Genomic DNA, 228,148 nt, shown 5'->3' on the forward strand with positions numbered 1-228,148 from the left:
CCCGAGGGCGGCGAGCCTGTTCCGGTCCCCGCTCCCAAAACCCCCCCCCCCCCCCCCCCCCCCCCCCCCCCCCCCCCGGGACTTTTCAGCGATGCGTACGGGGATCGGCGCTCGGGCCGGGGTTCCGCGTCAGGCTCGTGGGGGGCGGAGGCGGGTCAGCAGCTTTGTCGTTTCCTCGCGGCGGGACCATGCGATCCAGGCCAGGGGGAGGATGAGGATCAGCGGGGTGGCCGCGTTCTCCCCGCCCATCGCCGTGACGGTCACGATGAACGCGCCGACCATCAGCCCGATCAACGCCGTCGCCGCGACGGAGGAGAGCAGCGGGAGCAGCAGCGCGATGCCGCCGAGCACTTCCAGCGCCCCGATGGTGTACATCCCGGCCGCGCCCCAGCCGAGCTCGTCGAAGGCCTCCACGGCGGTCGGGTGCGCGATCACCTTCGGCACGCCGCTGGCGGCGGCGAAGAAGACGCCGAGCAGCACCTGAAGGGTGCGCAGGGCGACGCGGGCACCGCGGCTGCGCGGGGCGGTGGACGTCGGGCCGACGGCGGTGTCGGTAGCGGTGGCAGTAGTGGCAGTGGCAGTAGTGGTAGCGGCAGTGGTGGCGGTCATCGTGGTCTCCCTGGTGAGCGGTGTGCCCGGCGCACCGCTGCCCTCCCGGGCTGCCGCCCTGCCGTGCTGTTCTGCTGTCACCTGGATAGACGGAGCCGCCCCGCCGAACTCATCGCTGCCACGGCAACTTCCTCGCGGGGCTCGGCTTTCCGCGCGCCCGTCAGGCCATCGGCACCGCCGCCACCCACGTGCGGTCGTCCGTCAGGTAGGTGTCGACCTTCAGTCCCGCCTCCAGGAGCGCCTGCTCGAACTGCTCCTCGGTGAGCGGGCGGGAGCGGAACGTCTGGGTCCAGACGGCGTCCGGGAAGACGTACTCCGCTCTGACCTCGTTCACGCCGTCGCCAACCGGCTTCGCCGACACGATACGGATGGTGCAGCCGCCCGGGTCGACACGCTCCCTCGGCAGGCCGGTGTGGTAATCCGCCGCCTCACGCTGGATCAGGACCCGCCCGCCGTCCGTGACATGGGTGCGGCAGGCGCGCAGTATCCCCCGCCGCACGCTCTCGTCACCGGAGTGCACGAGGAACGACGCGAGCAGCACCACGGGGAACTTCTCGTCCAGATCGAGCCGCTCGATGGCGCTCCGCACCGTCCGCACGGCCCCGCCCAGCGCGGCGACCTTCTCCAGCATCTCGGCGGACTCGTCCACCGCCGTCACCCGGAAGCCCCGCTCCAGGAGCGGCCGCGTCACCCGGCCCGCCCCGCTGCCCAGCTCCAGGATGTGCGCACCGGGCGGCGCCGCCGCCGCGACGACCCCGGGCTCGGCCCCGGCGGCCAGGCGCGCGTACAGCTCGACCGCGCAGCCGTCCGGCGTGATCGCGCCGGGGCCCGTCCCCTCGTATCCCTCACGCATCTCGACGCTCATGACCCGCCAACGAAGCGCGCGGCGGGCCCGTTCCCCGTCGCCTCGGCCGCCGCGCGGCTACAGCGGAAACCAGCCATGCCCTCCGTACCAGTGACCGCCCGCCCGCAGATGGTCGCCCACGGCCCGCTCCACGCTGGTGCGCCTGGGCAGTTGGGCCACGGGGAGGTCCCGGTCGCCGAAGACGAAGGCGATGGGGTCGCCGTCCTGCGGCTCCCGCCCGTACCCGTCCGCGAGGCGGAAACGCTCCTGGAAGCGGACGATGTTCGAATCCGCGGGCAGGTATTCCTTCAGCTGTGGGTCGAGCAGCCAGGAGTGGCAGACAGCTGTCTCATACCGTTCCTCGGGGAAGTGGCGCGCGAAGAACTGCCGTGCCATGGCCAGCGACCGGTCGCAGGCCTCCGGGGACAGCGCCCCTCGGAAGTCGGTGATGTGCAGGTTGAGGCAGGGGTCCCCGGGGCCGGCGCCGTGCCCGGCGGCGGCCGTCGCGCCGCCCATCCGCTCGCCGAGGACCGCGCGCTGGAACTGCAGCCTGCCGAGCTGGTACAGCTCTCCGCGGAAGTGCAGGCCGGGCCAGCCCGGCACGATCAGGCCGCGCCCGCCGCGCGCCCTGCGGTGCACCGCCAGGTGCCGCCCCAGGTCGGCGAGGGTGCGGCGCGAGACGTCGTCGGGGATGCCGCGGGCACGGTGGTAGGCCCTCACGTGCGGCAGCGCCGCCACGTACACGAACACGAAGAAGCAGCGGCCCAGCTCTCCCCACTCCGCGGGCAGCTCCGGGGCCAGGCCGTCCCTGCCGACCGTGCCCATGTCGCGTACGAGGGCGTCCACGCAGCGGTCGAGCAGCCACCGCGTCTCCGGGTCGGCCGTCAGCCGGCCGCGCAGTGCCACGAGGGCGTTGATGTCCTCGTGCGGCACGGCGAGGTCGAGCAGCACCTCGGGGAGCTCGTCGGCGCCGGGAAGCTCAGCCTCCGCCCGCGGCGGCCCGGCGCCCTCCAGCTCGTCGAGCCAGGCGGCGAGCCCCACGTCCGACCTGAGCGCTTTCAGCATGTTCTCACCCGCTTTACCCTGGAATGGAGGAGACGACCGCTTATGACGCATGCGAACCGCCATCCGCACCCGCCCCGTACCGGCAGTGAGCCGCTGACCGCGCGGAGTCCGCTCCGTATGCGCCTGTGGTTCAGCGTATGGGGCCTGCTCTGGACCGCCTTCGGAACCGCGGCCTTCGCGCTCACCGGACGCACGGGCTGGGCGGTGGCGTGCGGGGTGCTGCTGCTCATCGTCCTGGCCGACCTGGCGTGGGTGGTGCACCGGATGCGCCAGGGCCCGCACTTCCAGCCGGGCCGCGACATCCCGCCGTACCCGCCGTCGGGCCCGCCTTAGCTCTCGTCGTCAGCTCCCGTCGTCAGCTCTCATCGTCGAAGTGGGCCGCCGCCACGTACTCCGGCTGAGGGTCGAGCGCGGCCGCGAGGCGGAAGTGGCGCCGGGCGCGGTCGGGCTGCGCGCCGCGTTCGTAGGTGCGGGCGAGCGCGAAGTGCGCGAAGGCGTTGTCCGGCTCGCGCTCCAGGACGGTGTTGAACTCCAGCTCGGCGGCGCGCAGTTGCGCGGAGGCGAAGAAGGCGCGCGCCCTCAGCAGCCTGGCCGCGGTGTTCTCGGGGTGGGCGGCGACGACCGTGTCGAGGAGCTTCACCGCACCGCGCGGATCTCGCGCGGCAAGGAGCTGCTCCGCCGCGCGGTAGTCGATGACATACGTTTCCGGGGTGATGTCGGGCACGCCGGACTCCTTCCCTCGCTCCCCCGCGCCAACGCCCGTCACAGCGGCACTATTCCGCACGGCGGCGTCTATTCCGCGAGCACCGTCCGCGACCTCATGGACCCGCTCTCATGGACGCGACGTCATAGACGCGACCTCATGGACGCGCTCTGCGTACGAGATCCGCCCACACCTCGGCCACCCGCTCAGCGAGGCCCGCCAGCGGCCCGTCGTTGTCGATGACGATGTCCGCGATCTCCAGGCGCTTCTCGCGCGTGGCCTGTGCGGCCATCCGTGCGCGGGCGTCCTCCTCGCTCATGCCGCGCAGCCGCACCAGACGGTCGAACTGGGTCTCCGGGCGCGCGTCGACGACGACCACCAGGTCATAGAGGGGCGCGAGGCCGTTCTCGGTGAGCAGCGGCACGTCGTGGACGACGACCGCGTCCTCGGCGGCGGAGCGTTCGAGTTCGGCGGAGCGGGCGCCGACGAGCGGGTGCACGATCGAGTTGAGCAGGGCGAGTTTCCCGGCGTCGGCGAAGACGACGGAGCCGAGCCTCGGCCGGTCCAGGGAGCCGTCGGGGGCGAGGATCTCCTCCCCGAAGGCTTCGACGACGGCCGCCAGCCCCGGAGTTCCCGGCTCCACCACCTCGCGCGCGATCTTGTCGGCGTCGATCAGGACGGCTCCGGACGCGACGAACAGCCGCGAGACTTCACTCTTGCCGGCGCCGATCCCGCCGGTCAGGCCCACCTTCAGCATGACCGGCAGCTTAGGGCCTGGGTCCGACACCGGCCCCAGGGCCCCGGGACCGGCATCGGCTCCAGGGCCCTGACGTCACGCTTCGCCCTCCCGCTCGGCGAGGAAGCGTTCGAATTCGCGGCCGATCTCGTCGGCGGAGGGAATGTCGGCCGGTTCGGCCAGCATGTTGCCCCGGTCCTGGGCTCCCGCGGCGGCGTCGTACTGGTGCTCAAGGCCCTGGATCAGCGCGACCAGCTCCTCGTCACCCTCCTGGATCTGCCGGTCGATCTCGGTCTGGGTGCGGTGCGCCTCGGTGCGCAGTCCGTGCGCGGCGCCGGGCAGCACCAGGCCGGTCGCGGCGGTGATCGTCTCAAGGACGGTGAGGGCCGCGTCCGGGTACGCGGAGCGGGCGATGTAGTGCGGGACATGGGCGGCGAGGCCGAGCACGTCGTGTCCCGCCTCCAGGAGGCGGTACTCCACCAGGGAGGCCGCGCTCCCCGGCACCTGCGCCTCTTCGAAGGGGCTCCGGTGGCCGGGCACCAGGTCGGTGCGGTTGCCGTGGGGGGTGAGGCCCACGGGGCGGGTGTGCGGCACGCCCATGGGGATGCCGTGGAAGTTCACCGCGAGGCGCACGCCGAGCCGCTCCACGACCTCCTTGACGGCCGCGGCGAACCGCTCCCACTCGATGTCGGGCTCGGGCCCGGAGAGGAGCAGGAAGGGCGCACCCGTGGCGTCCTGCAACAGGCGGACTTCGAGCGTCGGGACCTCGTAGTCGGTCCAGCGGTCGCGCCGGAAGGTGAGCAGCGGACGGCGGGCGCGGTAGTCGACGAGCCGGTCGTGGTCGAATCGCGCCACCACCTGCCCGGGAAGGCTGTCGGTCAGGCGCTCGACGATCTGGTCGCCGGTTTCGCCCGCATCGATGTAGCCGTCGAAGTGGTAGAGCATGACAAGACCGGCCGATTCCTGGGCCAGCGCCATGTCGACGACGGCCAGGCCCTTCGGCTCCCATGCGTACAAACCCTGCGGATCAAGCACTGTGACCGCTCCTCCTCGTGTTCGTGGAGAAGAACACGCGGAACGGCACGGGCATTCCCGCCGGTCGCCCGATTCGTCTCTGTGAATGCCCTTACAGGGGTGCGCAGTTCAGCCACGGACCGCTGACACACGCCTCTGGTCGCCCCCTGGTCCAGACCTTGACGCGGACATGCCCCACCTCTACGTTCATGTGCACACCCGGCGTTCACGTACAAGAACCGTAGAAGAACCGTACGGGGACGCCCTCACCGGACGGGAAGGCCACCCCCATGCGCACCCGACGAACACTGCTCACCGCCCTGCTGACCGCGACGGCCGTCACCGCGGGCCTGGCCGCGAGCGCTGCCGCCGCACCCGGCGCGGTGCCCGCGCGGACCATCGAGGTGTCCAGCGCCGCCCAGCTCAAGGCGGCGCTCACCGACGCCTCCCCCGGCGACACGGTCCACCTGGCCGACGGAAGCTACTCCGGGAACTTCAAGACCTCGGTGGCCGCGAGCGCCGGCTCACGCATTACGCTGACCGGTTCCTCGAAGGCGGTGCTCAGGGCGGGCGGCGGCTACGGACTGCACCTGAACGGAGCCGCGTACTGGACGGTGAAGGGCATCACCGTCACCGGCGGCCAGAAGGGCATCATGATCGACTCGGCCCGCGGCGTCGTCGTGGACACCGTCACGGTGCACGGCCTGGACATGGAGGGCGTCCACTTCCGCAAGTCGAGCCGCGACGGAGTGATCAGGAATTCCCGCGTCCACGACACGGGCAACGACGGCCGCGGCATGGGAGAGGGCATCTACGTAGGCACCGCCAACACGCTCTCCGACAAGAGCGACAACGTCCAGATCCTCGGCAACACGATCGGCCCCGACGTCGGCGGTGAGGCGGTCGACATCAAGGAGGGCACCACCGGCGGCAGGGTCTCGGGCAACACCTTCGACGGCAAGGGTCTGACCGGTGTCCACTACGACGACTCGTGGGTCGACGTGAAGGGCAACGACTACGTCATCGAGAACAACACCGGCAAGAACACCACGAACAACGGCTACGAGACCCACTCCCAGCAGTCCGGCTGGGGCTGCGGCACGGTCTTCCGCGGCAACAGGTCCACGCTGACGGGCGCGACGGGCGACAAGCGGCTCGCCATCAACGTGACGAACCAGAGCGGCGGCTGCGGGACGACGGTCTACGCGAGCAACACGGTGACCGGCGGCAGGGGCCTGACGAACATCGAGGTGACCCCGTAGGGGGAACGTCCCGAACCGAGACGCACTGCGGGCCCGCACCCCCGAAGGGATGCGGGCCCGCAGCGTTCAGCTACAACCGCCTAGGGGCGAGCCTCAGCTCTGGCCACCCGCGAGCTTCTCGCGAAGCGCGGCAAGCGCCTCGTCCGAAGCCAGGGCGCCGGAGTTGTCGTCCGACTCCGAGGAGTACGAACCGCCGCCGCCACCGCCACCGCTGGTGCCGGCGGCCGGAGCCGCGCCACCGGGAGCCGCGACACCCTCGGCCTCAGCCTGAGCGTCGGCCTCGCGGGACTTGATGACCTGAGCCTGGTGCTGCTCGAAGCGCGACTGCGCCTCGGCGTACTGGGTCTCCCAGGCCTCGCGCTGGGTCTCGTAGCCCTCGAGCCAGTCGTTGGTCTCGGGGTCGAAGCCCTCGGGGTAGATGTAGTTGCCCTGGTCGTCGTAGGACGCGGCCATGCCGTACAGGGTCGGGTCGAACTCGACGGCCGACGGGTCGGCGCCGAAGGACTCGTTGGCCTGCTTCAGCGACAGCGAGATCCGGCGACGCTCGAGGTCGATGTCGATGACCTTGACGAAGATCTCGTCGTTGACCTGGACGACCTGCTCCGGGATCTCCACGTGGCGCTCGGCCAGCTCGGAGATGTGGACCAGGCCCTCGATGCCCTCGTCGACGCGCACGAACGCACCGAACGGAACGAGCTTGGTGACCTTACCGGGAACAACCTGCCCGATCTGGTGCGTGCGGGCGAACTGCTGCCACGGGTCTTCCTGCGTCGCCTTGAGCGACAGGGAGACACGCTCGCGGTCCATGTCCACGTCGAGAACCTCGACGGTGACTTCCTGGCCGACCTCGACAACCTCGGAGGGGTGGTCGATGTGCTTCCAGGAGAGCTCGGAGACGTGCACGAGACCGTCGACGCCGCCGAGGTCCACGAACGCACCGAAGTTGACGATCGAGGAAACGACGCCGGAGCGGACCTGACCCTTCTGCAGGGTCGTGAGGAAGGTCTGACGGACCTCGCTCTGAGTCTGCTCGAGCCAGGCACGGCGGGACAGGACCACGTTGTTGCGGTTCTTGTCCAGCTCGATGATCTTGGCCTCGAGCTCCTTGCCCACGTAGGGCTGGAGGTCGCGGACGCGGCGCATCTCGACGAGGGAAGCCGGCAGGAAGCCACGGAGGCCGATGTCGAGGATGAGACCACCCTTGACGACCTCGATGACCGTACCGGTGACGATGCCGTCTTCTTCCTTGATCTTCTCGATCGTGCCCCAGGCGCGCTCGTACTGAGCACGCTTCTTGGACAGGATCAGACGGCCTTCCTTGTCCTCCTTCTGGAGAACCAGGGCCTCGATCTCGTCGCCGACCTTGACGACCTCGTTCGGGTCGACGTCGTGCTTGATCGAGAGCTCGCGGCTCGGGATGACGCCTTCGGTCTTGTAACCGATGTCGAGCAGGACCTCGTCCCGGTCGACCTTCACGATGACGCCGTCGACGATGTCGCCGTCGTTGAAGTACTTGATCGTCTCGTCGATCGCGGCGAGGAAGGCTTCCTCGTTACCGATGTCGTTGACCGCTACCTGCGGGGTGGTGGAAGCGGTGGTCTCGGTGCTGCTCGTCATGTGGGTAAGGGCTCCGGTACGGACAGTGAGTCGTAGGTACTGCTAGCGCCGGAGCCGATTTCGCTCTGAAGAAGCCGGACAGCCTGGAAGCACCGATTCCTGAGTTTCCGAAGAAACGGAAGGCACCTCGACAACCGAGGGGACATGCAACAGATGCGAGCGCATCCTGCTATGTCTGAGGACAGCAGGCTCGCAGCGCAACTTGTAGCATACGGGGGCAGCCGGACAGGGTCAATGCGCGAAGGCGCACACCCGGGGCGGATCGCCGCATACCCGGCACAAAACCTGTCGCCTGAGGCCACACGGGCCGCACCGCGCCCCCTTCGCGACCCGGGCCCGACGGAAGACACGAAAGATTACGACGATGGAGCCGATCATCCAAGAGTCCGAACCACTCGAGCCGGAAGCAACCCGCCGTGACGCCGACGTCACCGAGAGCAGCCGCGCCAACCGCGGCTGGTGGGACCGGAACGCCGACGACTACCAGGTCGAGCACGGCACGTTCCTCGGCGACGACCGCTTCGTGTGGGGCCCCGAGGGGCTCGACGAGGTAGAGGCGGAGCTTCTCGGTCCGCCGGAGGAGCTGAAGGACAAGGACGTCCTGGAGATCGGCGCCGGCGCCGCCCAGTGCTCGCGATGGCTGCTCTCCCAGGGTGCCAGGCCCGTCGCCCTCGACCTCTCGCACCGCCAGCTCCAGCACGCGCTGCGGATCGGCGGCTCCGTGCCGCTGGTCCAGGCCGACGCGGGGGTGCTGCCCTTCAAGGACGGCGCCTTCGACCTGGCCTGCTCCGCCTACGGCGCGCTGCCCTTCGTCGCCGACCCGGTCCTCGTCCTCAAGGACGTGCACCGTGTGCTGCGGCCCGGCGGCCGGTTCGTCTTCTCCGCCACCCACCCCATGCGCTGGGCCTTCCCCGACGAGCCGGGCCCCGAGGGCCTCTCCGTAGGGGCCTCCTACTTCGACCGCACTCCTTATGTGGAGCAGGACGAGGAAGGGAACGCCGTCTACGTGGAGCACCACAGGACCATCGGCGACCGGGTCAGGGACATCGTGGCGGGCGGCTTCCGCCTCGTCGACATCGTGGAGCCGGAGTGGCCCGCCTGGAACACGCAGGAGTGGGGCGGCTGGTCCCCGCTGCGCGGCAACCTGATCCCGGGTACGGCCATCTACGTATGCGTACGAGACTGACCGGGTGATCCCTGACGCCGCCGCCCTGAACCTGCCCGTACGCGAAGCGCTGCCCGCCCTCCGTGCCGCTCTGGAGGGTCCCGGCAGCGCGGTGCTCTGCGCGCCGCCCGGCACCGGCAAGACGACGCTGGTGCCTCTCGCGCTCGCGGGCCTGCTCGATCTGCCGGGCGCCTTCACCGGCGTACGCCGTGTCGTCGTCGCCGAGCCACGGCGGATCGCCGCACGGGCCGCCGCGCGGCGGATGGCGTGGCTGCTGGGCGAGAAGGTGGGCGACCGCGTCGGCTACACCGTGCGCGGTGAGCGCGTGGTGGGCCCCCGCACGCGCGTGGAGGTCGTCACGACCGGCGTCCTGCTCCAGCGGCTCCAGCGGGACCAGGAGCTGGCCGGCGTGGACGTCGTGATCATCGACGAGTGCCATGAGCGGCATCTGGACGCCGACACGGTGGCGGCCTTCCTCGTCGACGTACGGGCCGCGCTCCGGCCCGAGCTGCGCCTGGTGGCCGCGTCCGCGACGACCGACGCGGCGGGCTGGGCGCGGGTCCTGGGGGACGCGCCCGTGGTGGAGGCGCAGGGCATCACCCACCCCGTGGAGGTGGTCTGGGCGCCGCCCGCGGCTCCCGTACGGCCGCCGCACGGCATGCGGGTCGACCCCGCGCTGCTCACGCATGTGGCGTCGGTGGTGCGGCGGGCCCTCGCCGAGCGGGACGGGGACGTCCTGTGCTTCCTGCCCGGGGTCGGCGAGATCGCGCGGGTGGCCGGACAGCTGGGCGGCCTCGCGGGCGTGGAGGTGCTCCAGGTGCACGGGCGGGCTCCCGCCGCCGTGCAGGACGCCGTCCTCGCCGGGTCGGCGGGCCGCCGGGTCGTGCTCGCCACGTCCGTGGCCGAGTCGTCGTTGACGGTGCCCGGGGTCCGTGTGGTCGTGGACTGCGGCCTCGCGCGCGAGCCGCGCGTCGACCACGCGCGCGGGCTGAGCGCGCTCGCGACGGTGCGTGCCTCGCAGGCGGCCGGGCGGCAGCGCGCGGGCCGGGCGGGCCGTGAGGCGCCGGGAGCCGTGTACCGCTGCTGGGCGGAGGCCGAGGACGAGCGTCTGCCGCGCTTTCCCGCGCCGGAGATCAAGGTGGCCGACCTCGCCGCGTTCGCCCTCCAGGCGGCGTGCTGGGGCGATCCTGACGCCTCCGGGCTCGCCCTGCTCGACCCCCCGCCCGGCGGCGCGATGGCGGCGGCGCGGGGCGTGCTCGCCGCGGTCGGGGCGGTGGACGCGGAGACGGGACGGGTCACGGAACGGGGCGGCCGGCTGGCCCGGGTGGGCCTGCACCCGCGCCTGGCCCGCGCCCTCCTCGACGCGGCGCCCCTCGTGGGCACGCGCAGGGCCGCGGAGGTCGTCGCCCTGCTGAGCGAGGAACCGCCGCGGGAGTACGGGGACGACCTCGGCGCGGCGTGGCGGGCGGCCCGGCGGGGCGGGGACGGGTACGCGGGGCGCTGGCGCAGGGAGACGGGGCGGCTGGCCTCGGCGGCGGCTTCCGCTTCGGGGCTCGCCCGCACTCCGGCCGCCGGCTCGGTGACCGCCGGCCCGGTGGCCTCGGGGGACTCGGGTGGCGAGGCGGGAGCCGGCGGTGTCGTGGCGGCGCTGGCCTTTCCGGAGCGGGTGGCTCGGCACGTCGGGGGCGGGGCCTATCTCATGGTCAACGGAACCCGCGCCGAGCTGCGGCCAGGATCGGCGCTGACCGGCGCCCCCTGGCTGGCCGTGGCCGCCGCGGACCGCCCCGTCGGCGCCGGCCACGCGCGCGTGCTTCTGGGCGCGGCCATCGACGAGGGGGTTGCTCGGAGCGCCGCGGCGGCGTTGGGCCGGGAGGGGGACGAGGTGGCCTGGTCCGGTGGCGATCTGGTGGCGCGGCATGTCGAGTACCTCGGGGCGGTGGAGCTGAGCGCCCGCCCGATCCGTGACCCGGACCCCCATCTCGTACGAAAAGGTCTGTTGAGCGGCCTGCGGGACGAAGGCACCGAGCTGCTGAAGTGGTCCCGCGGCGCGCGCGAGCTGCGGGAGCGGCTGGCGTTCCTGCACCGGCACCTCGGCGCGCCCTGGCCCGACGTGTCGGAGGACGCCCTCCACGCGCGCGTGGACGAGTGGCTGGAGCCCGAGCTGTCACGGGCGCGGCGCCGTTCCGACCTCGGCCGGATCGACGCGGGGCAGGGCCTCGCCCGGCTGCTGCCGTGGGCCGGCGGCCAGGCCGCGCGCCTGGACGAGCTGGCCCCCGAGCGGCTGGAGGTGCCGAGCGGGTCGCGGGTGCGGCTCGACTACGCCGATCCCGAGCGGCCCGTCCTCGCGGTGAAGCTCCAGGAGATGTTCGGCCTCGCGACGACCCCGCGGATCGCGGACGGAACCGTTCCCGTCCAGGTCCACCTGCTCTCCCCCGCGGGGCGCCCTGCGGCCGTCACCGCCGACCTCGCCTCGTTCTGGCGCGAGGGCTACCGCGCGGTCCGCGCCGAGCTGCGCGGCCGGTATCCGAAGCATCCCTGGCCCGAGGATCCCGCCGCCGCCGAGCCGACCCGCTACACCAAGGCCCGCCAGGCGCGACGTGACGCCGGCGGGAACCCGCAGGAGTCCCCTAGGCGTTGACCGGTTCCGGCTCGGGGTCGCTGGAAGCCGTCGGCTCGGGGCCGCCCCGCCTGCGGCCGCGCGCCTCCAGCCAGAGCGAGAGCGCGAACAGGAGCAGCCCGAGGCCGAGGAAGCCCCAGGGCAGGTACGAGGTCAGCAGGAGCACCAGGACGCGCTGGGACGTGACCAGGTCGACCGTGTGCTCGATGTAGTCCTCGCGCATCTTCACGTGCCCCTCGAAGACCGTGACCTTGTCGCGGTCGCCCAGGAGCGTGCCGCCGCGCAGCTCGTTCTTCTGGATCTCCTCGCCGTAGACGGGCGCTCCGGTGGTCGGCTCGACCCAGAACTTGCGGACGGTGGTGTACCAGCGCGTCGTGCCGGTCTTGGTGAGCGACTCCGGGGTGATGCCCTTGACCGGCATCGTCTTGGGGAAGGGGACCTTCGTCCAGGGGATGGTCTGCTCGAAGTAGTAGACCTCCACGCCCCGGAAGTTCCGTGTCCCCTTGTAGTGGATGGGCTTGGTGACGCGGGCCTGCGCGTCGAAGTACTCGTAGTCCCGCTTCTCGGTCAGGAACGGCCACTTGAACTCGATGCCCTGGCGCTTGACCGGGTCCCCGTCGACGGACTCCCCGGTGGCGTGCACGGGCTCCTGGCTGTGCGCGTCGAAGATGTAGCGCTCGGGGATCTTGGAGACCATCTTGCCGTCGTCGTCCTCGATGTAGCTGAGGGTGTCCCAGACCACGACATCGCGGTCGGCGCTCTTCTCGATCTTCTCCGAGGCCTCCACGTTGCCCTTGAGGGTCTGCACGATGGTGACCTTGTCGACCTTCTTGGCCGTCATCGAGCCGTAGTCGATCAGGGTCGGGTTCTTCGCCTCAAGGACCGCGTCCTGGTACTGGCTCGGCGGGATCTTCGCGAGGCGCGGGAAGGCGTACCAGCGCATGAGCGGGGACATGGCCGTGAAGAACACGGCGAAGGCGAGCAGAACGAGTCCGGCCTTGCGGCGCATCGCGGCGACCCTCCCTACGTCTACGTCTACGTCTATATCTGCGTCTGCGGGTGCGTCTGCGGGTGCGGGGCTGTGGCTACGGGTGCTCGGGCACCGTCGTGAGCAGTGGCTCGGGTGAGGTCTCGCCCGGCGGGGCGCCGAGCGCCGTGACCGTCAGGACCAGGGCGAACGCGGCCGCGAGACCGATGGCGGCGGCGATGAGGGCACGCATGCGGGACCTCCCTGGCCGGCGTCCGGCCGAAACTGATAGGGCGTCAGGTCGGGCACCGTAGCAACGCGGCGGCGAGATGAGAACACGTCGCACGCATACAGAGGGCCGCATACGGCACCGCATATGGCACCGCATACAAGGCCGCCCCCGTGCCGTGGTCGGCGCGGGGGCGGTCCTCCGTGGAACTTTCTTACGGAGCGCTGCGGCTCCTCGAAGGGGACGGGTCAGGCGGCGGGCTCGGTCGTGGCGTCCGGGGTGGGCGTGGCGTCGGGGGCGGGCGTGGCGTCCGTGGCCGCTACCTTCAGTTCGACGGTGAGCGTGGCGCCGCCCTCGGTGACGATGCGGAGCACGTACGTCCCCTCCGCGTCGTCCGCGTACAGCTTCGGCAGCTTCAGCAGGCCGTCGCCATCGGTCTTCAGGCTCTTCAGGCCGCGCACCTTGTTGCCGTCCGCGTCCTTGAAGTAGGGGCCCTTGTCGTTGACGGACGCGTCCGTCTTGGACTTGACGAGCGTGGCGGTGGCCGCGACGCCATCGGCCGCCTTGCCCTTGTACGTGGCCTTGACCTCGACCCGGTCCGCGAACTCCTTGCCCGGCTCGCAGGTCAGGGCCTTGTCGCTGGTCCTCGCGACGGCGTCCGCCCGGCGCGCGGTGACCTCGCCTGCGAAGTCGAGACCCGGCAGCTTCCGGCCCACGACCGTGGCGCGCACGGTGAACTCGCCCGCCTGCTCCCCCGCCTTCAGCGCGGGAGCGGTGGCCTTGCCCGCGGCGTTGGTGGTGACGTAGACGCTGCGCGCACCGCCCTCGAAGCGGGTGTCCGTGTCGCCGACGACCCGGAACTTCACCTTGACCTTGCCCACGGACGCGCCCGACTTGGCCTCCGCGCGCACCTGGACGCGCCCGGCGAAGGCGTCGCCCGCGGTCGCGGCGAGCTTGCCGGTGCCCGCGTTCTCCAGGCGGGCGACCCGCTCGGTGGGCGAGGGGGTGGGGTCGGGGGTCTGGGAGCCGTCGCCGGACGGGGGCTTGGTGGGACCGGTGCTGCCACCGGTGCCCGGCCCGGTCGGGTCCTTCGGCTTGTCGGGCTTGGCGGGGTCCTTGGGCTTGGCGGGGTCCTTCGGCCCGTGCGTACCGCCCGGCCGCGGAGAGATGGACGGGCCCGGCGTCGGGCTCGCGCCGGGGATGCTCTCGTCGCTGCGGTCGCCCGGCAGGACGCCCTTGCCGTCCGGGACCTCGTGGGTGCCCTTGCGGTAGTAGTCCAGCCACGACAGGACGGTGTTGAGGTACTCCGTGGAACGGTTGTAGCTCAGGATCGCCTTGTGCAGGTCGTCCTCGACGGCCAGGTCACGGTCGTTGGCGCACAGGTAGTGGCCCGCCGCGAGCGCCGCGTCGTAGATGTTGTTGGGGTCCTTCTCGCCGTCGTTGTTGCCGTCGCGGCCCGCGAACGCCCACGTCGACGGGATGAACTGCATGGGCCCGACCGCGCGGTCGTGCGTCGTGTCCCCGTCGTACGCGCCGTTGTCGGTGTCGGTGATCTTCGCGAAGCCGTTGCCGTTGAGGGGCGGGCCGAGGATCTTCTTGAGCGTCGTGCCGTCGGCGTCGACGCGACCGCCGCGGGCCTGGCCCGACTCGACCTTGCCTATCGCGGCGAGCAACTGCCAGGGCAGGTTGCAGCCGGGCTTGGACTCGGCGAGGGCCGACTCGGCCTTCTTGTACGCGTCGAGGACCGTGGCCGGAAGGCCCGCCTCTGTCTCCTTGTCACCGCCGTTCGGCGGGGCACCGGTCGACGGCACGGGGCTCTGGAGAGGCGGCAGATCGGTGTAGTAGGGCGAGTCGCCGGTCGCGGAGTCTCCCGAGGGCGAGGGGGAATCCGCCGCCCCCGCCGCCGTCCCGTCGCGCGGGACGTCCGTCATGCCCGGGGCCTGCGACGCGGCGAGTGCCGCCACCGCCGCCGCGGCGACCGCGCTGGTCACCGCTCCCCTCCGCAGCCGCCTGCCGAATACCGGCGCCATGACAGAGCCACCCCTCCCCTATACCGACCGTTGCGCGCCGACCCCGCCTCCGTACACGCTTGCCTTCGTACGCGTGCTCCCCGGCGGGGTGACTCTGGCGACACTACGACAACTTCCCGCCCCCAGGCACCCGTTCGTGCCCGGTTTTCACCGGTTGGCCTGGTGGGCGCGACAGGGCTGTTACGCGGCGGGGTCCTCGCTCTGCCCCTCCGCCGGAGCGGAACCGTCCGGAACCTCGCTGATCTCGCTCTCCGGGGTGAAGTCCTGGCCGATGGCGCGGCCCTTGTTGAGATTGCGGTGCACCGCCTGCGCGACGCGTTCCACGGTACGCACTCCGTAGGCCATGGAGGGGTTGTCGTGGGTGAGGATCGCCATGCGGTACGAGCGGCCGTCACCGGTGAACGTGCCGATGCTGTGCACGCGCCAGCCGTGCGTGGCCCGGGGCAGCCAGCCGTTCTTGAGGTGGGCGCGGATGCCGCGCGGCATACCCGCGGGGACGCCCCAGCGCTGGTCGCGCCGGACGGCGGCCATCTGCCGCAGCCCGTAGGCGCGCGAGCGTGGCGCGAGCACCCCCCTCCGGTCGTCGGCGAGCGCGCCGAGCATGCGCAACTGGTCGGCGGCCGTCGTGGCGGTCAGCCCCCAGTAGCCGCGTGAGCCCGGGGTGGTGCGGGTCGTTCCCGCGCGGCGCAGGAACCGGTTGAGGCACGGGCGGCCGAGGTCGGCCCAGAGCCGCCGGGCCGCCTCGTTGTCCGAGCGGGTGATCATGGGGCGGATCTTCGCCCGCTCCCAGGCGGTGAGGCCGCGCCGCCAGCTCTGCGCCCGGCGCAGCGCGGCCTCCATCATCAGGACCTTGGCGACGCTGGCCGCGTCGTAGCGGCGGTGGTTCGCCAGCCGGCAGACGACGCCCGTGCGGGTGTCGTACACGGCGATCGAGACGGTGCCCGCCCTGTTGGCCAGTGCCGCTCTGATGTCCTGGCTCATACGGGCGGCGAGGGTGCGGTCCCGGTCGGCGGAGCACAGGGCTCTGCCTGTGCGCGCGCCCGTGCTCGCGCCCGTGCCCTGTAGGCGGCCGGCGTCGGCGGCGGCCGCCGGTACCGGCGTCAGGAGGGCCGTGGCGAGTGCCGCGGCGAGCACGGAGCGGCGGCGCTTCGGCCTGCGAGGGGTCATGCGGTCATCCTCGGGGCAACGGGTTCCGGGGGCCCGGGGGCAGCGTCCACGCGAGTGAGAACCGCTGCGCGGGGCTTGAGCGCTTCCGGCCCGCGCGGCCGCTGCGCGGGGCTTTGGCTACCGCGCTGGGCTGCCGCCGGGAGTTGCAGCTCCCGGTAGGGGCGCGGGGCTGGGCTGCCGCCGGGAATCGCAGCCCCGGCTAGGGGCGCGGGAACTGCGCGCTCGGCCCGGACGCGCCCGCGGCTGAGCGCAGACGCCGGCCCTCGCGGGAGCCACGGCCGGGGGGCTCCTGTGTATCGCCCCTGCGGGCACGCCGTGGCTGGCCGCGCAGTTCCCCGCGCCCCCTACGGGGCGCTGGCATCCCGTGGTGCCCGCTCGGCCTCTCCGGGCGCGGGCGCCGCCGGTCCCTACTGCGGGCGCGCCCTGGCTGGCCGCGCAGTTCCCCGCGCCCCTGACGGGCGCTCGTCCCGTGGTGCCGCTCTGCCCCTCTGGGCGCGGGCGCCGCCGGTCCCTACTGCGGGCGCGCCGTGGCTGGCCGCGCAGTTCCTCGCGCCCCTTACGGGGCGCTGGCGTCCCGTGGCCCCTCTGGGCGCGGCTGCGGGTGCGCCGTCGGCGGCCCGCCCCGGAGGGGTTCGCGAGGGGGGCCGTTTCCCGGCCCGGGAGGGCTAGTGCGCTGCGGATTCCCAGTCCGGGCCCACGCCCACCGAGACGTCCAGCGGGGCCCGCAGGGTCACCGCTCCCGCCATCTCCCTGCGGACGATGTCCTCCACCTGGGCCCGCTCGCCCGGGGCGATCTCCAGGACGATTTCGTCGTGGACCTGGAGGAGCATCCGGGAAGCGAGCTTCGCTTCGGTGAGGGCGCGGTGGACGTTCAGCATGGCGATCTTGACGATGTCCGCGGCCGTGCCCTGGATGGGGGCGTTCAGAGCCATCCGCTCGGCCATCTCGCGCCGCTGGCGGTTGTCGCTGTTGAGGTCGGGGAGATAGCGGCGGCGGCCGAGCATCGTCTCCGTATACCCCGTGGCGCGGGCTTCGTCGACCGCGCGGCGCAGATAGTCCCGCACCCCGCCGAACCGCTCGAAGTAGGTGTCCATCAGGCCCCGCGCCTCGCCCGCGTCGATGTTCAGCTGCTGGGAGAGGCCGAACGCGGAGAGGCCGTACGCCAAGCCGTACGACATGGCCTTGATCTTGCGCCGCATCTCGGCGTCGACGGCGTCGCGCTCCACGGAGAAGACCTGCGAGGCCACCGTGGTGTGCAGGTCCTCGCCGGAGGTGAACGCCTCAAGGAGGCCCGCGTCCTCGGAGAGGTGCGCCATCACGCGCAGCTCGATCTGGCTGTAGTCCGCGGTCATCAGCGACTCGAAGCCCTCGCCGACCACGAAGCCACGGCGGATCGCCCGGCCCTCGTCCGTGCGGACCGGGATGTTCTGGAGGTTCGGTTCCGTGGAGGAGAGGCGGCCCGTCGCGGCCACCGTCTGGTTGAACGTGGTGTGGATGCGGCCGTCCGCGGCGATCGACTTGATCAGGCCCTCGACGGTGACCCGCAGCTTCGCCTGCTCGCGGTGGCGGAGCATGACGACCGGCAGGTCGTTCTCCGTCTGGGCGGCGAGCCAGGCAAGCGCGTCGGCGTCCGTGGTGTACCCGGTCTTGGTCTTCTTCGTCTTCGGCAGGTTCAGCTCGCCGAAGAGGACTTCCTGGAGCTGCTTGGGCGAGCCGAGGTTGAACTCGCGGCCCGCGGCGGCATGCGCCTCCTTCACCGCCTGCTGCACGGCCCCGGCGAACTGCTGCTCCATCGACTCCAGGTGCGCGCGGCCGGCCGCGATGCCGTGCCGCTCCAGGCGGGCCAGGAGCGCGGACGTCGGCAGCTCGATGTCGGCGAGCAGCTCGCTCGCGCGGACCTCCCGCAGCTTCTCGCCGAAGGCGGTGCCCAGGTCCAGCACGGTGCGTGCCTGCGACATCAGCGAGTCGGCCTCGGCCCGGTCGTCCTCCTCCGTACCGAAGGCGAGCTGCCCGTCCGCTGCGGAGGCCGGGGCGAGCTCACGGCCCAGGTACTCCAGGGAGAGCGCGTCCAGGGCGAAGGAGCGGCGGCCCGGCTTGACCAGATACGCGGCGAGAGCGGTGTCCATGGTGACGCCGTCCACGGTCCAGCCGTGCTCGGGGAAGACCCGCATCACCGACTTGGCGTTGTGCATGACCTTGGGCTTGGCGGGGTCGGAGATCCACGCCGCGAAGGCGTTCTCGTCCGCCTCGTCCAGGGCGGCCGGGTCGAACCAGGCGGCCGCTCCCCCGGCTGCGGCGAGCGCCACCTCGGTGACCGTGCCCGAACCGAGCTGCCAGGTGTCGACCGTGGCGATGCCGAGGACCGCATTGCCGTGCTCGGCCAGCCACGGGGCGAGCTCGCCCGCGCCGAGCACCGCGCCGTCCAGCTCCACGCCGGGCTCCGCCGGGGTCTGCTCGGCCTCCTCGGCGCCCGGATCCACGGCCAGGAGCCGCTCCCGCAGCGAGGGATTACGGATCTCCAGGGTGTCCAGGACCATGGCGAGCGCCGTCCTGTCGTACGCGACGCGCTCCAAGTCGGTGACCGTCCTGGGCAGTTCGACGTCGCGCACCATCTCGGTCAGGCGGCGGTTGAGCTTCACCGCCTCCAAGTGGTCGCGGAAGTTCTGTCCGGCCTTGCCCTTGACCTCTTCGGCGCGCTCGACCAGGTCGGCGAAGGAACCGAACTGGTTGATCCACTTCGCGGCGGTCTTCTCGCCGACACCGGGGATGCCGGGAAGGTTGTCCGAGGGGTCGCCGCGCAGCGCCGCGAAGTCGGGATACTGGCTGGGAGTGAGTCCGTACTTCTCCTGGACCTTCTCGGGGGTGAAGCGGGTCAGCTCCGAGACGCCCTTCGTGGGATACAGCACCGTGACGTGGTCGGTGATGAGCTGGAAGGAGTCGCGGTCGCCCGTAACGATCAGAACCTCGAAGCCGGCCGCCTCCGCCTGCGTGGCGAGCGTGGCGATGACGTCGTCCGCCTCAAAGCCGTCGACGGCGAAGCGCACCGCGTGCATCGCGTCGAGCAACTCGCCGATCAGCTCGACCTGCCCCTTGAACTCGTCGGGGGTCTTGGAGCGGTTCGCCTTGTACTCGGAGAACTCCTCGGAGCGCCACGTCTTGCGCGAGACGTCGAACGCCACCGCGAAGTGCGTGGGCGCCTCGTCGCGCAGCGTGTTCGCCAGCATCGACGCGAAGCCGTAGATCGCGTTCGTCGGCTGGCCCGTCGCGGTCGTGAAATTCTCCGCGGGCAGCGCGAAGAACGCCCGGTAGGCCAGGGAGTGCCCGTCCATGAGGAGCAGGCGCGGGCGCTGCCCCGCGCCCGCCTTCCCAGCCTTCGTCGCCGCGGTCTCGGACTTCTTCTGCGCTGCTGTTTCTGCCACGTCCCCGATCCTGCCACGCCCCACTGACAGTCCCGTCCTCCGCGGCACCCGGACCCCCGCCTTGTCGGTGTCGCGTGGGAGGATCGGAGACGTAGCTCACGCACGTGCTCGAAGGGGAGCCGACCATGGCAAGCAAGCCGCCCAAGGGCGATCCGGTCCAGGACGCGCCGCAGGTCGCACCGGCGCAGCACGCCGCGGCCGGCCTTCCCGCCATCGGCCACACCCTGAAGATCGCGCAGCAGCAGATGGGCGTGCGCCGCACCGCGCTGACCCTGCTCCGCGTCAACCAGAAGGACGGCTTCGACTGCCCCGGCTGCGCCTGGCCCGAGCCGGACCACCGCCACAAGGCGGAGTTCTGTGAGAACGGCGCGAAGGCGGTCGCGGAAGAGGCCACGCTGCGGCGCGTCACCCCCGACTTCTTCGCCGCGCACCCGGTGGCGGACCTGGCGACCCGCAGTGGTTACTGGCTGGGCCAGCAGGGCCGGCTCACCCACCCGATGTACCTGGCGGAGGGCGCCGAGAGGTACGAACCGGTGTCCTGGGAGCGCGCCTTCGACATCGTCGCCGAGGAGCTCGCCGCGCTGGACAGCCCGGACGAATCCGTCTTCTACACCTCGGGCCGCACCAGCAACGAAGCGGCGTTCCTCTACCAGCTCTTCGCCCGCGAGCTCGGCACGAACAACCTCCCCGACTGTTCGAACATGTGCCACGAGTCGTCCGGCTCCGCCCTGACCGAGACGCTCGGCGTCGGCAAGGGCAGCGTCCTCCTGGAGGACCTCTATGAATCGGACCTGATCATCGTCGCCGGGCAGAACCCCGGCACGAACCACCCGCGCATGCTCTCCGCCCTGGAGAAGGCGAAGAACAACGGCGCGAAGATCATCACGGTCAATCCGCTGCCCGAGGCGGGCATGGAGCGCTTCAAGAACCCCCAGACCCCGCAGGGCATGCTCAAGGGCACCGCCCTGACCGACCTCTTCCTCCAGGTCCGCCTCGGCGGCGACCAGGCCCTCTTCCGCCTCCTCAACAAACTCATCCTCCAGACGGAGGGCGCGGTCGACAAGGAGTTCATCGACGCCCACACCCATGGGTACGAGGAGTTCGCCGCCGCCGCGCGGGACGCCGACTGGGACGACACCCTGAAGGCCACCGGCCTGGAGCGCGCCCGCATCGAGGAAGCCCTGCGCATGGTCCTCGCCTCCGAGCGCACCGTCGTGTGCTGGGCGATGGGCCTGACCCAGCACAAGCACTCCGTGCCCACCATCCGCGAAGTCGTCAACTTCCTTCTGCTGCGCGGCAACATCGGCCGCCCCGGCGCCGGCGTCTGCCCCGTCCGCGGCCACTCGAACGTGCAGGGCGACCGCACCATGGGCATCTTCGAGCGGCCCGCGCCCGCCTTCCTCGACGCCCTGGAGAAGGAGTTCGGCTTCGCCCCGCCCCGCCACCACGGCCTCGACGTCGTCCGCGCCATCCGCGCGCTCCGCGACGGCGAGGCGAAGGTCTTCTTCGCCATGGGCGGCAACTTCGTGGCGGCCTCCCCCGACACCGAGGTCACCGAAGCCGCCATGCGCAAGGCCCGCCTCACCGTCCACGTCTCCACGAAGCTGAACCGCTCCCACGCCGTCACCGGCGCCCGCGCCCTGATCCTGCCCACCCTCGGCCGCACCGAGCGCGACGTCCAGGGCGGCGGCGAACAGTTCGTGACCGTCGAGGACTCCATGGGCATGGTGCACGCCTCCCGCGGCCGCCTGGAGCCCGCGAGCGCCCAGCTCCTCTCCGAGCCCGCCATCGTGTGCCGCCTGGCCCGCCGCGTCCTCGGCAGCGGCTCCCGCACCCCCTGGGAGGAGTTCGAGAAGGACTACGCCACCGTGCGCGACCGCATCGCGCGCGTGATCCCCGGCTTCGAGGACTTCAACACGAAGGTCGCGGCCCCCGGCGGCTTCGCCCTGCCGCACGCCCCGCGCGACGAGCGCCGCTTCCCCACCGCCACCGGCAAGGCCAACTTCACGGCCGCCCCCGTCGAGTACCCGGCCGTGCCCGAAGGGCGGCTGCTGCTTCAGACACTGCGCTCGCACGACCAGTACAACACCACCATCTACGGCCTCGACGACCGCTACCGCGGCATCAAGAACGGCCGCCGAGTGGTCCTCGTCAACCCCGAGGACGCCCGCGGCCTCGGCTTCGCCGACGGCACCTACGCCGACCTGGTCAGCGAGTGGCGGGACGGCGTGGAGCGCCGCGCCCCCGGCTTCCGCGTCGTGCACTACCCGACGGCCAGGGGCTGCGCCGCCGCGTACTACCCCGAGACCAACGTCCTGGTGCCGCTGGACGCCACCGCGGACACCAGCAACACCCCTGCCAGCAAGTCCGTCGTCGTACGCCTGGAACAATCGGCGATCGACTGAGCGTTCGCTCAGTGATGGCTGAGCGCTTGCTCGGCGACAGTGCGACGACGAACGGACGGAGCCGGGCCCATGGGCGAGCAGAACAGCGTGAAGTTCCCGCAGCAGGTCATCGACGAGTACGCCGCGCTCGGCGTGGACCTGCCCTCCCTGTTCTCGGCGGGCCACCTCGGCACCCGCATGGGCGTCCAGGTCCTGGAGGCCTCCGCCGAGCGCGTCGTGGGCACCATGCCCGTCGAGGGCAACACCCAGCCCTACGGCCTGCTGCACGGCGGCGCCTCCGCGGTGCTCGCCGAGACCCTCGGCTCGGTCGGCGCCATGCTGCACGGCGGCATCACGAAGCTCGCCGTGGGCGTCGACCTGAACTGCACCCACCACCGCGGCGCCCGCTCCGGCCTCGTCACGGGCGTGGCCACCCCCGTACACCGGGGCCGCTCCACGGCGACGTACGAGATCGTGATCACCGACGAGCAGGACAAGCGGGTCTGCACCGCCCGCCTGACCTGCCTGCTCCGCGACGCCCCCAACGGGTCCACCGCCGCCAACTAGCCCTTCCGCCCTGGGGCCCACCCACGCCGCCCGGCCCCAGGGCACCGCGAGGCCCCCGCGCAGTCTCTGGCGGAGCGCTCGGCTGCGGTCTAGCGTCGGTGCATGACGCAGCGGACACGGCTCTGTGCGCTCGCCCTCACCGTCACGTTCACCCTCACCACGGCCGCCTGCGCCGGCCCCGGCCCCGGCCGTGAGGACGCCACCGCGTCCTCCGCCCGCACCACCTCCCCCGCCGAGCTGTGCACCGCGATCATCACCAAGTGGGCCCGGCAGCTCTACGACGCACGCGACTCGGCCTACGGCGACTACCAGTCGATGGGCCTGTCGAACGGGCAGTACACGATCCTGCGCGAGATCCTGGACGCCGCCCGTGCCGAGCGCGGACGCGGATCGGACGCGTCGGGGCGCGCGTTGATCACCCGGCAGACGCGAGAACGCTGCGCCGAGCGCCACCGCGGCGGCGGACCGAGCGGCGGGCCGTGGGTGTGAACGCCATCGGCCCCGTGGAGCCGGGCGAGGACACCTACGACCACGAGAGCTCCCCCGCGGCCCCTGCGCGGCGGCCCTCCCCGCGCCGGGCCCGCCACCGTCGCACCACCCTCTCCGCGGCCACCGCCCTGGGTCTCGGCGCCGCCGGGCTGACCCTGTACCTGACGCGTCCGGAGCCGCCGCCCCAGCCGCCACCGCCCTGGCCGTCGCAGAGCGTGTCGGTGGCGTACACCGGCGAGATGTCACGGCCCCGCGCCGGGGACCGGAACTTCACCTTCGCCGTCACCTTTACCCAGGAGTCGGGACCCCCCACGACCGTCCGCCGTCTCACCCAGCCCTCGGCAGCCCTCTCGGTGGCCACATCACCGCCCACCCCATTCGCGGTGAAAACAGGAGAACCCCGGAAGTTGATCATCACGATGCACATTCGCGAATGCGGAGAAGTGCCACGGAATGCCGGACTCCCTTTCCTGGAAGTAACACTGCGTAATGTGCGCGCAATCGAGAAGCACAGTTACATCCTGGGTCCGGAATACGCGAATGATCTTTCCGGAGCGTTGACCGCCGCATGCCCACGAACACGGGTGTCATGAGTCAAACTCCCCGACACTCCTGCCAGTTGTGCTGGAAGTTCTCACCATGCGGATACGTCGAGACCGGCCTAACCAGGCTTTATTCAGCCTCAACCACCCCTCGCGTTCCAGCCCGGAATACTCCGTGGCATAACAAGAGCGTCACAGCCTTGGTCCGACCACTCCACCTGGCACAAAGCCGCCCTTAGAGTCACGGCCAGTCACCGCGCCCACCGGATTCCTGTCAGTTCGGTTCCGCGCTCGACTCGGCTTCCCAACAAGGGACAGCCGTGCCAGGGGAAAGGACTGATCGTGCGTCAACGTTCGCTCATAGCCATTACCGCCGCACTCACCGCGGGGGCTCTCAGCCTCACCGCCTGTGGCTCGCGCGACGACAGCAAGGACAAGGACGACGCCGGGGGCGGCGGCACCACAGTCGTCATCGGCGTCGACGCGCCACTGACCGGTGACCTCTCCGCTCTCGGCCTCGGCATCCGCAACTCCGTCGACCTCGCCGTCAAACAAGCCAACAAGAAGAACTACGTCGACGGCATCACCTTCAAGATGGAGTCCGCCGACGACCAGGGCCAGCCCTCCTCCGGCCAGACGAACGCCACCAAGTTCGTCGCCAACAAGGACATCCTCGGCGCCGTCGGCCCGCTGAACTCCTCCGTCGGCGAGTCCATGCAGAAGGTCTTCGACGACGCCAAACTCGTCCAGGTCTCCCCCGCCAACACCAACCCGGCCATGACCCAGGGCCAGGACTGGAACGGCGGCAAGAAGGTACGCCCGTACAAGGCCTACTTCCGCACGGCCACCACGGACGCCATCCAAGGCCCGTTCGCCGCGCAGTACCTGTACAACGACGCCAAGAAGAAGAAGGTCTTCGTCATCGACGACAAGAAGACCTACGGCGCCGGACTGGCCGCCACCTTCAAGGACGAGTTCACCAAGCTCGGCGGCAAGGTCGCGGGCACCGAACACGTCAACCCCGACACCAAGGACTTCGGCGCCGTCGCCACCAAGATCCGCAACTCCGACGCCGACGTCGTCTACTACGGCGGCGAATACCCCGCAGCCGGCCCCCTCAGCAAGCAGATGAAGAAGGCCGGAGCCAAGATCCCCCTCGTCGGCGGAGACGGCATCTACAGCGCCGACTACATCAAGCTCTCCGGCAAGGACGGCAAGGGCGACTACGCCACCTCCGTCGGCCAGCCCGTCGAAGAACTCCCCTCCGCCAAGGAGTTCATCGCGAACTACGAGAAGGCCGGCTACAAAGAGGCGTACGAAGCCTACGGCGGCTACTCCTACGACTCCGCCTGGGCCATCATCGAAGCCGTCAAGAAGGTCGTCGACGACAACGACGGCAAACTGCCCTCCGACGCCCGCGCCAAGATCGTCGACGCCATGCAGGACGTCTCCTTCGACGGCGTGACCGGCAAGGTCTCCTTCGACGAATACGGCGACGCCACCAACAAGCAACTCACCGTGTACCAGGTCAAGGACACCGCCGACCCGACCAAGGGCTGGAAGCCCGTCAAGTCCGGCACCTTCACCGGCTGACCCACCACCCGCAGTCACGACACACCGCGCGGGGCGCTGCCCGACAGCGCCCCGCGCGGCGTCACATCCGACGCGTGTCGACACCCGTCGCATTCGAAAGACTCGGAGGACCTGCGGTGCACGAACTGCCGCAACAGCTGGTCAACGGCCTGCTACTGGGATCCATGTACGGCCTGATCGCCATCGGCTACACAATGGTCTACGGCATCGTCCAGCTCATCAACTTCGCCCACGGCGAAATCTTCATGGTCGGCGGCTTCGGCGCCCTCACCATCTGGCTCTGGCTCCCCGGCGGCACCACCATGTGGGTAGCCATACCCCTCATGCTCATAGGCGCCGTCATCGTCTCCACCACCGTCGCCGTCGGAGCCGAACGCTTCGCCTACCGGCCCCTGCGCGGCGCCCCCCGACTGGCACCCCTCATCACCGCCATCGGCCTCTCCCTCGCCCTCCAGCAAGCCGTCTGGGCCTGGTACCCCAACGCCAAGTCATCCCGCACCTTCCCCGAGATCCCCGGCGACTCCATCCACATCGGCAGCGTCACCATCCAGCCCGGCGACCTCTTCCTCGTCGCCGCCGCACCGATCTGCATGTTCGCCCTCGGCTGGTTCGTCATGAAAACCCGCGTCGGCCGCGGCATGCAAGCCACCGCACAAGACCCCGACACCGCCAAACTCATGGGCGTCAACACCGACCGCGTCATCGTCGTCGCCTTCGCCCTCGGCGCCGCCTTCGCCGGCATCGCAGCCGTCGCCTACGGCTTCCGCTACGGCGAAATCAACTTCCGCATGGGCTTCCTCTGGGGCCTCAAAGCCTTCACCGCCGCCGTCCTCGGCGGCATCGGCAACATCTACGGCGCCATGATCGGAGGACTCGTCCTCGGCGTCGCCGAAGCCCTCGCCACCGCCTACATGAACAACATCCCCGGCATGGACAAGCTCGGCGGCCAGTCCTGGGCCGACGTCTGGGCGTTCGTACTCCTCATCGTCGTCCTCCTCGTCAGGCCCCAAGGCCTGCTCGGCGAGCGCGTCGCGGACAGGGCGTGACAACCATGAACACACACACCACCACGGCCGACAACGCCCAGCCCCACGACGAAAAACCGCCCACCGGCCTCATCCCCATACCCACCCCCACCGCACGAGCCCTGGCCACCGGCGGCGGCGCACTCACCATCATCTCCGCCTTCCTCGCCTGGACCTGGACCGCCGCATTCCCCGGCGACCTCACCGTCTACGGCTACCCCGGCGGCCTCCAATGGCTCGTCCTCATCACCGGCGCCCTCACCACCCTCCTCGGACTCGCCTCCTACAACATCAAAGGCATCCGAGCCATCGCACCAGGCAACGCCGACGCCGGCCTCAAATACGCGGCCCTCGCAGCCTTCGCCACCGCCTGGTACACGATCCTCGCCATCAGCACCAAACTCGGCGGACTCGCCAACCTCGAACCCGGCGGCTGGATCACCGCCATCGCCACCCTCAGCGCCCTCACCGGCGCCCTCGCCCTCCCCTTCCGGCGACCCGACACCTACCCGGTCGACCCCGAAGACACCAACTGGGAACAGTTCAAACACCGCCTGCGCAACGGCATGACCGTCCTCAAGGGCGCCTTCGCCGCCGACACACCCCCCACACCCCGCAAACTCAACTCATACCTCGAAATACTCGTCATCATCGCCGCCCTCGCCACCGGCCTCCTCGTCTTCACCTACGGCATCGGCACCGAATACGACGAACTCTTCATCGGCTTCCTCATCTCCGTCGGCCTCGGCTTCGCCGCCCTCGCCAAAGCCGGCCTCGTCGCCCAAATCTCCGTCTACACCGCACGCCACCGCAACATCACCCTCACCGGCGCATTCCTCGCCGCAGCCGCATTCCCCTTCACCCAGAGCGACGACCAATACGCCACCATCGGCGTCTACATCCTCATCTTCGCCACCGTCGCCCTCGGCCTGAACATCGTCGTCGGACTCGCCGGCCTCCTCGACCTCGGATACGTCGCCTTCCTCGGCGTCGGCGCCTACGCCGCCTCCATGGTCTCCGGATCCCCCAGCTCCCCCTTCGACATCCACCTCCCCTTCTGGGGCGCCATCCTCGTCGGCGCCGCCGCATCCCTCATCTTCGGCGTCCTCATCGGAGCCCCCACCCTCCGCCTACGCGGCGACTACCTCGCCATCGTCACCCTCGGCTTCGGCGAAATCTTCCGCATCGTCGCCATGAACTCCGACGGCGCCTCAGGACCCGACATCACCAACGGATCCAACGGCATCTCCTCCATCCCCAACCTCAAAATCCTCGGCTTCGACTTCGGCATCGAACACACCATCGCCGGCTTCACCATCGGCCGGTTCGCCAACTACTTCTTCCTGATGCTGCTCATCACCCTCGTCGTCGTCCTCGTATTCCGCCGCAGCGGAGACTCCCGCATAGGACGCGCCTGGGTAGCCATCCGCGAAGACGAAACCGCCGCACTCGCCATGGGCATCAACGGCTTCCGCGTCAAACTCATCGCCTTCGCCCTCGGCGCCTCACTCGCCGGACTCGCAGGAACCGTCCAAGCCCACGTGACCTACACAGTCACCCCCGAGCAATACCAATTCGCCAACACCGTCCCCCCCAACTCCGCATTCCTCCTCGCCGCAGTCGTCCTCGGCGGCATGGGAACCATCAGCGGACCCCTCGTCGGCGCCGCACTCCTCTACCTCATCCCCAACAAACTCGCCTTCCTCGGCGACTACCAACTCTTCGCCTTCGGACTCGCCCTCGCACTCCTCATGCGCTTCCGCCCCGAAGGCCTCATCCCCAACCGGCGCCGCCAACTCGAATTCCACGAAGCCGAACTCGCCCCCGGCGAAACACCACCACCCGCAGTCCTCAGCAAGACAGGGGCCTGACCCATGACCACAGACACCACCAAAAAGGGCCCCGCCCCCACCACCCCCGCCGGAGAACCCGTCCTCGACGCCCGCGGCGTCACCATGCGCTTCGGCGGCCTCACCGCCGTACGCTCCGTCGACCTCACCGTCAACAGCGGCGAAATCGTCGGACTCATCGGCCCCAACGGCGCCGGAAAAACCACCTTCTTCAACTGCCTCACCGGGCTCTACACCCCCACCGAAGGCGAAGTCCGCTACAAAGGCACCATCCTCCCCGCGAAATCCTTCAAAGTCACCGCGGCCGGAATCGCCCGAACCTTCCAGAACATCCGGCTCTTCGCCAACATGACCGTCCTCGAAAACGTCCTCGTCGGCCGCCACACCCGCACCAAGGAAGGCCTCTGGTCAGCCCTCCTCCGCGGCCCCGGCTTCCACAGGGCAGAAGCAGCATCCAAGGCACGCGCCATGGAACTCCTCGAATTCGTAGGACTCGCCGAAAAAGCCGAACACCTCTCCCGCAACCTCCCCTACGGAGAACAGCGCAAGCTCGAAATCGCCCGAGCACTCGCCAGCGAACCAGGACTCCTCCTCCTGGACGAACCCACCGCCGGCATGAACCCCCAAGAAACCCGCACCACCGAAGAACTCGTCTTCGCCATCCGCGACATGGGCATCGCCGTCCTCGTCATCGAGCACGACATGCGCTTCATCTTCAACCTCTGCGACCGCGTGACCGTCCTCGTCCAAGGCGAAAAACTCGTCGAAGGAACCAGCGAGACAGTCCAGCAGGACGACCGCGTCATCGCCGCCTACCTCGGCGAGCCCTTCGAGGAGAACAACTCATGACCGCACTCCTCGAGGTCGAGGACCTCCGCGTCGCCTACGGCAAGATCGAAGCCGTCAAAGGCATCTCCTTCACCGTCGACGCCGGCCAGGTAGTCACCCTCATCGGCACCAACGGCGCAGGAAAGACGACGACACTCCGCACCCTCTCCGGCCTCCTGAAGCCCGTCGGCGGATCGATAAAATTCAACGGGAAGACCCTCCGCAAATACCGCGCCGACCAAATCGTCGCACTCGGCCTCGCCCACTCCCCCGAAGGCCGCCACATCTTCCCCCGCATGACCATCGAGAACAACCTCCGCCTCGGCGCCTACCTCCGCACCGACAAAGGCGGCATCGAAAAGGACATCCAGCGCGCCTACGACCTCTTCCCCATCCTCGGAGAACGCCGAAGGCAAGCAGCAGGCACACTCTCCGGCGGCGAACAACAAATGCTCGCCATGGGCCGCGCACTCATGTCCCAGCCCAAACTCCTCATGCTCGACGAACCCTCCATGGGCCTCTCACCGATCATGATGCAGAAAATCATGGCCACCATCGCCGAGCTCAAGGCCAACGGCACCACGATCCTGCTCGTCGAACAGAACGCCCAGGCCGCGCTCTCCCTCGCCGACCACGGCCACGTCATGGAAGTCGGCAAGATCGTCCTCTCCGGCACCGGAGGCGACCTCCTGCACGACGAATCCGTACGGAAGGCCTACCTGGGCGAGGACTGACCCCGCCTCGCGCCCGCGCATACGAAGAGGCCCGCATCCCCTGGCCTGGGGACGCGGGCCTCTTCGTACGTACTGCTGATCTCCGGGCTAGCCCTTGGCCGCCTTCTTCTCCTCGGCGTCCTCGATGACCGCCTCCGCCACCTGCTGCATCGAGAGCCGCCGGTCCATCGACGTCTTCTGGATCCACCGGAACGCGGCAGGCTCCGTCAGGCCGTACTCCGTCTGGAGAATCGACTTCGCCCGGTCCACCAGCTTCCGCGTCTCCAGCCGCTGCGAGAGGTCCGCGACCTCCCTCTCCAGCGTCTTCAGCTCCGTGAACCGCGAGACGGCCATCTCGATCGCCGGAACGACGTCACTCTTGCTGAACGGCTTCACGAGGTACGCCATCGCGCCGGCGTCCCTCGCCCGCTCCACGAGGTCGCGCTGCGAGAACGCGGTCAGCATCAGCACCGGGGCGATGGACTCCTCGGCGATCTTCTCCGCCGCGGAGATGCCGTCCATGACGGGCATCTTCACGTCCAGGATCACGAGGTCCGGCCTGTGCTCACGGGCCAGCTCGACGGCCTTCTCGCCGTCACCGGCCTCGCCTACGACGCTGTAGCCCTCTTCCTCGAGCATCTCTTTGAGGTCGAGCCGGATCAGGGCCTCGTCCTCGGCGATGACGACGCGGGTCGTCAGCGGCGGCACGTGCGACTGGTCGTCGTCGGACACGTCGTCTGCGGGCTGGGGCGACTCGGGGGCGGTCACGGGGGCTCCTCGATCAGGGCAGGGGTACAGCTCCCAGAAGCCTACCTAGCTACGGTATGGTGGTTGGGCAGCGGGTCGAGGTAAACCTTCGATTCACTGGGCCCCGGTAGCCCAATTGGCAGCAGGCAATGGATTCAAAACCCATACAGTGTCGGTTCGAGTCCGACTCGGGGCACTTTTCCTTCATTTCCAAGGTCACGTGAACTTCGCTGAGCTTCACTTGATCGTGTACGCAATCTGACTTATCCCTCGCCGGGACGCCCTATGCGAGCAGCCTCGACCCCATGTACGACATGGGCACCCGCAGGCGAGTACTGGCTCTGATCGGGCAAGGCCGCAGCCTCAACTCCGTAAGCAAAGAGACTGGCGTCTCGCGGGCGGCAATGCGGGCCTGGCAGACGCGCGTCGAACCGCTCTCACGCGCCACGCCATGCCCACGATGCCTGATCGAACCCGAGCTCCCCTCAAGCCCTGCGGTTTACGCCTACCTACTGGGCCTGTATCTCGGTGACGGTTGCATCAGCTACCACTGCCGCGGCGTGTACTTCCTCCGTGTCACATGCGCCGACGCCTGGCCCGGGCTTATCGATGCATGCGCCGAGGCCATACAGATCGTCCGCCCGGACAACCGAGTCTTCCGCGTTCAGCGACAGGGCTGCCAGAACGTCACCTGTTACAGCAAGCACTGGCCCTGCCTCTTGCCCCAGCACGGTCCCGGCAAGAAGCACCACCGCAAGATCGCCCTGGAGCCCTGGCAGCAGGAGATCGTGGACGCTCACCCGTGGGACTTCGTGCGAGGGCTCATCCACTCCGACGGGTGCCGCATCACGAACTGGACGACCCGCGTCATCGCCGGTGAACGCAAGCGCTACGAGTATCCGCGCTACTTCTTCAGCAACGTCTCCGACGACATCCGGCAGCTCTTCACTGACACTCTCGACACCCTCGGAGTCGCGTGGACGCACTGCACCCGAGGCGGCAACCCGTTCAACATCTCGATCGCCCGCAAAGCCTCCGTAGCCCTCATGGACACCCACATCGGCCCCAAGTACTGAAAGCTACGTACTGAAAGCTACCGGGGGCTGTCGTCCTCGCCGATGTGGTGTACCCGCACCAGGTTCGTGGAGCCCGCGACCCCCGGTGGGGAGCCGGCCGTGATGACGACGACGTCGCCCCGCTCGCAGCGGCCGATCTTCAGGAGGAGTTCATCGACCTGGTCGACCATCGCGTCGGTGGATTCGACGTGCGGGCCGAGGAAGGTGTCGACGCCCCACGTGAGGGTGAGCTGGGCGCGGGTCGCCGCGTCGGGGGTGAAGGCGAGGAGCGGGATGGGTGAGCGGTAGCGGCTGAGGCGGCGGACGGTGTCGCCGGACTGGGTGAAGGCGACGAGGAACTTGGCGCCGAGGAAGTCGCCCATTTCGGCGGCGGCGCGGGCGACGGCGCCGCCCTGGGTGCGGGGTTTGCTGCGTTCGGTGAGGGGCGGGAGGCCCTTGGCGAGGATGTCCTCTTCGGCTGCTTCGACGATGCGGGCCATGGTGCGGACCGTTTCGATGGGGTATTTGCCGACGCTGGTCTCGCCGGAGAGCATGACGGCGTCGGTGCCGTCGATGACGGCGTTGGCGACGTCGGAGGCTTCGGCGCGGGTGGGGCGGGAGTTGTCGATCATCGAGTCGAGCATCTGGGTGGCGACGATGACCGGTTTGGCGTTGCGTTTGGCGAGCTTGATGGCGCGTTTTTGGACGATCGGGACTTGTTCGAGGGGCATTTCGACGCCGAGGTCGCCGCGGGCGACCATGATGCCGTCGAAGGCGGCGACGATGTCTTCGATGTTGTCGACTGCCTGGGGTTTTTCGACTTTGGCGATGACGGGGAGGCGGCGGCCTTCTTCGTCCATGATGCGGTGGACGTCTTCGATGTCGCGGCCGCTGCGGACGAAGGAGAGGGCGATGATGTCGCAGCCGATGCGCAGGGCCCAGCGGAGGTCTTCTTCGTCCTTGTCGGAGAGTGCGGGGACGGAGACGGCGACGCCGGGGAGGTTGAGGCCCTTGTGGTCGGAGACCATGCCGCCTTCGATGACGGTGGTGGTGACGCGGGGGCCGTTGACGGCGGTGACTTCGAGGGTGACTTTGCCGTCGTCGACGAGGATGCGTTCGCCGGTGGTGACGTCGTCGGCGAGGCCGCTGTAGGTGGTGCCGCACTGGTGGCGGTCGCCTTGGGCTTCGTGTTCGACGGTGATGGTGAATTCGTCGCCGCGTTCAAGGAGTACGGGGCCTTCGTGGAAGCGGCCGAGGCGGATCTTCGGGCCTTGAAGGTCGGCGAGGATGCCGACGCTGCGGCCGCCTTCTTCTGAGGCCTTGCGCACGCGCTGGTAGCGCTCCTCGTGTTCGGCGTGGGTGCCGTGGCTGAGGTTGAAGCGGGCTACGTCCATTCCGGCTGTGACCAGTGCCTTGATCTGGTCGTACGAGTCGGTGGCGGGTCCCAGGGTGCTGACGATTTTTGCTCGGCGCATGGTTCGAGCCTAGGGCTTACCCGCTGGTAGGGAATTGGTTGGACATGACTCCTCAACAACCTTTGTGTGAAGGGTTGTTGTCAGGTGTTGAAGTGTGCGGGGTGCTGCTCCGATGAGCATTCCTCAGAGGTCGGGCGGGGTCATGGTGAAGCGGGCGTTGACGGTGGCGTAGACGTGCTGGCGTTGTGGTTCGAGGTCGAGGGGTGCGGCTTCGGTGGTGTGGTCGGCGGCTCCGGCGTAGGCGGCGCGCATGCCGCCGGCGGGGCTTGCGTAGCCGCCGTAGGCGGGGGTGTTCTCGGCGCCGATGTCGGCGAGTTCGGTGAGGGCGGCGAGTCCGGTGCCGAGGGCGTCGGCGTATTCGCGGGCGCGTTGGACGGCTTCGCGTACGGCTTGTTGGCGTGCTTGGCGGTGGGTGGGTGAGTCGGGGCGCAGGGCCCACCAGGGGCCTTCGACGTGGGTGAGGTCGAGGTCGGCGAGGCGGGTGGTGAGTTCGCCGAGTGCGGTGAAGTCGGTGAGTTCGGCGGTGGTGTGGACGCGGCCGTGGTAGGCGCGGATGCGTTCGCCGCGGCCGTGTTTGGTGAGTTCGGGGCTGATGGAGAAGGTGCCGGTCTCGATTTTCTCGACGGCGTCGCCGTAGGTCTTGATGAGGTCGAGGATGCCTGTGTTGCGGCGGGTGAGGTCGTTGAGGGCGTCGCGGCGGTCGGTGCCGCGGGCGTGGACGGTGACGCTGATGCGGGCGATTTCGGGGTCGACTTCGAGGTGGGCTTCGCCGCGGACGGCGAGGCGTGGGGCTTCGGGGGTGCCGTAGGGGGCGGGGTTGGTGTCCATGGGGTCACTGTCGCATCGCTTGGCGGGGCTGGGGCTCATCTGACAGTCACCGGATCGAAACCTGTGGGGTCTGTTGCGGTCGGGTGGGTGCGGGCCAGAATCTACGCGCGTTATCTACGCGCGTTACCGAGGTCTGATCGAGGAGTACTGAGATGCCGCTGAACCGCAGGAAGTTCTTGGGCACGTCTGCCGCGTCCGGCGTGGGTCTGGCTGTCGCGGGGGCGGCGGTGGCGCCGTCCGTGGCGGAGGCGCGGGGCGGGCGCGGTGGGCACGGCCGGCGGGAGAAGCGGTACTCGTTCACCGTTCTGGGCACGACGGACCTGCATGGCAATGTCTTCAACTGGGATTATTTCACTGACAAGGAGTTCGACGACAAGGACCACAATGATGTGGGGCTTGCGAAGATCTCGACGATGGTGAATGAGGTACGTGAGGAGAAGGGGCGCCGCAACACCCTGCTGATCGACGCGGGTGACACGATCCAGGGCACGCAGCTCTCGTATTACTACGCGAAGGTCGATCCGATCACGGCGAAGCACGGTCCGGTGCATCCGATGGCGCAGGCGATGAACGCGATCGGTTATGACGCGGCGGCGTTGGGGAATCACGAGTTCAATTACGGGATTCCGGTGCTGCGCAAGTTCGAGGAGCAGTGTGACTTCCCGCTGCTGGGGGCCAATGCGCTGGATGCGAGGACGCAGCGTCCTGCTTTCCCGCCGTACTTCATGAAGCGGCTGCGTACTCCGCACGGCCGGGATGTGCGGGTGGCGGTGCTGGGTCTCACGAATCCGGGCATCGCGATCTGGGACAAGGCGAATGTGCAGGGGAAGATGACGTTCCCGGGTCTTGAGGAGCAGGCGGCGAAGTGGGTGCCGAGGCTGCGGTCGATGGGTGCGGACGTGGTGATCGTGTCGGCGCACTCCGGGTCGAGTGGTACGTCGTCGTACGGGGATCAGTTGCCTTATGTGGAGAACGCGGCGGGTCTTGTGGCCGAGCAGGTGCCGGGGATCGACGCGATTCTGGTCGGTCACGCGCACACGGAGATTCCCGAGTATTTCGTGGAGAACAAGGCGACGGGCAAGAAGGTGGTTCTGTCGGAGCCGTTGAAGTGGGGGCAGCGGCTGACGCTGTTCGACTTCGATCTGGTGTGGGAGAAGGGGTGCTGGACGGTGGAGAAGGTCGGGGCGCGGGTCCTGAACTCCAATGCCGCGGCGGAGGATCGGAAGATCACGCGGCTGCTCGCCGATGAGCACGAGAAGGTCGTGGCGTACGTGAACCAGGTCATCGGTACGTCGATGGCGGCGATGAGCACGGCGGAGGGTCCGTACAAGGATGTCCCGATCATTGATCTGATCAATGAGGTGCAGCGGGAGACGGTGGCGGAGGCGCTGAAGGGTGGGGCGTACGCGGCGTTGCCGGTGCTTTCGCAGGCGTCGTGTTTCTCGCGTACGGCGCAGATTCCGGCGGGTGATGTGACGATCAGGGACGCGGCGGGTCTCTACCCCTTCGAGAACACTCTGGAGGCGCGGCTCGTGACGGGGGCGCAGCTCAGGGAGTATCTGGAGTTCTCGGCGCGGTATTACGTGCGGACGGCGGCGGATGTGCCGGTGGATCCGGCGAAGTTGACGAATGCGGAGGGCATCCCGGATTACAACTATGACGCGGTGTCCGGTGTGACGTATGAGATCGATGTCGCGAAGCCGGTGGGTTCGCGGATCGTGAAGCTGTCCTTCGAGGGCAAGGAGATCGATCCGAAGGCGGAGTTCGTGCTCGCGGTGAACAATTATCGGGCGAGTGGCGGCGGCAATTTCCCGCACATCGCGGGTGCCAAGCAGTTGTGGGCGAATTCGGAGGAGATCCGGAACACGATCATCGGGTGGGTGAAGGCGAAGGGGACGGTCGACCCGGGTCAGTTCGCGTCGGTGGGCTGGAAGCTGACCCGGGACGGTACGCCGGTGTTCTAGACGGTGTTCAGTTCGGGCGCCGCTCAGTTCTTGAGGGTGGCGAGGTCGACGGCGTCGGCGAGTGCTTGGGCGCCGGCGTCGTTGACGTGGAGGCCGTCGCCGCTGTCGTAGTCGTCGTGGATGCGGTCGGGGTCGGCGGGGTCCGCGACGGCGGCGGCGAAGTCGGCGTAGGCGTCGAAGGGGCTGTCGGTGCCGCGTATCCAGGCGTTGACCTCGCGGGCGACGGCAACGCCTTCGGGGGTGGAGTAGCCCTCGTAGATGGTGTCTTTGTAGGGGCCGACGGTGGTGGCGATGGCGGTGAGGCCTGCGGCGTGGATGCGTTCGGCGAGGGTGGTCAGGCCGGTGATGAGGTCGGCGGCGGTGGGGATGGGGGCGGGGTCGGGGTAGGCCTCCTGGCCGGGGATGCCGAGGTCGTTGAGGCCGAAGTGGATCAGTATGTGGGTGGCGCCGGGGATGTCGAGGGCGTCGCGCTGGAGGCGGGCGAGGGCGTGTTCGCCGATTTCGTCGGTGAGCAGGCGGTTGGCTGAGAGGCCTGTGTTGACGGTCCAGCCGGTGTGTCCTGCTGCCCGTAGGCGGTTGTTGAGCAGGTCGGGGAAGCGGTTGTCGGTGTCGTTGGTGGTGCCTGTGCCTTCGAACCAGGAGTCGCCGAAGGCCACGGTGACGGGTGTGCCGGTGGGGGCGAGGACGTCGGCGCCGCTGATGAAGTGGCGGGTGGCGAGTTCTTCGAGGCCTTCGGTGCCGTCGAGGGTGGGGGCGGTGAGGGCGTTGCCGGGTACGGCGTAGCCGGTGCGCAGGGGGACGGCGGAGTAGGTGGCGGGTCCGGTGTCCTGCGGGAGCCAGAGGGTGAGGGCCCATTCGTCGCCGGCGGAGACGGTCTGGTGGATGGTGTCGGTGGTGACTTCCTCACCGGCGGGGATGGTGAAGTCGTGGGCGCCGTCGACGTGCAGGGTCGTGTCGCTGTGGGGGTCGGTGGCGCTGCCTTCGGTGCGTTTGGCGAGGTGGGCGCCGCCGATGTGGAGGGGTTGTCTGCCGTAGCGGTTGCTGAGGTGGATGCGGAGTGCGGTGCCGGCGCCGTCGAGGCGGATGACTTGGCGGAGGGTCTGGTCGGAGAAGCGGCGGGTCTCGAACAGCTCGATGGTTTCGTACGGGCTGACGACGGCGGAGCGGAAGGCGGCGGTCCAGGTGGTGGCCGGGGCGGGGGCCGGGGTGGTGGTGCCGGTGGTGTCGGTGGTCATGCTGGGCTGAACAGGCTTGCTGTGCGCGGTATTTCGTGCCGGGGTTGTTTCTGGCCGGGAATATTCGGTGGTGTGGGTGTGCTGGGCGGCCTCAGCTGCTGTGGGCGGCCTCAGCTCCTGGGGGCGGCCTCAGCTCCTGAGCCGTACGAGTTTCCCTTGGTGTTCCCCCGTGTGTCCGGCGGTGCGGGCGCCGGGTGCTTCGTGGGGCTGGAGGCCGAAGGTGGTGAACGCGGTGCGGGTGGGCAGGGGGTAGGGGTTTCTGCCGGTGAGGGCGTTGAGGATGGTGGCGCTGCGCCAGGCGGCGAGGCCGAGGTCGGGGGCGCCGACGCCGTGGCTGTGGCGTTCGGCGTTCTGTACGTAGATGTTGCTGCCGGTGCGGGTGATGGTGGGGTCGAGGTCGAGGCGGTACTGCTCGTCGATGCGGGGGCGGGCGGAGGAGTCCTTGCGGATGTGGGGGTCGAGGCCGGCGAGGAGCTGGTCGAGGGGGCGTTCGCGGTAGCCGGTGGCGAGGACGACGGCGTCGGTGGTGAGGCGGGAGCGGGTGCCTTGCTGGAGGTGCTCCAGGTGGAGTTCGACGCGGGTGGCGCCGACGCGTCCCGCGGTGCGTACGCGGACGCCGGGGGTGAGGACGGCGTCGGGCCAGCCGCCGTGGAGGGTGCGTTGGTAGAGCTGGTCGTGGATGGCGGCGATGGTGTCGGCGTCGATGCCTTTGTGGAGTTGCCACTGGTGGGGGACGAGGCCGTCGCGTACGGCTTCGGGGAGGGCGTGGAAGTAGCGGGTGTAGTCGGGGGTGAAGTGTTCGAGGCCGAGCTTTGAGTACTCCATGGGTGCGAACGCTTCGGTGCGGGCGAGCCAGTGGAGTTTCTCGTGTCCCTCGGGGCGGGCGCGGAGCAGGTCGAGGAAGATCTCGGCGCCCGACTGGCCGGAGCCGATGACGGTGATGTGTTCGGCTTCGAGGAGGGTGTCGCGGTGGTGGAGGTAGTCCGCGGAGTGGATGACGGGGGTGCCGGGGGCTTCGGCGAGGGGTTTGAGGGGTTCGGGGATGTGGGGGGCGGTGCCGACGCCGAGGGCGATGTTCTTGGTGTGGGTGCGGCAGAGGGCTTCGGCTTCTCCGTCGGCGTCTAGTTGGGTGTAGTCGACTTCGAAGAGGGCGCGTTCGGGGTTCCAGCGGACGGCGTCGACCTGGTGGCCGAAGTGGAGTCCGGTGAGGTTCTCGCTGACCCAGCGGCAGTATGCGTCGTATTCGGCGCGCTGGATGTGGAAGCGCTCGGCGAAGTAGAAGGGGAAGAGGCGCTCGCGGGTCTTGAGGTAGCTGAGGAAGGACCAGGGGCTGGTGGGGTCGGCGAGGGTCACGAGGTCGGCGAGGAAGGGGACTTGGAGGGTGGCGCCTTCGATGAGGAGTCCGGGGTGCCAGTGGAAGGCGGGCCGCTGGTCGTAGAAGGCGGTGTCGAGTTCGCCGAGGGGGTGGGCGAGGGCGGCGAGGGAGAGGTTGAAGGGGCCGATGCCGATGCCGACCAGGTCGCGGGGGGTTTGGCGGGTGGTGAGCGGCTTGGGTCCTGGCTGGTCGGGCGTGCCGGTCATCGGGGGGTGGTTCCTTCCGTGGGGTGGGGGTCGGTGCGGGCCGGGTGGTGGTGTTCGACCAGTGCTTCGACCATTGCTTCGACCAGTGCGAGGAGCCGGTTGAGGTGTTCGGGCCGGGTGTGGGGGTTGAGCAGTGTCGCTTTGAGCCAGCGGCGTCCTGCGAGGTCGGCGCGGCCGAGGACGGCGGTGCCTTCGGTGAGGAGTTGTCTGCGTACGTGGGCGATGTGGTGGTCGTCGGCGTCGGTGGGTCTGAAGAGGACGGTGCTGATGGTGGGGGTGGAGTGGAGTTCGAAGCGGGGGTGTTTGTCGATGAGGGCGGCGAACTCCTGGGCCTGGTCGCAGACTTGGTCGACGAGGGCGCCGAGTCCTTGGCGGCCGAGGGCTTTGAGGGTGACGGCGATCTTGAGGATGTCGGGGCGGCGGGTGGTGCGCAGGGAGCGGCCGAGGAGGTCGGGGAGGCCCGCGTGGGTGTCGTCGTCGGCGTTGAGGTAGTCGGCGCTGTGGGTGAGTGCGGTGAGATCGGTGGGGTGGCGTACGGCGAGTAGTCCGGCGGCGGCGGGCTGCCAGCCGAGTTTGTGGAGGTCGAGGGTGACGGTGTGGGCGCGGTGGATGCCGTGCAGGAGGTGTTTGCGTACGTCACTGAAGACGAGGCCCGCGCCGTAGGCGGCGTCGATGTGGAGGCGGGCGGAGTGGGCGGCGCACAGGTCGGCGATGTCGTCGAGGGGGTCGATGAGTCCGGCGTCGGTGGTGCCCGCGGTGGCGGCGACCATGAGGGTGCCTGGGCGGCCCGCGGTTGCGGTGAGGGCCTGGTCGAGTGCTGTGGGGTCGAGGGTGCCCGTAGGGGTGGGGATGACGGTGGGGGCGGGCAGGCCGAGGAGCCAGGCGGCGCGGGCGAGGCTGTGGTGGGCGTTGGCTCCGACGAACAGGCGCAGGGGTCCTTGGGTGGCGGGGTTCTCACGGGCGAGGAGCAGGGCGAGCTGATTGGCTTCGGTACCACCGGTGGTGACGAGGGCGTCGCCCGGCCCGCCGGCGAGGTCGTCGCCCGGCCCACCGGCGAGGGCGTCGCCTGACCCACCGCTGAGAGCGCCGCCCGGCCCACCTGCGAGGGCATCGCCCGACCCACCGCTGAGGGCGCCGCCCGACCCGCCGGCGAGGGCGCCGCCCGGCCCACCGGCGAGGGCATCGCCCGGCCCACCGCTGAGGGCATCACCCGGCCCACCGGCCAGGGCGCTGCCCGGCCCACCGCTGAGGGCGTCGCCCGGCCCACCGCTGAGAGCCTCGCCCGGCCCGCCTGCGAGGGCATCGCCCGGCCCGCTGAGGCTGTCGCCGTTCGCGTAGATCTCGGCGGTGAGCGTGCGCGTGACGAGTGCTTCGAGTGTGGAGGCCGCGGGCGCCTGGTCCCAGGAGTCCATGGAGGGGTTGAGCGCGGACGCGGCGAGGTCGGCGGCGGCGGCCACGGCGAGCGGCGGGCAGTGCAGATGTGCGGCGCAGAGCGGGTCCGCGGGGTCGGCGGCGCCTTCGGCGAGCGCGTGGACGAGGCTGCGCAGGGCCGCTTCTGGGCCTTCGCCCTGTTCGGGCAGGAGGGGCAGGGCGGCGGCGCGTACGCGGTCGGCGACGGCTTCGGGGCCCCCTGCGGGCAGGGGGCCCCGGCGGGCTGTCGCGCCCTCGCGGAGGGCTCGGAGTGTGGTGGCGAGCAGCGGCTGGAGGGCATCGGGGCCGTGGGCGCCTCCGGCGAGGGGCGGCGGGGTGCTCATGGGCTTGTCCTCCGGATGCGCGCGTGCGGGAGGACCAGCCTGTACAACGCACGCACCGGTTGCCCGAGTACTTCGGGGAACCGAACCCGAAAGTGGTACTTGCGTACTGGAGGCAGGTGTCGGTGTGCGGTGGGGTGCTAGGCGCGGGGGCCCGGCGGTGCCCGGCAGCCCGGCAGCCCGGCAGCGCCCGGCGGCCCGTTGGTGCCCGGCGGCCCGGCAGCGCCCGGCAGCCCGGCAGCGCCCGGCAGCCCGTTGGTGCCCGGCGGCCCGGCGTGCCCGGCGTGCCCGGCGGTGGCTAGGAGGTGCGGAAGTCGGCCTTGTGGTCGTGGGCCCACTGGTCGAAGGTGCGGGCCGGCTGTCCGGTGACGGCTTCGACGGTGGTGGTGATCTCCGGTTCGGTGCCGACGGCCTCGGCGAAGGAGGCGAGGAGGTCGGGCAGCATCTGCGGCGGCACGTGCGGGAACATCTCGGGGCCGACGTCCTCGGCGGGTACGTCGATGAAGCGCAGGGTCCGGCCGAGTGCGGCGCCGATGGCGTGGATCTGCTGTTCGGTGGTGACGGCGTGGGGTCCGGTGAGGCGGTGGACGGCGCCCTGGTGGCCGTCGTCGAGGAGGGTGCGGGCGGCGACGTCCGCGATGTCGGCCTCGTGGATGGGGGCGGTGGCGGCTGCGGCGAAGGGGCCGCGGACGGTGTCGCCGACGCGTATCTGGGGCGCCCATTGCAGGGAGTTGGTGGCGAAGGCGTTGGGCCGCAGGAAGGTGTGGTCGAGGCCGCTCTCCCGTACGCGCGCTTCGAGTTCGGCGTGCATGACGTGGATGGGGTGGCTGGTGTCGGCGCCTTCTTCGATGATGCCGGACGAGAGGACGGTGACGTGCTTCACTCCGGCCGCCGCGGCGGCTTCGAGGAGCGCGGCGGTGTGTGCGCCGGCGGCCCGCAGGTGGAGGAAGAGCCGGGTGGCGTCCTTGAACACGGCGGTCAGGTCGTCGGACGGGGTGTGCTCGCCGGAGAGGTCGAGCCGTGCGACTTCGGTGGCGGCGGGGAGCCGGGCGCGTTCGGGGTCGCGGGTCAGGGCGCGTACGGGGGTGCCTTCCGCGCCGAGCCGGTCGACGAGGGCGCGGCCTACGTTTCCGGTGGCTCCGGTCACGACGATCACGTGGGGCTCCTTCGGCGTGGGGTGGCCGGGGCGGCAGGTCCGGCCCGGCTCTTGATCGAGCCTAGGCCGGGCCTGCCGTGGGAGGGATCGTCGGTTGGGACGAGGAGGTGTAGGTCGTGGGTCCTACGTCCGGCGGCCCGGCGGCCCGGCGGCCCGGGGTCAGGCTCCGCCGTTTCCTTCCCGTACGCGCAATGCCCGTGCCAGGTCGTCGAGTTGGTCGGCGAATTTGCGGCGCAGGGCGGGGATGGGGTCGGCGTCGCGCAGGCAGCGCTCGCCGAGGTGGAGCGTCTCGGCGTCGACGAAGGGTGCGGGGAAGGCCCAGGCGCCCACGACGTCGGCGATGGCGGGGCCGCGCCGGGCCGCCACGGTGACGGCGTCCTCGTAGTAGCGCGGCACGTATTCCCGTACGAGGTCGGCCTGTTCGGGCTGCCAGAAGCCCTGGGCGGTGGCCTTGAGGAGGTAGTTGGACAGCTCGTCGGTGGCGAACATGGCCTCCCACGCGGCTCGTTTGGCGGCGGCGTCGGGCAGTGCGGCCCGGCAGCGTGCCGCGCCTTCCTGGCCGGTGGCGCTGGGGTCCCGTGCCAGTTCGGCGGCGATGGCGGCTTCGTCGGTCGCGTCGAGGACGGCGAGGCGGGCGAGGACGCGCCAGCGCAGTTCGGGGTCGAGTTCGGGGCCGCCGGGCACGGTGCCCTCGGTGAGCCAGGCCTCCAGGGGTGCCGGCTGGGTGGCGACGTCGATGGCGCTGCGGACGGCGGTGAGGCGGAGGCCGGGGTTGGAGCCGTCCTCGGTGCGGCGGATCAGGTCGCGGCAGAGTTCGCCGAGGGTGGCGAGGGCGGCGGGCCGTTCGTCGGGGCCGGTGTAGCGGCCCGCGATGTGGGCGGTGGCGAAGGTGAGGACGCCCTGGACGACGGCGAGGTCGCTCTCCTCGGGGAGGTGGGTGAGGGCGGCGCGCAGGTAGACGGCCGGGGGGAGTTCGCCGTCGCGGACCATGTCGCGCAGGCTGTTCCACAGGACGGCGCGGGTGAGCGGGTCGGGGACCTGGGAGAGGCTCGCGAGGGCGGTCTCCTGGGAGGCCGTGTCCAGGCGGATCTTGGCGTAGGTGACGTCCTGGTCGTTGGGGACGACGAGGGCGGGGCGGCCGCCGTCGCGTTCGACGGTGGTGGTGGCGGAGATGTCGGTCTCGAAGCGTTCGCGCAGGACGAGCGCGGGGCCGCCGGCGAGGTCACGGTCGTACACGCCGACGGTGACGCGGTGGGGACGCCCACTCTCGCGGCCCGCTGTGCCGCCGTCCCCGTGGACCGCCTCGCCGCCGTCCCCGCGGCCCCCGTCACGGTCGATGCCGAGGGTCCACCGGCGTCCCTCGTGGTTGACCTTCGAGGTCAGGGTGTCGACGCCGGTGGTGCGCAGCCATGCCTCGGCCCAGGAGTGGACGTCGCGGTCGGTGGCGTGGGCGAGGGAGTCGATGAAGTCGGCGAGGGTGGCGTTGCCGAACTTGTGCCGGGTGAAGTGCGTGTTGATGCCGGCGAGGAAGTCCTTCTCGCCGAGCCAGGCGACGAGCTGGCGCAGGGCGCTCGCGCCCTTGGCGTAGGAGATGCCGTCGAAGTTGAGCATCGCGGAGGCGGTGTCGGGCACGGCGGCGGGGTCGGGGGCGACGGGGTGGGTGGAGGGGCGTTGGTCGGCGTCGTAGCCCCAGGATTTGCGGGCGATACCGAAGTTGGTCCACGGGTCGGTGGATGGGGTATCCCCTGCTCGAACGGAGTTGAGAGCTTGGGGAAGGGTGGCTTCGGCGGTGGTCTGGAAGCCCATGTACTCGGCGAAGGACTCGTTGAGCCAGATGTCGTCCCACCAGCGCAGGGTGACGAGGTCGCCGAACCACATGTGGGCCATCTCGTGTGCGATGACCATGGCGCGGGTCTGGCGTTCGGTGTCGGTGACGGCGGAGCGGTAGATGAACTCGTCGCGGAAGGTGACGAGGCCGGGGTTCTCCATGGCGCCGGCGTTGAATTCGGGGACGAACGCCTGGTCGTAGGAGTCGAAGGGGTAGGGCTCCTCGAACTTCTCGTGGTAGCGGTCGTAGAGGGCGCGGGTGAGGCCGAGGATCTCGTCGGCGTCGGTGTCCATGTGGGGCGCGAGTGACCGGCGGCAGTGGATGCCGAAGGGCAGGCCGCGGTGTTCGGTGCGCACCGAGTGCCAGGGTCCTGCGGCGACGGCGACGAGGTAGGTGGAGATGAGGGGGGTGGGCGCTGCCTGCCAGGTGCCGTCGCCGAGGTGGCGGGTGACGCCGTTGGCGAGGACGGTCCAGTTCTCGGGGGCGGTGACGGTCAGCTCGAAGACGGCCTTCAGGTCGGGCTGGTCGAAGGCGGCGAAGACGCGCTGCACGTCTTCCATGAAGAGCTGGGTGTAGAGGTAGGTCTCGCCGTCGGTGGGGTCGGTGAAGCGGTGCATGCCCTCGCCGGTGTGCGAGTAGCGCATGGCGGCGTGTACGCGCAGTTCGTGTTCGCCGGTGGTGAGGCCGTGCAGGGTGAGGCGGTTGTCGTCGAGTCCTGCGGGGTCGACGGGCTGCCCGTCGAGGGTGACGGAGTGCAGGGCGGCGGGCTTGAGCTCGACGAAGGTGGCGCCGTCCGCGCGGGCGCTGAAGCGGATGGTGGTGCGGGACTCGAAGGTGTCGCCGGTGGCGTCGGCCGCCTGGGTCAGATCGAGTTCGACCGTGTACCGGTGGACATCGATGAGCTGGGCACGGGTCTGCGCTTCGTCGCGCGTCAGTACGGGCATGGCCCCATGCTGCCCGATGTCACCGGCATCGGTGTAGGAGTCGGTTCCCGGCGCCCGCGCGTGGGGGTGGGCGCCAGGGTCTGTCGTTTGGATCAGGTCGGCTGGAGGGGCGGTGCCTTTCGGCTTGGCCCGAGCGGGGTCTGGTGCGTGCAGCTGCAAGGCGGAGGAGGGCGACAACGCGATGGGGGTGCCCCCTGCTCGAGCAGAGCCGAGAGCTTGGGGGAGTTGGCAACCGACGACAACGCCGGTGGGGGTCCCCCCGCGACGTTCAGGCGTGGGGGAGTGCGTGCCAGACCCCGCGACGCCGAGATGATCCAAACGACAGGCCCTAGGAGGACTTGGCGATCGTCTCGTGGTGGCGGATCACCTCGGCGATGATGAAGTTGAGGAGTTTCTCGGCGAACGCCGGGTCGAGTTTGGCGTTCTCGGCGAGTTCGCGCAGGCGGGCGATCTGGCGGCCCTCGCGGGCGGGGTCGGCGGGCGGCAGGTGGTGGTTGGCCTTGAGGTGGCCGACCTGCTGGGTGCACTTGAAGCGTTCGGCGAGCATGTGGACGACGGCGGCGTCGATGTTGTCGATGCTGTCGCGCAGGCGGGACAGCTCGGCGTGGACGGCCTGGTCCTCGGGGGTGCCGGCGGCGTTGCTCCCGGGGGCGTCCGCGCTGTTCGCGTCACTGGTGTGGCTGGTGGTCATGGGTCACGAGCCTACGTTGCCGGGGTGGGTCCGCCCGCGGCGGAAGAGCGCAGAATCGGCGGGTGGTCGGGGTCGGGTACTTGTTGGGACCAGCCGCCGGGTACGGCCCTGCCCTGCTGTTCCCGGAAGCGGACGGGGGCGGTGCCGACCCGGCGGGTGAAAAGGCGTGAAAAGTACGCCGGGTCGTCGTAGCCGACGCGGCGGGCCACCGCGGCGACGGGCAGTTCGGTGGCGGCGAGGAGTTCCTTGGCGCGGCCGAGGCGGATGCCGAGGAGGTAGTCCTTGGGGCTGCATCCGGCGCCGCGGCGTACGGCGGTGCGCAGTTCGGCGGGGGTCATGCCGTGCCGTGCGGCGTGTTCGGCGACGGACAGGGGCTGGAAGGCGTCGCGGGCGAGGGCCTGGAGCACGGGGTCGCCGTCGGGGGCGATGTCGGCGCGGGCGCGGCGCAGGGCGACGAGGAGTTCGTGGACGGCGGCTCCGGTCTCGACTTCCAGGAGCGGGTTGCCGCGGCGGGCGGCGCGGGCGATGCGGCCGACGGCGGCGCGTGCGCCTGCCGCGTCGGAGAGGGGGACGACGGCTCGGGTGGGTTCGATGTAGCCGAGTTCGGTGTAGGTGGCGGTGGCGGGTCCCGTGAAGTCGACGAAGCACTCGTCCCAGCCGGTGTCGGGGTCGGGCCCGTAGTGGTGGCGTACGCCGGGGGTGAGCCAGATCAGGGCGGGCGCGGTCACTTTCGTACGGCGTCCGTCGGGGCCGCGGAACCAGCCGCCGCCCGCGCTGATGACGACGGCGACGTGGTGGTCGAGGGTGCGCGGGCCCACGGTCGGCAGGAGGCCGTGCTGGAGGCCGACGCCGAGGCAGGCCAGGCCGAGCCGGTGGTGGGCCGGGCTGGGAGTGAAATACCGCATCCATGTGTGGTACATCCGCGTGCCCCTTCCGGTGCGGGCCAGGCATGTGTCCCGCTCGCTGCGTCCAACCGGAACCGATCTTTGTCCATGGACCCTGCCGCCCGCCAGAGGTGATCGTGGGCGAGCGTGCTGTGAGCGAAGGGACACGATGGACGATTTCAGGGTCGGCGAGGACGATTTCCGGGTCGGCGAGGACGGATTCCGGGTCGGCGAGGACGATTTCGAGCTGGACGGGCGGCCGGTGCGGCTGCTCTCCGGCGCGCTGCACTACTTCCGGGTGCACGAGGGGCAGTGGGGGCACCGTCTGGCGATGCTGCGGGCGCTGGGCCTGAACTGTGTGGAGACGTATGTCCCGTGGAACCTGCACGAGCCGTTCCCGGGCACCTACCGGGACGTCGAGGCGCTCGGCCGTTTCCTGGACGCGGCGCGGGACGCGGGCCTGTGGGCGATCGTGCGGCCGGGCCCGTACATCTGCGCGGAGTGGGAGAACGGTGGCCTTCCGCACTGGCTGACGGGGGTGGTGGGGGTGCGTGCGCGGACGCGGGACGAGGAGTATCTGGGGCATGTGGGGCGCTGGTTCCGGCGGCTGCTGCGGGAGGTCGTGCCGCGGCAGTACGGCGGTCCTGACGGCGGGCCCGTGATCATGGTGCAGGTCGAGAACGAGTACGGCAGTTACGGCTCGGACCAGGTGTATCTGGCCCATCTCGCGGACCTGCTGCGGGCGCGGGGTGTGCGGGTGCCGCTCTTCACCTCGGACGGCCCCGAGGACCACATGCTGACCGGCGGTTCGATTCCGGGTGTCCTTGCCACGGCCAACTTCGGTTCGGGTGCCCGGGCGGCGTTCGCGGTGCTGCGCGGGCACCGACCTTCGGGGCCGTTGATGTGCATGGAGTTCTGGTGCGGCTGGTTCGACCACTGGGGCGCGGAGCACGTCGTGCGGGACGCGGACGACGCGACGGCGGCGCTGGCGGAGATCCTGGAGTGCGGGGCGTCGGTGAACCTGTACATGGCGCACGGCGGCACGAACTTCGCGGGCTGGGCGGGCGCCAACCGCGGGGGTGGCGCGCTGCACGACGGGGCGCTTGAGCCCGACGTCACCTCGTACGACTATGACGCGCCGATCGACGAGTACGGCCGTCCCACGGCGAAGTTCCGGGCGTTCAGGGAGGTCTTCGCGCGGTACGCGCCGGGGCCCTTGCCGGAGGTTCCCGAGCCGCTGCCGGTGCTTGGCGCCCCGGTGTCGGCGGCGCTGACGGACTGGGCGGCCCTGGACACGGTCCTTGACCGGCTCGGTACGCCGGAGGCGGAGCACGCCGTCCCGCCCACCTTCGAGGAGCTCGACGTGGACCGCGGCGTGGTGCGGTACGCGCTGACGGTGCCGGGTCCGCGCGGCCCCTACCCGCTGTCCGTGCGGGGGCTGCGTGACCGGGCGGTCGTGTACGTGGACGGGGAGCGGGCCGGGGTCCTGACCGAGGACGAGCCGGTCCTGGCGGAGCCGGTCGCGGGGTACGCGCGCGTGGAGCTGTGGGTGGAGTCCCTGGGGCGGGTCAACTACGGGCCGCGCATGGGTGAGCCGAAGGGCATCGAGGGGGGTGTCCTGCACGAGCGGCAGTATCTGCACGGGGTACGGGCGCGGGGGCTGCGGCTCGACGCGTTCGACGTGGCGTCGGCGGTGCGGGAGGTCCCCGCGGGCGGTCCGGCGCGGGGGCGGCCCGGCCTGTACCGGGGTTCGCTGTCCGTGCGTGGCGCGGGCGATGCCGCGCTGGAGCTGCCGGGCTTCACGCGTGGCTTCGTGTGGGTGAACGGCTTCAACCTGGGGCGTTACTGGTCGGTGGGCCCGCAGAGGTCTCTCTATGTGCCGGGTCCTGTGCTGCGGGAGGGCGAGAACGAGGTGTGGGTCCTTGAGCTGGAGGGGGGCGGGGAGCGGGTCGTTCTGCGGTGAGGGCGGTGCCGGCCGCGCGCACCCGCTGGGTGGGCGCGGCCGGGGCGGCGGTCAGAGCTCAGGCGCTCAGATCTCAGGCGGTCAGATCTCAGGCGCTCAGATCTCGGCCACCTGGAAGGCGTCGAGCACGAACTCCGCCGTGCCGTCGTCGCCGGTCTTGCGCAGGCCCACCCAGGCCTCGCCCTCGGCGGGGGCGGTGAACTCGTAGGTGAGGGTGGTGGGCGATGTGGCGGCGGGGAGGTGCTTGCGGTCGAGTTCGCGGGCGGCGGGGGCGTCGACGGCGGTGATCCAGGCGTACTGGCCGGCCTTCTCGTTCTCGTGGCGGAAGGAGACGCGGTAGCGCTTGCCGGGTGTGAAGCGGACGGTGTGCGGGACGGTGCGGTAGACGAGTCCGGTGTTCTCGCCGCGTGACTTCAGGGAGTTGGTGCCGTCGATGACGTCGTCGATCTCCTTGCCGTTCCAGCCGCGCTGGGTGTACGGGGCGTGGCGCTGGGCGATGTGGGTGCGCGGGTCGGTGGCGCCGCCGGCGTCGCCCTTGACGAACGGGCCCCAGCCCTGCGGGACGTGTTCGAAGTCCTCGTGGACGAGGGTGCCGCGGGGCGTCTTCGGGTGGTGGGCGGCGACGACGCGTACGTTGTCGAAGCGCACGCGCGCGTGGCCCGCCTCGGCCCGCAGCGTCAGCTCCGCGGTGCCGCCGCCCTGGGGGACGGTGAAGCGGGTGAACATGCGCTGGAACCGGGTGCCGTGTTTGCGGTCGGCGGCGACGTGGTTGCCGGCGGTGGACGTCTCGGTGAAGTTGGCCGCGGTGACTCCGTCGGCGGTGCGCACCTCCAGGGACGCCTTGCGCCGCTCCCCCGCCTTCTCGCCGACCTCGACCTGTACGGAGGCGACGTACGTACCGGCTTTGAGGCGGGCGAGCCGTTGTCCGACGGATGCCGCGCCGCCCGCGCCGATGACCAGTTCGTGGTCGCCGAGCGCGCTGAGTTCCACGGCGGCGGGCCCGCTGACCTTCCACCCCTTGAGGGAGCCGGAGTGGAAGCCCGGGTCGCGCAGCGGAGTGCCCTGCCCCCACTTCGGGTCGGGCAGGGCGGCGGCGCGCTCGCGGTAGAGGACGTAGGGCTGCTTCGCCTCCGCCTTGAGGGTGACCTTGCCGTCCACTACGGAGACGTACGACTCGAAGACCCTGCCCTGGTCGGTGAGCCGGTACAGGGCGACGCGGGAGCGCTTGGCCCACGCGCGCGGGAGGCGCCAGTCGCTGCTGCCGCCCGCGGGGTTGTAGTGGTACAGCTTGGCGGGAGCGGTGGCCTTGCGGGGCTCCCAGGGCAGCAGGTAACGGCCGTCTTCGTAGACGACGTTTCCGTCGGTGGTGATGCGGCGCTTGCCCGAGGCGTCGGAGACCGTCGTCCCGCTCGCCCTGGAGCCCGCCGCTCCGAAGAAGGTGATCTCGTGCTCGTCCCAGGTCTTGATGGGGTACGCCTGGAGGTACTTGGCGGGCAGCGAGTGGGTCCAGATCAGCTCGTAGAAGGCGTGCCAGTCGGTCTTGCCGATCCAGCCCTCGAAGTTGCCCATGCGGGCGATGCCGAGGAGGGTGGGCCACTTGTCGGCGAAGACGTCCTTCTGGTGGTTGCGGACGAAGCGGATCAGGCGGGAGTTGAGGCCGCGCGAGGTGTCGCCGCCGTAGTCGGTCTCGGTGGCCCAGTGCGACCAGACCGCGGAGCGTTCCAAGCCGTGGCCCCACTCGGTGGTGATCGTCCAGCCCTGTTCGCGCAGGGCGCGCTGGAGGCGGTCGGAGGTCCAGCCGGATTCGCGGAACACATCGATGTACAGGGCGTTCAGGCCATCGTCGGTCTGGGCGCGCAGGTCGGCGAAGCGGCGCACGATGTCGCCGGAGACGAGGTCGCGGCGCTGGTCGATGCGGTAGCTCTGGTCGAGCCAGTCCCACTGCTCGTCGCGTCTGTCGACGAGCTTCTCGGAGAAGGCGTGGGCGACGGGGTAGGACTCGGTGGCGTTGACGTGCACGCTGAAGGTGCTGTTCCACTTCTTGCCCTCGTGGACCAGGGTGTTGAGGTCCTTGAGGCCGCCCGCACGCTCGTTGTAGTTGCCGGCGTAGTCGGGGTGGGCGGAGTCGTGCCCCTCGGACTGGTAGCCCTTCAGGAGCGTGTACTGGCCGAGGCCGTCGGTCGCCAGGTGGATGCGCTTGACGTTGTCGAGGGTGGCCAGAAAGGGGTTGGTGGCCTGTGAGGCGAAGTTGAACGGGATGTGCGGGACGACGCGCAGATGCTGTTCGTCGGCGCCGAGCGGGGTGACCATGATGTCGCGGAAGGCGATCGCGGCGTCCTGCCAGTCGACCTTGCCGTCGCCGTTGCGGTCGCCGGTGATCACGACGGTGGCGTACGGGAGGGGTTCGGTGGCGTCGACGGGCGCGGTCGCGGCGCGGTGCGTCCACTGCCCCGGGCTCAGCCTGGCCTCCACGTGGTCGCCGCTGCGCACCGTCTCGCGCCACAGTCGGCCGTTCTCCCAGGTGGTGCCCGCCTCGCCGGTGGGTTTGTCGTAGACGGTGTTCGTCTCGACCGCCCCGCCGAGCCCGTCGTGCGCGACGACGGCGTACGCGCATCCGACGGCCGCCTCGGCGGGCGTGTCCTTCCGCGGCCGCACGAGCGTGTCGCCGCTCTTGGCCTTGTCCAGCTGCACCTTGGCGGCGAGCAGGGCGGCGCCGGGCTGGTCACTGCGTACGGAGAGCAGGGCGAGCCCGGGTATGCGCAGGGTGCCGACTCGCAGCGTGTCCGTGTCCGCGATCCTCGTGACCCGCCAGTGGACCTGCCGCCCCTCGACCGCGATCTCCACGTCGATCCGGGTGCCGCCGTCGAAGAGCATTTCGTACGAGATGCGGTCCCTGCCCGGCGAAGCGGTGACCTCCGGCGTCCGCTCCGCCCCGTCGACGATCACCGCGCCCAGCGGCTCCGCCCGGCCGTGCAGTACGGCACCGCTCGCGCGGTCGGTGTACGAGATGACGCGGGGGAAGTCGCCCGCGACGCGGACGTCCAGGGCGGCCGAGCGCAGGACCACCTCGCCCGCGGGGCGCTTGGCCGCGCCGGGCGCGCCGAACGCGCTCCCTGCCGCCCCCAGGGCGGCCCCCACCCCGGCTATCGCGCCCGTGGCGACCACGGCTCGGCGGCTCGGCCCGGACCTGTCTGACGGCAGCATGCGGCACCCCTCGGTGGACGGAACTCGTGCGGCTCACGATGCGCGGGTCCGGCCGGGGGCGCCCATGGACAAAGGAGGGGCAGGTGTTGGACTAACGGGGGCCTGGGGCGGGCCGGGCAGCGCGACGGGGCGCCCGCGGGTGCGGGCGCCCCGTGCGTGGAGCGTCGGGCCGTGCCGGAACTCAGAGTCCCGCGGCCGCCTTCTCTATGTCGGCAGCGAAGGTCGACACCTCGGTGTAGACGCCGGGGAACTTCGGCCGCGCGCAGCCGTTGCCCCAGCTCACGATGCCGACCTGGATGTACTCGCCGGCCTCGTCCTTGCGGAACATCGGGCCGCCGGAGTCGCCCTGGCAGGTGTCCGTGCCGCCCTCGGCGAGCTTGCCCGCGCAGAGCTCCTCACCGGGCGTCAGGTCGTCGCCGTACGCGGCCTCGCAGTCGGCGTCGCTGACGAACGGGACGGTCGCCTTGAGGAGGTTCTGCTGCTGCTGGCCGCCCTCCTTGTCGGCGCCCCAGCCCGCGACGGTGAAGTCACCCTCGTTGTACGTGGTGTCCTTGGCGATCTTCAGCGTGGGCTGGTCGATCGGCTTGGCGAGCTTGATGAGCGCCCAGTCCTTGCCCTTGCCGTCGTAGCCGGGGGCTTGCAGGACCTTGGTGGACTTGACGCTGATCGCGTCGGGGCTCTCCAGGTCCACGACACCGCCGGTGGCGGTGATGCTCGTGTTGTCGCCGGAGCCGTCCACGCAGTGAGCGGCGGTCAGGACGACGTCCTGGGCGTACAGCGCGCCGCCACAGCCCATCGACAGACGGACCATGAACGGGAACTCACCCTGTTCGGCGGGGGTGCCGCCGACTATGCGCTCACCCGGCTGGGGGCCCGGGTTCGGCGCCGCCTGAGCGGCCAGGGGCTGAAGGCTGACGGTGGCCAGAGCGATCGCGCCGAGGGTGGCGGCTCTCTTCACTCCACGCAGCTTGGTCTTCAATTGTCTTCCCTTCGTGGGGGGTTCGTGGGGGGATACACGCCTGAGCGGGCCCCTGCCGACCGCACGGGAGTACGTGAGGGTGGCATGAGCCCGCCAAAGCGTTGCTGCGGATTATGGAGATCGATGTCCGCTCAGGACAAGGGGCGGTTTCCAGCCACGGCCTGTCGTGTGCGCCCGGTCCGGTGTCGGTGGCCGGCCGTACAGTGGCCGCAGACGTGATGGCCGGTGGTGGCGTCAGGGGGTGGGGGCGTGGCGGACGGCGGTGGGCCTGTCGTGCACGGCTATCCCCATCTGGAGACCGTCCGCGCCGCCATCACCGCGCTCTACAAACGCCTCTCGTACGACACGGTCCGCACCTTCGACACCAGCGTGGCCCCCGTCGACGTGGCCTTCGGCGACCAGGACGACCTGCATCTGGGCGCGCAGCGCGTGGCCCGCGAGATGGTGCGGCACCTGCGCCTCCCCGACGCCCGCGTGATCGTCGGCTTCCGGGAGATGCGGCACGCGGCGTCCGTCGAACTCGCCGCCGGGCCGGAGTACTTCGTCGAGCTCAACGACCGTTTCCGCACCCACCGGCGGGACATCGGCGCGGCCCTCGCCCACGAGGTCATGCACGTGTATCTGCACCGCCTCGGCCTGACGTTCCCCGGCACCCGTGACAACGAGATCCTGACCGATACCGCCGCCGCGTACCTGGGCGCGGGCTGGCTCCTCCTCGACGCCTACCGCGAGGACGGTGTCTCCTCGCAGAAGCTGGGCTATCTGACGCCGGAGGAGTACGGATACGTCCTGGCCAAGCGGGCGTTGGCGTTCGGCGAGGCCCCGGAGACGTGGTTCACCAGCGCGCAGGCCTACACGGCGTACACCAAGGGCCTCGCCCGGGCCCGCCGTGACGAACAGCAGCCTCCGCTGACGGCCGCCGGGTGGGTGGGGAAGCGGCGGTACGCGAAGGACCGACGGTACGCGGTGGATCACAGGGCCGCAGGGGCGCCGGGAGTCACCGGAGCCGGCGGAGCCGACGAGGGGTACGCGTTCTCCGGGGACGGGCGCGGTGCGCTGCGGGTGGCCTTCCCCTGCCCGGTCTGCCGGCAGCGGATACGGGTGCCGGTCCAGGGGCGGGTGCGGGCGCGCTGCGGGTTGTGCCGGGCGGTGCTGGAGTGCGACACGTAGGCGCTGGGCGGGCCTAGGCTTCGGCCGGTGTCCAGTGGCTCGGGCGGTGCAAGGTGCTCGGCAGCTTCGTGCGGGCGTCGCCCTTGGCCGCGTTCACCTGCGACTGGGTGAGGAACAGCGCGCCGGTGAGGTCGGCGCCGCGCAGGTCCGCGTCGCGGAAGTCCACGCCGATCAGGTCGGCCTCGCGCAGGTCCGCGTCGCGGAGGTCGGCGCCGATCAGGTAGGCACCGCGGAGGTCGGCGCCCCTGAGGTCGGCGGCCTTGAGCCGTGCCCCGATGAGGTCGGCGCCCCGGCGCTGCTTCTTCTTGCCGGTGGCGCCCTTGCGGACGAGTTCGCTGGTGCGCAGGAGAAGGGCGTTGACGTCCTGGCGGTGCGCGGCCACGTCGACGTCCGCCACGGCCTCGGGGGTGCCGGCGGCCAGTCGCTCCGTCTCCGCGAGGGCCTTCTTCAGCTCCGCGGTGAGCGGGGCGGCCCGGGGGCGGCTCAGCGCGTCCGTCAGGTACCAGAGGAGTTCGTGGAGCTGCCGCACGACCGGGAAGACCTCGAACATCCGGCGGGCGGTGGCCTTGTCCTCGCGCCAGTCCGTGCCGTCGAAGGTGTGCTGCGAGACGTGCTGGCCCGCGCCGAAGCAGTCGTAGACCGTGCAGCCCTGGAAGCCCTTCTTCCGCAGGTCGCGGTGGATGCCGCAGCGGAAGTCCTCACCGAGGTTGGTGCAGGGCTGCCCCGCGGCCTTGTTCACGGGGAAGTCCGCGGATTTGGTGAGGGTCAGCGCGACGCAGCAGAGCCCGAAGCAGTTGGCGCAGTCGGCGCGGAGCGCCGCGCGGTCGTCTCCGACGAGAGGCAACGCGACGGTCTCGCGGCGGCGGTCCTGTGCCATGGGGGCTCCTACGTGAACGAACCCACCCTACGGAGAGGCCCCCGCCACGGGGCAAACGGGTGGGAAACCCCGCCGCGGAGCGGCGAAAAGCCACCACGGCGGGGAAGGCGATTACTCAGGCAAAGCGGCAGCGTCACGCCGCGCTGCGACGCCCTCCCTGCGCTCCCCCGGCCGGACGGCCCCTGCGGGGACTGGCACCGGCCGAACCACGGGCCTGCCCCCCGCCCTGGCGGGGAACCCGACGCTGCCCCTGCCCGCCCTGCCCGGAGGGCCCGGCGGAGGCGCCACCGCGCGGCCGACGCCGCCGCGTCCCCTGCCCGGAGGGCTGCGTGGGCTGCGGGACCTCGATGACCACCGGCACCCCCGAGGGCTCGCGCGCCCCGGTGATCCGTACGAGCTCCTCGTCGGAGGACGAGATCCGAGCCGTACGGGGACGGATGTCCGCGTCGGACATCAGCCGCGTCATGTCCCGCTTCTCCTCGGGGAGGACGAGCGTGACGACACTGCCGGACTCCCCCGCGCGGGCGGTACGCCCACCCCGGTGGAGGTAGTCCTTGTGGTCGGCGGGCGGATCGATGTTCACGACGAGGTCGAGGTCGTCGACGTGGATGCCGCGCGCCGCGACGTTCGTGGCGACCAGCGCGGTGACCTGCCCGGTCTTGAACTGGTCGAGCGTACGGTTGCGCTGCGGCTGCGAGCGGCCGCCGTGCAGGCCGGAGGCGCGTACACCGTTGGCGAGAAGCCGCTTGGTGAAGCGGTCCACGGCCCGCTTGGTGTCCAGGAACATGATCACGCGCCCCTCACGGGCGGCGATGCGCATGGCGACGGCCTTCTTGTCCGTCTCGTCGGCGACGTAGAGCACGTGGTGCTCCATCGTCGTGACGGCGCCCGCGGACGGGTCGACGGAGTGCACGACGGGGTCGGTGAGGAACATCCGGACGAGCCGGTCGATGTTCTTGTCGAGCGTCGCCGAGAACAGCATCGTCTGGCCGCCCTGCTCGACCTGCCTGAGCAGCGCCGTGACCTGCGGCATGAAGCCCATGTCGGCCATCTGGTCGGCTTCGTCGAGGACGGTCGTGCGCACCCGTGACAGGTCGCAGTCGCCTCGTTCGATCAGGTCCTTGAGGCGGCCGGGCGTGGCCACGAGGACCTCCGCGCCGCGACGCAGCGTGTTCGACTGCTTGCTGATCGACAGGCCGCCGACGACGGTGGCGAGGCGCAGGTTGACCGAGGTCGCGTACGGGGTGAGGGCGTCCGTCACCTGCTGGGCCAGCTCACGCGTGGGGACCAGGACCATGGCGAGCGGGGACTTCGGCTCGGCGCGCTGTCCTGCCGTACGGGCCAGGAGGGCGAGGCCGAAGGCCAGGGTCTTGCCGGATCCGGTGCGCCCGCGGCCGAGGATGTCGCGGCCCGCGAGGGAGTTCGGAAGAGTGGCGGCCTGGATCGGGAAGGGGTCGGTGACACCCTGGGCGGCCAGCGTCTTCAGGAGGGCTTCGGGCATGTCGAGGTCGGCGAAGGCCTCGACGGCCGGCAGTGCGGGCGTGAGGCTCTCGGGCAGCGCGAATTCGCCGCCCTGGGCGGGCTTGGGCTTACGTCCCGCGGGCTTCCTCGCGGAAGCCGCGGCGCCCTTCGCCTGGCCGTTCGGCCGCCCCCTGCCGCCTGCGTTCGTGGGTCGCTTGCGTGCGGGTCGTGCCGGGCCTTCGGAGCGGTTCATGCAGTAGTGCCTTCCTGATGCTGGACTTTCCGGACCTCTGAGCCGGTGCGGCTCTGGGCCCGTCGGGCCCGATGACAGCGCAAGCCGAGGCCCGCACCCGAAGGTGCGGGCCTCGGCTGTGAGGTTCGCGCGCTGCGACGATCAGGCAGGAACGATGTTCTCGGCCTGCAGGCCCTTCTGGCCCTGGGTCACGTCGAAGGAAACCTTCTGGCCCTCGAGGAGCTCACGGAAGCCCGAGGACGCGATGTTGGAGTAGTGGGCGAAGACGTCGGGGCCGCCGCCGTCCTGCTCGATGAAGCCGAAGCCCTTTTCCGAGTTGAACCACTTTACGGTGCCGGTTGCCATGTCAAATCTCCTCAACAGGGGCAGAGTATGAAGAATCACCGAATTGTGAGCCTTCAGCGCTGCAATGACCCCATCCGGAGAGAACCGGAAAAACAAATATGCGCCCTCGGAGCATTCCCGTCAGGCGCACATAAAGTTCATGGGTACCAAAACTGCAACACATAACTTTAACACGCCTCGGCGGCCGGTTGTTCCCGGCCGTGCGTCCGCGGGCCGCGCGGGCCCGCGGGGGGCCGGCGCGGGCTAGCGTACGACGTCGAAGACGTTCTTCTGGAGACCGTTGGCGTACGCCTCGTGCTCGACGAGCCGCAGCTTCTGGGTGTCCTTGTCCGTCGCGCTGAAGAGCCGCTTGCCCGCGCCGAGCAGGAGCGGGAAGACGAGCAGGTGGTAGCGGTCGATCAGGCCGGCGTCGGAGAGGCCGTGGTTCAGGGTGGCGCTGCCGTGGACGATGATCGGGCCGCCCTCGGTCTCCTTCAGCGCGGCGACGTCGTCGAGCGTACGCAGGATCGTGGTCTCGCCCCAGTTCGTCACCAGGTCGCCCTCGGTGAGCGTGCTGGACACGACGTACTTCGGCAGCGTCTTGTAGTCGGTGAACTCCGCCATGTCGGGCCACACGGCGCTGAACGACTCGTAGCTGACCCGGCCGAGCAGCATCGCGGCGGCTTCCTTCTGCTCCCTGTCCTTGATCTCGAACGCCTCGGGCAGGAACTCCATGTCCTTGAAGGTCCACCCGGAGTTCCGGTAGCCGGGTTCGCCGCCCGGGGCCTCGACGACGCCGTCGAGGGAGACGAAGGCGGTGCTGATCAGAGTGCGCATCAGGGGTCCTCGGGGTTGGTTCCGGTGCTGCGATGGCTTGCCGTGCATGGAGTCTGACCGCGGGCACCCCGGGAACTCATCGGTCGCCGCGCGCCCGGTTCGGCGAGGCCGGTGCCTACGCCACGATCCCGCTCGCCCGCGCCGCCGCGAGCCAGGCGGGGAACTCCCCCACCAGCCGGTCGTAGAGCCGGTCGTCCGGCAGCGCCAGCGGGTCGTCGCCCGCGTGGAAGAAGCCCGCGTTGTCGACCGGGCGCTTGGCGGGGACGGCGAGTTCGTCGAGCTTGCGGAGGTAGTCGAACTGCTTGCTCTCCGGGTCGCCGAAGCCTATGAACTGCCAGAACAGCGGGAGCCGCGCCGCCTTGCACAGGTACTGCTCGGCGGCGAACTTGTTGATGGGGCCGCCGTCCGTCTGGAAGATCACCAGGGCGGGGGCGGTGGAGCCGCTGTCCATGTAGTGGTCGATGACGGCGTCCATGGCCAGGTGGTAGCTGGTCTTGCCCATGTGTCCGAGCCCGGCGACGATCTCGTCGACGCGGCCGTGGTGGCGGTCGAGCGCGATGTCGGTCACCGCGTCGACCTCCGTGGAGAAGAAGACGGTGGGCACGGACCCGTCGTCGTCGAGGTGGGCGGAGAGGCCGAGGACCCGGTCGGCCAGGGCCTGGACGCTGCCGTCCTTGTAGTAGGGCCGCATGGACCCGGAGTAGTCGATGACGAGGTAGACCGCGGCCCGTGCCCCGTCGAGGCCGTGCTTGCGCAGGGAGACCCCGGCGCTCTTGTAGAGGCTGACCAGCGCGGGCGCGGACTCCTCCACCGTGTGCAGACTGATCGCCGGTCCCATGTGCCGCTCCACTCCCCCGCGCGGGTGTCAGCCCTTGACGGCGCCCGCCGCCAGGCCCGAGCCCAGCTTACGGTGCACGATCACGAAGAAGATCATCACCGGCACGGTGACCAGCGTGGAGCTGGCCATGACCGGGCCCCAGGACGTCGAGTTCTCCCCGAAGAACTGGTAGATGCCGACGGCGGCGGTGTACTTGTCGCTGCCCTTCATGAAGGTGTACGCGAAGACGAACTCGTTCCACGCCGTGATGAAGGCGAAGATCGACGTGGCGACGAGCCCCGGCGCGACCAGCGGCAGCAGCACCGACCAGAACATCCGGAACCAGGAGGCGCCGTCGATGTAGGCGGCCTCCTCGATCTCCTTGGGGATGGTGGCGACGAAGCCGCGCAGCGTCCAGATCGCGAAGGGGAGCGAGAGCGCGATGTAGACGATGCTCAGGCCCAGCAGGGAGTTGAGCATTTCGTAGTCCCGCATCTGGATGAAGAGCGGGATGACGAGCGCTTCGAGCGGCACCATCTGCACGATCAGGATCATGATCAGTACGGAGGTGCGGAAGCGGAACTTGAACCGTGCCACCGCGATGGCCGCGAAGAGCGAGAGCAGCGCCGCCGCGGCGATCGTGGCGAGGCCGACGAGGGCGGAGTTCAGCAGGTAGGTGCCGAAGTTGCCCTTCTCGAAGACGAACGTGAAGTGTTCGAGGCTCAGGCCGCTCGGCAGCACGTCCGAGCCCCGGCTGATCGCCTTGGGGTCCAGTGCCGTGGAGATCATCCAGTACACGGGGAAGAGCGTGAAGACGAGCAGCGCGGCGACCGCGACCGGCAGTCCGATCCGCGAGCCGAGCGAGGTGCGGCGGCGGGGCTTGCCCGTGGCCGGCGGCCGGGCCGGGAGCTTGGCGGTGGTCACAGGTCCTCCTCCCCCTGTCGGAACAGCGTGCGGATGTAGACGATCGTGATGAGCAGGAGCAGCACGGTCAGCAGGACGGCTGCCGCGGCGCCCGCGCCGTAGTCGTTCTTGGCGAAGGCCTGGATGTAGGAGAAGACGCCGAGGTTGTAGACCTCTTCGTTGGAGCCGTCGCCGCCGGGCTGAAGGTAGATCTGGGTGAAGACCTTGAAGTCCCAGATGGTGGAGAGGATGGTCACCACGAGGAAGACCGGCTTGATCGTCGGCACGGTGATGTTCCAGAACCGCTGCCAGGCGTTGGCGCCGTCCAGTTCCCCGGCCTCGTACAGCTCCTTGGGGATCGTCATCAGGCCCGCGAGGACGGTGATGGCGACGAACGGGAAGCCGTGGTGGATGACGTTCAGGGTGGCGATGGCGTAGAACGGGCCGCGCTCGGTGAACCAGTTGGTGGTCTCCGGGTCGATCAGGCCGATGGAGCCCGCGATCTGGCTGACCATGCCGTCCTGCGGCTGGAAGAGCCAGATCCAGACGTACGTGCCCGTCACCGCGGGCATGGCCCAGGCGGCGAGGATCGCGATGGAGCAGATCAGCCGCCAGGTGGCCCCGAGGCGGTTGAGCAGCAGCGCCACGAGCGTGCCGAGGCCGACGGTGAGGCCGACGCAGGCGATGGCGAAGAAGACGGTGTTGGGCAGGACCGTCTTCCACAGCAGGCTGCTGGAGAGCAGGTCGCTGTAGTGGTCGAACCCGGTGTAGGTGCCGACGCCGCCGCCGAACTTGACGGCGTAGTCCTGGAGGGAGAGCTTGCCGACCTGGATCAGCGGCCAGAGCAGCAGGCCGGCGAGGACCACCAGGGAGGGGGCGAGCAGGAGCCAGGGGCGGGTGATGTTGATCAGGTTCTTGCGGCGGCGGGCCGCTTCGGCTCCGCCGGTGTCCCGCTGGAGGGGGCCGCGGCGGGCCGGAGTCTCCTCCGGCCCGTCGCCGACGAGCACGTCTGTCACGACTGTCGCATCCTTCACAGTGCCGAACTCGTCCTCGCTCACTTGTCCTTGGCGAAGATCGCGTCCATGTCCTGGGCGGCCTTGTCGGCGGCTTCCTGGACGGAGGCCTTGCCGGTCAGGATCGACTGGACCATGCGGGGGATGACCTTGGAGGCCTGGATCTCACCGTAGGCCTTGGTCTTGGGGACCGTGGCGCCCGCTTCGAGCATCTGCTTGGCGAACGGCTCGACCAGCGGGTCCTTCTTCGCCGCGATCTTCTTCAGCTCGGAGTTCTGGCCGGGGAAGTAGTTGGTCTGCTCGGCCCACTTGGCGGCGAACTCGCCGGTGGTCAGCATCTTCACGAACTCCCAGGCGAGGGCCTTCTTGTCCGTGTCGAACGTGGACAGGTAGGAGCCGCCGAGGAAGGACTTGCTCATGCCGCCGTTCTCGCCCGGGATCGGCACCGCGCCGAGCTTGCCCTTGAGGTCGGGGTTGGCGTCGACGATGGCCTTCGGGGTCCAGTTGCCACCGATGGCCATGGCGATCTCGCTCTTGTTCCAGGCGTCGCCGACCTCCTTCTCGGTCCAGGTGTTGACCTTGGCCGGGGAGACCTTGTCCTTGGTGGCGAGGCCCGTGTAGAACTCGATGCCCTTGACCGCCTCGGGCGAGTTGATGCCCGACTTCCACTTGCCGCCGGACTCGGTGGCAAGCTCGCCGCCCGCGCCCCAGACGAAGGGCGCCGCGAACATCTCGGCGCCGCCCGCGACGGGGAAGGAGACCAGCTTCGGCTCCTTCTTCTTCAGCGTCGTGGCGGCCGACCGGAGCTCCTTCCAGGTGGTCGGGGGCTTCAGGTCGTGCTTCTCGAAGATGTCCTTGCGGTAGACGATGGAGCGCACGCCCGCGTACCACGGCATGCCGTACTGCTTGCCGTCGAGCGTGCCCGCGTCCTTGAGGCCCTCGACGAGGTCGTCACCGAGGCCGGACTTCTTCACGTCGTCGGTGACGTCGACGAGCGCGTCCATCTCGGCGAACTGCGGCACCCAGGTGGTGCCGACCTCCGCCACGTCGGGCACCTGCTCCGCGCCGCCCTCGATGGCGGTCGTGAACTTCTTCTGGGCCGTGGCCCACTGCTGGTACTCGACCTTGATCTTGGCGCCGGTCTTCTTCTCGAAGGCGTCTCCGGCCTCCTTGAAGAACGGGCGGGCGTCGGGGTTGGTCCCCTCCATGATCCACACGGTCAGCGTCTTGCCCTTGCCGTCCGTGGCGCTGTCGCCCGTGTCGCCGTCATCGCCGCCGCACGCCGTGGCGGTCAGTCCGAGACTCATGGCGATACAACCAGCCGCGATGACACGTCGCTTCATGCCGGCCCCCTAGTGAGTAGTGCTGTTTCCTGCGCTGTCCGTCGTGGAGTGATTGTTGCCACACGGACTCCAGCCGGTCTAGACCCATCGGGGGCTGCTGCCGAACCGTAATGCGCATTGCGGCCAGCGCAATGCGCAATGCGTGTTGCACCCCCCGCAACCGCTGGACGTCCGGGTTGCGGCCACGCCTCCACTGAACTGCGGCATCGCGGAAAAGTCCCGCGAAATACGGCGTGTCGGCGGGATTTTCGCGCAATCAGCGGGATATCGCCCCCGCACACGCCACGGCGCCCGCCCAGGTCCGGTCGGGGACGAGGCGGGCGCCGCTTCAGTTCCGTACTCCGTTGTACGGGACGTACTGGGGGGGGGTGGGGTCAGGCCGTCAGGGCCCGGTCCGTCGGGCGGATCGGGGCGGGCAGGTCGCTCGCGCCGGTGAGGAAGCGGTCGACGCCGCGTGCCGCCGAACGGCCCTCGGCGATGGCCCAGACGATGAGCGACTGGCCGCGGCCGGCGTCGCCCGCGACGAAGACGCCGGGGACGTTCGTCTGGAACTCGGCGTCGCGTGCGACGTTGCCGCGCTCGTCGAGCTCCAGGGCGAACTGGTCCACCAGGCCGTTCTCCCGGTCCGTGCCGGTGAAGCCCATCGCGAGGGTGACGAGCTGGGCGGGGATCTTGCGCTCGGTGCCCGGCTTCGGGGTCAGCTTGCCCTCGATGAACTCGACCTCGACCATGTGCAGGAACTGGACGTTGCCGTCCTCGTCGCCCTCGAAGTGGGTCGTGTTGACGGCGTAGACCCGCTCGCCGCCCTCCTCGTGCGCGGAGGTGACCTTGTACAGCATCGGGAAGGTCGGCCACGGCTGGTGCGCGGCTCGCTCCTCGCCCGGCTTCGGCATGATCTCCAGCTGGGTCACGGAGGCCGCGCCCTGACGGTGGGCGGTGCCCACGCAGTCCGCGCCGGTGTCGCCGCCGCCGATGACGACGACGTGCTTGCCCTCGGCGGTGATGGGGGGCGCCACGAAGTCGCCCTCCTGGACCTTGTTGGCGAGCGGCAGGTACTCCATGGCGAAGTGGATGCCGTTCAGGTCGCGGCCCGGCACGGGGAGGTCGCGGGAGATGGTGGATCCCGCGGCGATGACCACGGCGTCGTAGCGCTTGCGCAGCTTCGCCGCGTCGATGTCGCGGCCGATCTCCACGCCGGTGCGGAACTTGGTGCCCTCCGCCCGCATCTGCTCGATGCGGCGGTTGATGTGCCGCTTCTCCATCTTGAACTCGGGGATGCCGTAGCGCAGCAGGCCGCCGATGCGGTCGGCGCGCTCGTAGACGGCGACGGTGTGGCCGGCCCGCGTGAGCTGCTGGGCGGCGGCCAGGCCCGCGGGGCCCGAGCCGATGACCGCGACCGTCTTGCCGGAGAGCCGCTCCGGGGCCTGGGCCGCGACGTCGCCGCGGTCCCACGCCTGGTCGATGATCGAGACCTCGACGTTCTTGATGGTCACGGGCGGCTGGTTGATGCCGAGCACGCACGCCGACTCGCACGGGGCCGGGCAGAGGCGGCCCGTGAACTCCGGGAAGTTGTTCGTGGCGTGCAGGCGCTCCTGCGCGGCCGACCAGTCCTCGCGGTAGGCGTAGTCGTTCCACTCCGGGATGAGGTTCCCGAGCGGACAGCCGTTGTGGCAGAACGGGATGCCGCAGTCCATGCAGCGCGAGGCCTGCTTGGAGATGATCGGGAGGAGCGAACCGGGTACGTAGACCTCGTTCCAGTCCTGGACGCGCTCGCCGACCGGGCGGGTCTGCGCGACCTCGCGGCCGTGGTTGAGAAAGCCCTTGGGATCAGCCATTGGTCGCCGCCTCCATCATCTTCTCGGTGATCTCGGTCTCGGAGAGACCGGCTCGCTCGGCGGCGTCCTTGGCGGCGAGCACTGCCTTGTACGTGCTGGGGATGATCCTGCTGAAGCGGTCCACGGAGACGGCCCACTCGGCGAGGAGCTTCTCGGCCACGGTCGAGCCGGTCTCCTCGGCGTGGCGGCGCACGACGTCGTGCAGCCACTGCTTGTCGGATTCGTCGAGGGGTTCGACGGCCGCGAGGTTGCCGGCGTTGACGTTGTCGCGGTCGAGGTCGATGACGTACGCGATGCCGCCGGACATGCCGGCCGCGAAGTTGCGTCCGGTCTCGCCGAGGACGACCGCGTGGCCGCCGGTCATGTACTCGCAGCCGTGGTCGCCCACGCCCTCCGAGACGACCGTGGCGCCGGAGTTGCGGACGCAGAAGCGCTCGCCGGTGCGGCCCCGCAGGAAGAGCTCGCCGCCGGTCGCGCCGTACGCGATGGTGTTGCCGGCGATCGTCGAGTACTCGGCGAGGTGGTCGGCGCCGCGGTCCGGGCGGACGATGACACGGCCGCCGGAGAGGCCCTTGCCGACGTAGTCGTTGGCGTCGCCCTCCAGGCGCAGCGTCACACCGCGCGGGATGAAGGCACCGAAGGACTGGCCCGCCGAGCCGGTGAAGGTGATGTCGATGGTGTCGTCGGGCAGGCCCGCGCCGCCGAACTTCTTCGTCACCTCGTGGCCGAGCATGGTGCCGACCGTGCGGTTGATGTTGCGGATGGCGACCTGGGCGCGGACGGGCTGCGCGTCGGTGGCGCTGGAGGCCGAGAGCGCGTCGGCGGAGAGCTTGATCAGCTCGTTGTCGAGCGCCTTCTCCAGGCCGTGGTCCTGGACGGCGATCTGGTGGCGCACGGCACCGGCGGGCAGGGCCGGCACGTGGAAGAGCGGTGCCAGGTCCAGGCCCTGCGCCTTCCAGTGGGTGACGGCCTTCTCGGTGTCGAGGAACTCGGCGTGGCCGACGGCCTCCTCGATGGAGCGGAAGCCCAGCTCGGCGAGGAGCTCGCGGACCTCTTCGGCGATGAACTCGAAGAAGTTGACGATGTACTCGGCCTTGCCGGAGAAGCGGCTCCGCAGCTCGGGGTTCTGCGTGGCGATGCCCACCGGGCAGGTGTCCAGGTGACAGACGCGCATCATGACGCAGCCGGAGACGACGAGCGGCGCGGTCGCGAAACCGAACTCCTCGGCGCCGAGCAGCGCGGCGATGATGACGTCGCGGCCGGTCTTGAGCTGGCCGTCGGTCTGTACGACGATGCGGTCGCGCAGGCCGTTGAGCAGCAGGGTCTGCTGGGTCTCGGCGAGGCCGAGCTCCCAGGGGCCGCCCGCGTGCTTGAGCGAGGTCAGCGGGGAGGCGCCGGTGCCGCCGTCGTGGCCGGAGATGAGGACGACGTCCGCGTGGGCCTTGGAGACGCCCGCGGCGACCGTGCCGACGCCGACCTCGGAGACCAGCTTGACGTGGATGCGCGCCTGCGGGTTGGCGTTCTTGAGGTCGTGGATCAGCTGGGCGAGGTCTTCGATGGAGTAGATGTCGTGGTGCGGCGGCGGCGAGATGAGGCCGACGCCGGGCGTCGAGTGACGCGTCTTGGCGACCCACGGGTAGACCTTGTGGCCTGGCAGCTGGCCGCCCTCGCCGGGCTTCGCGCCCTGCGCCATCTTGATCTGGATGTCGTCGGCGTTGACGAGGTACTCCGAGGTCACGCCGAAGCGGCCGGAGGCGACCTGCTTGATGGACGAGCGGCGCGCCGGGTCGTACAGGCGGTCCGCGTCCTCGCCGCCCTCACCGGTGTTGGACTTGCCGCCGAGCTGGTTCATGGCGATGGCGAGCGTCTCGTGCGCCTCGCTGGAGATCGAGCCGTACGACATGGCGCCGGTGGAGAACCGCTTGACGATCTCGGAGGCGGGCTCGACCTCGTCGAGGGGGACCGACGGGCGGTCCGACGTGAAGTTGAACAGGCCGCGCAGCGTCATCAGGCGCTCGGACTGCTCGTTGACGCGGTCCGTGTACTGCTTGAAGACGTCGTAGCGGCGGTTGCGCGTGGAGTGCTGGAGGCGGAAGACCGTCTCGGGGTCGAACAGGTGCGGTTCGCCCTCGCGGCGCCACTGGTACTCGCCGCCGATGTCGAGGGCGCGGTGTGCCGAGGGGACGCCGGAGGCCGGGTAGGCCTTGGCGTGCCGGGCGGCGACCTCCTGGGCGATGACGTCGAGACCGGCGCCGCCGATCTTCGTCGTCGTACCGCTGAAGTACCGCTCGACGAAGGACTGCTCAAGGCCGACGGCCTCGAAGACCTGGGCGCCGCGGTAGGAGGCGACGGTGGAGATGCCCATCTTGGACATGACCTTCAGGACGCCCTTGCCGAGTGCGTAGATCAGGTTGCGGATGGCCTGCTCGGCCTCGATGCCCGGCAGGAACGTGCCCGCGCGGACGAGGTCCTCGACGGACTCCATCGCCAGGTACGGGTTGACGGCCGCGGCGCCGTAGCCGATGAGGAGGGCCACGTGGTGGACCTCGCGGACGTCGCCCGCCTCCACGAGCAGGCCCACCTGGGTGCGCTGCTTGGTGCGGATGAGGTGGTGGTGGACGGCCGAGGTGAGCAGCAGCGAGGGGATCGGCGCGTGCTCGGCGTCGGAGTGCCGGTCGGAGAGCACGATCAGGCGGGCGCCGGCCTCGATGGCGGCGTCGGCCTCGGAGCAGATCTCGTCGATGCGGGCGGCGAGTGCCTGGCCGCCGTCGCCGACGCGGTAGAGGCCGGAGAGGGTGACGGCCGTCATGCCGGGCATGTCGCCGTCGGCGTTGATGTGTATGAGCTTGGCCAGCTCGTCGTTGTCGATGACCGGGAAGGGCAGCGTGACGCTGCGGCACGACGCGGCGGTCGGTTCGAGCAGGTTGCCCTGCGGGCCGAGCGAGCTGTGCAGCGAGGTGACGAGCTCTTCACGGATGGCGTCCAGCGGCGGGTTGGTGACCTGCGCGAAGAGCTGCGTGAAGTAGTCGAAGATCAGCCGCGGGCGCTCGGAGAGGGCCGCGATGGGGGTGTCCGTGCCCATGGAGCCGAGCGGCTCGCCGCCGTTCTTGGCCATCGGGGCGAGGATGATGCGCAGCTCTTCCTCGGTGTAGCCGAAGGTCTGCTGGCGGCGCGTGACGGAGGCGTGCGTGTGCACGATGTGCTCGCGCTCGGGCAGGTCGGAGAGCTCGATCTCGCCGGCCTCCAGCCACTCCTGGTACGGCTTCTCGGCGGCGAGGCCCGCCTTGATCTCGTCGTCCTCGACGATGCGGTGCTCGGCGGTGTCGACGAGGAACATGCGGCCGGGCTGGAGGCGGCCCTTGCGGACGACCTTCGCCGGGTCGATGTCGAGGACGCCGACCTCGGAGCCGAGGACGACGAGGCCGTCGTCGGTGACCCAGTAGCGGCCGGGGCGCAGACCGTTGCGGTCGAGCACGGCGCCGACCTGGACGCCGTCGGTGAAGGTGACGCAGGCGGGGCCGTCCCAGGGCTCCATCATCGTGGAGTGGAACTGGTAGAAGGCGCGCCGTGCCGGCTCCATCGAGGCGTGGTTCTCCCAGGCCTCGGGGATCATCATCAGGACGGAGTGCGGGAGCGAGCGTCCGCCGAGGTGCAGGAGTTCGAGCACCTCGTCGAAGGACGCCGAGTCGGAGGCGTCGGGCGTGCAGATCGGGAAGACGCGCGCGAGGTCCTTGTCGTTGCCGTCGCCGCCGAACAGGTCGGAGGCGAGCTGCGACTCGCGGGCCCGCATCCAGTTGCGGTTGCCCTTGACGGTGTTGATCTCACCGTTGTGCGCGACGAAGCGGTACGGGTGCGCGAGCGGCCAGCTCGGGAACGTGTTCGTCGAGAAGCGGGAGTGGACGAGCGCGACGGCCGTGGCGAAGCGGCGGTCGGACAGGTCGGGGAAGAACGGCTCCAGCTGGCCGGTGGTCAGCATGCCCTTGTAGACGATCGTGCGGGCGGAGAGCGAGGGGAAGTAGGTCCCGGCCTCGCGCTCGGCGCGCTTGCGCAGCATGAACGCCTTGCGGTCCAGGGCCAGGCCGCTGTTCTCGCCGTCGGCCACGAAGATCTGCCGGAAGACGGGCATCGTCGAGCGGGCGGTGGCGCCGAGCAGCTCGGGGGCGACGGGAACCTCGCGCCAGCCGAGGACGGTGAGGCCCTCCTCCGAGGCGATCGTCTCGATCTGTGAGACGGCGGCGTCGGTGGTGCCCGCGGTATCGACGGGCAGGAAGGCGATGCCTACCGCATAGGCACCGGCCGCGGGAAGTTCGAATCCGGCCACTTCTCGCAGGAAGGCGTCCGGGACCTGGAGCAGGATGCCCGCGCCGTCACCGGAGTCGGGCTCGGACCCGGTGGCGCCACGGTGTTCGAGGTTGCGCAGTACCGTCAGCGCCTGTTCGACCAGCTCATGGCTGGCTACACCGGTGAGGGTGGCCACGAACCCGACACCGCAGGCGTCGTGCTCGTTACGGGGGTCGTACATGCCCTGGGGGGCGGGGCGACCATCCATGGGCGACCAGGCGTGGGTACGCATCGGCACTCCCGTCGTCGTCGAGGCTGGGGGACCTCCCAGGCCTATCGGGCTCTGGGGGTACGTGAGGCGAGGGACGACTTTGGCCCTGGCGAAATTTCGTGCAGGTTACATGATGGAACGCTTCTCGAAAAGCGGATACTTCATTCCACCATGTGGACACCGCCCGCGCGGGTGGGGCGGAACGGAGGGGGCGCAGCGGACAGATCGATGGCCGGCGGCCCAAAGCGACACAGGCCTCATTGCCCGCAGCGCTTACGGCTCATGCCCGCTGGTCACAGAGTCGAAACCGCCGATCAACGGTTACTTATGCAACAACCTGCATAGCCCTGCGACCGCTCATCCTACGGCCGTACCGAACAGAGTGCCCAGGACGTACGTCACACCGGCCGCCGCGCCGCCGAGCGCGAGCTGCCGCAGACCGCTGAACCACCAGGACCGCGCGGTCACCTTGGCGACCACGGCACCGCAGGCGAAGAGCCCGATCAGGGCGAGCAGCAGGGCGGGCCAGAGCGCGGTGGCACCGAGCAGATACGGCAGTACGGGGAGCAGCGCGCCCAGCGCGAAGGCGCCGAAGGAGGACACCGCGGCCACGGCCGGCGACGGCAGGTCCCCGGGGTCGATGCCGAGCTCTTCGCGGGCGTGTATCTCCAGGGCCTGCTCGGGGTCCGCGGAGAGCTGCCGGGCGACCTCGCGGGCCAGCTCCGGCTCGACGCCGCGCGACGCGTACAGCGCGGCGAGCTCCTTCTCCTCGTCCTTGGGGTGCTTGCGCAGCTCCATGCGCTCGATGTCCAGCTCGGCCTCGACCAGCTCGCGCTGGGAGGCGACGGAGGTGTACTCGCCCGCCGCCATGGAGAAGGCGCCGGCCGCGAGACCGGCGAGGCCGGTGATGACGATGGTCTGATGGGCGACGGAACCGCCCGCGACACCGGTCATCAGCGCCAGGTTGGACACAAGTCCGTCCATCGCCCCGAAGACGGCGGGGCGCAGCCAGCCGCCGTTCACGTCACGGTGCGTGTGGTTGTCGCGGTGCGCCTCGTGCAGCGTCGCTTCGGTCTCGATGATGGCCATGGTGTGTGGACCCCCTCAATGTTTGGACGACGTCGAAAGTACGCTCCAAAAAAGTCCCCCGCCAGCAAGGAAGGCCGTACTTACCTGCGAAAACGCGCTTCAGCGGGGTGGCTCGGAGTGCGGCTCGAAGCTCGGCGAAGGGGTGATCTGAGCCCAGTCATGCTCGTGTGAGCGGCTCACGTGGCAGGGATGCAGGAACAGGACCATCTGTCCTCGTGACAGGGAGGCACGGCATGGCATCCACCGCATGCGTTACGTCGGTCCCGGCGCCCGGCGGCGCCGAAGAGCTCCGCGAGCGGGCGCGGGGCGCACTCCTCGGCCTGGCGGTCGGTGACGCGCTGGGCGCGCCCGCGGAGAACATGAAGCCGTCCGAGATCCGCGCCCGCTGGGGCCGCATCACCGGTTACGTCGCCGAGCACCCGGCGGGCACCGACGACACCGAGTACGCGATCTTCTCCGGACTGCTGCTCGCCCGGCACGGGTCCGCGCTGACCGTCGCCCACGTCGAGACCGCCTGGCACCAGTGGATCGCCGACCTGGACGTCCCCTTCCGGGGTGCGGGCTTCTCCGAGCGCGGCACGCTGGAGAATCTGCGGCGGGGGCTCGCCGCGCCCATCTCCGCCCAGCACCGGCACGCCTGGAGCGACGGTCTCGCGATGCGGGCCGCCCCCTTCGGGGTCTTCGCCGCGGGGCGCCCCGCCGAGGCGGCGCGGCTCATCGCCATCGACGGCTCGGTCAGCCATGACGGTGAGGGGATCTACGGGGGCCAGGCGGTCGCCGCGGGCGTCGCGGCGGCCATGGCCGGGGCCCGCGTCGACGCCGTCGTGGCGGCGGCGCTCTCCGCCATCCCTTCGGACAGCTGGACCTCGCGGTCGCTGCGGCGGGCGGTGGCCGTGGCCGACCGCGGAGAGCGTGCGGTGCGCTCCGCGGTGGTCATCGGGGGGTATCCCTGGACCGACCTCGCCCCCGAGGCGGTGGGGCTCGCCTTCGGCGCGTACGCGGCGGGGCGCGGGGACTTCCGGTGCGCGGTGCTCTCCGCGGTGAACATGGGGCGGGACGCGGACACCACCGGGGCCGTGGCGGGGGCGCTGGCCGGGGCCACGTGCGGGGTCTCGGCCATCCCCGGCGCCTGGGCCGCGGGGGTCGGCGCGGCCCTGGGGAGCTGCCTGCCGTCCATGCGGGGGTATCACGTGCTGGACGTGGCCGATCTGCTCGTGCCCGAGGGGGAGGCGGCATGACCCCCGACGAGCCCGCCGCGCCGCGGCGGATCTCCCCCGTCCGTCCGCCCGTTCATCCCGCGGCCGGGGAGCCTTGGGCCGGCGTTCCCGCCGTGGGCAGGCGGCTTCCGGCGCCAGGAGCGGAACCGAGCGGCACTGGTCAAGGCGAGGCCGCGGGCACCCGTGCCGAAGGGCTGCTCCTCGGCCTCGCCGCGGGGGATGCCGCCGGGTGGCCCGCCGCCCGGCACCGGGCCAGCCGGATGCCGGAGTGGACCCGGCGGCTCACCCGCGAGCTGGACACCTTCGCGGAGCAGAACGCCACGACCACCCTGCCCGTACCGATCGCCCTGAACCAGCCCCCCGAGCCGCTCCGGCTCGGCCCCTCGGACGACGCCGAATGGGCGGCGTTCACCGCCGAGTCCCTGCTCCGCGCCGCGGACGGCACGCTGGACCCGGCGCTGCCCCTGGACCGCCGGGTACGCGCGGCGCTCGACCTCGCGTGGTCGGCCCTGGCCGCCGAGGTCGCCGCCGCCGCGGCCCGCGCCCCGGAGGTGGAGTCCGCGGTGCTTCCGCTGCGCGCCCGTATCTCCGTGCGCGCGGGTCTCGGCAACCTCGCCACGGGCCTGCGCCCGCCCGCCACCGGCCACGACAATCCGCACTTCTTCGACGACGCCGCCTGCGTACGGGCCTGCGTGCTCGCCCTGGTCCACCCCGGCGACCCCGAACGGGCCGCCGCCCTGGCGGAGTTCGACGCCCGCTACACCCAGGACGGCGACGGCACCCATGGCGCCCGCGCGATGGCCGCGGCGATCGCGGCGGCCCTCGGCGGCGCCGACGTCGACACCTCCGTGGACGCCGCGCTCGACCGGCTCCCCGGGCACACGGAGATCGGCCGCAACGCCCGGCACGCGGTGAAGCTCGCCCGCGACGCCGACTGCGCCTTCGACCTCGTACCACTGCTCGAACACCAGATCGTCGACCACGTGTACAGCTACGGGATCGCCGCCGCCGAGACGGTCCCGGTGGCCCTCGCCCTGACCACCGCCGCCCGCGGCCGCATCCGCGAGGCGGTGCCCGCCGCCGCGTGCCTGTCCCGCGTCGCCGACTCGGCGCCCGCCCTGGCCGGGGCGCTGACCGGTGCGCTCGGCACGGCGGCCGCGATCCCCGAGGCGTGGCGCGACGCCTGCCGGACCCTCTCCGGCTGCGCGCTGCCCCGCCTCGCGGGGACGGACCTGGTGGAACTCGCCGGGCACCTGGCAGCCACGGAACTGGCCGTTCCAGGTGGACAATCCCGACATGACGCCCAGATCTAGCCAGCTGACGGCCGACGCCCCGCCCTCCGACTCCCCCGACCCCGCACCCGCACCCGCACCCGCACCCGCACCCGCACCCGCACCCGCACCCGGCACCCTCGCCGACCGCATCACCGGCAGCCTTCTCGGCGCGGCGGTCGGTGACGCGCTCGGCGGGCCCGTCGAGGGGTACTCACCCGAGCAGATCACCGAGCGGCACGGCGGTCGCGTCGAAGGCGTCGTCGGCCCCTGGCACGGCGGCCGATGGCGCACGGCCCGGCCCATCGCGCCGTACCACAAGGGTGACGGGCACATCACCGACGACACCCTGATGACGCACGCGCTCATCCGGGTCTACGGCACCGTCCGGGACCACCTCGACGCGTACGCGGTCGCCGACCACCTGGTGCCCGACCTGATGACGATCCCGCGCTGGATCCCGGAACTGGAGGCCGACGCCCTCCCCCTGCACCGGATCTTCATCGCCGAGAAGTGGCTCGTCGCCCGCCTCCACTACGGGCACGTCGACCCGCGCGAGGCCGGTTCCGGCAACATCGTCAACTGCGGGGCCGCGATGTACATGGCGCCGGTCGGCCTGGTCAACGCGGCCGATCCCGAACGCGCCTACGCCGAGGCCCTGGACATCGCGGGCGCCCACCAGTCCTCGTACGGCCGCGAGGCGGCGGGCGTCTTCGCGGCGGCGGTCGCGGCGGCCTGCGCGCCGGGGGCCACGGCGGCCTCGGTGGTCGAGGCGTGCCTGACCCTGGCGAGGGACGGCACGCGCGCCGCGATCGAGGCGGTCGTGGACGTGGCCGGGCGGCACCGTGACGTGGAGGCGGCCATCGGGCCCCTGCGCGCCGCCGTCGCCCCCTTCGACACCGTCGGCCCCGACTACCGCGCCCCGTCCCTCGGCGCCCGCAGGCCCTCCCGGCTGCACTCCATCGAGGAGCTGCCCATCGCCCTCGGCATGCTCGTGACCGGCGGGGCCGACTACCGCCGCACGGTCCTCGGCTCGGTCAACTACGGCCGCGACTGCGACTCCATCGCGACGATGAGCGGCGCGCTCGTGGGCGCCCTGCACGGTGAGGCCGCCGTCCCCGAGGAGTGGGCCGCGACGGTGTCCACGGCGAGCCGCGTCGACCTGCGCTCCCCCGCCGCGGCCCTCACGGAGGTCGCCCGGGAGATCTTCGCCCGTGACGTGCGCCGTCGCCGCGCCCACGAGGCGGCGTTCACCGCGCTGGCGGGCCCGGCTCCGGTGGACTCCGCGCCGGCGGCTTCCCCGTCGGCCGCTTCCCCGTCGGTGGCCGCCCCGTGAACCGCGTGACCTGGGTCCAGCCCGAGGACCTGATCGGCCATGAGCTGCGCCAGGCGGACGAGGACGGCAGGGACGCCTCCTCCGTACGCTCCCGCTGGCTCGCGGCGGGCGGCCACCCGGCCCCGGCCCGCGCGGGCGCCTCCCCCCTGCCGGCCCCGCCGCACCTGCGGGCCCTGGCCGAGCGGCTCCTCGATGAGCTGGCGCGGCTCCCCCGCCCGGCCGGGGAACAGCCGGCAGGACCGCGGGACCCCGGAGCGGCAACAGCCGTCGCCCCCGGCCTGCGCGACCGCCTGCACGCCGCCTGGCTGGGCAGGGCCGCGGGCTGCGTGCTCGGCAAGCCGGTCGAGAAGCTGCCCCTCGACGGCATCCGCAGGATCGCGGCGGCGACCGGCAACTGGCCCCTGACCAGCTGGTTCACCGAGAGAGGCCTGCCGCCCGCGCTCAAGGCCGCGCACCCCTGGAACAGGCGTTCGGCGGCCAACTCCCTCGCCGAGAACATCGACGGGGCGCCCGAGGACGACGACCTCAACTACCCCCTGCTCAACCTCCTCCTGCTCCAGCGCCACGGCAGGGACTTCACCACCTCGGACGTGGCGCGGCTCTGGCTGGACGAGCTGCCCGCGGGCCGCACCTTCACCGCCGAGCGCGTCGCGTACCGCAACCTCCTCCAGGGCATCGAACCGCCGCACACCGCCGTCCACCGCAATCCGTTCCGCGAGTGGATCGGCGCCCTGATCCGCGCCGACGTACACGGCTGGACGAACCCCGGCGATCCCGGGGCCGCCGCCGAACAGGCCCGGCGCGACGCGGAGTTGAGCCACACGGCGAACGGCGTGCACGGCGCGGTGTTCGCCGCGGCCACGATCGCCGCGGCGGCCGGCGGCCACACGGACGTCCACCAGTGCCTGCGGACGGGCCTGGCCGCCGTACCGCCGCGCTCACGCCTGGCCCGCGCCGTGCGCGACGCCGTCGAACTGGCCGCCGCCACACCGCACTTCGACGACGTGGTGGACCGCCTGCACGCCGCACACGGCCACCACTGGGTCCACGTCGTCCCCAACGCCGCGCTCGTCGCCGCCGCCCTCACCCACGCCGACGGGGACTTCGGCGGCTCCATCACCCGGGCGGTCTCCGGCGGCTGGGACACCGACTCCAACGGCGCGACCGCGGGCTCGGTCGCGGGCCTGCTCGCCGGGCACCCGGACGCCCTCCCCGAGCACTGGACTGCGCCCCTGAAGAACCGGCTCGCCACCTCCGTCGGCGACTTCGACGGCATCGGCTTCGACACTCTCGCGGACCTCACCGCCGCGCTCACCGCACCCACCGCCCCGGAGGCACCCCGCCCATGACGCCCACCCCCCACATCGCCGTCCTCGGCAGCGCCAACATGGACCTCGTCACCTACGTCGCCAGGGCCCCGCGGCGCGGCGAGACCGTGACGGGCCGTGAGTTCCGTACGATCCCCGGCGGCAAGGGCGCCAACCAGGCCGTCGCGGCGGCCCGCGCGGGCGCCACCGTCTCGATGATCGGCGCGGTCGGCACCGACTCCTACGGCACCCAGCTCCGGTGCGCCCTCGCGCAGTCCGGCGTCGACACGGACCTGCTGCGCACCGTCGACACCCAGTCGGGCACCGCGCACATCGTCGTCGACGACGAGGGCGGCAACGCCATCGTCGTCATCCCCGGCGCCAACGGCACCGTCGACACCCTCTCCGCGGCCGACGAGACCCTGATCGCCGCCGCCGACGCCCTGCTGCTCCAGCTCGAAGTCCCGGTCGACAGCGTGCTCGCCGCCGCGCGGACCGCCCGCGGCCACGGGGTGCGCACGATCCTCACCCCGGCCCCCGCCCAGCCGCTGCCGGACGCCCTCCTCGCGGCGACCGACCTGCTGCTGCCCAACGAGCACGAGGCCCGCACGCTCACCGGCATCCCCGACGACCCGCGGGCCGCCGCGCTCTCGCTGCTCTCGCACGTCCCCGAGGTCGTCGTCACGCTCGGCTCGCGCGGCAGCCTGTACGCGACCCGGGGCGCCGAACCGGTCACGGTCCCCGCCAGGAGGACCACGGCGGTCGACACCACCGGCGCGGGCGACACCTTCGCGGGGGCCCTGGCCGTGGCGCTCGCCGAGGGGCGGCCCATGGTGGACGCGCTCGGCTGGGCGTCGGCGGCCGCGGCGCTCTCGGTGAAGCGGCCGGGGGCGTCGGCGTCCATGCCGTACCGGAAAGAGATCGACGCCCAGAGCGACACCGCGGACACCGCGGACACCGCGCCGGACGGCATCCCCTCATGACGCCGCCGCTCACCGGGCTGCGCGTCCTCGACCTGGCGACCCTGTTCGCGGGGCCCCTCGCCGCGACGATGCTCGGCGACTTCGGCGCGGAGGTCATCAAGGTCGAGCACCCCACACGCCCCGACCCCTCCCGGGGCCACGGCCCGTCGAAGGACGGCGTCGGCCTCTGGTGGAAGCTGCTCGGCCGCAACAAGCGGACGATGACGCTCGACCTGTCGACGCCCGGGGGCCGCGCGACGCTCCTGCGCCTGGCCGCCACCGCCGATGTGATCGTCGAGAACTTCCGCCCCGGCACCCTGGAGAAGTGGGACCTGGGCTGGAAGGAGCTGAGCGCCGCCAACCCCCGGCTCGTCCTCGCCCGCGTCACCGGCTTCGGCCAGTTCGGCCCCTACGCCCGCCGCCCCGGCTTCGGCACCCTCGCCGAGGCGATGAGCGGCTTCGCCGCGATCACCGGGGACCCGCAGGGCCCGCCCACGCTGCCGCCCTTCGGCCTCGCCGACTCCATCGCGGGGCTCGCGACCGCGTACGCGGTGATGACGGCGCTCGCCGCCCGCGACCGCACGGGGCGCGGCCAGGTGGTGGACATGGCGATCATCGAGCCGATCCTCACGGTCCTCGGCCCGCAGCCGCTCTGGTACGACCAGCTCGGCCACGTACAGCCCCGCACGGGCAACCGCTCCACGAACAACGCGCCGCGCAACACCTACCGCACCGCCGACGGCGGCTGGGTCGCCGTCTCCACCTCCGCGCAGTCCATCGCCGAACGCGTGATGCGCCTGGTCGGCCGCCCCGAACTGATCGACGAGCCGTGGTTCGGCACGGGCGCGGACCGGGCCCGGCACGCGGACGTCCTCGACGGGGCGGTCGGCGCCTGGATCGCCCGGCACACCCGCGCCGAGGTGATCGACGCCTTCGAGAAGGCGGAGGCGGCGGTCGCGCCCGTACAGGACGTGACGGACGTCATGGCCGACCCGCAGTACGCGGCCCTGGACTCGATCACCACCGTCGACGACCCGGAGCTGGGCCCGCTGCGCATGCAGAACGTCCTCTTCCGGCTCTCCGAGACCCCCGGCGGCATCGGCTGGGCGGGCCGTCCGCACGGCGCGGACACCGACTCCGTCCTCGCCGAACTCGGCCTGTCGCCCGATGAGATCACCACCCTGCGCAAGGAGGGCGCCCTGTGACCGCACCATCCCCGCTGACCTGGCTGTACGTCCCCGGAGACCGGCCCGAGGTGGTGGTCAAGGCCCTGCACGCGGGCGCCGACGTGGTGATCGTCGACCTGGAGGACGCGGTCGCCCCCGACCGCAAGGAGTACGCGCGAGGGGCGACCGCCGAGCTGCTCTCGGAACCCCGGCCGCACGCCGTGCCCGTCCACGTCCGGGTGAACGCCCTTGACGGCCCCTTCGCCGAGGCCGATCTCCGCACGATCGCCCCGCTTCCCGGGCTCGCGGGGCTGCGGCTGCCCAAGGTCACCTCCCGCGCCGAGGTCGTCCGGGTCGCCGACCGTGCGGTGCCGTCCGACGGCGGCGCGCCCATCCTGCACGCCCTGCTCGAATCGGCGCTCGGCCTGGAACACGCCTTCGCCATCGCCTCCGCGCACCCGGCCCTGCACGGCATCTCCCTCGGCGAGGCCGACCTCCACGCGGACCTGGGCGTACGTGAGGACGCGGGCCTGGACTGGGCCCGCTCCCGCGTGGTGGTGGCGGCGCGCGCGGCGGGCCTCGCGCCGCCCGCCCAGTCGGTCCACCCGGACATCCGCGACCTGGCGGGCCTGGCCGCGTCCTGCGCCCGGGGCCGCTCCCTCGGCTTCCTCGGCCGCGCGGCGATCCACCCCCGCCAGCTCCCGGTGATCGAGAGGGCCTATCTGCCGACTCCCGCGGAGGTCGAGCAGGCGGAACAGATCATCGAAGCGGCGGCGACGAACGAGGGCGCCCAGGCCCTGCCGGGCGGCCGCTTCGTGGACAGGGCGGTGGTGGAGGGCGCCCAGAGGGTCCTGACCCTGGCCACCCGCGCATGATTCCGCCCGGGGAGACGGAACGGGGCCGCCGGATCGAACGATCCGGCGGCCCCGTCGACGTACGACCAGCAGGCGTCAGCTCTTCTCGGCCGACTCGGGCTTCGACTCCGGCTTGGTCTCCGGCTCCGGCTCCGGCTTCGGCTTGGCGGCCGAGGCCGACTCCGCCTCGGGCTCCTTGCCCTTGGCCGGCTTCGCGGCGACCTCGGCCTTCGCAAGCTTCGAGTCCCCCGCGGAGGCCACGGAGGCCACGGAGGCCCCGTCCCCCTCGGCGGAGGCGGCAGGCTCGACGATCTCCTCGCGCCCGGGGCGCATCCGCGCCGAAAGGACCAGGTAGACCACCGCGAGCAGGAAGACCACGATCGCGGTCCACACGTTCAGGCGCAGGCCGAGGACGTGGTGGGCGTCGTCCACCCGCATGTACTCGATCCAGCCGCGCCCGGCACAGTACGAGGCCACGTACAGCGCGAACGCCCGCCCGTGCCCGAGCTTGAAGCGGCGGTCGGCCCAGATGACGAGCAGGGCGACGCCGATGCACCACAGCGACTCGTACAGGAACGTCGGGTGGTAGGTGCCCGGGACCCGGCCGTCCTCCGCGGACGTGATCTTCAGCGCCCAGGGCACATCCGTGGCCTTGCCGTACAGCTCCTGGTTGAACCAGTTGCCCCAGCGGCCGATCGCCTGGGCGAGGGCGATGCCGGGGGCCAGCGCGTCGGCCCAGGCCGGCAGCGGGATGCCCCGTCTGCGACAGCCGATCCACGCGCCGACCGCGCCGAGCGCGATCGCGCCCCAGATACCGAGGCCGCCCTCCCAGATCTTGAAGGCGTCCACCCAGTCACGGCCCTCGCTGAAGTACAGCTGGTAGTCCGTGATCACGTGGTAGAGACGCCCGCCGACGAGGCCGAACGGCACGGCCCACACGGCGATGTCGGCCACGGTGCCGGACTGGCCTCCGCGGGCGACCCACCGCTTGTTGCCGAGCCAGACGGCCACGAAGACGCCGATGATGATGCAGAACGCGTAGCCACGCAGCGGAATGGGGCCGAGTTCGACCACACCGCGCGAGGGACTGGGGATAAAGGCAAGGTCCATGGCAGGACCGACGCTACCGTGCCGGGCGGCCCTGACGGGAACCAGCCCGGCTACGGGTCCATAACAGGCGCCCGCCCGGAGGCCCTAACTCGCGTTCGCCTCCTGCACCAGCTGCCGCAGCTTCGCCGGGGTGAGCGGATTCTGCTGGTCGCCGAAGATGTTCTTGCCGTTGAGCTCCACGGTCGGGGTGCCCTGAAGCTTCGCGTCCTGGAAGGCCTTGTGGGACTTGGCGACCCACTTGTCGTGCGTGCCGTCCTTGACGCACTTCTTGAACGTGTCGGTGTCGAGGCCTTCGACCTCACCGGCCAGCTCGATCAGCTTGTCGTTGTTCCCGAAGGCGTCGTCGGGCTCGGCGGGCTGGTTCTTGAAGAGCACGTCGTGGTACTCGGGGAACTTCCCGGCGTCCTGGGCGCAGCCCGCGGCATTGGCCGCGCGGAGCGAGCCGCTGCCGCCCATGTTCCCGTCGATGAGCGTGGCCAGGTGATACTCGACCTTGAGCTGCCCCTTGTCGGCGAGCTCGTGGATCGTCGAGCGGTACGTGTCCTCGAAGCCCTTGCAGGCCGGGCAGCGGAAGTCCTCCCAGATGGTGAGCGTCGACTTCGCGTTCTTGTCGCCCAGCGGGAGCGTCAGCGAGTCCTTGCCCGTCGCGCCCTTGGGGACGCTCACCGGACCCGATGTGTCGCTCTTGTCGTCGTCGGAGCCGGCGGCGAGCAGGCCCACCACGGCGGCGAGACCGAGCACGCCGACCACCGCGGCGCCCACGATCAGCGCCCGGCGCTGCTTGTCGCGCGCCCGCTGCCGCTGCCGCTCCTCGGCGACCCGCTCGCGGGCCGTTCTCTTTCCCTCACGGTTCTTCTCACTCACACCCCGCCAACGAACCGGGGAGGCACGAGCGTGCCTCCCCGGTCCAGGTCCACCCGTACGAGTGAGGCCCGCGCAGGGGCCTCCGGCACGGGTCCCTACGCCTTGCCGCGGACCCCGTCGGCCAGTTCACCGGCGAGCGCCCGCACGGCGGCGAGCCCCGCGGCCTCGTCCTTCGCGTCCAGCATCCGCTGCACGAAGGCGGAGCCGACGATCACTCCGTCGGCGAAGCCCGCGACCTGGGCGGCCTGGCGCGCGTTGGAGACCCCGAGGCCGACGCAGACGGGCAGTTCGGTGGTGGCCTTGGTGCGCCGCACCAGCTCCTGCGCCTGCTCACCGACGGACTCGCGGGTGCCCGTGACGCCCATCAGCGACGCCGCGTACACGAAGCCGGAGCCCGCCGCCGTGATCGTGGCGAGCCGCTCGTCCCTGCTGCTGGGCGCGACGACGAAGACGGTCGCGAGGCCGTGCTTCTCGGCGTGCTCCCGCCACAGCGCGGACTCCTGGACCGGCAGGTCGGGCAGGATGCACCCGGCGCCGCCCGCCTCGGCCAGCTCGGCGGTGAAGCGCTCCACGCCGTAGCGGTCGATGGGGTTCCAGTACGTCATGATCAGCACCGGCTTGCCGGTCGCCTCGTACGCCTCGCGGACGGTGCGCATCACGTCGCGGATCTTGAGGCCGCCACGCAGGGCGATGTCGTCGGCGGTCTGGATGACCGGGCCGTCGAGCACCGGGTCGCTGTGCGGCAGGCCGACCTCGACGACGTCGGCGCCGCCCTCGAAGGCCGCCTTGACCGCCGCGATGCCGCCGTCGACCGTCGGGAAGCCCGCGGGCAGATAGGCGATGAGCGCGGAGCGTCCCTCGGCCCCGGCTGCCGCGAGGGTGTCGTCCAACAGCTGCTTGTTGCCGCTCACTTGGCGTCCCCCTCGATCTCCGCACCGGTGGCGGGCGTGGCGTCCGCCGCTACGGCGGCGTCCGTGTCGTACAGGCCGAAGTACCGCGCGGCCGTGTCCATGTCCTTGTCGCCGCGCCCGGAGAGGTTGATGACGATCAGCCCGTCCTTGCCCAGCTCCTTGCCGACCTCGATGGCGCCGGCGAGCGCGTGGGCGCTCTCGATGGCCGGGATGATGCCCTCGGTCCTGGAGAGCAGCCGCAGCGCCTCCATGGCGGCGCCGTCGGTGACCGCCCGGTACTCGCCGCGCCCGCTGTCCTTGAGGTAGGCGTGCTCGGGGCCGATGCCGGGGTAGTCAAGGCCGGCCGAGATCGAGTAGGGCTCGGTGATCTGGCCCTCCTCATCCTGGAGCACGTACGAACGGGAGCCGTGCAGGATGCCCGGCTCGCCCGCGGTCAGCGTGGCCGCGTGCTCGCCCGTCTCGACGCCGTGCCCCGCGGGCTCGCAGCCGATGAGGCGGACGTCCGCGTCCGGGATGAAGGCGTGGAAGAGGCCGATGGCGTTGGAGCCGCCGCCCACGCAGGCGATGGCGGCGTCGGGCAGCCGCCCGGCGCGCTCCAGGATCTGCCGCCTTGCCTCCACGCCGATCACGCGGTGGAAGTCGCGCACCATGGCGGGGAAGGGGTGCGGTCCCGCCACGGTCCCGAAGAGGTAGTGGGTGCGGTCCACGTTGGCGACCCAGTCGCGGAACGCCTCGTTGATGGCGTCCTTGAGGGTGCGGCTGCCGGACTTCACGGCGATGACCTCGGCGCCGAGCATGCGCATCCGGGCCACGTTCAGGGCCTGGCGCTCGGTGTCGATCTCGCCCATGTAGATGGTGCATTCGAGGCCGAAGAGCGCGCAGGCGGTCGCGGTGGCGACGCCGTGCTGGCCGGCGCCGGTCTCGGCGATGACGCGGGTCTTGCCCATGCGCTTGGTGAGCAGGGCCTGGCCGAGCACGTTGTTGATCTTGTGTGAGCCGGTGTGGTTGAGGTCCTCGCGCTTGAGGAACACGCGGGCACCGCCCGCGTGTTCGGCGAAGCGGGGCACTTCGGTGAGGCTGCTGGGGCGGCCGGTGTAGTTGACCAGGAGGTCGTCGAGTTCGCGGGCGAACTCGGGGTCGCTCTTGGCCTTGTCGTACTCGACGGCGACCTCGTCCACGGCGGCGACGAGGGCCTCCGGGATGAATTTGCCGCCGAACGCGCCGAAGTAGCCGTCGGCGGTGGGGATGTGACCCTCGGGGTCCGGGATGAAGTACTCGCTGGGCATGGCGGAATCCTCGCTAGGACTGGCGTTGACGTATTTCACGCGTGCGCCCTGGCGCCGTTGCTGGTCAGGATTGATGGCGACTGCGGCCCGTCGTGGGCTAGTCGCGCAGTTCCCCGCGCCCCTTGCGGGGGCGCTTCAGCTCGCGGCGGCGTTCGGGGCACCGCGTCGCCATCGCATCCCGGGGATCTGGCCCGGTTCCGAACCGATGTGGTACCGCACCCGCCTGCCCCGCACGCGGCGCGCCGGGGCCCGGCAGCCGCGTGGGCGGCAGCCGGGGGCCAGGCGGGCGGCGATCGGCATCGGGTGGGTCAGCTCCGTCCGTGGCGCAGCGCCGGGTGGGCGCCGGCGGCGACGAGGTCGGAGACCGCGGCCCTCGGGTCGCGCCCGGTGACCAGGGACTCGCCCACGAGCACCGCGTCGGCGCCCGCGTTGGCGAAGGCGATCAGGTCGTGCGGTCCGCGGACACCGGACTCGGCGATCTTGACGACGCTGTCCGGCAGCTCGGGCGCGATGCGCTCGAAGGTGGAGCGGTCGACCTTGAGGGTCTTGAGGTCGCGGTTGTTGACGCCGATGACCCGGGCACCCGCGTCCACGGCGCGCTCGGCCTCCTCCTCGTCGTGCACCTCGACGATCGGCGTGAGGCCGATCGACTCGGCGCGCTCGATGAGGGACTCCAGGGCGGGCTGGTCAAGGGCCGCCACGATGAGCAGCGCGATGTCGGCGCCGTACGCCCTGGCCTCCCACAGCTGGTAGGAGGTGACGATGAAGTCCTTGCGCAGGACGGGGATGTCGACCTTGGCGCGGACGGCCTCCAGGTCGGCGAGCGAGCCGCCGAAGCGGCGCTCCTCGGTGAGCACGGAGATGACGGCGGCGCCGCCCGCTTCGTAGTCCGCGGCGAGCCCGGCGGGGTCGGCGATCGCGGCGAGCGCTCCCTTGGAGGGGCTGGAGCGCTTCACCTCGCAGATGACCTTGACGCCGTCGCCGCGCAGGGCGGCCGCGCCGTCCTTGGCCGCGGGAGCCTTGGCCGCGCGTTCCTTGAGCTCGTCGAGGCTGACTCGCGCCTGCCGCTCGGCGAGGTCGGCACGGACTCCGTCGATGATCTCGTCGAGCACACTCACGCGAGCGGTCCCCTTCCCTGACGGTTGAAGCTGGTCACTGCGATGGTATCCGCAGGAAGGCGAAGCCTTCGCATCCGGTTGACGCCCGTCCCACGACCTGGACATACGTCACCCGTGCGGCCTGCGCGTTCAGGGGTGCAGCCACGATCCGAACGGAAGATTGCGTACGAGGGTGAAGACCGCGATCAGCGCGCCGAGACCCCAGAGCCCGGCCGTGCCCAGCTCGATCCGCAGGGGTCGCCCGCGCACCGTACGGATCACCCATACGGTCCAGAGCGCCGCGAGGACGACGTAGCCGACGACGGCGAGGGCGTTGGCGCCCAGGGCCGCGGTGAGGTCGCCGTGGACGAAGGCGTGGGCGCTGCGCAGGCCGCCGCAGCCGGGGCAGTAGACGCCGGTGAGGCGCAGGAGCGGGCAGGCGGGGTAGTGGCCGGGCTCGTTCGGGTCGACGGCGCCGACGTAGGCGAAGGCCCCGGCGGCCGAGGCGAGCAGGGCGGCGGGCACGAGCAGGCGGGCCAGGACGCCGGGCCCGCGCCCGCGCCCGCGCCCGGTTCCGGCAGCCTCGTTTCCCCGCATGGGCCCGGTTCCTGCGCGGTCGGTTCCCGCGCGGTCGGCTTCGGCGCTGTCGGTTTCGGCGGTCACCCGGGCATTCTGCCTCGCGGACGGCCCCGGCGCCCGGTGCCTGACACACGAAGAGGCGGCCCCCGGCGACCGCCGGACCGCCTCTGGACGCGTGCGGACGCGCTCAGGCCTTGGAGCCCCCGGCCTGACGCGGCGGGCGCCGCTTCTCCTGGCCCATGCCCGCGGCGCGCATGGCTACGCCCACCAGGCCGCCGATCACGATGATGGCCATGCCGGCCCAGAACCCGGGCACGTTGGCCATCACCATGAAGGCACCCGCGACGCAGAAACCGACGAAGGCGATGATGACACCGGTCCAGGCGGCCGGGGTGTGTCCGTGGCTGCTGCCCGCCATGACTTACTCCTATGTGCTGTATGCGTGGTGGTGGGTGGGAAGCCCACCGCGAGTCGGACGCTCGCCGACATTGTCCCGTACCGGTGCGTATCCCGTGAGCGCGGGGTCACGCTTCGCGCGTCGGGTCCTCGCCGCGGTCCAGGGCCTTCCACAGTTCCTCGGGCCGCTCCGGATCCGGGGCCGGGCGCGCCTTGCGGGGGCTCGGCGAGCCGTCGCGTTCGTAGCGCCCCGACATCGCGGGCCACGAACGGCCGTAGGTGAGGGCGAGGAGCCCGGCGAGCAGGATCAGGACGCCCGCCCCGGCGGCGGCGTACGGCCATCCGGTGTGGGAGAGGCCGTGGATGGTGGCGGCGGCGTCGCCGGAGGCGGTGGCGGCCTTCTCGTCGAGCGCGGCGTCGTCGTCGGCGCCGAGCAGGGCGGCGGCCACGATCCCCGCGCCGCTCAGCGTGAGCAGCAGGGAGACCAGGAAACGTCCGGCGCGGCGGACCGCGAAGATCGCTACCAGGGCGGCGAGGCCCACTATCGCGAGGGCCGCGGGGACGCCCGTGACGTCGCTGCCCCTGGCGGACAGCGGCAGGGCGCCGCCCGCCACCGAGGCGGTCCCGTGGGCCCAGTCCTGGCGGGAGGCGAGGAGCGCGAGGGCCGCGCCGACGGCGCCGAGCAGCAGCGCGGCGCCGATGCTGCGCCTGCTGCCGCGCTGGGCCGGGGTCTCGGCGGTCGGCGCGTCGGTACGGGGCGATGGCACTGCAGAAGTCACCCGTCCACTATCCCTCACCGCTTCCCGCGGCGCGCAGGCGGTTCGCCGTGTGGATGGCGCGCAGCACCGCGGCGGCCTTGTTGCGGCACTCGTTGTCCTCGGCCACGGGGTCCGAGTCGGCGACGACTCCGGCTCCGGCCTGCACGTACGCCGTGCCGTCGCGGAGCAGGGCGGTGCGGATGGCGATGGCGGTGTCGGAGTCGCCCGCGAAGTCGAGGTAGCCGACGCAGCCGCCGTAGAGCCCGCGGCGGGACGGCTCAAGCTCGTCGATGATCTGCATGGCGCGGGGCTTGGGGGCGCCGGAGAGGGTGCCCGCGGGGAAGCAGGCGGTGAGCACGTCGAAGGCGGTGCGGCCCTGGGCGACCTGGCCGGTGACCGTCGAGACGATGTGCATGACGTGGGAGTACTTCTCGACGGACATGAAGTCGACGACCTCGACGGAGCCCGGCTCGCAGACCCGGCCGAGGTCGTTGCGGCCGAGGTCGACGAGCATCAGGTGCTCGGCGCGCTCCTTGGGGTCGGCGAGCAGTTCGTCGGCGAGCGCCTGGTCCTCGCGCGGGGTGGCGCCGCGGTGGCGGGTGCCGGCGATGGGGTGGACCATGGCGCGCCCGTCCTCGACCTTGACGAGGGCCTCGGGGCTCGATCCGACGACGTCGAAGCCGTCGAGGCGGAAGAGGTACATGTACGGCGACGGGTTGGTGGCCCGCAGCACGCGGTAGACGTCGAGTGCGCTCGCCGTGCAGGGGGTCTCGAAGCGCTGCGAGGGGACGACCTGGAAGGCCTCGCCGGCGCGGATGCGCTCCTTGATGTCCTCCACGGCCTCCTGGTACTGCTCGCCGCCCCACAGCGCGGTGTACTCGGGCAGCTCGGAGGGCGGCAGCGCGGCCGGGGGCTGGACGACGGGCCGGGAGAGGTCGGCCTCCATGGCGTCGAGGCGGGTGATGGCGTCGGCGTACGCCTCGTCGACACCAGAGTCGAGGTCGTTGTGGTTGATCGCGTTGGCGATCAGCAGGACCGAGCCGTCCCAGTGGTCGAGTACGGCGAGGTCGCTGGTGAGCAGCATGGTCAGCTCGGGGAGCCGGAGGTCGTCCCGCTCGCCGGGGCCGATCTTCTCCAGGCGGCGCACGATGTCGTAGCCGAGGTAGCCGACCATGCCGCCGGTGAAGGGCGGCAGGTCGTCGGCGCTGACCACGTCACGCGGGGTGTGCAGTATGGCGATGGTGGCGCGCAGCGCTTCGAGCGGGTCGCCGCCGGTGGGGACGCCGACAGGCGGGGTGCCGACCCAGTGGGCCTCGCCGTCGCGGACGGTGAGGGTGGCGGCGCTACGGACGCCGACGAAGGAGTACCGGGACCAGGAGCGCCCGTTCTCCGCGGATTCGAGAAGAAAAGTCCCGGGGCGTTCGGCGGCGAGCTTGCGGTAGAGGCCGACGGGGGTGTCGCCGTCCGCGAGGAGCTTGCGGCTGACGGGGATCACTCGGCGGTCGGACGCCAGCTTGCGGAAGGTCTCGAGGTCCATGGCAGCAGACCCTACTGACCGGCGGCCGTGTCGCCGGACGCGTCCGGCCCGGGGACGCCGGACAGCGGCAGCACGTCGGAGTCGAAGCAGGTGCGCGTGCCGGTGTGGCAGGCGGCGCCGACCTGGTCGACCTGGACGAGGACGGTGTCCGCGTCGCAGTCCAGGGCGACCTCCTTGACGTACTGGAAGTGCCCGGAGGTGTCGCCCTTGACCCAGTACTCCTGGCGGCTGCGGGACCAGTAGGTGCACCGTCCGGTGGTCAGGGTGCGGTGCAGCGCCTCGTCGTCCATCCAGCCGAGCATCAGCACCTCGCCGGTGTCGTACTGCTGGGCGATGGCGGGGAGAAGTCCGTCGGCGCTGCGCTTGAGTCGCGCGGCGATCCGCGGGTCGAGGCCGCTGCTGGGCGGGGGCACGCTGGTCATGCGCCCATTGTGCCGCGCGTGGGGCGGGGGCCTGGCACCCGTCCACTGTCCGGACCGGGTGGGCGGTCGTAGGCTTGGGCGTATGTCGACCCATGCGAAGCGTGAACGACTTCTCCTCGCCGACCTGTTGGAGGCGGAGGGACCGGAGGCCCCCACTCTGTGTGAGGGCTGGAAGACCCGGGACCTCGCGGCCCATGTGGTGGTGCGCGAGCGCCGTGCGGACGCCGCGGGCGGACTTCTGATCAAGCAGCTCGCCGGGCGCCTGGAACGGGTGCAGGCCGAGTTCGCCGCGAAGCCGTACGAGGAACTGATCCAGCTGATCAGGACCGGCCCGCCGCGTTTCTCCCCCTTCTCCCTCAAGCAGATCGACGAGGCCTCGAACGCCGTCGAGTTCTACATCCACACCGAGGACGTGCGCCGCGCGAGTCCCGACTGGGTCCGGCGCGAGCTGGACCCGGTCTTCGCGGACGCCCTCTGGTCCAACCTGGAACGCACGGCCCGCCTGATCGGCCGCAAGGCCCCGGTGGGCCTGGTCCTGCGCCGCACCGACGGCCAGACGGCGGTGGCCCACCGAGGCACCCCGGTGGTGACAGCCACGGGCGAGCCCTCCGAACTCCTCCTCTTCGCATACGGCAGGCAGAGCGCCGCCGAGGTGGACCTGGACGGCGACAAGACCGCGATCACCACCCTCCAGGAGACGAAGCAGCTGGGGCTGTAGGGGCCGTCAGCGGCGGGGCAGTTCGGCGCGGCGCAGGGCGCGGGAGCAGAGGCCGATGACACCGGCCGACGCGGTCAGCGCCGCGCACGCCACGAACACCGGCGCGATGCCCCACACCCCGATCGCGGCGCCGACCACGGGGTAGCTGAGCGGTGAGAGGCCCAGCGTGAAGAGGCTGGACACCGAGGTGACGCGGCCGAGGTAGGCCGGGTCGGTGACGGTCTGGAGCAGCGCACCGCACAGGGCGCCGCAGAGCCCGAGCAGCAGCCCGAGGAGGACGGCGGCCATGACCGCCCCCGCCACCGAGGGCACGAGGCCGAGCGCTGCGGTGGCGGCGGCCCCGGGGAAGGCCACCCAGCACAGCACCGCCCCGGCGTGCGGCATCCGCCCGCGCACGGCGAGCAGCATCGAGGCCAGCCCGGCGCCCACACCGAACCCGGCGATGACCCACCCCTGCCCGGCCGCGCCCCAGCCGCGCTCCTGCGCGAGCAGTACGAGACCGATGTTGGCGGGCCCTGCGAAGCCCAGCTCGCCTACGGCGATCACGGCCATCAGCGGGGCGAGCACCCGGTGGCCGCGGATGTACCGCAGCCCGTCGGCGAGTTCACGCCAGGGTGACGCGGATTTCCCCGCCGCCTCGGTGGGCAGTTCTCGTACGCGTACGGCGAGCAGCAGCGCCAGGGACGCGGCGAAGAGGACTCCGGCCGCCCCGAAGGCCGCCGCCGAGCCGCCCGCCACGACCGCGATGCCGCCCAGGGGGCCGCCGGCGACGGTGGCGATACGGGCGGCGACACCGCGCATCCCCTGCACCCGGCCGAGCTGCCCCGGCGTGGTGATGCGCGGCGGCAGGGCTCCGACGCTCGGCAGGAACAGCGCGTCCACGGCTCCGAAGACCAGGGCGACCGCGGCGAGGGCCCAGATGCCGGGCGCGGAGAGGAGGAGCAGCGCGGCCACCCCCAGGATCACCAGGCACCGCACGGCGTCGCTGCCGATGACCACGCGGCGCGGCCCGAACCGGTCGGCGATCACGCCGCCGCCGAGCATGAGCGCGGCCCTCGGTACGGCCCCGACGGCGAGGACGAGCCCGGCCTGCGCGGGGCTGCCGCTGCGGGCCGCGGCCCAGGAGAGCGCCACGAAGTAGACGCTGTCGCCGATCATCGACGCGGTGTAGGCGCCGAGCCAGCGCAGGACGTTGCCGTCGCGGTGGGCGGGCGGTGCCGCGACGGCGGCCGCGGATAAGCCGGTGGTGGACGCGTCCGCGTGGCTCACAGCGACCGGAACGGGAACGACTGCAGGTACATGAGCACCTTCTCGCGCCCTTCGGTCTCCCCCGCCTCCTCGGCCGCCTCGGCCCGCCGCTCGTGCGCGCGGATCACGGCGTGCAGTTCCTGGGTGAGCGCGGTGAGTTCGGCCGGGGTGAAGCGGGCGAGGAAATCGGAGTCGTCGGCGGCTGAACGCCACTCGGGGGTCCATGCCGCGCGCTGGTCGAGCCAGATGCCGTAGAGATCGGCGCGCTGCGCGTGGAGGGTGCGGTTCACCGCCGCGAGAGCGGCGGCCTTCTCCGGGGTGTCCTGGAAGTCCTCCGTGTGGAAGGCCAGCACCTCCTGGGCGAGCGCCCACCACCGCTCCCGCCCGTCCCCGCGCTGTGCCTGCGGCGCTTCCTCGATGAGTCCGTGCTCGGCGAGCTTGCGCAGGTGGTAGCTGACGAGCGAGACGGCCTCGTCGACCTCTTCGGCGAGCTGCGAGGCGGTGGCGGTGCGGGCCACCTTCAAGGCTCCGTAGAGCCTCAGGCGCAGGGGGTGCCCGAACGCCTTCAGGGTCCCGAGATCGGTCACGCGGCGGCGCTGCTGCTTGGTCATGCCCCGACCGTAGATACGCAAGGAAAGTTGCACAACATAAATTGCACAACTTTCCTTGCGTAAATTTCCCGCCGGACGGGCTAGCGCACCGGGTGGCCCGCCCCCCGTAGCGTTGCCTTGACCTCGCCGATTCGTAGGTCTCCGAAGTGGAAGACCGAGGCTGCGAGGACCGCGTCCGCGCCTGCTTCGATGGCCGGGGGGAAGTGGGGCAGGGCGCCCGCTCCGCCGGAGGCGATGACCGGGACCGTGACATGTCGGCGTACGGCGGAGATCATCTCGATGTCGTAGCCGTCCTTGGTGCCGTCGGCGTCCATCGAGTTCAGGAGGATCTCGCCGGCGCCCAGCTCGGCGGCCTGGTGGGCCCACTCCACGGCGTCGATCCCGGCGGACTTGCGGCCGCCGTGGGTCGTCACCTCGAAGGCGCCCGAAGCCGTGCGGCGGGCGTCCACCGAGAGGACCAGGACCTGGCGGCCGAACCGCTCCGCGATCTCGCGGATCAGGTCGGGGCGCGCGATGGCCGCGGTGTTCACGCCCACCTTGTCCGCGCCCGCCCGGAGCAGCTTGTCGACGTCCTCGGCGGTGCGCACGCCGCCGCCGACCGTGAGCGGGATGAAGACCTGTTCGGCGGTGCGGCGGACCACGTCGTACGTCGTCTCGCGGTTGCCGGAGGACGCGGTGATGTCCAGGAAGGTCAGCTCGTCGGCGCCCTCGGCGTCGTAGACCTTGGCCATCTCGACGGGGTCGCCCGCGTCCCGCAGGTTCTGGAAGTTGACGCCCTTGACGACGCGGCCGTTGTCCACATCCAGGCAGGGGATGACACGTACGGAGAGAGTCATGCCGCACCTGCCCCGGGACCGTACGCCTCCACCTCGACCTCGACGACCAGGCTGGAGTCGATGAAGCCGGAGACGATGAGCATCGACGCGGCCGGGCGGATCTCGTCGAAGAGCTCCTTGTGGGCGCGGCCCACGTCGTCGACGTCCCGCGCGTGGGTGAGGTACATGCGGGTGCGGACCACGTGCTCGCGGCCCAGGCCGAACTCCCGCAAGGCCTCGACGGCCGCGTTGAAGGCGTTGATGGTCTGCTGGTAGGGGGTGCCGGCGTCGATGACGCCGTTCACCACGGACGTGCAGCCGGAGACCAGGACCAGGCCGTTCGGCAGCCCCACGGCGCGGGAGTAGCCGATGGTCTCCTCCCAGGGGCCGCCCGAGCCCACCCGGCGTACGGCGTCGCTCATGAGGAGGCCACCGCGGCGAGCGCCTCTTCCAGCGTGAACGCCTCGGCGTACAGCGCCTTGCCGACGATGGCGCCCTCGACGCCGAGCGGGACCAGCTCGGAGATGGCGCGCAGGTCGTCCAGGGACGAGACGCCGCCGGAGGCGACCACGGGCCGGTCCGTCGCCGCGCAGACGTTGCGCAGGAGCTCCAGGTTCGGGCCCTGGAGCGTGCCGTCCTTGGCGATGTCGGTGACCACGTAGCGCGCGCAGCCCTCGGCGTTGAGGCGCTCAAGCGTTTCGTAGAGGTCGCCGCCGTCGCGGGTCCAGCCGCGGCCGCGCAGCGTCGTGCCGCGTACGTCGAGGCCGACCGCGATCTTGTCGCCGTGCTCGGCGATGACCTTGGCGACCCACTCGGGGGTCTCCAGGGCGGCGGTGCCGAGGTTGACGCGGGTGCAGCCGGTGGCGAGGGCCGCGGCGAGCGTGTCGTCGTCGCGGATGCCGCCGGAGAGTTCCACCTTGATGTCCATGGCTGCCGCGACCTCCGCGATGAGCGCGCGGTTGTCGCCGGTGCCGAACGCCGCGTCCAGGTCGACCAGGTGCAGCCACTCGGCGCCCGACCGCTGCCAGGAGAGTGCCGCCTCCAGCGGGGAGCCGTAGGAGGTCTCCGAGCCGGACTCGCCGTGGACGAGGCGTACGGCCTGGCCGTCGCGGACGTCGACGGCGGGAAGGAGTTCGAGGGAGCTCACAGTGTTCCGATCCAGTTGGTGAGGAGCTGGGCACCGGCGTCGCCGGACTTCTCGGGGTGGAACTGGGTGGCGCACAGGGCGCCGTTCTCGACGGCCGCCACGAAGGGCTCGCCGTGCGTGGACCAGGTGACGTGCGGCGCGCGCATCGCCGGGTTCGCGACTTCGAGGGACCAGTCGTGCACCGCGTAGGAGTGCACGAAGTAGAAGCGGGCGTCGTCGTCCAGGCCCTTGAAGAGGGTCGATCCGGCGGACGCCTGGACCGTGTTCCAGCCCATGTGCGGGACGATGTCGGCCTTCAGCGGCTCGACCGTGCCGGGCCACTCGTCGAGGCCCTCGGTCTCCACGCCGTGCTCGATGCCGCGCGCGAAGAGGATCTGCATGCCCACGCAGATGCCCATCACGGGGCGGCCGCCGGCGAGGCGGCGCCCGACGATCCAGTCGCCGCGCGCCTCCTTCAGGCCGCGCATGCAGGCGGCGAAGGCGCCGACGCCGGGCACGAGGAGGCCGTCGGCGGCCATGGCCGTGTCGTAGTCACGCGTGATCTCGACGTCCGCGCCCGCGCGCGAGAGGGCGCGCTCGGCGGAGCGGATGTTGCCGAAGCCGTAGTCGAAGACGACGACCTTCTTGGGAGTGCTCATGTCGCGTACGCCCCCGTCAGTTCCAGTAGTCGAGCCGCAGGATGCCCGCGGCCAGGCACATCACGGCGCCGATGGACAGGAGCGTGATCAGGCTCTTGGGCATCCCCTGCTTGACGAAGGAGATGATGCCGCCGATCAGGAAGAGTCCGACGACGATGAGGATGGTGTTGAGGCCGGTCATGGCTTTACAGCGCGCCCTTCGTGGAGGGGAGGATCCCGGCGGCGCGCGGGTCGTGCTCGGACGCGTAACGCAGCGCGCGGGCGAGGGCCTTGAACTGGCACTCCACGATGTGGTGGGCGTTGCGGCCGTAGGGCACGTGGACGTGCAGGGCGATCTGCGCCTGCGCGACGAAGGACTCCAGGATGTGCCGGGTCATCGTCGTGTCGTACGCGCCGATCATCGGCGCCATGTTCTCCGGCTCGGTGTGCACGAGGTACGGACGGCCCGAGAGGTCGACCGTGACCTGGGCGAGCGACTCGTCGAGCGGGACCGTGCAGTTGCCGAAGCGGTAGATGCCCACCTTGTCGCCGAGTGCCTGCTTGAAGGCGGCGCCGATGGCGAGCGCGGTGTCCTCGATCGTGTGGTGGGAGTCGATGTGCAGGTCGCCCTCGGTCTTGACCGTGAGGTCGAAGAGGCCGTGGCGGCCGAGCTGGTCGAGCATGTGGTCGTAGAAGCCGACGCCGGTCGACACGTCGACCTTTCCGGTGCCGTCGAGGTCGATCTCGACGACGACCGACGTCTCCTTCGTGGTGCGTTCGACCCGTCCTACGCGGCTCATGCGTCTCGCTCCTTCTTGAGTTCGCGTACCGCATCGAGGAACGCGTCGTTTTCTTCGGGGGTTCCCGCGGTGACCCGCAGCCACCCCGGTACGCCGTTGTCCCGGACCAGGACGCCCCGGTCGAGGATCCGCTGCCAGACGGTGTGGGCGTCTTCGAACCGCCCGAACTGCACGAAGTTGGCGTCGGACTCGGTCACCTCGTACCCCGCCGCGCGCAGCTCGGTGACGAGGCGGTCCCGCTCGGCCTTGAGCTGCTCCACGTACTTCAGGAGCGTGCCGGTGTGCTCCAGGGCGGCGAGCGCGGTGGCCTGGGTGACGGCCGAGAGGTGGTACGGCAGCCGCACGAGCTGCACGGCGTCGACGACCGCCGGGTCGGCGGCGAGATAGCCGAGGCGCAGTCCGGCGGCGCCGAAGGCCTTGGACATCGTCCGCGAGACGACGAGGTTCGGCCGCCCCTCGATCAGCGGGAGCAGCGAGGCGCCGTGGCTGAACTCCACGTAGGCCTCGTCGACCACGACCAGGGACGGCTTCGCGGCCTGCGCGGCGTCGTACAGCGCGATGACCGTCTCGGCGGGGACCGCGGTGCCCGTGGGGTTGTTGGGTGTGGTGATGAAGACGACATCGGGCCGGTGTCCGGCGATGGCGCGCTCGGCCGCCGCCACGTCGATGGTGAAGTCGTCGTTGCGCGGTCCGGAGATCCAGCCGGTGCCGGTGCCGCGCGCGATGAGGCCGTGCATCGAGTACGAGGGCTCGAAACCGATGGCCGTCCTGCCGGGCCCGCCGAAGGTCTGGAGGAGCTGCTGGATGACTTCGTTCGAGCCGTTGGCCGCCCAGACGCCTTCGGGGGCGATCTCGTGGCCCCCCGTGTCGCTGAGGTAGCGCGCGAGGGCGGTGCGCAGCTCGACCGCGTCCCTGTCGGGGTAGCGGTTGAGGTCGCGGGCGGCCTCGCGGACCCGCTCGGCGATGCGCTCGACGAGCGGCTCGGGCAGCGGGTAGGGGTTCTCGTTGGTGTTCAGGCGTACGGGTACGTCGAGCTGGGGCGCGCCGTACGGGGACTTGCCGCGCAGCTCGTCGCGTACGGGAAGGTCGTCGATCCTGGTCACTTGGTCTCCGGCACCTTCCATCCGAACCTCGCCTTGATGGCCGCGCCGTGCGCCGGCAGGTCCTCGGCCTCGGCGAGCGTCACGACGTGGTGGGCGACGTCGGCGAGGGCCTCGCGGGTGTAGTCGACGATGTGGATGCCGCGCAGGAAGGACTGCACGGACAGGCCGGAGGAGTGGCAGGCGCAGCCGCCGGTGGGCAGGACGTGGTTGGAGCCCGCGCAGTAGTCGCCGAGGGAGACCGGCGACCAGGGGCCCACGAAGATCGCGCCCGCGTTCTTCACGCGTTCCGCGACGGCGGCGGCGTCGGCGGTCTGGATCTCCAGGTGCTCGGCGCCGTACGCGTCGACGACCCGCAGGCCCTCGTCCAGGCCGTCGACCAGGACGATCGCGGACTGGCGGCCCCGGAGCGCGGGCATGACGCGGTCCTCGACGTGCTTGGTGGCGGCGACCTGCGGCTCCAGCTCCTTCTCGACGGCGTCGGCGAGGCCGACGGAGTCGGTGACGAGCACGGCGGCGGCGAGCGGGTCGTGCTCGGCCTGGCTGATCAGGTCGGAGGCGACGTGCGCCGCGTCGGCGGTGTCGTCGGCGAGGACCGCGATCTCGGTCGGCCCGGCCTCGGCGTCGATGCCGATGCGGCCGGTGAAGTAGCGCTTGGCGGCGGCGACCCAGATGTTGCCGGGGCCTGTGACCATGTTGGCGGGGGCGCAGCTCTCGGTGCCGTACGCGAACATCGCGACGGCCTGGGCGCCGCCGACCGCGTACACCTCGTCGATGCCGAGGAGGGCGCAGGCGGCGAGGATCGTGGGGTGCGGGAGGCCGCCGAAGTCGGCCTGCGGCGGTGAGGCGAGCGCCATCGACTCGACGCCGGCCTCCTGGGCGGGCACCGCGTTCATGATCACGGAGGAGGGGTAGACGGACCGGCCGCCGGGAGCGTAGAGCCCGACGCGCTCGACGGGCACCCACTTCTCGGTGACCGAGCCGCCGGGCACGACCCGCGTGGTGTGCGGGGCGCGGCGCTGCTCGCGGTGGACGATGCGGGCGCGGCGGATCGACTCCTCCAGCGCCTCGCGCACGGCCGGGTCGAGACCGGCGAGGGCCTCGGTGAGCGCGGCGGCGGGCACGCGGACCTTCTCCAGGCCCACCCCGTCGAACTTCGCCGCGAACTCGATCAGCGCCGCGTCGCCACGATGATGCACGGCCTCGCAGATGGGCCGCACCTTCTCCAGGGCGGCCGCGACGTCGAAGTCGGCACGGGGCAGCAGGGCGCGCAGGGCGGGGCCCTCGGGGAGGGCGTCGCCGCGCAGATCGATTCGAGAGATCACATGGCCAATTCTCTCAGACCTTCTTTCGGTACCCGACGCCTGTATCACTGGCTGATATGGACCCCGGAAGACAGCGTTCACCACTAGCGTTCAGCCGGTCACGCAGCGGGCATGAAACAGGTGTACGAGGAAGCGGAGAGACGGTCCTCGCGGGACGGGGAACCGGTGCGCCGCGGGAACGGGGAGGAAGACAGCAGTGGTCGACGACGCCGGCAGCGGGGATCCGCCCGACGGGCTGACCGCCGCGGAGATCGGCATGTGGCAGGCCTTCCGCAACGGCACCGTCTACGACCTCAGGTCCGGGGACGCCGCGGCGGACGACCCGCACGGCGGTCACCCGTGGGGGCCCGAGCGCAGCGTGCGGGCGCGCATAGTGTGCTGGCTGCTGCTCGACGGGCCGCCCGCCCTCGCGGGGCGCGTCTCCTCGCTGAAGCTGGCGGGCGTGCAGATCACCGACGTCCTCGACCTGGCGGGCGGCACCATCACCCCGTACACCGAGCTGAAGCACTGCCGCTTCGAGAAGGAGGTGCTCCTCCCGGAGTCCCGCTTCGCCACCCTGCGGCTCGTCGACTGCTCGATCCCGCGCATCGAGGCCGCCAGGCTGCACACCGAGGGCGATCTGCACCTGCCGCGCTGCCGGGTGCACAACGGCATCCGCCTCACGGACGCCCAGATCGGCACCGACCTGCTGCTCAACCAGGCGGTGGTCTACCGCGACCGGCGCAGCCGCTCGATCACCGGCGACGGCCTCACCGTCGGCCAGGACCTCCAGGCCGAGATGATGGAGTCGCACGGCGAGCTGAGCATGCGCGGCGCGAAGATCGGCGTCTCGCTGAGCCTGCGCGGAGCCAGACTGATCAACCAGTACGGCCGGTACGCGCTCAACGCCCCGCAGCTCACCGTCGAGCGCACCCTGTACCTGACCCCGGCCGCCGTCGGCAATCCCCCGCAGACCAGCGGCACCACCCCGGCGCGCGGCACGCGCGTGCAGCGCTTCGAGTGCGAGGGCGGCGTCCGGCTCGACGACGGCCGCTTCGGCGACGCCATCGACTTCGCGCAGGCCCGCTTCGCCCTCCAGAACGACCAGGAGATCTCGCTGCGCCGGGTCCAGACGCCCGAGCTGCGCTTCCTCGGCGAGGCGCCGCAGCGCGGCAAGGTCGTGCTGTCCGGCGCCAAGATCGTCAACCTCATCGACAGGGCGACGAGCTGGCCGGGCCCCGGCGGCCTCCAGATGGGCGGCTTCAGCTACGAGAACCTCGTGCCGCAGGGCAGCTTCACGCTGGAGCGGCGCCTCGCGTGGGTGGCGGCCGCGACCGCCGAGTACAACCCCGAGCCGTACGAGAAGCTGGCCACCGTGCTGCGCAACGGGGGCGAGGACGCCGACGCCCGCGAGGTGCTCCTCGCCAAGCAGCGCAGGCGCCGCGAGACGCTGCCGCTGGCGGCGAAGCTGTGGGGTTACGCACAGGACTGGACGGTCGCGTACGGCTACCGGCCCGGCCGGGCCGCGGTCTGGATGGCCGTGCTGTGGGCGGTCAGCGCGGTCGCGTTCTCGCACGCCGACCATCCGGCGATCAAACCGGGCGAGCACCCGAACTGGAACCCCGCGCTCTTCGCCCTCGACCTGCTGCTGCCCGTCATCAACCTCGGCCAGGACACCTACTGGCAGCTCCGCGGCGGCTGGCAGTGGTTCTCGACCGCCCTGATCCTGCTCGGCTGGGTCCTGGCCACGACCGTGGCGGCGGGCGCGACCCGGCTCCTGCGCCGGAGCTGACGCCGGACGCGTGCGACCGGAGGTGACCGGGGGGCGGCTGCGGCCCGGTGGGCTGACCTGCGGCTGAACCGTTATGCGCCCGCGGGCAACCATCCCCGGCCGTCGGCCGTCATCCCAGCGGCAACCAACAATCGAGCAACCACGAAGGTGACCGGCGGGCCGTGCGAGCGGATGCCGGTTGAGGCGCAAAGGAGGGCACGGTGCTGCGTGCCTTCATCCGTACCGCCCGCATGGTCCGGCACACCCCGCGCCTCGCCGTCGGGCTCCCGCCGGACGACGAGGTACTCCTCGACGTGCCCGACGAGCGGCTCGCCCCGGCCCTCGTCGCTGCGGGCCGCGGCGACCACGGCCCGGCGGCCAAGCTCCTCGCCATGACCCGCGAGGCCGCCGAGTGGGAGAACCGCGACCGCTACACCACCCGCCTCGCCGCCTTCGCCCGCTCCCGCCCCGAGTGGTTCGACGACTGGCTCGGCGCCTCCCCGCACGACCCCGACCTGCTGCTCGTCAAGGCCGAGCTCGCCGTCGTCCGCGGCTGGGAGTCACCGGCGCGGGCCGAGCTGCTCCGCGAGGTGAGCCCGCTGCTCACCGCCGCCGCCGAGGCCGACCCGCGCGACCCCGTGCCCTGGCGCATCGCCCTGGACCACGCCCGCGGCACCCACGCCCCGCACACCGTCTTCGAGCAGCTCTGGGAACACGCGGTGCGCCGCTCCTCGTACCACTACGGCTGCCACGCCTCGGCCCTTCAGTACCTCTCTGCCGCCTGGTACGGCTCGCACAGCGAGTGCTTCGACTTCGCCGAGCGCGCCGCCGCCGACGCGCTGCCGGGGTCGCTGATACAGGTCCTGCCGGCCCGCGCCGCCTTCGCCTACCTCACCAGCCCCACGGGCCGGGTGCCGCGCGAGCGCCTGGAAGCGGCGGCCGACCTCGCGATCGGCCTGTCCCGCGATTACGACGCCGGCGACCCCTGGCCCGCCGAGGTCCGCAACCTCCTCACGTACGTCCTGGTCCGCCTGGAGCGCTGGGACGACGCCCTGGAGCAGCTCCGCCTGATCGGCCCGTACGCGACGTCCTTCCCCTGGGACCGGCTCTCGGACGATCCGCTCGGCCAGTTCCTGGAACTGCGCGACGGCATACGACTCGAAGTGGCGTCGATGACGCCGCTGCGCCCTCCGCGCGGCCGAGTCCGCCCCGACGACCATTAGGCTTGCCGGTCGTGACCACCCGGCTTCCGCTCTTCCCGCTCAACTCGGTGCTGTTCCCCGGCCTCGTACTGCCGCTGAACGTCTTCGAGGAGCGATATCGCGCCATGATGCGCGAGCTGCTCAAGACCCCCGAGGAGGAGCAGCGCCAGTTCGCCGTCGTCGCCATCCGCGACGGCTCGGAGGTGGCGCCGAGCGCGCCAGGACTCCCCGACCCGACGGCGGTGCCCGAGCACGGCCCCGCCGCGGGCTTCGGCGACGACCCCCTCAAGGCCTTCCACACCATGGGCTGCGTCGCGGACGCGGCGACGATCAGGGAGCGTGACGACAGCGGCTTCGAGGTGCTCGCCACCGGCACGTCCCGCGTCCGGATCCACTCGGTCGACGCCTCCGGCGCCTTTCTGACCGCCGAGGTCGAAGAGGTGCCCGAGGAGCTCGGCGAGGAGGCGGGCACGCTCGCCGAGGGCGTCCTGCGCGCCTTCAGGTCGTACCAGAAACGCCTGGCGGGGGCGCGGGAGCGCTCGCTGTCCACGGGGGCGGAGCTGCCGGACGAGCCGTCCGTGGTGTCGTACCTGGTCGCCGCGGCGGCCGTCCTCGACACCCCCACCAAGCAGCGGCTCCTGGAGGCGGCGGACACCGCGGCGCGGCTGCGGGACGAGCTGACGCTGCTGCGTTCGGAGACGGCGATCATCCGCAATCTGCCGTCCCTGCCCGCGACGGACCTGACCCGCGGAACCACCAGCCTGAACTGACGTACGCGAGGCGCGAGAGGCGCGAGAGGGCGCGAGACTGTGGCGAAGAAGCAGAAGAAGCAGCCGGGCGGCACGGGCGGCACCCCGGCGACGGTGGCCCTCACCGCGGCCGGCACCGCCTTCACCGTGCACTCCTACACGCACGACCCGGCCCACCCCTCGTACGGCGAGGAGGCCGCCGAGGCCATGGGCGTGTCCCCGGAGCGGGTCTTCAAGACGCTGGTCGCCGAGGTCGACGGCGAGCTGACCGTGGCCGTGGTGCCCGTCGCGGGCTCCCTGGACCTGAAGGCGCTGGCCACCGCGGTCTCGGGCAAGCGCGCCGTGATGGCCGACCCGGCGGCGGCCGAGCGCACCACGGGCTATGTGCGCGGCGGCATCTCCCCGCTGGGCCAGCGCAAGAGGCTGCGCACCGTCCTCGACGACTCCGCGTCGCGGCACCCCACGATCTGCGTCTCGGCGGGCCGCAGGGGCCTTGAGGTCGAGCTGTCACCGGGTGACCTGGCGGAACTCACCGCCGCGGTCCTCGCCCCGATCGGCCGCGCCTGACGGTTTCCGGCCGCTCCCGCGGACGACGTGAAAGCGCCCTCGACAGGTCCGCGGGGCGCGACTAGTACCGGGAGCATGTCGAAGAAGACGCGCATGCGGAAGTGGCGGGCGAAGAAGCGCAAGGCCAATCACGGCAGGCGCCCCGCCTAGGGTCAGCTCCGGGGGTCCTCGGGGCGGGCGTCGTCGCGGGGCTCCCCGTAGAAGGACCGCGGATACGGCTCCGGGTCACGCGGCCCGAAGAGCCCGGTGAGGCCGAGGTGCACGGCCAGCGCGGCCACCGGCCAGGCGAGGAGCGCGCCCTTGGCCTTGAGTTCGAGCGGGGCGTCGAAGACGACGCCCTTGCCCGCGGACTTGGCGTGCGCCACGACGTCCGTCTCGGGGCCGAACCATATCCCGGTCCGCCACGCGATCAGGGCGCCCAGGAGGCTGCCGAGCGCGAGACCGGCGACCAGCGGGATGCCCCCGCGCCTGCGCAGCAGGAAGACGACGACGCCGCTGAGGACGCCGAGGCCGAGCGCGAGCAGGGTGAACGTTCCGTCGACACCGATGGCCTGCTCGCCCTCGGTGTCCTTCAGGTAGACCGCCTCGCCGTCCGAGATGAGCGGCACGCGCGGCGCCAGCCACAACCACACGAGGCCGAGAGCCACTCCGCTGACCGCCACCACGACCGCGGTCACCGCGGCCTGCCGCACTTCCGTCCTCATGCCGGGCCCGTCCTCCTCGTATCCGTAAGGAGCTGCGGCTCCCGACGGCTGCGCGGGGGCCTGCCAGGGGTTGTGCGGTGTCTCGTCGTGCGGCGGTTGGGGTGTCAGCGGTGCGGTCACCCACACATCGTGCCAGTAGTACCTGTGCGGCGCGTCACCGGACAGCCGCCCGGCGGTACGCCCAGGTGGCGACGGCGAGCGAGGCCACGCCGACGCCCGCGCAGACCGCCAGATCCAGGGCGACGAGGGCCCAGTCGGGGTCAGGACCGAAGGTGTTGGCGAACGCCTCCACGCCGTACGTGGAGGGCAGCAGGTCACGCGCGTACTGGAGCAGCGTCGGCATCCGTTCGGCCGGGAGCACGCCGAGCAGCAGCGCCGCGGACATGCCCATCTGGCCGAGCAGCGTCGCCAGTTCGGGGCGCGGCGCGAGCAGGCCGAGCGCGGCGCCGAGCCCCGCGAGGGCGGCTCCGGCGAGCGGGATCACGGCGATGAGCACCCAGAGGTGGGTGAACGGCAGCCCGAAGAGCCCGCAGCCCACGATCGCCGTGACGAAGGTGCCGGGCACGGTGAACGAGGCGTACGCGGCGGCGGCGCCGAGGACCACGGCGGCGGGCGGCACGGGAAGCGTGGCGTAGTGGTCGAGGCCGCCGTCGGCGCGGAGCCGGCCGAAGTACTGGGCGAGCAGGTTGAGCGCGACGAACGCGACGACGAGCACGGAGGAACCCGCGACCACGGCCCGCGCCTCACCGCCGCCGTCCACGACGCCCCGCATCAGGATCATGATGCCGACGGACTGGAAGGTCGCCACGAACAGCAGCGGTATCCGCGCGACCCGGGCCCGCGAGAGCTGGGCCCGGTAGACGGCCGCGAGCGCGGGGAACAGCCGGGCGGGCGGGCCGAGGGCCCCCACGCCTCCGAAACCGTCCTCGGCAGGCGCTTCCTCCCGCACCACGACATCAAGCGGAACGGCACTCACCGCAGACCCTTCTGTAGCTGTCCCTACTCCACGCGAACCGGTGGCCAAAGAACTCACCCCTTGACCAGGCCTCGCCCGCTGCCGCCCAGGGCGAGGTACACGTCCTCCAGGCTGGGCGTGGCCAGGGTGAAGTCGTCGAGGGCGGCGAAGGCGGCGCCGCCGGTGACCGCGGCGACGGCGGCCCTGGCCTCGTCCGGCGCCAGCCGGAGCGCCCACCGCCGACCCGACTCGACCGCGGAGGACCGCAGCGCGGCGACCTCGGGGACGTCCAGCGGCGCCCGCTCCCGCCACACCAGCTCCACCCGCACCTCGTCCGCGACCTTCTCCTTGAGCCCGGCCGGGGTGTCGCAGGCGATGACCTTGCCCTCGTCGAGCACGGCGACCCGGTCGAGCACGGTCTCTGCCTCGATGACGTTGTGGGTGACCAGCAGTACGGTCGTCCCGCGCTCGGCACGGCGCCGGTCGATCGCCGCCCAGACGGCCCGCCGGGCGATGGGGTCCATCCCGGTGGTGGGTTCGTCGAGGACGAGCAGCGACCGCTCCCCCACCAGCGCGGTGGCGAAGCAGGCGAGCCGCCGCTGCCCCCCGGAGAGCTTCTTGAGGGGCCGCGAGGCCAGCGGCGTGAGCCCCAGCTCGTCGAGGACCCCGTCCCGCTCGGCACGAGCCCGGCGCAGGTCGAGCCCGCGCAGCCGCCCGGTCGTCTCGACGGCGAGGGACACGGTCAGCTCGTCGAGGGCGGTGGACTCCTGCCCGAGGTAGGCGAGGAGCCGCGCGGCCCGCTCGGGGTGGCGCACGATGTCGTGGCCGAGGAGTTCGACCCCGCCGCTGTCGGGCCGCATCAGGCCGGTCAGCTGGCGTACGAGGGTGGACTTGCCGGCGCCGTTGGGCCCGAGCAGGCCGAAGATCTCCCCGCGCCGGACCGTCAGGCAGATGCCGTCGGTGGCGCGGACCTCGGGCGTCGCGGGCCTGCCGCGCCTGCCACGGGCGGCCGGGTAGGTCTTGACCAGGTCGCGCACGGCGCAGACGGCGTCGATGCCGTGTTCCTTGCGGCGTTCCTGTCGGACTGCCGGTGCCGGGCGCGTACTCACGAAGGACGAGACTACGGGGTGCGCGGGCGCGGACGACGCCCGGGGCGCCCCGTACGCCCCGAATCAGTCACCTGCCCGGTCCCCCGCGGTCGCGTGCTCGGCGGCCGTCCGCGCGTCGACCTCCCGCCAGAATCCCGCCCGGATCGCGTACCTGTCGTGCTCGTCGATCTGGTCGTCCTTGTGGGCGAGCAGGCCGAAGCGCGCGGCGTAGCGGAGCAGCTCGCCGTCGACGCGGTGCGGGATGCGGGGGTACATCGCCGACAGCTTCTGGAGGTTGTGCTGCTCGGGCAGGCGCGTCATCCAGCGCCGCGCGAACACCTGCCCCACTTCGTAGGGGTCGCCGCCGACCGTGGTGATGTCCTCCTCGCGGTCGGCCCAGCGCTGCTCGGCCGTCGTGAGCTGGGCGAGTGTCGGCAGGGCCGCCGCCTCCGGGCCCTCGGGCGCGCCGCCGGGCCGCTCGACCCAGCCCTTGTCGGAGGACCAGCGCAGCGTCGCGTTGGCCGGGTGATGGGCGGCGGTCTGGGTGCCGGGGGCGCGCAGGGCGGCCAGGTCCTTGGGGGTGGGCACGCCCTTGGCGGTGGGGCCGCGGTGCTCGGCGGCCTCCTGCCCGTTGGCCCCGGCGTCGGGGGTGCCTCCGGCGGGGGGCTCCTCCTCCTCGGCGTGCTGCGCGGCGGCGGCGAGGGCGGAGTCCGGGAGCGGTGCGGAGAGGATAGCGGCGATCTCGGGGCGCGGCACGGGCGGCGGCGCGCAGATGCCGGTGAGCTCCTTGGGGCGTACGGCCTTGGTGATCCAGGCCCGGTCGAGCACCCGCCGCTCGTCGGCCTCGGCGACGAGGTCCTCGGACTGGTTGTAGTCGCCGTCGGCGGCCTGCACGGCCCAGAGGTGGACGGCGACGCCGTGCTCCTTGGCGGCCATCATGCCGGGCAGCAGATCGCCGTCGCCGGTGACGAGCACGACGTCCGAGCAGGCGCGGTTGCGGGCCAGTTCGGTCAGCTCGGCGTGCATGGCGGCGTCCACGCCCTTCTGCGCCCACCGTCCGTCGCTGCGGGTCAGGGCGCCGAGGCGGACCGTCACGCGCGGCATGACGCGCAGCCGCCGGTGTTCGGGCTGGGGCACGCGGTCGGGGGCTCCGTCGAACCAGTAGATGCGCAGCAGGGGGCGTTCGGTGTCGGATTCCGCGCGCTCGCGCAGGCCCTGGACGAGGGCGGTGTGATCGACGGTGATCCGGGATCTGGACGGTTCTCCCGCGAGGAGACTCGCGGCCGCGCCCAGCAGATACCCGGCGTCCACCAGGACGATGCAGCGGTCCACGCGATCCACCCTCTTTCCCTGGAGATTCCCTGGCGTTCCCGGAAGTTCCTGAAAAGTGCCCGGAGGTTCCTGGACGTTCCCTCGCAGGCCCACGAACACACCCTGTGACGACAACGAATCAGGGGTGCGGGTCGGCGCCGGGTTTCCTTCGAGTCTGCCCGACCCGGCGGAGGTTAACGGGCGGAACTCGATCTTCGGCGTGGCGTATCCACGGTTCTGTCACCGATGACCCCTTATCACGCAGGGTAATTCTCCGAAATGCGCGCTTTGTCGGGCTATGTGAATCTGAACGCGTCATGGCCCCCAGATCCCCTTCAGGAGGAAGATCACCATGGCCAAGAACAAGAATCGCAAGCAGGGCAGCCAGCAGGACCGCGCATCGGCGTCCGAGCGGGCCAAGGAGCAGGCTCAGACGTCCGCCATCGAGGCCGAATCGCGCGTCCAGTCGCAGGCCCAGGGCAGCCCCGCTGATGTTGCCCGTAAGCACCAGCGCCGCTTCGGCCACAACTGACGGCCGCACAGGCACGCGTGAGGGGCGCACCCGTTCCGGGTGCGCCCCTCACTGCGGTCACGCGCTGTGTCTCGCGGCGGTGTTGGTCAGCCCGCCAGACAGGACGGGCCGAGCAGCACCTTCAGGTCACCGAAGAGCGCCGGGTCCGGCTTGACGCGGTGCCTGTCCAGCCGGAGCACCGTCGTCTTCTGGGCGCCCTGGAGCTTGATGCGCACCTCACTGTTGCCCCGGTGGTGGCTGAGGACCTCGCCGAGGCGGGTGATCATCGGCGGGCTGACCTTCACCGTCGGAATGGTGATCACCACGGGCGCGTTGGTGCCCGCGTTCGACAGGTCGGGGACCTGGAGCTCCATCGCGACGAGGCGGGGCACGTCCTCGCGCTTGTCGAGACGGCCCTTGACGAACACCACGGCGTCCTCGACCAGTTGCGTCGACACCAGTTGGTAGGTGGCCGGGAAGAACATGCACTCGATGGAGCCCGCGAGATCCTCGACGGTGGCGATGGCCCAGGCGTTGCCCTGCTTGGTCATCTTGCGCTGGAGGCCGGAGATGATGCCGCCGATGGTGACGACCGAGCCGTCGGAGAAGTCACCGCCGGTGAGCTGGCCGATGCCGGCGTCGGCCTTGTCGGAGAGCACGTGCTCCAGGCCGAAGAGCGGGTGGTCGGAGACGTACAGGCCGAGCATCTCGCGCTCCTGGGCGAGCAGGTAGGTCTTCTCCCACTCGTCCTCGGAGAACTCCACGTCGAGCCCGAAGCCCGGCTCGTCGCCGCCGGTCTCCTCGCCCATGCCGCCGAAGAGGTCGAACTGTCCCTCGGCCTCCTTGCGCTTGACCGCCACCACGTTGTCGATCATCGGCTCGTACTGGGCGGTCAGGCCCTTGCGGGTGTGCCCCATGGTGTCGAAGGCGCCCGCCTTGATCAGCGACTCCGTGGTGCGCTTGTTGCAGGCGGTCGCCTCGACCTTGTCGAGGTAGTCGGGGAAGGAGGTGAACTTCCCCTTCGCCTTGCGCGAGCGGATGATCGACTCCACCACGTTCGTGCCGACGTTCCGCACGGCCTCCAGGCCGAAGAGGATCACGTCGTCGCCCTGGGCGGCGAAGTTGTGCACCGACTCGTTGACGTTCGGCGGGAGCACCTTGATGCCCATGCGGCGGCACTCGTTCAGATAGACGGCCGACTTGTCCTTGTCATCCTTGACCGAGGTCAGCAGGGCGGCCATGTACTCGGCCGGGTAGTTCGCCTTCAGGTAGGCGGTCCAGTAGGTGACCAGGCCGTACGCGGAGGAGTGCGCCTTGTTGAACGCGTATCCGGCGAAGGGGACCAGGACGTCCCACAGGGCCTGGATCGCCTCGTCCGAATAGCCGTTCTTCTTCGCCCCTTCCTGGAAGAGGACGAAGTTCTTCGCCAGCTCGTCGGGCTTCTTCTTGCCCATCACGCGGCGCAGGATGTCGGCTTCGCCGAGGGAGTACCCGGCGATGATCTGCGCGGCCTTCTGCACCTGCTCCTGGTACACGATGAGGCCGTAGGTGAGGCCGAGCGTCTCCTTCAGGGGCTCTTCGAGCTCCGGGTGGATCGGCGTGATCTCCTGGCGGCCGTTCTTGCGCTCGGCGTAGTTGATGTGCGAGTTCATGCCCATCGGGCCCGGCCGGTACAGGGCCGAGACGGCGGAGATGTCCTCGAAGTTGTCGGGCTGCATCTGGCGGAGCAGCGAGCGCATCGGGCCGCCGTCGAACTGGAAGACGCCGAGCGTCTCACCGCGGCAGAGCAGTTCGAAGGTCTTCGGGTCGTCGAGCGGGAGCGAGAGCATCTCCAGGTCGATGCCCTTGTCGTTCCGCACCATCTTGACGGCGTCGTCCATGATGGTGAGGTTTCGCAGGCCCAGGAAGTCCATCTTGAGCAGGCCGAGCGACTCGCACTGGGGGTAGTCCCACTGCGTGATCGTCACGCCGTCGGTGTGCCGCGTCCAGAGCGGGGCGTGGTCGACGATCGGCTCGCTGGACATGATCACGCCGGCCGCGTGCACGCCCATCTGCCGGACCAGGCCCTCGACGCCCTTGGCGGTGTCGATGACCTTCTTCACGTCCGGTTCGTTCTCGTACATCCCCCGGATCTCGCCCGCCTCGCCGTACCGCGGGTGCTTGGGGTCGGTGATGCCGGAAAGGTCGATGCCCTTGCCGAGGACGTCGGCGGGCATGGCCTTGGTGAGGCGGTCGCCCATCGCGTACGGATATCCGAGCACGCGCGCGGAGTCCTTGATCGCGTTCTTCGCCTTGATCTTTCCGTACGTGCCGATCATGGCGACCTTGTCGGCGCCGTACTTCTCCGTCACGTACCTGATCACCTCGACGCGCCTGCGCTCGTCGAAGTCGATGTCGACATCGGGCATGGAGACGCGCTCGGGGTTGAGGAACCGCTCGAAGATCAGGCCGTGCGTGATCGGGTCGAGGTCGGTGATGCCCATCGCGTACGCGACGATCGAGCCGGCCGCGGAGCCACGGCCCGGGCCGACCGCGATGCCGTTGTTCTTGGCCCACATGATGAAGTCGGCGACGACCAGGAAGTACCCCGGGAACCCCATCTGGATGATGATGTCCATCTCGTACTCGGCCTGCTTCTGCCGGTCCTCGGGGACACCGCCCGGGTAGCGGCGCTCCATGCCGACCCGGACCTCCTCCTGGAACCAGGTGACCTCGGTGAAGCCCTCCGGGATGTCGAACTTCGGCATGAGGTCGCGCTTCTCGAACATGCCGGTCGTGTCGACCTGCTCGGCCACCAGGAGCGTGTTCCGGCAGCCCTCCTGCCAGGCGTCGGAGGAGTCGATGGCGTACATCTCGTCCGTCGACTTCAGGTAATACCCGGTGCCGTCGAAGCGGAAGCGGTCCGGGTCGGAGAGGTTCTTGCCGGTCTGGATGCAGAGCAGGGCGTCGTGCGCGACGGACTCGTGCGCGTACGTGTAGTGCGAGTCGTTCGTCACCAGCGGCGGGATGCCCAGCTTCTTGCCGACGCGCAGGAGGTCGTCGCGGACCCGGCGCTCGATGTCGATGCCGTGGTCCATCAGCTCCAGGAAATACCGGTCCTTGCCGAAGATGTCCTGGTACTCCGCCGCCGCCTTCACGGCCTCGTCGAACTGGCCGAGGCGGAGCCTGGTCTGCAGCTCGCCCGAGGGGCAGCCGGTGGAGGCGATGAGCCCCTCCGACCACTGCGAGATGGTCTCCTTGTCCATGCGGGGCCACTTCTGGAGCCAGCCCTCGGCATAGGCGTCCGACGACAGCTTGAAGAGGTTGTGCAGGCCCGTGCTGTTCGCCGCCCAGATCGTCTTGTGGGTGTAGCCACCCGAGCCCGACACGTCGTCGCGCTTCTGGTGCGGCTGGCCCCACTGGATCTTCCGCTTGTTCCTGCGCGACTCCGGCGCCACATACGCCTCGATGCCGATGATCGGCGTCACGCCCGCCTTCTGCGCGGAGTGGAAGAAGTCGTACGCCCCGTGGAGGTTGCCGTGGTCGGACATGGCGATGTGCGTCATGCCCATTTCATTGGCCGCATTGAACATGTCCTTGAGCCGCGCGGCACCGTCAAGCAGCGAGTACTGGGTGTGCACGTGCAGGTGCGTGAAGGGCGGCTTGGTCACGGCGGGAGGCCTCCGGGAGAACGGCGGGGAACAGGCTGCGGGCAGTCTGGGGGGACAGCGACGAAGTCTAATCCGGGGTGCCGACAGCGGACGGGCACTCGGGAGTACGGTCGTGCGTTGAAGGGTCGGAAAGGCTGTCCCGCCAGGGCGGAAAAAAATCCCCGCCCCTCATGTCCCGCACCACCCTGTACCAGGAGGCACCCAGCGATGTCGGTCCCGCAGCCCACGGCTGAGCAGCGCGGCGAGGAGATCCTCGCCGTCTTCGGCACGGCGTTCGGCGAGCTGCTTGCCGCGGACCCCGCGGCCTTCCGGGTCAAGTTCCGGAAGATGGCGTCCTCCGCCTTCGCGTTCTACCGCGGCACGGCCTCTCTGTTCTACGCCGACCTGGAGCGCGAGCAGCACGGCGGGCCCTACCTCGACGACCGCACGGGCCGGGTGTGGATCCACGGCGACCTCCACGCCGAGAACTTCGGCACGTACATGGACGCCCAGGGCCGCCTGATCTTCAACGTGAACGACTTCGACGAGGCGTACGTCGGCCCCTTCACCTGGGACCTGAAGCGCTTCGCCGCCTCCGTGGCCCTGATCGGGTACTCGAAGGCGCTCAGCGACGAGCAGATCACCGACCTGGTGCGGATCTACGCCGCGGCCTACCGCGAGCGCATCCACGACCTCGCGACGGGCGCCAAGAGCGACGAGGTGCCGCCCTTCACGCTGGACACCGCCCAGGGGCCCCTCCTGGACGCCCTGCGCGACGCCCGCGCCCTGACCCGCTTCGGGCTGCTCGACTCGATGACGGAGATCCGTGACTTCGAGCGCCGCTTCGCGTCGGGCGGCGGCTCCATCGAGCTCGACGCCGCCACGCGGTACAAGGTGCTCGCCGCCTTCGACGGCTATCTGGAGACCCTGCCGGAGTCCTCCCTGACCCGCCCGGACTCCTACCGCGTCAAGGACGTCGTGGGCCGGCGCGGCATCGGCATCGGCTCCGCGGGCCTGCCCTCGTACAACATCCTCCTGGAGGGCAACAGCGACGCCCTGGAGAACGACGTCGTGATCTACCTCAAGCAGGCCCAGACCCCGGCGGTCTCGCGCCACATCACCGACCCGGCCGTCCGCGGGTACTTCCAGCACGAGGGCCACCGCACGGTCATCTCGCAGCGCGCCCTCCAGGCGCACGCGGACCCGTGGCTCGGCTGGACCGAGCTGGGCGGCGTGGGCCAGCTCGTCGCCGAGGTGTCGCCGTACGCGGTGGACCTGGACTGGTCGGACATCGACGACCTGGACGAGATCGCCTCGGTCGTCGCCGACCTGGGCCGCGCCACCGCCACGATGCACTCCGCCGCGGACGACGAGAGCGGGCACTCCGATCTGGTGCCGTTCTCCACGGAGCGCGCCATCGACGCCGCCATCGCGGCCGACGAGGCGGGCTTCGGCGGCCTGCTCGTGGACTTCGCGCACTCCTACGGCGCGCGGGCGCGGGCCGACCACCAGATCTTCGTCGACCTCTTCCGCAACGGCCGCATTCCGGGGCTGTGAGCCGCCCCCTTCGAGGACCCCCCACAGGAACACGTGACACACTCCTCCGCGATGGACATATCCGGGCCCCAGCTACGAGCCGTGCGCGCCGCGCTCTTCACGGCGCTCGTCGTGACGCTCTCCGCCGCGTCCCACGTGCTGCTCTCCCGGGTCCCCCTGCCGTCGGCCACGGTCGCGGCGATCGCCGCCGCCGTCTTCGTCCTCGCGTACGCGCTGGCGGGCCGCGAGCGGGGCTTCGGGCGGATCGCCGCCCTGCTGATCCCGCTGGAGCTGGCCGCGGACACGGTGTTCACCGCGGGCCAGCACGTCTGTTACGGCGAGGCGGGCGGTCCCGTGGCGGGCCCGCTGCGCTCCGTCGGCTTCGACGTGCTGTGCGGCGGGACGCCCATCGGTACGCCGCTGGCGCGGATGACGGCCGAGGGCCACGGCGGCGCCTCGGTCCTGCTCGCCGAGGCCGACCCTGGCGCCGCCTGGCTGCTCCTCGGGGCGCACGTCGGCGTGGGCCTGCTCGCGGCGGCCTGGCTGCGGCGCGGCGAGCGGGCGCTCGCCCAGCTGCTGTGCGCCGTCGCGGCGGCCACGTTCCGGCCGCTGCTGCTCGCGGTCGCCCGGGTGACCGTCGCCCGGCCGCCCGTACGCCGGCTGCCGCGCCCGCGGCGCCGGGCGCGCGCCACCCGTACGCGGCTGCTCGTGCACTTCGTGGGGCGGCGTGGACCGCCGTGCTCGGCCCTCACCGCCTGAGCACGTCACACCCCACGCAGTCACCCACACGGAGAAACGAACATGAGCAAGCGCAACAGCCAGGCCGCCAAGTCCGCCGCCCGCGAGCGGATCCGCGCCCAGCAGGAAGCCGAGCGCAAGCGCGAGAAGCGCAAGCAGGCGGCCATCGTCGGCGTCTCGATCGTCGCCGTCCTCGCGATAGCCGGCGGCGTCGGCTATGCCGTGATGAAGTCCGACGAGCCCTCGACGTGGGAGGCGGCCGCCGACGCGAAGGTGGTCACCCCGGAGAACTCCTCGGGCAAGGACGGCACCACGGTCACGATCGGCGAGTCCGACACCAAGAACACGGTCCACCTGTACGAGGACCCGCGCTGCCCCGGTTGCGCGGCCATGGAGCAGTCCATCGGCTCCGCGGTCGACAAGGGCATGAAGGACGGCGACTACAAGCTGACCTTCACCATCGGGACGTTCCTCGACAACAACCTCTCGGGCGAAGGGTCCAAGAACGCCCTCAGTGCGCTCGGAGCCGCCCTGGACGTCAGCCCCGACGCGTTCCTGGAGTACAAGGCCGCCCTGTTCTCGGCGAAGCACCACCCCTCGGAGTCCACCGACGACTTCGCGAAGGACGACTACCTGATCAAGGTGGCGGACACCGTGGACTCCCTCAAGAACAACAAGGAGTTCAAGAGCGCCGTCAAGAAGGGGACCTTCGACCCCTGGGCCCTCAAGATGAGCGACTCCTTCCAGTCGGCCGAGGGTGTGGAGTCCACCCCCACCATCAAGATCAACGGCAAGGTGGTCGAGACGCCGAAGACCGCCGACGCCTGGAAGGCCGCCCTGAAGAAGGCGGGCGTCACGAAGTAGCGGACCGCGCGTCCTGACAGGGGGGGCGAACTTATCGAGTTCGCCCCCCTGTGCGATTACCGATCAGTATCGTGATCGCCCGTGACCAGTCGAAACGATCTTCTTCAGTCGCTCAACTCCCCGGCTCCCAGTGGCCCGGACCGTCGTACCGTCGTCAAGGCGGCGGCCGCCGCCACCGCCGCGCTGGGCGTCCCGCTCGCCGCGGTTCCCGCCTACGCCGCGCAGGGGCCCGCCTTCCACCACGGGGTCGCCTCCGGGGACCCGCTGCCCGACGGGGTCCTGCTGTGGACCCGCGTGACGCCCACCGCCGACGCCGTGCCCGGCTCCGGCAAGGGCCCCGATGTCACGGTGCGTTGGGAGATAGCCGAGGACAAGGGATTCACCCGGGTCGTCGGCCACGGCAGCACCACCGCGCGGGCGGCCTCGGACCACACGGTCAAGGCCGACGTAAGGGGCCTGCGCCAGGCGGCCACCTATTACTTCCGCTTCTCGGTGGACGGCGTCGCGGGGGACGTCCGCTCCCCCGTCGGCCGCACCCGCACCACCCCGGCGCACGACGCCGCCGCGCCGGGCGTCCGCTTCGGCGTGGTGTCCTGCGCGAACTGGGAGGCGGGCTACTTCTCCGCCTACCGCCACCTGGCGGCCCGCACCGAACTCGACGCGGTCCTGCACCTCGGGGACTACATCTACGAGTACAAGAGCGGCGAGTACCCGTCCGCCGAGGAAGTCGTGCGGCAGCACGAGCCGAAGCACGAGATCATCACGCTCGCCGACTACCGCGCCCGGCACGGCGTCCACAAGACCGACCCCGACGCGCAGGCCATGCACGCCACGCATCCGGTGATCGCGATGTGGGACGACCACGAGTTCGCCGACAACGCCTGGTCGGGCGGTGGCGTGAACCACTCACCGCAGACCGAGGGCCCCTGGGCGCAGCGCATGGCCGCGGCCAAGCAGGCGTACTTCGAGTGGATGCCCGTGCGCCCCTCCACCGAAGGCACCGTCTACCGCCGCGTGCGCTACGGCAAGCTCGCCGATCTGCACCTGCTGGACCTGCGGTCCTTCCGCTCCGAGCAGGCGGGCACCGGCAGCGGCGAGGTCGACGACCCGGACCGCACGATCACGGGCCGCGCCCAGCTCGACTGGCTGAAGGCGGGCCTCGCCTCGTCGGACGCGGCCTGGAAGCTGGTCGGCACCTCGGTGATGATCTCGCCGGTCGCCTTCGGTTCCCTGCCCGCCCATCTCCTGGCACCCCTCGCGGAACTGCTCGGCCTGCCCAAGGAGGGCATCGCGGTCAACTCCGACCAGTGGGACGGCTACACCGACGACCGCAAGGAGCTCATCTCCCACCTGCGCGACAACGACATCCGCAACACGGTCTTCCTGACCGGTGACATCCACATGGCGTGGGCGAACAACGTGCCGGTGAGGGCCGCCACGTACCCCTTGTCGCCCTCGGCCGCCACGGAGTTCGTGGTCACCTCGGTGAGCTCCGACAACGTCGACGACTTGCTGCACGTCGCCCCGCACACCGTCTCCCTGGTGGCCGCGGCCGCCGTCAAGGCCGCCAACCGCCATGTGAAGTGGCTGGACATGGACTCGCACGGCTACGGCGTCCTCGACGTCACCGTCGAGCGCTCGCAGATGGACTACTACGCCCTCTCCGACCGCACCGACCCCGACGCGACGTCCTCGTGGCTGCGCTCCTACCGCACGCTCAGCGGCACCCAGAAGGTCGAGCGGGCGGGCGCCCCGGTGCGCTGAGGCCCCCCGGGGGCCGATCAAGCGCCTCCAGGGATCAGAGCGTCTCCAGGAAGCCGAGCGCCGTGCGCCACGTCGCCTCCGCGGCCAGGGCGTCGTAGTCGTCCAGGTCGGGGTCGGTGTAGAGGTGCCCGGCGCCGGCGTAGCGGTAGACCTCCACGTCGGCTCCGGCCCGGCCCATCCGCAAGTACCAGGCGCTCAGCCAGTCGTCCGTCTCGAACGGGTCGGGCTCCGCCACGTGCAGCTGCACCGGCAGCTCGTCCACGGACGCGTTCTCCGCGATGTCGGAGGTGCCGTGCAGGAGGAGCAGGCCGCGCGCCTTGGCGTCGCCCAGGGCGAGGGTCTGCGCTGTCGCGGCGCCGAGGGAGAAGCCCGCGTACACCAGGCCGCGCTCGGAGTAGGGCGCGGCGGCGAGGATCGCCCTCTTCAGGATCTCGTCCTTGCCGATCTCCTCGTTGAAGGCCCTTCCCGACTCGACGTCGTCGAACGTGCGGCCCTCGAAGAGGTCGGGGGTCCACACCTCGTGTCCCGCGGCGCGCAGCCGGTCGGCGGCGGAGTGCACCGCGGGCCGCAGCCCGTACGTCGAGTGGAAAAGCATGATGTTCATGAGGCCATCGTGCCATCCGAGGCGGCGCCCCTCCCCGACGAGGCTTCACGGCGGTGCCCCTACCCTCGAAGGCATGGAGAACGTACTGCGTCCGTTGATCGTGATCGGCGGCTCGGTCGTGCTCACGGTGGTCGTCGGCTGGCTGGCCGACGTGCTGTTGCGCCGAGCCGACGAACGGCACCACGACACCCCGCTCTGGGGGCTGCTGCGCCGCTGCCGCATCCCCCTCCACCTCACTCTGTGCACCGCCCTGCTGCGCGGCTCGTACGACCAGGCCGATCTCACCGACAAGAACTCATCGACCGTGGGCCAGATCCTCACCCTGGTCCTCATCGGCTCCGCGGCCTGGCTGGTGACCCGCATCTCCGCCGCGGTCGTCGAATCCTCGTACGCCCGTTACGCGGCGGCCCACCGCGACCCCGCCCGGCTCCGCCGGGTGCGTACGCAGGTCACGCTCATCCAGCGCGTGGTCTCGGCCATCGTCGGGACCGTGGCCGTCGGCGCGATGCTGCTGACCTTCCCCGCGATGAAGGCCGCGGGCACCTCGCTCCTCGCCTCGGCGGGCATCATCGGCATCGTCGCCGGTGTCGCCGCCCAGTCCACCCTCGGCAACCTCTTCGCCGGCCTCCAGATCGCCTTCGGCGACATGGTGCGCATAGGGGACACCGTCGTCGTGGACGGCGAGTGGGGCACCGTCGAGGAGATCACGCTGACCTTCCTCGCCGTGCGCACCTGGGACGAGCGCCGGATCACGATGCCCGTGTCGTACTTCACGTCGAAGCCGTTCGAGAACTGGTCGCGCGGCGGGGCCCAGATGACCGGCACGGTCTTCTTCCACCTCGACCACTCGGCGCCGGTCCAACAGATGCGCGAGAAGCTCAGGGACGTCCTGCGGGACTGCGCGGCCTGGGACGGCCGCGACTGGGGTCTCGCCGTGACGGACACCACGCCGACCACGATGCAGGTCCGCGCCGTGGTCACCGCGAAGGACGCCGACGACATCTGGACGGTGCGGGTCACGGTGCGCGAGCAGCTCATCCAGTGGCTGACCGCGCACCACCCCTACGCGCTGCCGCGGGTCACCACGGCCTGGGCGGAGCCGTCACCCGACGCGAGGCCACCGTCGTCGAACGGCCACGTTCCGCGGCCCCTCCACAAGGAATTGCCGCGCACGGGCCGCGGCTGACCGCCCGCACCCCACGGCCCCGGATCAGCGCAGACTGCGTACGTCCAGGTGGTGCAGCACCCGGTCGACGACCTCCGGGTCGGCGCCGGGCTCGCTGCGCGCCGCGAGGACCTCGTGGCGGGCGGCCGACATCATCTCCCGCTGGATGCGCTGCACGGCCTTCACGCGGTCCACGCGCTTGGCGTACCGATCGCGCCGCTCCGCGTCGATCATGTCGGGGCTGATCCTCATCCCGATGTCGAAGGCGCCGCGCAGCAGCCGCTCGGAGACCTCCTCCGGCAGCTCCTCGACCTCCTCGATCTCCTTGAGGCGGCGCTTGGCCGCCTTGGCGGCCCGGATCGCGAGGTCGCGCTCGATGTCCCGCTCCACCTGCCCGTCGGCGCGGACGCCGAGCTTCCTGACCATCAGGGGCAGGGTGAGCCCCTGCACGACCAGGGTCGCCATGATGACGCAGAACGCGATGAAGATGATCTCTTCGCGGGCCGGGAACGGGGAGCCGTCGTCCGTCTTGAGCGGGATGGCGAGCGCCAGGGCCACGGACGCCACGCCGCGCATGCCGGCCCACCACATCACGACCGTCTCGCGCCAGGTCGTCGGGATCTCCTCCTCGACGTCCCTGCGCCGGTGCAGCCGCTTGGCGAGCCAGGTCGCGGGCAGCAGCCACAGCAGCCGTACGCCGACGACGGTCACGACGATCGCCGCGCCCCAGCCGGCCATCTCCCACTCGCGGCCGCTCGCGACGCCGAAGACGTTGTGCAGCTCCAGGCCGATGAGTCCGAAGGCGGCGCCGGTCACCAGGGTGTCGACGATCTGCCAGAACGTCTGACCGGTGATCCGGCCGAGGACGTCGTCGGCGTCGACCGCGTTCTCCGCGAGGTAGAGCGCGGTGGTGAGGACGGCGAGCACACCGGAGCCGAGCATCTCCTCGGCGAGCACATAGCTGACGAACGGCACGAGCAGCGTCAGGCCGGTCTGCAGCGTGGCGTCGCCGAGCAGCGCCATGACCTTGTTGGTGATCCAGCCGAGTACGAGCCCGACGGCCACGGCGACCACGGCGGACAGCACGAGCCGGCCCACGGCGGACGGCCAGGAGAAGGTGCCGCTCACCGCCGCCGCGATCGCCACGTGGTAGAGCACGATCGCCGTGACGTCGTTGAACAGCCCCTCGCCCTCCAGGATCGACACGAGCCTGCGGGGCAGTCCGAGCGAGCCCGCCACGGCGGTCGCGGCGACCGGGTCGGGCGGCGCGACGAGCGCCCCGAGCGCGACGGCCGCGGCGATCGGCAGGCCGGGCACGACGGTACTGGCCACCGCGGCGACCACCGCCGTCGTCACGAACACCAGTGCCACGGCGAGCAGGAAGATGGGCCGTCTGTTGGCCGCGAACTGCCGCCACGAGGTGCGCTGCACGGCGGCGTAGAGCAGCGGAGGCAGGACCAGCGGAAGGATGTAGTCCGGCGGGATCTCCACATTGGGCACGAACGGCAGCAGGGCCATGCCGATCCCCGCCAGCGTCATCAGGACCGGTGCCGGAAGCCCGAGCCGGTCCCCGAGGGGCACGCTGACCACGGCACCCAGCAACAAGATGAGCAGCAGCGCCAGTTGGTCCACGGTGCGCCCTCCGGGGTCGGGACAGGGACGATCAAGACCTCAACCCTGCCACGCGACGCCCACGAACCGGATCAATGCCCCCCCGGTCACCCGCTCGCGCCGACGGCCTCCGACGGCTGCCGTCCGGCCCGGAGGGGGTGCTAGCGCAGGGACTTCCGCATCGCCCGGTGCGGGATGCCCGCGTCGGGGAAGACCGGGCCGTACACCTCGTACCCCAGGCGTTCGTAGAAACCCAGGGCGTGGGTCTGCGCGTGCAGATCGACCGCCGTCAGGCCGCGCGCGCGTGCCACGTCCTCGATGGCCGCGACCAGCTTCGCCCCCACGCCGAGCCCGCGCGCGCTCTCGCGCACCGCGAGGCGCCCGAGCGCGCCGATCCCGGTCTCCCCGCCGTTCTTCGCGGCGGCGGCGGCGCCGGTCAGGAGGCGGCCCGTGCCGAGCGGGGTGCCGTCCTCGCGCACGGCGAGGACGTGGACCGCCGCGGCGTCGTACGCGTCGTACTCAAGGTCGTGGGGCACCTGCTGCTCGACCACGAAGACCTCTTTGCGGACCGCGAAGCAGGCCTCCAGGTCGTCCGGGGCGTGGGTGACCCGGACCGTGACCTCGCTCACGAACTCTCCGCCCGCACCCGGTCGAGGGCCTGCTGGAGGTCCTCGGGGTACTGGCTCTCGAACTCGGCCCACCGGCCGTCGCCCGGGTGCTCGAAGCCGAGCCGGACGGCGTGCAGCCACTGGCGGGTGAGGCCGAGCCGCTTGCCGAGCGTGGGGTCCGCGCCGTACGTCAGGTCGCCGACGCAGGGGTGGCGGTGTGCCGACATGTGGACGCGGATCTGGTGCGTGCGGCCCGTCTCCAGCTTGATGTCGAGCAGGGAGGCGGCGCGGAAGGCCTCGATGAGGTCGTAGTGCGTGACGGAGGGCTTGCCCTCGGCCGTGACCGCCCACTTGTAGTCGTGGTTGGGGTGGCGGCCGATGGGGGCGTCGATGGTGCCGCTCATCGGGTCGGGGTGGCCCTGCACCAGCGCGTTGTACCGCTTGTCGACCGTGCGCTCCTTGAACTGGCGCTTCAGCGACGTGTACGCCCGCTCGGACTTGGCGACCACCATGAGGCCGGAGGTGCCCACGTCCAGGCGGTGCACGATGCCCTGGCGCTCGGCGGCGCCGGACGTCGAGATGCGGTACCCCGCGGCGGCGAGGCCGCCGATCACGGTCGTCCCGGTCCAGCCGGGGCTGGGGTGCGCGGCCACGCCGACCGGCTTGGCGATCACGACGATGTCGTCGTCGTCATGCACGATCTCCATGCCCTCGACGGGCTCGGCCACGATCTGCACCGGAGCGGCCGCCTGCGGCATCTCCACTTCCAGCCAGGCGCCGCCGTGCACCCGCTCCGACTTCCCGACCACCGAGCCGTCGACCGAGACCTTCCCCGCCGCGGCGAGCTCGGCGGCCTTCGTACGGGAGAAACCGAACATGCGCGAGATGGCGGCGTCGACGCGCTCGCCCTCCAGGCCGTCCGGCACGGGCAGGGTGCGGATCTCGGGAATCGTGCTCACCCATTGAGTATGCAGGAGCCCACCGACACTCCCGCACCACGCGGTGCCGTCAGCCCTTTGTGGACGGTGCCGTCAGTCCTTGTGGACTGTGCCGTCCGGGTCGAGCCCCCGGAAGGACAGCAGCACGATCAGGATGCCGCCGCAGACGATCGCCGAGTCCGCGAGGTTGAAGACCGCGAAGCCCTTGGGGGCGATGAAGTCGACCACCGCGCCCTCGAAGACGCCGGGCGCGCGGAAGATCCGGTCGGTGAGGTTGCCGAGCGCCCCGCCGAGCAGCAGGCCGAGCGCGATCGCCCAGGGCAGGCTGTAGAGCTTGCGGGCGAGCCGGGCGATCACCACGATGACGGCCGCCGCGATGCAGGTGAAGATGATCGTGAAGGCCTCGCCGAAGCCGAAGGCGGCGCCCGCGTTGCGGATGGCGTTGAAGCGCAGCCACTCGCCGAGGATGTCGATCGGCTCGTGGTGCTCCAGCTTCGCGACCACGATCATCTTGCTGATCAGGTCGAGGGCGTACGCGACGGTGGCCACGGCGAAGAGCACGGCGATCCTGCGCCTGCCCCTGGACTTCGTCCCGTCCTGGCCGGCGTCCTCGTCCGGCTTCTCCGCCGCGGGGTCGCCGGACGTGCCGGCCGCCGTCTCGTCCGCGTCCGCGCCGGAGCGCTCCGGCTCTGACCCGGCCGCCCCGGGGATGTCCGGCGTACCGATGATGCGCTCCGCCTCTGCCACGTGAGTCCCTCAACCTTAGGTACCTGACTGGGGACGAGGGTACGGCACACACGTACGGGCACAGGCGCCGAGGCCACGCGCGGTGGCGCTGTTCGCGCTTGCGCGCGCCCTGCGCGCTTCAGAGGCGCGGCTCCCGCTTCCGCGCCCCCCTACGGGCTCAGTGGCGCGGCTCCCGCTTCCGCGCCCCCTGTGGGCTCAGTAGCGCGCTTCCCGCTCCTGCGCGCCCTGTGCGCCTTGTGCGTCCCTCAGCGCCGTTCCTGCTTCTGCTTGCACTCCACGCACAGGGTCGCGCGCGAAAATGCCTGCATGCGGGCCTTGCCGATGGGGTTGCCGCAGTTCTCGCAGAGTCCGTACGTCCCCGCGTCGAGCCGTTCCAGTGCGCGCTCGGTCTGCTCCAGCATCTCGCGGGCGTTGGCGGCCAGCGCCATCTCGTGCTCCCGCGTGATGTTCTTCGTGCCGGTGTCCGCCTCGTCGTCGCCCGCCCCGTCACCGGAGTCCCGCATCAGGCCCGCGAGGGCCGTCTCCGAGGACGCGATCTCGCTGCTCAGCCGCAGGGCCTCGCTCTGTAGCTCGGCGCGTGCCTCGTCGACCTCGTCCGGGGTCCATGGATCCTCGCCGGGACGGACCGCGAGCTCGCCGGGCTCCGCCGCGGCGGCACGCGCCTTGGGGACCGCCGACGGATTCTTCGCCGCGGTCGCCGTGCCCGGAGTCTTCTTCGCAACCACTGTCGTGGCTCCCGTCGTCTCCGCGGCCTCAGCCGCACCTTCGGCCGCGGACGCGACCGATCCTTCCGAGCTCCGCCCGGCCCCACGTACCTTCCGAGCACCCTGCTCGGCCGTGCCTTGCTTGGCCGTGCCTTGCTCGGCCGCGCCCTGCCGAGCCGTGTCCTGCCCGGCAGTGCCTTGCCCGGCCATGTCCGGCTCGGCCGCGCCTTGCTTGGCCGTGCCCCGCTCGGCCACGTCCTCCTCGGCCACGTCGTGCCCGACCGTGTCCCGCCCGGCCGCGCCCTCCTCGGCCACGCCTTGCCCGGCCAAGCCCTGTCCAGCCATGCCCCGCCCCGCTGTCTCCGGTTCCGGGGCGCTCCTCTCGACGGCCGCCTTCTTCACTGGGCCCGGCTTCGGGGCGGCGCTCTCGGTGTCCGTGCCGTTCCCCGTCTCCCTGGCCACGGCCTTCTTGGCCGGAGCCTTCTTCGCCGCCGTCTTCTTCACGGGAGCCTTCTTGGCCGCCGCCTTCTTGGCCGCCGCCTTCTTCGCCGCCGCCTTCTTCGCCGGGGCCCTTGCCGCCGTCTTCTTCGCGGGGGTCTCCTCGGCCGCCGCCTTCGCCGCCGCGGACTTCGGCGCGGGACCGGTCTGTGCGCCGTCGCCCGAGGTGGATCTGCCGGACGCCGAATGCTGTACGGCGGTCTTCTTCGCCACCATGGCCGCGGCCCCTTCACATATTGTGATCTTGCACGCGAATCGTGCTGGGACGATAAATCGACTCCAGGCCCGCGGCAACGGGGCACGCCGCCCGATCCGCCCGCCCCGCGGGTCCCGCGCGGCGAACCTGCAAGCGTTGTGCCCAGCTCCCCGGCGGGTAATCCGCCGCCACGCACCCGCGGCGATCACCTCGCCCCGCATGTCGCCATTCGGGTCACTCGACGGCCCAGGCCCCACGCCCCGCACCGCTCCCGGAAAACCGGTCGGCCGCGCCGCCCCGGGCCCCGTACACTGGGCGCCAGCGAGAAGCGTGGATGGGGACGAGTAGCGGCGTACGCAGCCATGAGCGACCCGGGGACGGTGTGAGCCCGGGGGCGAGCGCGGCGCGAAGATCACCCCGGAGCCGCCGGAAGAACGCCGAGGCGTGACAGCCCAGGCAAGTAGACCCGGTTTCGCGACCCCAATGAGGGGGCTCACCGGCACGGACCTCGTACCGGAGAGCCAAGGAGGGTGGTACCGCGGGAGCGCGCCGCACCAGGCGCACACGGCTCTCGTCCCTCCGACGGAAGGCAGCACATCCGCCGGAGGACTCGTTGAACACGCCGCCGCAGTACCGTCAGGTGCCCGCCCAGGTCGACCTGCCCGCCCTTGAGCACGCCGTGCTCGACTTCTGGCGCGAGCAGAAGATCTTCGCCAGGAGCCTTGAGCAGTCCGAGGGCCGCCCCGAGTGGGTGTTCTACGAGGGCCCGCCCACCGCCAACGGCATGCCGGGCGCCCACCACATCGAGGCCCGCGTCTTCAAGGACGTCTTCCCGCGCTTCCGCACCATGCGGGGCTATCACGTGGCCCGCAAGGCCGGCTGGGACTGCCACGGCCTCCCCGTGGAGCTCGCGGTCGAGAAGGAGCTCGGCTTCAACGGCAAGAAGGACATCGAGGCGTACGGCATCGCCGCGTTCAACGCCAAGTGCCGTGAGTCCGTGACCCGGCACACCGACGCCTTCGCCGAGCTGACGACCCGCATGGGCTACTGGGTCGACCTCGACGACGCATACCGCACGATGAACCCCGAGTACGTGGACTCCGTCTGGTGGTCCCTGAAGGAGATCTTCAACAAGGACCTGCTCGTCCAGGACCACCGCGTGGCCCCCTGGTGCCCGCGCTGCGGCACGGGCCTGTCCGACCACGAGCTGGCGCAGGGCTACGAGACGGTCGTCGACCCCTCCGTCTACGTCCGTTTCCCGCTCACCTCCGGCCCTCTCGCGGGCGAGGCCGCCCTCCTGGTCTGGACGACGACCCCCTGGACCCTGGTCTCGAACACCGCCGTCGCCGCGCACCCCGACGTCACCTACGTCGTCGCGACGAACGGCGAGGAGAAGGTGGTCGTCGCCCAGCCGCTCGTCGACAAGGCCCTCGGCGAGGAGTGGGAGACCACCGGCGAGACCTTCACCGGCGCCGAGATGGAGCGCTGGAACTACCAACGTCCGTTCGAGCTCGTGGAGTTCCCGAGCGAAGCCCACTTCGTGGTCAACGCCGAGTACGTCACCACCGAGGACGGCACCGGTCTGGTCCACCAGTCCCCCGCGTTCGGTGAGGACGACCTCAAGGTCTGCCGCGCGTACGGCCTGCCGGTCGTCAACCCGGTGCGCCCCGACGGCACCTTCGAGGAGGACGTCCCGCTCGTGGGCGGTGTCTTCTTCAAGAAGGCCGACGAAACCCTCACCAAGGACCTGGACGACCGCGGCCTGCTCTTCCGGCACATCGCGTACGAGCACAGCTACCCGCACTGCTGGCGCTGCCACACGGCCCTGCTCTACTACGCGCAGCCGTCCTGGTACATCCGCACCACCGCCATCAAGGACCGTCTCCTCCAGGAGAACGAGAAGACCAACTGGTTCCCCGACTCGGTCAAGCACGGCCGCTTCGGCGACTGGCTGACCAACAACGTCGACTGGGCCCTGTCCCGCAACCGCTACTGGGGCACCCCGCTGCCCATCTGGCGCTGCGAGGAGTCCCACCTGACCTGCGTCGGCTCGCGCGCGGAGCTCTCCGACCTGACGGGCACCGACCAGTCGGACCTCGACCCGCACCGCCCGTTCATCGACGAGATCACCTTCACCTGCCCGCAGGAGGGCTGCGGATCGACGGCCACGCGCGTGCCCGAGGTCATCGACGCCTGGTACGACTCGGGCTCGATGCCGTTCGCGCAGTGGGGCTACCCGTACAAGAACAAGGAACTCTTCGAGAGCCGCTACCCCGCGCAGTTCATCTCGGAGGCCATCGACCAGACCCGCGGCTGGTTCTACACGATGATGGCCGTCGGCACCCTGGTCTTCGACAAGTCGTCCTACGAGAACGTGGTCTGCCTCGGCCACATCCTCGCCGAGGACGGCCGCAAGATGTCCAAGCACCTGGGCAACATCCTTCAGCCCATCCCGCTCATGGACCAGCACGGCGCCGACGCCGTCCGCTGGTTCATGGCGGCCGGCGGCTCCCCGTGGGCGGCCCGCCGCGTGGGCCACGGCACCATCCAGGAGGTCGTCCGCAAGACGCTCCTCACGTACTGGAACACGGTCGCCTTCCAGGCGCTGTACGCCCGTACGTCGAAGTGGGCCCCCAGCGGAGCCGACCCGGCGCCCGCCGACCGCCCCCTCCTGGACCGCTGGCTGCTCAGCGAACTGCACGCGCTCACCGACCAGGTCACCCAGGCCCTTGAGGGCTACGACACCCAGCGTGCGGGCAAGCTCCTGTCCGTCTTCGTCGACAACCTCTCCAACTGGTACGTACGCCGCTCCCGTCGCCGCTTCTGGCAGGGCGACAAGGCGGCCCTGCGCACCCTGCACGAGGTCGTCGAGACGGTCACGCGCCTGATGGCCCCCCTGACACCGTTCATCACCGAGCGTGTCTGGCAGGACCTGATCGTGCCGGTCACCCCGGACGCGCCGGAGTCGGTCCACCTGTCCTCCTGGCCCGAGGCCGACCTGTCGGCGATCGACCCGGAGCTGTCGAAGCAGATGGTCCTCGTGCGCCGCCTGGTGGAGCTCGGCCGCGCCACGCGCGCGGAGTCGGGCGTCAAGACCCGCCAGCCGCTGTCCCGCGCGCTGGTGGCCGCCTCCGGCTTCGACTCGCTGGGCCCCGAGCTGTACGCCCAGATCACCGAGGAGCTGAACGTCTCCTCCCTGGCGTCGCTCTCCGAGGTCGGCGGGTCCCTGGTCGACACCACGGCGAAGGCCAACTTCCGGGCGCTGGGCAAGCGCTTCGGCAAGGGCGTCCAGGCGGTCGCCAAGGCCGTGGCCGACGCCGACGCCGCCGCGCTCTCCCTGGCGCTGCGCGAGGGCACGGCCTCGGTCGAGGTCGACGGCGAGACCGTGACGCTCGCCCCGGACGAGGTGATCATCACGGAGACCCCGCGCGAGGGCTGGTCCGTGGCCTCCGACTCCGGAGCCACGGTCGCGCTCGACCTGGAGATCACCGAGGAGCTGCGCCGCGCGGGCCTGGCCCGTGACGCGATCCGGCTGATCCAGGAGGCCCGCAAGAACAGCGGCCTGGACGTCGCGGACCGTATCGCCCTGCGCTGGACGTCCACGGACCCGGCGGTGCTCACGGCCCTGTCCGACCACGCCGGGCTCATCGCGGACGAGGTCCTCGCGACGGACTTCGCCCAGGGTGAGGCGGACGACACATTCGGTCAGACGTTCACGGATGAGCCCCTGAAGCTGACCTTCCGCCTCCGCAAGGCGTAGGCGCTCCGACGAAGGCCCGGTCCCGCCGGAATCTCCCGGCGGGACCGGGCCTTCGTGCTGCTCGCGCACACACGACCTGTGCGCGCACGCACAGCACGCAAAAGGGCCGGGCCCCCAGAGAATCTGGGGGCCCGGCCCTGAACGCTGCCGACGCCTCTACGGCGTGGGATCGCCCGTCAGTTGTCGTCCTCGTCGATGAGGAAGCCACGCATCGGCGACGGAGCCTGCTGCATCGGCTGCTGGCCCTGCGGCCGCACCGGCGCCATCGGCTGGGTCATCGCCGGGGACATCTGCTGCTGGCCGCCGTAGGACGGGCCGCCGCCGGGCTGGTTGTTGCCCATCGACTGGTTGCCGCCGTAGGACGGGGCACCCGCACCGGCCGGAGCCATCGACGGCGCCGGGGACGGCGGCAGCGAGGCGGTGGCCGGAGTGCGCGGCGGGGCCAGCGAGTCGTCGGCCTGGGTCTCCAGCTGACGGAGCTGCGACTCCAGGTACGACTTCAGACGCGTGCGGTACTCGCGCTCGAAGCCGCGCAGGTCCTCGACCTTGCGCTCCAGCGTGGCGCGGGCGGACTCCAGGGAGCCCATCGCGACGCGGTGCTTCTCCTGCGCGTCCCGCTCCAGGGCGTCGGCCTTGGCACGGGCGTCACGCTCAAGACCCTCGGCGCGCGAACGGGCCTCACCGACGATCTTGTTGGCCTCGGAACGGGCCTCCGCGATCGCCTGGTCGGCGGTCTGCTGCGCCAGCGAGAGCACCCGGGCGGCGCTGTCGCCACCGGGGCCCTGACCGGGCTGCGGCATCTGCGGGGGACCACCGTGGCCGCCCATGGGACCGCCCATGGGGCCACCCATCGGACCCTGGCCCATCGGGCCGGGACCCTGCGGACCGCCCTGCGGGCCGTGACCGCTCGGACCTGCGGGCAGCTGCGGTGCGCCGCCGGGCAGCTGAGGCGGGCCGCCCATGGGGCCACCCATCTGCTGCTGCGGCGGGACCGGCTGCGGGCCCGATATGGCGGCGGGCACCGGGGCACCGGGACCTCGCTGGTCCTGCGGCGGCCCGTCGGGGCCCTTGCGCATCCCGCCCTGCTGCTGGTTCTGAGCAGCGGCACGAGTGGCGGCGGCCAGCTTGGCGCGCAGGTCCTCGTTCTCGCGGAGCAGGCGGGTCAGTTCGGCTTCGACCTCATCGAGGAAGGCATCGACCTCGTCCTCGTCATAGCCTTCTCGGAGGCGGACGGTCGTGAACTGCTTGTTCCGCACGTCCTCGGGGGTCAACGGCATCTCTTCACCTCAACGTAGTCGTCGGCATTCGGCAAGACCGTATCGTTCACAAGCCGCTCACGACGGTGATCAGGATGTAGACGATGATCATCAGTACGAAGAAGGACAGGTCGAGCGCCACGCCCCCGAGACGCAGCGGCGGAATGAACCGCCGCAGAAGCTTGAGCGGTGGATCAGTGACAGTGTAGGTGGCCTCCAGAACGACCACCATCGCCTTACCGGGTTGCCATGAGCGGGCGAACTGGAAGACGTAGTCCATGACCAACCGGAAGATCAGCACGATGAGGAAGCACATCAGCGCGATGTAGAGCACCTGCAAGAACACGCTCATGTCCGCGTTTCCCTCTCCCCTGCCAACTCGTGTTTCGTCGTTCCGGTACTGCGTCCACGGCACCTACCGCAGCTACTGTGCCTCAGCTCTGGTTGAAGAACCCGCCCTCTGCGATGCGAGCCTTGTCCTCCGCCGTTACATCGACGTTAGCAGGCGACAACAGGAACACCTTCTGCGTCACTCGTTCAATGCTGCCATGGAGACCGAAGACAAGACCGGCGGCAAAGTCGACAAGTCGCTTCGCGTCGGTGTCGTCCATCTCGGTCAAATTCATGATCACCGGAGTGCCCTCGCGGAAGTGTTCCCCGATGGTACGGGCCTCGTTGTACGTCCGCGGGTGCAGCGTGGTGATGCGGTACGGCTCCCGCTCGGACACGACCTTGGGCATGATCACCGGTGCGTTCTTCTCCAGGCTCTGGCGTTCAGGTGTGATGGACGCCACGGGGGCGATTCGTGCCGGACGTCCGGATTCCGCGGCTAGCGAAGCGGAATGGGCCGCCGGTTCGCGCGGGGCGGGGGGCTGCACCACTCGTACCGATTCGTCCCGTTGGGACTGGTGCGACTGACGCGGCGGATCGTGCCGCCTGCGCTCCCGCTCGGGCTCCGGCTCGGGCTCGAACTCGTCATCGGGGTCGAACCCCGGACCGTCGTACCCATCGTCCTCCACGAGGCCGAGGTAGACCGCCATCTTGCGCATCGCGCCGGCCATGCTCTGAGTCCTCCGCTCTGTGGTGGATCGGCTGTCGTCACCAACTGCCCGCGATCCACGAGGTATCCCCGCCGGATCAGCGGGAATGACCATATTTTCTGCTGTGGTCCGACTTCTTGGCGACGTTACCCGAGCCCGGGTCGGACTCCGAGTACCGCCGTACCGACGCGTACATGTGTCGCTCCTGCCGCTACGGCCTGCTCAAGGTCCGCGCTCATCCCTGCCGACACCATGTTCGCAGCCGGATGGGTCGCGCGCATGAGGGTTGAGAATTCCATCACCCGCTCGAACGCCGCCTGCCGCCGCCCCGCGTAGGGCCCGGTGAGCGGCGCGACGGTCATCAGACCGTCCAGACGCAGCCCCGGCGCCCCGGCCACGAGTGCGGCCAACTCCTCGACGCCGCCCGCCCCGACGCCCCCGCGCTCACCGCGCCCGTGCTCCTCGGCGTCGAGCGCGACCTGGAGCAGACAGCCGATCTCCCGCTCCGCTCGCACGGCGGCCGCCGAGAGCGCCGTGACCAGCTTGGGGCGGTCCACGGACTGCACCAAATCGGCATAACCGACCACGGAACGGACCTTGTTGGTCTGCAACTGACCGACGAAGTGCCAAGTGAGGGGAAGGTCCGCGCACTCCGCGGCCTTGGGCGCCGCGTCCTGGTCGCGGTTCTCCGCGACATGGCGCACGCCGAGTTCCGAGAGGATGCGCACATCGCTCGCGGGGTAGGTCTTCGTGACCACGATGAGGGTCACTTCCTCGCGCTTGCGGCCGGCCGCCGCGCACGCCGCGGCGATGCGCTCCTCGACCTGCGCCAGATTCGCCGCGAGTTCGCTCTTACGGTCTGTCATGCCCTATCAGTCCAGCCAGACATAGCCCGCCAGCCGACCGGTCGTGCGGTCGCGGCGGTACGAGAAGTGGTCACCGGATTCGAGCGTGCACGCCGGGGAACGCTCCCGGTCGTGCACCCCGAGCCGTTCCAGCTGGGCGTGCACCCCCGCGGTCACGTCGACCGCCGGCGTGCCCCAGCTCGTCTCGGCGTGCGCCGCGGGCTCGACGGCGGCGACTTCGGCGCGCATCGCCCCCGGGACTTCGTAGCAACGCCCGCAGACGGCGGGCCCGGTGCGCGCGACGACGCGGGCCGGGTCGGCCCCGAGCTTCACCATCGCCTCGACGGCGGCGGGAACGACCCCGGCCACCATGCCGGGGCGCCCGGCGTGCGCCGCCGCCACCACTCCGGCCACCGGGTCGGCGAGCAGGACGGGCGTGCAGTCGGCGGTCAGCACGGCGAGGGCGAGGCCCCTGCGCGCGGTGACCACCGCGTCGACGGCCGGGACATCGGCGTCGCGCCCCCAGGGCCCGTCGACCACCGCGACGTCACGGCCGTGCACCTGGTTCATCCAGACCACGTGGTCCGGTTCGATGCCGAGTGACTTGGCGGCCAGCGCGCGGTTGGCGCGTACCGCCCCGGGGTCGTCGCCGACGGCACCACCGAGATTGAGCTCCTCGTACGGAACGGCGCTCACCCCGCCCCACCGGTCGGTGAAGGCGAAGTGCGCGCCGCTCGTGGTGCTGTGCTCGCTTATCACTTCGAGAAGTCCGCCATCACTTCAGGAAGTCCGGGACGTCCAGCTCTTCGGCCTGGCTGTCCTGGTACGGACGGGCCGGCGGCACCTGCGGCGGTGCCACGGGCGCGGACGGGGTCTCACCGGCCGACGGCGCCGTCTCCGCGGGCTCGGGGATGGACGGCTCGTCGCGCGGGGTGACGCTGCCGAGACCACCGAAGGCGGGACGGGACGATTCGGCGGGCCTGGCGGGCGCGGCGGCCGGCGGCGCCGACTCGTCGCGCTTCGCGGAGCCGGATGCCGAGCCGAGGACGGTGTCCCGCTTGGACGGCGGCTGCCCGCCGTCGAACCCGGCCGCGATGACGGTGACCCTGACCTCGTCGCCGAGCGCGTCGTCGATGACCGCGCCGAAGATGATGTTGGCCTCGGGGTGCGCCGCCTCGCTGACGAGCTGGGCCGCTTCGTTGATCTCGAAGAGGCCGAGGTCGGAGCCGCCGGAGATGGAGAGCAGCACGCCGCGCGCTCCGTCGATGGATGCCTCCAGGAGCGGCGAGGAGATCGCCATCTCGGCGGCGGCCACCGCTCGGTCGTCGCCGCGGGCCGACCCGATGCCCATGAGTGCCGAACCGGCCTCGGACATGACCGACTTGACGTCGGCGAAGTCGAGGTTGATCAGGCCGGGCGTGGTGATGAGGTCGGTGATGCCCTGGACACCGGAGAGCAGGACCTGGTCCGCCGACTTGAAGGCGTCGAGGACGGAGACCTGCCGGTCCGAGATGGAGAGCAGCCGGTCGTTGGGGATGACGATGAGGGTGTCGACCTCTTCGCGCAGCTCCGCGATGCCGTCCTCGGCCTGGTTGGCGCGGCGACGGCCCTCGAAGGTGAACGGCCGGGTGACCACGCCGATGGTGAGGGCGCCGAGCGAGCGCGCGATGTTGGCGACGACGGGTGCGCCGCCCGTGCCGGTGCCGCCGCCTTCGCCGGCGGTGACGAAGACCATGTCGGCCCCCTTGAGGACCTCCTCGATCTCCTCGCGGTGGTCTTCCGCCGCCTTCCGGCCGACGGCCGGGTTGGCGCCGGCGCCGAGTCCGCGCGTGAGTTCACGGCCGACGTCGAGCTTGACGTCGGCGTCGCTCATCAACAGGGCTTGCGCGTCGGTGTTGATGGCGATGAACTCGACGCCCTTGAGACCGACCTCGATCATCCGGTTGATGGCATTGACACCACCGCCGCCGACACCGATGACTTTGATGACTGCGAGGTAGTTCTGCGGTGCTGCCACGTCGAAGGCCTCTCGCCTCGAGTTACGTGTCGCCGTTTCGCGCTGACGCGATGCGGCGACTGATGCCGAATGGGACGGTCCGAACGCCGACCCGAACCCTAACGCTGAAGTTTAGGGTTACCAGTGTGTCTGTTCCATGGACTCTTCCGAACAGGACACTAAGTCGACAAGTGGCGCACGTTCAACGAACACGCCGAACCTCCCGTTTTTCTTTTCACCCTATGTGATCAGCCGTAGCGCTGCCGAATCAGGGTGCTGGCCTGCGGTGACGGCCGTCAACTCGCCGCCGAGGCCGGGGCGGTGGGGACACTTACGTCGAAGTGCCGGGCCTTCGGCGTCGCTTTCATCAGCGCCGAGAGTGTGGTGGCTTTCGTACGCCCCTTCTCGCCACTGCCCCACTCGACGACGCGGTCGCCGCTCAACTCCAGCGAGATGGAGTCGTACGAACGGACCTTGACGGACCGTGTATCGCGGGCGACGGCTTCCGGCAGGTCACCGGCGACCCGGACCGCCTCGCGCAGCAGCCGGTCGGTGCCGAATCTGCGCAGGCTCGCCGCACCGCTCTCGCGGTCCAGCGCCCATTCGAGGCGCGGGACACCCTTGGGCGCGCGCTCGACCGTGGCGAATCGCACTCCCTTGGCGTCCACTTCGATGAACTTTCCGCCCTTTTCGATGAGGAGAACCGGCTTGCGTTCCGTCACTTCGATGCGGATTCCGTCCGGCCATGACCGGGTGACGTCAACCGAGTCAATTCGGGGCAATTTTGAGCGGAGCCGGTCTTCAAGGGCTTCTGTATCGACCGAAATCAGCGGGGCGTCGACGGGGGCGCCCGCCGCCTCGACGACCTTCTGGGGCCTCAGGACATCGGTGCCCGAGGCCTCCACCCGCTCCAGGCGCAGCCACGGAGACCCGTAGAACACCCAGGCGCCCCCGGCCGCGACGAGGGCGACCAGGACCAGGAGCGCGATCGGCTTGCGCGAGCGCGGCGGCAGCTTCAGACGCCGTACACGCTGCGGGCGGGGCGGGCCGGACTTCTTCTGCTGCCGTTCGGCGGTGGTCGGTCCGGCCACGGTCCCCTGCCTTCTCACGCGTTGCGGCGTGACGCAATCGCCTCGTACACCATGCCGACGAGCAGCTCGTCGGCGTCCCTGCGGCCGAACTCCGAGGCGGCGCGGGACATCTCGTACAGCCGGTGCGGGTCGGCAAGTACGGGCAGGACGTTGCCCTGCACCCACTCGGGCGTCAGTTCCGCGTCGTCGACCAGCAGTCCGCCGCCCGCCTTGACCACCGGCTGGGCGTTGAGCCGCTGTTCGCCGTTGCCGATCGGCAGCGGTACGTACGCGGCGGGGAGCCCGACGGCGGAGAGTTCGGCGACGGTCATCGCGCCCGCGCGGCAGAGCATCATGTCGGCCGCGGCGTACGCGAGGTCCATCCGGTCCACGTACGGTACCGGGATGTAGGGGGGCATCCCCGGCATCTGCTGCACCTGCGGCAATTCGTTCTTCGGGCCGACCGCGTGCAGGATCTGGATGCCCGCCCGCTGGAGCACCGGCGCGGCCTGCTGGACGACCTCGTTGAGCCGCCGGGCGCCCTGGGAGCCGCCCGAGACGAGCAGGGTCGGCAGGTTGGGGTCGAGGCCGAAGGCGGCGCGCGCCTCCGGGCGGACCCGGGCCCTGTCGAGCGTGGCGATGGTGTGGCGCAGCGGGATGCCGATGTAGCGGGAGTTGCGCAGCTTGCTGTCGGGCGTCGCGACGGCCACCCCGTGGGCGTACCGCGAACCGATCTTGTTGGCGAGACCGGGCCGCGCGTTGGCCTCGTGCACCACGATCGGCACCCCGGCCCGCTTGGCCGCGAGATAGCCGGGCAGGGCCACGTAGCCGCCGAAGCCGACGACGCAGTCCGCCTTGGTGCGCTCCAGGATCTGCTCGGCCGCCTTGATGGTGCCGCGCAGCCGTCCCGGGACGGTGATCAGCTCAGGGGTGGGCTTGCGCGGCAGGGGTACGGCCGGGATCAGCGCCAGTTCGTAGCCCCGCTCGGGTACGAGTCGGGTCTCGAGTCCACGCTCCGTGCCCAGGGCCGTGATGCCCACGGTGGGGTCCTGCCTCCGCAGGGCGTCCGCGAGGGCGAGCGCGGGCTCGATGTGGCCGGCGGTCCCCCCGCCGGCGAGTACGACATGCACCGAAATTCACCGCTCTCCGGACGAACGCGCCTTGGCGCGCCGTCGCATCGTGTTCCACTTCACCCGAGGTTGCCGCATGGCCAGGGCCGCCTTCGCAGCGGGGTCCGATCGCGCGAAGGCGATGAGGAGCCCGATGGCGAACATGGTCGGCAGCAGGGCCGACCCCCCGTAGGAGAACAGCGGGAGCGGGACACCGGCGATCGGCAGCAGACCGAGCACCGCACCGACGTTGATCACGGCCTGCGCCGTGATCCAGGTGGTCACGCCTCCCGCGGCATACCTCACGAAGGGGTCCTCCGTGCGTCCGGCCACGCGGATACCCGCATAGCCTAGAGCCGCGAAGAGGGCGAGCACCGACAGTGTCCCCGCCAGGCCGAGTTCCTCTCCCGTGATGGCGAAGATGAAGTCGGTGTGGGGTTCCGGCAGTTGACCCCATTTTTCCACACTCGCGCCGAGGCCGGAACCGAAGAATCCGCCGGAGGCCAGGGCATAGATGCCGTGCACGGCCTGCCAGCACTGGTCCGAGGGGCCGGGATCCGTGGCGCCGATGCAGCCGAGTCTGGCCATGCGGTTGGGGCTCGTTTTGATGAGGATCACACCGAGGAGGGCCGCGACGCCGAGCACCCCGGCGAAGAGCCGGGTGGGCGCGCCCGCCAGCCAGAGCAGGCCGAAGAGGACCGCGGTGAGAATGATCGCGGTCCCCATGTCGCCGCCGAGCATGATGAGGCCGAGCAGCATGAAGGCGACGGGGACGAGCGGCACCAGCATGTGTTTCCACTGGATCAGGAGCCGTTTGTCGTGTTTGCGCGCCAGCAGGTCGGCGCCCCACAGGACCAGGGCGAGCTTGCCGAACTCACTGGGCTGGAGCTGGAAGGGGCCGCCCAGGTAGATCCAGTTCTGGTTGCCGTTGACGCTGCGCCCTATCCCCGGGATCTGTACGAGGACCATCAGGAAGACGGTGACCGCGAGCATCGGATAGGCCAGCGCCCGGTGCAGTTTGATGGGCATCCGCATGGCGACGAGCAGCAGCACGGTGCCGATCACGGCGGCCACGAACTGCTTGCGGAAGAAGTACGACGCGGGCAGGTCGAGCTGGAGCGCCTGGATCATCGAGGCCGAGTAGACCATCACCAGGCCGAGTACGGTGATCAGAAGGCTGCTGCCGAAGATCAGGTAATACGCCGTCAACGGCCGGTCCCACGCGCGGCGGACCCTGGTGACGAGCCGCCGCGGCCCGCTCTCGCCCGGCGGGTGGGAGGCGCCTCTGGCGCGTACGGGAGCCGGTCGTTTGGCGACCCGCACGGAAGACCTGGCCACGTTCCCTCCCAAGGATGTGTCCGGCGCCGGCCGGACCTTCAGACCCGGTCAGGCGCGCGTGGAGCCGAGTTCGCGGACGGCGTCCGCGAACGCTTCACCACGCTTGTTGTAGTTGGTGAACATGTCCATCGACGCGCAGGCCGGGGCCATCAGGACGGTGTCCCCGGGCCCGGCGAGCTCTGCCGCCCGCCGTACCGCCTCGGACATCGCCCCAGTGTCGGTCCGGTCGAGGTCGACGACCGGGACCTCGGGGGCGTGTCGCGCCAGGGCTTCGCGGATGAGCGCCCGGTCCGCGCCGATCAGCACGACCCCGCGCAGCCGCTTCGCCGACCCGGCGACGAGCTCGTCGAAGGTGGCGCCCTTGGCGAGGCCGCCGGCGATCCAGACGATCGACTCGTACGCCGCCAACGAGGCCTGGGCCGCGTGGGTGTTGGTGGCCTTGGAGTCGTCCACGTAGGCGACGCCTGCCACGTCGGCGACGTGCTCGATGCGGTGGGCGTCGGGGCGGAAGGCGCGCAGCCCGTCGCGGACGGCCGTGGCGCGCACGCCGAAGGCGCGCGCGAGGGCCGCGGCGGCCAGCGCGTTGGCGATGTTGTGCGGCGCGGGCGGGCGCACGTCGGAGACCTCGGCGAGCTCCTGGGCCTGCTTCTGGCGGTCCGGCACGAAGGCACGGTCGACGAGGATGCCCTCGACGACGCCGAGTTGCGAGGGCGCGGGCGCGTTCAGCGTGAAACCGACGGCGCGGCAGCCCTCTTCGACGTCGGCCGCGCGGACCAGGTCCTCCGTCGCACCGTCGGCGACGTTGTAGACGCAGGCCACGTGGTTGCCCTCGTAGATGCGGCCCTTGTCGGCCGCGTAGGCCTCCATGGAGCCGTGCCAGTCGAGGTGGTCGGGCGCGAGGTTCAGGACGGCCGCGGAGTGGGCGCGCAGGGAGGGCGCCCAGTGGAGCTGGTAGGAGGACAGCTCGACGGCGAGCACGTCGTACGCGTCGTCGCCCTCCAGGACCACGTCCACGATCGGGGTGCCGATGTTGCCGACGGCGGCCGTGCGCAGGCCCTCCGCGGCGAGGATCGAGGCGAGCATCTGCGTGGTCGTCGTCTTGCCGTTGGTGCCCGTGACGGCCAGCCAGGGCGCCGCGTCGGGGCCGCGCAGCAGCCAGGCGATCTCGACGTCGCCGACGACGGCCACGCCCGCCTCGGCGGCCGCCGCGAAGAGCGGCGCCGACGGCGGCCAGCCGGGAGAGGTCACCACCAGGTCGGTGCCGGACGGCAGGGTCGCCGCGTCCCCCAGGCGTACGGAGACGCCGTCGGCCCGCAGGGCGGCGGCGCGCTCCTCGTGCCCCGCCGACGAGCCGCCGTCCACGACGGTCACCGACGCGCCGAGGCCGGCCAGGGCGCGGGCGGCGCTGACGCCGCTCACACCGAGACCGGCGACGGTGATGTTCATGCCCTGCCAGTCGGGCGCAGTGGTCACTTTTCGGCTGCCCATCCCGCGTAGAAGAGTCCGAGGCCGACGATCACGCACATGCCCTGGATGATCCAGAAGCGGACCACGACAAGGACTTCGGACCACCCCTTGAGTTCGAAGTGGTGCTGGAGTGGCGCCATCCGGAAGACACGCTTACCGGTCATCTTGAACGAGCCGACCTGGATGACCACCGACATGGTGATCATCACGAAGAGGCCGCCGAGCAGCGCGAGCAGCAGCTCCGTGCGGGAGCAGATCGCGAGGCCGGCGAGCGCGCCGCCGAGGGCGAGCGAGCCGGTGTCGCCCATGAAGATCTTGGCGGGCGAGGTGTTCCACCACAGGAAGCCGAAGCAGGCGCCCATCAGCGCGGAGGCCACGACCGCGAGGTCGAGCGGGTCTCTGACCTCGAAGCACGCCTGCGGGTTGGTCAGCGTCGTGGCGTTGGCGCAGGACTCCTGGTACTGCCAGACACCGATGAAGGTGTACGCGCCGAAGACCATCACCGAGGCGCCGGTGGCGAGGCCGTCCAGGCCGTCGGTGAGGTTCACGCCGTTCGACATCGCGAGGATCATGAACAGCGCCCAGACCACGAACAGGACCGGGCCGATCGACCAGCCGAAGTCCGTGACGAACGACAGCTTGGTGGAGGCCGGGGTCTGGTTGCGGTTGTCCGGCCAGTTGAGCGCGAGCACCGCGAAGCCGATGCCGACGATGAGCTGACCGGCCATCTTCGCCTTGGCGCGCAGACCGAGCGACCGCTGCTTGACGATCTTGATGTAGTCGTCGAGGAAGCCGACGAGGCCCATGCCCGCCATCAGGAAGAGCACCAGGAGGCCGGAGAGCGTGGTCTCCGTGCCGGTGATGATCTTCGTGAGGAAGTACGCGATGAGCGTGGCCAGGATGAAGGCGATGCCACCCATGGTCGGCGTACCGCGCTTGCTGTGGTGCTCGCGCGGGCCGTCGTCCCGGATGAACTGGCCGTAGCCCTTGCGGGCGAGCAGTTTGATCAGCAGCGGGGTGCCGACCAGGGTCAGGAAGAGCCCGATCACACCCGCGAAGAGGATCTGCCTCATCGGCCGGAGACCTGCCCCTCAGAAGACACCGCGGCGTCGTCGAGCAGCGCCGTGGCGACCCGCTCGAGCCCGACCGATCTGGAAGCCTTCACCAGCACGACGTCTCCTGGGCGCAGCTCGCTGCGCAGCAGGTCGATCGCCGCCTGTGCGTCGGACACGTGCACCGACTCCTCACCCCACGAACCCTCGTTGTATGCGCCCAGTTGGAGCCAGGACGCTTCCCTGCCCCCGACTGCCACGAGCTTGCTCACGTTGAGCCGGACGGCAAGGCGTCCGACCGCGTCGTGCTCGACGAGACCTTCGTCCCCGAGCTCGGCCATGTGACCGAGCACCGCCCACGTACGACGTCCCTTGCCCATGGCCACGAGCGCGCGCAGGGCCGCTCGCATGGACTCGGGGTTCGCGTTGTAGGCGTCGTTGACGACCGTCACACCGTCCGGGCGCTCGGTGACCTCCATCCGCCAGCGGGACAGCGTGCCCGCCTCGGAGAGCGCGAGGGCGATCTCTTCCACGGACATGCCCAGCTCATGGGCGACGGCGGCCGCGGCAAGCGCGTTCGACACGTGGTGCTCACCGTACAGCCGCAAGGTCACGTCGCTGCACCCGGAGGGTGTGTGCAGCGTAAAAGCAGGCTGTCCGTTCTCTGTGAGCCGGACATTCTCGGCACGTACGTCGGCGTCGTCGGCCTCTCCGAAGAGGAGCACGCGGGCCTTCGTGCGCGAAGCCATGGCGCGCACCAGCGGGTCGTCTGCGTTGAGGACGGCGGCCCCGTCCTCGGGCAGCGACTCGACCAGTTCACCCTTCGCTTGCGCGATCTGCTCGCGGCCGCCGAACTCGCCGATGTGGGCGGTGCCGACGTTCAGAACGAGGCCGATCTTCGGCGGCGTCAGTTCCGTGAGGTAGCGAATATGGCCGATTCCGCGCGCCCCCATCTCCAGGACGAGGAAGCGCGTCTCGTCGGTGGCGCTCAGCGCGGTCAGCGGCAGGCCGATCTCGTTGTTGAGCGAGCCCGGCGTGAAGACCGTGGGTGCCTTGCGCCGGAGCACCTGCGCGAGCAGGTCCTTGGAACTGGTCTTGCCGACGGAGCCCGTCAGCGCCACGAGGGTCGCGCCGAGCCGCTCCACGACATGGCGGGCGAGGGCGCCGAGCGCGGCCTGCACGTCGTCCACGACGATGGCGGGCACGCCGACCGGCCGCGAGGCGAGCACGGCGACCGCGCCCGCGGCGACCACGTCGGCCGCGTAGTCGTGGCCGTCGACGCGCTCGCCGACGAAGGCGACGAAGAGGCTGCCGGGCGCCACTTCACGGGAGTCACGGACGACCGGTCCGGTCACCGAGGTGGCCGGATCCGGTATGTCGTACGTCTGCCCGCCGACGACAGTGGCGATCTCGGCGAGGGAGAGGGCGATCACAACTTCATCCCTGGGTTTGCTGGATAGCTTCGCGAAGCACGAGGCGGTCGTCGAAGGGACGCACCACCCCGGCGATGTCCTGTCCCTGCTCATGGCCCTTGCCCGCGACGAGCACGGTGTCACCGGGCCTGGCACGGACCACGGCCGCGCGGATCGCCGCGGCCCGGTCCTCGAAGACGGCGACGTCGCCGCGCTCGTGGGCCGGCACGTCGGCGGCGCCGGCGAGCATCGTGGCGAGAATCGCGAGGGGGTCCTCGCCACGGGGGTTGTCGGAGGTCAGTACGGCGGTGTCGGCGAGGCGGGCCGCGGCCGCGCCCATCGGCATCCGCTTGGTCTTGTCGCGGTCGCCGCCGCAGCCGAGCACGATGTGCAGCTTGCCCTCGGTGACCTTGCGCAGCGCGCGCAGGACCGATTCGACGGCGTCCGTCTTGTGGGCGTAGTCGACGACGGCGAGGTAGGGCTGGCCCGCGTCGACGCGCTCCAGGCGGCCCGGGACGCCGGGCACCGCGCCGATGCCGTCGGCGGCCTGCTGCGGGTCGATGCCCGCGACGGCCAGCGAGACGATCGCGGCGAGGGTGTTGGCGACGTTGAAGGGGCCCGCGAGCGGCGACTTGGCGTTGATCCGCTCGCCCTTGGGTCCGACGGCGACGAACGTCGAGTCGAGCGGTCCGACGTGGACGTCCTCGGCGCGCCAGTCGGCGTCGGGGTGGCCCTCGGCGGAGAAGGTGGTGACGGGCACCTCCGACTCGGTGATGAGCCGGCGCCCGTACTCGTCGTCGAAGTTGACCACGCCGAGGCGCGAGCGGCGCTTGGTGAAGAGCTGCGCCTTGGCCTGGAAGTAGTCCTCCATGCCGGAGTGGAACTCCATGTGCTCCGGGCTGAGGTTGTTGAAGACGGCGACGTCGAAGACGCAGCCGTCCACCCGGCCGAGCACCAGGGCGTGGCTTGAGACCTCCATCGCGACGGCCTCGACGCCGCGCTCGCGCATCACCGCGAACATGGCCTGGAGGTCGGTGGCTTCGGGGGTCGTCCGCTCCGACTTGATGCGCTCGTCGCCGATGCGCGTCTCGACGGTGCCGATCAGCCCGGTCGCGCGCAGCCCCTTGAGGCCGCCCTCGATGAGGTACGCGGTCGTGGTCTTGCCGGACGTGCCGGTGATGCCGATCTGGAGCAGGCCGCGGCCGGGCCGGCCGTAGACCGTGGCCGCCAGCTCGCCCATGACGGCGCGGGGGCTGTCGACGACCAGGACCGGCAGACCGGTCACGGCCGCGCGTTCGGCGCCCGTCGGGTCCGTGAGGATGGCCGCGGCGCCGAGGTCGGCGGCCTGCGCGACGAAGTCGGCGCCGTGCATCCGGGCGCCGGGCAGCGCGGCGTAGATGTCACCGGGGCGCACCGCGCGGGAATCGTGCGTGATGCCCGTGATCTCCGCGTCGCCCTGGACGTCGACGCCGAGACCGCCTGCGAGCTCCGTCAGTGAAGCCGCGGAGACCTGGTCAGGCCGCGGCGGTCCCGGGTATGTCACGGGAGCGCCCTTCTGGGTGGTTTGGGACTGATCAGCGTGTGGCACGGCGGTGAGCGTACCGGGCTCACCCCCCGCGGGGCGAAGCGGGCGGTGTGGCGAGGGGTGGTTCCCCGGGCCGGGAGTGATCGTTGTCACGGGCGGTTCCTGGTCGGTCTGGGGAGTCGGTCCGAGGTGTCGGTCCGAGGTGTCGGTCCGAGGGCTAGAAGGTCACCGGAAGGCGGGCCGGGCCCTTGCCGGTGGGCGGGACTTGGAGCGTCTTGAGGGCGAACTCCATGACTTTCTTGTGGATGGGGCCACAGATCTGGCCACCGAAGTAGCTGCCCTGGGTGGCGTTCTGGATGGCGCAGTAGACGGTGACGCGCGGCTTGTCGGCCGGCGCGAAACCGGCGAACGACGAGGTGTAGCCCTTGTAGCGGCCGGTCACGGGGTCGACCCGGTTGGCCGTACCGGTCTTGCCCGCGACGCGGTAGCCGGGGATGCGGGCCTTGTTGCCGGTGCCCTCCTCGTCGTCGACCACCGACTCCAGCATCCGCGCCAGGGTCTTGGCCGTCTTGTCGCTCACCACCCGGGTCTTCTTCGGCTTGGGGGCGGGCGTGAAGCGGTCGTCGGGGCCCTTGATGCCGCGCACGAGCGTGGGCTCCACGCGTACGCCGTTGTTGGCGATGGTCGAGTAGACCGAGGTCGCCTGCATGGCGTTGATCGAGAAGCCCTGGCCGAACGGGATCGTGTACTGCTGCGAGGTCGACCACTTGTCGGCGGACGCGAAGATGCCGGGCGTCTCGCCGGGGAAGCCGAGCCCGGTCTCCCTGCCGATGCCGAACTTGCGCAGGTAGGAGTGGAGGACTTCGTTGGCCTCCTTCTGCGTCTTGCCCAGCTCACCGGTGGCCAGGATGGTGCCGATGTTGGAGGACTTGGCGAGCACGCCGTTGAGCGTCAGGGACCAGGTGGGGTGGTCGATGTCGTCCTGGAAGAGGCGGTCGCCGCGGTGCAGCCGGTTGGGCACGGTCACATGGGTGTCGGGCGTGGCCGCGTTCTCCTCCAGGACCGCGGCCATCGACATGACCTTGGCGGTGGAGCCGGGCTCGAAGGCGTCCTGGAGCGCGGCGTTGCCGAGCGCCCTGCCGTCGGCCTGCGAGAGGTCGTTGGGGTCGAAGCCGGGCGCGTTGGCCATCGCGAGGACCTCACCGGTCTGCGTGTCCTGCACCAGCACGTAGCCGCGGTCGGCCCCGGACTTCTTGACCTGCTCGCTGATGGCGTTCTGCGCGGCCCACTGGATGTCGCGGTCGATGGTGAGCTCGACGTCGGAGCCGGGCACGGCGGGCGTCTCCATGGAGCCCGCGGTCGGCACGCGCCGGCCACCGGACTGGGCATAGCGGATCTTGCCCTCCTCGCCCGCCAGCTTCTTGTTGAGCTGCTGTTCGAGGCCGCCCGCGCCCTTGCCCTCGGCGTTGACCCAGCCCAGTATCCCGGCGGCGAGGTCGTCGTTGGGGTAGACCCGCTTGCTGCTGGGGTCCGCGAGGACGCCGGCCAGCACGTTCGGCGAGTCCGGGTCGGCGGTCGCCTTCTCGGCGAGGGCCCCGCGCAGGTCCTTGATCTGCTTCCACACCTGGGGGGTCTGGCGGCGGGCCAGCAGGACGTAGCGGGTGTCCGGGGTCTTGAGCTTCGCGGTGATCTTCGCCGCGTCCTGGTCGAGGATGGGGGCCAGGAGCGCGGCCGCCTGCTCCGGCGCGTCCTTGACCTTCATCTCCTTCGGAGTGAACAGCGAGGGGTCGGCCGTGATGTCGTACGCGTCCTCACTGGCCGCGAGTTCGACGCCGCCGCGGTCGGTGATGCGCCCGCGCTCGGGCGTCAGGGTGTGGGTGAAATAGCGGTTCTTCTCGGCCTTGGCCGCGTACGCGCCGGCGTCGACGGCCTGTACCTGGAGCAGCCGTACGACGAAGGCGAGCATCACCAGGGTCAGGCCGAGGCTGACCATGCGCAGCCGGGGCCTGGGGCTGCCGAGGCGGATGGTGCGGGTCCTGCCCTTGGCCGCGGGGCGGCGGGCGGCGGGGCGCTTGCCGGACGCGGGCCGCTTGCCGGACGCCGGGCGGCGTCCGGCGGCGGGGCGCACGGGCTTCGCGGGCCCTGGTACGCGCCGCCGCGGGGGTTCCCTGTCGGACACTTGTCATCACCTGCCGGAGGTCGTGGGAACGGGCGGCGGGGCCTGCGGCGGCGCCACGGGGGGCGCGGCCGGGGCCCGCGGGATGACGACCGGGGCGGGCGCCCCCTGCGGGCGGGGCACGGGCTGCCCGGCGGCGGTGCGGGGCACGCCGCGCACGCTCCCGTCGGGGTCCAGGAAGGCGGGGTCGCCGCCGGGGACCATGCCGAGCTCGTCGGCGCGGCGCTGGAGGGCGTCGGGGGCCGCGTAGCCGTCCACCTCGCGCTGGAGCTGCTGCTCCTCCTCGGTGAGGTCCTTGGTCCGCTTCTTCAGCTCGCTGAGCTGGAAGGAGCCTTCGTTGAGCGAGGAGTTCAGGATGAGCAGCATGATCAGGCCGCCGCCGAGGAGCAGCACGACGAGGAGGACGAAGGGGGCCCGCGCGGCCTGGGCGGGGCCCTGCGGCAGCAGTCGCGCGAGGCGGGCGGCCCTCCCCCGCAGCTCGGGTTTCCTGCTCATGGAGCCTCCTCGCGGACTCTGCTCATGGGGCCTGGCGGCCTGTCGCGCCCTCTGCGGGCCTACCGGCTCAACCGACGTCTTCGCGTACGCGCTGGGCGCCGCGCAGCCTGGCGGGCGCCGCCCGGCGGTTCTCGGCGACCTCTTCCTCCGTGGGCAGTTCGGCACCGCGGGTCAGCAGCTTGAGCCGCGGCTGGTAGCGCTCCGGGACCACGGGCAGACCGGCGGGTGCGCTGTTCGCCGCACCGGCCGCGAAGACCTGCTTCACGAGCCGGTCTTCGAGCGAGTGGTACGAGAGGACGGCGATACGGCCGCCGACGGCGAGCGTCTTGACGGCCGCGGGGACGGCCCGCTCCAGGACGCTCAACTCGCCGTTGACCTCGATGCGCAGGGCCTGGAAGGTGCGCTTGGCGGGGTTGCCGCCGGTGCGCTTGGCGGCCTGCGGCAGGGAGTCGCGGATCAGCTCGACGAGACGGGCGCTGTTGGTGAACGGCTCCTTCTCGCGCTCGCGCACGACGGCGCCCACGATCCGCTTGGCCTGCTTCTCCTCGCCGTACTGGCGCAGGATCCGCACCAGTTCGCCCGGCGCGTACGTGTTGAGGACCTCGGCGGCGCTCATGCCGGTCGTCTGGTCCATGCGCATGTCCAGGGGCGCGTCCTGGGCGTACGCGAACCCCCGGTCGGCCTCGTCGAGTTGCATGGAGGAGACGCCGAGGTCGAAGAGGATGCCCTGCACGCGCCGGACGCCGAGGCGGTCGAGCACCTCGGGCAGTTCGTCGTAGACGGCGTGGACGAGGGTGGCCCGGTCGCCGAAGGGGGCGAGCCGCTCACCGGAGAGGCGCAGGGCCTCCTTGTCCCGGTCCAGGGCGATGAGGCGGGCGGCGGGGAAGGTGGAGAGCAGGGCCTCGCTGTGGCCGCCGAGGCCGAGGGTGCAGTCCACGACGACCGCGCCCGGTTCGGCGAGCGCGGGGGCCAACATGTCCAGGCACCGCTGGAGCATCACCGGGACGTGTCGGCTGTTCTCGGTCAAGGGGCCCTCTCAGGTCCGGCGCGGCGTCCTACGCACTGCCGGGTCCCCGCCCGCTCCGTGAAGGGGAATGGCCTGCCGGCGCCGGGAAGTGGCGTCAGCCGACCGGAGCGGGAGGAGGCCGAGCCGTACGTACGCGCCGCGCACGTGGGGGTTTCGGGGAATCCCCGGGATGTGCGGTCCAGCGGGGAGCAGGTCGCGGCTCCCGCTTCGCGTCACTTTAGTCCACCGTGTCTCCCGGTCAATCAACCGGCCTGCGCGTCGCCGATCAAACCGGCGAAGGGGACGAAAAGGGAGAAGTCACTCGAACAGTGGCCCTTACGACACTCGTGTGGGTTACCTCACAACAAGAGTCTTTGACGTTCTTTGTCCCTTCCCACGACGCGCCGCGGCGATCAGTGCGGACTAACGTCGTCACCATGTCGACTTCCGCATCTTCCTCGGGCCCCACTCCCGCAGAGCCGCACGGCGACATAGCCGTCGGCACGGTCACCGACCGCCTCGTCGAAGCCAACGCGAGGTACGCCGCCGGCTTCACCGATCCCGGCATGGACGCCCGCCCCGTCCTGCGCGTCGCCGTCGTCGCCTGCATGGACGCGCGCCTGGACCTGCACGAGGCGCTCGGCCTCGAACTGGGCGACTGCCACACCATCCGGAACGCGGGCGGTGTCGTCACCGACGACGTCATCCGCTCCCTGACCATCAGCCAGCGCGCCCTCGGCACCCGCAGCGTCGCCCTCATCCACCACACCACCTGCGGCCTCGAATCCCTCACCGAGGAGTTCCGGCACGACCTGGAGATGGAGGTCGGACAGCGTCCGGCCTGGGCGGTGGAGTCGTTCCGCGACGTCGACCAGGACGTCCGGCAGTCCATCCGCCGCGTGCGGACCTCGCCCTTCCTCCTCCACACCGACGACGTACGCGGATTCGTGTTCGACGTGAAGACGGGTCTCCTGCGCGAGATCGACCCCGCGTGACACCGTGCGTGACTGACAAAGAGTCGTAAGACCCGACAAATCGGCGCCAGTTATCCACAGGCGAGTGACACAACCCCTTATGCCCAACAACAATGCGGGGGTGGCACCACGCGGAACCATCACGCGTGGTGCCGGTGAATTCGGGGTGGGCCGGGCCGCGCGCAATGAGCGGCCCGGAAATGGGGAATCCCTGCTCCTTGAGAGCTTGGGGAAGGGCCGAGGAGGGCCGGGTGACGACCTATGACGATCGAGCGAGCCTCACTGATCTGACCACCACCGCGGAGCGCGTCCGCGGATCGGTGGAAGGTGTGATCGAGGGCAAGCCGGAGGTCGTACGGCTTTCGCTGACCGTGCTGCTCGCCGAGGGGCACCTGCTCATCGAGGATGTGCCGGGCGTCGGCAAGACCATGCTGGCCAAGGCGCTCGCGCGGTCCATCGACTGTTCGGTGCGGCGGATCCAGTTCACGCCGGACCTGCTGCCGTCGGACATCACGGGTGTGTCCATCTTCGACCAGCAGCGCCGGGACTTCGAGTTCAAGCCGGGCGCGATCTTCGCGCAGATCGTGATCGGCGACGAGATCAACCGCGCGTCGCCGAAGACGCAGTCCGCGCTCCTGGAGTCCATGGAGGAGCGCCAGGTCACGATCGACGGGCAGACCTATGAACTGCCGAGCCCGTTCATGGTGGTCGCCACCCAGAACCCGGTGGAGATGGAGGGCACGTACCCCCTGCCCGAGGCGCAGCGCGACCGCTTCATGGCACGCGTCTCCATCGGCTATCCGGGCCCGGAGGCCGAGCTTCAGATGCTCGACATCCACGGCGGCGCCTCCCCCCTGGACGACCTCCAGCCGGTGGCGCACGCCCACGAGATTGTCAAGCTCATCGACGCCGTCCGCACCGTCCACGTCGCCGACACCGTGCGCAGGTACGCGGTGGACCTGGTCGGGGCGACCCGCAACCACCCTGACCTGAGACTCGGGGCGTCCCCGCGCGCGACGTTGCACCTGCTGCGCGCCGCCAAGGCGTCCGCGGCCCTCAGCGGCCGGGAGTTCGCCCTCCCCGACGACGTGCAGTCCCTGGCCGTCGCGGTCCTCGCGCACCGCCTGCTGCCCACGGCACAGGCCCAGTTGAACCGGCGCACGGCCGAGCAGGTCGTCCTGGAGATCCTCCAGCACACCCCGGTCCCGGCCGCCGCCCAGCCCGCCCCCGGCGGGTTCTTCAACCAGCAGCCGCCCGGCGCCCGGAGGCTGTGATGGCTGCCGGGGGGCAGCCGGACGGCACCGCCGACGACGACAAGGGCGGGCTGCGCACGGCCCTCGCGGGTCTGACCACCCGCGGGCGCTCCTTCCTCGCGGCCGGTGTCGCCGCCGCCATCTGTGCCTACGTCCTCGGCCAGAGCGATCTGCTGCGCGTGGGGCTGCTGCTCGCCGTGCTGCCGCTGGTCTGCGCCGTCGTCCTCTTCCGCACCCGGTACCGCGTCGCGGGCAGCCGCAGGCTCTCCCCCGCGCGCGTGCCCGCGGGTTCCGAGGCCCGCGTCCACCTGCGCATGGACAACGTCTCCCGGCTGCCCACCGGGCTCCTGATGCTCCAGGACCGGGTGCCGTACGTACTCGGTCCCCGGCCCCGGTTCGTGCTCGACCGCGTCGAGGCGGGCGGCCGCCGCGAGGTGTCCTACCGCGTCCGCTCCGACCTGCGCGGACGGTATCCGCTCGGCCCGCTGCAACTGCGCCTCTCGGACCCGTTCGGCATGTGCGAGCTGACGCGTTCCTTCTCGACGTACGACACCCTCACCGTCATCCCGCGCGTGGAGGCGCTGCCCCCGGTGCGGCTCACCGGCGAGGCCAAGGGGTACGGCGACGGGCGCAACCGCTCGCTGGCCCTCGCCGGCGAGGACGACGTCATCCCGCGCGGGTACCGCCACGGCGACGACCTGCGCCGGGTGCACTGGCGCTCCACCGCGCGCTACGGCGAGCTGATGGTCCGCCGCGAGGAGCAGCCGCAGCGCGCCCGCTGCACGGTGCTCCTCGACACCCGGGGCGTCGGCTTCCGGGGCGCGGGCCCCGACTCCGCCTTCGAATGGGCGGTCTCGGGCACGGCCTCCGCCCTGGTGCACATGCTGGAGCGCGGCTTCTCGGTCCGGCTCCTCACCGACACCGGGACGTCGGTGCCCGGCGAGGGCTCGGACGGCTTCGCGGGCGCCAGCCAGGAGTCGGCGGACGCGGCAGGGCTGATGATGGACACCCTCGCGGTGATCGACCACTCCGACGGCGCCGGACTCTCCCGCGCCTACGACGTCCTGCGCGGGGGCAACGAAGGCCTCCTCGTCGCTTTCCTCGGCGACCTCGACGAGGAGCAGGCGGCCGTGGTCGGCAAGATGCGCCAGCGCAGCGGCGCCGCGGTCGCCTTCGTCCTGGACAGCACGGCCTGGGCACAGGGCCCGGGCAACGCTCCCTCCGATGCCGGTGACGCGCGCGTGCGGATGCTGCGCGGGGCCGGCTGGACGGCCCTGCCCGTGCCGCCGGGCGCGAGCCTGACCGATCTGTGGCGCCAGGCGGACCACGCCCGCACCAGCGCGGGCCCCGCGCCCGCCGCGGGGACGACGACCGGGGGCTGGGCATGAGTGCCGCGCGGCGAGTACGTACGACAGTGGGTACGACAGTGGGGGGACCGTCATGAGCGGACGCGCGCGGCTGTCGCTCTGCGCCACCGCGGCCACGCTGATGGCGTCGAGCGCGATGCTGCCGCTCGTCGACCCCGCGACGTGGTTCCTGCAAGCGGTGATCCTGCTCGCGCTGCAGAGCGGGGTGGGTGCGCTGGCCCGGCGGGCGCCGCTGGCCAGGCCGCTCACCGTGGCGGTGCAGGCGCTGGTGACGCTGCTGCTGCTCACCCTGGTCTTCGCCCGCCGGCAGGCCATCGCCGGGTTCCTGCCGGGCCCCGACGTGTTCCGCCGCTTCGGGCTGCTCCTGGAGGCGGGCGCCGACGACGTCGGGCGGTACGCGATCCCGGCGCCGCTCAGCGACGGCATCCGGCTGATGCTGGTCGGCGGCGTCCTGGTGATAGGCCTCGCGGTGGACGCCCTCGCGGTGACCTTCCGTACGGCGGCCCCCGCCGGGCTCCCGCTGCTCGCGCTGTACTCGGTCGCGGCGGGCCTCTCCGGTGACGGCGCCGGATGGCTGTGGTTCCTGCTGGCCGCTGCCGGGTATCTGCTGCTCCTGCTCGCGGAGGGCCGCGACAGGCTCTCGCAGTGGGGCCGGGTGTTCGGCGGCGCGGCGCGCGCGCCGGGGCGGGTCTCGGGCGGCCTGGAGAGCAACACCGGGGTGATCGCCCCGGTCCGCACCGGACGGCGTATCGGCGCCCTGGCGCTCGGCATCGCCCTGGTGGTGCCGCTCGCGCTGCCCGCCCTGGACGGCGGCCTGCTGGGCGGCGACGGCGGCCCCGGGGGCGACGGCTCGGGCGGCGGCGGGACGATCTCCGCCGTGAACCCGCTGGTCGCGCTCCAGGACAGCCTGAACCAGCCGGAGGACCGCGAGGTCATCTCGTACCGCACGAACGCCGAGCGGACCGAGGAGCAGTATCTGCGCATCGTCTCGCTCGACAAGTTCGACGGTACGACGTGGAAGACGACCGTGCGGCGCATCGAGGACGTGCCCTCACCGCTGCCGACCCCCCGGGGGCTCGCCGCCGACGTGCGCAGGAGCGAGGTCCGGACGACCCTCTCCGCCTCCGAGAGCTATGCGCAGAACTGGCTGCCCATGCCCTTCCCCGCCAGCAGCGTGCAGATCGGCGGCCGCTGGCGGTACGAGCCGGTGGGCCGCGCGCTCGTCGGCGACCGGGGACAGACCACGCGGGGCGCGAAGTACCAGGTCACGAGCCTGGTCGTGGAGCCCACGGCCGAGCAGCTCGCGAACGCCTCCGCGCCGCCCGGGGATCTGCGGGAGGAGTTCACCGAGGTCCCTGAGTCCCTGCCGGGGATGGTCGCGGACCGGGCCCGCCAGGTCACCAAGGGCGCCGCGAACCCGTACGAGCAGGCGGTCAAGCTCCAGGACTACTTCGCCTCCGACGGCGGCTTCACGTACAACACCCAGGTCAAGGCGGGCAGTGGTCCTTCCGCGATCCGGAGGTTCCTGGAGCAGAAGGAGGGCTTCTGCGTCCACTTCTCCTTCGCGATGGCCTCCATGGCGCGGACGCTCGGCATCCCGGCCCGCGTCGCCGTGGGCTTCACGCCGGGCTCCGCGCAGGCGGACGGCACCATGTCGGTGGGGCTGCGGGACGCGCACGCCTGGCCCGAGCTGTACTTCGAGGGCGTGGGCTGGACCCGCTTCGAGCCGACGCCCAACCGCGGCTCGGTGCCGGAGTACACCCGCTCCGACGTCGTCCCCGGTGACGCCGGTGACCCCGACATGCCGGAGCCCTCGGCCTCCTCCGAGCCCTCCACGGCGCCTTCGGCCGCCGAGAGCTGCCCGCCGGACCTGGCGAAGCAGGGCGGCTGTACCAGCGCGGCTCCGGAGGCCGCGGCCGGGTCGGGCAGCGGCGGGCCGCCCGTCGGGAAGATCGTGGCCCTCTCGGTGGCCGCGCTGCTCCTGCTGTTCGCGCTTCTGTCGCCGCTGCTGTGGCGGACCCGGGTGCAGTCGGTGCGGCTGGCGACGGGCCCGCACGGACAGGCACCGGCCGGCTGGGCGCGTGGCGTCGGCGGTCCCACACCGGAAGCCGCGGCGGCGCGGACACTCGCCGCCTGGCTCGAAGCGACCGACACGGCCTGGGACCACGGCATTCTGCCGGACGAGTCGCTGACGCCGCGCAAGGCCGCCGCCCGGATCGTCCGCATCGGCAGGCTGTCGACGGAGCCCGCGGCGGCCGCGCACCGGCTGGCGACCGCGGTGGAACAGGTGCTGTACGCCCCGTCCCCGCAGCCCGTGTCGGGGCTCTCCGACGACGTACGGCGGATACGCCAGGGGCTGCGCGCCTCGGCGACCCGCTCCATCCGGTTGCGGGCGACGCTCGCCCCGCGTTCGACCGCTCGGGTGGTGTGGGCGGCCTCGGAACGCTGGTCGGCGCTGAGCGAACGGTGGAGCGAGCGGGTCACCAAGCGGTGGACGGCCCTGACGCGGAAGCTGCCGCGCCGGGCACGGCAAGAGGGCTGAGGGACCGGGGCTGAGGGACCGGGGCCGCGGGGGCCTGTCCTACCCGCGCCGCCCCCATGCGTGAGGGGTGACCGCCCGGTGGCGGTCACCCCTCACGTACGGCACAATGCGTCCGGCTCAGCTCGGCCGGGCTTCGCTCACTGACCGCCGCCCTGCTCGTCGCGGCGGCGCTGCCATCGTTGTTCGATACGGTCCATGACGGAGCGGCGCTGCCTTGTCTGCCGTCGAGCCTGCGGTCCACCCTGCGCGGCCGCGGCCCCAGCACCCTGTTCACCAGGCTTCGGGGCCTTGCGCCAACCGGTGACGGCGAGCACCGCACAGCCCAGCATGACGAGAAAACCCACCACGCTGATCCAGATCTGCTGCGCGACCATTCCGGCCATGAGGAGGGCGATGCCCACCAGGAAGCCCACGACCGCTTGGTAGACCCGCTTCCGGGTGTACGTACGCAGCCCGCTTCCCTCAAGCGCTGTCGCGAACTTGGGATCTTCGGCGTACAGCGCTCGCTCCATTTGCTCGAGCATGCGCTGCTCGTGCTCCGAGAGCGGCACGGAGTCCTCCTCATCGTGCAGTCGCCGGGGCGACCGGGGGTCCCCTTCAGGATAGGCAGGGAATCGCCCCCGTGAAACCCGCCCCTCTGCGCCAACTTCGCCAAACCGGACCTTCATGCCCCTCCGGCCCGCTGAAGCGTGCATTCCCCAGCGGCCGGACTGTCATGCAGGACGGTGTCCCTCGATCATACGGCGCCGGTAGCCCGTTCGGGGGGCCTGTGGCGTACTCCATGTGCGGCTGCGCCCCTGATCAGCGGGTCAGCCAACGGCGTACCTCAGGCTCCGGCCGTCTCGCGGACCTCGCCGAGCACATGCAGCTGAGTGGCCACGGCGTGGAAGGCGGGCAGTTCGGCGGCCGCGGCCTCCAGCTTGAGCAGGGCCTCCATGGCGCCGGGCTCGGTGTCCACGAGGACGCCCGGGACCAGGTCGGCGAAGACCCGGACACCGTGCACCGCGTCGACGCGGACGCCCGCGGCCTCGACGAGCGCGGTGAGCTGCTCGGCGGTGAAGCGGCGCGGCACGGGGTCGCCCTCGCCCCAGCGGCCCGCCGGGTCGGCGAGAGCGGTCTGCGCCTCCGTGAAGTGGCCCGCGAGGGCCCGCGCGAGCACGGCACCGCCGAGTCCGGCGCCGAGCAGGCTGAGGATGCCGCCGGGGCGCAGCGCGTCGACGGCGAGGCGCACGCCCTCGGCCGGGTCGTCCACGTACTCCAGGACGCCGTGGCACAGGACGGCGTCGAAGCCGCCGCGCCCGACCACGTCGAAGAGGCCGAGCACATCGCCCTGGACACCGCGCACCCGGTCGGCGACTCCGGCCTCGGCGGCCCGGCGCTCCAGCGCGAACAGCGCGTTCGGGCTGGGGTCGACGACCGTGACGCGGTGCCCGAGTCGGGCGACGGGCACCGCGAAGTTGCCGCTGCCGCCCCCGGTGTCGAGCACGTCGAGCTCGGAGCGTGACTCCCGGCCCGTGACCTTGACGCGGCGGTCGAGGGCGTCCTTCAGGACGTCCCAGACCACGGCGGTACGGAGAGAGGCGCGGGGACGGTAGGGGTCGGAGCGCAGCGACGCCGTTTGAGCGTGGTGATGGGAGACGGGCGGGCGCATCGGGTCCGACACGGCAGTTGACTCCTCGGCGCGTGGGGTGCGAACGACTCCCACCCTATTGCCTGCCGCCCGGTGCCCCGGTCACCGTCCCGCACCGCGGGACGCCCTGTCAGCTCGCGTCGGGCGGCCCCTCTCCGGCCGCGGGCGGCTCCTGCCTCGGCTGGGGCAGTACGGGCTGGAGCACCAGCATCCGCTCGACCAGACGCAGGAACATCGCCACGTCCCGCAGCAGGTCGTCTGCGTCGCGGGCGGTGGCGGCGCCCCGGATGCCCGCCTCGGCGCGGGCCCTGCGGGCGGCGCCGGAGGCGAAGAGGGCGCTCCACTCGGTCAGTTCGGGTGCTATCTCGGGGAGGACTTCCCAGGCGCTTCGGATGCGCTGCCTGCGGCGCGGGGTCGTCTCGGGCCGGCCGCGCGCGGCGAGGACGGCGGCCGCGGTGCGCAGGGCGGCGAGGTGGGCGGTGGCATAGCGCTCGTTCGGGGCGTCGAGGCGGGCCGCCTCCTCGATTCCGGCGCGGGCCTGGCCGAGCAGTTCGAGGGCGGCGGGCGGGGCGGTCGCGCGGCGCAGGACGGGGTGGACATCGCTCGCCGGGCCGGTCAGTGAGGGAGCAGCGCCGACGGCGCGGTGCCGGCGTGCGGCTGCTGCGGAAGAGCTGGCCATGACGAACCTCCTGTCGTCGTGTGACGGCACAGTGGCCGTATGTGCCCATGGTGAAGTACCCCACTGACAATCGGCCTTGACCTGGCCTTTCGCCCATATCGCCGCTGCGTGGCGAGGCTTGGCCCGGGACCGGGTCCGCCCGGAGCCGGCGCCGTGGGCGCGGCGGGACCTGTGAGAATCAGGGCCATGGACAGCAGTGCGGCCGGCAGTCGGCGAGAGGCCACCCGGCAGAAGCTCTACGAAGCCGCCGTCACCCTCATCGCGGAACAGGGATTCTCCGCGACGACGGTCGACGAGATCGCCGAGCGGGCGGGGGTCGCGAAGGGCACCGTCTACTACAACTTCGCGAGCAAGTCCGTCCTCTTCGAAGAGCTGCTGCGGCACGGTGTCGGCCTGCTGACCGCCTCCCTGAAGGAGGCGGCCGAGGAGACGGACCGGGCCGGCGGCAGCAAGGTCGACGCCCTCGACGCGATGATCAGGGCCGGTCTGGACTTCATCAACCGCTACCCCGCCTTCACGCAGCTCTACGTGGCCGAGCTCTGGCGGACCAACCGGGCCTGGCAGTCCACGCTCCTGGTGGTCAGACAGCAGGCGGTCGCGGTGGTCGAGGACGTGCTGCGCGCGGGCGTCGGGAACGGCGAGCTGAGCGAGGAGATCGACATCCCGCTGACGGCCGCCGCGCTCGTCGGCATGGTGCTGGTCGCCGCCCTCGACTGGCAGGCCTTCCAGCCCCAGCGCTCGCTCGACGACGTGCACGCGGCACTGTCCCGGCTGCTCCAGGGCCGCGTGAGCGGCACGCGCGCGTAGCGGCACGCGCCCGCCCGCTCAGGGGCCGCACGCGACAGCGCCGGTCCGGTGGCCCCCCGTCTCCGGGCGGCACCGGACCGGCGCCTCTCACGTCCCCCGTGACCCCCCGTGCGACCCCCGTGTGGTCGTCCCCCGAGTCACCCCCGTACCTCGCCCCCGCCTGGTGGCGGGAGGAGCGGGCAAGGGTGTGGCGCCCGTTCCGCCGCCCCGTGTCGGCGGTACCGGCGCCACGCCCTTCTCCGTGGCCCTCACTCTTCCGTCTTTGCAGGTGAGGGCCCATCCGCGCGCGTACTCATCTCTTCTCCTAGGTACGGGTACTCAGGCATGCGCGCTCAACCTCAGGCCGGTCCGCTCCGGCAGTGGTTACGATCACGTCCGTGTCCGTACTCCCCCTGGTGTTCACCAGCGGCTGGGCGAGCGGGATCAACGCGTACGCCGTTGTCCTGCTGCTCGGCGTCTTCGGCGCGACCGGTGTCAGTGACGAGGTCCCGGAGGCGCTCCAGCGGCCGGACGTCCTGATCGCCGCCGGAGCGCTCTTCGCCTGCGAGGCCGTCGCCGACAAGATCCCCTACGTCGACTCGGTGTGGGACTCCGTGCACACCGTGATCCGGCCGGTCTCCGGAGCGGTGGTCGGGGCGCTGCTCGCCGGGCAGAGCGGTTCACTCTCCGATCTGGCGGCGGGGGCCGTCGGCGGCTCGACCGCGCTGGCCAGCCACGCGGTGAAGGCCGGGACGCGGATGGCGGTCAACACCTCGCCGGAGCCGTTCAGCAACGTCGTACTGAGCATCGCGGAGGATCTCGGGGTCGGCGGGGTCGTCTCCTTCGCCATGTTCCATCCGGAGGCCGCCGCGATCATCGCGGGCGTACTCCTGCTGCTCGGCCTGTTCCTCCTCGTCCTCCTCGTCTCCCGCATCCGCCGGTTCCTGCGGCGCAGGGCGCAGCGGCGCGAGGAGAGGCGGCTCGCGGGCCGCGCGGGGCCGCCGCCCGGCTGAGCGCGAGGGCTCCGTCGTCACTGTCAGTGGCGGCCGATAAAGTCCCTGGCATGGCACGGATTGTGGTGATCGGCGCCGGGATGGGCGCGATGGCGGCCGCCGCCCGGCTCTCCGTCGCGGGCCACCGGGTGGTGGTGTACGAACGCGGGGAGACGTACGGCGGCGCGCTCGGCCGCTTCGAGCGGGACGGCTTCGCCTTCGACACGGGACCGGGACTGCTCCAGCTCCCGGCGGTCTACCGCGACGTGTTCGTCAAGACCGGCAAGGAGCCCCTGGAGCAGTGCGTCGAGCTCACCCAGGTGGAGCCCGCCGTGCGGCACGTCTTCGCGGACGGCACCGTCACCGACCTGCCGAACGCCTCGCGCGCGGGCATCGGCGAGGCCCTGGACAAGGCGCTGGGCGACGGCTCGGGCGCCCGCTGGGCGGCCTTCGTGAACCGCGCGAGGGAGACGTGGGACCGCACCCGCCGCCCCCTCCTCGAGGAGCCCCTCTTCGACGACTGGACGGTGCTCGGCGCCCGCGAGCCGTATCCCGCCGTGGTCCACAAGCGGCTGCTGCGCCGCGACCGCCGCGCGGCCACGTTCGCTGGGATCGGCGAGCTGGAGCTGGGCGGCGACCCCCGCCTCGTGGCGCTCCTCGAATACTTCGCCCTGGCGCACGGCCTCGACCCGCGGACGACCCCGGCGAGCGCGGCCGTCCTGCCGTACATGGAACAGACCTTCGGCGTCTGGGCGGTGCGGGGCGGCATGCGCGAGCTGGCCCGGGCGCTGTACGAGCGGTGCCTGGCCCGGCGGGTGGAGTTCGTGTTCGGCGCCGCGGTGACGCGGATCGTGGAGAAGGACGGCCGCGCCGCGGGCGTGGAGCTCATGGACGGCACGGCGGAGGCAGCGGACTTCGTGGTCGCGGGCGTCACGCCCACCGCTCTGGCCGGGCTGATGCCGGGCGGCGTGGACGTGCGGGCGGAGGGTGACGTGCCCGGACGCTCCGGGACACCGAGCCGCCTGACGGTTCTGCTGGCCCTGTCCGGCGGCCGCCCCGAGTCCGCCCCGCACCGCACGGTGGTGCACGCGGCGGACCGCGGGGCCGAGCTGGACCACCTCTTCGGAGAGCGGCCGGGCCTCGCCGCCGCCCCCACCGTCACGGTGCTGCGCCCCGAAGGCCCCGGCCACGCTCCGGACGACGCGCACGAGGCGGTGACGCTCACGGTGACGGTGCCCGCGCGTCTGGAGGTCACCCCGGCCGACGTGGAGCGGCTGATCGACCGCGCCGAGGCCGCCGTCCCGGGGCTGCGGAGCCGCCTGCTGTGGCACGAGGTGCGTACGCCGGCCGATGTGGCCGGGGCCACGGGCGCCGACGGTGGCTCGGTGCCCGCCCCCGCTCTCGCCGCGGCGGACGGCAGGCTCCTGCACCCGGCCAACGGCACCCGGCTGCCGGGGCTCTTCGCCGTCGGCGGCTGGTCGCATCCGGGTGGCGGCCTGCCTCACGCGGGCATGTCGGGGGCGCTGGTCGCCGGGCTGATCGTCGAGGGGCCGGAGTTCCGCGGCTCGCAGTGAGCGAGGCGGCGCTCCGGCCCGGGTGATCAGTACGGGGGAGGGATACGGGGGAGGCGGTACGGGACGAATCAGTAGCGGTACTGCTGCTCGTTCTGGTCCGGGTGATGGCCCGGACCCGGGCCCTGGCCCGAGCCGTCGTGGCCGTCGCCGTGCCCGTACGGATACGGCTGCTCCTGCGGGAGCTCCCCGCCGTACTGCGCGTCGGTGGAGCGCTGCTGGGGCACCCAAACGCCGCCGGGCGGAGTCTCGTTGTACACCTCGTCGAGCCCGCCGTAGGTGTCGCCGCCGTACGGGGCGTACTGCTGCTGCCCGCCGTAGGCCTCGTAGCCCTGCCCGGCGCCGTAGCCCTGTCCGCCGATGTACGGGTCGGAGTACGCGGCGTACTGCTGCTGCCCGCTCTCGCCGTACGCGTAGCCCTGCTGCTCGTAGCCCTGCTGGTCATAACCCGGCTGGTCGTAGCCCGCGAAGGCCGCGGTGTCGTAGCCGTGGTCCGCGCCCTGGTAGGCGTCGCCGGTGGCGGGCGGGGCGTGCGCCGCGTCGTCGTAGACGCCGTACTGTCCGGTGTCGTCGGGCATCGGCTCCGGGGCGTAGACCCCCGGGTCGTGCGCGGGCGGCGGCGGGACCGGCTCGAACTGCTGGTCGGGAGTCTGCTCGTACTCCAGGTCGGAGACCTGGAGCGTCGGCTCCTGCACGGCCGCCGACCTGCCGGACGCCTTGCGGCGCCTGCTCAGGCCCGGCTTGCCGCCGAGCGCCCAGCCGGTGGAGAAGCCCTGGCGGAACGAGAGCGTCACGTACGTCTGGCCGGTGGCGAAGGCGATGGCGCCGAGCCCGATGACCCACACCGACGGCATCAGCACGCCGATGACCACGCAGAGGAAGCCCACGAACGCCAGGAGCCGCCAGCGCAGCCTGGCCTTGTACTGCAGCAGCACCTCGCCGAGCAGCCACAGCGCGACGCATCCGAACGCGATGTAGAGGACCGTCCAGCCCATTACGCCCCTCTCCCCTACGGCCGCCGCCCGTGGGCACGGGGGTAGGGCCGTTCAGGCCCGGCGGTGCAGGCCCAGATTCTCGTAGATTTCCAGCGTCGCCGTGGAGTTGTTGAGCGTGATGAAGTGCAGCCCAGGGACACCTTCGGCCAGCAACCGCGCGCAGAACTCCGTCGCGAACTCGATGCCAATGGAGCGTACAGCGGCGGGATCGTCTTTGACCGAGAGGATCCTCTCTTTCAGCTCGGCCGGGAAAACGGCGTTGCTGAGCTGGGGCAGCCGGTCGAGCTGGCGGACGTTGGTGACCGGCATCATCTCGGGGATGATCGGCGTGTCGCAGCCCGCCGCCTCGACGCGGTCGCGCAGCCGCAGGTACTCCTCGGGGTCGAAGAACATCTGCGTGATCGCGTAGTCCGCGCCGGCGCGGCACTTGTCGATGAAGTGCCGGGTGTCGCTCTCCCAGTCGGGCGAGCGCGGGTGCATCGCGGGGAACGCCGCGACGCCCACGCAGAAGTCGCCCGACTCCTTGATGAGCTCGACCAGTTCGGCGGCGTAGGTGAGGCCCTCGGGGTGCGCGACCCACTCGCCGAGCGGGTCGCCGGGCGGGTCGCCGCGGACCGCGAGCATGTTCCGGATCCCGGCGTCCGCGTACTGCCCGATGATGTTGCGCAGCTCGGCCACGGAGTGGTCGACGGCGGTCAGGTGGGCGACGGGCGTCAGCGTGGTGTCGGCGACGATCTGCTGCGTCTCCTTGACCGTGCCGGTGCGCGTGGAGCCGCCCGCTCCATAGGTGACGGAGACGAAGTCGGGGGCGACCGCCTCCACCCGGCGCAGCGCGTTCCACAGATTCCGCTCGCCCTTCGGGGTCTTCGGCGCGGAGAACTCGAACGAGTACGTCGCCTTGCCGGTCGCGAGCATGTCGCGCACGGTGCGTGCGCGGTCAGTCCTGGTGGAAGCAGTGCCTAGGGCCATACCGGCAGGTTAGCCAGGCCTCGGCGGTCACCCAACCGGGCCTGTCGAAATGGCCTGTTTTGCCGGTTTCTTGTCCACGGACCGGACACTGGCCGGACACGGGCCGGGCGCCGGCCCGACATCAGCCGTGAACCGTCGGCGGCGCGGCTCTGACGGCCGTACGCAGCCGCTTCGCGAACTCCGCGGCGGCGGCTCCCGGGTCGTCGGCCTCGGTGATCGCCCGTACGACGACCACGCGGCGGGCGCCCGCTTCGAGCACCTCGTCGAGGTTGGCCGCGTCGATGCCGCCGATGGCGAACCAGGGGCGGTCCGTGCCGAGCGAGGCCGTGTACCTGACCAGATCGAGGCCCGGGGCGTGGCGGCCCGGCTTGGTGGGGGTGGGCCAGCAGGGGCCGGTGCAGAAGTAGTCGACGCCCTCCTGGACCGCGGCCGCGGCGGCCTCGGACTCGGCGTGCGTGGAGCGGCCGATCAGCACGTCGTCGCTGCCGCCGAGGATGGCGCGGGCGGCGGGGACGGGCAGGTCGCCCTGGCCCAGGTGCAGCACGTCGGCGCCGATGGCGTGCGCGACGTCCGCGCGGTCGTTGACGGCGAGGAGCTTGCCGTGCCGCCGGGCGGCGTCGGCGAAGACCTGGAGGTGTTCGAGCTCCTCGGCGGCCTCCATGCCCTTGTCGCGGAGCTGCACGATGTCGACGCCGCCCGCGAGGACGGCGTCGAGGAACTCCGGGAGGTCTCCCTGGCGCCTGCGGGCGTCCACGCACAGGTAGAGCCGGGCGTCGGCGAGCTGGGCGCGCTTGTCTGCGGCCATGAAGAGGTCCCCCCGGGGGTTCGGTTCGGCGGCGCGGGCCGCGCGGAGTGCGGCCCGCGCGCCGGACGGCGTGTTCGTACGGGCGGTTCGGCGCCCGCCTGTCACTCGGGCGGCCACCCGCTGCGGCCGCCGTGTTCGCTCAGAGCCTGTGTCATAACCCCGGTCGGATCAACGTGCGGCGTCATGGGGGTCCCCCCTGCTCGAGCGAAGTCGAGAGCTTGGGGGAGCGTGCGATCGCAAGGCGCCGGAACGTCCTCGATGGGGGTCCCCCCGCGCCCTTCAGGCGTGGGGGAGTGCGTGCCAGGCGTCGCACGCCCGGCCGGGGTGATGACACAGGCTCTCAGACGGCGAGCGCCTGGGCGCGGCGCTTCACCTCCGTGCCGCGATTCTCGCTGAGGGCCTGCGCGGGCGTGCCGGGCAGGGAGGGGTCGGGGGTGAAGAGCCACTCCAGCATCTCTTCGTCGGAGAAACCGTCGTCCCTCAGCAGCGTCAGCGTGCCGACCAGGCCCTTGACGACCTTGTCGTCGTCGATGAAGGCGGCCGGCACCTGGAGGGCCCTGTTCTCACCGCGGCGTACGGCGATCAGCTGGCCCTCCTTGACCAGCTGGCGCACGCGCGTCACCTCGACATCGAGCATCTCCGCGATGTCGGGGAGGTGGAGCCAGGCGGGGACGAGTGCGTCGGTCTTTGCGTCAATCTCGGTCACGTGACCAAGCGTAGCGCCGGGCGGGAGCCCGTACCGCGCGGCCCGGCGCGCCTGCCGCGGCGCCGCCGTCTACAGTGCCGCCTTCTTGAGCGGGATCGACGGGTCCGCCGCCAGGGCCGGGTCCAGCGGGGTCGCCGACTCGATCAGTCTGCGGCCCTGGGCCAGATCCCTCGGGCGGCCCACCGCGAGGACCGCCGCCAGTGCGCCGTCCCTGAGCCAGCAGACCGACCAGGCCACACCCGCGGGGTCGCCGCGCCAGACGAGTTCGTCGGCCGCCGTGTGGTGTCCCGCGTACTGGACGAAGCGGCCGAATTGCTCCGACCAGAAATACGGCACCGGGTCGTACGCCACCGGGGTGTCCCCGACGATGTTGGCGGCCACCGTGCGCGGGCCCTGCAAGGCGTTGTCCCAGTGGTGGACCAGGAGGCGCTCGCCGTATCTGCCCGAGGGGAACGAGGAGCAGTCGCCGACCGCGTAGACGTCGGGCGCCGACGAACGCAGGTGGTCGTCGGCGACGACCTCGCCGTGGGCGCCGAGCTCGATGCCGGAGCCGGCGAGCCAGCCCGTGGCGGGCCGCGCCCCGATGCCGACGACGACGGCGCCCGCGGGCAGCCGGGTGCCGTCGTCGAGGAGCACGGCGCCCGGCTCGACGCGCTCCACGCGCGCGTGGGTGCGCAGCTCGGCCCCGGAGTGCGCGTACCAGGCGGCCATGGGCGCCGCGACCTCAGCGGGCAGCGCCCCCGCGAGCGGGCGGCCCGCGGCTTCCACCACGGTGACGGAGCAGCCCGCCTCACGCGCGGCCGTGGCGAACTCGGCGCCGATCCAGCCCGCCCCCACGACCACGATGTCGTGCTGCTCGGCGAGGACGGGACGCAGCCGCTCGGCGTCGTCCAGCGTGCGCAGGAAGTGCACCCCGGGGACGCCTTCCGTGCCGGGCAGCCGGATCGGTTCGGCGCCGGACGCGAGGACCAGCACGTCGTACGGGACGGGGCCCGCGGCGGTGTCCAGTTCGTGGTCGCCAAGGCGTACCCCGGTGACCTCAAGGCCGAGGCGCAGCCCGATGCCGAGGGCCTCGAAGTCGATGTCGAAGGCGGAGCCGTCCGCCTTGCCGAGCAGCACCGCCTTGGACAGCGGCGGCCTGTCGTACGGCTGGTGGATCTCGGCCCCGACGAGGGTGACCGGGCCCGCGTGCCCCTGTTCCCGCAGGGCGACGGCGGTCTGCACGCCGGCCATCCCCGCACCGACGATGACGACGTGCCGCTCTGCCTGCCTCCGCTGCTCACTCACCCGATCACTCTAGGGCGGCGGACAAGGTCGTCCTCAGGGGCGGGCGAGGAGATCTCTGACACACCGTCACTGCCCATATCCGGACAGCTCCCCTACTGTCGCGCGGGGTGACGGGCTAGGGTGGCCCGTGCAGAGCACTCGCGGGAGCCCGGACGGACCGGGCTGAGAGGGAGGCTGGACGGCCTCCGACCGTACGAACCTGATCCGGGTCATGCCGGCGAAGGGAGGGGCTGGACGCCCATGCATCCACGGACACCACCACCTGAGGAATCGACGCGCCCGGCGGACGTTCTCGTCGTGGGCGGCGGCATCATCGGCCTGGTCACGGCCTGGCGGGCCGCCCAGCGCGGGCTCACCGTCACGGTCGTCGACCCCGAGCCCGGCGGCGGCGCGGCGCAGGTCGCCGCGGGCATGCTGGCCGCCGTCACCGAGCTGCACCACGGCGAGCAGGCCCTGCTCGGCCTCAACCTCGCCTCCGCCCGCCGCTACCCCGGCTTCGCCGCCGAGCTGACCGAGGCGAGCGGCCGTGACCTCGGCTACCGCACCTGCGGCACGCTGGCCGTCGCCCTGGACTCCGACGACCGCGCCCACCTCCGCGAGCTGCACGCCCTCCAGAGCCGGTCGGGCCTGGAGTCGGAGTGGCTGAGCGGCCGTGAGTGCCGGCGTCTGGAGCCGATGCTCGCACCGGGGGTGCGCGGCGGGCTGCGGGTCGACGGCGACCACCAGATCGACCCCAGAAGGCTCACCGCGGCGCTCGTGATCGCCTGCGAGCGGGCGGGCGTGGTCCTGCGCCGCGCCTGGGCCGAGCGCCTCGACGTGGCGGGCGACCGGGCCCGCGGGGTGGTGCTTGCGGACGGCACCGCGCTGCACGCGGGCCAGACCGTGCTCGCGGGGGGCAGCCTCAGCGGGCGCCTCGCGGGCGTGCCCGATGCCGTGCTGCCGCCCGTGCGGCCGGTGAAGGGGCAGGTCTGCCGCCTGACGGTGCCGAAGGCGTACGCGCCGTTCCTGAGCCGCACGGTGCGCGCGGTGGTGCGCGGCAGCCACGTCTATCTCGTACCGCGCGAGAACGGCGAGCTCGTCGTCGGCGCCACCAGCGAGGAGCTGGGCTGGGACACCACGGTCACCGCGGGCGGCGTGTACGAGCTGCTCAGGGACGCCCATGAGCTGGTGCCCGGCATCACCGAGCTGCCGCTCACCGAGACCCGCGCGGGTCTGCGCCCCGGCTCGCCCGACAACGCGCCGCTGCTCGGCCCGACGCGCCTGCCGGGGCTCCACCTCGCCACCGGGCACTACCGCAACGGCGTCCTCCTGACGCCGGTCACGGGTGACGTCATGGCGCAGGCGCTGACCAGCGGTGAGCTGCCCGACGAGGCGCTGCCCTTCACCCCGTGCCGCTTCACCGAGCCCTCCCCCGCCTTCCCCCCGCAGTCGTTCACGGAGCAGCCCGCATGAGTACGCCCTTCACCGTTTCCGTCAATGGAGAGGTGCGCGACGTGGCGTCGGGCACCACCCTCGACGCGCTCGTCGCCACCCTCACGACCGCCCACTCCGGTGTCGCGGCGGCCCTCAACGAAACCGTCGTCCCGCGCGCGCGGTGGTCCACCACGGCGCTCGCCGCCGGTGACCGCGTCGAAGTACTCACCGCCGTCCAGGGAGGCTGACCATGGCGGACGACCCCTTCGTCATCGGCGGGCTCACCCTCTCCTCGCGCCTGATCATGGGCACGGGCGGGGCGCCGAGCCTCGATGTCCTCGAACGCTCCCTCGTCGCCTCCGGTACGGAGCTGACCACCGTCGCGATGCGCCGCCTCGACCCGGGCGTGCGGGGCTCGGTGCTCTCGGTGCTCGACCGGCTCGGCATCCGCGTCCTGCCGAACACGGCGGGCTGCTTCACCGCCGGGGAGGCCGTGCTGACCGCCCGGCTGGCCCGCGAGGCGCTCGGCACGGAGCTGGTGAAGCTGGAGGTGATCGCGGACGAGCGGACGCTGCTGCCCGATCCCATCGAGCTGCTCGACGCCGCCGAGACGCTGGTCGACGACGGCTTCACGGTCCTGCCGTACACCAACGACGACCCGGTGCTCGCGCGGAAGCTCCAGGACGTGGGGTGCGCGGCGATCATGCCGCTCGGCTCCCCGATCGGCTCCGGGCTCGGCATCCGCAACCCGCACAACTTCCAGCTCATCGTCGAGCACGCGCGCGTGCCGGTGATCCTGGACGCGGGCGCGGGCACCGCCTCCGACGCGACGCTCGCCATGGAGCTGGGGTGCGCGGGTGTGATGCTCGCCTCCGCGGTGACGCGGGCGCAGGAGCCGGTCCTGATGGCGGAGGCCATGCGGCACGGGGTCAAGGCGGGGCGCCTGGCGCACCGGGCGGGGCGGATTCCGCGGCGGCACTTCGCGGAGGCGTCGTCGCCGGTGGAGGGCATGGCCCGGCTGGACCCGGAGCGGCCCGCGTTCTGAGCGGCTTTCGTTCTGAGGGGCCCTCGTTCTGAGCGCCCGCGGGCGGGTCCCGCCCGTCACGGGTTCGCCTGTCACAGCTCGGCTTCAGTCCAGCGGTGAATACGCCCGCCCGGGATGGGCTGTCGGCGGTGGCTCGTAGACTCCCCTGCGTGGACACGACCCTTCAGGACCCGCTCGTCGGGCAGCTGCTCGACAGCCGTTACCGCATCGACAGCCGTATCGCGGTCGGCGGGATGGCCACGGTCTACCGGGCCGTGGACACCCGCCTCGACCGTGTGCTCGCGCTCAAGGTGATGCACCCCACGCTGGCGGCCGACGCCTCCTTCGTGGAGCGCTTCATCCGTGAGGCCAAGTCGGTCGCCCGCCTCTCGCATCCGAACGTGGTGGGCGTCTTCGACCAGGGCACCGACGGTTCGTACGTCTATCTGGCGATGGAGTACATCGCGGGCTGCACCCTGCGTGACGTCCTGCGCGAGCGCGGAGCGCTCCAGCCGCGGGCCGCGCTGGACATCCTGGAGCCGGTGCTCGCCGCGCTCGGCTCCGCGCACCGGGCCGGCTTCGTGCACCGCGACATGAAGCCCGAGAACGTGCTCATAGGGGACGACGGCCGGGTCAAGGTCGCCGACTTCGGTCTGGTACGCGCGGTGGACACCGTCACGAACACCACCGGCACCGTCCTCGGCACCGTCTCCTACATGGCGCCCGAGCAGATCGAGCACGGCACGTCGGACACGCGCGTGGACGTGTACGCGTGCGGGGTCCTGCTCTACGAAATGCTCACCGGGGCCAAGCCGCACTCCGGGGACTCCCCCGCCCAGGTGCTCTACCAGCACCTCAACGAGGACGTGCCGCCCCCGTCGGCGGCCGTGCCGGGTCTCGCCGCCGAGCTGGACGATCTCGTCGCCTCCGCGACGGCCCGTACGCCGGACGTGCGCCCGTACGACGCGGTGGCGCTCCTGGCCCGGCTCAGGGAGGCGCGGGCCGCCCTCAGCGAGCGGCAGCTCGACGCGGTGCCGCCGCAGGCCCACGCGACCGAGCACGACAACGCCGATGACCGCACCAGCGTGATCCCGCGCGCGGCGCGCTCCGTCCAGCTCTCACTGCCCGCCGAGGCCGAGGCGGCGGACCCGCAGGCTCCGCTGAACCGCACCAGCATTCTGTCCACGCCGCCGCCCGCCGAGCCGCCGGCGCCCGCGCGGGCCTCGCGCAGGCGGTTCGACCCCCGGCGCCGCATGGTCGCGGTGGTGGCGGCCGTCCTGCTGGTCCTCGGCCTCGGGGCGGGGGTCTGGTACATCAACTCCGGGCAGTTCACGAAGGTCCCGCCGCTGCTCACGAAGACCGAGGCGCAGGCGAAGCAGCGCCTGGAAGCGGCTGGGCTGGACGTGAAGGGCGTCGAGCGCGAGTTCAGCGACACGGACAAGCGCGGCACGGTCATGGCCACCGACCCCGGGTCGGGCGAGCGCATCCGGCAGAACGGCAAGGTGACGCTGACCGTCTCGCGCGGCCCGGAGACGGTGAAGGTGCCGAACGTCAAGGATCTCCCGCTGGCCAAGGCCAAGCAGGAGCTGAAGAACGCCGGTCTCGCGCCGGGCATGGTCAAGAAGGCCTTCAGCGACGAGATCGAGAAGGGCTCCGTGGTGAGCACGGACCCGCGGGCCGGCTTCACCCGCAAGGCGGACTCCGCCGTCGCCCTGGTCGTCAGCAAGGGCGAGGAGATCAAGGTCCCGGACGTGACGGGCGACGCCCTGGACGACGCCAGGGACGACCTCGAGGAGGACGGGCTCAAGGTGCGGATCGCCCCCGACCGGGTGCACTCCACGGACGTGGACAAGGGCGGGGTCGTCCGGCAGTCACCCGCCCCGGACACGTCGCTCGCCGAGGGCGACACGGTCACGCTGACCCTCTCCAAGGGCCCCGAGATGATCGAGGTTCCCGACGTGACCGGCATGAAGGTCGGCGAGGCCACGGACGAGCTGGAGCGGGCGGGCTTCGAGGTGGACGAGGACCGGGGTCTGCTCGGCTTCTTCGGCGACACCGTGAAGGAACAGTCGGTGGACGGCGGCGACAAGGCCCCCAAGGGGTCGTCGATCACCATCAAGATCCGCTGAGCCGAGGGTGTGGCGGGGGCGGGCGTTCTCGCCTGCGGCGGGCTTCCGGTCGCTGACCGTGGACTTCCCGTCCGCGGGTTCTCTTGGGCTGAGCGCGCAGTTCCCCGCGCCCCCTGCTGCCCCGCACACGGCCGGTGCCCCACGGCTTCGGCGAGGCCAGGCCTTCTCGCCTGCGGCGGGCTCCCGGGTGTGACCAGCGTCGCCCGTCCCTCCGCACTGCCATAGCAGGCCGCCGGGCATGCCACCCTTGACCGGGTGAGCAGCGACAATCTCCCCCTTGCAGCGTCCCGCAATCCCGTCGGCGGTCATGTCCCCGTGGCCGGAGGTCTGTCCTCCGTGGGTCTCTCTTACGCCCGTGAGATCGGCGCGGAGGCCGTCCAGGTCTTCGTCGCCAATCCGCGCGGCTGGGCGACGCCCGTGGGCAACCCGAAGCAGGACGAGGCGTTCCGTGAGGCCTGCGCCGCCGAGAACATCCCCGCGTACGTCCACGCGCCCTATCTGATCAACTTCGGTTCGCACACCGAAGCGACCGCGGAGAAGTCCGTGGACTCCCTGCGCCACTCGCTGCGCCGGGCCCGCGACATAGGCGCACTCGGCGTCGTCGTGCACACCGGCTCGGCGACCGGCGGCCGGGACCGCGCGGTCGCCCTCCAGCAGGTGCGCGAGCGCATGCTGCCGCTGCTCGACGAGCTGACGCACGACGACGACCCGTTCCTGCTCCTGGAGTCGACCGCGGGCCAGGGCGCCTCGCTCTGCTCCCGCACGTGGGACTTCGGCCCGTACTTCGAGGCGCTCGACTCGCACCCGAAGCTCGGCGTGTGCCTGGACACGTGCCACATCTTCGCCGCGGGCCACGACCTGACGGGGCCGAGCGGCATGAAGCAGACCCTCGACCTCCTCGTGGACACGGTCGGCGAGGGCCGCCTCAAGCTCGTGCACGCCAACGACTCCAAGGACGTCGCGGGCGCCCACAAGGACCGCCACGAGAACATCGGCACCGGCCACATCGGCGAGGAGCCCTTCCGCGAGCTGATGCTGCACCCCGCCACGGACGGCGTACCCCTGGTCATCGAGACGCCCGGCGGCAAGGACGGACACGCGGCGGACGTCGCACGGCTCCAGGGCCTCAGGAGCGTCTAATCGGCTCCGGAGTATCCAACCGCCTCCGGCGACCCTTGAGGAGTGCCTGAGAGGAGCGTCTGAGAGGGATACCTGGGGAATACCCCCTAGGGGTATATCGTTCCTGTCATCGACAGCAGGAACCCGTCACCCAGGGACCGTCATTCCACATCGGGGGCTTCCCATGCGGCACAACACGCACTCCGGGCACACGCACCACGAGCACGAACACGAACACGAGCACCGTCCCGGCGAAAGCCACGCCCACCACAGCCACGGCGCTGGCAGAGTCACCTGGCGCACCGCCGCCCAGGCGACCCTGCACTGCCTCACCGGCTGTGCCATCGGCGAGGTGCTCGGCATGGTCATCGGCACCGCGCTCGGCTGGGGCAACATGCCGACGATGGCCCTCGCCATCGCCCTGGCCTTCGTGTTCGGCTACGCCCTCACCCTGCGCGGCATCCTCGCCGCCGGCGTCGACTTCAGGACGGCGTTCCGCGTGGCGCTCGCCGCCGACACCCTGTCCATCGCCGTGATGGAACTGATCGACAACGGAGTGATCGCGCTCTGGCCCGGCGCCATGGACGCCCATCTGGACACCCCGATGTTCTGGTGGATCCTGGCCATCGCCCTGGCCGCCGCGTTCGTGATCACGACGCCGGTGAACAAGTGGATGATCGGCCGCGGCAAGGGCCACGCGGTGGTGCACCAGTACCACCACTGAGCACGGTCAGTACACGATCACCCGGTACACGATCAGAGCTCGGGGCCCTCCCCGGGCTCTTCCTGGTAGGAGTAGCGCTGCTCGCGCCAGGGGTCGCCGAGGTTGTGGTAGCCGCGCTCCTCCCAGAAGCCGCGGCGGTCGGCGGTCATGTACTCGATGCCGCGGACCCACTTCGGGCCCTTCCAGGCGTACAGCTGGGGCACGACGAGCCGCAGCGGGAACCCGTGCTCCGCGGTGAGCAGCTCGCCGCCCTTGTGCGTGGCGAAGATCGTGCGGTCGGAGGCGAAGTCCGCCATCCGGAGGTTGGAGCTGAAGCCGTACTCGGCCCAGACCATGACGTGGGTGGCGTCGGCCGCGGGCGGCGCGAGTTCTAGGAGCGTACGGGCCGGTACACCGCCCCATTCGGCGCTCAGCATGCTGAACTTCGTGACGCAGTGCAGATCGCCGACCACCGTCTCGTACGGCAGGGCGGAGAACTCCTCGTGCGTCCAGCAGTGTTTCTCGCCGTCGGCGGTGGCTCCGAATACCCGGAACTCCCAGCGCTCGGGGCGGAACTTCGGCACCGGGCCGTAGTGCGTGACCGGCCAGCCACGCTGCAGCCGCTGACCCGGCGGAAGCCCCGGCTCCGCCGCCTCTCCAGATGCGCGTTCCGCCGGCTGACCCATGCCTCCATCCTGACAGACCGGAAGCACTGGACGTGACCAGGCAAAGCCCGACAGATACGGATTCGGGCAACTCATACTAAGCCTGCACTTACTGGACGGCTTCCGAACGCCGGTGCAAAGATGCCCGCTACCTGCCCAGTTACCTGCATGGAAGGAGCCTCTGCGATGCAGGGCGACCCCGAGGTCATCGAATTTCTCAACGAGCAGCTGACCGCCGAACTCACGGCGATCAACCAGTACTTTCTCCACGCCAAGATGCAGGAGAACTTCGGCTGGACGAAGCTCGCCAAATACACCCGGTCCGAGTCGTTCGACGAGATGAAGCACGCGGAGGTGCTGACCGACCGGATCCTGTTCCTCGACGGTCTGCCCAACTACCAGCGGCTCTTCCACGTACGCGTGGGCCAGACGGTCACCGAGATGTTCCAGGCGGACCGGCAGGTCGAGGTGGAGGCGATCGACCGCCTCAAGCGCGGGATCGAGGTGATGCGCGCCAAGGGCGACATCACGTCGGCGAACATCTTCGAGTCGATCCTCGCCGACGAGGAGCACCACATCGACTATCTGGACACGCAGCTCGAACTGGTGGAGAAGCTGGGCGAGGCGCTCTACATCGCGCAGCTCGTCGAGCAGCCGGAGAGCTGAATCCCGTAGGGGCGGTCCCTGTCGCCGACGGGGTTACGCGGCCTCGTCCAGGCTGGTGAGGACCGGCTCGCCCTGGTCGGCCAGCTCCCTGCGGGGGCACGTGCCCCGGCCGAGGAGCGCCTGGATGCTGCGTACGCACGAGCCGCAGTCCGTGCCCGCCTTGCTGGCGGAGGCTATCTGGCGGGGTGTGCAGGCACCGTCCGCCGCGTGCTGTTTGACCTGCGCCTCGGTGACCCCGAAGCAGTTGCAGACGTACACGCGGTTCACCTCCCGGACAGGACTCATCGGCGGCGCCGTCCCGATTGATCGGTGAGGCTAACCTAACCTTACCCATGACCCCGGGTCCACAAAAGCCCCGATACGCCGGTGGGGCACGGATCACATGGATCCGTGCCCCACCGGCGCACACAACGGGAATACCTACTGGTCGCGGTACATCTCCGCGACCAGGAACGCCAGGTCGAGCGACTGGCTGCGGTTGAGCCGCGGGTCGCAGGCCGTCTCGTAGCGCTGGTGCAGGTCGTCGACGAAGATCTCGTCGCCGCCGCCCACGCACTCGGTGACGTCGTCGCCCGTGAGCTCGACGTGGATGCCGCCCGGATGGGTGCCGAGGGCCTTGTGGACCTCGAAGAAGCCCTTGACCTCGTCGAGCACGTCGTCGAAGCGGCGCGTCTTGTGGCCGGAGGCGGCCTCGTAGGTGTTGCCGTGCATCGGGTCGGTGATCCAGGCGACGGTCGCGCCGGACGCCGTGACCTTCTCGACCAGCTCGGGCAGCTTGTCGCGGACCTTGTCGGCGCCCATGCGGACGATGAAGGTCAGCCGGCCGGGCTCGCGGTCGGGGTCGAGGCGCTCGATGTACGTCAGCGCCTCTTCGGGCGTCGTCGTCGGGCCGAGCTTGATGCCGATGGGGTTGCGCACCTGGGAGGCGAACTCGATGTGCGCGCCGTCCAGTTGGCGGGTGCGCTCACCGATCCAGACCATGTGCCCCGAGGTGTCGTACAGCCGGCCGGTGCGGGAGTCGACGCGGGTGAGCGCGCCTTCGTAGTCGAGCAGCAGCGCCTCGTGGGAGGCGTAGAACTCGACGGTCTTGAACTCCTCCGGGTCGGTGCCGCAGGCCCGCATGAAGTGCAGCGCGTTGTCGATCTCGCGGGCGAGCTGTTCGTAGCGCTGGCCGGAGGGGGACGACTTCACGAAGTCCTGGTTCCAGGCGTGGACCTGGCGCAGGTCGGCGTAGCCGCCGGTGGTGAAGGCGCGCACCAGGTTCAGCGTGGAGGCGGAGGCGTGGTACATCCGCTTCAGCCGCTCGGGGTCCGGGATCCGGGCCTTCTCGGTGAAGTCGAAGCCGTTGACGGAGTCGCCGCGGTAGGTCGGCAGCGTCACGCCGTCGCGGGTCTCGGTCGGCTTGGAGCGCGGCTTGGAGTACTGCCCCGCGATGCGGCCGATCTTCACGACGGGCACGGACGCCGCGTACGTGAGGACGGCGCCCATCTGGAGCAGCGTCTTCAGCTTGTTGCGGATGTGGTCGGCCGACACGGCGTCGAAGGCCTCGGCACAGTCGCCGCCCTGGAGCAGGAAGGCCTCCCCCTTGGCGACGGAGGCCAGGCGGGCGCGCAGCTGGTCGCACTCGCCCGCGAAGACGAGCGGCGGATACGACTCGAGGTCCGCGATCACATCGCGCAGAGCCTCGGCATCGGGGTACTCGGGCTGCTGCGCCGCGGGCAGGTTTCGCCAGGTGTTGCCACCGGTTGCGGTGGTCTTAGCCGTTACGGTCACCCCCACAACATTACGGGGTGGCGTCCGCCATCCATTCACCCGCTCACCAAGTGAGACGGACCCGACACAGCCGAGCGCCGGCGCTCCAGCTCCCGGTCACCGGCGGGCGGTGCCGCCAGGGCCAGCCGGCGGTGCGTGCGGCGCAGCATGGTGCGTGCCATGAACGGGTGGCCGCGCCTGACCACCGCCCAGTAGATCCTGCCGCGCAGGGTATCGGTCCGCACGGTGGAGCTCAGCGTGACGTGCCCCGCGTCCACCAGGATCGAGGCGCGCGCCGTCAGCCCCCTGGCCCGCACCTCCAGGAGCAGTTCGCCGCCCTCCCCGGCGATCACGGGGAAGGCGTCGCGCAGGATGCCGGTCCAGGCCTCCGGGTCGCGCGGCTGCCCCGGGAGCAGCTCCATGCGGTACGCGTCCTCGTAGCCGGGGCGGTCGACGGCGGTGCGGAGCAGGCGGGCGGCCTCCGGCACCGCGACGGTCTCCGGGCGGCTCCACATGAGCCGGTTGTACAGCCGCACCCTGGGCGACCACCGGACGGGGCGGGCGCAGCGGCCCGTCGCCGCCCGCTCCATGTTGTCGAAGACCTCTTCGACGATCGTGTCGTGCAGGGGCCGGACGACGGCGGGCCACAGCAGGCGGTTGCCGCCGCGGATTCCGGTCTCCAGGACGTGGCGGACGCGGCAGCGGCCCTCGCCCATCGGCTCGACGGACATCTCGTGGAAGCCGTCGTCCGGCGGGGTGAAGGCGAACCGGACGCGGCTGCCCGGTTCGTACTCCACGACGCTGTAGCGGACCGGGCCGTGGCCGCCGGTCGCGCCCACGGCGAGCGGACGGTCGAAGACCATCGCGTCCCAGGCCGGCGTCGGGAAGAGGGGGTCGTCCTCGGCGGAGAGGCGGTCGAGCAGGGCGCCGACCACCTCCGCCGGAGCCTCGATCACACGCTCGTGCTCGTTGAGTACCGTGCCCATCACGAACCTCCATACGCTGGCGTATGGTCGACCATACGGTACCGTATGGGCATGGTGCAACGGCAGCAGAAGAAGCCCGCGGCGAAGCCCCGACTGACCGCCGAGGACTGGGCGGACGCCGCCCTCACCGCGATCGGCGAGGGCGGACTCGCCGCCGTCGCCGTGGAACCCCTGGCCGTCCGGCTCGGCACCACCAAGGGCAGCTTCTACTGGCACTTCGCCAACCGTGACGCGCTCATCGAGGCCACCCTCACCCGCTGGGCTGAGACCAGCACCGAGGAGGCGATCCAGGAGGCCGAGGCCGAGCCCGACCCCCGCAAGCGCGTCCGTCTGCTCTTCGCCGGGGCCATCGAGTCGGCGACCTCCGACTCCCTGGAGGTCGCCCTCCTCGCGACCGCCTCGCACCCCCAGGTCACCGAGGCCCTGCGGCGCGTGACCGAGCGCCGGGTGGCGTATGTCGGCGAGCTGTTCGCCGGGCTCGGCTTCCCCGCGCCGGAGGCCCGCAGGCGGGGACTGCTCGCGTACAGCGTCTATCTCGGGCACGTCCAGCTCGGCCACGCGGTGCCGTCCGTGGTGCCTGAGGCGGAGGAGCTCGGCGCGTACCTGGACGAAGCCCTGGACGCGCTGATGGTGCGGTGACGATGCGCTAGGGTGCGGGACATGCACGCGCAGACGACTCGAAACTGGTGGTGGCCCGCTCATCCGGCGGCCCACTGACTGCGCGCGTATCCACTGAACCCGCGAAGGCCGCCCGAGGGGCGGCCTTCAGTGTTCTCCGGACCTCTCCGGACCCGGGCCGTTCCTCTCCGAGTGAGAAGGAACAGAACCGATGCAGCTCACCGACCTGCTGACCGACGACCGCCCGTTCGCCCTGCTCCGCCGCCGCACGCCCGGCCGCGACCACGACACGGTCGAGGTCCTGATCGGCCCGACGCGCACGTACGAGCGGCTCGCGGAGATCCCCGAGGGCCTCGCGCTCGTGCCCTTCCGGCAGATCAGGGAGCGCGGCTTCGACGTCCGCGACGACGGCACGCCGCTGACCGTGCTCACCCCGGAGGAGACGTACGAACTCCCCCTCGACGAGGCCCTCTCCGCGCTGCCCGCGCACGAGGTGCGGGTCGACGGCGGCGCCTTCGACGTGGACGACGCCGCGTACGCCGACATCGTGGGCCGTGTCCTGCGTGAGGAGATCGGCCGGGGCGAGGGGGCCAACTTCGTCATCCGCCGTACGTACGAGGGGGAGATCCCCGGGTTCGACAGGGCGGACGCCCTCGCGCTCTTCCGGCGGCTCCTGGTGGGCGAGCGGGGCGCCTACTGGACGTACGTCGTGCACAGCGGGGAGCGCACGCTCGTCGGGGCGAGCCCCGAGGTGCATGTGCGGATGTCCGGCGGGACGGTCGTGATGAACCCGATCAGCGGCACCTACCGCTACCCGGCCGAAGGGCCCACGGCGGACGATCTGCTCGCCTTCCTCGCCGACGGCAAGGAGATCGAGGAGCTGTCGATGGTCGTCGACGAGGAGCTCAAGATGATGTGCACCGTCGGCGACATGGGTGGCGTCGTGATCGGGCCGCGCCTCAAGGAGATGGCGCACCTCGCGCACACCGAGTACGAGCTGCGCGGCAAGTCCTCGCTCGACGTGCGCGAGGTCCTCAAGGAGACGATGTTCGCGGCGACGGTCACCGGCTCGCCCGTGCAGAACGCCTGCCGGGTCATCGAGCGCCACGAGGCGGGCGGGCGCGGCTACTACGCGGGCGCCCTCGCCCTCATCGGCCGCGACGCGGGCGGCGCCCAGACCCTGGACTCGCCCATTCTGATCCGCACCGCCGACATCTCCCCCGCGGGCCGGCTGCGGGTGCCGGTCGGCGCGACGCTGGTGCGCGGCTCCGACCCGGCGGGCGAGGTCGCCGAGACGCACGCCAAGGCCGCGGGCGTGCTCGCCGCGCTCGGGGTGCGGCCGGGGCGGCCCCGCGACGAGGCCGTACGTCCTGCCCTCGCCGACGATCCCCGCGTACGGGCGGCGCTCGACGGGCGGCGGGCGCACCTCGCGCCGTTCTGGCTGCGGATGCGGGAGCGGGGCGACGCGCCGGCCGGGCACGCGCTCGTGGTCGACGGCGAGGACACCTTCACGGCGATGCTCGCGCACCTGCTGCGCTCATCGGGCCTCACCGTCACCGTGCGGCGTTACGACGAGCCGGGGCTGCGCGAGACGGTCCGCGCGCACGAGGGGCCCGTCGTGCTCGGCCCGGGGCCCGGTGACCCCTCGGACGCCGCCGACCCCAAGATGCGGTTCCTGCGCGCACTGACCACCGAGGTCGTGCGCGATCACCGGCACGGCGTTCTCGGCGTCTGCCTGGGCCATGAGCTGCTCGCCGCCGAGCTGGGCCTGGACATCGTCCGCAAGGAGGTGCCGTACCAGGGCGCTCAGGTCCCGGTCGGCCTCTTCGGGCGGACCGAGACCGTCGGCTTCTACAACAGCTACGTGGCGCGCTGCGACGACGAGGCGGCCGTGGAGCTCGCGGCCCACGGCGTGGAGGTCAGCAGGGACACGGCGACGGGCGAGGTGCACGCCCTGCGCGGTCCTGGCTTCGCCGGGGTGCAGTTCCACCCGGAGTCGGTGCTGACGCTGCGCGGGACGGCGATCGTGCGGGAGCTGCTGGCCGGGGTGCTCGTCTAGGAGGCCGGCTCGTTCGTGGGGGCCGCCGGGACCAGGACGTTCTCGTTGCGGCGGCCCGCCACATGGTCACGGACGTTGCGCAGGGTGGTCTCGACGATCTGGCCGACCGCGTCCTCGGTGTAATACGCCTGGTGCGAGGTGACGACCACGTTCGGGAAGGTCACCAGGCGGGCCAGGGTGTCGTCAGCGACCGCCTCCAGGGACTTGTCGAGGAAGAACAGGCCCGCCTCCGCCTCGTAGACGTCCAGGCCCACCCCCGTGAAGCGCCCGTTCCGCAACTCCGCGACCAGGGCGTCCGTGTCGACCAGGCCGCCGCGGCTGGAGTTCACGAGGATCGCGTCGTCCTTCATCGTCCGCAGCGCCTGCGCGCCGACGATGTGCTGCGTGGAGGGGAGCAGCGGTACGTGCAGGCTGATCAGGTCGGCCTCGGCGAAGAGCCGCTCCCGCTCGACGTACTCCATGCCGAGCTCCAGGCAGGCGGGGCTCTCCCTGGCGTCCCAGCCGAGCAGCCGCATACCGAAGCCGTGCGCGATCCGGGTGAACGCCTCGCCGATCTTGCCGGTGCCGAGCACGCCGACCGTGCGGCCGCGCAGGTCGCGGCCCATCAGGCCGTCCAGGCGGAAGTCGAAGTCGCGGGTGCGGTTGCTCGCGCGGACGATGCGTCGGTTGACGGCCATCGCGAGGGTCCAGGCGAACTCGGCCACGGAGTACGGCGAGTAGTACGAGACGCGGGCGACGGTCAGACCGAGGCGCTCGGCGGCCCGGAGGTCGATGTTGTTGAACCCGGTGGAGCGCTGGGCGATCATCCGCGTCCCGCCGTCGGCGAGGATCCGCAGCACACGGCTGTCCAGGGTCGCGTTGACGCTGGAGGAGATGATCTCGTGGCCCGCGGCGATGGGGGCGGTGTCCTCGTTCAGGAACACGTCGAGGCAGCGGATGTCGTGGTGCCCCTGGAAGGCCTTCTCGATCAGCGGCCGCTCGTCGGACTGCACGCCGAACGCGAGGATCTCCATGGGCGTGAGTCTAGGTACCGCTGCCCGGGACGGCACCCGGAGCGGGGGCCGTCCCGGGGGGCGGTCGTCAGCCGAAGAAGACGCCGACCTCTTCGTAGAGCGCCGGGTCCACCGTCTTCAGGCGGGCCGTCGCCTCGGCGATCGGGACGCGCACGATGTCCGTGCCCTTGAGGGCGACCATCTTGCCGAAGTCGCCGTCCCGTACGGCCTCGATCGCGTGCAGCCCGAAGCGGGTGGCGAGCCAGCGGTCGAAGGCGCTGGGCGTGCCGCCGCGCTGCACGTGCCCGAGGACCGTGGTCCGCGCCTCCTTGCCGGTGCGGCCCTCGATCTCCTTGGCCAGCCACTCGCCGACGCCGGAGAGCCGCACGTGCCCGAAGGAGTCCTGCGTGCCGTCCTTGAGGACCATCTCGCCGTCCTTGGGCATCGCCCCTTCGGCGACGACGACGATGGGGGCGTACGAGGCCTTGAAACGCGACGTCACCCAGGCGCAGACCTGCTCCACGTCGAAGCGCTGCTCGGGGATGAGGATGACGTTCGCGCCGCCCGCGAGGCCCGAGTGCAGGGCGATCCAGCCCGCGTGCCGGCCCATGACCTCGACGACGAGGACGCGCATGTGCGACTCGGCGGTGGTGTGCAGCCGGTCGATCGCCTCGGTGGCGATGCCGACCGCCGTGTCGAAGCCGAAGGTGTAGTCGGTGGCGGAGAGGTCGTTGTCGATGGTCTTGGGGACGCCGACGACCGGGATGCCGTACTCGTCGGTGAGGCGCGCGGCCACGCCGAGCGTGTCCTCGCCGCCGATCGCGATGAGCGAGTCGACCTCCTCCTTGGCGAGGTTCTCCTTGATGCGGCGCACCCCGTGCTCCTCCTTGAGGGGGTTGGTGCGCGAGGAGCCGAGGATGGTGCCGCCGCGCGGCAGGATGCCGCGGACCGCGGGGATGTCGAGCCGGACGGTGTCGCCGTCCAGGGGACCGCGCCAGCCGTCCCGGAAGCCGACGAAGTCGTAGCCGTACTCCTGCACGCCCTTGCGCACGACGCCCCGGATGACGGCATTGAGCCCGGGGCAGTCGCCGCCTCCGGTCAGTACCCCGATTTTCTTGACCGCCATGGAGCTGTCCCTTCGCCGCAGTGACCTGACGCGGGTCACGCTAATGGTGATCCAGGTCACTCCGGGACAGGGCGGACGGTCAATTCCTGGACGGGACAAAGGAGTTGATCACGGGCATTCACTCGTACGAGGGGTCATGCGTACGAGGGTCAGGCGTCGTCGGCCCTGTCGATGCCCCGCTCGATCGCGTACCGCACCAGCTCCACCCTGTTGTGGAGCTGGAGCTTGCCCAGGGTGTTCTGGACGTGGTTCTGCACGGTGCGGTGCGAGATGACGAGGCGTTCGGCGATCTGCTTGTAGCTCAGGCCCTTGGCGACCAGGCGCAGGACCTCCGTCTCGCGGTCGGTGAGCCGCGGGGCCCCCGGGTCGTCCGGGGTGCCCGGGGCGGGCTCGGTGGCCAGGCGGCGGTACTCGCCGAGGACGAGGCCCGCCAGACCGGGTGTGAAGACCGCGTCGCCCACGGCCGTGCGGCGCACGGCGTCGATCAGCTCCTCCGTGGACGCCGACTTCAGCAGATAGCCGGTGGCGCCGGACTTGACCGCCTCCAGGACGTCGGCGTGCTCGCCGCTCGCGGAGAGCACCAGGACGCGCAGCGCGGGGTTGGCCGCGACGAGCTCCTTGCAGACCTGGACGCCCGGCTTGAGCGGCAGGTTCAGGTCGAGGACCAGGACGTCCGGTGCCGCGGCGCCCGCCCGGCGCACCGCCTGCTCTCCGTCGCCCGCCGTGGCGACCACGTCGAGACCGGCCTCCACCAGGTCGCGCGCGACCGCGTCCCGCCACATCGGATGGTCGTCGACGACCATGACCCTGACCACGGCCGCCCCGTCGCCGCCGGCCTCCGGCGTGGCGTCCGTGACCCCCGTGGCCGGTTCCCGCAGCCCCTGCTGTCGCTGTCGCTGTTCGCTCATCGTGCTGTCCGCCCTCCCCCGTGTTCCGTGCCGTCCCGTGCCGCTCAGCGCGGGACCTTCAGTTCCACTTCCGTGCCCTGGCCCGGCACCGAGATCAGCTCGGCCGTGCCGCCGATGTCCCGCAGCCGCCCGCGGATCGACTGGGCGACGCCGAGGCGGCCCTCGCCCTCGGCCTCCGCGAGGCGGCCCTCGGGGATGCCGGGGCCGTCGTCCCGTACGGTGACGATCACCCCGTCCGGCTCGTCCTCGACCAGGATCCAGGCGTTCGCGTCAGGCCCCGCGTGGCCCCGCACATTGTCCAGCGCGGCGCCGACGGCGGCGGCGAGCTCCCGTGCCGCGTGCGGTGCCAGGCGCACCGGCGCCCCGGGCTCGGAGAGCGTCACCCGCGACCCCACGTGCACGGCGAGGAGCGGGCGCAGGTCGCGGGGCGCCGCGTCGGCGGCCCTCGCACCGTCCGTGCCCGGTTCCTCGACCGCGCGGACCACGGCGCCCTGCGAGGCGTCCTCCGACGCGTGCGAGGCGGGCACCAGGCCGCCCGCGACCAGGGTGCGCAGCGCCACCTCCTGCTCGCCCGCGAGCCGGCCGAGCTCCGCGGCCTCGCCGCCGATGGCGGTACCGCGCCGCTGCACCATGGCGAGGACCTGCAAGACGCTGTCGTGGATGTCGCGGGCGAGCCGTTCGCGCTCGCGGGTCGCCGCCTCGATCTCCAGGGCGCGGGCGAGGGTGCGCTCGGAGGCGCGGGCCACCTCCACCACGTAGCCGATGGCGATGGAGGCGATGCAGACCAGCAGGACGTTGTGGATCGTGTCGCGGCTGAACGCCCCGCGCTGCACCACGTTGGCCACGCCCACGAGCAGCGACGCGAAGGCCGCCCACCGCCAGCCGCCCTTGATCGCGTACGCGAGGACGGCGCCGGCGGTCCATATGGAGGGCAGCGTCGGGCCGCCGTTGACGATCCGCTCGTGCGAGTCGGCGAGCGGCGTCAGCAGGATGCCGACGAGAGCGACGGTCAGGTCGCAGACGAGGAAGCCCCTGGTGCAGCTCGCGGCGTTCGCGACGCGGGGCAGCGTGCCGAGGGTCCAGACGGCGAGCACCGTGAAGTAGGTGGCGGCCACCCAGGGGTGGTCGGGCTTCTGGTGCGCCGTCCAGAAGAGGCCGATCGCGTACAGCATGGTCAGGATGCGGTAGCCGGTGAGCGCGCGCCAGAGCGGCTGCTCGACCGACATCCTCATGACCTTCTCGCGACGTGCCATGTCCCCCACCCGCCGTGCCTCACCCGCCGTGCCCGCACCGCCGTGCGCCCCACCCTGAACGGACGCGGCTAGGAGCCGGCCCGTTCCTTCTCGGCCGTCTTCTCGGCTGACTTCTCGGCCGCCTTCTCGCTCGCCCTTGCCGCCTTCGCGGCATCGGAGATCTGACGCTTGGCGGCCGTCGCGTACATGTCGACGTACTCCTGGCCGGAGAGCTTCATGATCTCGTACATGACCTCGTCGGTCAGCGCCCGCAGCACGAAGCGGTCGTGCTCCATGCCCTGGTAGCGGCGGAAGTCCAGCGGCTTGCCGATGCGGATGCCGGGCCGCATCAGCTTCGGCATCACCTTGCCGGGCGGCTGGATCTTCTCGGTGTCGATCATCGCGACGGGGAGCACGGGCGCCCCGGTGGCGAGCGCCACGCGCGCGAGGCCGCCGGGCTTGCCGCGGTAGAGGCGCCCGTCCGGCGAGCGCGTGCCCTCGGGGTAGATGCCGAAGAGCTCGCCGCGCTCCAGTACCTCGATGCCGCTCTTGATGGCCGCCTCGCCCGCGCCGCGGCCCCCGGAGCGGTCCACGGGGAGCTGGCCGACGCCCTTGAAGAAGGCGGCGGTGAGTCTGCCCTTCACTCCGGGCGAGGTGAAGTACTCCGCCTTGGCGATGAAAGTGACCTTGCGGTCGAGGACCGCGGGAAGGAAGAAGGAGTCCGAGAACGAGAGGTGGTTGCTCGCCAGAATGGCGGGACCCTCGGCGGGGACGTTCTCAAGGCCCTCCACCCAGGGCCTGAAGCCGAGCTTCAGCGGCCCTCCGATGGCAACCTTCATTGCGCCGTAGATCAAACCGAGTGCCTCCTGTGTCTGTGGATCAGACCTTAACCCGCTGTGCGGCCAATGGCCCCGACGACCCTGGCCGGTGTCAGTCCGGTCGCGTACGGTGAAGTACTCCCCCATCTCACGCTCATGAAGGAGACCGAAGGTGCCGGTCCTCCCCGGAGCCGAGCCGTACCGCCACGAAGGCGGAGAGGTCGGCGTCCTGCTCTGCCACGGTTTCACCGGATCCCCGCAGTCGCTGCGCCCCTGGGCCGGGTATCTGGCGGAGCGCGGCCTGACCGTCTCGCTGCCGCTCCTGCCCGGGCACGGCACCCGCTGGGAGGACATGCAGGTCACCGGCTGGCAGGACTGGTATGCCGAAGTCGACCGCGAGCTGCGCGGCCTGCTCGAGCGATGCAAGCGGGTCTTCGTGTTCGGCCTCTCCATGGGCGGCGCGCTGGCGCTGCGCCTGGCCGCGAAGCACGGCGACGCGGTCGCGGGCCTGGTCCTGGTCAACCCGGCGAACAAACTGCACGGCCTGGCGCCGTACGCGCTGCCGGTCGTCCGCCACGTCGTACGGACCACGAAGGGCATCGCCAGCGACATCGCCAAGGAGGGCTCCGTCGAGATCGGCTATGACCGGGTCCCCCTGCACGCCGCGCACTCCATGCGCACTTTCTTCCGCCTGGTCGACGGGGAACTGCCGCAGGTGACCCAGCCGTTGCTGCTGCTCCACAGCCCCAGGGACCACGTGGTGCCCGCCGCCGACTCCGCCCGCGTCCTCGGCCGCGTCTCGTCCACGGACGTCACGGAGATCCTGCTGGAACAGAGCTACCACGTGGCGACGTTGGACCATGACGCGGACCGGATCTTCGAGGAGAGCTACGCGTTCATCGGCCGGCTCGCCCCCTGCGTCGGTAAGGAAGGGACGGCCACCGGTGGCTGAGCACGAGGCTGACCGCGACGAGAGCCGCGAGGAGCCGGAAGAGACCAAGGTGCCCCGCGACGGGGTGCCACTGGACGGCGGGGTGCCGCTGGACGGTGCGACGCCCCTGGACGGAGGCGTTCCGATCGACGAGGACGCCGCCTGGCAGGCGATCGTCGCCGGGTACGGCGAGGAGCCCGCGGACCCGCCGGGCGCCAAGCCCTTCAAGTCCGTGGAGGACCTGGCCCTCCTGGAACCGGAGACCAACGGGCCAGCTTCCGTGCGCCCCGGCCTCGGCAAGGACCCCGCCGAGCCGGGCACGGAGCCGGACCCCGGCGCCGAGCCGGACTCCGGGACCAAGCCTGACCCCAAGGCGAAGCCGGGCGCCGACAAGCCGCTCGGCAGCTCCGTCTCCTTCGCCCCCGGCGTCGGCGGCCCCCGGGACTACACGGCCCCCGAGTCCTCCGAGGACGACTTCGACGCGAGCGACGAGGGCCACTTCGTGCCGCCGGAGCCGCCGCCGCTGCCCGACGCCGACGTGACGGCGAAGTTCGCCTGGCTCGCGGTGCTCGGCGGCCCGCTGCTGATCCTGCTCGCCATCCTCCTCGGCTGGCAGATGACGTGGTGGCTGACCACGCTGGGCATCGGCGGCTTCCTCGGCGGCTTCGCCACGCTCGTCGTGCGGATGAGCGCCGGGGACGACGAGGAGGACGACGACCCGGGACGCGGCGCGGTCGTCTGATCCCCCGAGCTCCCCGAGGCCCGTCCGGAACTTCTCCGGGCGGGCCTCGCCCATGTCCCCGTACGCCGATGGAACCCGATCCCGCCGAGCGGCGAAGAAGAGGTGAACCAACCGAACGAGCCCAAGCCTTCGAGGCGTTCACACGAACGAAAGGAGCCCCGATGACCGTCGAACCCGGCGTCCCGCCGTCCCTGGGGCAGCGCGAACAGAGCGACGCCTGGTCCATCGAGCGGTCCCGGGACGAGCCCGAGCAGTTCGCCGCCCTCTTCGACCGGCATGCCGACTCCGTGTACCGGTACGCGGCCCGCCGGCTCGGCCCCGAGGCGGCGGAGGATCTGATGGCGGACACCTTCACCACCGCCTTCAAGGAGCGCCACCGGTACGACCTGGCGCGGGCCGACGCCCGCCCCTGGCTGTTCGGCATCGCGACCAACCTCATCGGCAGGCACCGCAGGGCGGAGGCGCGCCGGTTCAAGGCCCTCGCCCGGGTGCCCGCCCCGGTGCCGCACGAGGAGCCGGTCGCCGATCTCGCGGTCGCCCGCGCGGGCGCCCGGGGGGTGCGCGGCGAGCTGGCGGACGCCCTGGCGGGGCTCTCCGCCCGCCATCGCGACGTGGTGCTCCTGGTGGCGTGGGCCGGCCTCGACTACGAGGAGACGGCTCAGGCGTTGGGGGTGCCCGTCGGCACCGTCAGATCACGGCTGCACCGGGCTCGCAGATCGTTGCGCGAAGCACTGGGCGGATCCGATCCGACAGCTTTCCGGGAGGCACACGCCCATGAATGAGCTCGATGAACTGCGCGGCTGGGAGGTGGGGGCTCCCCCGCTCGACGACGACACCCGCCATCGGGCGCGGGTGCGCCTGTTCGCCGCGATGAACGAGACGGCTCCGGCCGCACGGCCCGTGCGGCGCCGCGCCCTGCTGCGGGTGGCCGTCACCGGCACCGCCGCGGCGGCGGTCGCCGCGACCGTCCTGGTCGCGGTGGACGGCGGCGACGGTGCGGACCGGCGCGCGAACCCGGCCGTGAGCGAGGCCCCGCCCCTGCGCAACGTCAGCGCGCGGACCGTGCTGAACGGCGCGGCTGCGTACGAGCGCGCGCACGAGAAGACCGTCGCCCCGCGTGACGACCAGTTCATCTACACGAAGGAGATCATCAAGGAGACCGAGCGGAAGACTGGGGCGGTCAAGCGCCACGTGGACGAGAACTGGCGTTCCGTGGACGACTCGAAGCGCTCCTGGATCATGGAGATCGGCAAGGGCTGGTGGTCGGAGCCGCTGAAGGACAACGAGTCGATGTGGCCCCCGCAGAAGTGGGCGACGCTGGAGAAGCTGCCGACCGACCCGGAGAAACTGATCCTCTCGCTGCTCCACAAGTCGGGCCCGGACGACAGGAACGACTCGCTCGACGAGATCACCGACCAGGAGTGGTCGCACATCCACTTCAGCCTCGCCGGGCTGCTCAAGCTGGTCCCGGTGATGCCGGAGGGGCTGCGCCCCGCCGCGTACGAGGCGCTCGGCATGGTGCCCGGTGTGAAGGCGGTGCCGGGCCAGAAGGACGCCAAGGGCCGCACGGGCATCGCGATCACCTACGACGACCCGACGCTGCCGAAGGGGCAGACCGGCTACGGCGGCTACTTCATCTTCGCCCCGGGGACGTACGAGTTCCTGGGCTGCCGCGACACCCGGACCTCGGGTGACGGCAAGAGGACGAAGACGTACGTGCAGCTCTCGTACCTGGAGAGCTGGGCGATCACCGACAGGGCCAAGCAGCGGCCCTAGGCCTCACGGACCGGGGGACGCGGGGAAACGGGGGACGGGGGGACCCTGAGGGCGGCCAGGACGGGCAGGTGGTCCGTGGCCGCCCTCAGGTCTGCCCCCGTCACGCCCGGCAGCCCCGCCGGCACCCCGCAGCCGAGCACCTCGATGCCCGGCGTGGCGAGGATGGCGTCGATGCGCTGGTGGGGGTCGGCGGGCGTGGAGGTGTGCTCGCCGCCCCAGGGCTTGGTGGCCCAGCAGTCCTGGAGCGCCGAGGCGAGTCGGCGGAAGGTCCGGCCCCGGGGCCGCTCGTTGAGGTCGCCGCCCGCGACCGCGTGCTCGGTGCCGAGTTCCGCGAGCCGGTCGAGCAGCAGCCCGCCCTGCGCGTACCGCTCATCACTTTGCAGACTCAAGTGGCAGCTCAGCACGCCGATCCTGGCGCCGCCGAAGCGGACCACGGCGGTCGCGAAGCCGCGCCGGTGCAGGCCCGGGGTGAGCGGGAGCAGGACGTCCTCGGTCCGCTCGACGGTGGCCCGCAGCGAGCAGAGCAGCGCGGGCCCGGCCGCCGTACCGCCGCCCGAGAGGATCACCAGGTCGGCGGCGCGCGCGAGGCGGGCCAGTTTCTTGCGCCAGCGGAAGAACCGGGGCGCCTCCTGGACCAGGACGAGGTCGGGCGCGCAGGCGGCGATGACGCGGGCGAGCGCGTCGGTGTCGTCGCGCATCGAGCGGATGTTGTAGCTGAGCACCCGGACGACGGCCGAACCGTCCTCTTCGGTGCGGGAGTTGGGGAGCGCGGCCAGCGGACTCGTCGACATGGCGATCAAGATACGACAGTGCCCGCCGCTTCCCCTGCGGGGCACGGCGGGCACGGTCGGTCGAACCGCGGCTCACATGACGGGGTCGGGCTCCCGCGCCAGGTCGGCGGCGCCCACCAGGCCCGCCTTGTTGCCGAGCTGGGCGGCGATGACCTCGGCCTGCGGACGCCAGGCCGCACCGACGAGCCAGCGCTTGAAGGACTTGCGGATCGGGTCGAGGACCAGATCGCCCTCGTCCGAGAGGCCGCCGCCCACGATGAACGCGGACGGGTCGAAGAGCGACGCCAGGTCGGCGAGGCCCGCGCCGGCCCAGCGGGCCAGCTCGCGGTAGGAGTCGATGGCGACCGCGTCGCCCTGCCGCGCGGCCATCGAGATGTGCTTGCCCTCGATGCCCTCGGGGCTGCCGTCGCCCAGCGACAGGAGGTACTCGGCGCGCTCGGGCGTCGCGTTGGCACGCTGGCGGGCGTACCGCACGAGGGCGCGGCCCGACGCGTACTGCTCCCAGCAGCCCTGGCTGCCGCAGCCGCAGAGCAGGCCGTCCGGGACCATCCGGATGTGGCCGAACTCGGCGGCCACGCCGAAGTGGCCGCGGCGCAGCTTGTTGCCGATGATGATGCCGCCGCCGAGGCCGGTGCCGAGCGTGATGCAGATGACGTTGCGGTGGCCCTTGCCGCCGCCGAACCTGTACTCGCCCCAGGCCGCGGCGTTGGCGTCGTTCTCCACGACGACCGGGAGGCCCACGCGCTTCTCGACCTCGTCCTTGAGCGGCTCCTGCCGCCAGTCGATGTTCGGCGCGAAGTAGACCGTGGAGCGCTGGCGGTTGACGTAGCCCGCGGCGCCGATGCCGACGCCGACGATCTCGTGCCCGGCCCGCGCGCCCTCCACCGCGGAGGCGATCGCGTCGACGATGGCCTCGGAAGTACCAGGGGTCGGCACCTTGAACGTCGAGAGGATGTTGCCTTCCTCGTCGACCACTCCGGCCGCGATCTTGGTGCCGCCGATGTCGACGCCGATGGTGAGTCCCATGAATCCCTCAGTTCGATCGAGCCCCGCTACGGCCCACCGTACCCGAGGGGGGTCAGTCCAGATCGATGTGTTCACCCGCCGAGAAGCCCTCGTCGCCGCGGCCCTGGCCTGCCGCCGGGCCGTCGGCTGCCCCGCCCGTGTCACCGCGGGTCCAGCGGCCCTCCTGGCCCCGGGCCGCCGAGCGGTAGGCGGCGAGCAGCTCGGAGCCGGCCGCCGCGAGGTGGTCGAAGACGTCGGGGTTGCGCTCGATGACCGGATCGACCACGGCCTTCGCCTCCCTGACGACCTGCTTCAGGGTCTGCTCGACGGCGCCCTGGGCGACCGCGCCGAGCAGCGGCGTCTGAAGCCCGGAGAGCTTCTCCGAGACGGCGTCGACGAGCTTGCGCAGCTCCTCGGCCGCCGAGCCGGGCGGCTGCCCGTACTGCTCGCGGCGGCGGGCCTTCTCCGCGGCCAGATCCTCGGCGCACGCCTTCTCCCAGGCGTCGGCGTCGGCTTCGGGGGCTTCGCGCTCCGTGGCATCGCTCATACCACTCGACGTTACCCGAATGGCGGCATCCCGTTCACTGTGCGCGCGGCCACAGGGCCGGGTCCGGCGTGAAGCGCACCCGCAGCTCGCCCTCGCGGAGACCGGCGCCCGCGACGGTGCAGCGGCGCAGCGCGGACGGGAGGGTCAGGACGCGGCGGAAGGGGCCCGCGGTGACGACGAGGCTGTCGCCGTGCCGGACCAGGCCCAGTTCCTCGCGCACGGCGCCGGGGAGCGGGATGTGCCATACGTAGCTGTCGCCGCCGCCGTCGTCGGTGGTACGGGTGACGGGCCACTCGGCGGGGGCGGGTGCCTCGGCCGGGGCGGGCACGCCGAGAGCGGCCAGGTCGTCGGCGCCGCGCGGGTCGTGCCCGAGATGGCGGACCCGGTGGACGTGGTCGTACGTGGTCTCCCACTCGGCCAGCGCCTTGTCCTGCTGGGCGCGGAGGGCTGCGAGCCAGGTGTCGGCGGAGGCGTCGGGCAGGACCCGGTTGGCGATCACGAGGTCGGTGCGCAGCCCGTACAGGGCGAGTCCGGTGGCGCTCCTGCCGACGGCGTCGGCGCCCGCGGGGCCCGGCTCCGCGACCAGGCGGACGGTGGTGGCGGGGTCCTCGATCACGGCCTGGGCGGCGGCGAGTTCGCCCTCCCAGCGGGCGGCGGTCTCGTACAGCCAGGCGGCCGGCATGGGGACGCCCGCGAGACGGCCCAGCATGGGGCGCAGCGCGCGGGCCGCCTGCCGCTCGGGCGGCAGCAGCCTGCGCAGATAGCGGCGGAGCTGTTCCGGCAGGGCGAGGACGGCGAGGGCCTTGGGGGTGGGCGGCAGATCGACGACGACGGTGTCGTACGCGGTCGCCCGCCCGGCGTCGCGCAGCGCGCGCAGCAGGGCCAGCTCGTCGCTGCCCGGCAGCGGGGTCAGCTCGTCGCCGTCGATCCGCTCGGCGCCGAGCAGGTCGAAGGCGGAGGCTGCACGTTCCTGCAACGCGAGCAGGTCGTCCCGGAAGCGGTCGTCGGGGGCGAGGCACCGCGCGGTGACCCCGGGGTGCGCGTCCGCCCCGCCGAGGACCGTCCCGAGGGTGTCACCGCGGTCGGCGGACACCACGAGAACCCGCCGCCCGGCCCGCGCCGAGGCGAGCGCGGCGGCAGCGGCGACGGTAGTCCGCCCGGAGCCGCCGGGACCGGTGACGAGGAGGGTGCGCATAGGAGTGAACGGTACGTCAGGGCGCCCGGGGGCCGGGAGATTCAGCCCCTCCGGCGCTCAGGCCCGGCGCTCAGGCCTCGGAGGACTCCACGCGCTTCTTCAGGCCCGCGAGGGCCCGGTCGATGATGACCTTCTCGGCCTTGCGCTTGATCATGCCGAGCATGGGGATCTTGACGTCGACGGTCAGCCGGTAGGTGACCTGCGTGCCGGTACCGGCGGGCTTCAGGAGGTAGGAGCCGTCCAGCGAGCGCAGCATCTGCGACTTGAGGAGGGTCCAGCTCACCTCGTTGTCGCCGGCCCAGGTGTAGCCGAGCGTCTGGTCGTCCTTGATCGCGCCCGCGTCCATGACGAGGCGGACCTCCTTGGCGCGGCCCTGCTCGTCGGTGGCCAGGATCTTGGCCTCCTTCACCTCGCCCGTCCAGTCCGGGTACCGCTCGAAGTCGGCGATCACCCCCATGACCTCGGCCGGTGCCGCCTCGATCGTGATGCTCGAGCTGGTGTGTTCGGCCATGGCCGTGGCTCCTCCAGATGCGGTCCGGTACAAGGGGATGTCCGAGGTGGTGTCCACCGCGTGAAGGCTACCCCGCGGCCCCGGGCTCACCACTCCAGGGCCCACGGCCTGCCGGACCCGGCGAAGTGCCCGACGTTCACGCACTCCGTGGCGCCGACGCGCATCCGCCGGACCAGCGGCTGGTGGACGTGGCCGAAGAGCGCGTACCTGGGCCGGGTCCTGCGGATCGCGTCGAGCAGCGCCCGGCTGCCGCGCTCGAAGCGGCGCGCCACGGTGTCGTACAGAAGTTCGGGCATATCCGGCGGGATGTGCGTGCACAGGACGTCCACCTCGCCGACCGCCTCGATCTTGGCTGCGTACTCCTCGTCGCTGATCTCGTAGGGGGTGCGCATCGGGGTGCGCAGGCCGCCGCCGACGAAGCCGAAGACACGCCCGCCGATCTCGATCCGCTCACCGTCCAGGACGGTGGTGCCGGGACCGGCGTACGCGGGCCACAGGGCCGGTATGTCGACGTTCCCGTACGTGGCGTACGTCGGCGTGGGGAACGCGGCGAACAGTTCCGCGTACTGCTTGCGGACGGCCGCCTCGATCGCGGGCCCGCGGTCGACGCCCGCCCAGAGCCGCCTGCCCAGCTCCCTGGCCTCGTCGAAGCGCCGGGCGGTGCGCAGCTCCACCAGCAGGGAGGCGTTCTCCGTGCCGAAGAGGTCGGGGAAGATGCCGCGCGAGTGGTCGGCGTAGTCGAGGAAGAGCACGAGGTCACCGAGGCAGATCAGCGCGTCGGCGCCCTCCCCCGCGCGGGCGAGGGCCTCCGCGTTGCCGTGCACGTCACTGACCACATTGACCCGGAAAGCTGGCATGCCGATCACCCTAGGTCGGCCGCCGCGCGGAGGGTAGGGGCCCCGGTCGCACGGCCGGACCTGCGGTTACTTCCAAGTCGGGAAGCCGGTGGCGTACTCTGCGACGCAGACCACGACGGCGTGTGACGCACCGAACATCTGGGCCCGCACCCCTACCGAACAAGCCATACCCATGGGTAACGTCCGGGCAGTCCAGTAGTGCTCGGCCCCCCACTTCGACTGAGCACCTGCCCGATCTTGGACCGCACCGTCGCAGCACACGACGTCGTGGCGCCGGTGCCCTATGTAGGAGCAGCAGTCTTGCGCGAGTTCAGCCTTCCGGCCCTGTACGAGGTCCCTGCGGACGGCAATCTGACCGACATCGTCCGCAGAAATGCCGCGCAGCATCCGGATGTCGCCGTCATCGGCCGCAAGGTCGAAGGGCGCTGGCAGGACGTCGACGCCAAGACCTTCCTCGCCGAGGTCCGCGCCACCGCCAAGGGCCTCATCGCCTCCGGAGTGCGTCCGGGCGACCGCGTCGGCCTGATGTCCCGCACCCGTTACGAGTGGACCCTCCTCGACTTCGCCATCTGGAGCGCGGGCGCGGTGACCGTGCCGGTGTACGAGACGAGCTCGGCCGAGCAGATCCAGTGGATCCTCGGCGACTCGGGCGCCGTGGCCTGCGTCGTCGAACTGGACACGCACGCCGCCGCCGTCGAGTCCGTACGCGCGGGGCTGCCCGCCCTCGACCACGTCTGGCAGATCGACTCGGGCGGCGTCGACGAGCTGTGGCGCGCCGGCGCCGACGTGACGGACGTGACCGTCGACGAGCGCTGTGCCGCCGCCGGCGCCGACGACCCGGCCACCATCGTCTACACCTCCGGCACCACGGGCCGCCCCAAGGGCTGCGTCCTCACCCACCGCAGCTTCTTCGCGGAGTGCGGCAACGTGGTGGAGCGCCTCAAGCCCCTGTTCCGCACGGGCGAGTGCTCGGTCCTGCTCTTCCTGCCCGTCGCGCACGTCTTCGGGCGGCTCGTCGAGGTCGCCGCGCTGATGGCGCCGATCAAGCTGGGCCACGCGCCGGACGTCAAGAACCTCACGGACGAACTCGCCTCCTTCCGGCCGACCATGATCCTCGGCGTGCCGCGCGTCTTCGAGAAGGTCTACAACTCGGCGCGCGCCAAGGCGCAGGCCGACGGCAAGGGCAAGATCTTCGACAAGGCCGCGGACACGGCGATCGCGTACAGCCGCGCGCTGGACACCGCCGCGGGCCCGTCCATCGGCCTGAAGATCAAGCACATGGTCTTCGACAGGCTGGTCTTCAGCAAGCTGCGGGCCGTCCTCGGCGGACGCGGCGAGTACGCGATCTCCGGCGGCGCCCCGCTCGGCGAGCGCCTCGGCCACTTCTTCCGCGGCATCGGCTTCACGGTCCTGGAGGGCTACGGCCTGACCGAGTCCTGCGCGGCCACGGCGTTCAACCCGTGGGACCGGCAGAAGATCGGCACGGTGGGGCAGCCGCTGCCGGGGTCGGTCGTGCGGATAGCGGACGACGGCGAGGTCCTCCTCCACGGGGAGCACCTCTTCTCGCACTACTGGAACAACGAGGGCGCCACGGAAGAGGCTCTCGCGGACGGCTGGTTCCACACGGGTGACATCGGCACGCTCGACGAGGACGGGTATCTGCGGATCACCGGCCGCAAGAAGGAGATCATCGTGACGGCGGGCGGCAAGAACGTCGCGCCCGCGGTGATCGAGGACCGTATCCGCGCGCACGCGCTCGTCGCCGAGTGCATGGTCGTCGGGGACGGCCGGCCCTTCGTGGGTGCGCTCGTCACGGTCGACGACGAGTTCCTCGGGCGGTGGGCCGCGGAGCACGGGAAGCCCGCGGGGTCCTCCGCGGCCTCCCTCCGTGACGACGCGGATCTCCTGGCGGCGATCCAGAGCGCCGTGGACGACGGCAACGCGGCGGTCTCCAAGGCGGAGTCCGTCCGGAAGTTCCGGGTCCTCGCGTCGCAGTTCACGGAGGAGTCGGGACATCTGACTCCGTCGCTGAAGCTGAAGCGGAACGTGGTGGCGAAGGATTACGCGGACGAGATCGAGGCGATTTACCGCGGGTAGCGTTGGCGGCCCTTGCGCCCACTCGCCGTGGGGGCCCGGTCTTCTTGGCGGCTCTCGGTCTCGTCGTGGTTGCTCGCGCAGTTCCCCGCGCCCCTGACAGGCCGCCCACTCGCCGTGGGGGCGCCTTGCCCCTTCGCGACACCCGGTCTCGTCGTGGTTGCTCGCGCAGTTCCCCGCGCCCCTGACGGGGCGCTGCTCAGGGCCTGGCTCAGGGGCGCGGGGAACTGCGCGACGAGCCCACGACGGCAGGCAGTCGCCAACAAGCCCCAGGCGGCACGTCAGTAGGCGCTAGAGAAGGTCCCGCAGTCTCTCTGCCAAGAGGTCCCAGCGCCAGCGTTCCTCCACCCAGGCGCGCCCCCGCGAGCCCATGCGGGAGCGGAGCTCCGGGTCCGCCAGGAGCGTGGCGATGCGGTCCGCCGCCTCCGAGGGGGCGCCGCCCCGGACGACCCAGCCCGTTTCGCCGTCGAGGACGGCGTCAGGGGCTCCGCCGGAGTCGCCGGCGACCACCGGCAGGCCCGTCGCCGAAGCCTCCAGATAGACGATGCCCAGGCCCTCCACGTCCAGACCGCCCCGCCGCGTCCTGCACGGCATGGCGAAGACGTCGCCTGCTCCGTAGTGCGCGGGGAGTTCCGACCACGGCACCGCCCCGGTGAAGCGGACGGAGGCGGCCACCCCCGTCTCGGCGGCCAGCTTGCGGAGGTCCGCCTCGTAGGGGCCGCCCCCGACGATCAGCAGGACCGCCTCCGGCGACCGCGCCAGGATCGAGGGCATGGCCAGGATCAGTGTGTCCTGCCCCTTGCGGGGGACGAGCCGCGAGACGCAGACGACCACCGGCCGGTCCGTCAGGCCGAGCCGCGCCCGCACCGCGTCGCCCCCCGAACCGGGGTGGAAGGTCTTCTCGTCGACGCCCGGCGGCAGTTGCACCATCCGCCCCGCCGCGGCGGGCGTCAGCGCGGCGGCGACGCGCGAGCGGGTGTACTCACCGAGGTAGGTGATCGTGTCCGTCGACTCTCCGATGCGCCGGAGCAGTTGCCGCGAGGCGGGAAGCTGCGCCCAGCCTGCCTCGTGGCCATGGGTGGTGGCGACCAGCCGCGTGGCGCCCGCCTTACGCAGCGCGGAGCCCATGAGCCCCAGCGGCGCCGCCGCCCCGAACCACACCGACGTACACCCGTGTTCCCGCAGGAGCGAGACCGCGCGCCGGGTGACCCGCGGGGTCGGGAGCAGCATCGTCGTGGGGTCGCGTACGACCCGGAAGGGCTGTTCGGCGTCGAAGGCGGCGGTGGCCTCGGCTCCCTCGCGGCCGCGCTTCCAGGTGGAGGCATAGACGACGAGCTGCTCGGGGTCCAGGCGCAGCGCCATGTTGTGCAGGAACGCCTGGATGCCACCGGGCCTGGGCGGGAAGTCGTTCGTGACGATCAGGGTCTTGTGCATCGCGCCCGACAGTACCGAAGCGGCGCACGGCCCCGCCTCTTCGCCCTCCCCCGGACCGCCCGGCATCATGACCCCGGCGGACAGACACGCGAAACAGGCCAAAGGGGCGAGGCGCACGCATGGCGCGCATCCTGATCTTCTGGGTCCTCACCAGGGCCGTGCTGCTGCTCTGCGTCTTCCATGTGCTCACCGCCCCCGGGCCCGACGTGACCAGTGACGTCTCCGTCATCTACCAGGGCTGGTACGAGATCCTGCGCACCGGCACCTTCCCCCTGGACGACGTCACCTGGCAGTACCCGCCCGGTGCCGCCCTCGCGGTCCTCTCCCCCGCCCTGCTGTCCTTCCTCGACTACTCCTCGGCCTTCTACTTCCTGGCCTTCCTCGCCGACGCCGTGGTGTCCGGGCTGCTCCTGTACGCGGGGCGGCGGGCCGGCAAGTCGCCGCGCGGCCTCGTCGTGTGGGCCGTGGGGGTGCCGCTGCTCGGGCCGACCGTGTACGCCCGCTACGACATCCTCGTCACCGCCGTCGCGGTCGCCGCGCTGCTCGCCGGGGCCCGGCATCCGCGCACGCTGGGGGCGCTGGCGGGGTTCGGCGCGCTGCTGAAGGTCTGGCCGGTGCTGCTGCTCGTCGGCGTCCCGCGCGGCCGGGCCACCGGCCGCTCCTGGACGGCGGCCGCGGTCACGTCCCTCGGCGTCACGCTGGCGTTCCTGGTGGCGATGCCGGGGGCGCTCGCGTTCCTCACGTTCCAGCGCGACCGCGGCACGGAGGTGGAGTCGCTCGGCGCCCTCGTCTTCCACGTCGGGCGGCACCTCGGCTGGCGGGGCGAGGTCCGGCTCAACTACGGCTCGGTGGAGTTCCTCGGCCCCTACGTCCCGCTGGTCAGCACGGCGGCGCAGGCGCTGACCCTGGCCGCCCTCGGCTGGCTCCTGGTCTGGCGGCTGCGCGCCCGGGCCTGGTCGGCGGGCACGCTCGCGGACGCCGCCTTCGTGGCCGTGCTGCTCTTCACCGCCACGAGCCGGGTGATCAGCCCGCAGTACATGCTGTGGCTGGTCGGCGTCGCCGCCGTCTGCCTGGCGTTCCGCACGAGCCGCATGGAGCTCCCTGTCCGGCTCGTCCTCCTCGCGACGTTCGTGACGTTCCTGGAATTCCCTGTCTGGTTCTCGCACGTGGTGGCCAGTGATCCGCTGGGCGTGGCCCTGCTCCTCGTACGCAACGGCCTGCTGGTCGCGGCGGCCCTGCTCGCCTGCCGGAACCTGTGGCGCCAGGGCGTCTCCGAGCCGCGTGGCCGGGTGCGGCGGCCGGTGCGGGGGACGGTCAGCGGAGCTCGGAGCGCAGATACGTGCGCCAGCGCGCCGTGAACTCCTCCTGGGTGGCGTCCAGCACGTCCCGCAGCGCGTCCTCGACCGCGCCCGCCCGCTTCCCGTGGGCGCCCACGGCCCGGTAGAACTCCACCAGCCTCTTCTCGCCCCACCGCTCCGCGATCATCCGGCAGGCCAGCCACGAGCCCTCGTAGGCCTCGGCGAGCCGCTCGGCGCCGCCGCCGAAGCCGAAGTCCGCGTCGTCCGGGAGCGTGGCGGGCAGCCGCTCGCGCTGTGCCGCGCGCCGCAGTTCGGGCGCGGCCTGCGCCGCGGTGCGTCCCGTGCCGCGGTAGCCCACCCAGTCCGCGAAGCCCTCGGAGAGCCAGAGCGGGGTGGCCTCGGAGGTGTGGGAGCGGGTCGCCACGTGGACCGTCTCGTGGGTCAGGACGACCTGCTTGCCGAAGCTGCCGAGGACGCCGTACGCCTCGGGGTTGACGATGACGCGGTCGGCGGGGGCCCGCCCTGAGCCGCCGGCCTCGCCGGTGGTGACCGCCGCGATCCCCCGGTATCCGGCGGCGGGCGCCCCAAGGAGGCCCGCCATGCCGTCCAGCGTGCGCGGGACGAGGACGACGACCTTGCCGGGCCACTTGTCCCGCCATGCCTTGTTCACGGCGGGCACGGCCCGGTCGGCGAGGTCGCGGTAGGCGCGCCGTTCCGCCGCGCTCTGCCCCACCCCCAGGACGAGGCTGTGCCTGCCCCGCTCGGCCCGCACCCGCCCCTGGTCCCAGAGCTGCTGGCCCGCCTTCCGCGCGGGCCGCTCCGAGGTGACGTACCACCGTCCGCCGTGCCGCTCCAGGGCGAGCGTGCGCGCGGCGGTGTGCGGGGCGCGGTCGTAGCCCTTGACGCGGTAGCTGAGTTCGGCGCGCGCGGTGGCCTTGGCGCCCGAGCGGTCCAGGCCGGTCAGGCGGTACTCCCACGCGTCGAGCGGCACGTCGCGGACGTTGGCGAAGAGGTCCGCGGGAGCGCGCTTGCCCGCCGCGCTCCGCTCGGTGCGGTCGTACGCCTTCTCGTCCCGTTCCAGTACGGCGTGTGCCCGGCGCTCCAGGAGCCTGCGCACGTCGCCCGCGGCGGAGTCGGGGACCGGGTCGCCGCCGCATCCGGCGAGCACGGCGAGGCAGAGCGCGACGCACAGCGCCACCGTCCCCGACCTACGCCCGTGACCAGCCACCTTCCCGATCGTACGGGGCGGCCCGCGCGGGCGGCCGGTCAGATCCGGGTCACGGAGGAGACCGGCATCATGCCGACCGGGTCGTAGCGGACCGGCGCCCCGGGGTAGGGGGCGTGCACGACCTGGCCGTTGCCTGCGTACATCCCGATGTGGCTCGCGTCGTCGCGGTAGGCGACGAGGTCGCCGGGTTTCGCCTCGGCGAGGGAGACCTGCCGTCCTGCGTACCGCTGCGCCTGCGAGGTGCGCGGCAGCCCGACCCCGGCCTGGGCGTACGACCACTGCGTGAGGCCCGAACAGTCGAAGCCGCTCGGCCCGTTGGCCCCCCACACGTACGGGCGGCCGACCGCGGACCTGGCGGCGGCCAGGGCGGCCGCGGCGCGCGGCGACGCGGCGCCCCCGGGCTCCACGAGCCCGGCGCGGCCGCCGGAGCGCGAGGACCTGTCGTACGCGTCGCGCTCCTTGCCGGTGAGCGAGTTGAGCAGCCGCCTCGCCTTGGCGAGCTTGTGTTCGACGGTGCGCTTGTGGCGGGCGACGACGGTGCGGCTCCGCTCCAGCGCGGCGAGCTTGCGTCCGGCCTCGGCGCGCTCCCTGGCGAGGCCGCGCTGGGCCTTCTGGAGATCGGTGAGTTCACCGGTGTGCCGGAGGGTGACGCGGTCGAGGACCGAGGCCCGGTCGAGGTAGCCGTCGGGGTCGGAGGAGAGCATGAGCTGAAGGGCGGGGCCGATGCCGCCCTCGCGGTACTGCTCCTGGGCGAGCGCGCCGAGCGCGCCGCGCATCAGGTTGATGCGCGCCTGGCCACGGGCGACGCTGTCCTTGGCCCGCTTCACCTGCGTCCGCAGCTTGTCCGTGCGCTCGTCGGCGTCGTTGTACGCCTCGGTGGCCCGCTCGGCCTCCTCGTAGAGCCGGTCGACCTTGGCCCGGGTGTCGGAGGGCCTGTCCTGCGGGGCGGCGCCCGCAGGTGCGGCGGCCAGGGCGGCGGCGGCCGTGGCCGCTGCCGCGGAGATGACGGTGACGCGCGTGCTCCGGTCGGTGCCGGGCTCTGCGGGACGGCGGTGTGACCCCACTTGGCGCCGCTCTCCCTTCCGCTGGACGACCCCCGGCTCTCCGGGGGAATGCGCGCCGACAGTAGCCGTGCGACCAGACAGGGGCCAACGCCCCGGATGGGTGCGGACAGCCCGGCGCCCCGCCTCAGACGCAGGTCATCAACGGGGCGCGGGGTCAGCGGGAGTTGCCGTAATTCGCCCGTTTGGGCGGTTCCGGGGGGCCGGTGACGTCAGGTGGAGCGGGGCTCCGTGGTTCAGACGCGGACGCCGAACTGGAAGGTGCCGAGGTAGGACATCGACTCGTAGCGGACGTTGGCGCCCGGCTTCGGGGCGTGCAGGACCTGACCGTTGCCGGCGTAGAAGCCGACGTGCGCGAGGTTGTTGAAGAAGACCAGGTCACCGGGCTTCAGCTCGCCGCGGCCGATCCTCGTGCCGTCGTTCTGCTGGGTGTACGTGGTCCGGGTGATGGAGACACCGGCCTGCGCGAACGCCCACTGGGTGAGCCCGGAGCAGTCGTAGGAGTTGGGGCCGGTGCCGCCGGAGACGTACGGCTTGCCGATCTGCGTGGCCGCGGCGTTCAGGGCGGCGGCACCACGGCCGGAGGCGGGGGCCTCGTCGCCGAGGTCGGCGCGCTGGTCGGCGGCGCGGCTGGCGCGCTTCTGCTCCTTGGCCGCCAGGTCCGCCTTCTCCTCGGCGGTCAGCGTGTTGAGGATCTTCTGCGCCTCGCCGAGCTTGCCCTGGACTTCCTTCTTCTTCTTGCCGAGCTCCTCGCGGGTGTCCGCGAGGTCGTCGAGCTTGCCCGCGGCCTCCTTGCGCTTCTGCGCGAGGTCCCGCTGCTTCTTCTGGATCTTCTGGAGCGCGTCGACCTGCTGGCTGCTGAGCTGGTCGAGCGTGGACGCCTTGTCGAGGTAGTTGTCCGGGTCGGAGGAGAGGAAGAGCTGAAGGGAGGGGTCGATGCCGCCGGAGCGGTACTGCGCGCTGGCCATCGAACCGAGGCCGTCCCGCAGCTCGTTGAGCTCTCCCTGGCCGTCGGCGACCTTGTCCTGGAGAGCGTCGATCTGCTTCTCCAGCTTCTCCTGCTTCTCCTTGGCCCCGTTGTACTTGTCGGTGGCCCGCTCCGCGTCCTCGTAGAGCTTGTCGACCTTGGACTTGACCTCGTCCTTGCTCGGCTTCGGCGCGGCCTGGGCGGCGCCCTGCGAGGTGAGGGCCACGGCAGCGGCGGCGGTCGCGGTGAGCACGGTCACGCGGGTGCGGCTCGGCTGCTTGGGACGACGGTGGGACGCCACGCGGGCGGCTCCTTCTTCCTCCAGCCGCCTACCGAAGACCCGGTGGGCGGGTACCACCGCCGTCACCCCGAGTGGGTGATCAACTGAGCGAGGGTTCGAGGCGAGACCCTAGTGACCTTCTTGTGATCAGTTCAAATTACTGGGGCAGAAAATCGGTTGCGAGGCGCATATTTTACCGAGGACGCACAGCCCGTAATGATCTTCTGACCTTCCGTCACGCTCCGGAGCCGTCAATTCGGGCATAGGACCCAGGAGTTGCGGGAAGCCCCTTTAACCCCGCGAAAGCCGCTTCAGGAGCACCACCGAAGCCACCGGCCGCGCACCGGCCTTGGCGATTCCGTCGGCCACCTCGCGGTCGGTCGACACGACGACCACGGGCCTGCCCGGCGGCTCCGCGCGCACGAGCTGACGGATCAGCTCATCGGCGGTCACGCCCGGCTTGGAGAAGAGCACCCGGACCCCGCGCGGCGGCGCGAGCAGCACCGGAGCGGCCAGCTCGGCCCCGTCGAAGACGCAGGTCACCTCGGCGCCCGACTGGAGGGCGAGCTGCGAGAGCGAGCCGAGGAGACGCAGCCGCTGCTTCTCCAGGGGCATGGTCGGATAACCGGTCTTGGTGACGTTGTAGCCGTCGACGACCAGGTGCGCCTGCGGCAGGGCGAGGAGCTGGTCCAGGATCGCCGGGTCGTTCTCGGACAGGGCGCGGGCCGCGATGTCCTTGGGCGACATCCGCCCCGGCTCGACGGCGTCCACGGTCTCCGCCGGGCGTACGGAGACGGGCGGCAGCGCCAGTTCGCGCCGCAGCCCCTGGGCCGCGTCGAGGACCGTGTCGAGCAGCAGCCGCACCCGCATGTCCTCGACGCTGCGCCCCTCGCGCGCCGCCCTGCGGCTGGCCTCGAGGGCGGCCTCGGTCTCGCCGAGCCGCGCCTTGAGCCGCCGGGTCTCGCTCTCGGCGGCGGACACCTGGGCCTGGCCCTCGGCGCGGACGGCCTCGGTCTGCGCGAGGGCCTTGCGCAGCGCGGCCTCGCCGCGCTTGACGTCACTGAGCGCCCCGCGCAGCTTGCGGTGCACGGATTCGGCCTCCCTGCGCACCGCTTCCAGCTCGGCGCGCAGCCGCTCGGTCTCCGCCTTGGTCTGGGCCCGGGCCGCGGCGAGCTCCGCGCGCAGCCGGTCGAGCTCGGCCCTGGTCTCGTCGTCCACGCGCTCGGCGTCGGCCCGCTGGGCCTCCTCGCCCGCGGCGGTCACCAGCTTGACCCAGCCGGCGGGGCGCAGCACATAGGCCGCCGCCGCCACGTCCAGGGGGTCGGCGGCCGGGGGCGGGGTGCCCGCGTCCAGGGCGCCGGCCAGCTCGGCCTGGGCCTCCCTGAGCCGTTCGCCGATGCGCTGCCGGAAGAGGGTGTCGCTCTCCAGGGCGGCCGCCATGGCGTTGCCCGCGAACTTCGCGCGCCGGGTGGGGGTGAAGCGGGCGTACTGTCTGAGCTGTGCGGGGAGCTCGGCCATGGTCAGGCCGCCGAAGCCGTCCGAGACGAGCCGGACGACACGTCGCCGCACGCCGTCCGGCAGCGGACGGTCGAGCACCTCAGCGGTGCCGTCGTCCGGCTCCCCGCCTGCGCTCTCCACCATCCGTCACCCCACTTGCCGTGCGGGCCCCGCTCCCTCAGGAGCCGGTGCCCGGCCTGTCCACCAGTTCGACCTGATCCACAGCGTTGCACCAGCGGCAGCGGACCGACTCGATGGTCTCACTGACCACCTCGCGTTCTTCGACGTTCGACTCACCGGCGAGGTCGAGGTGCACATACTCGACGACCTTCGAGCTGCGGGTCACGTCGAAGCGTGTGAGGTTGCCGCACAGCTTGCAGCGCCACCGGGTGGTGGCGGTCGGCAGGGGAACCGTCATCGTGGCTGATCGCTTTCCTCGGTGGCGTGGCACTCGTCCGGGTTTCCGTGGTGCGTATTGCCCGCAACCTTAAGGCCTGTAAGGGGCACCATGCGGCGGCGTCCGCCCCGGCATGGCGGTCTGTGCGGGTAGCGCCCGTTACGTCATGCTCTGTTCATGATCCACGCATGGAGTACGAGGGCGAGCCGGCTGTCCGGCGACCGGTCCGCCCCGGTGACGTACGGACTGATCGCCGTCTGCTGCCTGGTCTTCGCCGTCTCCCCGGTCTCCGGGCTCAACCACGGCTACGGCCGCGGCAACGAACTGCTCGGCGCGCAGCAGGCCTATTTCGAGCGGTGGGGGGTGGTGCCCGCCGAACTCTTCAGCGGCGTGCCGAGCGCCGCGCTCGGCCCGTTCACGGCTCTGTTCGTGCACGGGAGCTGGGTCCATCTGCTCGGCAACATGCTCTTCCTGTTCGTCTTCGGGGCGATGGTGGAGGAACGCATGGGGCGCCTGCGGTACGCGCTCTTCTACGTCGGCTGCGGCTATCTCGCGCTGCTCTCGTACGCGGTGGCGCACGCGGACTCCCAGCAGACGCTCGTCGGGGCCTCGGGGGCGATCTCCGCCGTCCTCGGCGCCTTCCTCTACCTCTTCCCGAAAGCGCGCGTCACCAGCATCTATCCGTTCCTCTTCTTCCTGCCGCTGCGCTTCCCCGCCTGGCTGGTGCTGCCGTTCTGGGTGGCCCTCCAGTGGCTGGCGGCGGGGCGGGACGGCCAGGGCACCGGGGTGGCGTACCTGGCACACCTGGTGGGCTTCTCGCTGGGGTTCCTCCACGCGTGGGTGTGGTGCCTGCGGAGGGCTAAGGTGAAAGGCACCGCACCGGCCATCGAGGGAGACAGTCAGCCGTGATCACCGCGATCGTGCTCATCAAGACCAGCGTGGACCGGATCCCGGAGATCGCCGAGTCGATCGCCGCGCTCGACTCGGTCAGCGAGGTCTTCTCCGTCACCGGCACCTACGACCTGATCGCGATGGTGCGGGTGCCGCGCCACGACGACCTCGCGGACGTCATCCCCGGCCGGATCAGCAAGATCCCCGGCGTCGAGGGGACGGACACGCACGTCGCGTTCCGCACGTACTCCCAGCACGACCTGGAAGCGGCGTTCGCGATCGGCCTCGACTCCTAGGCACGCGCCGGGCCCGGGCCTTCATGAAGGTTTCCTCATCCGTGGCTCATCCGGATCCGGCGGTACGCCGTCCATCATCACGGGCATGGTCTTCTCCCAGCGCATGGCGGCCCTGGCAGCCGTCGTGGCGATACCGCTCGGTATCGCCGTGACCAGCTACCTCCTCACGGACAGCCCCGCACCCCCCAAGGCTCCGCCCAAGGTCGAGCTCCAGAGCGGCTCCCCCTCCGCCACACCCACCACCGCACGGCCCACCCCGAGCGACGAGACGGTGCCCCCGCCGCCGGTCGGCGAGAACGCCCCGGACGACGACGGGCCCACGGGCGACGACGGACCCACCGGCGATGACGGACCCACCGGCGATGACAACGACGACGCGGACGACGACGCGGGCCGGGGCGACAACGACGACGACGGCCCCGGTGACGACGGCTGAGCCCCCGCGCCGCCGGATATCCGCCCGGGTCCGCATCCTGCTGTGGCTGCTCGTGGTGATGGCCGTCGCGCTGACCGCGGTGGCCGCCACCACGCGCTCGGTCCTGCTCCGCGAGGTCGACCACCGCGTCGACCGCCTCCTGGCCCAGGAGACCCGGGAGTTCACCAACTTCGTACACGAAGGGGTCGATCCGCACACGGGCGAGCCGTTCACCGACCCCGATCCGCTGCTGCGGCTCTTCCTGTCACGGCAGTACGCCGACCCCGACGAGGAACTGCTCGGCCTCATCGGCCGGCAGGGCCGGGGCCCCGCCAAGAAGGAGCAGTCCCGGGAGCCGCGGATCGACCACCCGCTCGCCGACGACCCGGCCTCGCTGAAGGCCGTCTTCGACTCCCCCGACGCCACCGGCACCCTGGACAGGCCGGGCGGCGAGGTCCGCTGGGCGAAGGCGGTGATCGAGTCGGGCCCCGCGCACCCGGAGGCGGCCTTCGTGGTCGCCTTCCACCCGGCGGGGGAACGGGCCAAGGCCAACGGCGTGTTCACCATGCTGCTCGCCACCTCCGGGGTCGCGCTCCTGATGACGACGGGCATCGGCTGGGTCGTCGCCGGGCGCATCCTCAAACCGGTCAGGCTCGTGCGGGCCACCGCCGCGCAACTCACCGAGCAGGACCTCACCCAGCGCATCCCCGTGCAGGGCCACGACGACGTGGCGGCCCTCGCGGAGACCTTCAACGGCATGCTGGACCGCCTTGAGCGGGCCTTCGCCGCCCAGCGGGAGTTCGTCGACGACGCGGGCCACGAGCTGCGCACCCCCATCACCATCGTCCGCGGCCACCTGGAGCTGATGGACACCGCCACCGAGAACGCCGCCGAGCGCGAGGAGACGGTCCGCATCGTCACGGAGGAACTGGACCGGATGAGCCGCATGGTGGAGGACCTGCTCCTGCTCACCAAGGCCGAGCGGCCCGACTTCGTCACCCCGGGGCCCGTCCAGCTCGCCGAGCTGACGGCGGACGTCTTCGTCAAGGCCAGGGCGCTCGGCGAGCGGGACTGGCACCTCGCCGAGGTCGCCGACGCCGAGGCCCGGCTCGACGCCCAGCGCATCACCCAGGCCATGGTCCAGCTCGCCCAGAACGCCGTCCAGCACACCGTGCCCGGACAGCGCGTCGGCATCGGCTCGCGGCTGCGCGACGGGCACATCGAGCTGTACGTCGCGGACAGCGGGCCCGGGGTGCAGCCGCAGGACGCGGCCGTGATCTTCGAGCGGTTCCGCCGCGGCACCGCACGGCGCGGCTCGCGCTCCACCGGGGCGGGGCTCGGCCTCGCCATCGTGAAGGCCATCGCCGAAGGCCACGGCGGGCGCGTCGAACTGCGCCCCACGGACGGCGGCGGCGCCACCTTCGTCCTCATGCAGCCACCACAGGAAGGGACGGCCCGCCCGTGAACCGCGTACTGATCGTCGAGGACGAGGAGCGCATCGCCTCCTTCGTCGAGAAGGGCCTGCGCGCCAACGGCTTCACCACCACCGTGGTCGGCGACGGCGACAGCGCCCACGACTACGCCCTGACCGGGGGCTTCGACCTGGTCGTCCTGGACATCGGGCTGCCGGGCAAGGACGGCTTCACCGTCCTGCGGCAGCTCCGCGAGGCCCGGGTGAGCACGCCCGTCATCGTGCTGACCGCCCGTGACTCGGTACGGGACACCGTCGCGGGCCTGGAGGGCGGCGCCGACGACTGGATGACCAAGCCGTTCCGCTTCGAGGAGCTGCTCGCCCGGGTGCGGCTGCGCCTGCGTACAGCGGCGTGGGCGCCGGAGGTGACGGTGCTGCGCAGCGGTGAGCTGACCCTGGACCTGCGGACCCGCAGGGCGCGTTCAAGCGACCGCACGGTGGACCTGACGGCCCGTGAGTTCGTCCTCCTCGAGCTGTTCCTGCGCCACCCCGGGCAGGTGCTCTCGCGCGAGCAGATCCTCTCCCACGTGTGGGGGTACGACTTCGACCCCGGCTCCAACATCGTGGACGTGTACGTGCGCGCGCTGCGCAAGAAGCTGGGCGCCGAGCGGGTGGAGACGGTGCGCGGGATGGGATACCGGCTGCCGGACGCGGGGTGAGGACGGGGCGTTCCGCCGCGGCCCGGTGAAGTTCCTTTCATGTGCGGCTCATTGAGGGCTCACGGCACAGCGGCACGCTGAACACCGTGACCCTGACCCCCCGTCGAGCCATCACCCTGTGCGTCGCCCTCAGCGTCTGCGCGCTGCTCGTGGTCCCCGGCAACTTCCCGGGACTCGGCGGCGACGCCCGCTTCACGCTCGCCGTCTTCGCCGTCGCGACCTGCGCCTGGGTCGGCACGCCGATCGACGACACCTACATCGCGCTCGGCGCGGGGCTCGCCCTCACCGCGACCGGCGTGATCAGCAGCGACACCCTCTTCGGCACCCTCGGGGACGAGACGGTGTGGCTGCTGATCTGCGCCTTCGTGCTCGCCGCCGCCGTGGCGCGCAGCGGGCTCGCGGGGCGGGCGGCGGCCTTCCTGGTCAGCGGGGCCCGCAGCGTACGGCAGTTGACGCACCTGACGACCGCCGCGCTGGTCGTGACGGCGTTCGCGGTGCCCGCCACCTCGGGGCGCGCCGCGCTCGCGCTGCCCGTCTTCCTCGCCCTCGCCAAGGTCCTCGCCGACCGAAGGCGCCTGGTCGTGATGCTCGCGCTGCTCTTCCCCACCGTCATCCTGCTCTCGGCGGTCGCGACGCTGATCGGCGCGGGCGCCCACCTGATCACCGTGTCGGTGCTCTGGGAGGCCACCGGTGACCGCATCGGCTTCACCCAGTGGCTGCTGCTCGGCCTGCCGCTCGCCGTCGCCTCGTCCCACCTGGCCGCCGAGGCCGTGCTGTTGACGACCACGCGGCGCGCGGACCGCGCGGGCCCGGTGCGCATCACCGTCGAACAGCTCCAGGCCCACAGCGAGCAGCCGGTCTCAGGACCCTGGGAGCCCGCCGAGACGCGCTGCGCCCTGCTGCTCGCCACCGTCGTCGCGCTCTGGTGCAGCGAGCCGCTGCACCAGGTGCCGCCCGCCGTCGTCGCGCTGATCGGCGCCATCGTGGCCGCCTCCCCCGCCCTGGGCACCGTACGCCTCAAGGACGCCCTGAAGACGGTGCCCTGGGCGCTGCTCCTCTTCATGGCCGCGACGATGGCGATGGGCGTCGCGCTGGCCGACTCCGGGGCGGCGAAGTGGCTGGTCGGCGGCCTGCCCCTGGACGTGCCCCCGTGGCTGTTCCTCGCCGTGGTCGTCTGTCTGAGCACGGCCGCGCACCTGGTCCTGCAGTCCCGCTCGGCCCGGTCGTCCGTCCTGGTCCCGCTGGTCGTCGCCGCGGCGGCCGGCGCGGGCGTCAATCCGGTCGCCGCGGCCCTGGCCTCCACGGCGGCGGCGGGGTTCTGTCACACGCTGCCCGCTTCGGCCAAGCCGGTCACCCTCTTCGCCGACATCCCGGGCACCCCGACCTACACCCCGCGCGACCTGCTGCGCCTCTCCGCGGTACTGGCCCCGCTGACCGCCGCGCTCGTCCTGCTCTTCGCCGTCACGCTCTGGCCGCTGCTCGGTGTCCCCGTCCGCTGAATCCGCCCGCACTGTGCTCGCACTGGAGACCTCATGCTGACCCGTTTCGCCATCGCTCCCAGCGGCTTCAAGGAGTCCCTGTCCGCGGGCTCCGCGGCCGATGCCATCGCCGCGGGGGTACGCCGTGTCGTCCCGCACGCCGAGACCGATCTGATCCCGCTGGTGGACGGCGGCGAGGGCACGGCCCGCGCCCTGGCGTCCGCGGACGGCGGCCGGCTCGTCGCGCTGCCCGCCACCGGTCCCGTCGGCCAGCGGATCGGCACGCACTTCGCGCTGCTCCGCGACGGCACGGCGGTCGTCGAGATGGCCGCCGTCGCCGGGCTCGCCCTGGTCCCCCGCGATCTGCGCGACCCGGGCGCCACCACGACGTACGGCGTCGGCGAGCTGATCCGCGCCGCCCTGGACGCGGGCGCCCGCCGCATCCTGGTCGGCTGCGGCGACTCGGGCACCTCCGACGGCGGCGCGGGCGCACTCCAGGCCCTGGGCGCCCGCCTCCTGGACGCCGACGGCTGGGAACTGCCGCGCGGCGGCCGGGAGCTGGCGCGGCTGAGCCGGATCGACGCGAGCGGCCTCGACCCGCGCCTCGCGGACACCGACATCCGCGTGGCGTGCAACCCCTTCAACGTGCTCTGCGGCGAGCGCGGCGTCGCCCGCGTCTTCGGCCCCCAGAAGGGCGCGACGCCCGCGCAGGTCGAGCAGCTCGCCGCGGGTCTCGAACACTGGGCGCACATCCTCACGCGTGACCTCCGCGTCGTAACCGACCTCTTCGAGGGTCCTGGCACCGGCGCGTCCGGCGGCCTCGGGGCGGGCCTGGCCGCCCTGGGCGCGCGGCTGCTGCCCCGCTTCGACGTGCTGCTCGGCCGGCTCGACCTGGATGCCCGCCTGGCCCGCGCCGACCTGGTCGTCACTGCGGAGGGCGCCCTCGACCACCAGACGCCGCGCGGCAAGATCCCGGCGGAGGTGGCCCGCCGCGCCAAGCGCTCGGGCCGCCCGGTGCTGGTGCTCGCGGGCACGATCGGGCAGGGCGCCCACCATGTGCGGGCGGTGGGCGTCGACGCCTACAGCGCGATCCTGCCGGCCCCGGTCTCCCTGACCGAGGCCCTCGGCAGGGGCGGCGAGTTCCTCACCGACGCGACCGAGCGGGCCCTGCGGATGATCGTGCTCGGGTCACGGCTGAGGAGCGGCCGGACGGGTCACGCGGTCACGCCGGTGTCCGGCACGCAACGGCCGTCCTCGGTGCGGTAGTTCCACCGGGCGCCGTCCGCCACCAGCTCCTTGACGGCCCGTACGAAACGCTCGACGTGCTCGTCGGGGGTGCCCGCGCCGAAGCTCACGCGGATCGCGTTCAGCGACTTCTCGCCGGGCGCGGCCTCGGGGGCGCCGCACTCGCCGGGCTCGTCGGCCTCGCTGCCGAGCAGGGTGCGCACCAGCGGGTGGGCGCAGAACAGGCCGTCCCGTACGCCGATCCCGTACTCGGCGGAGAGCGCGGCGGCGAAGTGCGAGCTGTTCCAGCCGTCCACGACGAAGGAGATGACGCCCACGCGCGGCGCGTCGTCACCGAAGAGCGAGAGCACCCGGACGGCGGGCACCTCGGCGAGCCCCTCGCGCACCTTCGCGATGAGGTGCCGCTCGCGGGCCACCAGCTCGTCGAAGCCGGCCTCGGTGAGCGCCTTGCAGGCGGAGGCGATGGAGTAGACGCCGATGACGTTGGGCGACCCGGCCTCGTGGCGGGCGGCGGTGTCGTGCCACTCCACGTCCACGCCGCCGTCCGCGCGCCGCGCCACCTTCCGCGAGGCGCCGCCGCCCGCGAGGTAGGGCTCGGCGGCGCGCAGCCAGTCGGAGCGGCCCGCGAGGACGCCGGAGCCGAAGGGCGCGTACAGCTTGTGCCCGGAGAACGCGACCCAGTCGACGTCCAGCTCGCGTACGGACACCGCGTGGTGGGGCGCGAGCTGCGCGGCGTCGAGGACGATCCGGGCCCCGTGCGCGTGCGCGGCGGCGGCCAGCTCCTTGACCGGCCACAGCTCGCCCGTGACGTTGGAGGCACCGGTCACGCAGACCAGGGCGGGCCCGTAGGGCTCGCGGTCGGCCAGCGCCCGCTCCAGGGTGTGCACGGCCGCGTCGGGGGTGCGCGGGGCGTTGAGGTAGGTGACGCGGGCGTCCCGCCACGGCAGGAGCGAGGCGTGGTGCTCGGTCTCGAAGACGAAGACCTCGCAGTCGGCGGGCAGGGCGGCGGCGAGCAGGTTCAGCGAGTCGGTGGTGGACCGGGTGAAGACGACCTGGTCGCCCTCGCGGCAGTCGAGGAACTCGGCGACGGTGGCCCGGGAGTTCTCGAAGAGGTCGGTGGAGAGCTGCGAGAGGTACCCGGCGCCGCGGTGCACGCTGCCGTAGTACGGGGCGTAGGCGGCCACGTCGTCCCAGACCCGCTGAAGCGCCGGGGCGCTCGCCGCGTAGTCGAGCGCCGCGTAGGTGACCTCCCCGCCGGTGACGAGCGGCACGGTGACGTCCCTGCCGAGCACGGGCAGCGGCGGCGCGCAGCAGGGGTCGGCGGACTCGGCGGCGGGGGCGGTCTGGGCGGCGGCGGGGCGTGCGGACATGGCGAAGTCTCCCTGCGGGCATGGTGGAACAGCTGCGTAAGATCCCGTGCGGCGGCCGAACAGCGGTTCCGCGTACGGGTGTTGCCTCGACGCGCGGCGCTCTGGGCCGGGCGGAGGGGATACGGCGAACGGGGCCCGAGGCCCTATCGCATTCGCTTGCTCACGAGACTGCTCCCTTGAGGACCAGGACCCCAGGGCTGTGACATACGACGATGTCCAGGGGTCCGCGCTTGCCATACGCCTTGCTGCGTACGACCTGGTCTTCACCCGGGGCACCCCGCCACGGACGGAGGGTTGCCGGACAGCGGGCCGGGGCCGTAGTCGCTGTCACTCATGACCTGTGCAGCATCCTGCCACACGATCTTCGGTGCGCAAGGCGCGGTCCAGAATCCGGACTGCGCCCCGCGTCACACGTCCCGCCCCGCTCAGCGGTTGCTGGCGGACACCCAGCGCTCCAGGGCCCGCTTCGCCGCCCCGGAGTCGATCGACTCCGCCGCCCGCGCCATCGCGGCACGGATCTGCTCCTCCAGGCTGCCCTCGCCCCGTGCGAGGGCCACCAGGGCCGCCGCGGAGTTGAGGAGCACCGCGTCGCGCACCGGGCCGCTCTCGCCGTCGAGCAGCCGCCGGGCGACCTCCGCGTTGTACGAGGCGTCGGCGCCGCGCAGCGCCTCGACGGGCACCAGGCCGATGCCGACGTCACGGGGGTCGAAGGCCTCCTCGCGGACGGCTCCGTCGCGCACCACCCAGACGCGGGAGGTGGACGTCGTCGTCAGCTCGTCGAGACCGTCGTCGCCCCGGAAGACGAGCGAGGAGTGCCCGCGCTCGGCGAAGACACCGGCGACCACGGGCGCCATCCGCGCGTCGGCGACACCGACCGCCTGGGACCGCACCCTGGCCGGGTTGGTGAGCGGACCGAGGAGGTTGAAGACGGTCCTGATGCCCAGCTGGCTGCGCGCGGCACCGGCGTGTCGCAGCGCCGGGTGGAACTTCACCGCGAAGCAGAAGGTGATCCCCGCCTCCTCCGCGACCTCGACGACCCGTTCGGGGGTGAGCTGGAGGTTGACGCCCAGCTTCTCCAGGACGTCGGACGCGCCGCTGGCCGAGGACGCGGCGCGGTTGCCGTGCTTGACGACCTTCGCGCCGGTGCCCGCGATGACGATCGCCGACATCGTGGAGATGTTCACCGTCTTGGCGCCGTCGCCGCCCGTGCCGACGATGTCGACCGTCTCGCCCGGCACCTCGATCACGTTGGCGTGCTCGTACATGGCGCGTACGAGACCGGAGATCTCCTCCACGGTCTCGCCCTTGGCCCGCAGCGCCACGACGAAGCCCGCGATCTGCGCGTCGGTGGCCTCGCCGCGCATGATGCGGTCCATGGCCCAGGCCGTGTCGTCGGCGCTCTGGTCGCGCCCGTCGAGCAGTCCGTTCAGTACGTCGGGCCAGGAACGGCCCGCCGCGGTGGTGCCTCCTGCGGGGGTCACAGCGCTCATGGCCGCTCCTGGTTTTCCGTCCGGTACGTAAGGGGTGGCACCACCCTATCCAGCCCTGGGGACGGCAAAGAGCCCCGTCCATGCAATGGACGGGGCTCCTGCCGTGGCGACCTTGTGGTCTACAGCTCGTCGAGCTTCAGTCGATCAGTGGTGACCGTGGCCGCTCGTGATCTCCTTGTACTCCTCGGCGGTGGGCTTGGGGATCTGGTTGTCCTCCCCGTAGTAGCCCTTGGAGAGCTTGGCCCGCAGCTTCTGCGCGCCGGTGACCTTGCGCTCGACACCGTTCTCGTCGACCGTCGGGCCGATCTCGACCGGCTTGTACTGCTCGTGCGCGGTCAGCGTGTGGAGCTGGTCCTTGCCGAGCGGCTCGTGGATCTCGATGAACTCGCCGTGCGGCAGGCGCTTGATGATGCCCGACTCGCGGCCGTGCAGCACCTTGTCCCTGTCACGCCGCTGAAGACCCAGGCAGATCCGCTTGGTGACGATGAACGCGATGACCGGGGCGACGAAGAAGGCGATGCGCACGAACCAGGTGATCGCGTTGATCGACAGGTGGAAGTGCGTGGCCCAGAGGTCGTTTCCACCACCGATCAGCATGACCATGTACCAGGTGATCCAGGCAACGCCGAACGCGGTCCGGGTCGGGGCGTTGCGCGGGCGGTCCAGGATGTGGTGCTCGCGCTTGTCGCCGGTGACCCAGGCCTCGAGGAACGGGTAGACCGCGATCACGACGAGGACCAGCGGGAAGATGATCATCAGCGGGATGAACACACCCAGGACGAGCGTGTGACCCCAGAGGTTGATCTCCCAGCCCGGCATGACACGGATCAGGCCTTCGGAGAAGCCCATGTACCAGTCGGGCTGCGCACCGGTGGACACCTGGTCCGGCCGGTACGGGCCGATGGCCCAGATCGGGTTGATCGAGGCGATCGCCGAGATGACCGCGATGACACCGAAGACCAGGAAGAAGAAGCCTCCGGCCTTGGCCATGTAGACGGGCAGCAGCGGCATGCCGACGACGTTCTTGTTGGACTTGCCGGGGCCCGCGAACTGCGTGTGCTTGTGGTAGAAGACCAGGATCAGGTGCGCCACCATCAGGCCCAGCATGATGCCCGGCAGCAGCAGGATGTGCACCGAGTAGAAGCGCGCCACGAAGTCGCCGCCGGGGAACTCCCCGCCGAACAGGAACATCGACAGGTACGTGCCGACGACCGGGACGGACAGGATCGCGCCCTGCATGAAGCGGACACCGGTGCCGGAGAGCAGGTCGTCCGGGAGCGAGTAACCGGTGAAACCGGTGAACATGCCGAGGACGAACAGCAGGAAGCCGAACAGCCAGTTGACCTCACGCGGCTTGCGGAAGGCGCCCGTGAAGAACACGCGCATCATGTGCACGAACATGCCGGCGAGGAAGATCAGCGCCGCCCAGTGGTGGATCTGCCGGATCAGCAGACCACCGCGCACATCGAAGGAGATGTGCATGGTCGAGTTGAACGCCTCGGACATCAGCTGTCCCTGCAGCGGGACGTAGCTGCCGGTGTACTCCACCTCGTTCATCGACGGGTGGAAGAACAGCGTCAGATACACACCCGTGAGGATGATGATGATGAAGCTGTACATGCAGATCTCGCCGAGCATGAAGGACCAGTGGTCCGGGAAGATCTTGCGCATGTTGGCCTTGGCCAGGGAGTAGATCCCAAGACGGCCGTCGGCCCAGTCGGCCACCCGCTCGCCGGCGGGTGCCTTCTTCTTGTTGTCGCTGCTCATCAGGTCAGCCCCTCTCGAAGAAGGCAGGACCGACGGGCTCGTCGAAGTCGCCGAGCGCCTCGAGGTAGCCCTCCTCGTTCACACCGATCCGCAGCTGCGGCAGGGCGTGACCAGCGGGGCCGAAGATCACTCGGGCACCGTCGGAGAGGTCGAAGGTGGACTGGTGGCACGGGCAGAGGGCGTGGTGCGTCTGCTGCTCGTACAGGGAGATCGGGCAGCCCACGTGGGTGCAGATCTTGGAGTAGGCGACGATGCCGTCGTGCGACCACTCCAGCTCGCGCTTGTCCTTGATGTTCTCCGGCTGGATACGGATGATCATCAGGGCGGCCTTGGCGATCTGGACCTGGAAGTCGTGGTCGTGCTCCGACATGCCCTCGGGCATGGCGAACGTCAGCGAACCGACCTGCACGTCCGAGGGACGCAGCGGCTCGTGCGTGTTCATGTTGACGAGCTTCTTGCCCTTGGCCCACTTGGTGTGCCGGAGCTTGTCCTCGGGCAGCGGACCGAGGTCGCGCAGGAGGACGACGCCGGAGAGCGGGACCAGGGCGAGCGCGCCGAACATCGTGTTGCGGATCAGCTTGCGCCGACCGAACTGCGACTCCTCGGCACCGGCCTTGAAGTCGGCCATGACCTTGGCCCTGACCTCGGGCTCGGCCTCGATGGGGTGCCGGTCGTCGGCGACCTCCACGTCGGACATCAGGGTGCGGGCCCAGTGGACCGCGCCCGCGCCGATGCAGAACAGCGCCACACCCAGGGTCAGACCCAGGGCGAAGTTGAGACCGCTGATGTGCCCGATCGGCCAGACGAAGATGCTCTTGTCCGCCGGGATGGTCACGAACGAGGCGATGAAGCCCACCGTGGCCAGCATGGACAGCGTGAACATGAACGCGATCGCGCGCTCGGAGCGCCTCGCGGCCCGCTCGTCGATGTCCTGGACACGGTGCTCGTGCGGCGGGAGGCCCGGGTCGGCGAACGGGTTCTCGTCCGCCACGGCTACCGAGCCGTGCTCGGTGTCCTGCTCAGCCGGCAGGTTCTTCTCTTCTGGAATCTCTTGGCTACTCATGACTTCTTGGCCTTTGCGGTCCGAGCGGCGACCCACACGGCGACCGCGATCAGCGAACCGAGACCGAAGATCCAGCCGAAGAGGCCTTCACTGACCGGACCCAGACCACCCAGCTTCAGACCGCCAGGGCTCTCGGTCTTCTCGCCGTTGACCGCGTCGAGGTACGCGATGATGTCCTTCTTCTCCTTCTCCGGCATCGTGGTGTCGGGGAAGGACGGCATGTTCTGCGGGCCGGTCTGCATGGCCTCGTAGATGTGCTTCGGGGAGACATCATCGAGCGGCGGCGCGAACTTGCCGTGCGTGAGCGCGCCACCTTCACCAGTGAAGTTGTGGCACTGGGCACAGTTGGTGCGGAACAGCTCGCCACCCTTGGCGATGTCCGCCCCGTCCGGGCTGTACTGCTTCTCGGTCGGAACCGAAGGACCGGCGCCCAGCGACGAGATGTACGCCGCGAGCTGGTCGATCTGGGCCTGGTTGTAAATGACCTTCTTCTTGGGTGCCTGGGCACCCTGCTGCTGGAGCGGCATGCGCCCGGTGCCGACCTGGAAGTCGACCGCCGCGGCGCCCACGCCGACCAGGCTCGGACCGTCGGAGGAGCCCTGACCGCCGGTTCCGTGGCAGCTGGAGCAGCCCACGGCGTAGAGCTTCTTGCCCTCGTCGATGGCGAGGGACTGGGCGGTGTCGTCGGCCTGCGCCTTGTCCGCCGGCGCGAACGCGGCGTACAGCCCCCCGGTGGCCGCCAGCGCGAGGAGTAGGACGACGACCGCCGCCAGCGGATGGCGTCGTCGTGCGGAGAGCTTTTTCACGGATTACCCCGGTGTCAGGATCTTCTGCGTCGATGCTTCTGGAATGTGTCGGTACGTCGCGTGAGCGACCCCCGCCGATTACTTGATCATGTAGATCGTGGCGAAGAGTCCGATCCAGACCACATCGACGAAGTGCCAGTAATAGGACACGACGATGGCTGCGGTCGCCTGTTCATGGGTGAACTTCCTGGCCGCGTAGGTGCGGCCCAGGACCAGCAGGAAGGCGATCAGGCCGCCTGTCACATGCAGTCCGTGGAAGCCGGTGGTCAGGTAGAAGACCGAGCCGTACGGGTCGGACGAGAGCGAGAGGCCCTCGTGCTTGACCAGCTCGGTGTACTCGTACACCTGACCGCCGATGAAGATCGAACCCATGATGAAGGTGACGATGAACCACATCCGGAGCTTCTTCACATCGCCACGTTCAGCGGCGAACACGCCTAGCTGACACGTGAGGGAGGAGAGCACCAGGATGGTGGTGTTCGTCGCCGAGAACGGGAAGTTAAGGGCCGAGGCCATTTCCTTCCAGTGATCAGGACCTGTCACCGATCGCAGGGTGAAGTACATCGCGAAGAGGGCCGCGAAGAACATCAGCTCGGAACTCAGCCAGATGATGGTTCCGACGCTGGTGAGGTTCGGTCGATTGACCGGCGGGTGCGCGTGCCCGGTATCTACTGTCGTTGCTGTCGCCACGACCGACATTATGTCGGTCGCTTATCCCGCCCTCACCCCGGGGGGTGCCGTTCGGAGTGTCTGCGGGGTGTGTCCTGCCCGTATGGCCCATCGCGGGGCCTTCCGAACAGGTGTTGACGGGGTGTCGGGAGGAGTAGCATCCGCGCATCGGTTCCCGATCCCATGACGGCACAGCTCAGCTCAGGACTGCTCGACGTACTGGAGGAACAATGCAGCCGACCGCCACGGTGCTGGTCTACAGCGACAACGCGAGCACCCGCGAGCAAGTCCGGTTGGCCACCGGGCGCAGGCCTGCGACGGACGTTCCCGAGGTCGAGTTCATCGAGTGCGCGACGATGCCCGCGGTCCTCAAGGAGCTGGACTCCGGCGGTGTGGACGTCTGTGTGTTCGACGGCGAGGCGACGCCCGCGGGTGGCATGGGCGTGTGCCGCCAGATCAAGGACGAGGTCTTCAGGGCGCCGCCGGTGCTGCTGCTCATCGGGCGCCCGCAGGACGCCTGGCTGGCCACCTGGAGCCGGGCGGAGGCCGCGGTGACCCTGCCGGTCGATCCGGTGGAGTTCGCGGACGCGCTGGCCGCCCTGCTGCGCAAGCGCCTGGCCGTGGAGGCCTGACCCGCCTGACCCGCCCCTTATACGCGTACGACGGAGGGCCCCGCGGCTTCGCGGGGCCCTCCGTGCCGTTCTGCGGGGCCGCTAGACCGCCGGCCGCAGTCGGGCCGCTTCGACGGCCGCGGGGCCGTCCTTGGCGCCGCGGAACACCGCGCTGCCCTCGCGCCACTTCTTCCACCCCATGTTCCAGTCGCCCAGGCCGTTGCCGAACGTCGGCATGTCCTCGCCGGAGCTGTTGATCGTCCGGGTGATGTCGCCCTGCCGCACCGTCTTGAAGAACCAGGCGGCGTTGCTCGTGCTCATCCCCACGCAGCCGTGGCTGACGTTGGCGGAGCCCTGCGAGCCCACGGACCAGGGCGCGGCGTGTATGTATTCACCCGTGTCGGTGAGCCGGGTGGCGTAGTACACCGGCAGGTCGTACGAGTCGGATGTGCCGTTGGGGATGCCGATGCTGGTGCCGCGCATGCGTACGAAGTACTCCTTGCCGAGCACGACCTTGACGCCGTTGCGCGTGGAGTAGCCGGGCTTTCCGGTGGTCACCGGTATGGAGTTGATCTCCTCGCCGTTGCGGTAGACCGTCATCGTGTGGGAGGCGGCGTCCGTCACGGCCTCGACCCTGTCCCCCGTGCTGAACCTGAGCGGCTTGGTCTCGGCCCCCCACAGCCTGTCGCCGACCTTGATGCCCCCGAGGCCGCTGGAGACGCTGACGGTGGCGTGGGTGGGCCAGTAGTCCTTGGGCCGGTAGTGCAGCGTCTCGCTGTCCACCCAGTACCAGGAGCCCTCGGTCGCGGGCGTGGACCTGACCTTCAGGGACCGCTCCACGACCGCGCGGGCCTCCTTGCCCTTCACCGGGGCGCTGAGCGATGCCGTGACGGGCTGTCCGACGCCGTACAGGCCCGCCTCGGGGCCGAAGGTGACCTTCAGGAGCTTCTTCCCGGGGGCCGCGTGGGTGTCGAACGTCAGGACCTTGCGGCCGGGCGCGCCGTCCTCGTCCTCGGTGCTCACCCGCACCGTGTAGTGGGCGCCGGCCGCGAGCGGCGCGGTGCTGTGCCACCGGGCGCCGTCGGCGGTGAGTTCGCCGGCCAGGTGCCGGCCCGCGGCGTCGGTGGCGGTCACATCGGTGATGCGCGCGTCCTCGCCCTCGGCGGTGACTTCGAGGGGCTTGTCCGGGTCGGCCTTCTGGCCGCCCAGGGGGGCGTTGAAGGCGATCTGGCCGGCCGCGTCGTACGGCTGCGCCGAGAGCGGGTGGCCGTCGGAGCTGCCGCATGCCGTGGCGCCCGTGCCGAGGGCTGCCACCAGGAGCGTGCAGCCCGATATCGTACGAATACGCGGTGACTGGCTCATAAGCACACGATATGGATATTCACCGTGTACGGCGCGCCGAAGTAACCCGTACGGGGGGCGAGATGGCCGCGGCACGCCGAAGGGCCCGGACCTCCAGAAGGAGTGTCCGGGCCCTTCGGGCGCGTCGGGGACTACAGACTCACTGGGTCTGGTTCTCGCCGCGGTAGTACTCGAAGACCCAGCCCCAGAGGCCGATCAGCAGCATCGGGGCGGAGAAGTAGAGCAGCCACCAGCCGAACGCGACGCCCATGAAGGCGAGCGCGCCACCGACGGCGAGCGAGAGCGGCTGCCAGCTGTGCGGGCTGAAGAAGCCCACCTCGCCGGCCTCGTCCGCGACGTCGGCCTCCTTGTTGTCCTGTGCGGAGGCGTCGACACGCCGGGCCGTGAAGGCCAGGTAGTAGCCGATCATGATGCACAGGCCGAAGGCCAGGAAGAGCGCCGTGGTACCGGCCGGCTCCTTCGACCACACGCCATAGACGATCGCCATGGCGAGGACGAAGACGCTCAGCCAGATGAACATCTTGCCCTGGATCTTCACTTCGCGGCCTCCTTGTCGCCGCCGAACAGCGCGGTGTCCTTCTGCCCGGCGTTCTCGATCTGGCCGAGGGCCGCGATGTCCGGGTGGTGCAGGTCGAAGGCCGGCGATTCACTGCGGATGCGCGGCAGGGTGACGAAGTTGTGGCGCGGCGGCGGGCAGGACGTCGCCCACTCGAGCGAACGGCCGTAGCCCCACGGGTCGTCGACGGTGATCTTCTTGCCGTACTTGGCCGTCTTCCAGATGTTGTAGAAGAACGGCAGTATCGACAGACCGAGCAGGAACGAGCAGATCGTCGAGATCGTGTTCAGCGCGGTGAAGCCGTCCGCGGCGAGGTAGTCCGCGTAGCGACGCGGCATGCCCTCGGCGCCGAGCCAGTGCTGCACCAGGAACGTGCCGTGGAAGCCCACGAACAGCGTCCAGAAGGTGATCTTGCCGAGACGCTCGTCGAGCATCTTGCCGGTGAACTTCGGCCACCAGAAGTGGAAGCCGGAGAACATCGCGAAGACGACGGTGCCGAACACCACGTAGTGGAAGTGCGCCACCACGAAGTACGAGTCCGAGACGTGGAAGTCCATCGGGGGCGAGGCGAGGATGACGCCCGTCAGGCCACCGAAGGTGAAGGTGATCAGGAAGCCGACCGCCCACAGCATCGGGGTCTCGAAACTCAGGGACCCCTTCCACATCGTTCCGATCCAGTTGAAGAACTTCACGCCTGTTGGCACGGCGATCAGGAACGTCATGAAGGAGAAGAACGGCAGTAGTACGCCGCCTGTGACGTACATGTGGTGCGCCCACACCGTCACGGAGAGACCCGCGATGGCGATGGTCGCGCCGATCAGGCCCATGTAGCCGAACATCGGCTTGCGGGAGAAGACCGGAATGACCTCGGAAATGATGCCGAAGAACGGCAAGGCGATGATGTACACCTCTGGATGGCCGAAGAACCAGAAGAGGTGTTGCCACAGCAGTGCGCCGCCATTTGCCGCGTCAAAGATATGGGCACCGAATTTACGGTCCGCCTCCAGGGCGAACAGCGCGGCGGCCAGGACCGGGAAGGCGAGCAGCACGAGGACGGCCGTCAGCAGCACGTTCCACACGAAGATCGGCATGCGGAACATGGTCATGCCGGGCGCGCGCATGCAGATGATCGTGGTGATGAAGTTGACCGAGCCGAGGATCGTGCCGAAGCCGGAGAAGGCCAGACCCATGATCCACATGTCGGCGCCGACGCCCGGCGAACGGACCGCGTCCGAAAGCGGGCTGTAGGCGAACCAGCCGAAGTCGGCCGCACCGTTCGGCGTGAGGAAGCCGCCGACCGCGATGAGCGAGCCGAAGAGGTACAGCCAGTAGGCGAACATGTTCAGCCGCGGGAAGGCGACGTCGGGCGCGCCGATCTGGAGCGGCATGATCCAGTTCGCGAAACCGGCGAACAGCGGCGTCGCGAACATCAGCAGCATGATCGTGCCGTGCATCGTGAACGCCTGGTTGAACTGCTCGTTCGACATGATCTGCGTACCCGGGCGGGCGAGTTCGGCGCGCATGAAGAGCGCCATCACTCCGCCGATGCAGAAGAACGCGAACGACGTGACCAGGTACATCGTGCCGATCGTCTTGTGGTCAGTGGTGGTCAGCCACTTGATGACGACGTTTCCCGGCTGCTTGCGCCTGACGGGCAGCTCGTTCTCGTACGAGTCCGTTGCTGCTGCCGCGGCACCCTGGGGTTCGTTGAGGATGCTCACAGGTTGTTCGTCTCCCGGTTCTTCTCGTGGCCCGTCTGCTCGATGCCGGCCGGGATGTAACCGGTCTGGTTCTTCTCGGCGAGCTCTTCCAGATGCTTCTGGTAGCGCTCGGGAGAGACGACCTTGACGTTGAAGAGCATCCGGGAGTGGTCGACGCCGCAGAGCTCGGCGCACTTGCCCATGAAGGTGCCCTCCTTGTTGGGAGTCACCTCGAAGGCGTTGGTGTGGCCCGGGATGACGTCCTGCTTCATGAGGAACGGAACCACCCAGAAGGAGTGGATGACGTCACGTGAAGTCAGGACGAAGCGGACCTTCTCGCCCTTGGGGAGCCACAGGGTGGGACCGGGGTTGCCGTTCTGGGGGTTCCGGTCGCCGGGCGTGCCGACGTCGTAGACGCCACCGGCGTTGGCCGGGAAGTCGTCGCGGAAACGCTTCGGAATGGCGTCCAGGTCCTTGGAGGTCTTCGCGTCCTCCTTGTTGGAACCCTTGACGTCCTCGACGTAGTTGAAGCCCCAGCTCCACTGGAAGCCGACCACGTTGATCGTGTGGGCCGGCTTGTCCTCCAGCTTGAGGAGCTTCGACTCGTCCCGTGCCGTGAAGTAGAAGAGCACGGAGACGATGATGAGGGGGACGACCGTGTACAGCGCCTCGATGGGCATGTTGTACCGGGTCTGGAGAGGTACTTCCACCTTCGTGCGGCTGCGCCGGTGGAAGATGACGCTCCACAGGATCAGACCCCAGACCAGCACGCCCGTGGCGAGCGCTGCCGCCCACGAGCCCTGCCAGAGGGAGAGAATCCGCGGAGCTTCCTCCGTCACCGGAGTGGGCATTCCAAGGCGGGGGAAATCCTTGTATGTGCAACCTGTGGCGGTCGCCAGGATCAGGCCCGCAGTCAGCACCTGCGGCAGCTTCCGCCGCATCGGGCGCCGCGACGAGCGGTCGGAGCCGTTGGGACTCACGTAGCGCCTTCCCGAGAGTCTCGCCCGCGCTGTTGGCTGCGGCCTTCTCGCTGGTCGGTCGCCGCCCTGCGGCGGGCAGGGGTTTGGATGTTTATGCGGACCAAACCCTACTGGACGCTATTTGGGGTCGCGCGGGGAGGGTGCCTAACGCGCCGCGGGTCACTCCGAAGGGTGGGGGCTCGGCATGTGCCCGCCTTCTGACGGGGGGTCGGGCGCCCGCCGGGGTGGTGGAATCTCGTCGTCCGCGGGTGCGGGGCCATCCCTGCCGGTCGCGCCCACGCGGCGGAGCCGCCCATGTCACAGTCCCGCGCCCCTCACGGGGGCGCAACCCGAGCAGACCTGCGAGGCACCTCCGGGCGGAGACGCTCTAGCGTTGCCCCGTGTCCTACTTCGATGCCGCCTCCTCCGCTCCCCTTCACCCGGTCGCCCGGCAGGCTCTCCAGGCCTCGCTCGACGAGGGGTGGGCCGATCCCGCCCGGCTGTACCGCGAGGGGCGGCGGGCCCGGCTGCTGCTCGACGCCGCGCGCGAGGCGGCCGCCGACGCCGTGGGGTGCAGGACCGACGAGCTGGTCTTCACCTCCTCCGGCACCCGGGCCGTGCACTCCGGGATCGCGGGTGCGCTCGCCGGGCGCCGCCGCGCCGGGAGCCACCTGATCGTGTCGGCGGTCGAACACTCGTCGGTACTCCATTCGGCCGAGGTCCACGAGACCGGCGGCGGGACGGTCACCGAGGTGGGCGTGGACCGGGGCGGCTCCGTCTCCGCCCAGGGGTACGCCGAAGCGCTGCGCGAGGACACCGCGCTCGCGTGCCTCCAGTCCGCCAACCACGAGGTCGGCACCGAGCAGCCGGTGGCCGAGGTGGCCGAGGTCTGCCGCGCGGCCGGGGTGCCCCTTCTGGTGGACGCGGCGCAGTCGCTGGCCTGGGGCCAGGTGGACGGCGGCTGGTCGCTGCTCACGGGCAGCGCCCACAAGTGGGGCGGGCCCGCGGGGGTCGGGCTGCTCGCCGTGCGCAAGGGAGTGCGGTTCGCGGTCCAGGGGCCCGCCGACGAGCGGGAGTCCGGGCGCGCCGCCGGGTTCCAGAACATCCCCGCGATCGTCGCGGCCGCCGCCTCGCTGCGGGCGGTGCGGGCGGAGGCGGATGCGGAGCGGGTGCGCCTGCGGGAACTGACGGAGCGGATCAGGGAGCGGGTGCCCGCCCTGGTGCCGGACGTGGAGGTGGTGGGCGATGCGGAGCGGCGGCTGCCGCACGTCGTCACCTTCTCCTGTCTCTATGTCGATGGGGAGACGCTGCTGCACGAGCTGGACCGGGCGGGTTTCTCCGTGTCGTCCGGCTCGTCGTGCACCAGTTCGACGCTGACGCCGAGTCATGTGCTCAAGGCCATGGGCGTGCTGAGCGAGGGCAACGTACGTGTCTCACTGCCGCTGGGCACGGAGGCCGCGGAGGTGGAGCGCTTCCTCGGCGTACTGCCCGGTGCCGTGTCCGAGGTGCGCGAGAAGCTGGGGGCGCCGGCGGCCGCGGAGGTCCGCGGGGAGGCGGCTTCGCTCGTCGTGGACGCGCTCGGCAAGCGCTGCCCCCTGCCCGTCATCGAGCTCGCGAAGGTGATCGGGGACGTCCCGGTCGGCTCCACCGTGACCGTCCTCGCGGACGACGAGGCGGCGCGGCTCGACATCCCGGCGTGGTGCGAGATGCGCGGCCAGGAGTACGTGGGCGAGCGGCCGGCGGACCACGGCCGTGCCTATGTGGTCCGCCGGAGCTCGTGACCGGGTGTGCCCGTCAGGCGAGGCGGGTGCGGACCTCGGAGGCGGCCTCGTCGCCGTACGCCTTGGTGAAGCGGTCCATGAAGTCGCTGCGCCGCAGCTCGTACTCCTGGGTGCCGACGGTCTCGATCACCAGGGTGGCCAGCATGCAGCCCACCTGCGCGGCGCGCTCGTGGGAGACGCCCCAGGCGAGGCCGGAGAGGAAGCCCGCGCGGAACGCGTCGCCCACGCCGGTCGGCTCGACCTTCGCCTTCTCCTCCGGGACGCCGACCTCGATCGGGTCCTGGCCCACGGACTCGATGCGCACGCCGTTCGCGCCGAGGGTCGTCACGCGGTGGCCGACCCTGGAGAGGATCTCCGCGTCGCTCCAGCCGGTCTTGGACTCGATGAGCCCCTTCTCGTACTCGTTGGAGAAGAGGTACGTGGCGCCGTCGAGGAGGGTGCGGATCTCCTCGCCCTCCATGCGGGCGATCTGCTGCGAGAAGTCGGCGGCGAAGGGGATCTCGCGGGCGCGGCACTCCTCGGTGTGCCGGAGCATCGCCTCGGGGTCGTCGGCGCCGATCGAGACGAGGTCGAGGCCGCCGACGCGGTCGGCCACCGTCTTCAGCTCGATCAGCCGGGCCTCGCTCATCGCGCCCGTGTAGAAGGAGCCGATCTGGTTGTGGTCGGCGTCCGTGGTGCAGACGAAGCGGGCGGTGTGCAGGGTCTCGGAGATCCGGACCGACGCGGTGTCCACGCCGTGCCGGTCGAGCCAGGCGCGGTACTCGTCGAAGTCGGAGCCCGCGGCGCCGACCAGGATCGGCCGGGTGCCGAGCTGTCCCATGCCGAAGCTGATGTTGGCGGCGACGCCTCCCCTGCGGACGTCGAGGGCGTCGACCAGGAACGAGAGGGAGACCGTGTGCAGCTGATCGGCGACCAGCTGGTCGGCGAAGCGGCCGGGGAAGGTCATCAGGTGGTCGGTGGCGATGGAGCCGGTGACTGCGATACGCACGGCTGAATGCTCCTGTGGAGGAGAGACAAGGGGTTGACGGTTCACGCTATCGGGTTCACTCGCCGTCGCTGAAGTGGCAAAACTACCCGATAGTAGGTCTTTTTTCCTGAGTGACGGGATGCATACGGTTCCGTTATGCCCGTTGTCACGAAGGATTCCCTCATGAAGCGTCACACCTCGGCCCCCGTGGAGCGGCCGGAGCGCCCGGAGCGGGCGGAGAACATGGAGACGCTGCGCGGGGACTGCGCCCGCATGGCCCCCCACTGGGCGGTGCCCGCCGCGACCGCGAGCGCGCCCGTGCCGCCCTCCCTGATCCACGGCGTCGACGTCCCGTCCGCGTCCGCCCGGCTGATCGACGGAATGTCGGTGTACGGCGACTGAGACGCCGACGCGGCGGAGACCGGAATGTCGGTCGGCGGAGACTGGGAGAGACTGGTGCTGGGCCGGGTGCGCGACCCATGGAACCGTGCGCTCCCCCTCTGCGTCCCATCGCCGTCCCCCGCAAAGGGGAACAGGGATACGACGAAGCCCGCCCGTGGGTTTCCAGGGACAGCAGTGCAGTCGAAGGAGCGATGCGGTGAGCACCGAGCCATCCGTTCATGAGACGGCCGAACCGGGACGGCGGCGGTCCCGCCTCGCCGTCGCCTCGGTCGCGGCCACCGTGCTGCTGATCGGCGGCGGTGGCGCCTACTTCGCGGCGACCGCGTCCGACGGCGGCGGCCGCGGCGACGCGGCGCCCGCGGGCGACGACGGCAACCCCCCGCCGCTCGCCCTCGACGGCCACACCGACAGCGACCGCAAGAGCGACGGCGGGCCCGGCATCGCGCCGGGCGAGCCCGACCCGAACGGCGCCACGTACAAGGCGACCGGCAAGCTGCCCGAGGGCCCCGCGTCGGCCGCCGTCCACCACGCGCGCGGCGAGGTCACCCGCGCCGAGGTGGTCGCCCTGGCGAAGGTGCTCGGCGTGAGCGGTACGCCGACGCTGCGGGACGGCGCCTGGAAGGTGACGCAGGACAAGGACGGCTCAGGCCCCTCCTTGCAGGTGAACAAGCAGGCGCCGGGGACCTGGACGTACGCCAGGCACGGCGTGGGCGGCACCGACAACTGCCCGAAGGGCAAGCCCTGTTCGGCCGCCTCCACCGCGCCGAACGGCGAGCTGGGCGACGCGGTGAGCGAGCGCGCCGCCAAGGAAGCCGCCGCGCCGGTGCTGAAGGCGCTCGGCCAGGACGACGCGAAGCTGGACGCCCGCCAGCTCATGGGCGCCGTACGCGTGGTGAACGCCGACCCGAAGGTGGGCGGCCTGCCGACGTACGGCTGGTCGACCGGCATCCAGGTCGGCTCGGGCGGCGAAGTGGTGGGCGGCAGCGGCCGGTTGAAGGCGCCGGAGAAGGGCGCCGAGTACCCGGTGATCAGCGCCCGGGAGACGCTGGACCGGCTGAACTCCAAGGGCGGCAGCGGTGGCGGCCGGATCGGCATCGGCGGCTGCGCGACCCCGGTGCCGCACGCCGACGACAGCACGAAGACGGAGGGCGGCTCCACGAAGCAGGCGCCCTGCGAGCCCTCGCCGACGCCCCCGAAGCCGCAGCCGATCGAGGTCAGCGGCGCGACGTTCGGCCTCGCCACGCACTTCGTGGGCGGCAGGCAGACCCTCGTGCCGTCCTGGCTGTTCGAGGTGAAGCCGCAGGGCGCCGAGGACACCTTCACGGTGACGCACCCCGCGGTCGCCCCGAAGTACCTGACCTCGCCCGGCGCGGGCACCTCCGAGCCCAGCGGGAAGCCGGAGCGCGCGGACGGCGACGGGCCGGCGCACATCGAGTCCTACACCGCCGACGGCACGTCGCTGACCGTGCACTTCTGGGGCGGCGCGTGCAGCGAGTACTCCGCCTCCGCGACCGAGGACGGCGACCGCGTACGGGTCACGGTGGACGAGCGGCGGCAGGAGGGCAAGGTCTGCGTGATGATGGCCAAGGAGATCAAGGAGACGGTCACGCTCGACAAGCCGCTGGGCGACCGCGAGGTCGTGGACGCGGCGGGCGAGACGGTGCGGCGCAAGTAGCGGCGAGCAGCCGAGGACGAGACGAGCGCGCATGAAGGCGGGGGGCCCCCCAAAATCCGGGGGGCCCCGTCCTTTTGTTTTTTTTTCCTCTGGCATGGTTCGCCTAAAGGGTCCCCGCAAGCGCAAGAGACGATGGGGTTTGGGTTGTCGATCGTGAAGCCCTGCTTCTCGATGGTGTCCACGAAGTCGATGGAGGCGCCGCCCAGGTAAGGAGCGCTCATCCGGTCGGTGACGACCTTGACGCCGTCGAAGTCCTTGACGACGTCACCGTCGAGCGAGCGCTCGTCGAAGAACAGCTGGTAGCGCAGGCCCGAGCAGCCGCCGGGCTGCACGGCGACGCGCAGCGCCAGGTCGTCCCGGCCCTCCTGCTCAAGGAGGCCCTTCACCTTGCCCGCGGCGGCGTCCGACAGGAGGATGCCGTCGCTCACGGTGGTGGTCTCGTCCGATACGGACATCTGCTTCTCTCCCGGGTTGTACGGAGACTGCTTGCCGACGGTTGCAACCGACGGGGCCGCGGATTCATTCCGGGCCGAGCGCTTACGTCTTACCCCTTCATGCTCGCACACGGCGCCTCATCGGGCCCCGGCCCCGCTGGACCGGCGAATGCGTCACATCGACACTATGGCCGTCGTCAAACTGACGTGAAGCAGCTATGATAGATAACGTCAATTAGACGAAAAGCCCCCGGTGCGCGCACCGGCTCCACTGGAGCGGCTGCCGCCGCGCTTTTGATCTCGAAGAAAGGGTGCGTGTCGTGACCACCGCCCAGTCCCCCGTGGACCTCGATGTCCAGCCCACGCCGCTCGCGCTGCTGCTGCTCGGCCGCGAGGCCGACCCCAAGAGCGAGCGCGGCGTGGATTGTCCGGGTGACCTGCCGTCCCCCTCCGACCCCGGCCTGGTGGAGCGCGCCCGCGCCGCCAAGGAGAAGCTCGGGGAGAAGGTCTTCGTCCTCGGCCACCACTACCAGCGCGACGAGGTCATCCAGTTCGCCGACGTGACCGGCGACTCCTTCAAGCTGGCGCGGGACGCCGCCGCACGGCCCGATGCCGAGTACATCGTCTTCTGCGGTGTGCACTTCATGGCCGAGTCCGCGGACATCCTGACCACGGACGACCAGAAGGTCGTGCTCCCCGACCTGGCCGCCGGCTGCTCGATGGCCGACATGGCCACCGCCGAGCAGGTCGCCGAGTGCTGGGACGCGCTGACCGACGCCGGGATCGCCGAGCAGGTCGTGCCCGTCTCGTACATGAACTCCTCCGCGGACATCAAGGCGTTCACGGGCAAGCACGGCGGCACCATATGCACGTCGTCGAACGCCAAGCGCGCGCTGGAGTGGGCCTTCGAGCAGGGCGAGAAGGTGCTGTTCCTGCCCGACCAGCACCTGGGCCGGAACACCGCCGTGCGCGACATGGGCTTCTCGCTCGACGACTGCGTGGTCTACAACCCGCACAAGCCGAACGGCGGGCTCACCGTCGAGCAGCTCCGCGCGGCGAAGATGATCCTGTGGCGCGGGCACTGCTCGGTGCACGGCCGCTTCTCCGTGGAGAGCGTGGAGGACGTGCGCGCGCGCATCCCCGGCGTGAACGTCCTGGTGCACCCGGAGTGCAAGCACGAGGTCGTCGCGGCCGCGGACCACGTGGGCTCCACCGAGCACATCATCAAGACCCTGGAGGCGGCGCCGGCCGGCTCCAAGTGGGCCATCGGCACCGAGCTGAATCTCGTACGGCGCCTGGCGAACCGTTTCGCCGCGGAGGACAAGGAGATCGTCTTCCTCGACAAGACGGTCTGCTTCTGCTCGACCATGAACCGCATCGACCTGCCGCACCTGGTCTGGACGCTGGAGTCCCTCGCCGAGGGCACCCTCGTCAACCAGATCGAGGTCGACCGGGAGACGGAGCAGTTCGCGAAGCTGGCGCTGGAGCGGATGCTCGCGCTCGCGTAGCGGTTGGACTCGGCCGCGGGTCCGCTGTGGCTTGTCGCGCAGTTCCCCGCGCCCCTTCAGGGCGCGAAAGGGGCGCCCCTCACTTCGAGGGGCGCCCCCTTTCGTCGTGCCCGGCGGATCAGACCTGGGCCGGCTCCGGGTCGGAGGAGTCCGCGTCCCGGGGCTCGACGCCCGCCTTCCGCTCCCGCTTCGCCGCGCGCTTGTCGCGCCTGCGCTCCTTGCGGAGTTCCACCATCGCGTACAGCGTCGGCACGAGGAGGAGCGTCAGGAGCGTCGACGTGATCAGGCCGCCGATCACCACGACCGCCAGCGGCTGGGCGATGAAGCCGCCCTCGCCGGTGATGCCGAGGGCCATCGGGAGCAGGGCGAAGATCGTCGCGAGGGCCGTCATGAGGATCGGGCGGAGCCGGTGACGGCCGCCCTCGACGACCGCCTCGACGATGCCGTGGCCCCGCGCCCGGTACTGGTTGATCAGGTCGATCAGCACGATCGCGTTGGTGACCACGATGCCGATGAGCATCAGCATGCCGATCATCGCGGGCACGCCCATCGGGGTGCCGGTGGCGATCAGCAGGCCGATCGCGCCCGTGGCCGCGAACGGGATGGAGACCAGCAGGATCAGCGGCTGGACCAGCGAGCGGAACGTCGCGACCAGCAGCATGAAGACGATCGCGATCGCCGCCAGCATCGCCAGACCGAGCTTGGCGAACGCCTCGTCCTGGTCCTCGGAGACGCCGCCGATCGTGGCCGTGGCCCCGTCCGGGAGCTTCAGCGCGTCGAGCTTCTTGGTGAGGTCCGCGCTGACCGCGCCGGTGTTGTCGCCGGTCGGCTTCGCCGTGATCGTGGCGGCCCGCGCGCCGTCGATGCGGGTCATCGAGACGGGACCGTCGACCAGCTCGACCGCGGCGATGTCCCCGAGCTTCACGCCCGGGCCCAGCGGCAGCTTCCTCAGCTCGGCGAGGGTCTTCGCGGGCTTCGCCGACTTGATGACGACGTCGCGCTCGGTGTCGTCGAGGGTCGCCTTGCCGCTGGTGGTGCCGCGCACCGCCTGGGCGACGGCCTGGCCGAGGGTCGTCTCGTCGAAGCCGGCCGCGGCGGCCCCTGCGTTGCCCTTGACCGAGATCCGCGGGACGCTCTGCGACAGGTCGCTCTGCACGTCGGTGACGCCGTCGAGGCTCGCGACCTCGTCGCGCACCTGGTCGGACGCCTTGCGCAGCACATCGCCGTCGGCGGCCTTCACCACGACGCTCAGATCCTGGCTGCCGAAGCCGTCACCGGCCGAGATGGACGTGCGGCCGATGCCGGAGAGCTTGCCGAGCTCCTCCTCGACCAGGTCCTGCGTCGTGTCGTACGACGCCTTGTCCTTGAGCGTCAGGGTGTACGAGGCCTGGTTGGTGTCGGTGCTGCCGCCGAAGGCGGCCATGAAGCCGGAGGAGCCGACCGTGACCTGGTAGTCCTTGATCTCGTCGATGCCCGAGAGCATCTTCTCGACCTTCTTCGCCGCCGCGTCGGACGCCGAGAGGCTGGTGCCGGGCTTCAGCTCCTGCTTGATGGTCAGGACTTCCTGCTCGCCCTGGTCGAAGAAGTTCGTCTTCAGCAGGGGGGCCATGGCGAACGTGCCGATCAGGACGACGACCGCGATGACCAGGCTGGTGAACCGGCGCCGGGTCGCGAAGCGCAGGACCGGCACGTACATCCGCTGGAGCCGGCTGCGGTTCTCCTTCTCCTCGGCCTTGCGGCGTGCCTCCTCCGGGTCGACCCCGCGGATCGCCTTGGGGGCGCGCAGGAACCAGTACGAGAGGACCGGCACGACCGTCAGCGAGACGAGCAGGGAGGCGAGGAGCGCCGCCGTGACCGTGAGCGAGAAGGAGCCGAACAGCTCGCCGACCATGCCGCCGACCAGGCCGATGGGCAGGAACACCGCGACCGTGGTGAGCGTCGATGACGTGACGGCGCCCGCGACCTCGCGCACGGCCTTGAGGATCGCCTCCTGGCGCTCCTCGCCATAGCCGAGGTGGCGCTTGATGTTCTCCAGGACCACGATCGAGTCGTCCACGACACGGCCGATGGCGATGGTCAGCGCGCCGAGCGTGAGCATGTTCAGGGAGAGGTCGCGGGTCCACAGGACGATCAGGGCGAGGACCACCGAGAGCGGGATGGAGACCGCGGTGACCAGCGTCGAGCGGATCGACGCCAGGAAGACCAGGATGACGATGACGGCGAAGACCAGGCCGAGGGCGCCCTCGGTGGTCAGGCCCTCGATGGACTTCGAGACGGCCGGGCCCTGGTCGCTCGCGACGGTCAGCTCGGCACCGGAGCCGAGGTCCTCACGCAGCTCGGGCAGCTTGTCCTTGACCCCGTCCGAGATGGCGACGGCGCTGCCGTCCTGGTCCATGGTGACCGCGACGGCGAGGCTGGGCTCGCCGTTGGTGCGCGTGATGGACGTCGCGGTGGCCGGCTTCTGCTCGACCGTGGCGATATCGCCGAGGCGCACCGGCTTGCCCGCCCGCTCGCCGGGCGCGGCCTCGGGCGTGACGCGCAGCTCCCGGATCTGCTTCAGGGAGGTGAAGCCGCCGCCGACCTGGACGGTGCGGTTCTTGCCCGCCTCGTCGAAGGAGCCCGCGGGCAGTGTGGCGCCGCCCGCCTGGAGGGCCTTGCCGAGCGCGGCCGGGCTGAGGCCCGCCTTCGCCAGCTTCTTGTCGTCGGGGGTGACGTCGACCTGGAGGTCGCGCACGCCGTCGACGGTGACCTGGCCGACGCCGTCGATGTCCTTCAGAGCCGGTACGACGGTCCGGTCGAGCTGGTCGGCGAGGGCCTGCTGGTCCTTGTCGGAGGTGACGGAGAGGACGACGGTCGGGATGTCGTCGGTGGAGCCCGCGACGACCTGCGGGTCGACGTCGTCGGGGAGCTGGGCCCTGGTCCGGTTCACGGCCTGCTGGACATCGGCGACGAGCTGCTTGGAGCCGCTGCCGTAGTCGAACTGGGCCATGATCACGGCGTTGCCCTCGCTCGCCGTGGAGGTGATGCCGGTGATGCCGTCGACCGCGTCGATGCTGTTCTCGAGCGGTTCGACGACCTGCTTCTCGACCACATCGGGGGACGCGCCCTGGTAGGGGGCCAGCACGGACACCATCGGCAGTTCGATGGACGGCAGCAGTTGCTGCTTGAGCTGCGGTATCGCTATCGCGCCGAAGACGATGGCGATGATGGACATCAGTCCGATCAGGGCCCGTTGGGCCAGGCTGAACCTGGACAGCCAGGACATGGTGGTCTCTCTCTGTGGCATGAGCGGCGGGGGCGGGCGGGCACCGGGGACCTGGCACCGGCGCCCGGCCGGAGATGGATGCCTCCGGCAAGCGTTTATGCGCCCCTCACACCATCAGTCATGGGCGTGAGGCGATGCCTCACCCCCAGGACCGTTCTTTGCGGCGCGTGTACTGCGGGTGCAGTACACGCACCCCGGCAGTCACTCCACCCTTGGACGTACCAGGCCGGATTCGTACGCGATGACGACGAGTTGAGCCCGGTCGCGGGCGCCCAGTTTGGCCATCGCCCGGTTCACATGGGTCTTCACCGTGAGCGGGCTGACCTCCAGGCGCTCGGCGATCTCGTCGTTCGAGTGGCCGCCCGCGACCTGTACGAGGACCTCGCGCTCGCGGCTGGTGAGCGCGTCGAGCCGCCCGCCGCGCGCCGGATCGTCGCCGTCCGGGCCCTCGCCCTGCGCGAGGAACTTGGCGATGAGCCCCTTGGTGGCGACCGGCGAGAGCAGCGCCTCGCCCGCCGCCGCGATGCGGATGGCACCGAGGAGTTCGTCGGGCTCCGCGCCCTTGCCGAGGAACCCGGAGGCACCGGCGCGCAGCGACTGCACCACGTACTCGTCGACCTCGAAGGTCGTCAGCATCACCACGCGTACGTGGGTCAGGGCGGGGTCGGCGCTGATCTCCCGGGTGGCGGCGAGACCGTCGGTGCCGGGCATGCGGATGTCCATGAGGACCACGTCGGCCCGCTCCGACCTGGCGAGCCGCACCGCCTCCGCGCCGTCGGACGCCTCGCCGACCACCTCCATGTCGGGCTCGGAGTCGACGAGCACCCTGAACGCGCTGCGCAGCAGCGCCTGGTCGTCGGCGAGCAGTACGCGGATCGTCACGCGGTCCCTCCCTTTGCCGTGATGACCGGCAGGATCGCATGGACGCGGTAGCCGCCGCCGTACCGGGTGCCTGCGGTGCAGCTTCCGCCGAGTGCCGTGACGCGCTCGCGCATGCCGAGCAGACCGTGGCCGCCGCCGTCGGTGTTCGGCTCCGCGCCGCCTGTGCCCCGGCCGCCGTCGTCGATGACGGTGACCTCCACGTTCGGGCCCACGCGGACGACGCTGACCTCGGCCTTGGCGCCGGGCCCCGCGTGTTTGCGCACGTTGGTCAGCGCCTCCTGGATGATGCGGAACGCGGCGAGGTCGACGGCCGCGGGCAGGTCGAGGCCGACCTGGCCGAGCGCGACCTCCACGGGGAGACCCGCGTGGCGGAAGGTGTCCACGAGTTCGTCGAGTCTGCTGAGGCCGGGGGCAGGTTCGGTGGGCGCCTCGGGGTCACCGGTCTGCCGCAACAGGCCCACGGTGGCCCTGAGTTCGTTCAGCGCCGAGCGGCTGGCGTCGCGTACGTGCGAGAGGGCTTCCTTCGCCTGGTCGGGGCGCTTGTCCATGACGTGCGCGGCGACGCCCGCCTGGACGTTGACCAGGGCTATGTGGTGGGCGACGACGTCGTGCAGGTCCCGGGCGATGCGCAGCCGCTCCTCGGCGACGCGGCGCCTTGCCTCCTCCTCCCGCGTGCGTTCCGCCCGCTCGGCCCGCTCCTGTATGGCGTCGACGAAGGCCCGGCGGCTGCGCACCGCGTCGCCCGCGGCGGAGGCCATGCCGGTCCAGGCGAAGATGCCGAGGTTCTCCTGCGCGTACCAGGGCAGGGGGCCCGAGAGCATGGCGACGCCGGTGAGGCCCGCCATCGTGACCAGGCCGATCCGCCAGGTGGTGGAGCGGTCGGTGGTGGCGGCCACGGTGAACAGCGCGATGACCGCGCACATCACGACCGGGGCCCGGGGCTCGCCGGTGAGCAGCTCCGTGATGGAGGCGGCGCAGGTCGCGGCGAGCACGGCCCAGGGGGCGCGGCGCCGGAAGCACAGGGCGAGGGCGCCGAGCGCCATCAGCAGGAGGCTCAGGGGCGCGGGGGTGCGGGTGCCCCAGGTCCAGTGGGGGCCGCCGTGTTCGCCGTAGGGCTCGACGAAGCTGCCGACGATCATGCAGATCAGGACGACGGAGGCCAGCGTCGCGTCCACCGCGAGCGGGTGGGCCCTTGCCCAGCAGCGGCCTTTTCCTAGGGTGGTCACTTCCCGCTCTTCTGTTCGTTCTCGCCTGCGGGGCCTTCGGTCCCAGCCCGGGACCAGCCCCGGGATCAGCCCGGGATCAGCCCGTCGTCCGAGAGCATCTCCCGCACCTCGTCCAGCGTGGCGTCCGGCGCCGGGAGGATCAGTTCCGAGGGTTCGAGCGCGTCGTCAGGGAGGGGCGTGCCGAGCTCCCGGACCTTGTCCAGAAGCGCGTGCAGCGTCGTGCGGAAGCCGGGGCCGTCGCCGCTCTCGATCTCTTCGAGCAGCTCGTCGTCCAGCTTGTTCAGTTCGGCGAAGTGGCTGTCGGCCAGCTTCACCTGCCCCTCCCCCATGATCCGTACGATCATGTCGTCCTCCTCGGACGTGAGCGATGCCTGACGTATCTGCCGGGGCTACTGCTTGTCGAAGCGGTGCGGGGTGTCCTGCGGCTGCTGCTGGGCACCCGCCTGGCCGGCGCCGCCCTCGATCGCCTGCTGGGAGGTGCCTCCGGCCAGCTCCGCCTTCATGCGCTGCAGTTCCAGCTCTACATCAGTACCACCGGAGAGACGATCCAGCTCGGACTGGATGTCGTCCTTGGCGAGCCCGGAGGAGTCGTCGAGGGCACCGGAGGCGAGCAGTTCGTCGATCGCGCCGGCCCGCGCCTGGAGCTGCGCGGTCTTGTCCTCGGCACGCTGGATCGCCATGCCGACGTCGCCCATCTCCTCGGAGATGCCGGAGAAGGCCTCGCCGATCCGGGTCTGCGCCTGCGCGGCGGTGTACGTGGCCTTGATCGTCTCCTTCTTCGTGCGGAAGGCGTCGACCTTGGCCTGCAGGCGCTGGGCCGCGAGGGTGAGCTTCTCCTCCTCGCCCTGGAGCGTCTGGTGCTGCGTCTCCAGGTCGGTGACCTGCTGCTGGAGCGCGGCCCGGCGCGAGAGCGCCTCGCGGGCCAGGTCCTCGCGGCCGAGGGCGAGGGCTTTGCGGCCCTGGTCCTCAAGGGTGGAGGACTGCTTGTTGAGCTGGGCCAGCTGCAGTTCGAGGCGCTTGCGGGACGTCGCCACGTCGGCGACTCCGCGGCGCACCTTCTGCAGCAGCTCCAACTGCTTCTGATAGGAGTAATCGAGGGTTTCGCGCGGGTCCTCGGCCCGGTCAAGGGCCTTGTTCGCCTTCGCGCGGAAGATCATCCCCATACGCTTCATGACACCGCTCATGGGCTTCGCGCGCCCCCTTCTGACGGACTTACCAGCTCCAGGTACTGCTCAGAACCCACAGTACGGGCCCTGCATCCATTACCGCACTGTTCGCGTGCGGATGCGCTCATCCCCAAGGACGACTGCGTGCGGCGCCGCTCCGGCGTAAGGAGTAGGTGCACCCCTGTGAGCCGGCTCCGAAGCGGTTGGTACCGCCTGCTACGTCCCGTTAGCCACGTAAATCAAGACGCCCGGCGTTGCCGGATCGTTCCCCGTCCGGCTGGGGTCCATGCCGTCGCACCCCGTACCCTTGGATTTTGTGTTCCGTAGCCGATCCAAGGAAGAGAAGGCCCCGGCCGCCCAGGCGCCGGTGACCGACTCCAAGTTGCCCCGTGACCCGCAGGCCCCCAAGGGCCGCCCCACCCCCAAGCGCGCCCTGGCCCAGTCACAGCGCCGCAGCGTGACCAATACGCCGACGACGCGCAAGGAGGCGGCGAAGCGGCAGCGCGACGAGCGCCGCGCCCAGATGGCGAAGCAGCGCGAGGCGCTGGCCAGCGGCGACGAGCGGTTCCTGCCCGCCCGTGACAAGGGTCCCGTGCGCAAGTTCGCGCGTGACTTCGTCGACTCGCGCTTCTGCGTCGCCGAGTTCTTCCTGCCGCTCGCGGTGATCATCCTCGTCCTGAGCATGGTCCGCGTGCCCCAGTTGCAGAACATCGCGCTGCTGCTCTGGCTCGTCGTCATCGTGCTGATCGTGCTCGACTCGGTCGCCACCGTGTTCCGCCTGAAGAAGCGCCTGAACGAGCGCTTCCCGAACGAGAACAAGAAGGGCGCGGTCGCCTACGCCCTGATGCGCACCCTGCAGATGCGGCGTCTGCGGCTGCCGAAGCCGCAGGTCAAGCGCGGAGAGCGGCCCTGAGCGGATTCACCGGCAAAGCCGCCGCCTGGCTCCAGAGGCTGGGCGGGCCGCGCAATGCCGTACGCCAGGAGCTGGTGGCCCGGCAGCTCGACGAGCAGATAGCCGCGCGCTTCCCCGTGGGGCAGCGGCTGCGGGTGCTCGACGTCGGCATGGGCCAGGGGACGCAGTCCCTGCGGCTCGCCCGTGCCGGGCACAAGGTCACGGGCGTCGAGCAGGACGCCGAGATGATCGCCGCCGCGCGCGCGGCGCTCGCCGAGGAGCCCGAGGGCATCCAGGGGCGGGTGCGGATCGTCGAGGGGGACGGGCACCAGACCGGTGTGCATTTCCTGCCGGGCAGCTTCGACGTGGTGCTCTGCCACGGCGTCCTGATGTACGTCGAGGAGCCCGACGCGCTGCTCGCCGGGCTCGCCAGGATGCTGGCCCCCGGCGGGCTGCTCTCCCTGCTCGTGCGGAACGCGGAGGCGCTGGCCATGCGGCCGGGGCTCAGCGGGGACTGGCAGGGCGCCATCGACGCCTTCGACTCCGACACGTACCGCAACCGCATCGGCGTCGACGCGCGGGCCGACCGGCTCGACGCGCTCTCCGCGACGCTCGCGGGGATCGCCGCGCCCCTCCAGGCCTGGTACGGCGTGCGGGTCTTCACGGACACCCTGCGGGACGGCGAGGAGCTGCCCGCGGGGTGGGACTACGAAGCGCTGCTCACCGCCGAGGAGCGCGCGGGGCGCACCGACCCCTACCGCAGGGTCGCCGCGCTGCTGCATCTGTGCGGGGTACGGGACTGACGTCCCCGCGGAACAGCGCGAGGGGCGGCGGCCGTGGTCACGGCCGCCGCCCCTCGTGTGTTCCCGCCGTCTACGCCTGCGCTTCCTCGGAGGCTTCCGCCGCGTCCGCGTGCAGGCTCATCGGGCCGTAGATCTTGTTGGCGTCCTCGAAGAGGGTCACCTGGTCGGCGCCGCCCTCGGAGAGCGCCTTCCAGCACTCACCGATCCAGGACTCGGCGTCGCCCTGCGTGGTGAACTCCTCGGGCTGAACCGCGGGCTGGACCTCCGTCCCGTCCGCCTTCTCGAACCGCCACGTCCATGCCGCCATGTCAGCCTCCCGAAGGTTCCTCGGCGGCCTGAGGACCGCCCGAATCCGCCTGAAGCCTAGCCGGGCGCGCGGCGCCGGACCCGACGCGGGAGGATCTTCGTGTGGAACTGACTCTGCTCGGCACCGGCGCCCCCGATGGACTGCCCTCCCCCGGCTGCCCCTGTGCGGTCTGCGCGACCGCGCTCGGCGGCGCGGCGCGGGCCGCCACCGCGCTGCTCGTGGACGGCGTACTGCTGCTCGACCTGACCCCCGGCGCGGCCTTCGCCGCCGCCCGCGCGGGGCGCTCGCTCGGCGGGGTCCGCCAGGTCCTGCTCTCCCATCCGCACGACGGGCCCGCCGTCGACGTCCCGGTGGGCCTCCCCCAGCCGGGGCGGGTCGCCGACGGCCGGGAGCTGGCGCTGCTCACCGGCCACCGGGTGCGCGCGGTGGCGATGGACGCGCCCGGCTCGGGCTACGAGGTGACGGGTCCCGACGGGCAGCGGCTGCTGTATCTGCCGCCGGGCGGCGCGCCCGCCGGGATCGGCGAGGGGAACGGCGGGCGCGCCCCGTACGACCTGATCGTCGCCGATGTCGTCGGGCGGCCCGACGGGATCGCCCGGCTGCGCGCGGCGGGGGCCTTCGGTCCTGCCACCGATGTGCTCGCCGTGCACATCGGCCACGAGGTGCCGCGGGGCGGGGAGCTGGCGCGCCGTCTCGCGGCGGCGGGCGCGCGGGCCGTGCCGGACGGGACGACGCTCGCCGTCGGCGCCTACGAGGAGCTGCCGGACGTGCCGCGCCGCACCCTCGTGCTCGGCGGTGCCCGCTCGGGCAAGTCGGTGGAGGCCGAGCGGCGCCTGGAGAGCTTCCCCGACGTGCTGTACGTGGCGACGGGCGGGACCAGGAAGGGCGACGCCGAGTGGGACGAGCGGGTGACCCTGCACCGCGAGCGGCGCCCCTCGTCCTGGCGGACGGAGGAGACCTGCGATCTTGAGCCGCTGCTCGCGCGGGAGGGGCCGCCGCTGCTCATCGACTGCCTGTCGCT

202 protein-coding genes, 1 tRNA gene, 1 pseudogene and 2 riboswitches (1 of these 206 cut by a window edge) are annotated in these 228,148 nt (G+C 71.3%); of the genes and pseudogenes, 74 read left to right on the plus strand and 130 right to left on the minus strand.

Going from position 1 to position 228,148, the window contains the following annotated elements; translation table 11 throughout:
• Positions 1 to 129: 129 nt before the first annotated feature.
• The 3 genes from ACZ6JY_RS23430 to ACZ6JY_RS23440 all read right to left on the minus strand — a co-directional run bounded on the left by ACZ6JY_RS23430 (position 130) and on the right by ACZ6JY_RS23440 (position 2,518).
• Positions 130 to 609: a DoxX family protein gene (locus tag ACZ6JY_RS23430; protein ID WP_469198403.1), complete on the minus strand. Its 480-nt coding sequence runs from the start codon at positions 607 to 609 to the stop codon at positions 130 to 132.
• Positions 610 to 769: 160 nt separating this feature from the next.
• Positions 770 to 1,474, minus strand: coding sequence for a class I SAM-dependent methyltransferase (locus ACZ6JY_RS23435; protein WP_469198405.1), 705 nt, complete (start codon positions 1,472 to 1,474; stop codon positions 770 to 772).
• Positions 1,475 to 1,531: 57 nt separating this feature from the next.
• Positions 1,532 to 2,518 carry an acyltransferase domain-containing protein gene (locus ACZ6JY_RS23440; protein ID WP_469198407.1) on the minus strand — a complete coding sequence of 329 codons (987 nt, stop codon included), beginning with the start codon at positions 2,516 to 2,518 and terminating at the stop codon, positions 1,532 to 1,534.
• Between the two features lie 42 nt (positions 2,519 to 2,560).
• On the opposite strand from ACZ6JY_RS23440, the gene ACZ6JY_RS23445 reads away from it, so the two are divergent.
• Positions 2,561 to 2,851 carry a DUF6343 family protein gene (locus tag ACZ6JY_RS23445; RefSeq protein ID WP_469198409.1) on the plus strand — a complete coding sequence of 97 codons (291 nt, stop codon included), beginning with the start codon at positions 2,561 to 2,563 and terminating at the stop codon, positions 2,849 to 2,851.
• Between the two features lie 22 nt (positions 2,852 to 2,873).
• Here ACZ6JY_RS23445 and ACZ6JY_RS23450 read toward each other — a convergent pair whose 3' ends face one another.
• From ACZ6JY_RS23450 to ACZ6JY_RS23460, 3 genes are all read right to left on the minus strand, one after another.
• Positions 2,874 to 3,242, minus strand: coding sequence for a tetratricopeptide repeat protein (locus ACZ6JY_RS23450; protein ID WP_469198411.1), 369 nt, complete (start codon positions 3,240 to 3,242; stop codon positions 2,874 to 2,876).
• Positions 3,243 to 3,378: 136 nt separating this feature from the next.
• On the minus strand, positions 3,379 to 3,978 hold the full coding sequence (coaE, locus tag ACZ6JY_RS23455; RefSeq protein WP_469198414.1) for a dephospho-CoA kinase: 600 nt from the start codon (positions 3,976 to 3,978) through the stop codon (positions 3,379 to 3,381).
• A 75-nt stretch (positions 3,979 to 4,053) separates the two neighbouring features.
• Positions 4,054 to 4,992, minus strand: coding sequence for a PAC2 family protein (locus ACZ6JY_RS23460; protein WP_469198416.1), 939 nt, complete (start codon positions 4,990 to 4,992; stop codon positions 4,054 to 4,056).
• A gap of 269 nt (positions 4,993 to 5,261) precedes the next feature.
• Between ACZ6JY_RS23460 and ACZ6JY_RS23465 the strand changes: the two genes are divergently transcribed.
• A complete protein-coding gene (locus ACZ6JY_RS23465) occupies positions 5,262 to 6,233 on the plus strand; it encodes a right-handed parallel beta-helix repeat-containing protein (protein ID WP_469198418.1) in 972 nt (323 codons plus the stop codon).
• Between the two features lie 93 nt (positions 6,234 to 6,326).
• Here the strand turns inward: ACZ6JY_RS23465 and rpsA are convergent, their stop codons facing one another.
• Positions 6,327 to 7,850 (minus strand): 30S ribosomal protein S1, encoded by a 1,524-nt coding sequence (rpsA, locus tag ACZ6JY_RS23470; RefSeq protein ID WP_469198420.1) that lies wholly within the window; start codon positions 7,848 to 7,850, stop codon positions 6,327 to 6,329.
• A gap of 364 nt (positions 7,851 to 8,214) precedes the next feature.
• Here rpsA and ACZ6JY_RS23475 point away from each other — a divergent pair, with 364 nt between their 5' ends.
• Positions 8,215 to 9,036 (plus strand): class I SAM-dependent methyltransferase, encoded by an 822-nt coding sequence (locus ACZ6JY_RS23475; protein WP_469198422.1) that lies wholly within the window; start codon positions 8,215 to 8,217, stop codon positions 9,034 to 9,036.
• Between the two features lie 4 nt (positions 9,037 to 9,040).
• A complete protein-coding gene (hrpB, locus tag ACZ6JY_RS23480) occupies positions 9,041 to 11,653 on the plus strand; it encodes an ATP-dependent helicase HrpB (RefSeq protein WP_469198424.1) in 2,613 nt (870 codons plus the stop codon).
• Here the strand turns inward: hrpB and pgfA are convergent.
• From pgfA to polA, 5 genes are all read right to left on the minus strand, one after another.
• A complete protein-coding gene (pgfA, locus tag ACZ6JY_RS23485) occupies positions 11,643 to 12,641 on the minus strand; it encodes a cell envelope lipid trafficking protein PgfA (RefSeq protein ID WP_469198426.1) in 999 nt (332 codons plus the stop codon). The two genes, hrpB and pgfA, sit on opposite strands and share 11 nt — an antisense overlap.
• 76 nt (positions 12,642 to 12,717) lie before the next feature.
• A complete protein-coding gene (locus ACZ6JY_RS23490) occupies positions 12,718 to 12,852 on the minus strand; it encodes an SPW_0924 family protein (protein WP_447036761.1) in 135 nt (44 codons plus the stop codon).
• A gap of 224 nt (positions 12,853 to 13,076) precedes the next feature.
• Complete coding sequence (locus ACZ6JY_RS23495; RefSeq protein WP_469198428.1) at positions 13,077 to 14,858, minus strand: lytic transglycosylase domain-containing protein; 1,782 nt, start codon at positions 14,856 to 14,858, stop codon at positions 13,077 to 13,079.
• A 180-nt stretch (positions 14,859 to 15,038) separates the two neighbouring features.
• The gene (locus ACZ6JY_RS23500) at positions 15,039 to 16,025 is read right to left on the minus strand and encodes a serine hydrolase (protein WP_469198431.1); all 987 of its coding nucleotides are present in this window, start codon (positions 16,023 to 16,025) and stop codon (positions 15,039 to 15,041) included.
• 665 nt (positions 16,026 to 16,690) lie between these two features.
• Positions 16,691 to 19,354, minus strand: a complete 2,664-nt coding sequence (gene polA, locus ACZ6JY_RS23505) for a DNA polymerase I (protein WP_469198782.1) — start codon at positions 19,352 to 19,354, stop codon at positions 16,691 to 16,693.
• 215 nt (positions 19,355 to 19,569) lie between these two features.
• On the opposite strand from polA, the gene ACZ6JY_RS23510 reads away from it, so the two are divergent.
• The 8 genes from ACZ6JY_RS23510 (at position 19,570) to ACZ6JY_RS23545 (ending at position 29,456) form a co-directional block, all read left to right on the plus strand.
• A complete protein-coding gene (locus tag ACZ6JY_RS23510; protein ID WP_469198433.1) occupies positions 19,570 to 21,849 on the plus strand; it encodes an FdhF/YdeP family oxidoreductase in 2,280 nt (759 codons plus the stop codon).
• Positions 21,850 to 21,918: 69 nt separating this feature from the next.
• The gene (locus tag ACZ6JY_RS23515; RefSeq protein ID WP_469198435.1) at positions 21,919 to 22,395 is read left to right on the plus strand and encodes a PaaI family thioesterase; all 477 of its coding nucleotides are present in this window, start codon (positions 21,919 to 21,921) and stop codon (positions 22,393 to 22,395) included.
• Between the two features lie 102 nt (positions 22,396 to 22,497).
• Positions 22,498 to 22,884 (plus strand): hypothetical protein, encoded by a 387-nt coding sequence (locus ACZ6JY_RS23520; protein WP_469198437.1) that lies wholly within the window; start codon positions 22,498 to 22,500, stop codon positions 22,882 to 22,884.
• An 884-nt stretch (positions 22,885 to 23,768) separates the two neighbouring features.
• A complete protein-coding gene (locus ACZ6JY_RS23525) occupies positions 23,769 to 25,019 on the plus strand; it encodes a branched-chain amino acid ABC transporter substrate-binding protein (protein WP_469198439.1) in 1,251 nt (416 codons plus the stop codon).
• A 116-nt stretch (positions 25,020 to 25,135) separates the two neighbouring features.
• On the plus strand, positions 25,136 to 26,065 hold the full coding sequence (locus tag ACZ6JY_RS23530; RefSeq protein ID WP_447036768.1) for a branched-chain amino acid ABC transporter permease: 930 nt from the start codon (positions 25,136 to 25,138) through the stop codon (positions 26,063 to 26,065).
• A gap of 5 nt (positions 26,066 to 26,070) precedes the next feature.
• Positions 26,071 to 27,915 carry a branched-chain amino acid ABC transporter permease gene (locus tag ACZ6JY_RS23535; protein ID WP_469198441.1) on the plus strand — a complete coding sequence of 615 codons (1,845 nt, stop codon included), beginning with the start codon at positions 26,071 to 26,073 and terminating at the stop codon, positions 27,913 to 27,915.
• 3 nt (positions 27,916 to 27,918) lie between these two features.
• Positions 27,919 to 28,743 carry an ABC transporter ATP-binding protein gene (locus ACZ6JY_RS23540; RefSeq protein WP_469198443.1) on the plus strand — a complete coding sequence of 275 codons (825 nt, stop codon included), beginning with the start codon at positions 27,919 to 27,921 and terminating at the stop codon, positions 28,741 to 28,743.
• Positions 28,740 to 29,456 carry an ABC transporter ATP-binding protein gene (locus ACZ6JY_RS23545; RefSeq protein ID WP_469198445.1) on the plus strand — a complete coding sequence of 239 codons (717 nt, stop codon included), beginning with the start codon at positions 28,740 to 28,742 and terminating at the stop codon, positions 29,454 to 29,456. Before ACZ6JY_RS23540 ends, ACZ6JY_RS23545 begins: the two co-directional genes overlap by 4 nt.
• A gap of 87 nt (positions 29,457 to 29,543) precedes the next feature.
• Here the strand turns inward: ACZ6JY_RS23545 and ACZ6JY_RS23550 are convergent, their stop codons facing one another.
• Positions 29,544 to 30,203 carry an ANTAR domain-containing response regulator gene (locus tag ACZ6JY_RS23550; protein ID WP_469198447.1) on the minus strand — a complete coding sequence of 220 codons (660 nt, stop codon included), beginning with the start codon at positions 30,201 to 30,203 and terminating at the stop codon, positions 29,544 to 29,546.
• 100 nt (positions 30,204 to 30,303) lie between these two features.
• Here ACZ6JY_RS23550 and ACZ6JY_RS23555 point away from each other — a divergent pair.
• Positions 30,304 to 30,378: transfer RNA gene (locus tag ACZ6JY_RS23555), tRNA-Leu, on the plus strand.
• 109 nt (positions 30,379 to 30,487) lie between these two features.
• Positions 30,488 to 31,258 (plus strand): transcriptional regulator, encoded by a 771-nt coding sequence (locus ACZ6JY_RS23560; protein WP_469198449.1) that lies wholly within the window; start codon positions 30,488 to 30,490, stop codon positions 31,256 to 31,258.
• Positions 31,259 to 31,275: 17 nt separating this feature from the next.
• Here ACZ6JY_RS23560 and pyk read toward each other — a convergent pair whose 3' ends face one another.
• Complete coding sequence (gene pyk / locus ACZ6JY_RS23565; protein ID WP_469198451.1) at positions 31,276 to 32,712, minus strand: pyruvate kinase; 1,437 nt, start codon at positions 32,710 to 32,712, stop codon at positions 31,276 to 31,278.
• A 123-nt stretch (positions 32,713 to 32,835) separates the two neighbouring features.
• The gene (locus tag ACZ6JY_RS23570; RefSeq protein WP_469198452.1) at positions 32,836 to 33,540 is read right to left on the minus strand and encodes an SIMPL domain-containing protein; all 705 of its coding nucleotides are present in this window, start codon (positions 33,538 to 33,540) and stop codon (positions 32,836 to 32,838) included.
• 152 nt (positions 33,541 to 33,692) lie between these two features.
• Between ACZ6JY_RS23570 and ACZ6JY_RS23575 the strand changes: the two genes are divergently transcribed.
• Positions 33,693 to 35,504 (plus strand): bifunctional metallophosphatase/5'-nucleotidase, encoded by a 1,812-nt coding sequence (locus ACZ6JY_RS23575; RefSeq protein WP_469198453.1) that lies wholly within the window; start codon positions 33,693 to 33,695, stop codon positions 35,502 to 35,504.
• 23 nt (positions 35,505 to 35,527) lie between these two features.
• On the opposite strand, the gene ACZ6JY_RS23580 is transcribed toward ACZ6JY_RS23575, so the two are convergent.
• The 7 genes from ACZ6JY_RS23580 to ACZ6JY_RS23610 all read right to left on the minus strand — a co-directional run bounded on the left by ACZ6JY_RS23580 (position 35,528) and on the right by ACZ6JY_RS23610 (position 45,610).
• On the minus strand, positions 35,528 to 36,739 hold the full coding sequence (locus tag ACZ6JY_RS23580; RefSeq protein WP_469198454.1) for a GDSL-type esterase/lipase family protein: 1,212 nt from the start codon (positions 36,737 to 36,739) through the stop codon (positions 35,528 to 35,530).
• A 129-nt stretch (positions 36,740 to 36,868) separates the two neighbouring features.
• Positions 36,869 to 38,320 carry a lysine N(6)-hydroxylase/L-ornithine N(5)-oxygenase family protein gene (locus tag ACZ6JY_RS23585; RefSeq protein WP_469198455.1) on the minus strand — a complete coding sequence of 484 codons (1,452 nt, stop codon included), beginning with the start codon at positions 38,318 to 38,320 and terminating at the stop codon, positions 36,869 to 36,871.
• Positions 38,317 to 40,074: a pyridoxal phosphate-dependent decarboxylase family protein gene (locus tag ACZ6JY_RS23590; protein ID WP_469198457.1), complete on the minus strand. Its 1,758-nt coding sequence runs from the start codon at positions 40,072 to 40,074 to the stop codon at positions 38,317 to 38,319. Before ACZ6JY_RS23590 ends, ACZ6JY_RS23585 begins: the two co-directional genes overlap by 4 nt.
• A gap of 295 nt (positions 40,075 to 40,369) precedes the next feature.
• Positions 40,370 to 41,227 (minus strand): NmrA family NAD(P)-binding protein, encoded by an 858-nt coding sequence (locus ACZ6JY_RS23595; RefSeq protein WP_469198459.1) that lies wholly within the window; start codon positions 41,225 to 41,227, stop codon positions 40,370 to 40,372.
• 159 nt (positions 41,228 to 41,386) lie between these two features.
• Positions 41,387 to 43,999, minus strand: a complete 2,613-nt coding sequence (pepN, locus tag ACZ6JY_RS23600; RefSeq protein WP_469198461.1) for an aminopeptidase N — start codon at positions 43,997 to 43,999, stop codon at positions 41,387 to 41,389.
• A gap of 328 nt (positions 44,000 to 44,327) precedes the next feature.
• The gene (locus ACZ6JY_RS23605; protein WP_469198462.1) at positions 44,328 to 44,690 is read right to left on the minus strand and encodes a chorismate mutase; all 363 of its coding nucleotides are present in this window, start codon (positions 44,688 to 44,690) and stop codon (positions 44,328 to 44,330) included.
• An 11-nt stretch (positions 44,691 to 44,701) separates the two neighbouring features.
• Complete coding sequence (locus ACZ6JY_RS23610; protein WP_469198464.1) at positions 44,702 to 45,610, minus strand: helix-turn-helix domain-containing protein; 909 nt, start codon at positions 45,608 to 45,610, stop codon at positions 44,702 to 44,704.
• Positions 45,611 to 45,743: 133 nt separating this feature from the next.
• Between ACZ6JY_RS23610 and ACZ6JY_RS23615 the strand changes: the two genes are divergently transcribed.
• Positions 45,744 to 47,537 (plus strand): glycoside hydrolase family 35 protein, encoded by a 1,794-nt coding sequence (locus ACZ6JY_RS23615; protein ID WP_469198466.1) that lies wholly within the window; start codon positions 45,744 to 45,746, stop codon positions 47,535 to 47,537.
• Between the two features lie 96 nt (positions 47,538 to 47,633).
• On the opposite strand, the gene ACZ6JY_RS23620 is transcribed toward ACZ6JY_RS23615, so the two are convergent.
• Both ACZ6JY_RS23620 and ACZ6JY_RS23625 read right to left on the minus strand, forming a co-directional pair.
• Positions 47,634 to 50,741, minus strand: a complete 3,108-nt coding sequence (locus ACZ6JY_RS23620) for an endo-alpha-N-acetylgalactosaminidase family protein (protein ID WP_469198468.1) — start codon at positions 50,739 to 50,741, stop codon at positions 47,634 to 47,636.
• Between the two features lie 181 nt (positions 50,742 to 50,922).
• Entirely contained in the window at positions 50,923 to 51,720 is a 798-nt protein-coding gene (locus ACZ6JY_RS23625; protein WP_469198470.1) for a S1 family peptidase, read from the minus strand.
• 249 nt (positions 51,721 to 51,969) lie between these two features.
• Here ACZ6JY_RS23625 and ACZ6JY_RS23630 point away from each other — a divergent pair, with 249 nt between their 5' ends.
• Positions 51,970 to 52,890 carry a hypothetical protein gene (locus ACZ6JY_RS23630; RefSeq protein WP_469198472.1) on the plus strand — a complete coding sequence of 307 codons (921 nt, stop codon included), beginning with the start codon at positions 51,970 to 51,972 and terminating at the stop codon, positions 52,888 to 52,890.
• Positions 52,891 to 52,903: 13 nt separating this feature from the next.
• Here the strand turns inward: ACZ6JY_RS23630 and ACZ6JY_RS23635 are convergent, their stop codons facing one another.
• From ACZ6JY_RS23635 to ACZ6JY_RS23685, 11 genes are all read right to left on the minus strand, one after another.
• Positions 52,904 to 53,767, minus strand: coding sequence for a pentapeptide repeat-containing protein (locus ACZ6JY_RS23635; RefSeq protein ID WP_469198474.1), 864 nt, complete (start codon positions 53,765 to 53,767; stop codon positions 52,904 to 52,906).
• A 133-nt stretch (positions 53,768 to 53,900) separates the two neighbouring features.
• Complete coding sequence (locus ACZ6JY_RS23640) at positions 53,901 to 55,481, minus strand: DEAD/DEAH box helicase (RefSeq protein ID WP_469198476.1); 1,581 nt, start codon at positions 55,479 to 55,481, stop codon at positions 53,901 to 53,903.
• A 141-nt stretch (positions 55,482 to 55,622) separates the two neighbouring features.
• Positions 55,623 to 55,826 (minus strand): cold-shock protein, encoded by a 204-nt coding sequence (locus tag ACZ6JY_RS23645; protein WP_037661310.1) that lies wholly within the window; start codon positions 55,824 to 55,826, stop codon positions 55,623 to 55,625.
• A 243-nt stretch (positions 55,827 to 56,069) separates the two neighbouring features.
• Positions 56,070 to 56,642, minus strand: a complete 573-nt coding sequence (locus ACZ6JY_RS23650) for a dihydrofolate reductase family protein (RefSeq protein ID WP_469198479.1) — start codon at positions 56,640 to 56,642, stop codon at positions 56,070 to 56,072.
• Positions 56,643 to 56,757: 115 nt separating this feature from the next.
• Positions 56,758 to 57,480 (minus strand): vWA domain-containing protein, encoded by a 723-nt coding sequence (locus ACZ6JY_RS23655; RefSeq protein ID WP_469198481.1) that lies wholly within the window; start codon positions 57,478 to 57,480, stop codon positions 56,758 to 56,760.
• Between the two features lie 27 nt (positions 57,481 to 57,507).
• Complete coding sequence (locus tag ACZ6JY_RS23660) at positions 57,508 to 58,383, minus strand: carbohydrate ABC transporter permease (protein ID WP_469198483.1); 876 nt, start codon at positions 58,381 to 58,383, stop codon at positions 57,508 to 57,510.
• The gene (locus ACZ6JY_RS23665) at positions 58,380 to 59,369 is read right to left on the minus strand and encodes a carbohydrate ABC transporter permease (protein ID WP_469198784.1); all 990 of its coding nucleotides are present in this window, start codon (positions 59,367 to 59,369) and stop codon (positions 58,380 to 58,382) included. Before ACZ6JY_RS23665 ends, ACZ6JY_RS23660 begins: the two co-directional genes overlap by 4 nt.
• Positions 59,370 to 59,416: 47 nt before the next feature.
• Positions 59,417 to 60,718 (minus strand): sugar ABC transporter substrate-binding protein, encoded by a 1,302-nt coding sequence (locus tag ACZ6JY_RS23670; RefSeq protein ID WP_469198485.1) that lies wholly within the window; start codon positions 60,716 to 60,718, stop codon positions 59,417 to 59,419.
• 374 nt (positions 60,719 to 61,092) lie between these two features.
• Positions 61,093 to 62,553, minus strand: a complete 1,461-nt coding sequence (locus tag ACZ6JY_RS23675; RefSeq protein WP_469198487.1) for a glutamate synthase subunit beta — start codon at positions 62,551 to 62,553, stop codon at positions 61,093 to 61,095.
• Positions 62,546 to 67,126 (minus strand): glutamate synthase large subunit, encoded by a 4,581-nt coding sequence (gene gltB / locus ACZ6JY_RS23680; RefSeq protein ID WP_469198489.1) that lies wholly within the window; start codon positions 67,124 to 67,126, stop codon positions 62,546 to 62,548. The genes ACZ6JY_RS23675 and gltB overlap by 8 nt, the downstream gene beginning before the upstream one ends.
• A gap of 336 nt (positions 67,127 to 67,462) precedes the next feature.
• Positions 67,463 to 68,194: a VIT1/CCC1 transporter family protein gene (locus ACZ6JY_RS23685; RefSeq protein WP_447036796.1), complete on the minus strand. Its 732-nt coding sequence runs from the start codon at positions 68,192 to 68,194 to the stop codon at positions 67,463 to 67,465.
• A gap of 233 nt (positions 68,195 to 68,427) precedes the next feature.
• On the opposite strand from ACZ6JY_RS23685, the gene ACZ6JY_RS23690 reads away from it, so the two are divergent.
• Genes ACZ6JY_RS23690 through ACZ6JY_RS23720 form a run of 7 tightly spaced genes read left to right on the plus strand, consistent with a single transcriptional unit; the run spans position 68,428 to position 76,328 of the window.
• Entirely contained in the window at positions 68,428 to 69,432 is a 1,005-nt protein-coding gene (locus ACZ6JY_RS23690) for an ADP-ribosylglycohydrolase family protein (protein WP_469198491.1), read from the plus strand.
• Positions 69,429 to 70,724, plus strand: coding sequence for an ADP-ribosylglycohydrolase family protein (locus ACZ6JY_RS23695; RefSeq protein ID WP_469198494.1), 1,296 nt, complete (start codon positions 69,429 to 69,431; stop codon positions 70,722 to 70,724). The genes ACZ6JY_RS23690 and ACZ6JY_RS23695 overlap by 4 nt, the downstream gene beginning before the upstream one ends.
• On the plus strand, positions 70,708 to 72,018 hold the full coding sequence (locus tag ACZ6JY_RS23700) for an ADP-ribosylglycohydrolase family protein (RefSeq protein ID WP_469198496.1): 1,311 nt from the start codon (positions 70,708 to 70,710) through the stop codon (positions 72,016 to 72,018). The genes ACZ6JY_RS23695 and ACZ6JY_RS23700 overlap by 17 nt, the downstream gene beginning before the upstream one ends.
• Positions 72,015 to 73,367, plus strand: coding sequence for an ADP-ribosylglycohydrolase family protein (locus ACZ6JY_RS23705; protein ID WP_469198498.1), 1,353 nt, complete (start codon positions 72,015 to 72,017; stop codon positions 73,365 to 73,367). Before ACZ6JY_RS23700 ends, ACZ6JY_RS23705 begins: the two co-directional genes overlap by 4 nt.
• The gene (gene rbsK, locus ACZ6JY_RS23710) at positions 73,364 to 74,308 is read left to right on the plus strand and encodes a ribokinase (RefSeq protein ID WP_469198500.1); all 945 of its coding nucleotides are present in this window, start codon (positions 73,364 to 73,366) and stop codon (positions 74,306 to 74,308) included. The genes ACZ6JY_RS23705 and rbsK overlap by 4 nt, the downstream gene beginning before the upstream one ends.
• The gene (locus tag ACZ6JY_RS23715; protein ID WP_469198501.1) at positions 74,305 to 75,492 is read left to right on the plus strand and encodes a CaiB/BaiF CoA transferase family protein; all 1,188 of its coding nucleotides are present in this window, start codon (positions 74,305 to 74,307) and stop codon (positions 75,490 to 75,492) included. Before rbsK ends, ACZ6JY_RS23715 begins: the two co-directional genes overlap by 4 nt.
• The gene (locus ACZ6JY_RS23720) at positions 75,489 to 76,328 is read left to right on the plus strand and encodes an HpcH/HpaI aldolase/citrate lyase family protein (RefSeq protein ID WP_469198503.1); all 840 of its coding nucleotides are present in this window, start codon (positions 75,489 to 75,491) and stop codon (positions 76,326 to 76,328) included. The genes ACZ6JY_RS23715 and ACZ6JY_RS23720 overlap by 4 nt, the downstream gene beginning before the upstream one ends.
• A 75-nt stretch (positions 76,329 to 76,403) precedes the next feature.
• Here ACZ6JY_RS23720 and lgt read toward each other — a convergent pair whose 3' ends face one another.
• The 11 genes from lgt to hisI all read right to left on the minus strand — a co-directional run bounded on the left by lgt (position 76,404) and on the right by hisI (position 85,267).
• A complete protein-coding gene (lgt, locus tag ACZ6JY_RS23725; RefSeq protein ID WP_469198505.1) occupies positions 76,404 to 77,417 on the minus strand; it encodes a prolipoprotein diacylglyceryl transferase in 1,014 nt (337 codons plus the stop codon).
• A gap of 84 nt (positions 77,418 to 77,501) precedes the next feature.
• Positions 77,502 to 78,281 carry a DsbA family protein gene (locus ACZ6JY_RS23730; RefSeq protein ID WP_469198507.1) on the minus strand — a complete coding sequence of 260 codons (780 nt, stop codon included), beginning with the start codon at positions 78,279 to 78,281 and terminating at the stop codon, positions 77,502 to 77,504.
• 95 nt (positions 78,282 to 78,376) lie between these two features.
• A complete protein-coding gene (trpA, locus tag ACZ6JY_RS23735) occupies positions 78,377 to 79,192 on the minus strand; it encodes a tryptophan synthase subunit alpha (protein WP_469198509.1) in 816 nt (271 codons plus the stop codon).
• Positions 79,189 to 80,478 (minus strand): tryptophan synthase subunit beta, encoded by a 1,290-nt coding sequence (trpB, locus tag ACZ6JY_RS23740; RefSeq protein ID WP_469198511.1) that lies wholly within the window; start codon positions 80,476 to 80,478, stop codon positions 79,189 to 79,191. Before trpB ends, trpA begins: the two co-directional genes overlap by 4 nt.
• 135 nt (positions 80,479 to 80,613) lie before the next feature.
• Positions 80,614 to 80,778, minus strand: coding sequence for a tryptophan biosynthesis modulator TrpM (gene trpM, locus ACZ6JY_RS23745; RefSeq protein WP_447036807.1), 165 nt, complete (start codon positions 80,776 to 80,778; stop codon positions 80,614 to 80,616).
• An 8-nt stretch (positions 80,779 to 80,786) separates the two neighbouring features.
• Complete coding sequence (gene trpC, locus ACZ6JY_RS23750) at positions 80,787 to 81,596, minus strand: indole-3-glycerol phosphate synthase TrpC (RefSeq protein ID WP_469198513.1); 810 nt, start codon at positions 81,594 to 81,596, stop codon at positions 80,787 to 80,789.
• A 129-nt stretch (positions 81,597 to 81,725) separates the two neighbouring features.
• Complete coding sequence (locus tag ACZ6JY_RS23755; protein WP_469198786.1) at positions 81,726 to 82,172, minus strand: DUF2752 domain-containing protein; 447 nt, start codon at positions 82,170 to 82,172, stop codon at positions 81,726 to 81,728.
• 169 nt (positions 82,173 to 82,341) lie between these two features.
• Positions 82,342 to 82,572, minus strand: a complete 231-nt coding sequence (locus ACZ6JY_RS23760; protein ID WP_469198515.1) for an HGxxPAAW family protein — start codon at positions 82,570 to 82,572, stop codon at positions 82,342 to 82,344.
• Positions 82,573 to 82,678: 106 nt separating this feature from the next.
• Positions 82,679 to 83,329, minus strand: a complete 651-nt coding sequence (locus ACZ6JY_RS23765) for a TIGR02234 family membrane protein (RefSeq protein WP_469198517.1) — start codon at positions 83,327 to 83,329, stop codon at positions 82,679 to 82,681.
• A gap of 7 nt (positions 83,330 to 83,336) precedes the next feature.
• The gene (locus ACZ6JY_RS23770; protein WP_469198519.1) at positions 83,337 to 84,845 is read right to left on the minus strand and encodes an anthranilate synthase component I; all 1,509 of its coding nucleotides are present in this window, start codon (positions 84,843 to 84,845) and stop codon (positions 83,337 to 83,339) included.
• A gap of 11 nt (positions 84,846 to 84,856) precedes the next feature.
• Entirely contained in the window at positions 84,857 to 85,267 is a 411-nt protein-coding gene (gene hisI / locus ACZ6JY_RS23775) for a phosphoribosyl-AMP cyclohydrolase (RefSeq protein ID WP_469198521.1), read from the minus strand.
• 82 nt (positions 85,268 to 85,349) lie between these two features.
• On the opposite strand from hisI, the gene ACZ6JY_RS23780 reads away from it, so the two are divergent.
• On the plus strand, positions 85,350 to 85,985 hold the full coding sequence (locus tag ACZ6JY_RS23780) for a TIGR03085 family metal-binding protein (RefSeq protein WP_469198523.1): 636 nt from the start codon (positions 85,350 to 85,352) through the stop codon (positions 85,983 to 85,985).
• Positions 85,986 to 85,991: 6 nt separating this feature from the next.
• On the opposite strand, the gene ACZ6JY_RS23785 is transcribed toward ACZ6JY_RS23780, so the two are convergent.
• The 10 genes from ACZ6JY_RS23785 to hisD all read right to left on the minus strand — a co-directional run bounded on the left by ACZ6JY_RS23785 (position 85,992) and on the right by hisD (position 93,648).
• The gene (locus ACZ6JY_RS23785; RefSeq protein WP_469198525.1) at positions 85,992 to 87,254 is read right to left on the minus strand and encodes an MFS transporter; all 1,263 of its coding nucleotides are present in this window, start codon (positions 87,252 to 87,254) and stop codon (positions 85,992 to 85,994) included.
• Positions 87,251 to 87,844 carry an ArsR/SmtB family transcription factor gene (locus ACZ6JY_RS23790; protein ID WP_469198527.1) on the minus strand — a complete coding sequence of 198 codons (594 nt, stop codon included), beginning with the start codon at positions 87,842 to 87,844 and terminating at the stop codon, positions 87,251 to 87,253. Before ACZ6JY_RS23790 ends, ACZ6JY_RS23785 begins: the two co-directional genes overlap by 4 nt.
• Positions 87,845 to 87,924: 80 nt before the next feature.
• Positions 87,925 to 88,680, minus strand: coding sequence for an imidazole glycerol phosphate synthase subunit HisF (gene hisF, locus ACZ6JY_RS23795; RefSeq protein WP_469198529.1), 756 nt, complete (start codon positions 88,678 to 88,680; stop codon positions 87,925 to 87,927).
• On the minus strand, positions 88,677 to 89,081 hold the full coding sequence (locus ACZ6JY_RS23800; RefSeq protein WP_469198531.1) for a RidA family protein: 405 nt from the start codon (positions 89,079 to 89,081) through the stop codon (positions 88,677 to 88,679). Before ACZ6JY_RS23800 ends, hisF begins: the two co-directional genes overlap by 4 nt.
• Positions 89,078 to 89,806, minus strand: a complete 729-nt coding sequence (gene priA, locus ACZ6JY_RS23805; protein ID WP_469198533.1) for a bifunctional 1-(5-phosphoribosyl)-5-((5-phosphoribosylamino)methylideneamino)imidazole-4-carboxamide isomerase/phosphoribosylanthranilate isomerase PriA — start codon at positions 89,804 to 89,806, stop codon at positions 89,078 to 89,080. Before priA ends, ACZ6JY_RS23800 begins: the two co-directional genes overlap by 4 nt.
• On the minus strand, positions 89,803 to 90,444 hold the full coding sequence (hisH, locus tag ACZ6JY_RS23810) for an imidazole glycerol phosphate synthase subunit HisH (protein ID WP_469198535.1): 642 nt from the start codon (positions 90,442 to 90,444) through the stop codon (positions 89,803 to 89,805). The genes priA and hisH overlap by 4 nt, the downstream gene beginning before the upstream one ends.
• A 16-nt stretch (positions 90,445 to 90,460) precedes the next feature.
• Positions 90,461 to 90,625: a hypothetical protein gene (locus ACZ6JY_RS23815; protein WP_055550328.1), complete on the minus strand. Its 165-nt coding sequence runs from the start codon at positions 90,623 to 90,625 to the stop codon at positions 90,461 to 90,463.
• A 4-nt stretch (positions 90,626 to 90,629) separates the two neighbouring features.
• A complete protein-coding gene (gene hisB / locus ACZ6JY_RS23820; RefSeq protein WP_469198537.1) occupies positions 90,630 to 91,223 on the minus strand; it encodes an imidazoleglycerol-phosphate dehydratase HisB in 594 nt (197 codons plus the stop codon).
• A complete protein-coding gene (locus ACZ6JY_RS23825; protein WP_469198539.1) occupies positions 91,220 to 92,326 on the minus strand; it encodes a histidinol-phosphate transaminase in 1,107 nt (368 codons plus the stop codon). The genes hisB and ACZ6JY_RS23825 overlap by 4 nt, the downstream gene beginning before the upstream one ends.
• Complete coding sequence (gene hisD, locus ACZ6JY_RS23830; RefSeq protein ID WP_469198541.1) at positions 92,323 to 93,648, minus strand: histidinol dehydrogenase; 1,326 nt, start codon at positions 93,646 to 93,648, stop codon at positions 92,323 to 92,325. The genes ACZ6JY_RS23825 and hisD overlap by 4 nt, the downstream gene beginning before the upstream one ends.
• A gap of 256 nt (positions 93,649 to 93,904) precedes the next feature.
• Between hisD and ACZ6JY_RS23835 the strand changes: the two genes are divergently transcribed.
• The 4 genes from ACZ6JY_RS23835 to ybaK all read left to right on the plus strand — a co-directional run bounded on the left by ACZ6JY_RS23835 (position 93,905) and on the right by ybaK (position 97,916).
• A complete protein-coding gene (locus ACZ6JY_RS23835) occupies positions 93,905 to 95,419 on the plus strand; it encodes an oxidoreductase (RefSeq protein WP_469198788.1) in 1,515 nt (504 codons plus the stop codon).
• 230 nt (positions 95,420 to 95,649) lie between these two features.
• Positions 95,650 to 96,621 carry a hypothetical protein gene (locus tag ACZ6JY_RS23840; RefSeq protein ID WP_469198790.1) on the plus strand — a complete coding sequence of 324 codons (972 nt, stop codon included), beginning with the start codon at positions 95,650 to 95,652 and terminating at the stop codon, positions 96,619 to 96,621.
• A 2-nt stretch (positions 96,622 to 96,623) separates the two neighbouring features.
• Positions 96,624 to 97,370, plus strand: a complete 747-nt coding sequence (locus ACZ6JY_RS23845; RefSeq protein ID WP_469198543.1) for an LON peptidase substrate-binding domain-containing protein — start codon at positions 96,624 to 96,626, stop codon at positions 97,368 to 97,370.
• A gap of 39 nt (positions 97,371 to 97,409) precedes the next feature.
• Positions 97,410 to 97,916, plus strand: a complete 507-nt coding sequence (ybaK, locus tag ACZ6JY_RS23850; RefSeq protein WP_469198545.1) for a Cys-tRNA(Pro) deacylase — start codon at positions 97,410 to 97,412, stop codon at positions 97,914 to 97,916.
• A gap of 152 nt (positions 97,917 to 98,068) precedes the next feature.
• Here ybaK and ACZ6JY_RS23855 read toward each other — a convergent pair whose 3' ends face one another.
• The 4 genes from ACZ6JY_RS23855 to ACZ6JY_RS23870 form a co-directional block, all read right to left on the minus strand.
• Entirely contained in the window at positions 98,069 to 98,740 is a 672-nt protein-coding gene (locus ACZ6JY_RS23855; protein ID WP_469198547.1) for a DUF2567 domain-containing protein, read from the minus strand.
• Between the two features lie 34 nt (positions 98,741 to 98,774).
• A complete protein-coding gene (locus tag ACZ6JY_RS23860; protein ID WP_469198549.1) occupies positions 98,775 to 99,596 on the minus strand; it encodes an ABC transporter permease in 822 nt (273 codons plus the stop codon).
• Between the two features lie 53 nt (positions 99,597 to 99,649).
• Positions 99,650 to 100,630: an ABC transporter ATP-binding protein gene (locus ACZ6JY_RS23865; protein WP_469198792.1), complete on the minus strand. Its 981-nt coding sequence runs from the start codon at positions 100,628 to 100,630 to the stop codon at positions 99,650 to 99,652.
• A 117-nt stretch (positions 100,631 to 100,747) separates the two neighbouring features.
• On the minus strand, positions 100,748 to 101,995 hold the full coding sequence (locus ACZ6JY_RS23870; RefSeq protein ID WP_469198551.1) for an NYN domain-containing protein: 1,248 nt from the start codon (positions 101,993 to 101,995) through the stop codon (positions 100,748 to 100,750).
• 331 nt (positions 101,996 to 102,326) lie between these two features.
• On the opposite strand from ACZ6JY_RS23870, the gene ACZ6JY_RS23875 reads away from it, so the two are divergent.
• Positions 102,327 to 102,506: a hypothetical protein gene (locus tag ACZ6JY_RS23875; RefSeq protein WP_469198553.1), complete on the plus strand. Its 180-nt coding sequence runs from the start codon at positions 102,327 to 102,329 to the stop codon at positions 102,504 to 102,506.
• 86 nt (positions 102,507 to 102,592) lie between these two features.
• On the opposite strand, the gene dnaE is transcribed toward ACZ6JY_RS23875, so the two are convergent.
• Positions 102,593 to 106,135 carry a DNA polymerase III subunit alpha gene (gene dnaE / locus ACZ6JY_RS23880; protein WP_469198555.1) on the minus strand — a complete coding sequence of 1,181 codons (3,543 nt, stop codon included), beginning with the start codon at positions 106,133 to 106,135 and terminating at the stop codon, positions 102,593 to 102,595.
• Between the two features lie 207 nt (positions 106,136 to 106,342).
• Here dnaE and ACZ6JY_RS23885 point away from each other — a divergent pair, with 207 nt between their 5' ends.
• The 4 genes from ACZ6JY_RS23885 (at position 106,343) to ACZ6JY_RS23900 (ending at position 111,016) form a co-directional block, all read left to right on the plus strand.
• Positions 106,343 to 107,671, plus strand: coding sequence for a DUF2252 domain-containing protein (locus ACZ6JY_RS23885; RefSeq protein WP_469198557.1), 1,329 nt, complete (start codon positions 106,343 to 106,345; stop codon positions 107,669 to 107,671).
• Positions 107,672 to 107,722: 51 nt separating this feature from the next.
• Positions 107,723 to 108,409: a hypothetical protein gene (locus ACZ6JY_RS23890; protein ID WP_469198794.1), complete on the plus strand. Its 687-nt coding sequence runs from the start codon at positions 107,723 to 107,725 to the stop codon at positions 108,407 to 108,409.
• A gap of 42 nt (positions 108,410 to 108,451) precedes the next feature.
• Positions 108,452 to 109,252 (plus strand): DsbA family protein, encoded by an 801-nt coding sequence (locus ACZ6JY_RS23895; protein WP_469198559.1) that lies wholly within the window; start codon positions 108,452 to 108,454, stop codon positions 109,250 to 109,252.
• Positions 109,253 to 109,333: 81 nt separating this feature from the next.
• Positions 109,334 to 111,016 (plus strand): alkaline phosphatase D family protein, encoded by a 1,683-nt coding sequence (locus tag ACZ6JY_RS23900; protein WP_469198561.1) that lies wholly within the window; start codon positions 109,334 to 109,336, stop codon positions 111,014 to 111,016.
• A gap of 34 nt (positions 111,017 to 111,050) precedes the next feature.
• On the opposite strand, the gene ACZ6JY_RS23905 is transcribed toward ACZ6JY_RS23900, so the two are convergent.
• Positions 111,051 to 111,620 (minus strand): dienelactone hydrolase family protein, encoded by a 570-nt coding sequence (locus tag ACZ6JY_RS23905; RefSeq protein ID WP_469198563.1) that lies wholly within the window; start codon positions 111,618 to 111,620, stop codon positions 111,051 to 111,053.
• A 73-nt stretch (positions 111,621 to 111,693) separates the two neighbouring features.
• On the opposite strand from ACZ6JY_RS23905, the gene ACZ6JY_RS23910 reads away from it, so the two are divergent.
• On the plus strand, positions 111,694 to 112,806 hold the full coding sequence (locus ACZ6JY_RS23910) for a mechanosensitive ion channel family protein (protein WP_469198565.1): 1,113 nt from the start codon (positions 111,694 to 111,696) through the stop codon (positions 112,804 to 112,806).
• Between the two features lie 24 nt (positions 112,807 to 112,830).
• On the opposite strand, the gene ACZ6JY_RS23915 is transcribed toward ACZ6JY_RS23910, so the two are convergent.
• The 5 genes from ACZ6JY_RS23915 to ACZ6JY_RS23935 all read right to left on the minus strand — a co-directional run bounded on the left by ACZ6JY_RS23915 (position 112,831) and on the right by ACZ6JY_RS23935 (position 118,107).
• On the minus strand, positions 112,831 to 114,417 hold the full coding sequence (locus tag ACZ6JY_RS23915; RefSeq protein ID WP_469198567.1) for a Na+/H+ antiporter: 1,587 nt from the start codon (positions 114,415 to 114,417) through the stop codon (positions 112,831 to 112,833).
• 140 nt (positions 114,418 to 114,557) lie between these two features.
• Positions 114,558 to 115,025, minus strand: coding sequence for a GNAT family N-acetyltransferase (locus ACZ6JY_RS23920; RefSeq protein ID WP_469198569.1), 468 nt, complete (start codon positions 115,023 to 115,025; stop codon positions 114,558 to 114,560).
• Positions 115,022 to 115,963 (minus strand): RluA family pseudouridine synthase, encoded by a 942-nt coding sequence (locus tag ACZ6JY_RS23925; protein ID WP_469198571.1) that lies wholly within the window; start codon positions 115,961 to 115,963, stop codon positions 115,022 to 115,024. The genes ACZ6JY_RS23920 and ACZ6JY_RS23925 overlap by 4 nt, the downstream gene beginning before the upstream one ends.
• Before the next feature lie 72 nt (positions 115,964 to 116,035).
• The gene (gene lspA, locus ACZ6JY_RS23930; protein WP_469198573.1) at positions 116,036 to 116,689 is read right to left on the minus strand and encodes a signal peptidase II; all 654 of its coding nucleotides are present in this window, start codon (positions 116,687 to 116,689) and stop codon (positions 116,036 to 116,038) included.
• 245 nt (positions 116,690 to 116,934) lie between these two features.
• A complete protein-coding gene (locus ACZ6JY_RS23935) occupies positions 116,935 to 118,107 on the minus strand; it encodes a TraR/DksA family transcriptional regulator (protein WP_469198575.1) in 1,173 nt (390 codons plus the stop codon).
• A 593-nt stretch (positions 118,108 to 118,700) separates the two neighbouring features.
• Here ACZ6JY_RS23935 and ileS point away from each other — a divergent pair.
• Positions 118,701 to 121,847, plus strand: a complete 3,147-nt coding sequence (gene ileS / locus ACZ6JY_RS23940; RefSeq protein WP_469198577.1) for an isoleucine--tRNA ligase — start codon at positions 118,701 to 118,703, stop codon at positions 121,845 to 121,847.
• Between the two features lie 176 nt (positions 121,848 to 122,023).
• Here the strand turns inward: ileS and ACZ6JY_RS23945 are convergent, their stop codons facing one another.
• The 16 genes from ACZ6JY_RS23945 to rsmH form a co-directional block, all read right to left on the minus strand.
• The gene (locus tag ACZ6JY_RS23945) at positions 122,024 to 123,124 is read right to left on the minus strand and encodes a DivIVA domain-containing protein (protein WP_469198579.1); all 1,101 of its coding nucleotides are present in this window, start codon (positions 123,122 to 123,124) and stop codon (positions 122,024 to 122,026) included.
• A 46-nt stretch (positions 123,125 to 123,170) separates the two neighbouring features.
• Positions 123,171 to 123,455: a YggT family protein gene (locus tag ACZ6JY_RS23950; RefSeq protein ID WP_447036843.1), complete on the minus strand. Its 285-nt coding sequence runs from the start codon at positions 123,453 to 123,455 to the stop codon at positions 123,171 to 123,173.
• An 82-nt stretch (positions 123,456 to 123,537) separates the two neighbouring features.
• Positions 123,538 to 124,164, minus strand: coding sequence for a cell division protein SepF (locus ACZ6JY_RS23955; protein ID WP_369216023.1), 627 nt, complete (start codon positions 124,162 to 124,164; stop codon positions 123,538 to 123,540).
• Positions 124,165 to 124,289: 125 nt separating this feature from the next.
• The gene (locus ACZ6JY_RS23960) at positions 124,290 to 125,009 is read right to left on the minus strand and encodes a YggS family pyridoxal phosphate-dependent enzyme (RefSeq protein WP_469198582.1); all 720 of its coding nucleotides are present in this window, start codon (positions 125,007 to 125,009) and stop codon (positions 124,290 to 124,292) included.
• 6 nt (positions 125,010 to 125,015) lie between these two features.
• Positions 125,016 to 125,747, minus strand: coding sequence for a peptidoglycan editing factor PgeF (gene pgeF, locus ACZ6JY_RS23965; RefSeq protein ID WP_469198583.1), 732 nt, complete (start codon positions 125,745 to 125,747; stop codon positions 125,016 to 125,018).
• Between the two features lie 16 nt (positions 125,748 to 125,763).
• Positions 125,764 to 127,005, minus strand: a complete 1,242-nt coding sequence (ftsZ, locus tag ACZ6JY_RS23970; RefSeq protein WP_469198585.1) for a cell division protein FtsZ — start codon at positions 127,003 to 127,005, stop codon at positions 125,764 to 125,766.
• Positions 127,006 to 127,280: 275 nt separating this feature from the next.
• Complete coding sequence (locus ACZ6JY_RS23975; RefSeq protein WP_469198587.1) at positions 127,281 to 128,075, minus strand: cell division protein FtsQ/DivIB; 795 nt, start codon at positions 128,073 to 128,075, stop codon at positions 127,281 to 127,283.
• A 14-nt stretch (positions 128,076 to 128,089) separates the two neighbouring features.
• Entirely contained in the window at positions 128,090 to 129,184 is a 1,095-nt protein-coding gene (murG, locus tag ACZ6JY_RS23980) for an undecaprenyldiphospho-muramoylpentapeptide beta-N-acetylglucosaminyltransferase (protein ID WP_447036848.1), read from the minus strand.
• Positions 129,185 to 129,190: 6 nt separating this feature from the next.
• Complete coding sequence (gene ftsW / locus ACZ6JY_RS23985) at positions 129,191 to 130,501, minus strand: putative lipid II flippase FtsW (protein WP_469198589.1); 1,311 nt, start codon at positions 130,499 to 130,501, stop codon at positions 129,191 to 129,193.
• 48 nt (positions 130,502 to 130,549) lie between these two features.
• Positions 130,550 to 131,989 (minus strand): UDP-N-acetylmuramoyl-L-alanine--D-glutamate ligase, encoded by a 1,440-nt coding sequence (murD, locus tag ACZ6JY_RS23990; protein ID WP_469198591.1) that lies wholly within the window; start codon positions 131,987 to 131,989, stop codon positions 130,550 to 130,552.
• Positions 131,971 to 133,041 carry a phospho-N-acetylmuramoyl-pentapeptide-transferase gene (gene mraY, locus ACZ6JY_RS23995; protein ID WP_358584294.1) on the minus strand — a complete coding sequence of 357 codons (1,071 nt, stop codon included), beginning with the start codon at positions 133,039 to 133,041 and terminating at the stop codon, positions 131,971 to 131,973. The genes murD and mraY overlap by 19 nt, the downstream gene beginning before the upstream one ends.
• Positions 133,038 to 134,453: a UDP-N-acetylmuramoyl-tripeptide--D-alanyl-D-alanine ligase gene (locus ACZ6JY_RS24000; protein WP_469198593.1), complete on the minus strand. Its 1,416-nt coding sequence runs from the start codon at positions 134,451 to 134,453 to the stop codon at positions 133,038 to 133,040. The genes mraY and ACZ6JY_RS24000 overlap by 4 nt, the downstream gene beginning before the upstream one ends.
• A gap of 4 nt (positions 134,454 to 134,457) precedes the next feature.
• Positions 134,458 to 136,110: a UDP-N-acetylmuramoyl-L-alanyl-D-glutamate--2,6-diaminopimelate ligase gene (locus ACZ6JY_RS24005; protein ID WP_469198595.1), complete on the minus strand. Its 1,653-nt coding sequence runs from the start codon at positions 136,108 to 136,110 to the stop codon at positions 134,458 to 134,460.
• Positions 136,111 to 136,174: 64 nt separating this feature from the next.
• On the minus strand, positions 136,175 to 138,136 hold the full coding sequence (locus ACZ6JY_RS24010) for a peptidoglycan D,D-transpeptidase FtsI family protein (RefSeq protein ID WP_469198597.1): 1,962 nt from the start codon (positions 138,134 to 138,136) through the stop codon (positions 136,175 to 136,177).
• Between the two features lie 6 nt (positions 138,137 to 138,142).
• Positions 138,143 to 138,628: a cell division protein FtsL gene (ftsL, locus tag ACZ6JY_RS24015; RefSeq protein WP_469198599.1), complete on the minus strand. Its 486-nt coding sequence runs from the start codon at positions 138,626 to 138,628 to the stop codon at positions 138,143 to 138,145.
• 67 nt (positions 138,629 to 138,695) lie between these two features.
• Positions 138,696 to 139,655, minus strand: a complete 960-nt coding sequence (gene rsmH, locus ACZ6JY_RS24020; protein WP_469198601.1) for a 16S rRNA (cytosine(1402)-N(4))-methyltransferase RsmH — start codon at positions 139,653 to 139,655, stop codon at positions 138,696 to 138,698.
• Positions 139,656 to 140,008: 353 nt separating this feature from the next.
• On the opposite strand from rsmH, the gene ACZ6JY_RS24025 reads away from it, so the two are divergent.
• From ACZ6JY_RS24025 to ACZ6JY_RS24040, 4 genes are all read left to right on the plus strand, one after another.
• Positions 140,009 to 140,629: a beta-class carbonic anhydrase gene (locus tag ACZ6JY_RS24025; RefSeq protein WP_469198602.1), complete on the plus strand. Its 621-nt coding sequence runs from the start codon at positions 140,009 to 140,011 to the stop codon at positions 140,627 to 140,629.
• Between the two features lie 230 nt (positions 140,630 to 140,859).
• A complete protein-coding gene (locus tag ACZ6JY_RS24030; RefSeq protein ID WP_469198603.1) occupies positions 140,860 to 141,882 on the plus strand; it encodes an AAA family ATPase in 1,023 nt (340 codons plus the stop codon).
• Positions 141,882 to 143,249 carry a DUF58 domain-containing protein gene (locus ACZ6JY_RS24035; protein ID WP_469198604.1) on the plus strand — a complete coding sequence of 456 codons (1,368 nt, stop codon included), beginning with the start codon at positions 141,882 to 141,884 and terminating at the stop codon, positions 143,247 to 143,249. The genes ACZ6JY_RS24030 and ACZ6JY_RS24035 overlap by 1 nt, the downstream gene beginning before the upstream one ends.
• Before the next feature lie 52 nt (positions 143,250 to 143,301).
• The gene (locus ACZ6JY_RS24040) at positions 143,302 to 145,770 is read left to right on the plus strand and encodes a transglutaminase TgpA family protein (protein ID WP_469198605.1); all 2,469 of its coding nucleotides are present in this window, start codon (positions 143,302 to 143,304) and stop codon (positions 145,768 to 145,770) included.
• Positions 145,771 to 145,907: 137 nt separating this feature from the next.
• Here the strand turns inward: ACZ6JY_RS24040 and ACZ6JY_RS24045 are convergent, their stop codons facing one another.
• The 3 genes from ACZ6JY_RS24045 to ACZ6JY_RS24055 form a co-directional block, all read right to left on the minus strand.
• Complete coding sequence (locus tag ACZ6JY_RS24045; protein WP_469198607.1) at positions 145,908 to 146,321, minus strand: DUF3040 domain-containing protein; 414 nt, start codon at positions 146,319 to 146,321, stop codon at positions 145,908 to 145,910.
• A gap of 275 nt (positions 146,322 to 146,596) precedes the next feature.
• Positions 146,597 to 147,433 (minus strand): methyltransferase, encoded by an 837-nt coding sequence (locus tag ACZ6JY_RS24050; protein ID WP_469198608.1) that lies wholly within the window; start codon positions 147,431 to 147,433, stop codon positions 146,597 to 146,599.
• Between the two features lie 97 nt (positions 147,434 to 147,530).
• The gene (locus tag ACZ6JY_RS24055; protein WP_469198609.1) at positions 147,531 to 148,079 is read right to left on the minus strand and encodes an SAV_6107 family HEPN domain-containing protein; all 549 of its coding nucleotides are present in this window, start codon (positions 148,077 to 148,079) and stop codon (positions 147,531 to 147,533) included.
• Between the two features lie 186 nt (positions 148,080 to 148,265).
• On the opposite strand from ACZ6JY_RS24055, the gene ACZ6JY_RS24060 reads away from it, so the two are divergent.
• From ACZ6JY_RS24060 to ACZ6JY_RS24070, 3 genes are all read left to right on the plus strand, one after another.
• Positions 148,266 to 148,886, plus strand: coding sequence for a TetR/AcrR family transcriptional regulator (locus tag ACZ6JY_RS24060; RefSeq protein ID WP_469198610.1), 621 nt, complete (start codon positions 148,266 to 148,268; stop codon positions 148,884 to 148,886).
• Between the two features lie 377 nt (positions 148,887 to 149,263).
• Positions 149,264 to 149,878, plus strand: a complete 615-nt coding sequence (locus ACZ6JY_RS24065; protein WP_469198612.1) for a DUF4126 domain-containing protein — start codon at positions 149,264 to 149,266, stop codon at positions 149,876 to 149,878.
• 50 nt (positions 149,879 to 149,928) lie between these two features.
• The gene (locus tag ACZ6JY_RS24070) at positions 149,929 to 151,431 is read left to right on the plus strand and encodes a phytoene desaturase family protein (protein ID WP_469198614.1); all 1,503 of its coding nucleotides are present in this window, start codon (positions 149,929 to 149,931) and stop codon (positions 151,429 to 151,431) included.
• A gap of 68 nt (positions 151,432 to 151,499) precedes the next feature.
• On the opposite strand, the gene ACZ6JY_RS24075 is transcribed toward ACZ6JY_RS24070, so the two are convergent.
• From ACZ6JY_RS24075 to ACZ6JY_RS24095, 5 genes are all read right to left on the minus strand, one after another.
• Positions 151,500 to 152,423, minus strand: coding sequence for a hypothetical protein (locus ACZ6JY_RS24075; RefSeq protein ID WP_469198616.1), 924 nt, complete (start codon positions 152,421 to 152,423; stop codon positions 151,500 to 151,502).
• Between the two features lie 51 nt (positions 152,424 to 152,474).
• Entirely contained in the window at positions 152,475 to 153,392 is a 918-nt protein-coding gene (gene metF / locus ACZ6JY_RS24080; RefSeq protein ID WP_469198618.1) for a methylenetetrahydrofolate reductase [NAD(P)H], read from the minus strand.
• 121 nt (positions 153,393 to 153,513) lie between these two features.
• On the minus strand, positions 153,514 to 154,197 hold the full coding sequence (gene thiE / locus ACZ6JY_RS24085) for a thiamine phosphate synthase (RefSeq protein ID WP_469198620.1): 684 nt from the start codon (positions 154,195 to 154,197) through the stop codon (positions 153,514 to 153,516).
• Positions 154,198 to 154,537: 340 nt separating this feature from the next.
• Entirely contained in the window at positions 154,538 to 154,903 is a 366-nt protein-coding gene (locus ACZ6JY_RS24090; RefSeq protein WP_447036873.1) for an Rv2175c family DNA-binding protein, read from the minus strand.
• Positions 154,904 to 154,972: 69 nt separating this feature from the next.
• Positions 154,973 to 156,136, minus strand: coding sequence for an NAD(P)/FAD-dependent oxidoreductase (locus tag ACZ6JY_RS24095; RefSeq protein WP_469198796.1), 1,164 nt, complete (start codon positions 156,134 to 156,136; stop codon positions 154,973 to 154,975).
• A gap of 184 nt (positions 156,137 to 156,320) precedes the next feature.
• Positions 156,321 to 156,433: riboswitch (TPP riboswitch) on the plus strand.
• On the opposite strand from ACZ6JY_RS24095, the gene thiO reads away from it, so the two are divergent.
• From thiO to ACZ6JY_RS24125, 6 genes are all read left to right on the plus strand, one after another.
• A complete protein-coding gene (gene thiO, locus ACZ6JY_RS24100) occupies positions 156,431 to 157,642 on the plus strand; it encodes a glycine oxidase ThiO (protein WP_469198622.1) in 1,212 nt (403 codons plus the stop codon). It overlaps the preceding riboswitch by 3 nt.
• Positions 157,639 to 157,851 (plus strand): sulfur carrier protein ThiS, encoded by a 213-nt coding sequence (gene thiS, locus ACZ6JY_RS24105; protein WP_469198624.1) that lies wholly within the window; start codon positions 157,639 to 157,641, stop codon positions 157,849 to 157,851. Before thiO ends, thiS begins: the two co-directional genes overlap by 4 nt.
• A 2-nt stretch (positions 157,852 to 157,853) precedes the next feature.
• Positions 157,854 to 158,648, plus strand: coding sequence for a thiazole synthase (locus ACZ6JY_RS24110; protein WP_469198626.1), 795 nt, complete (start codon positions 157,854 to 157,856; stop codon positions 158,646 to 158,648).
• A 149-nt stretch (positions 158,649 to 158,797) separates the two neighbouring features.
• Positions 158,798 to 160,756 carry a Stk1 family PASTA domain-containing Ser/Thr kinase gene (gene pknB / locus ACZ6JY_RS24115; protein ID WP_469198627.1) on the plus strand — a complete coding sequence of 653 codons (1,959 nt, stop codon included), beginning with the start codon at positions 158,798 to 158,800 and terminating at the stop codon, positions 160,754 to 160,756.
• 255 nt (positions 160,757 to 161,011) lie between these two features.
• Positions 161,012 to 161,896: a deoxyribonuclease IV gene (locus ACZ6JY_RS24120; RefSeq protein WP_469198629.1), complete on the plus strand. Its 885-nt coding sequence runs from the start codon at positions 161,012 to 161,014 to the stop codon at positions 161,894 to 161,896.
• A gap of 163 nt (positions 161,897 to 162,059) precedes the next feature.
• Complete coding sequence (locus ACZ6JY_RS24125) at positions 162,060 to 162,599, plus strand: DUF4396 domain-containing protein (protein WP_469198631.1); 540 nt, start codon at positions 162,060 to 162,062, stop codon at positions 162,597 to 162,599.
• A gap of 32 nt (positions 162,600 to 162,631) precedes the next feature.
• On the opposite strand, the gene ACZ6JY_RS24130 is transcribed toward ACZ6JY_RS24125, so the two are convergent.
• Positions 162,632 to 163,264, minus strand: coding sequence for a sulfite oxidase-like oxidoreductase (locus ACZ6JY_RS24130; RefSeq protein ID WP_469198633.1), 633 nt, complete (start codon positions 163,262 to 163,264; stop codon positions 162,632 to 162,634).
• A gap of 165 nt (positions 163,265 to 163,429) precedes the next feature.
• Between ACZ6JY_RS24130 and bfr the strand changes: the two genes are divergently transcribed.
• Positions 163,430 to 163,909: a bacterioferritin gene (gene bfr / locus ACZ6JY_RS24135; protein ID WP_062781113.1), complete on the plus strand. Its 480-nt coding sequence runs from the start codon at positions 163,430 to 163,432 to the stop codon at positions 163,907 to 163,909.
• A 33-nt stretch (positions 163,910 to 163,942) separates the two neighbouring features.
• Here the strand turns inward: bfr and ACZ6JY_RS24140 are convergent, their stop codons facing one another.
• The 3 genes from ACZ6JY_RS24140 to ACZ6JY_RS24150 form a co-directional block, all read right to left on the minus strand.
• Positions 163,943 to 164,194: a (2Fe-2S)-binding protein gene (locus ACZ6JY_RS24140; RefSeq protein ID WP_469198635.1), complete on the minus strand. Its 252-nt coding sequence runs from the start codon at positions 164,192 to 164,194 to the stop codon at positions 163,943 to 163,945.
• Positions 164,195 to 164,329: 135 nt separating this feature from the next.
• On the minus strand, positions 164,330 to 165,682 hold the full coding sequence (locus ACZ6JY_RS24145; RefSeq protein ID WP_469198637.1) for a class II 3-deoxy-7-phosphoheptulonate synthase: 1,353 nt from the start codon (positions 165,680 to 165,682) through the stop codon (positions 164,330 to 164,332).
• 35 nt (positions 165,683 to 165,717) lie between these two features.
• Positions 165,718 to 166,647, minus strand: coding sequence for a DUF2867 domain-containing protein (locus ACZ6JY_RS24150; protein ID WP_469198639.1), 930 nt, complete (start codon positions 166,645 to 166,647; stop codon positions 165,718 to 165,720).
• A gap of 45 nt (positions 166,648 to 166,692) precedes the next feature.
• Here ACZ6JY_RS24150 and ACZ6JY_RS24155 point away from each other — a divergent pair, with 45 nt between their 5' ends.
• From ACZ6JY_RS24155 to ACZ6JY_RS24165, 3 genes are all read left to right on the plus strand, one after another.
• On the plus strand, positions 166,693 to 167,286 hold the full coding sequence (locus tag ACZ6JY_RS24155) for a TetR/AcrR family transcriptional regulator (RefSeq protein ID WP_469198641.1): 594 nt from the start codon (positions 166,693 to 166,695) through the stop codon (positions 167,284 to 167,286).
• Between the two features lie 21 nt (positions 167,287 to 167,307).
• Positions 167,308 to 167,364, plus strand: a complete 57-nt coding sequence (locus ACZ6JY_RS24160) for a trp operon leader peptide (protein ID WP_351162541.1) — start codon at positions 167,308 to 167,310, stop codon at positions 167,362 to 167,364.
• A 112-nt stretch (positions 167,365 to 167,476) separates the two neighbouring features.
• Positions 167,477 to 169,324: an anthranilate synthase family protein gene (locus tag ACZ6JY_RS24165; RefSeq protein ID WP_469198643.1), complete on the plus strand. Its 1,848-nt coding sequence runs from the start codon at positions 167,477 to 167,479 to the stop codon at positions 169,322 to 169,324.
• Here ACZ6JY_RS24165 and ACZ6JY_RS24170 read toward each other — a convergent pair.
• The 5 genes from ACZ6JY_RS24170 to ACZ6JY_RS24190 all read right to left on the minus strand — a co-directional run bounded on the left by ACZ6JY_RS24170 (position 169,321) and on the right by ACZ6JY_RS24190 (position 174,433).
• The gene (locus ACZ6JY_RS24170) at positions 169,321 to 170,337 is read right to left on the minus strand and encodes a 2-hydroxyacid dehydrogenase (RefSeq protein WP_469198645.1); all 1,017 of its coding nucleotides are present in this window, start codon (positions 170,335 to 170,337) and stop codon (positions 169,321 to 169,323) included. The genes ACZ6JY_RS24165 and ACZ6JY_RS24170 overlap by 4 nt on opposite strands.
• Positions 170,338 to 170,404: 67 nt before the next feature.
• Positions 170,405 to 171,442 carry a 6-phosphofructokinase gene (locus tag ACZ6JY_RS24175; RefSeq protein WP_469198647.1) on the minus strand — a complete coding sequence of 346 codons (1,038 nt, stop codon included), beginning with the start codon at positions 171,440 to 171,442 and terminating at the stop codon, positions 170,405 to 170,407.
• 149 nt (positions 171,443 to 171,591) lie between these two features.
• A complete protein-coding gene (locus tag ACZ6JY_RS24180) occupies positions 171,592 to 172,245 on the minus strand; it encodes a response regulator (protein WP_469198798.1) in 654 nt (217 codons plus the stop codon).
• A 149-nt stretch (positions 172,246 to 172,394) separates the two neighbouring features.
• The gene (gene macS, locus ACZ6JY_RS24185; RefSeq protein WP_469198649.1) at positions 172,395 to 173,603 is read right to left on the minus strand and encodes a MacS family sensor histidine kinase; all 1,209 of its coding nucleotides are present in this window, start codon (positions 173,601 to 173,603) and stop codon (positions 172,395 to 172,397) included.
• Positions 173,604 to 173,671: 68 nt separating this feature from the next.
• A complete protein-coding gene (locus ACZ6JY_RS24190) occupies positions 173,672 to 174,433 on the minus strand; it encodes a lysophospholipid acyltransferase family protein (protein ID WP_469198800.1) in 762 nt (253 codons plus the stop codon).
• A 139-nt stretch (positions 174,434 to 174,572) separates the two neighbouring features.
• Between ACZ6JY_RS24190 and ACZ6JY_RS24195 the strand changes: the two genes are divergently transcribed.
• From ACZ6JY_RS24195 to ACZ6JY_RS24210, 4 genes are all read left to right on the plus strand, one after another.
• Positions 174,573 to 175,352 (plus strand): alpha/beta hydrolase, encoded by a 780-nt coding sequence (locus ACZ6JY_RS24195; protein ID WP_469198651.1) that lies wholly within the window; start codon positions 174,573 to 174,575, stop codon positions 175,350 to 175,352.
• Positions 175,345 to 176,073: a hypothetical protein gene (locus ACZ6JY_RS24200; RefSeq protein WP_469198653.1), complete on the plus strand. Its 729-nt coding sequence runs from the start codon at positions 175,345 to 175,347 to the stop codon at positions 176,071 to 176,073. The genes ACZ6JY_RS24195 and ACZ6JY_RS24200 overlap by 8 nt, the downstream gene beginning before the upstream one ends.
• 161 nt (positions 176,074 to 176,234) lie before the next feature.
• The gene (locus tag ACZ6JY_RS24205) at positions 176,235 to 176,855 is read left to right on the plus strand and encodes an RNA polymerase sigma factor (RefSeq protein ID WP_469198655.1); all 621 of its coding nucleotides are present in this window, start codon (positions 176,235 to 176,237) and stop codon (positions 176,853 to 176,855) included.
• Complete coding sequence (locus tag ACZ6JY_RS24210) at positions 176,848 to 177,849, plus strand: CU044_5270 family protein (RefSeq protein ID WP_469198657.1); 1,002 nt, start codon at positions 176,848 to 176,850, stop codon at positions 177,847 to 177,849. The genes ACZ6JY_RS24205 and ACZ6JY_RS24210 overlap by 8 nt, the downstream gene beginning before the upstream one ends.
• On the opposite strand, the gene ACZ6JY_RS24215 is transcribed toward ACZ6JY_RS24210, so the two are convergent.
• The 6 genes from ACZ6JY_RS24215 to ACZ6JY_RS24240 all read right to left on the minus strand — a co-directional run bounded on the left by ACZ6JY_RS24215 (position 177,846) and on the right by ACZ6JY_RS24240 (position 182,734).
• The gene (locus ACZ6JY_RS24215) at positions 177,846 to 178,640 is read right to left on the minus strand and encodes an endonuclease/exonuclease/phosphatase family protein (RefSeq protein WP_469198658.1); all 795 of its coding nucleotides are present in this window, start codon (positions 178,638 to 178,640) and stop codon (positions 177,846 to 177,848) included. The two genes, ACZ6JY_RS24210 and ACZ6JY_RS24215, sit on opposite strands and share 4 nt — an antisense overlap.
• A 72-nt stretch (positions 178,641 to 178,712) precedes the next feature.
• Positions 178,713 to 179,666, minus strand: a complete 954-nt coding sequence (locus ACZ6JY_RS24220; RefSeq protein ID WP_469198660.1) for an ROK family glucokinase — start codon at positions 179,664 to 179,666, stop codon at positions 178,713 to 178,715.
• A 52-nt stretch (positions 179,667 to 179,718) separates the two neighbouring features.
• Positions 179,719 to 180,192: a DUF5304 domain-containing protein gene (locus tag ACZ6JY_RS24225; protein WP_469198662.1), complete on the minus strand. Its 474-nt coding sequence runs from the start codon at positions 180,190 to 180,192 to the stop codon at positions 179,719 to 179,721.
• 34 nt (positions 180,193 to 180,226) lie between these two features.
• Positions 180,227 to 181,387: an ArsA family ATPase gene (locus ACZ6JY_RS24230; RefSeq protein ID WP_469198664.1), complete on the minus strand. Its 1,161-nt coding sequence runs from the start codon at positions 181,385 to 181,387 to the stop codon at positions 180,227 to 180,229.
• A 70-nt stretch (positions 181,388 to 181,457) separates the two neighbouring features.
• Positions 181,458 to 181,898, minus strand: a complete 441-nt coding sequence (locus ACZ6JY_RS24235; protein ID WP_469198666.1) for an SRPBCC family protein — start codon at positions 181,896 to 181,898, stop codon at positions 181,458 to 181,460.
• An 86-nt stretch (positions 181,899 to 181,984) separates the two neighbouring features.
• Positions 181,985 to 182,734, minus strand: a complete 750-nt coding sequence (locus tag ACZ6JY_RS24240; RefSeq protein WP_469198802.1) for a metallophosphoesterase family protein — start codon at positions 182,732 to 182,734, stop codon at positions 181,985 to 181,987.
• 321 nt (positions 182,735 to 183,055) lie between these two features.
• On the opposite strand from ACZ6JY_RS24240, the gene ACZ6JY_RS24245 reads away from it, so the two are divergent.
• Positions 183,056 to 184,852, plus strand: coding sequence for an AMP-dependent synthetase/ligase (locus ACZ6JY_RS24245; protein ID WP_469198668.1), 1,797 nt, complete (start codon positions 183,056 to 183,058; stop codon positions 184,850 to 184,852).
• A gap of 288 nt (positions 184,853 to 185,140) precedes the next feature.
• On the opposite strand, the gene ACZ6JY_RS24250 is transcribed toward ACZ6JY_RS24245, so the two are convergent.
• Positions 185,141 to 186,283, minus strand: a complete 1,143-nt coding sequence (locus ACZ6JY_RS24250; protein WP_469198670.1) for a glycosyltransferase family 4 protein — start codon at positions 186,281 to 186,283, stop codon at positions 185,141 to 185,143.
• A gap of 119 nt (positions 186,284 to 186,402) precedes the next feature.
• On the opposite strand from ACZ6JY_RS24250, the gene ACZ6JY_RS24255 reads away from it, so the two are divergent.
• Entirely contained in the window at positions 186,403 to 187,641 is a 1,239-nt protein-coding gene (locus ACZ6JY_RS24255; RefSeq protein ID WP_469198672.1) for a glycosyltransferase 87 family protein, read from the plus strand.
• Here ACZ6JY_RS24255 and ACZ6JY_RS24260 read toward each other — a convergent pair.
• From ACZ6JY_RS24260 to ACZ6JY_RS24280, 5 genes are all read right to left on the minus strand, one after another.
• Positions 187,598 to 188,809, minus strand: a complete 1,212-nt coding sequence (locus ACZ6JY_RS24260; protein WP_469198674.1) for a hypothetical protein — start codon at positions 188,807 to 188,809, stop codon at positions 187,598 to 187,600. The two genes, ACZ6JY_RS24255 and ACZ6JY_RS24260, sit on opposite strands and share 44 nt — an antisense overlap.
• Before the next feature lie 38 nt (positions 188,810 to 188,847).
• Positions 188,848 to 189,873, minus strand: coding sequence for a C40 family peptidase (locus tag ACZ6JY_RS24265; protein WP_469198676.1), 1,026 nt, complete (start codon positions 189,871 to 189,873; stop codon positions 188,848 to 188,850).
• A 233-nt stretch (positions 189,874 to 190,106) separates the two neighbouring features.
• Positions 190,107 to 191,138, minus strand: coding sequence for a C40 family peptidase (locus ACZ6JY_RS24270; protein WP_469198678.1), 1,032 nt, complete (start codon positions 191,136 to 191,138; stop codon positions 190,107 to 190,109).
• A gap of 270 nt (positions 191,139 to 191,408) precedes the next feature.
• A complete protein-coding gene (locus ACZ6JY_RS24275) occupies positions 191,409 to 192,758 on the minus strand; it encodes an NYN domain-containing protein (RefSeq protein WP_469198680.1) in 1,350 nt (449 codons plus the stop codon).
• Between the two features lie 34 nt (positions 192,759 to 192,792).
• Entirely contained in the window at positions 192,793 to 193,032 is a 240-nt protein-coding gene (locus ACZ6JY_RS24280; RefSeq protein ID WP_469198682.1) for a hypothetical protein, read from the minus strand.
• A gap of 156 nt (positions 193,033 to 193,188) precedes the next feature.
• Here ACZ6JY_RS24280 and ACZ6JY_RS24285 point away from each other — a divergent pair, with 156 nt between their 5' ends.
• The 7 genes from ACZ6JY_RS24285 to ACZ6JY_RS24315 all read left to right on the plus strand — a co-directional run bounded on the left by ACZ6JY_RS24285 (position 193,189) and on the right by ACZ6JY_RS24315 (position 199,487).
• Positions 193,189 to 193,920, plus strand: a complete 732-nt coding sequence (locus ACZ6JY_RS24285; protein ID WP_469198684.1) for a rhomboid family intramembrane serine protease — start codon at positions 193,189 to 193,191, stop codon at positions 193,918 to 193,920.
• Positions 193,917 to 194,198, plus strand: a complete 282-nt coding sequence (locus ACZ6JY_RS24290; protein WP_055566223.1) for an Lrp/AsnC family transcriptional regulator — start codon at positions 193,917 to 193,919, stop codon at positions 194,196 to 194,198. The genes ACZ6JY_RS24285 and ACZ6JY_RS24290 overlap by 4 nt, the downstream gene beginning before the upstream one ends.
• 85 nt (positions 194,199 to 194,283) lie before the next feature.
• Positions 194,284 to 194,634, plus strand: a complete 351-nt coding sequence (locus tag ACZ6JY_RS24295) for a small secreted hydrophilic protein (protein ID WP_469198686.1) — start codon at positions 194,284 to 194,286, stop codon at positions 194,632 to 194,634.
• Entirely contained in the window at positions 194,561 to 196,078 is a 1,518-nt protein-coding gene (locus ACZ6JY_RS24300; RefSeq protein WP_469198688.1) for a sensor histidine kinase, read from the plus strand. The genes ACZ6JY_RS24295 and ACZ6JY_RS24300 overlap by 74 nt, the downstream gene beginning before the upstream one ends.
• Positions 196,075 to 196,743, plus strand: coding sequence for a response regulator transcription factor (locus ACZ6JY_RS24305; RefSeq protein WP_469198690.1), 669 nt, complete (start codon positions 196,075 to 196,077; stop codon positions 196,741 to 196,743). The genes ACZ6JY_RS24300 and ACZ6JY_RS24305 overlap by 4 nt, the downstream gene beginning before the upstream one ends.
• 86 nt (positions 196,744 to 196,829) lie before the next feature.
• Positions 196,830 to 198,242, plus strand: coding sequence for an SLC13 family permease (locus ACZ6JY_RS24310; RefSeq protein WP_469198692.1), 1,413 nt, complete (start codon positions 196,830 to 196,832; stop codon positions 198,240 to 198,242).
• A gap of 33 nt (positions 198,243 to 198,275) precedes the next feature.
• A complete protein-coding gene (locus ACZ6JY_RS24315; protein WP_469198694.1) occupies positions 198,276 to 199,487 on the plus strand; it encodes a glycerate kinase family protein in 1,212 nt (403 codons plus the stop codon).
• On the opposite strand, the gene ACZ6JY_RS24320 is transcribed toward ACZ6JY_RS24315, so the two are convergent.
• From ACZ6JY_RS24320 to ctaE, 6 genes are all read right to left on the minus strand, one after another.
• Positions 199,436 to 200,836, minus strand: coding sequence for an aminotransferase class V-fold PLP-dependent enzyme (locus ACZ6JY_RS24320; protein WP_469198696.1), 1,401 nt, complete (start codon positions 200,834 to 200,836; stop codon positions 199,436 to 199,438). The genes ACZ6JY_RS24315 and ACZ6JY_RS24320 overlap by 52 nt on opposite strands.
• Positions 200,837 to 201,057: 221 nt before the next feature.
• Positions 201,058 to 201,175: riboswitch (SAM riboswitch) on the minus strand.
• Between the two features lie 86 nt (positions 201,176 to 201,261).
• Positions 201,262 to 202,326 carry an anthranilate phosphoribosyltransferase gene (gene trpD / locus ACZ6JY_RS24325; protein WP_469198698.1) on the minus strand — a complete coding sequence of 355 codons (1,065 nt, stop codon included), beginning with the start codon at positions 202,324 to 202,326 and terminating at the stop codon, positions 201,262 to 201,264.
• Positions 202,327 to 202,470: 144 nt separating this feature from the next.
• Positions 202,471 to 204,093 carry a cytochrome bc1 complex cytochrome b subunit gene (gene qcrB / locus ACZ6JY_RS24330; protein ID WP_469198700.1) on the minus strand — a complete coding sequence of 541 codons (1,623 nt, stop codon included), beginning with the start codon at positions 204,091 to 204,093 and terminating at the stop codon, positions 202,471 to 202,473.
• Positions 204,094 to 204,097: 4 nt separating this feature from the next.
• Complete coding sequence (gene qcrA, locus ACZ6JY_RS24335) at positions 204,098 to 205,156, minus strand: cytochrome bc1 complex Rieske iron-sulfur subunit (RefSeq protein ID WP_469198702.1); 1,059 nt, start codon at positions 205,154 to 205,156, stop codon at positions 204,098 to 204,100.
• A complete protein-coding gene (qcrC, locus tag ACZ6JY_RS24340; protein ID WP_469198704.1) occupies positions 205,153 to 205,962 on the minus strand; it encodes a cytochrome bc1 complex diheme cytochrome c subunit in 810 nt (269 codons plus the stop codon). Before qcrC ends, qcrA begins: the two co-directional genes overlap by 4 nt.
• Positions 205,963 to 206,040: 78 nt before the next feature.
• Positions 206,041 to 206,661 (minus strand): aa3-type cytochrome oxidase subunit III, encoded by a 621-nt coding sequence (ctaE, locus tag ACZ6JY_RS24345; RefSeq protein WP_469198706.1) that lies wholly within the window; start codon positions 206,659 to 206,661, stop codon positions 206,041 to 206,043.
• A 200-nt stretch (positions 206,662 to 206,861) separates the two neighbouring features.
• On the opposite strand from ctaE, the gene ACZ6JY_RS24350 reads away from it, so the two are divergent.
• Positions 206,862 to 207,263, plus strand: coding sequence for a hypothetical protein (locus ACZ6JY_RS24350; RefSeq protein ID WP_469198708.1), 402 nt, complete (start codon positions 206,862 to 206,864; stop codon positions 207,261 to 207,263).
• A gap of 81 nt (positions 207,264 to 207,344) precedes the next feature.
• Here ACZ6JY_RS24350 and ACZ6JY_RS24355 read toward each other — a convergent pair whose 3' ends face one another.
• The 4 genes from ACZ6JY_RS24355 to ctaC all read right to left on the minus strand — a co-directional run bounded on the left by ACZ6JY_RS24355 (position 207,345) and on the right by ctaC (position 211,840).
• Complete coding sequence (locus tag ACZ6JY_RS24355) at positions 207,345 to 208,604, minus strand: L,D-transpeptidase (RefSeq protein WP_469198710.1); 1,260 nt, start codon at positions 208,602 to 208,604, stop codon at positions 207,345 to 207,347.
• Positions 208,605 to 208,743: 139 nt separating this feature from the next.
• Complete coding sequence (locus tag ACZ6JY_RS24360; protein ID WP_369213389.1) at positions 208,744 to 209,142, minus strand: cytochrome c oxidase subunit 4; 399 nt, start codon at positions 209,140 to 209,142, stop codon at positions 208,744 to 208,746.
• Positions 209,139 to 210,881 carry an aa3-type cytochrome oxidase subunit I gene (ctaD, locus tag ACZ6JY_RS24365; RefSeq protein WP_469198712.1) on the minus strand — a complete coding sequence of 581 codons (1,743 nt, stop codon included), beginning with the start codon at positions 210,879 to 210,881 and terminating at the stop codon, positions 209,139 to 209,141. Before ctaD ends, ACZ6JY_RS24360 begins: the two co-directional genes overlap by 4 nt.
• The gene (ctaC, locus tag ACZ6JY_RS24370) at positions 210,878 to 211,840 is read right to left on the minus strand and encodes an aa3-type cytochrome oxidase subunit II (protein WP_469198714.1); all 963 of its coding nucleotides are present in this window, start codon (positions 211,838 to 211,840) and stop codon (positions 210,878 to 210,880) included. Before ctaC ends, ctaD begins: the two co-directional genes overlap by 4 nt.
• A 380-nt stretch (positions 211,841 to 212,220) precedes the next feature.
• On the opposite strand from ctaC, the gene ACZ6JY_RS24375 reads away from it, so the two are divergent.
• Complete coding sequence (locus ACZ6JY_RS24375; protein WP_469198716.1) at positions 212,221 to 213,600, plus strand: aminotransferase class V-fold PLP-dependent enzyme; 1,380 nt, start codon at positions 212,221 to 212,223, stop codon at positions 213,598 to 213,600.
• A 13-nt stretch (positions 213,601 to 213,613) separates the two neighbouring features.
• Here ACZ6JY_RS24375 and ACZ6JY_RS24380 read toward each other — a convergent pair whose 3' ends face one another.
• Positions 213,614 to 214,588: a carbohydrate kinase family protein gene (locus ACZ6JY_RS24380; RefSeq protein ID WP_469198718.1), complete on the minus strand. Its 975-nt coding sequence runs from the start codon at positions 214,586 to 214,588 to the stop codon at positions 213,614 to 213,616.
• Between the two features lie 162 nt (positions 214,589 to 214,750).
• Between ACZ6JY_RS24380 and ACZ6JY_RS24385 the strand changes: the two genes are divergently transcribed.
• Together ACZ6JY_RS24385 and ACZ6JY_RS24390 are read left to right on the plus strand one after the other, a co-directional pair.
• The gene (locus tag ACZ6JY_RS24385; RefSeq protein ID WP_469198804.1) at positions 214,751 to 214,969 is read left to right on the plus strand and encodes a hypothetical protein; all 219 of its coding nucleotides are present in this window, start codon (positions 214,751 to 214,753) and stop codon (positions 214,967 to 214,969) included.
• Positions 214,970 to 215,165: 196 nt separating this feature from the next.
• A complete protein-coding gene (locus ACZ6JY_RS24390) occupies positions 215,166 to 216,644 on the plus strand; it encodes a flagellar basal body-associated FliL family protein (protein WP_469198720.1) in 1,479 nt (492 codons plus the stop codon).
• A gap of 110 nt (positions 216,645 to 216,754) precedes the next feature.
• Here ACZ6JY_RS24390 and ACZ6JY_RS24395 read toward each other — a convergent pair.
• Positions 216,755 to 217,099, minus strand: a pseudogene (locus ACZ6JY_RS24395) (HesB/IscA family protein); the annotation flags it as partial.
• A gap of 290 nt (positions 217,100 to 217,389) precedes the next feature.
• On the opposite strand from ACZ6JY_RS24395, the gene nadA reads away from it, so the two are divergent.
• A complete protein-coding gene (nadA, locus tag ACZ6JY_RS24400) occupies positions 217,390 to 218,586 on the plus strand; it encodes a quinolinate synthase NadA (RefSeq protein ID WP_469198722.1) in 1,197 nt (398 codons plus the stop codon).
• A gap of 118 nt (positions 218,587 to 218,704) precedes the next feature.
• Here the strand turns inward: nadA and ACZ6JY_RS24405 are convergent, their stop codons facing one another.
• The 5 genes from ACZ6JY_RS24405 to ACZ6JY_RS24425 form a co-directional block, all read right to left on the minus strand.
• Positions 218,705 to 221,851, minus strand: coding sequence for an efflux RND transporter permease subunit (locus ACZ6JY_RS24405; protein ID WP_469198724.1), 3,147 nt, complete (start codon positions 221,849 to 221,851; stop codon positions 218,705 to 218,707).
• A gap of 201 nt (positions 221,852 to 222,052) precedes the next feature.
• Positions 222,053 to 222,733, minus strand: coding sequence for a response regulator (locus ACZ6JY_RS24410; protein WP_469198726.1), 681 nt, complete (start codon positions 222,731 to 222,733; stop codon positions 222,053 to 222,055).
• On the minus strand, positions 222,730 to 223,959 hold the full coding sequence (locus ACZ6JY_RS24415; protein WP_469198728.1) for a sensor histidine kinase: 1,230 nt from the start codon (positions 223,957 to 223,959) through the stop codon (positions 222,730 to 222,732). Before ACZ6JY_RS24415 ends, ACZ6JY_RS24410 begins: the two co-directional genes overlap by 4 nt.
• 65 nt (positions 223,960 to 224,024) lie before the next feature.
• On the minus strand, positions 224,025 to 224,303 hold the full coding sequence (pspAA, locus tag ACZ6JY_RS24420; RefSeq protein ID WP_469198730.1) for a PspA-associated protein PspAA: 279 nt from the start codon (positions 224,301 to 224,303) through the stop codon (positions 224,025 to 224,027).
• A gap of 45 nt (positions 224,304 to 224,348) precedes the next feature.
• Entirely contained in the window at positions 224,349 to 225,143 is a 795-nt protein-coding gene (locus ACZ6JY_RS24425; RefSeq protein WP_447036950.1) for a PspA/IM30 family protein, read from the minus strand.
• Between the two features lie 268 nt (positions 225,144 to 225,411).
• On the opposite strand from ACZ6JY_RS24425, the gene ACZ6JY_RS24430 reads away from it, so the two are divergent.
• Together ACZ6JY_RS24430 and ACZ6JY_RS24435 are read left to right on the plus strand one after the other, a co-directional pair.
• Positions 225,412 to 226,038: a DUF3043 domain-containing protein gene (locus ACZ6JY_RS24430; protein ID WP_469198733.1), complete on the plus strand. Its 627-nt coding sequence runs from the start codon at positions 225,412 to 225,414 to the stop codon at positions 226,036 to 226,038.
• Between the two features lie 74 nt (positions 226,039 to 226,112).
• Entirely contained in the window at positions 226,113 to 226,820 is a 708-nt protein-coding gene (locus tag ACZ6JY_RS24435) for a class I SAM-dependent methyltransferase (RefSeq protein WP_469198735.1), read from the plus strand.
• 70 nt (positions 226,821 to 226,890) lie between these two features.
• On the opposite strand, the gene ACZ6JY_RS24440 is transcribed toward ACZ6JY_RS24435, so the two are convergent.
• Positions 226,891 to 227,127, minus strand: a complete 237-nt coding sequence (locus tag ACZ6JY_RS24440; protein WP_469198737.1) for a hypothetical protein — start codon at positions 227,125 to 227,127, stop codon at positions 226,891 to 226,893.
• A gap of 101 nt (positions 227,128 to 227,228) precedes the next feature.
• Between ACZ6JY_RS24440 and ACZ6JY_RS24445 the strand changes: the two genes are divergently transcribed.
• Positions 227,229 to 228,148, plus strand: the 5' portion of a protein-coding gene (locus tag ACZ6JY_RS24445) for a bifunctional adenosylcobinamide kinase/adenosylcobinamide-phosphate guanylyltransferase (protein ID WP_469198739.1). Its footprint extends 289 nt past the window's final position; 920 of the gene's 1,209 nt are visible here — the first part of the coding sequence; it begins with the start codon at positions 227,229 to 227,231; its stop codon lies beyond the right edge, outside the window.

The sequence above is a fragment of the Streptomyces sp. NPDC046335 genome (assembly GCF_055587985.1).

Coding starts and splice junctions, on each gene's coding strand:
- ACZ6JY_RS24210 (WP_469198657.1), top strand. CDS start 176,848: ATGAATGAGCTCGATGAACTGCGCGGCTGGGAGGTGGGGGCTCCCCCG.
- ACZ6JY_RS23690 (WP_469198491.1), top strand. CDS start 68,428: ATGGCATCCACCGCATGCGTTACGTCGGTCCCGGCGCCCGGCGGCGCC.
- ACZ6JY_RS24035 (WP_469198604.1), top strand. CDS start 141,882: ATGGCTGCCGGGGGGCAGCCGGACGGCACCGCCGACGACGACAAGGGC.
- ACZ6JY_RS23610 (WP_469198464.1), bottom strand. CDS start 45,610: ATGTACCACACATGGATGCGGTATTTCACTCCCAGCCCGGCCCACCAC.
- ACZ6JY_RS24155 (WP_469198641.1), top strand. CDS start 166,693: ATGGGCATGGTGCAACGGCAGCAGAAGAAGCCCGCGGCGAAGCCCCGA.
- ACZ6JY_RS24170 (WP_469198645.1), bottom strand. CDS start 170,337: ATGGAGATCCTCGCGTTCGGCGTGCAGTCCGACGAGCGGCCGCTGATC.
- ACZ6JY_RS23670 (WP_469198485.1), bottom strand. CDS start 60,718: ATGAAGCGACGTGTCATCGCGGCTGGTTGTATCGCCATGAGTCTCGGA.
- ACZ6JY_RS24255 (WP_469198672.1), top strand. CDS start 186,403: ATGGCGCGCATCCTGATCTTCTGGGTCCTCACCAGGGCCGTGCTGCTG.
- ACZ6JY_RS23895 (WP_469198559.1), top strand. CDS start 108,452: ATGAGCAAGCGCAACAGCCAGGCCGCCAAGTCCGCCGCCCGCGAGCGG.
- rpsA (WP_469198420.1), bottom strand. CDS start 7,850: ATGACGAGCAGCACCGAGACCACCGCTTCCACCACCCCGCAGGTAGCG.
- ACZ6JY_RS23950 (WP_447036843.1), bottom strand. CDS start 123,455: ATGAGCGTGTTCTTGCAGGTGCTCTACATCGCGCTGATGTGCTTCCTC.
- ACZ6JY_RS24140 (WP_469198635.1), bottom strand. CDS start 164,194: ATGAGTCCTGTCCGGGAGGTGAACCGCGTGTACGTCTGCAACTGCTTC.
- gltB (WP_469198489.1), bottom strand. CDS start 67,126: ATGCGTACCCACGCCTGGTCGCCCATGGATGGTCGCCCCGCCCCCCAG.
- ACZ6JY_RS23430 (WP_469198403.1), bottom strand. CDS start 609: ATGACCGCCACCACTGCCGCTACCACTACTGCCACTGCCACTACTGCC.
- ACZ6JY_RS23440 (WP_469198407.1), bottom strand. CDS start 2,518: ATGCTGAAAGCGCTCAGGTCGGACGTGGGGCTCGCCGCCTGGCTCGAC.
- ACZ6JY_RS23580 (WP_469198454.1), bottom strand. CDS start 36,739: ATGACCACCGACACCACCGGCACCACCACCCCGGCCCCCGCCCCGGCC.
- ACZ6JY_RS23885 (WP_469198557.1), top strand. CDS start 106,343: ATGTCGGTCCCGCAGCCCACGGCTGAGCAGCGCGGCGAGGAGATCCTC.
- ACZ6JY_RS24150 (WP_469198639.1), bottom strand. CDS start 166,647: ATGGGCACGGTACTCAACGAGCACGAGCGTGTGATCGAGGCTCCGGCG.
- ACZ6JY_RS24175 (WP_469198647.1), bottom strand. CDS start 171,442: ATGGCGGTCAAGAAAATCGGGGTACTGACCGGAGGCGGCGACTGCCCC.
- ACZ6JY_RS24285 (WP_469198684.1), top strand. CDS start 193,189: ATGATCCACGCATGGAGTACGAGGGCGAGCCGGCTGTCCGGCGACCGG.
- ACZ6JY_RS24055 (WP_469198609.1), bottom strand. CDS start 148,079: ATGGCCAGCTCTTCCGCAGCAGCCGCACGCCGGCACCGCGCCGTCGGC.
- ACZ6JY_RS23800 (WP_469198531.1), bottom strand. CDS start 89,081: ATGAGCGACGCCGTACGCCGGGTGGGCTCGGGCGGCCCCTGGGAGGAG.
- pspAA (WP_469198730.1), bottom strand. CDS start 224,303: ATGATCGTACGGATCATGGGGGAGGGGCAGGTGAAGCTGGCCGACAGC.
- ACZ6JY_RS24205 (WP_469198655.1), top strand. CDS start 176,235: ATGACCGTCGAACCCGGCGTCCCGCCGTCCCTGGGGCAGCGCGAACAG.
- ACZ6JY_RS24095 (WP_469198796.1), bottom strand. CDS start 156,136: ATGGCCGGCGTGCAGACCGCCGTCGCCCTGCGGGAACAGGGGCACGCG.
- ACZ6JY_RS23955 (WP_369216023.1), bottom strand. CDS start 124,164: ATGGCCGGCGCGATGCGCAAGATGGCGGTCTACCTCGGCCTCGTGGAG.
- hisI (WP_469198521.1), bottom strand. CDS start 85,267: ATGACCAGCGTGCCCCCGCCCAGCAGCGGCCTCGACCCGCGGATCGCC.
- ACZ6JY_RS23755 (WP_469198786.1), bottom strand. CDS start 82,172: ATGCGGGGAAACGAGGCTGCCGGAACCGGGCGCGGGCGCGGGCGCGGG.
- pgfA (WP_469198426.1), bottom strand. CDS start 12,641: ATGCGCCGCAAGGCCGGACTCGTTCTGCTCGCCTTCGCCGTGTTCTTC.
- ACZ6JY_RS23435 (WP_469198405.1), bottom strand. CDS start 1,474: ATGAGCGTCGAGATGCGTGAGGGATACGAGGGGACGGGCCCCGGCGCG.
- ACZ6JY_RS23540 (WP_469198443.1), top strand. CDS start 27,919: ATGACCACAGACACCACCAAAAAGGGCCCCGCCCCCACCACCCCCGCC.
- ACZ6JY_RS24275 (WP_469198680.1), bottom strand. CDS start 192,758: ATGGTGGAGAGCGCAGGCGGGGAGCCGGACGACGGCACCGCTGAGGTG.
- ACZ6JY_RS23890 (WP_469198794.1), top strand. CDS start 107,723: ATGGACATATCCGGGCCCCAGCTACGAGCCGTGCGCGCCGCGCTCTTC.
- ACZ6JY_RS24075 (WP_469198616.1), bottom strand. CDS start 152,423: ATGGGCTGGACGGTCCTCTACATCGCGTTCGGATGCGTCGCGCTGTGG.
- ACZ6JY_RS24355 (WP_469198710.1), bottom strand. CDS start 208,604: ATGAGCCAGTCACCGCGTATTCGTACGATATCGGGCTGCACGCTCCTG.
- metF (WP_469198618.1), bottom strand. CDS start 153,392: ATGGCCCTAGGCACTGCTTCCACCAGGACTGACCGCGCACGCACCGTG.
- ACZ6JY_RS23615 (WP_469198466.1), top strand. CDS start 45,744: ATGGACGATTTCAGGGTCGGCGAGGACGATTTCCGGGTCGGCGAGGAC.
- ACZ6JY_RS24320 (WP_469198696.1), bottom strand. CDS start 200,836: ATGTCCGCACGCCCCGCCGCCGCCCAGACCGCCCCCGCCGCCGAGTCC.
- trpM (WP_447036807.1), bottom strand. CDS start 80,778: ATGCCGATCGCCGCCCGCCTGGCCCCCGGCTGCCGCCCACGCGGCTGC.
- ACZ6JY_RS24350 (WP_469198708.1), top strand. CDS start 206,862: ATGCAGCCGACCGCCACGGTGCTGGTCTACAGCGACAACGCGAGCACC.
- ACZ6JY_RS23535 (WP_469198441.1), top strand. CDS start 26,071: ATGAACACACACACCACCACGGCCGACAACGCCCAGCCCCACGACGAA.
- ACZ6JY_RS24300 (WP_469198688.1), top strand. CDS start 194,561: ATGACAACGACGACGCGGACGACGACGCGGGCCGGGGCGACAACGACG.
- bfr (WP_062781113.1), top strand. CDS start 163,430: ATGCAGGGCGACCCCGAGGTCATCGAATTTCTCAACGAGCAGCTGACC.
- ACZ6JY_RS23560 (WP_469198449.1), top strand. CDS start 30,488: ATGTACGACATGGGCACCCGCAGGCGAGTACTGGCTCTGATCGGGCAA.
- ACZ6JY_RS24220 (WP_469198660.1), bottom strand. CDS start 179,666: ATGGGACTCACCATCGGCGTCGACATCGGCGGCACCAAGATCGCGGCC.
- ACZ6JY_RS23500 (WP_469198431.1), bottom strand. CDS start 16,025: ATGACCCCTCGCAGGCCGAAGCGCCGCCGCTCCGTGCTCGCCGCGGCA.
- ACZ6JY_RS23935 (WP_469198575.1), bottom strand. CDS start 118,107: ATGGTGGCGAAGAAGACCGCCGTACAGCATTCGGCGTCCGGCAGATCC.
- ACZ6JY_RS24110 (WP_469198626.1), top strand. CDS start 157,854: ATGGCGGACGACCCCTTCGTCATCGGCGGGCTCACCCTCTCCTCGCGC.
- thiO (WP_469198622.1), top strand. CDS start 156,431: ATGCATCCACGGACACCACCACCTGAGGAATCGACGCGCCCGGCGGAC.
- ACZ6JY_RS23905 (WP_469198563.1), bottom strand. CDS start 111,620: ATGAACATCATGCTTTTCCACTCGACGTACGGGCTGCGGCCCGCGGTG.
- ACZ6JY_RS23780 (WP_469198523.1), top strand. CDS start 85,350: ATGTCGACCCATGCGAAGCGTGAACGACTTCTCCTCGCCGACCTGTTG.
- ACZ6JY_RS24230 (WP_469198664.1), bottom strand. CDS start 181,387: ATGCGCACCCTCCTCGTCACCGGTCCCGGCGGCTCCGGGCGGACTACC.
- pepN (WP_469198461.1), bottom strand. CDS start 43,999: ATGCCCGTACTGACGCGCGACGAAGCGCAGACCCGTGCCCAGCTCATC.
- ACZ6JY_RS23570 (WP_469198452.1), bottom strand. CDS start 33,540: ATGGACACCAACCCCGCCCCCTACGGCACCCCCGAAGCCCCACGCCTC.
- ACZ6JY_RS23960 (WP_469198582.1), bottom strand. CDS start 125,009: ATGACAGACCGTAAGAGCGAACTCGCGGCGAATCTGGCGCAGGTCGAG.
- ACZ6JY_RS24215 (WP_469198658.1), bottom strand. CDS start 178,640: ATGTCGACGAGTCCGCTGGCCGCGCTCCCCAACTCCCGCACCGAAGAG.
- ACZ6JY_RS23715 (WP_469198501.1), top strand. CDS start 74,305: ATGACGCCGCCGCTCACCGGGCTGCGCGTCCTCGACCTGGCGACCCTG.
- ACZ6JY_RS23445 (WP_469198409.1), top strand. CDS start 2,561: ATGACGCATGCGAACCGCCATCCGCACCCGCCCCGTACCGGCAGTGAG.
- ACZ6JY_RS24180 (WP_469198798.1), bottom strand. CDS start 172,245: ATGGTCGTCGACGACCATCCGATGTGGCGGGACGCGGTCGCGCGCGAC.
- ACZ6JY_RS23635 (WP_469198474.1), bottom strand. CDS start 53,767: ATGGCACAGGACCGCCGCCGCGAGACCGTCGCGTTGCCTCTCGTCGGA.
- ACZ6JY_RS23590 (WP_469198457.1), bottom strand. CDS start 40,074: ATGAGCACCCCGCCGCCCCTCGCCGGAGGCGCCCACGGCCCCGATGCC.
- ACZ6JY_RS23790 (WP_469198527.1), bottom strand. CDS start 87,844: ATGACCAAGCAGCAGCGCCGCCGCGTGACCGATCTCGGGACCCTGAAG.
- ACZ6JY_RS24165 (WP_469198643.1), top strand. CDS start 167,477: ATGCAGCTCACCGACCTGCTGACCGACGACCGCCCGTTCGCCCTGCTC.
- ACZ6JY_RS23490 (WP_447036761.1), bottom strand. CDS start 12,852: ATGCGTGCCCTCATCGCCGCCGCCATCGGTCTCGCGGCCGCGTTCGCC.
- ACZ6JY_RS24425 (WP_447036950.1), bottom strand. CDS start 225,143: ATGAGCGGTGTCATGAAGCGTATGGGGATGATCTTCCGCGCGAAGGCG.
- ACZ6JY_RS24060 (WP_469198610.1), top strand. CDS start 148,266: ATGGACAGCAGTGCGGCCGGCAGTCGGCGAGAGGCCACCCGGCAGAAG.
- ACZ6JY_RS23585 (WP_469198455.1), bottom strand. CDS start 38,320: ATGACCGGCACGCCCGACCAGCCAGGACCCAAGCCGCTCACCACCCGC.
- ACZ6JY_RS24125 (WP_469198631.1), top strand. CDS start 162,060: ATGCGGCACAACACGCACTCCGGGCACACGCACCACGAGCACGAACAC.
- ACZ6JY_RS23620 (WP_469198468.1), bottom strand. CDS start 50,741: ATGCTGCCGTCAGACAGGTCCGGGCCGAGCCGCCGAGCCGTGGTCGCC.
- ACZ6JY_RS23495 (WP_469198428.1), bottom strand. CDS start 14,858: ATGGCGCCGGTATTCGGCAGGCGGCTGCGGAGGGGAGCGGTGACCAGC.
- ACZ6JY_RS23510 (WP_469198433.1), top strand. CDS start 19,570: ATGGCAAGCAAGCCGCCCAAGGGCGATCCGGTCCAGGACGCGCCGCAG.
- pyk (WP_469198451.1), bottom strand. CDS start 32,712: ATGCGCCGAGCAAAAATCGTCAGCACCCTGGGACCCGCCACCGACTCG.
- hisF (WP_469198529.1), bottom strand. CDS start 88,680: ATGACTCTCTCCGTACGTGTCATCCCCTGCCTGGATGTGGACAACGGC.
- ACZ6JY_RS23840 (WP_469198790.1), top strand. CDS start 95,650: ATGGTCCGGCACACCCCGCGCCTCGCCGTCGGGCTCCCGCCGGACGAC.
- ACZ6JY_RS23475 (WP_469198422.1), top strand. CDS start 8,215: ATGGAGCCGATCATCCAAGAGTCCGAACCACTCGAGCCGGAAGCAACC.
- ctaE (WP_469198706.1), bottom strand. CDS start 206,661: ATGTCGGTCGTGGCGACAGCAACGACAGTAGATACCGGGCACGCGCAC.
- qcrB (WP_469198700.1), bottom strand. CDS start 204,093: ATGAGCAGCGACAACAAGAAGAAGGCACCCGCCGGCGAGCGGGTGGCC.
- ACZ6JY_RS23945 (WP_469198579.1), bottom strand. CDS start 123,124: ATGCCGTTGACCCCCGAGGACGTGCGGAACAAGCAGTTCACGACCGTC.
- polA (WP_469198782.1), bottom strand. CDS start 19,354: ATGGACGGGCACTCCCTGGCCTACCGGGCGTTCTTCGCGCTGCCCGCG.
- ACZ6JY_RS23700 (WP_469198496.1), top strand. CDS start 70,708: ATGACGCCCAGATCTAGCCAGCTGACGGCCGACGCCCCGCCCTCCGAC.
- ACZ6JY_RS24315 (WP_469198694.1), top strand. CDS start 198,276: ATGCTGACCCGTTTCGCCATCGCTCCCAGCGGCTTCAAGGAGTCCCTG.
- ACZ6JY_RS23645 (WP_037661310.1), bottom strand. CDS start 55,826: ATGGCAACCGGCACCGTAAAGTGGTTCAACTCGGAAAAGGGCTTCGGC.
- ftsL (WP_469198599.1), bottom strand. CDS start 138,628: ATGAGCAGGAAACCCGAGCTGCGGGGGAGGGCCGCCCGCCTCGCGCGA.
- qcrA (WP_469198702.1), bottom strand. CDS start 205,156: ATGAGTAGCCAAGAGATTCCAGAAGAGAAGAACCTGCCGGCTGAGCAG.
- ACZ6JY_RS24430 (WP_469198733.1), top strand. CDS start 225,412: ATGCCGTCGCACCCCGTACCCTTGGATTTTGTGTTCCGTAGCCGATCC.
- mraY (WP_358584294.1), bottom strand. CDS start 133,041: ATGAGGCAGATCCTCTTCGCGGGTGTGATCGGGCTCTTCCTGACCCTG.
- coaE (WP_469198414.1), bottom strand. CDS start 3,978: ATGCTGAAGGTGGGCCTGACCGGCGGGATCGGCGCCGGCAAGAGTGAA.
- ACZ6JY_RS23910 (WP_469198565.1), top strand. CDS start 111,694: ATGGAGAACGTACTGCGTCCGTTGATCGTGATCGGCGGCTCGGTCGTG.
- rbsK (WP_469198500.1), top strand. CDS start 73,364: ATGACGCCCACCCCCCACATCGCCGTCCTCGGCAGCGCCAACATGGAC.
- ACZ6JY_RS24440 (WP_469198737.1), bottom strand. CDS start 227,127: ATGGCGGCATGGACGTGGCGGTTCGAGAAGGCGGACGGGACGGAGGTC.
- ACZ6JY_RS23640 (WP_469198476.1), bottom strand. CDS start 55,481: ATGAACCGCTCCGAAGGCCCGGCACGACCCGCACGCAAGCGACCCACG.
- ACZ6JY_RS23465 (WP_469198418.1), top strand. CDS start 5,262: ATGCGCACCCGACGAACACTGCTCACCGCCCTGCTGACCGCGACGGCC.
- ACZ6JY_RS24250 (WP_469198670.1), bottom strand. CDS start 186,283: ATGCACAAGACCCTGATCGTCACGAACGACTTCCCGCCCAGGCCCGGT.
- ACZ6JY_RS24295 (WP_469198686.1), top strand. CDS start 194,284: ATGGTCTTCTCCCAGCGCATGGCGGCCCTGGCAGCCGTCGTGGCGATA.
- ACZ6JY_RS24405 (WP_469198724.1), bottom strand. CDS start 221,851: ATGTCCTGGCTGTCCAGGTTCAGCCTGGCCCAACGGGCCCTGATCGGA.
- ACZ6JY_RS24280 (WP_469198682.1), bottom strand. CDS start 193,032: ATGACGGTTCCCCTGCCGACCGCCACCACCCGGTGGCGCTGCAAGCTG.
- lgt (WP_469198505.1), bottom strand. CDS start 77,417: ATGGACCTTGCCTTTATCCCCAGTCCCTCGCGCGGTGTGGTCGAACTC.
- ACZ6JY_RS23695 (WP_469198494.1), top strand. CDS start 69,429: ATGACCCCCGACGAGCCCGCCGCGCCGCGGCGGATCTCCCCCGTCCGT.
- macS (WP_469198649.1), bottom strand. CDS start 173,603: ATGGCACGTCGCGAGAAGGTCATGAGGATGTCGGTCGAGCAGCCGCTC.
- ACZ6JY_RS23515 (WP_469198435.1), top strand. CDS start 21,919: ATGGGCGAGCAGAACAGCGTGAAGTTCCCGCAGCAGGTCATCGACGAG.
- ACZ6JY_RS23575 (WP_469198453.1), top strand. CDS start 33,693: ATGCCGCTGAACCGCAGGAAGTTCTTGGGCACGTCTGCCGCGTCCGGC.
- thiE (WP_469198620.1), bottom strand. CDS start 154,197: ATGGCCGCAGACAAGCGCGCCCAGCTCGCCGACGCCCGGCTCTACCTG.
- ACZ6JY_RS23650 (WP_469198479.1), bottom strand. CDS start 56,642: ATGCGCACTCTGATCAGCACCGCCTTCGTCTCCCTCGACGGCGTCGTC.
- trpD (WP_469198698.1), bottom strand. CDS start 202,326: ATGAGCGCTGTGACCCCCGCAGGAGGCACCACCGCGGCGGGCCGTTCC.
- ACZ6JY_RS23875 (WP_469198553.1), top strand. CDS start 102,327: ATGGCCAAGAACAAGAATCGCAAGCAGGGCAGCCAGCAGGACCGCGCA.
- ACZ6JY_RS24040 (WP_469198605.1), top strand. CDS start 143,302: ATGAGCGGACGCGCGCGGCTGTCGCTCTGCGCCACCGCGGCCACGCTG.
- ACZ6JY_RS23520 (WP_469198437.1), top strand. CDS start 22,498: ATGACGCAGCGGACACGGCTCTGTGCGCTCGCCCTCACCGTCACGTTC.
- murD (WP_469198591.1), bottom strand. CDS start 131,989: ATGGGCAGCCGAAAAGTGACCACTGCGCCCGACTGGCAGGGCATGAAC.
- ACZ6JY_RS23685 (WP_447036796.1), bottom strand. CDS start 68,194: ATGGCCATCATCGAGACCGAAGCGACGCTGCACGAGGCGCACCGCGAC.
- ACZ6JY_RS23760 (WP_469198515.1), bottom strand. CDS start 82,572: ATGGCGGGCAGCAGCCACGGACACACCCCGGCCGCCTGGACCGGTGTC.
- hisH (WP_469198535.1), bottom strand. CDS start 90,444: ATGAGCACTCCCAAGAAGGTCGTCGTCTTCGACTACGGCTTCGGCAAC.
- hisB (WP_469198537.1), bottom strand. CDS start 91,223: ATGAGCCGCGTAGGACGGGTCGAACGCACCACGAAGGAGACGTCGGTC.
- ACZ6JY_RS24070 (WP_469198614.1), top strand. CDS start 149,929: ATGGCACGGATTGTGGTGATCGGCGCCGGGATGGGCGCGATGGCGGCC.
- ACZ6JY_RS23675 (WP_469198487.1), bottom strand. CDS start 62,553: ATGGCTGATCCCAAGGGCTTTCTCAACCACGGCCGCGAGGTCGCGCAG.
- ACZ6JY_RS23815 (WP_055550328.1), bottom strand. CDS start 90,625: ATGACCGGCCTCAACACCATCCTCATCGTCGTCGGACTCTTCCTGATC.
- ACZ6JY_RS23770 (WP_469198519.1), bottom strand. CDS start 84,845: ATGGACCTCGAGACCTTCCGCAAGCTGGCGTCCGACCGCCGAGTGATC.
- ACZ6JY_RS24385 (WP_469198804.1), top strand. CDS start 214,751: ATGAAGCGTCACACCTCGGCCCCCGTGGAGCGGCCGGAGCGCCCGGAG.
- ACZ6JY_RS24225 (WP_469198662.1), bottom strand. CDS start 180,192: ATGAGCGATGCCACGGAGCGCGAAGCCCCCGAAGCCGACGCCGACGCC.
- ACZ6JY_RS24235 (WP_469198666.1), bottom strand. CDS start 181,898: ATGGCCGAACACACCAGCTCGAGCATCACGATCGAGGCGGCACCGGCC.
- ACZ6JY_RS23605 (WP_469198462.1), bottom strand. CDS start 44,690: ATGACCACCAGCCACACCAGTGACGCGAACAGCGCGGACGCCCCCGGG.
- ACZ6JY_RS23545 (WP_469198445.1), top strand. CDS start 28,740: ATGACCGCACTCCTCGAGGTCGAGGACCTCCGCGTCGCCTACGGCAAG.
- thiS (WP_469198624.1), top strand. CDS start 157,639: ATGAGTACGCCCTTCACCGTTTCCGTCAATGGAGAGGTGCGCGACGTG.
- ACZ6JY_RS24130 (WP_469198633.1), bottom strand. CDS start 163,264: ATGGGTCAGCCGGCGGAACGCGCATCTGGAGAGGCGGCGGAGCCGGGG.
- ACZ6JY_RS23655 (WP_469198481.1), bottom strand. CDS start 57,480: ATGGGACCGGCGATCAGTCTGCACACGGTGGAGGAGTCCGCGCCCGCG.
- trpB (WP_469198511.1), bottom strand. CDS start 80,478: ATGCCCAGCGAGTACTTCATCCCGGACCCCGAGGGTCACATCCCCACC.
- ACZ6JY_RS23835 (WP_469198788.1), top strand. CDS start 93,905: ATGTGGCAGGCCTTCCGCAACGGCACCGTCTACGACCTCAGGTCCGGG.